The sequence below is a fragment of the Leptospira inadai serovar Lyme str. 10 genome (genome assembly GCF_000243675.2).
Lineage (GTDB): Bacteria > Spirochaetota > Leptospiria > Leptospirales > Leptospiraceae > Leptospira_B > Leptospira_B inadai.
On record NZ_AHMM02000015.1, the window covers coordinates 57672 to 288357 of the forward strand.

Below are 230686 nucleotides of genomic sequence, written 5' to 3' on the forward strand. Positions count from 1 at the left end.
CCGTTTTAAAAACTCTTCGGAACATGTCCTTCCTCCGAAAGAATATTCCTCCTGCCTTACACTTTTCTATCATAGCCTTCCTTTTTTCGTGCGGGCCTTCGTTTGCGGAGTTGATCGAACGAAGGACCTCCAACTCGTATGCATCCACTCAAGCGATGGAAATTTTTTTCGCGACGGTGCGATCCACGAATCCCGCGGCTCAGGTCGCTTGCTCGAACGCGTATTTTATGGTTTTCGGGAATCAGATACAGAAAACCGGAAGCTGTGTGGTCAGCGTTCCCGCCGACAGGGAAGTCGGCGAAATTCCGTTCGGACTCGGTGCGAAAGATAAGTTCTTCCAATTTTTAGAGCACAGAATTAACGCCGGAAACCTTTCCATCGAAGAATCCGAAAAGCTATGGTGGAATAAAATCGAAGCCGATCCCTTCGAGGAAATTATCGTGTTCATCCACGGATTCAATGTCGGATTCGAAGAGGCTGTTTTGCGTGCCGCCCAATTGAAATACGATTTAAAATTTCCGGGTCGCGTCGTGACGTTTACCTGGCCTGCGGGGGGTGACGCGTCGCTTTTAGGCTCTCTGCTTCTGAAAAATACGTATGAAAAAAACCTGGTTTCGGCCAGAGCCAGCAGGGAACCGTTTAAAATTTTCTTAAAGAGAATGATCAAAACCGGAAAAAAAATCCATTTGCTGGTTCATTCGATGGGGCATCAAGTCGCGCTCAAGCCAATCGCAGAAATAGCAAAAGAATCTTCGAATTCGTTTATTCATGAACTAGTGCTAAACGCACCCGACTACGAAACCGGAGAATTTATTCTTTTGCTCGATCCGTTGATAAGATCGTCTTCCAGAATTACATTATATTGTTCGCCGGGCGATTCGGCTTTGCTTGCATCTTCGCAGATTCACCAAACCGGTCGCCTCGGTAATTGCTCGAAATTTCCCGGAATCGACGTCGTTAATGTGAATCCCATCGATTCTTCGATGATTTCTCTTGGCCACGGATATTATTCATCCAGACCTATCCTTACCGATCTATATCAACTTTTCCTGGGAGTAAAGGCCGATAAGCGTCTCTTCATCCGAAAATCCTACGGAAACGAAAACTACGTCCTTCGTAACTGAAAAATAAGCAAGAAGGATTAGTTTTCAGGAAATTGGGTATAAGATTCGAAAGAAATTTTTGGAACACCTGTTCGAATTAGCGAAAATTCTTATATTCTTGAAATTTTCTATATTGGAAACACTTACGCAATAAAAAATTCAATCGCGATCGATTAATGATTGCACCTGACACTTCTTCGTTTTTGCAAACCTTTTTGTTCATAATTTCATTAAGGAATTTATATTAATGTGATTGAAACTATAACTTTTATTCGTAAATTAGATGCATGCTCACGAAACCGAAAATTCTCGTCGTTGAGGATGAAATCATCGTCGCCGTTAATCTAGGCCAAAAGCTAAAAAAGCTAGGCTACGATCTCGTGGGCATAACCTCTTCGGGAGAGGAAGCCATCCAGAAAGCCGAAGAGAATCAACCGGATCTAGTATTAATGGACATTAATATTGAAGGAAATTTGGACGGAATACAAACTGCCGAAGTATTACGAAATCGATTTCAAACTCCCGTTATTTATCTTACGGCGTACGCCGACGAGAATACTCTCAATAGGGCAAAAAGAACGCAGCCATTAGGCTATATCGTAAAACCCTTCGAATCCGATCAACTTAGATCTTCCATCGAAGTTGCACTGTATAAAAACGAAGTGGAATTCAAGAATCGGAAAAGCGAAGAATCGCTAAAATCGACTTTGAACAAAATCGAATCCGGTATCATTACGACCGATGAGAACGGCCTTGTGGTATTTTGCAACCCTGCCGCAGAGCAGATCACGGGACTTAACTTTTCGGAATGCATCGGACAACCGCTTTCTAAAATCCTGAAAATAAAGGACAATTTAGGAAATCAACGGCAGATTCCGATCTCCGAACTTCTGAGCCAGAACAATAACGTGAGTTGGGACGGATTGGTAGTCGTCAGCGCACTGGGAAAAAAAATTCCCGTTTCGATCAATACTTCTCCGATTTTCAATACGGAAGAGAAAGTAACCGGTTTTATCACCGTACTTCGAACCGAAGATTCGGACGACCCCGGCCAATCCTATCTAAAGGAAATTCATCATCGAATTAAGAACAATCTGACTATCATTTCCTCGATATTAAGCATGAATGCGAATCATCTTAAGGATCAGGAAAGCGTCGATATCTTTAAGGAGAGTCAGCATAGAATTCATGCGGTCGCTCTTTTACACGAAGTTCTTTATGAAAACCATGATCTTTCGTCCATTAGTTTCGATTTGTACGTTCGAAAATTGACGGATCTTTTATTCGAAGTCTATAAAGTGGATAGAAGTAAATTTAAACTGACCTTGGATATTCAAGAGTGTCGCATTCCGAGCGAAACCGGAATGAATTGTGCGTTGATTATTAACGAGCTTTTAACGAATTCGTTTAAACACGGATTCATGGGTCGTGAGACCGGAGAAATCCTGGTTCGATTCTTTAAGAACGACGGGAACTTTATCTTAGAAGTGAAAGACGATGGAGTCGGATTGCCGACCCAAGCCGTCCGAAACCGCAATCCCCATTCGTTAGGACTTTCCTTAGTGGACTCCTTCGTAAAATTATTGCACGGGGTATTGGAATTGGAAAATTCCTCGGGTTGTCTCGCCCGCCTCTCCTTTCCCGTTAAGAAATAATATCTAACTACCGCGAAAACCCTTTCTCAATCCGATCGATATGGATCGAATAAAATGAGAAAAAATGGTAGCCTGGTAAGTTCCCGCCTAGCTATTCTGAACGACATGAAAACTTCTTTCGAATTCTTCGAAATTGTCCCGAGAAATGACGGAACTGCGATCGTTTATTTGAATCGCCCCGATAAAAGAAACGCCATGGACTGGAGTTTCTGGAGAGACCTTCCGGAGGTGATCGAAGAGATCGATTCCGCATCGGATATCAGAGCGTTTGTCATAGCTGCTCGCGGTAAGTCTTTTTCAACAGGTTTGGACTTGGATTCTTTTTTTCAACAATTCGGGAGCATAGTGCAGGGAAGCTACGGAGATGATCGTAAGAAATTCTACAATCTTATCCTCCAGATGCAAAAAGGAATTAATGCGGTTTATGATTCCGCCAAGCCGTCGATCGCTGCAGTACACAAACATTGTATCGGAGGAGGATTGGATTTGATTTCGGCCTGCGATATTCGCTATGCTACTTTGGATGCAAGCATATCCCTTCGCGAAGCCAAGGTAGCCATCGTCGCCGATATGGGATCGATCAATCGACTCCCTAGTATTATCGGGCAAGGTCATACGCGCGAACTTGCCTTTACGGGAAAGGATATCGACGGAACGGAAGCATATAGAATCGGTCTCGTTTCGAAACTATTCGATTCGCAGGAGAAACTCATGGAGGGGGCTCTCGCGACCGCGACTGAAATCGCCGCCAATCCGAAAATCGTCGTTCAAGGTGCAAAGGAAGTCATGAATTTTGCGGAAGGAAAGGCGCTGGACGCAGGATTGAATTACGTCGCTCTCTGGAATTCGAGCTTCTTGGACTCCAGAGACTTCAGAGAGGCCTCTCTTTCCTTTAAGGAGAGAAAGCGTCCCGAATACAATAAACTCTAACGGACGAATCTAGAGGCTTATGCGTAGGCGTCTAGTAAACGGGTTTTTCCTTCGAGAGCCTGGGACTGTAATTTTGCCTCGATGCCGACTTTCAAAAGTTTTGAATTAAGATCCGCCTGTGCTTGAAAGATCTCTTTGGGTAGATTCGCAATTCTTTCGAGCATTAAGGATTGGCTGGCTTGGTTGCTGATTTCCATATTCGTTCCTCTCCGGCAAATTCCGCCGAAATTTTCGGGTTTTTCTCTTTCTGTTTCCCCATTTCAATCATCGGTTAATCGAAGGAAAACTTGATTATTTTAGCTTTTTTTTTAACCTGTCCCCGTCGTGGGATTTCGGGAATTGATACGCAGCGCCATTCAAAGGGAGAGGCAACGGGAATTTACAAAAGCCTTTAATTTGTACAAAGAATCTTTGAATTTCACCGAAAATCCGAAAACCGTCCTGAAAGTGAAGAATCGTCAAGCCTGGTGCCAGTACTACATAGGAAATACCCGGGAAACCTTGAATTTGTTCCAGGAACTCTTGGACAAATTCTCCCTCCATCCCGAAAGTCATCTTCATTACTCGAATTATCTAATCAAAGTTCACAATTATAAACTCGCAAAAAAGATTTTAGGGAAAGCCGTGGAATCTTTTCCGGACCAACTAGAATTGTACTTAACTCTGGCGAGTCTCTTGAAAGATACGGACCGGTCCAATGAAGCGATTGCGGTTTTAAAACAGGCATTATCGCAGGAAAAACTCTCCCGTGGGCGAGGAATTAAAAGAAAGGATATATGGGCCGAATTAGGTTACCTTTATTTCCAGAGAGGCGATTATAATTCCGCGCTCGCATCCTTAAAAACCGCCATGAGGATGGATGAAGAGGAAACCTTCCTACATTACGATATGATCGCGCAATGCTACTTGAAAGTCAGCGATCATAAGAATGCTTTAAAATTCATCGATCTTTATATTAAATACTTCGGAGAATCCGACGCGGACATCCTGGTCGTTAAGGCTCGAGCGCACGCGCAACTCGGGGAAAGTCACTTGGCCTGCGCGTCTCTTCTGCAAGCCTACTCGATGGAAAACGGATTAAAACTTTCCGCCGAAGATATGGTGGACTTCGGCCCTTTGTTGCAAACGGGTTTTTTTGATACCCTGGAAAACGTGGAAATCGACGAAGCTTAAACGATCTTTCGACGAATTCGCTTTCCTCTTCCGATCGAAAAAATCTAGAATCTAAAGATTCTTTAATAAAGGTTTTAGCTCTTCCAAAATCTGCTCTTCAGGAACCGTAATATCCAGTTTTTCTATTCTTTTCGGAACTCGACCGGAGGCTACGTCGTCCGCAAGAGCCTTTATCTTAGCCAGAATGACTTCGTCAGTACAATTAGAAATAGATAATATATTCGGAATATCCCGTCCCCAAGAAAAACGCAATCCCGGAGAATCTACGAAGAACGATTCGGTAATTCCGTCTCCTTCCTTATCGATCATAGTGTATACGGTGGAATCCCCGGTGATGACTACTACTTTCTTACCTTTAAGATACTTATCCACTTTGATACGGGTATTCGTCATATCTCGATTCCAAAGATAATAGTACAATTTATCGATTTGCGCCTCTATAAGGCGATCTCTCCCCTTTTTATATAATTCCCCGTATTTCTTTCCGACTTCCTCTTCGCCTCTCATTAAACCGTCCACTTCTCTCGGACTCGTCGAATGTAGATAATAATCCGGAGCGCCGTTCATATGATTCGTAAAGATACTTTGCTCTTTACGTTCCCCAGGATACGGATTCGCTTCCTGTCCCGGATTTCTCAAAAAATCCAATAAGAACTTTTTTCTAAAATTGGTCTTATCTTTAAGTTCCGAATACCGATTACGCAACGCACCGGTTTTCGGAGAATCCTTGCCATAAATACGCTCCGATCTGGTATATTCGGCATAGGCGGCTTTTTCGGCTCCGTACGATTTGAGCAACTCCTCATCAAACTTTAGTAATAGATCCAACTCTTTCGATCTTTGTTCCGGCTCTCCTAGATTCGCGGAGACGACTGCTGCGTTGTCCGAAGCCGAATTCTTTACCTCGGAATTCTGCGACGTATTTTTCACCTGACTCGATGCAGGTCGACTCCGTTCGGCCTCTGGTAATTTGCGATATTCCTGCTCAAGCTCCCGTAATCGAGTGTATCGATAAATTTTTTCGAGATATTCCCGCTCCTTCTCGCGAACTTGTGCCGGATCGTCGAACCCATCCTTTAATAATGTAAGCTGTCCCCGTTCGATGATCACTAGGGTGGACTCGGAGTTATCTTTCGCTGCATTCCGATCCGGGAGCGCCTTTCCATCCTTATCCACTAGCTGTATATAATGAAAGGCCAAGCGATCCGTGCGAAAGTCGGTAATATTGCCGACCTCGGGTGCAATTTGCAGATCCGGCGAGGAGGAAGCGGCAGTAAAGGCCCATACTATAAGAATCGGAGGGTATTTTTTTATGATCGCACCGAATGAAATAGGAATACGTAGCATGACTATTTTTAATATCGGTCAATCGAGGGAAAGAGAAAAGGTTCCGGGACAAATACCTAGTTTTTTTAGCGGGATTCCAGTGCAGAGGCCAGAGGACTGAGGACAGAGGACAGAGGACAGAACGTCGATGAGCCGAGTTTCCACGTACTAGAGAAAGATTCTTGTGTTATAGCGGATTTTTCCCCCGTTCTCTGTAGCATTCCTAACATCGAGCAGCTTCTGTCTTCAGTCCTCTGACCTCTGTCTTCTGAATGCGTCTGTCCTCAGTCCTCTGTCTTCTGCCTAGGATGAGACTCAGCAAGTGAATAGTTCAATCCGGGAATTCCTTCCTGCTCCCCGCCCAATCTGTACTCGATACGATTTAATTCTGGATAATTCTCGAATAGCGTGCGTTCTACGGCTAAGAATGAAGACGATAAGAGCGCTAATTTTCTGCGGGTAATTTCGTGGGATTTTTCTTCTTCGGTCATCTGACTCGCATACGTATAATCGATTCTGAACTTCATTTCCGAAAGAAGCTCCTCAAGAGTCGATTTCCGCATATCCAAAATCAATAAATCTCCCCTTTTCCAGATTGAAATCACCGAGTCCTGAAGATTCGGCAATTTTTTTAAGTTTCTAAAGTGGACCGCGTCGTTCGGTACCGACGGATCGAAGAAGCTCGCTTCCCCGACCTCGCCCACTAGAGTAATGACGTCATGCCGGAAATCTTTCCCGTCTAAGAGTACTTTCCTACGAATCGGAAAGATTTCGCCTTCGCCATCCGAACCGTAAACGACCAAGGATTTGCGAGGATCAAAATTGGGTAAATCGTATAGCGTGAATGGGACTAGCAATTTCAGGGGATTTTTCCCGGCGAGAATGAAACCGGTAAGGAAAAGCAGGAATAAAATCCAGGAATAAGTTAGAAATAATAACCGTCTCGTCTCGGGCGAATTTGCCGGCAAAGTGGATAGACTGAAAATCCAAGCATAGAACTTCTCCCATCTTGCGTGGATTTGTTCGAAAACATTTTTAATCTTTTGCCAGTTCATAGGCTCGTATTCCTTCCAGGACGCTTTTTGCAATCGCCACTTGCCCGGCCTGACTCGCCAGAAGTTCGGATTCTTTCCCGTTCGTCAAATAACCCATCTCTACGAGAATCGCAGGCATTAAGCTCCCGCGTAAAACCGAGAAATCGGCCTTTTTGACTCCTCGGGACAATATCTTAGGACCGAGCTTTTTTTTCATCTCCGATTCGACAGTATGCGCTAGAGAACGGCTTCGGCGTTGGACCAGGGAGGACACCATCCCTGCCTGTATTCTTTTGATTCCTAAGCTTCCCTTTTTTCCTACAATACGGTTTTCCAGAATCGAAGTCTCTCGGGCCGATTCGGTAGAAGGTGTTTGCGAAAGATAATATACTTCGAAACCGTTCACATCCTCGGATATCGATGCGTTACAATGTAAACTGACGAATACGACCGATCCGCCTTTTTGGATTTCTTTATTGGCAATTTCCGATCTTCGTTCTAGTTCGACGAAAGTATCGTCTCCTCTCGTTAAAACGACCCGCACTTCGGGATATACTTTATTTAGGAATTTCTTTAGTATTTTAGCGACTTGAAGCGAGACGGACTTTTCCTGGAAGCCTTTAGTAGAAGAAGTGCCAGGGTCCTTTCCGCCGTGACCGGCATCTATGATAATCGACGATAAACGGAGGAGCTCCGCTTTGGGGAGAATCTCGAAGACCAATTCGGTCTCATGAAATTCATACTTAACATCGTCGGGTAAGAGACGTACGAAAACGGCTTCCACCACTTCGGGAGGAAGTAGAAAATCCCGATCCTGATACAGTACTGGAAGGCTTGTTTTTTCCAAACTTCCGTTGATTGCGTAAAAGGACGAACCGATCCGAAAGCGAATTTCTCCGGAAGGATGAAAAATCGAACCGACGAGAATCGCCGGCTCGAATTTCGTTTGGAGGCTGGGAATCCGCTTACGAATTTCCTCCAAGTGCACATAGCGATTTTTTCCGATCGTGGCTATGCGAACTTGGGCGGAAAGCGGAGCAATTCCGAAGAAAAGGAGTAGAATCAGTCCCCGAAGAAGGATTTGATTTTTTTCCAAATGGATTCCTTCTGCTTGGATTGATTTCTTGAAGATTCGTTGATATCGAATAGATTCCGCTTCTTCTTATCGTAAATATCGTTTATAGGAGTTTGTGCCGGTGCGGAATTTTGCACGAACCCGTTTTCCTTTGGACGATTTTTATTTTTCTTTTTACGCTTAGGATTCTTGTCCCTAGATTCTACGACCGCACCCATAACGGTATCGGCCTTTTGCAGAAATTGTTCCGCTTCTTTGATAACGGCTTCCGGCCTTTTCTTATCGAAAGGCTTCGGTCCGCGGGAATCCCGATTGCGGTCCCGATTTTCTCTAGGACCGCGATCCTTATCCGCAGAATATCGATTGCCGTTCGAGGAGACCGGGCGTTCTTCTTTTTTGCGGAAACCGCCGTCGCGTCCTTGAGGGCGCTTACCATTTCCGTTTCTCTCGTGTCGTTGGTCTCTCCCTTTGGGCGCCTGATCGTATGCGTCTCCGGCAAGAAACGGTTCGAAAACGCCTTTAGGGAAATCCAATAATTCTTCGTCCACAGGCGTGACTTCTATCTTTTGCTTCAAATAACGTTCTATTTTCTCAAGCTCGTTATAATCGGTCTCCGAACAAAAGCTGATGGACTTGCCGAGTCTGCCCGCCCTAGCGGTACGCCCAATCCGATGAACATAGTTTTCGGTATCCTGCGGGAGATCGTAGTTAAACACGACTCCGATATTCTCGACGTCGATCCCGCGGCTCGCAACGTCGGTCGCCACCATGAATTTAAATCGACCAGACTTGAAATCCCTCATTAAGCGAAGTCTTTTTTTCTGATCCAAGTCGGAAGAGATTCCGGTTACCGGAATTCCGTATCTGCGGAGAGTCTGGACGATTCGAGGAATATTCGCTTTAAAATTAGTGAATATAATTCCTTGACCGTCGACTTCCGCGTCCAAAATCGCGTTCACCATATACGGAAGTTTTTCTTCCCTTCCTAGATGTACGAGTTTTTGATCGATTCTTTCGGTGATCAGCTTATCGGGATTAATCTGGATCTCCACCGGATCGTTCATAAAGCGATACGCTAATCTCATCACTTCGACCGATAAGGTGGCGGAAAACAAGAGGGTCTGTTTACGATTCCTGCACTTATGAAGCAACCAACGAATATCGTTGATGAAACCCATATCGAGCATTCGATCGGCTTCGTCTAGGACGAAAAACTCCACTTTGTCCAAGTCCGCGGTACCGCCTCTAGCTAAATCGATCAGACGCCCCGGTGTGGCGACGATGATTCCGTTTAGAGCCTGCAAATCGCGATTTTGCGATTTGTAATCGGTACCCCCGATGATCGGAACGACACGGTAGTCCGTGTACTTTAGGAGCTTCTCCGCTTCCTCGGATATCTGGATCACAAGCTCTCTTGTAGGAGCGAGTATAAGCGTGCTGACGCCTTTGATTCCCTTGGTCAGGATGTTGTGAATGATCGGAACAAGAAAAGCCACTGTCTTTCCTGTGCCGGTCTGAGCTAATCCGGTGATGTCCTTCCCCTCTATTCCATGGGGGATGGCCTTCTCCTGGATCGGTGTAAGCTCGACGAAGCCTGCTTTTTCGATGGATTTTTGCAGACTTGGTTCGAGGTTTAATTCTTCGAATTTCATATATTTTTAATCGCGATTAAGTGAAATGTGTCAGCATAGCATGCGAGATTCGCATAGCGGACAAACAGAGGATGAGTTAGATATTTTCCCTTCCAGCCCCGATCTCTATTAGGGTGGTAGGACATAGGTTTCTTATATACCGTGTGCCAACCGTACAATTTCAACATTTTTTTCAGGGAATTGGGGGAATAATCCCAAAAATGGTCGCTCGGGTGATTCCGAAACCAATCAGCCGGATTCGTCCGATAAGACGGTCCGAATAGGGAAGGAAGTCCTAAAAACAGGACTCCACCGGGTTTTACCAAATTTCCAATCCGGCCAAAAACCGTCTCAGCATCCCGAAAATGCTCGATCACGAAAAAGGCGCAGACTACGTCGAATTTCTCGTTCGGTAGGAACTCATCTTCCAAAAAGGAGCCCGATTTTACATCCAATCCCAACTGATTCTTTGCATAATCCGCTTCCGTGCGGGAAAGCTCTATACCTTTGACTCGGTATCCTACCTTTCGCGCCTCGTCTAAAAAAAAACCGGCCGCGCAACCGATCTCAAAAAGTGATTTTTGATTCGGATCTTGAAACGTCCGTAGAGCGGACAATCTTCGCCTTGCCAGATTCCGCACTTGGGGCTCATCTTCGTGATACGTTCTATTATACTGATTTTTGTACTCTTCCTGAAAGTATGAATCTTCATACTCTCGTTCCTTAGCGAGTTTATAAAAATGCAATCCCGTCCGACGACAAACCAAGTATGCGTCGGGATATTTCGGGTGGGGTTCCAGGTCTAAGATAGAATCCATTCCTCTCTATTTGTCCTTAGGATCTCTCGACAAGTTCTACGGTAAAGGAAAATCCTCTTGTTTTCAGTCCGAGCTCTCCGAATCTTATCCTTCTAAACCGCTTGAAAAAGCCGAAAGATCCTATGATACTAGGGTCCCTGGGGGAAATGTTTCAATGAGTGTTCTCGAAAGGATCCGATCCTTAGGTCATGAATTACCGCCTGAGCCGAAAGCGATAGCCGCTTATATTCCTGCGACCCTTGCCGGGCAATTCGTATTCACTTCCGGACAACTGCCGATGCGGGACGGAAGCCTGGTCTCCACCGGTACGCTCGGCTTTGATCTGTTAGTCAGCGACGTAAAACAAGCCACTGAACAGGCTACATTAAACGGCTTGGCGGCCATATCTGCGGTAATCGGTAGTTTGGACAAAATCAAGTCGATTGTGAAAGTCGGAGTTTTTGTCGCCTCCGCTTCTGATTTCACCGAGCAGCATCTTGTGGCAAATTATGCCTCGAATCTTCTTTTGGAAATCTTCGGGGAGGCGGGTCGCCATGCTCGCTTTGCGGTCGGTTGCATTTCCTTACCGTTAGGTGCTCCTGTAGAAGTGGAATTGACCGTCCTTGTGGATTAAAGACCGGATGTTCATATCCTTATTCAAAGATCTCAAGCTAGCCATACCCGTTCTTCCGATCGTTCTCCAAGGATGGCAGCGCTTCCTCCTAGGTCTATACGGACAATTTAAGGAATTCTTCTCGGAAAAAACCGGAAAAGAAAAAACGATTTTTCTACTGGCATTCGCTCAGTTCGTCCTGAGCCTTTCCAGCTGGGTCAGTTATACGATTAATTTAGGCGCCGAAGAATGGGAGAATATCCGAGTAGCGACGAATATCTTTTTCATTCTCCCTTCGTTTTTCGTCTTTTTCTTCGGCGGATTTTGGAGAAGTGATTGGCTATATAAATTCCTATTTATACTTCAAATCTTCGTCGGGGTGCTGTTGGGCTTGGGAATTTTAATGCCTGACGTTTTTTTCGTAAGCTTTATCAACGATGCGGATTACGATTATAACTGGAAGTTCTACTCGTTTTCCGGCATTTGGATTCTAACAACGCTTATCGTAACCACCTCCGTGAGTTCGAAAGAATGATTTTCCCCGGACAAAACCCGAGAAAGGTTTTAAGAAAAGATCAATAATCGAATATACCTAAATCCATTTTAGCTTCTTCGGAGGCCATGGTTCTCGGATCCCATTTCGGGGTCCATACGACTTCCACCTCGGCCTCGCTAACCCCTTCGACGCGAAGTGCGTTATCCTGTATTTCCCTTTTCATTTGCGGTCCCGCAGGACAGGCCATAGAAGTGTAAGTCATCTCGATTTTCGCCTTACCTTCCTCCACTTGGATTCGATAAATCAAACCGAGTTCCGCAACGGAGATGCCGATCTCCGGATCTTCCACCCTGCTGATTTCTTCGTATATCTTCTTTTCGATATCTGTTTTAGGTTCTTCTAATAAAGGCATTTTAATTCCCTGTTCGTCTTGCTGGATTATACGGCTTTCGGGGCCTTTTCCAACGCTTTTTCGAGAGTATTCCAAGCAAGGACGGCGCATTTGATTCTGGCGGGTAATTTTTTGACGGCTTCCAGAGACTCAAGGTCTTCGAACTCTTCGGGAAAATTCGGTTCCTTATCTTCCAACAGCATCCCCTTAAAGTCGTCCAATAACTTCCTAGCTTGGGATAAAGTCTTTCCGTATAGACAATCCGTCAGCATCGAGGAAGAAGCCTGCGATATCGAGCAACCCTTCCCTTGAAACCGGATATCCGCAATTCTATCGCCGTCTAATTTTAAAAAAAGCTCCACTTCGTCCCCGCAAAGAGGATTTACACCTTCTTGATGGAGGTCCGCATTCGGGAGCACCCCGTAGTGACGGGGATTCTGATAATGATCTAAGAGAACTTCCTTGTAAAGTTCATCGCTTAAGGACACGGCCGAAAATCTCCTTCACCTTCTTTAGACCGTCGAGAAGACTATCTACGTCTTCTTTTGTGTTGTAAAGATAGAGAGAGGCGCGACAAGTTCCGGAAATTCTCATAAAGTCCATAAACGGTTGAGCGCAATGATGTCCCACACGGATGGCGATTCCCTCTTCATCCAAAATGGAACCCACGTCATGCGGATGCACTCCCGGAAAATTGAAGGAAATCACCCCGCCTCGCTTCGTTAAGTCCCGAGGACCGTACAATTCCAAACCGCCAAAATCCTCCATTCTTTCCAGGGCGTATGCTAGAAGCTCCAGCTCATGGTTTCGAATCTCGTTCATTCCTACGGATTCCAAATACTCGATCGCAGCTCCGAACCCGATAACTCCGGCGATATTCGGCGTACCGGCTTCCAAGCGAGCCGGAAGATCCGCATAGGTGGATTTGTCCTTCCAAACCTTGGCAATCATATCGCCGCCTCCCATCCAGGGGGGCATCGCTTCCAAAATTTCTTCCTTGGCGTAAAGGACGCCCACTCCGGTCGGCCCCAACATTTTATGGGCGGAGAATGCGTAAAAATCGAAATCCTGTTTTTGAACCCGCTCGGGAAGGTGACAGACTCCTTGCGCTCCGTCCACCAAAACCTTTGCTCCTACTTCTCTGGCTCTCTTTACGATAGTGTCCAAATCGTGAAGAGTCCCGGTGACGTTGGACATTTGAGCCACTGCAACGAGCTTAGTCCGCTCCGTAATGATTTGATCAAGATTACTTAAATCTAATGTAGCATCGTAATTGAGGGGAATGAATTTTAGTACGGCTTGCTTTTCCTGTGCCAGCATCTGCCAGGGAACGAGATTGGAATGATGTTCGAGTTCGGTTAATACGATTTCGTCTCCCTCGTGGATGTTTGTTCGTCCCCAAGACTGGGCGACCAGATTGATGGACTCCGTGGTATTTCTAGTAAATATGATTACCTTGGCACAAGGTGCGCCGATAAATCGGGCGACTTTTATCCTAGCGAACTCGTATTTCTCGGTCGCCTTTTGGGAAAGAGCATACACCCCGCGGTGAATATTCGCGTTTTCCGTTTCATAGTATTTCCGCTCGGCGTTGATAACCGAATACGGTTTCTGGGAACTCGCCGCACTATCTAAAAATACCAACGGTTTTCCGTTCATCTCCGTCGAAAGAATCGGAAAATCAGCGCGAATTTTTTGAACATCGAAACTCAAATTGCCAGTTCTCCTCTTATTTCGGATTCCATAGGTCAATCCTCCAATTCCACTTCCACTTCGTCATCTACGATTCTCGTTCGAAATATCGGAAGATTCTCCACTGCCGGCATGCAAAGCGCCCGACCGTCCCGCACATTAAACTTTGCGAAATGCCTGGGGCAGGTGATTACGTCGCCTTTAAGCTCGCCGTGGGAAATGGCTTCCCCGTCGTGAGTACAGACGTCCTCGAACGCGCAGATCTCGCCGCCTATAATTGTTAGACCGATCCTGCTATATTTCGTCGCAACGACTCTGATCTCCCCTTCCTTCAATTCGGAAACTTTAACCAGCTTTCGATACGTCCCCATTAGGAATCCCCCAACATGCGCGAATGAATTACCTCCGTCAATTCCTCTCGGATCGACTCGGACGGAAACTCCCGGATCACTTCGGCAAGAAATCCTTCCACGATCATTTTACGCGCTTCCTCTTTAGAAATTCCCCGGGACGCCAGATAAAACAATTGTTCGTCGTCTATCTCTCCGACCGTTGCGCCGTGCTCGCATTTTACGCTATCGGCAAATACTTCCAGCTTTGGAATGGATTCCGCCCTGGCAGACCGATCCAAGAGAAGATTATTATTGATCTGAACGGCGCCTACATCCTTGCAATTTGCGGGAATTCTCAGGTTTCCCGTAAAAACATTATGAGCCTTATCTTTGATTGCCGTTCTATAAAGAATGGAACTATGTGCATGACTCTCTTCGTGCAAAATTCGAATCTCGGTATCCTGGAATTCCCGGTACCGCAACGGAGCCAAGCCGACGTATCTGGTCCATGCGCCCTTGCCGGCGACCTCGCCATCATAGAATGCCTTTCCCCTATATCCGCCCCAGGTCGCAATCGACGCATGAAATTTAGAGTCCTTTCCTTGGTAGGAATGAGTCGTTCGAAAGCGAAACGTAGAATCGCCTAAATTTTCTAGGCTGGAATACCTAAAGTCCGCTCCCGCTCCGGTCGTAAGCACGCTAATGCCGTTCATGAATAGAAAGCTTTGACTCGATTCGGATTCCCAACGTTCGAGAAATCCCGATGTTACTCCGGGCGGTACGTCGATTATCAGTAACGGTAAAATGAAATTCCCGTTTCGACACCCGACGGAAACTTCCGGAATCCGGCCCTCTAACGGAAGGTTCTTTAATTTTATATAATATGCATGAGTGAATCGGGAAGCCGCAAATAAGGAAACCCACTCGTTTTTGTAAAAGGATAAAAAGGATTCCAACGATCGAAGGACGATTTTTAGATTTTCGGGTTCCAGCTCGGATAGTTGCGTAGCTTCCGCGTACCCGTTCAGCGTAAATTCCAGAGAGGTCTGCGGACAGGGATCGGTAAAATCATCCAACTTGAAAGTGGAGAGATTCAATTTTCTCCAGGACTCCAGATGCGGACCCGGAAACGGAGCTTTTTCTAAAAACGAATTCGCCTTTGATCGGAATTCTTTTAGAGCGTCCGGCTCCCGTAGCGAGGAGAAATATTCCGAAAAGGATTCTTTTAGACGCATTCTTTCAATTCGTTCCTGAGAGAATCCAATCATATCCTTTCTCTTCCAGCTCGAGAGCAAGTTCTTTCCCTCCGGTTTTTAAGATTCTTCCCTGAGCAAACACATGCACGAAGTCCGGAGTGACGTAATTAAGCATTCTTTGGTAATGAGTTATTAGAAGGATGGATCGATCGGCGGATTTACTCCGATTGATCCCTTCGCTGATAATCCGCAGGGCGTCTATATCCAATCCCGAATCGGTCTCGTCCAAGACGGCAAGCTTCGGCTTTAAGAGGGCCATCTGGAGAATTTCATTCCTCTTTTTTTCGCCGCCGGAAAACCCGTCGTTAACGTAGCGAGCTACCCAAGAATCTGGAACATCGAGGGAGGCCATCGCGTCCTTCAATTCTTTACGGAATTCTTTTACCGGTAGATCTTTTCCTCTGACCGATTTCAGTATCGTCCTAAGAAAATTTCCGATCGTAACTCCCGGAATACTGGTCGGATATTGAAAGCAAAGAAAAATACCGGCACGAGCTCTTTCGTCCGTGGAACTTTCCAGAATCGAAGCGCCCTTAAAAAGGATATCCCCGGATAAAATCTTATATTTCGGGTGACCCATAATAACGTTGGATAAGGTGCTTTTACCGGAGCCGTTCGGACCCATAATGGCATGGACTTCGCCGTCGTTGATTACTAGGTCGACTCCTTTTAGGATTTCCTGGGTTTCTCCGGATTCGGTCTCGATTCCCGCCCGCAGACCGACAATACGTAGGTTTTCCGCCACTTAAGACTCCTGCTTGGGACTATGTTTTTATTCTATAGGCGGAGATCAATAGGAAAGAAGGACCGAGAACGGCCTGCGACCTAGAAACGGCGGGTTTTAGAATAGCTCCCAATTCAATCGTAAAACCAAAACGTAGTTCGATCCTAGAGTAAGGGTAAATAAGACATATTGTCGTTTGGTATCTATATCGTGAATGGGCTCCGTAAATCCCCATAATCGATTGGAATGAAACGATTCCGCCTTATGATGAATGAAGAAAGGCTTCCACGCGTAATTATTTCCTATCTCGGTCAAAAGCTTGATCCAAGGCACCTCGAACGAATCCCGTTGAAACGTAGGCGTAACTTGATAACCTTGCAAGTCGCAAACAAGCACGGAACTAACTTCCTTGGGAAGGGCGGATAAATGTTCTTCCAGTCCTTTCGTTAGGCCGTCTAGACTTCCGTTTTCCACGTCCTTAAAGATTTCTAAAAATTCGTCGGAAAATAATTTTTGCTTCTTCAGGTTCTCGACAATCTCCAAGAATCGTAGCCCCGAAAACTTCTCCAGGGAGTTCTTTAGAGTTTTATTAAATCTCTTCTTATCTTGGAAATCCAGCGCGGGTTTGGAAAAATAGAACCCCTGCAATAAATTCGCCCCCATGGAAAGAGCCAAATACAACTCTTCCTCCGTCTCCACTCCCTCGAATAAAAGCTGGGATCCTAGTCGCTGGGACATCTCGGAAATGGCAGCCAACACATTCTTGAAAGATCGCCGATTCAGACTCTCTCTCATGATCTTAATATCCACTTTCATGATATCCGGATGGATATAACCGATGCGTTCCAGATTGGAAAAACCGACACCTAGGTCGTCGACGGCGATCTTAATGCCTCTTTCCCGGAAAACGCTTACGATGTACAAAAGCTTTTCGATATTTCCTTCAAATTTGTCCTCCGTAATTTCAAGAACCATATCCGTCGGATTAATATCATATTTGTCGATCAAATGTAAAATATGAAGTCGTTTGATATCCAACACTTCTCCGCTATATACCATAGAAAGAAAGTTGGGCATCATGTTTAAGAACATCTTCGTTTTAAGACCCGTGTCTTTTAGATGTTTTATCGCCTTTTCTCTAATGATCCGATCGATATGAACCAATCTAACGGCATCCGTATCAGGATTGTGAAAATGATATCCGAGCGAATGATATTCCTTAGTCTCGGGGGAAAGCACTCTACCCAGAACTTCGTAGCCTACGATATTGCGGTTCCCGACATCCAGGATGGGCTGGTAGTGAGGCGAATAATAACCTTCCCCTAATGAGAGAATTTGATGGGACTCGTATTCTGCAAGCATGGGGAATTCCAGCGCTAGTAGAAACCGATAGAAGCGAGTCTACAAGCATATTTCCTTTCCGGAGGAGTCGAGAAAAGGGCGAAAGGAAGGAAAATTTCCCCGGTTTTTTCGTTGTATGGATTTGCGAGAGTAGAATCGTTTCTTTTCAGTGCGTCTAAAAATCCGGTGATGAACTAATCCATTCGGCGTAGAATGTCGCGTTTGTTTATCAAAAGCTAGACTAACAAGGAAAAGTCGATAAAACTTTTATGAAAGAACCTGTCGGATCTCTTCTTCATCCTTCCACCCTCGAGCCGCTATTCGGGACGTTTTCAGGTTCCATAATGATCGATAACTCTAGGGAATATAAAGCGGGACTCTTTTCCAGCCTGAGATCCGTCGATTCGGTTTTGGTCGATATTTTGAGCGAAACCGTCTTCTTGGAGCTTCGCATTTATAAAACCGTTTTTCGTTCGGGCGCCAGCCTATTCCTCTGGAATCGAAAGAACGGCTCCGTGCGAGAAATCCAAATTCAAGGTACGGGGAGCAACTCGTTCTTAAAGCAAGGAACGTTTAGAGACGGCTACTGGAGTTTTACCAAAGATAATTACCGATTTAACTTTCGGTTAGACGATACGATCCACCAAGGTTATACGCATTCCGCAGTCTGGGAAAGGGATTTGAATTTTCAGTTAGATGCCCTGGTTCAAACGGGAAGCAAATCCAAATCCTTACCGTTTTCAAGCATAGAGCCTTCCGGTAAGGATTGGTTTTTTACGACTCATTCCTCCGACCTCCCAGTTCAAGGTCAATTAGCCTGGAACGACTTATCGGTATCCATGGACGACCAAACTCTCGCTTACTCGGTATCGAAAGGGTATTCGGGATTCGCATTCCCTTTGGAAAGTCGGATCTACGCCGGAACCGGCGGAAAAAAAAGAATTCACTTTCATATTTCTCAGGACGGCAATGCCTTTCTCTGGCGGGACGGAATCCTGGAGTCCCTCGGACAAATTCATTCGGCAGCCATGGGTAAGAAGAAAATTCTCACCGATTCCGATTCGTCGTTTAAGATCGAACTAGAGCCTGCAGTAGAAGCAAGTTTCGAGCGACCGACGACCTGGGGAAACGGTAAATTTCGTAAAACGGTATTCACTGCCGACGGTTGGATAAAAACGAAGAACAAAAAAGAAAGCTTAAAAGACGGCATCGGAATTTGGGAAGAAATCGTATCGAAATCCTCCGATTGATCGAATCATTCCTCCGGTCCGACCCCGCAAACCTGAGCGACGATCTATGAATTCAAAATTAAATCCAGAACGACTTTACCGTCCATTTCTCCGGTTACCTCGTTCATGGCCCGTTCCGGGTGAGGCATCATGCCTGCGATCTTAAAGTCGGGCGAGCAAATTCCCGCGATATCGTCTAAACTGCCGTTCGGATTTTCACCCGCGTATAGAAAAAGAATCCGGCCTTCTTCCTTCAATTGTTTGCGTACTTCTTCCGAGGCAAAATAACAACCGTCCCCGTGGGCGATCGGAACTCTCAGTACCTGAGTTTCCGGAAGTTTACCGGTGATCTTATTCGCTTCGGAAGCCTTTTTGAGTCCGACGGTCTTGCAAACGTATTTTAGATTTCGATTGCGGATCAAAGCGCCAGGCAAATAATCCGCTTCCGCTAGAATTTGAAACCCATTACAAATTCCGAATAGTTTTCCTCCACGCGAGACATGCGCCTTCACGGATTGCATAACCGGAGAAAAAGGAGCCATCGCACCGGAGCGAAGATAATCGCCGTAGGAAAATCCGCCGGGGAGAATTACGATTTCGTATTTCTCCGAAAACTGATCCTTGTGCCAGATTTTATCCACCTGAGCCGAATAAAAAGTTTGAAGTACCGTAACGATATCGTTATCGCAATTCGAACCGGGGAACGTTATGACCGCAGCCTTCATGCAGGAATAATCTCGGAGCGATAGGTTTCGATGACGTGATTGACTAGTAATTTCTCGCAAAGTCTCTCGACCGTTTTCTTGGCCGATTCGATGTCGGGAGAATCGAGTTTAACCTCGATGTATTTTCCGACGCGAACGTCCTGCACCGAATTTTCTCCCAGTTCCGTAAGAGTCGTTTTTACCGTACTACCTTGCGGGTCCAGAACGGATTCTTTTAAAGTTACGTTAATTCTTGCGATAAACATTGCAGTAACCGGTCCTGTAATTCCTTATAAGCTGAGGCAAGTTCCAAAATCAAACTTCCCGGTAAATCCGGCGGAGGCGGCTGTTTGTTCCAACCGGACTTTTCCAAATAATTTCGGAGGATCTGCTTGTCCATACTGGGAGGCGTAGTCCCTTTCTTATAGGTTTCGACCGACCAATACCTTGACGAATCCGGAGTCAGAATCTCGTCGATTAGGATGACTTTCCCGTCCAGAATCCCGAATTCAAATTTAGTGTCGCAGAGCAGAATCCCAGCCTTACCTACCAGTTCGGCCGCACGGCTGTAGATGGAAATCGATTTTTCCTTAAGAATGTCGAAGAGCTCCGTTCCGATCTCGTCCTCCATTCTTTTTTCGGAAATATTTTCGTCATGCCCGCTATCGTTTTTAATCGCAGGCGTGAAAGCCGGCTCGGAAAGTTTATCCGACTCCGATAAACCGGAAGGTAGTTTCTTGAAGGCAAGAGTTCCCTCCTGCTTATATTCCTTCCAGCCCGAGCCGGAAAGATACCCCCGAACGACGCATTCGAAATCGATTCGCTTGCATTTCTTCACGAGCACCGAGCGACCGTCCAATTCCTCCGGGAAATCCCGAAACGGAGCCGGGAATCTAGAAACGTCCGTCGTTATGATATGATTCGGAACATCCTTAAAAAAACGGAACCATTCCGCAGAAATTCTATTTAAAACTTTTCCTTTGTCCGGGACCGTCTGCCGAAATACCATATCGAAGGCGGAGACTCTATCGGTGGAAAGTAAGATGAGTTCGTTTCCCAGATCGAATACGTCCCTCACCTTGCCCGTATAGTTGGGCTTTGGAAGTCTCGTCATCCTTGCAACACCACCAGCGCAATGTCGTCATCATGAGTGAAATTATTGGAATGAGCAAGAATCTTATCCAGACAAAAAGTTAGAATATCTTGACCGGAATCCACCGCTTCTTGAAAAATCTTTCTCAGATTCTCCTCCCCTAGAATATTATAATCTTTGTCCGTAATTTCGGTGGCGCCATCCGTATATAATAACAGCGAAAAACCGGGTTCGAAGGTGATCTTTCTAAATTCGTCGTGAGTGCCAAGATCGATCGGAATGATCAGCGGCCCCATACCGGGCAATTCTTCCACTTGACCATTCTTATAAAGTAATGGAGGAGGATGTCCTCCATTCGCGTATTCGAATACCCGATCCTCATTTAGAATTCCGTAAAAGAATGTGACGGAAAAATCTTCGGGTAGAATCTTTTCCAACTGCGCCCTTAAATTCGCGACCTTATCCTCGAGGCCGGATATTTTTCCCAAATTGGAGACCTGCATCTTTACCATCGCGGATAATAATGCCGCGGAAGGTCCGTGTCCGGAACAATCGGCGATGAACAAGTGAAGTTTTTCGTCTTCGACCCATGCATCTATAAAATCTCCGCCGATTTGCATCAAAGGATGAAAGATGGAATTAACTCGAATACCGTTCCATACCAAGGACTTTTCAGGAACGAGTTCCTGTTGAACCCGCCGAGCCATTACGAGTTCTTTTTCGTATTTCTTCTTTTGCTGCATCAGCTCGTCTTGAAGATTCTTGATTCGAATGAATGCCCGAATTTTCGCCACGAGTTCCTTGGGCTGAAACGGTTTGTGGAGAAAATCGTCTCCACCATGAGCGATCGCCTCGTCAAAACCCAACTCGCGATTATAAGCGGTGATAAACAGGATCGGCAAAAGTTTAAACCGATCGATTTCCCGTAGTTCTTTGCAAAAGGAGAATCCGTCCTGCCCGGGCATGCTTACGTCGAGAAGCAAAATGTCCACATGGTTCGTGGCTAAAATCGCCCGAGCCTCCTCGGTATTAATTGCGGTGAAGACCTGAAATCCGAGAGGCCTCAGTGTATGAACGAGTAGTTTCAAATTAATGTCCGAGTCATCGACCGCAAGAACGGCGTACTCGGAATATTTCAGCATGCTTTCTGTATTTGTTGCCGTTGACATAGTTTGGAAATTGCTCGCTCTCCGAATTGGAAATTAACCGGTCGTTTGGATTCGATTTCGACTCTACAGGATAGCAGCATGGATGCTATCTTTATTCCTCGTCGAGAGGGAGCTCCTCTCTGATTGCAAAAGTTTTATCCAGTCTATAAACAAGTCGATACAATACGAGAAAAAGAAGGTGATATCCGAGTACTCCCGCCCAAAATGCCGCCTTCATATCGGGATCCATTCCTCCTTTCCCGAGCACGGATTCCGGATGATTGCCGGGATTTTCCACCCAACGAATGGCGCCCCAGGTCATAATCGCGTTCGCAGTGCAGATTAAACTCAAGAAAGAGGAAAAAACGTATTTTTTAGAGGAATCCAGGACGAGTCCTCTCAGTAGAAAATACGCGACTAGGCTCAAAACTAGAACAAAGAAGGATTGTAACCGGGCATCCGTAAAATCCCAGGGAGTTCCCCAAGCACTGTACGCCCAGATCGGTCCCGAAAAAAGAACTCCTACAGCGAACAGCAACGAGATCTTATTCGCGGAAAGCGAAAGAGTGTCCCAGATTTGTTCTTTTTTCCATAAATAAACGACCGCGCAACAGGAGGAAATGACCGGACCATAGAGCGCGACCCAAGCGACCGGGACGTGAAAATAAAAAATCCGATGGGAAACTCCCTGATCCAAAATCGTAGCGGGATAATATAGACCCAAAAGTACCGAAAACGGAAAGAATACGAAAAATACGAGGCCGAGAATCCAATCCCAGATCGCATTCGAGAGACGAACAGTCATACTCCTATGAAGCTTGTTTCGGTCGTTTTGTAGGATCAAGTAGAATTACTCGTCGTCCGAAGTCATTTCCACAAGCAAGGCACCCATGGAAGCGTAAAAAGCGGAAAAGGCCAAAAGCAACCCGAGCGATCCCATCAGCGTGGAAAGGGGCTGACTCGCGAGTTTTCGTTCCGCTTCCATTCCGTACAAAAAAACCGGAATCGAAAACGGCACTAGCAATAAAGGCAATAGAATTTCTTTTAATCGGGAAGAAAGACTGATATGAGAGAGCCCGACACCTAAGAACGAGAGAGAGAGAATTCCCGGCAAAAAAAATACCAATTGGTTTCCGAATTCGGCAATATCCAAAGGGAATGCCGAAAAGAAAAGTGCAAACAATCCTAGGAGATAAATTCCCGTACTAGAAAGCGCGATAAAAACCAAAAACGATTTGGAAAGAAAAAGGATCCAGGGAGACAGAAACAGTCTGCTGGCAGTTCCTCCACCTCCTTCTCTTTCCTCCCAAGTAAACTGTCCTACGAGTACGAAGGACGCGACGAATAGCACGGCCCACTTTAAACCGATGAGAGTGACCCGATCCATCTTCCCGTTTCTCTCCAATGCGAAATGAAATAGGAAAACGATCGCGGAAACCAGCACGACCAAAGAAAGAATCCCATTGCTCGCTCTCCCCATTAGCCGGAGTTCCTTCTTTGCCAAAGAAAAGAAGACTTTCATTTGTTAGGCTCCCCCAATTCCAGAATTCCGGTCGGAACTCGTAAAACAAACGAGGGGTCATGAGTCACAAGCAACATCGCAGATTCTCTGCAGACGGATTCTAAAAGCGTTTTTGCGGCGATTGCACCCTCTCCATCCAAAGCGGTAAGGGGTTCGTCTAACAAGTATAAGTCGGAAACCGGAGCCAGTGTTCTGATAACGGCCGCCTTCTGTTTCATCCCGCGCGAATAGGAAGAAACGGGATCGTTTCTCCGATTCCATAACCGAAATTCTTTCAACCAAGTTTCTATCTCGGACGAATCCCGAAACGTTCCCGAGATTCCCCTAAAATATTCCAAATTTTCCTCCAAACTAAGCGTGGTATATAAACCCAACTCATGCCCGAGATAGGAAATCTTCGGATGAGCCTGGGACTGAAACCGGAAATTCGAACCGAATTTTCCGTGATGAAGAACCGAGCGTAATAGAGTCGTTTTTCCGGCCCCGTTTCTTCCTCTTACGAGCAGAGCTTCCCCCGGAAAAACCGAGAAGGATACGTTCTTCAAAATGGACTTTCGTCCGATACTATAGGAGAATCCCGAACATTCCAGGACGGGAGAGATTGTTTGTGTGCCAGCCAATGGGGACAATTTGGGTCAGAAAAGCGATTTTACAAGGCATAAATTTCTCCTTACTTGGAGCCAGCTTCCTGTCATTTCTCCTCCCTCAATCGGAACTTCGGGGGCAATTTAAAATCGGTGGGAAAGAATATGCGGGAGTTCTCTGGGGAGAAAACGACTTATTAGATCCGGAGTTCTACCAAGACGGCAGCTTGCTCCGTACGGATCAGGACTTTATTCTAGCCGCAGGACGAAACTGGAAGGGAGATCCTCCTCCCTCCAAGGGAACTTTCGAATTCGAAGGAAAGCAGATTCAAAATAGCGGCCTCTTCAATAATGAAGCGGTTCAACTGATACAAACCGCCGATTCCCAAAAGCGAAGTATCGCAATCAGAATGTTGGAAGCGGGAGTGCGTTTCGATCCCGCCTTTTTTGCCTTTCGGTATAATCTAGGTAGAGCATACCATATCAATAAGAACTACCAAAAAGCGGTTCTGCAATTCGAATACGCAACCGCGGAAGTCCCTCAATATTATAGAACTTACATTCATATGGGAGTGCTTTCCGAACTCCTGAACGAGCCTTTCCAAGCCGTCCTATTTTACAAGAAAGCGGTGGAACGAAATGCGTTTCAAACCGAAGCCTTGATACTATTAGCGGAGCATTATATTAAGACCGATTTGAAAAATAGGGCAAAGATCTATATCCAGAAAGCCCTGACCATCGATCAAAATAGTCCCGATGCAAAATTAGGATTGGCCCGCTTGGAACTCATGGGTGGCCGGGATTATTATGCATATAAAATCTTTCGAAACACGGATCTCCACGACGACCAAGGGAATCAGCGATCCTACAATAAGAAGTTTCATTTTTACTTCGCGGAAACTGCGAGTCGTATCGGCGATTATGTCACGGCTGCAAAGCAATACGAGGAATTACTGAAATATCCTAACGATCCTTTCTTTACCGAATTCTCCTCAAAAATCATAGAGCGGCGCAGGGACCTGGCTAAACGATTTGCGGAAATAAAAGCTTTGGACGAGGAAGCGGAAAAGGAACAATAAGTCGGTTCCGAAAAAGACTTGGCATTCGGGCGGAAATAGCGCATGCTTGGGTCGGAGGAACCGATGAAAAACCAAACCAGGCTTTTCGCATTGGCGACTCTCTTATTTGTACTTCCGCTTGCGGCCCAAGAAAAACAGAAGGTCAGCCAGTCGGACGTATTTCAGGACGAAACCAGCGAATACACCAAATCTCTTCGCAAAATCATCGGCGGGTTAGAAGCCACGATCAGCGAACGATTAAAAGATTTGGAACGCAAGCACGAGATACTCGTGGTTCTGAAGCCGGAATATGAGAAGCGCCAAACCATCGTCACGGAGGACATCCCCTTTCAGGTGCAGGACGGATACGAGAGCAATTTGCTCAAGTACATCATGTTTCAATTTGAAAGCGGAAAGGTGAAAGACATCACCCTTGCCTCCAAAAGTAAACGGATCTATTACGAGGTCATGTTCGAGAATAAGAAGATCGTCTTCAACCCTGCTAGCTTAAAGCAGAGTGAAGTGACTCATGAAGTTTTCGAAAAAACCGAGAAAACTCTTCTCAACGAAATGTCCCTCGAAAATCAAATCCGTGCGTTACGACTACTCGAAACTAGTTTACGCTCTTCGATCTATCGCATAGACGTGCTATTGGCTCTCTATAAAGACAATAAAGATAGAAAGAATTTGCGCGATATAGAATTCTAAACTATTTTCTACCTTCTCCGGGGGAAGCCGCGAATAAAAGCCGCGTTTCCTTCTCCCGGGGATTGAGGAAAATTTCCCTACTTGGTCCTTCTTCCACTAATTTCCCTGCATCCATCACTCCTATTCGAGTACAGAATTTAGACGCGGATTTTACGTTATGCGTCACCCAGAGTATCGTCGTCCCCTCCTCCTTTCGCAATCTGGACAAAGCGGAGAGCACTTCGGAATTTAAAATCGGATCCAATGCGGAAGTCGCCTCGTCCAAAAGAAGAATTTTCGGACGACAGACAAGCGCCCTAAGAAGAGCGAATCTTTGCAATTCACCTCCCGAAAAGGAAGAAGGCAATCGATTCCGATCTTTCTCTTCCAGCCCGAGTACAGGTAACCACTTTTGCAATAAAGAAGAATACTCGTTCTCTTCTCGAAACAGACGCAAAGGCTCCGAAAGGCTGGCCTCCATCGTCCAAACGGGATTAAAGCTCGAAGCGGAATCTTGAAAAACGGGTTGGATGGTCCGAGCAGGATGAAAGGACTTCTTTTTGCCGAAGAATCGAACCGTTCCGTCTAATAACCAAGAAGAAGGAAATGGAAGGCCCAAAAGAACGCGCAGCAGAGTGGATTTACCGGAACCGGACCGGCCCAGTATAGCGAGAAATTCTCCCGCATCCACTCTCAAGAAGATGTCGCTTAGAAACGTTTTGTCTGGCGAACGAAGGGAAACCCCTTTGACTTCCAATGCGTACTTAGGAAACGAATCGGCTGCTTCCATTCCATACCGGTTTAATGCTTGCCCAAAATTCTTACAACCAATCCTCTAAAGTCATGCCGATCAAAATCACGGAAGTCGGCCCGAGAGACGGGCTCCAAAACGAATCCCTACCCGTATCCACCTCCGATAAACTGATATTCATACATAAATTGGAAGAGGCCGGTCTTAGAAATATCGAAGCCACTTCTTTCGTTAAGAAGGAAGCGATTCCGCAGCTCTTTGACGCAAAAGAACTTTCGGCTTCCTTAAACTTGAACGGAAAAACGAATTTTAGCGCTCTCACACCGAATTTAAAAGGTTACCAAGCCGCAAACGAAGCCGGCTATAAGGAAGTCGCGGTCTTTACTGCGGCTTCCGAAAGTTTTACGAAACGGAATATCAATCGAACGATCGCAGAATCGATCCAAGGGTTTACGGAGATTTTTAGGGAAGCGAATAAAGACGGGATTCGAGTCAGAGGATATGTTTCCACGGTGATCGATTGTCCTTACGAAGGAAAAATCGATCCTAAAAAAGTCCTAGAGGTCGCCAAGATCTTATTGGACCTAGGAGCTTACGAAATTTCCCTAGGGGAGACGATCGGTACTGCGGTCCCTATGGAAGTGCAGGCCTTACTGGAGACAGTCTTGCAGGAAATTCCTGCGGAAAAATTGGCCGGGCATTTTCACGATACGTACGGGATGGCAATTGCGAACGTTCAAAAGTCGTACGATATGGGGATTCGTTCCTTCGATTCCTCTTCGGGCGGATTGGGAGGATGTCCCTACGCAAAAGGCGCCTCCGGTAATTTAGCTACGGAAGATCTATTATATTTCCTGCATAAATCCGAAATTCAAACCGAAATCGAATTGGATAAGGTAATCGAAGCCTCGTCCTTTATGGAAGGAGTATTGAATCGTAAACTCGCTTCCAGATCCTATATTGCATCGAAAGCAAAGGCTAGTTCCTAAGGAAATGGCCTACGAGAGTCGCATACGACGAAATTTTCAGAAACTATACGAGGCTTACACCCGCCCCGAGTTTTTGGACAGCGACCCCCTATTCCTTTGCTATTTGTATAAATCCCCGGAAGATAAGGAATTCGTAGGAATTCTTTCGGCCTTATTCGCTTACGGAAACGTCTCCTCTATCCGCGGATTTCTTTCCCGACTTCTTACGCCCATGGGAGACAAGCCTAAGTCATATCTACTTTCCGAAGGAACTCGAGTTTGGAAAGGAAAATTAGGACCGTACCGATTTCAAAAAGAGGCGGATATTCTTTTGTTCCTGGAAGGATTACGGATCGCTTATGAAGAAACGAAACGGATCGGATCTCCCTACCTAGAGCCTTGGTTTTCGCCTCTGGAAGGAACCGACTCGAGGTTGGAGAAGAGAATCGCCGGATTTCAATCTAGATTCGGCGATGTCCTTTCCCGGATTAGTGCAAAATGGAATACGTACGGCCTTAATTTTCTGATCGGAACCGGAAAGGAAGCCTCGGCATATAAGAGATATTGCATGTATCTGCGCTGGATGGTGAGAAAAGAAGCGCCGGATTTGGGACTGTACGATACCATTCATCCCCGTGAGCTCGTATTTCCGCTAGATACGCATATCAATCGCCTGGCGGAAATTCTCGGAGCCAGCGCAAGGAAAACCTCCGATTTCAAGAAATCCCGCGAAATCACGAATTTCTTTTTAAAACTTTATCCCGATGATCCGTTGCGAATGGACTTTTCCTTATCTAGATTGGGAATACTGAGAAAATGTAAAACGAAATATATTCCGGATCTATGCGAAACCTGCGAAGTCAAAAATATATGCGGAATTTACGCCGCAAAATGAATGATGCAAAGCTTGCAATCGTTCCTTTTCATCCCAGACTCGAGGATCGTCTGCAGCGAATCCCCCGACTTAAATCCCGAGACTGAAGACGAAATTCCGTGCGAAAAAAGAAAGGCCGTTTTGAACCCGAGTTTTCGCAAGAATATTATAAAAATTGAATTTGATTGGGATGCAGGTCGTAGAAAAACGAGTGGTACCGCCACGGGGAATTGAACCCCGGTTACCAGGATGAAAACCTGGTGTCCTAACCACTAGACGATGGCGGCTTTTCGGACTTGTCTTTGGTCCTGAGTCGTCTGGGATTCGAACCCAGGACCACCTCATTAAAAGTGAGGTGCTCTACCAGCTGAGCTAACGACTCGGACCGTTACGGAACACGATATTTTTTGGACCTCGAGAGTCAAATGATTTTCAAAGAGTTTTTTCCTCATCTTTCTCGAGGGCCGAGACTTCGCGTTGCAATGTTTGAACGAAAAAGAAATTTCGATCCTCTTACGGAATAAATTTCCTTGGGCGCCTCCCGTTTGCGAACGGGACCGGGCTGCTACGGGTTCGGACAGTCGTCCTCATCCAACGCGATTCTTACGTAACGGGTACCATCGTAAAAGTTCCCCGCGTTGGACAAGCCCTGCGCATCCCTGGCGCTAGTACTAAAGAATTTATTTTTTAAAAACCGGAAGCGATCGTGTCCTTGCGATCCGGTCCAGTAGAGATCAGATCGATGCGGACTCCGATCAGTTTTTCCAAAGTTCGGATATAGTCCTTACAGGTTGACGGTAATTTATCGAAATCGCCGATCCCGGTTATATCCGTTTTCCAACCAGGAAATTCCTCGTAAATGACTTTGACGTCCTCAAGTCCTTGAGAAGGAAAACATTCCAATCTTTTGCCGTTCCTTTCGTACGCGACTGCGACCGGAATCTTATCGTAAGCGGACAAGACGTCGATCTTCGTCAAAGCGATCGAAGTAAGACCGTTGATCCGCACCGCATGACGCAGGACTTCCGTATCGAACCAACCGCATCTGCGAGGTCGACCGGTTGTGGCTCCGTATTCCGCACCCAAAGTCCGAAGTTTTTCTCCTTCGTCACCGAGAAGTTCCGTCGGGAAAGGACCTTCTCCCACACGAGTCGTATACGCTTTTGTGATTCCGATTACGCTCTTTAAATGATGGAAAGCGATTCCGGATCCGATAAAGGCTCCGCCTGTCGTCGGGTTGGAACTGGTTACGTACGGATAGGTTCCGAAGTCCACATCCAAACCCGTTCCCTGCGCGCCTTCCAGCAGGATTTTCTTTCCTGCCTTGAGTTGATTTTCCAGATAGTACGGCGTATTAATAATGTTCTTACGAACCTTGGAAAGAAAGAGTTTCAAAGAATCCAGGATTTCCTTCGTGGAAATTTCTTCGATTCCGTACAACTTGCCGATTTCATAATTCTTTTCGTCCACAAGATGTTTTAAACGTGATTCGAAATCGTTCTCCAAAAGATCCCCGACGCGGAGACCGATCCGCATCATCTTGTCGGCATAACAGATTCCGATTCCTTTCTTAGTCGTTCCGATTTTACGCTCCGGAGTGCAATTGTTCTCCCTTGCGGAATCGATCAAACCGTGAAACGGAAAAAGTAAATGGCAGGAATCGCTGAGCAGAAGTTTTTCATAAACGGGGAATCCTTCCGCCTGCAATTTATCGCATTCTTCCACAAAGAACGCGGGATCCAATACGACCCCGTTTCCGATCACGCAGACCGTTTGATCGTAAATGACTCCCGAAGGAACCAAATGAAAAACGTATTTTTTCCCGTGGACCACGACGGTATGTCCGGCGTTCGCCCCGCCCTGATAGCGTACGATGATATCCGTATCTTTTGATAAATAATCGATTACTTTTGCTTTGCCTTCGTCACCCCATTGGGTTCCGACTACTAATGTTGCGGGCATAGGATTCTTTCCTTATTGTGCGTTCGCACTGAAGAGGTACTATTCGTTTTCAATCGGTTTTTCACACGTTTTCTAGGCTATCCACATTGATTGCATAGCCGCAGGCATCCTTTTGTATTCCTGAAAAAAGCTCATAGAGATGATCGTACGCGCCACCCGTAACGACCGGTTCCGAATAACCTTCTAAATATCCCTGAAACACAAAGCCCGTATAGTATTCTAAATCCGGAATAAGCGTAAAGTCCAGGCAATACCGAAAATTCGATCCGGTTTTTATCGAGGAAAGAATCTCGCGGGTTTCCGCCAATATTTCGATGGATTCCGCCGGAAGATTAGAATTCGAGAATAAAGAAACCGGATCCTTGCTTTCCCGAGAGAAACCGAGGCAGAGAGACTCCAGAACCGGTAGAATCCTGGCTCCGTTTTTTTTACCTAAGAAGGATCGAATCTCCGGAAGATTTTTTCTGTATAGCAAGAACGACAATTGTCTTTGCTCCAAGGGAGAAAGGCCGAGGGATTCCACGATGGAGCGAAATAAATTTACGTTTCCGAGAACGATCGTCAAGGGGGAAGAGAGAGAAAGAGCGGAAAAAAGGTCACTGATCTCCTCCAAAAGCCTGAGAATCGCGGAACTTCCGGACCCACCTAGATTTTCGGCACCTATCTGCAGAATTTCTTTTCTAGATCCGCTCGTTCGACCATAGTCCCGAAAAATCTTTCCTTGGTAGAAGATACGTTGGTTTTCTTTGCGGTGCGCAAAACCGGCCATCCCTTTTACGGCTTGTACGGTCAAATCCACGCTGGGGGAGATCTCATTTCCGTCCGAATCTCTAAAGCGATAGAGTGCGCTCGAATCTTCGGCGGAAACGGTAAGAAGAAAGGAAGAAGAGTAATCGAACGAAGGTAAAAAAACTTCGGAGTAGCCGAAACCACGTAGTCCGTCACCGAGCCGATCGAGGAGCCTCCGCCTTTCCAGACTTTCGTCCGGCCCCAGAAAATGGAAGCCGTCCGGAATCCATTTCTTTTCGCTGAACTCGGGAGGATTATGTGTCATCTTATTTTTGCGGAGCCCCAAAATACAGTTCGGGATGACAAGGATAGAATTCAAATCGTTTTTCCCAAAAAATAGAATGACAATTCGAGTTCTGGAAGTAGAAAGTATTCTCCGGAAAACTCGGGCTTCCCCTGGAAACCAATAAAAGGCCAGGATCTATTCCGGAAAAATCCGATCCAAACCTCGATCAACCGCAAATTCAATTATAGAGGCATCCTTAGTATGGCCGAAAAAGAACAATCCCTAGGCAGATGGCAGAAAGAATTCTTCGAAAATATTCATCTGTTTAAACGATCCGGAATGAGCGAAGAGGAAGCCAAGAAAATCCTCCAGAAATTTTTATATCTTTCCTCCGTCACTCCCATGCCGCCCGCAATGGAAGTATTTAAGGACCCGAATTCATTAGAACAAGTAGGCGTTTATACGGCTCCGGAAAAAAAAGCCCGGGAATTCATGATCGAGTTTCTTTCTCCGATTATGAAATTCTTTACGGTGGAAGGAATCGAAAATCTGGCCGCCTTAAAGCCGTTAATCGGTAAATATCCGTTAACTCTCATCTCGAATCATTTAAGCCATCTGGATGCTCCGGCTATCTTTCATTTGTTATATCATGCGTCCCCTGAAGGGCGGGCGGTGGCGGAACAACTGGTATTTATTGCGGGCCGCTTAGCATACGAACCGGATTTTACCCGTCTCGGTTTGTATATGTTCGGCACTCTTCTCGTATGCTCCAAGCGAGATATGGCGGATAATCCTAGCCTTTCCGATCTGATGACTAAGATCAATATGAGAGCCTTCCGCAATTCTCAAAAACTGCAGAACGAAGGAAAAATCGTAGCGATCTTTCCCGAAGGAACGCGCTCGAGAGACGGTCGTCTCATGCCGTTTGTGGATACCGTTTACCACTATGTAGCCAACAAAGTGGTACTTCCAATTTCATTGGAGAAGACCGACAAAATACTGCCGACCACAAGCCTTTTATTCAATCAGGTCGCGGGTAAATTGGTAATCGGAAAACCGGTACTCGTGGGTGATTTATCTACGAAACAAATGCAAACGTTTCCGAAGAGTATAGAACATCTTCCCTTTCCGGAGCATGGCGACAGAAAACAGTTTTTAATAGATAATTTGGCGCTACTGGTCGGCCAGAATCTGAATAAACACCAGCATGGAATTTATCGCAATCTGTACAGTGCGGATTCCCGGGACCAAAACAAACTGATCAAAATTCCGAAAGATCCTAAGGAAAAGATCGTCGTTATCGGAAATAGTAGCATGGGTATCGCAGTAGCGACCGTTCTTGCTAATAAAGAAGTCCTGGTGCAAGTGTATCATCCGGATAGCGCTTACACGTCTCAATCCAACGAAGAACGAAGGGATCTAAAAAACTATTCCCTCTATAAGCTTCCTCCGAATCTTACGTTTACTTCCGATCCCGAAGCTTTACGGGACGCGACTTTGTTCATCCAAGGGACAAATCCTTGGGAAATCCACACGGTCTATCCCGAACTCCAGCCGTATTTAACCAAAAATAAAGCCCCCTTCTTTAACGTAGTTAAGGGATTTACGAGTTCGGGTCTGATTCTAGACGATCTTCAACAGGCTCTAGGAATCGAAGATGATCGAATCGGAGTTATTTCGGGCGCTTCCTATCCCGATCAGATTATGGAAAGAAAGATCTCCGGTTTTGAAATCGCGGCGGCCAATGAAACTCTCATCCCGCGTGTTCAGAAACTTTTAACCACCGGTTATATTTTTCCTAGACCGGCCATTGTTCCCACCGATTATAAGGGGCTTCAATTGGGCGGAGCTCTGAAAACGATTTATGCTCTTGTAATGGGAATCGTTGAAGGCTATTTCAATCAGACTCTAGGCGGTAACGTGGATAATTCCCTATTCCATCTTTCGAATCGCTTTTTCAACGAAATGGTGAAAGTCGGAGTTCAGATGGGAGGACAGCCGGAAACATTCCAAGGATTGGCGGGCCTGACCGATTTCATGCTCTCTTGTTTCGGAACCGATGCCAAGGATAGAAAGACGGGATATGATATCGCAAACGGACATCCTTCCGAAAAGATGTCCAACGGGTTTTACGGATTAAAAGTGATGCCGAATCTGATGAAAATCGATCCGGAACAAGTACCGATCATGTTTGCCGCGTACGAAGTCGTGATCAATAAAAAGGACGTGCGAAAAGTGGCGGAAATGATGGAAGAACGACTTTCCCGAGTATAACGAAATCGGTTATTCCGAATCCGACTGAGCCTTTCCGTTCACGAATAAGTTAATAAGCTCGTTTGCGAGAATTTCGATTTCGGCGGCCTTGTCCGTTAAAATTTCGAAAGTCTTGATGACGGCAGTATCGATCGTTTCCTTGGGAACGCCGAACGTGGAAAGCCCCAACCGTAATGCGGTATTTACCATTCTGTTTCGATCCACGGCTCCTACATATAAGGCTTCTTCCAATAATGCTTGGAACATTCCTCTAAATGCATGCGTTCTAATCAGATACTCTTCATGATCGAAATCGGGATTGTACTTTCCGAATAAGAATGCGTTCCGAGCCGCACCTCTTTGACCGATCATCTCTAGCACACCGTGCGTCCGATAAGCGGCCAAGTATGTTTCTGCAATCGACTTCTTCTTATGGATTATATAAAGCTGAAGGCCGATCTCTAAAGCAAACACAACCGGCGGATCGAATTCTCCTGCAAGACGCTCCGCAGTTTCGGACGCTTCGGAAAAGACCTCGCTTGCAATCGCAAAAAGTATCTCTTCCTTATTTTTAAAAAAGTGGTATAAACTTCCGGTAGTAATGCCGGCTTCGTCAATGATTCTTCGGATGGTCGCCTTTTCGTACCCTTCCGAAACGAAAAGTTTGCGGGAGACCTCAAGAATTTTCGCCCTGACCTTATTCGATTGTTCTACTCTTTTCATGCAACTGGAAGCGATTCCTTCCTACGATTTACTTTCGACCGCTTGAGAGTTCAAATCTTTTTAATAAGAATTCAATGAATGATGTATTTTGCTTCTATCCATTGAGGAATAGAAAAGCATGTTATAGTTTAACACGGATTTATCGCAGAATGTTCACAATCAAGGAAAGGAAAGAATGGCAATACTTCGACTTCTATATGGAAGATTATAAGTTAAACCATAATCGAGGTTAGTCGGCGCGCACCGCACCGACTCCTCATAAATCCACGTAAGGCGAAAGACCTAGTTCGTTTCGGAAAAGAACAGGGTCAAACGCCTAATTCGTTTAGCCAAGTAAGAATACGGTTTGCCACCTTCTCCCAACCGGAGTCGAGCATCATATCATGCGTCATATTCGGAAAAATCTCAGCTTGAGTTCGGTACGATTTGCCTGTAGCTAAGACTTGCGAAGGGGAAAAGATCGTGTCCTTCTCGGCACCTAACACCAGTATGGGGGTCATAACACGTTCCGGTTTCGGTAATTCAAAAATCATCATATCCAAAAAACCGAGGAACGATTCTTCCTGCATATTTTGGAAATATTTCTGGAGTGCGTTCTTCTTTATCTCGGAGGAAAAAAAAGCTTCCTGGCATAGATCCGGCGTGGAAACAACGTTATACAGACTCCAAGTAAAGGTTGTCTTTAAAAAGACAAGCGGGTGCTTACGCGCGAGCCGCAAAGTGGTCGCCAACACACCCGTAGGTGGAACGGACGCCAGCAAAACGGCCCCCGGAGTCGTATGCTTTTCTAGATATTTTTGAACCACAAGACCTCCCATCGAATGTCCGATCAGAATCGGCGGACTAGACAGTTTGGATATGACTTGCTCAAGGTCCTCAACATAATTGGAAATACGGTGAAAGCGAATCCCCTTTTTACCGTCGCTTTCTCCGTGACCTCGTAAATCAAACGCGTTCGCTTCGAAACCTTTGGCGGCGAAATAGGGCAAAAAGAATTCGTCCCAGCACCAGGCGCCATGCCAAGCCCCATGCACAAAGACTAAGGGAATCCGATGTTTCGATTTTTTTGTTGGACGACGAACGATTGTGTTAAGATTCATATTTCCCCGGTTTTGAAAGAATTTTCCGTGAAGATTCTCAGAAAGCAAAAAAGTCGTCAATCGAAGCGCGGATAAAGTGCGGTTTTGAGCCAGCTCCCACGCGGAAGACTGAGGACAGAGGACAGATGCGTTCGCTTTCAGAGGACTGAAGACAGAGGTCAGACGCGCTCGCTTCGCTCGCGCTAGACAGAAGCTGCTAGACGTTGGAAATGCTACAGAGGACGGGGGACAATCCACTGATTCCTCACTCCAACATAAATCGTCATTTACACAAAATTGCTGACACCCCCCGGGTTTCCATGCTCTAGAGAAAGATTCTTATGCTAACAGTGGATCTTTCTTCGGCCCTCCGTTCTCTGATACCTCGCTCCAACATAATTCGTTTTCAGAGGACAGAGGTCAGAAGACAGACGCGTTCGCTTCGCTCGCGCTAGACAGAAGCTGCTCAATGTTGGAAAGGCAGCAGCGGCAGAGGAAAAGATCTACTGCACAGGAGTTCCAACATAATTCGTTTTTAAAAAAATTGTTGTCAGGGTAATAGAAATAATTATCTGTCCTCTGTTCCTCTGCAGGAGATCATCCGTTCAAATGCGCAAAATGCCGTTGATTCGATTTATATAACTCTCGAAAGACTTCAAAATTCTTTTGGTAAACGGCTTTGTTGGCCGGATTCGGCAGCCATCGGTCCTGCACCGGAATTAAATTGCGAATATCTTTAAAGGAGGCAATTTTGCCCAATCCGAGTGCCGTAATTGCGGCAGCCCCGGTTGCCCCTGCATTTTGAGGATATTCGGTCGTTTCAATAATTCTACCCGTGATATCGGCCAGAATTTGGCAGACGATCGATGAACGGGCCACGCCTCCTACAAATCGAATGGTCTTAGAAGAAGGAATATTCTTTTCGGACAACTCCAAAATCCATCGTTTATGGAATGCGATTCCTTCGATGACCGCCCGAATGAGTTTTCTTTTTCCGGTGTTTAACCCGATATTAAAGAACATTCCTTTCGTTAGCGAATCTTCGAAAGGACACCGATTCCCGTGGAGCCAGGGCGTAAAAATCACTCCATCACTTCCGGCAGGTGTATCTCTGATCGATTCTAATAGAAATCCGAATAGACTTTCATGAACTGCATCCTCGCCTTCCGTTACATTTCTTTTTTCCAGATACACGTCGATTTCATCCAAAGCGAGATGATCTTTTACCCATTGCAGACATTTGCCGGAAGTTTCCTGTTCCCCGAAATAATTATAATGCTCGGGTCGAGCTCCCACAATCGAGGCGATTCTTGCATTGATATCCACTTTTCTCTTCCGGGTCACGGTAGAAACCCAGCCGGAGGTCCCCGAATAAATATGAGTGTCTCCTTCCTCCACCGCGCCTGCACCGATACCGATCAACGATGCGTCTCCTCCGCCTCCGAACACCGGAATTCCTTTCCTTAACCCCAATTCGGATGCCGCTAGGGGAATCAACTCACCCACTTTATCCGTAGAAGATACGATTTCGGGTAAATGTTCCAACCGAACCCCGAACATATTACAAAGACCCTTGTGCCAGCCTCCTCTGCCTGGACGCGAATCAAAGAGAAACGTAGCAAAGGCGGAATCAGCCGTCATAACGGCTTTGCCCGTACATCGTGCGATCACGTATTCTTTGACATCCAACCATTTATGGACGTTCCGAAAAATTTCCGGCTCCCTTGCCTGGACCCATTTGTATTTCCAAAGAGGATCCTTTACGCTACCCGCAACGGCGCCTGTGATTTGCAAGGAACGTAAAAGCTTGAATGCGTTTAGTCCTTCTATCTTAATTCCGGTTTCGATCCCATGATGCATTTCATCCTTAGCACGCTGATCCATATAACTCATGGCCGGACGAAGCGGTTTTAGCTGAGAATCGACTAAAACCAATCCCTGCATCTGAGAGCAGAATGAGATCCCCGAAATTTTTTCGGAATCAAACCCGGTTTCTACAAACAAGCGGCGAGTGGTATCACACATCGCTTGCCACCAATCGTTCGCATCCTGCTCGACTCCCCCGTTTTCCAGAATGGACAATTCATATTCTGCCGTGGTCGAATGCAGGAGTTTGAGCTTATCCGAAATTTCAAAGAGGCAAGTTTTCGTACCTGTCGTACCGATATCGTAAGTCAAGATATGAACTACGGAATCTTCCCTCATCGTTTTCTGTTCCCCTTTAAAAATAGTCGATCGGAATAAGTGAGCACTCACTCACATTAGAATGAAGCGGGAAGGAATGGCAATCATTTTTCCTGGAAAACATTCGGAGAGTTCGCCCGAGGAAGTCCAATTCGTATCCTGTTTCCGGAGAGTCGAATGAAACTCGTATTACTCAAACCTCTATCCAGTATCGCGCTCCTGTTGCTTCACGTCCAGGCCGTCGTCGCTAAAGATAGCAATAAGGAAGCGTTTCATAAACGAATCGTTTTGGAATTTTACGAGGCGGCGATTAATCGTAAAGATTATGATCGAGCTTCGACATTTTTAGGAACTCGATATATCCAGCATAACCAAACGGCCGCCGATGGAAAAGACGGGTTGAGGAAATTTCTCGCTTTCTTAAAGGAAAAATTTCCGAATTCCCGCAGTGAAATTAAGAAGGTTTTCACCGATGGGGATTACGTAATCTTGCACGTACATGCCGTTCGGGAACCGGGAACGAAAGGAATCGCCATTATGGATATATTTCGCATGCAAGACGGAAAGATCGTCGAGCATTGGGATGTTCACGAGGAAATTTCTTCGACTCCGGCCAACGATAACGGGATGTTTTGAGAAGCGAGTATTCTCTCGCTCGGATTTCGATAGGAAATCGTTGTGTCGCAAGGTAGATTATACTTCACTTATATATCTCTTACATTTTACTGAGACGCTTCGATAAACAGTATATCATAATAAGCGGAGATCCATACCGAATGACGTTTGATTCATTCTCAAAAACGTAAATTGCTTGGAAGAGAAAAGAAGATAACTAAATACTGTCAAGAATCGACAAACAGTCGCCCGGAATTACATTCATTCGATTGATCTCCGGTTCAAAACAGATAAAATGCATGAATGCTTTCGACACGGGGAAAGAGAATGGATGATCAGCAAGTAAAGGTTTACGGATACAGATGGATTGTTCTCGTGCTGTATTCTTTGATTACCGCCATCATCCAAATTCAGTGGCTTACCTTCGCTTCCATTGCAAGGGATGCAAAACAATTCTACGGCGTCAGCTCCTTCGAAATCGATTTACTATCGATGATCTTCTTGGCGGTATTCGTGGTAATGGCGATACCTGCCTCCTATATCATCGATACGTACGGAATCAGAATCGGCATCGGAATCGGCGCCGTGATTGCGGGATCCCTCGGTTTATTTAAAGGATTGTTTGCGGAAGATTTCCGAGTAGTTATTGCATGCCAAATCGGTTTAGCGGTCGCCCAACCTTTCATCATTAATGCCGTCACGAAAGTAAGCGTGCTCTGGTTCCCCATAAATGAACGAGCCACCGCAGTTGCACTAGGTACATTAGCTCAATTCGTAGGGATTATAATCGTGATGATCGGTACTCCTTTACTAATTGGAGGAGATAGGCCCGACCCCTCGAGAATTCCGGAAGCAGTTTTAATCTATGGAATCGCTTCTTTTATAGGGGCGGCCCTATTTCTCGCTTTCATCAAGGAAAGACCTCCGACATCACCGAGTACTCACGGAGAAGACACTAGAATCAAAGTCTTTGCCGGACTCAAGCATATCCTTCGGCAAAAAGATATGCGAAAAGCTTTATTATTGTTCCTGATCGGTTTAGGAATTTTTAATGCATTGAGCACCTGTATAGATCAAATCTGCGAAAGCAAGGGCTTAAACGTGGAGCAAACGGGGCTCGTCGGCGGTATTATGCTTATCTCGGGGATTATCGGAGGAGTCGTATTCCCGCCCATCTCCGACGCGATCGGGAAGCGCCAACCGTTTCTTGTCGTATCGATGATCGGATTTTTACCCGGAATTCTACTCCTCACATTCGGAACGGAATATTCCGTTTTATTAATAGGATCTTTCTTGATCGGGTTTTTCCTGCTAGGCGCCGGGGCGCCGATCGGTTTTCAATATTGCGCCGAAATCACCTCACCGGCCCCCGAATCCTCTTCGCAAGGCTTATTATTATTGATCGGTCAAATTTCGGGGATCGGTTTTATCGTAGGTTTAAACGTTATAGGTAGCTTAGAATTTATGAAGGCGTTCGTTGCTTTATCGATATTTAATATAGCTCTCACCTTCTTTTTGAAAGAATCTCCGATGATGGACTGGGCGACAAAGGAAAAAAGTTCCGTATTGCACAAATGACATCGGTTCGGAAGCGCTTAGCGATTTAATCCAAGTATGAAGATTTCGGTTAGTTTCATTCTTCTAACAGAGCCGGTTAACCGATCGCCAAGGCTCTGCGAATGAATTTCATCAGACCTTCTATGACTTTCTCATCTTGATCGAAAATATTCGATCCGAGATAAATCTTCATCCTTTCCCTATAATATTCCGACGCATACGAAAATTGCAGCGTCATAAAAAGATTATCCAGGCAGAACGCGAAAATATCCTCCTCAATATCCCTGCCGATGATTCCTTCTTTCTTTGCTTCGGACAGTAATGAAGTGTAAATTCCTGCGGAAACGCTTTCCAATTCGGATGAAAGTCGACGAATCAAATCCGAATTCCCTTCGGACGTCATCTCATTATAAAGCCTGATGATATCCCGGTTTTCCCTGGAATGCCGTTGAATAATACGAAGAATACTTTCGATCTTTCCGAAAAGATCCTTCTTTTCCTCTATGACTTTTTCCAAAGTTCGCTCGAGTTGGTTGATTCCGTGACCTACCGCGGTTAAAAAGAAATCTTCCTTCGTTTCAAAATACTTAAATAAAGAGCCGACGCTAATTCCGGCTTTTCGAGCGATCGTATTGGTGTTTGCACTTGTAAAACCGCGATTCGCAAATTCGGCAATGGCCACCGAAAGAATCCGGTTGCGTTTCTCTTCCGGAATCCGTTCAAACGTTTCGCTATAATATTTCGTTGGCATCGATGAAGTCAATTTAGCCTAGCCTCCCGGTGGCTGGAAAAGCGGAACTTTCCAAACTCTCTATAGCTTTTTCAGCTTTTGGATTGTCTGAGCATTTTCTAGTTGACGGTGAGTGAGTAGTTACTCACCGTCAACTAGAATTCAAAGAATAATGGAGAGGGACATGGCTACCGGCTTTTCGATATTCAAATACCCTGATACTCAGGAAATTTATCGCCAACTCAAGGCACTCATTTCACAGCCGATTCGTTCGGTCAAGAAGAACGAGCTGCAAGCCTATTTAAACGACTATTACGAGAAGAAATGTGCTCGTTCAAAGGCAATGATCCAAGAGGCTTCCCAATACATTCCGGGTGGAGTTCAGCACAATTTAGCGTTTAATTACCCCTTTCCTCTCGTATTCACCAAGGCGGAGGGAGCCTATCTCCACGATCTTGACGGAAACAAATACATCGACTTTCTACAAGGTGGAGGTCCTACGGTTTTAGGCAGCAACCCGAAATCGGTACGGGAAAAAGTCGTCCGATTATTGAATAATACCGGCCCCGTAACCGGTCTTTTTCACGAATATGAACTTAGACTGGCCGAAAAGATCGTAGAGCATATGCCTTCCGTACAAATGTTCCGGATGCTCGGTTCAGGGACGGAAGCTTGCATGGCTTCGATTCGAGTCGCACGACTCGCCACCGGAAAGAAAAATATAGTTAAGATGGGCGGCGCTTACCACGGCTGGAGCGATCAACTCGCGTACGGTATTCGTATTCCGGGCACGCGGCATTTCGAAGCGCATGGAATTCCCAAGCATATCTTTAAATACACGCAGGAGTTTTACCCCAACGATCTAAATTCACTGGAAAAAGTTCTGAAAAGGAATCGCTGGAGAGGCGGTACGGCTGCCGTTTTAATCGAGCCCGTCGGTCCGGAGAGCGGAACGCGGCCTCTAGATTTCGATTTTAATAAAGGAGTTCGGGAGCTTTGCGATAAGTACGGCGCTTTATTAATTTTTGATGAAGTTGTAACTGCCTTTCGAATCGGAATGAGCGGCGCCCAAGGATATTTCGGAGTCAGTCCGGATCTTACCGTTTTCGGAAAAGTAGTAGCGGGAGGCTATCCTTCCGCAGGAGGCCTCGGAGGAAAAAGGGAATTCATGAAATATCTGTCGGCCGGACTCCAAAGCGGAACAAAGAAAGCATTAATCGGCGGTACGATGGCGGCCAATCCTTTAAGCTCGGCGGCCGGCTATTTCACTCTTTGCGAAATTGAAAAACAAAAAGCCTGCGAAAAATCGGGAAGAGCCGGAGATCGTATCACTGTCGGTTTACAAAAACTGATAAAAAAATACGATCTACCTTTCGTGGCGTTTAACCAAGGATCTATCTGCCATCTGGAAACGGTCGGAACCATGCTGCTCGAAATCGATATAAAGAAGTTCTGGAAGATCAAGAAAACGATTCATGAAGCCCACGAAAGAAAGAAGGCGATGGAAGAAATGGGCGCAGCGTACATGGCGGAAGGACTCGTAACACTAGCGGGAAGCCGTCTATATACGAGCGCTTCGGATACCGACGCCGTAATCGACGAGGCTCTAAAACGTTTTGAAAAAGTGTTTCAGAAAGTAGAGGGAGTTTCTGCGAAGAAATAAGCTTGGATTAACTTCGTTTAACGCGATTCGGAGAGTGCTATAAACGTCGATAAGGCTAAAAAACTCGCAAATCGATCTTAAACTCAAGGGAGCTCGTCGCATACATTCCAATTATAAATTCATTCGATGTAACTTAATTTAAATATAATATTTTTATAGCTTTATAAAAAGAGATCCCATTTTTATAAAGCTATCCGCTTCGATTTTAAATTTGTACTTGGCGACCCGATTCCGAACCGGTAGGCTTCGCCTCCATGAAGTCCCGATTGATACTCACACTTTTCCTTTCCGTCGTCACCTGCTTTAGCGGCGATTGTTCCCGTGCTACCAATTCATCGCTCCCGCTCCTATCCGCTCTTTCGGGTATACAGCCAGACGATTTGATATCAAATTATTTAAATCGATCATTGAGTCTTAGTTCCGGTCTTCATAACCTAGATTACGTGGATACGAGCGATGAAATAAACATTAAGGTCGGAGAAAAATCGTACGGCGGTCACAGCGACAAAATATTCGTAGATGGTCTGGGCAGAGAAGTTTACTTCCGCGGCTTTAATATTTCCGGAAACGCTAAGCTTGCCCAACACGGCTTTAAACCCTTCCAAAACGAAACCGACGCGGATATAGCGCTTGGAAGGCTGGGCCAGACCACCGGGGCTAACATGATTCGATTTAATATCGCTTGGGAAGGAACTCATCCCGCGGTGGATACTATAGATTATGCCTATCTGGATTCGATTATCGCCCAAATCCGGAAGGCCACCCGAAAGAAACTTTATATTCTCCTGGATTTTCACCAGGATTTATTTTCAAGGAATCTATTTAATAAAAACTCCTGGTATACCGGAAACGGAGCCCCCGCTTGGATTATCTCGGGAGGATCCTATCCGTCCGAATATTGCGGAATTATTTGTGCGAGCTGGAGTCAGAACAATCTCACTAACGAAGCCATTCGTCGGGCATTCAGGAATTTCTGGAACGATTCGACTTTAAACACGACACTCGGGACTCGAACAATGCAGGAAGAATTTCTTTGGCAACTCGGAAAAACCGCCGCATATTTAAAAGCCCAGCTGACCCCCGAGGAATTCGCTTATATTCTGGGAATAGATCCTTTCAACGAACCTGTGGACGGGGGAATGCAAGGATTAACACCGGCGCAATGGGACAATCAAAAACTATGGCCTTTTTATAATAAAGTTCGGCAAAATTTGAATCAGAATGGATGGGATTCCAAATTGGTCTACGCGGAACCATTAGTTTTTTGGAATACGAATATAGGAGCCATCGCACCCGCAACGGGAGGCGGACATTTGACGACTCTTCCCGGACCCGGGTTCGTTTTCAATTCTCACTTTTACGACGCTGCGCGCATGGGTACCGATCTGACCGGAATCGATAATGCCACATATTTTAAATACCTGGATGATATTCGAAAAGAGTCTAGATTCGAGCAAACGCCGGTTTTTCTCAGCGAATTCGGAATGTGGCTAAAAGGAGTCGGAGCGAAGGACACGCCGAGAATGATCAGTGCGGTTTACCAGGCCATGGAAATTTCAGACGGTCAACAAACCGCAAAAACTCGATATGCGGACTTTTATAACCCCGTTGTTTCGGGAACGGAATGGCATTGGGATTATTATTACGATAATCACCATGAATATATGAACGGCAATACTTCCAAATTAATCACTTCCAAGGACGCCTGGAACAATGAGGACTTTTCAGTCGTGGGAAATTACGGGACGACTTTCAATGTGGACAGCTACACGATTCAACGGGCTTATCCGAGAAGATCGCAGGGGCAAATTTTAAGTTTTTATTATAATACCGTCGGATTCGATTCCTGGAAGAACGTATTCGAGTGGGGAGGGATCCGAGCCGAATCGTCCGGGCCGACTTATTTTTCGGACAGGAGATTTATTATAGTAATCTGGAAAGGAAGAAAATCCGAAGCGCCGACCGAAATTTTTCTACCTCCTCATTTTTCCGCGCAAGATGTTATTCTTATAACGGATAAACGAATCTACAATAAAGGGCTGCCGAATAGTATTCAAAACCAAGACGCCGAAGCCATCCTGGTTCAGGATCGGAATAGGCAGAACGGTTCGGGAAATCTTTTAATTCTCTGGGATGATCCGGTAAATGGGGAAGATTCGGACACTTCGATTCACTTTGCGATCGCGATCGATGCGGCCAATGTTTCTTTCAATGACACCGTGCTGATCAATCTTCAAAATAGTTTAAAAACGAAAATTCAGACGAATAACCAAAGTCCCGTCTATATGACCGGCAAAATGACATATGGTGGATATCCGTCCGAGTAATCCAGCAATCGCCGCGTGGTTCGGAATAGGATCTTGTCTGCAGGAAGAAGAGCAATAGAAGTTGATTTATAATCCCCTCACATTTCACTTATATTTTTGCGATTTTAGATCCGTTCCGGTCGATTCCGATTCTCTTCCTAAATCGATACGGAAGAGAATTTGTAGACATTTGTATCCAAAATCGCGTTAATTAATCTCGAACCACCATTTCCTCAACCGGAGCTTTGACAATCATGGAAGATAAAAAGGAGCTATTGACGGATCGAATAGCTTCTTCGGGGCCTGTTACGATCAATCGAATCCGTTTCGGTCTTGTTGTTTTGTTTTTAGGTTCCCTCGCGGCGTCTTGGGCTCAAAGCTCCTTACTCCAGAACGCCGCTTATTTACTCGGAACCTGCACTCTAGCGGGCTTTGCCATAGCTAATCTTTTTTATCTACGCAGGAACGGAACGATTCCTCTCCGACTCGGCATGGCTTCTATCCTGGCCGACATCATCACCCTTGGCATAACGATGTTTGTCGCGTCTTGGACGGATCGAGACATGTCGTCGGGAGTGATTCGGCAATTAGTTTTATATGCCATCAATATGATCTTTATCGTATATTCAGGACTTTTACTTTCCCCGAATTTCGTTCTTTGGGCCGGATTCCTTTGCGCATTTTGTCAGGGAATCGTAATTTTAAACAGCGGCTTAATGGGAGTGGAATTCACCGAAGACGAAATAAAAGTTTTATCCCCGGGATATGCGTCCATTTCCGAGCAAGCGTTAAAATTGGTTTTTTTGGTCGTAGTCGCTTACATAACCAGAAGCGTAATCGTAATTTTTAGATTAATCGGAGCGGTAGAAGAAGAATATGCAAACACACTGGAAGAGAAAGTAAAGGAACGCACTAGAGAGGTAACGGGCAAAATGGACGAGATCCATGCCCTAAAAGTACAGCAAGACGGCGATTATTACTTAACATCGTTGTTAAGTAAACCTCTTACCACAAACTGGAATACTTCGATAGAAGTCAGCACTACATTCTATATCGAGCAGAAAAAGAAATTCATATTCAAGAATCGGGAATCGGAACTTGGGGGCGATATCTGTATCAGCGGAAATCTTCTCTTCGGTTCGAATAAGGAGAAATGGATCGTATTTCTAAACGGGGATGCGATGGGTAAATCCTTGCAAGGTGCCGGCGGTGCCATCGTACTCGGAACCGCAGTTAACAATATCATGGCAAGATCCGCAAGTCACGGCAGAGTCTTAGAAATGAAGCCGGAAGATTGGATACGTCAGACATATAGGGAATTGGACGATATCTTCCGAACATTCGACGGAATGATGATGGCATCCGTCATTCTCGGACTGATCAACGAAAAGACCGGAAAAATCCTTTTCTTCAACGCGGAACATCCTTGGCCGGTACTTTATAGAGATGGTACGGCCTCGTTTTTGGTAAGAGAAACATCGACCTGGAAATTAGGCTCTCCGATCGAAGGTAAATTTAAAATCCAAGAGTCGAAACTGATGGATGGAGACGTTATATATATAGGCTCGGATGGCCGCGATGATATCAGTTTGTCGGAGGACGGAATCCATTGGCGAATGAACGAGGACGAAACCGTTTTCCTGAGAATCGTCGAAGAAGCTAAGGGAGAAATCGACGGTATAGCGGATAGACTACATTCCTTCGGAGTCATATCGGACGATCTATCCTTAATGCGTATCGGTTTCAGGGAACAAGTTTCCACCAATCATCCGAAATATTCACAAGCGATAAGTAAATACTCGGAGGCGCGAAGAAGTTTACAACAACGTGAAACCGTAAAAGCGGTGTCTTTATTGAAAGAAGCTTGGACAATCGCACCTACGTTCAAAGAACCCGCTCGCCTGCTAGGCCAAGTATACTATGATCGGAAGGATTATGTAAATGCGATCAAATGGTTCGAAAAATATTTATCGTTAAATTCGAATTCTCAAAATATCTGGTTCGTCGTTTCCTTATGTTATAAACACATAAAAGACTTCAAGAAGGCGGCCGAGGCCGCCGAAGCGGTCAGGATCTCGCAACCTCATAGATTCGCAAACTTAATCAACCTAGCGGATAATTACCGACTACTGGGCGACTTTGAAAAATCGAGGGATATCCTGCAAAGAGCAAAGGAGATCAACGAGGATAACGCTCTGGTCGAAAAACTAGAGGAACTCTTGGACGGAAAAGGTCGTTGAATTTGCGCGTTATTTCGCCCGATTTTTTAAAGGAACGAGCTTAGAAGAAGCTTCTTACGAACGAAATAAAAAACCCCGAGCCGTTCTTCAACGTCCGGGGTCGATCTCCCATCTCTAGAATATGTGGGTTATTTCTTTTTCTTAGGTTTTGCTGCGGCTTTTTTCTTAGGAGCGACAGTCGTTTTCTTTTTCTCTGCTGCTACTTTCTTAGGAGCTTTTTCCTTTTTGGGAGGAGCTTCTTTAGCGGCCTTGGCTTTCTTGTCGTCGGAAAACACTTCGCGTTTTTCCCGAATTTCTTTGAGAAGGGTCGGACGATCCTTACGGTTCGTTAACTCTAATATCCCAACCTCGGAATTATCGGATGGGCGATTTACGAGCTTAAGAATCCGCGTATATCCCCCGTTCGTATTCGCAAAACGGACCGCAATATCCTCGAAAAGTTTAGTTACGATATTACGATCTTTCACTCTTTTTAAAACTTCCCGCTTGTTATGAAGTTTTATCTCGGGAGCGACATCGCCTAAATTTTTCTTCGCACGAGTAATGATCTTTTCCGCGTGAGAACGAACCACTTTCAATTTTGCCTGGGTGGATTCGATCCTTTCGTATTTAAAAAGACTCGTGATCATATTATTGATCAAAGCATCCCGATGACCCTTTTCGCGGTTAAGATGCTTTACTTTATTTCTTTTATTCATTTCAGAAATCCCTCATTCCGAACGACAAGCCCAAACCCGCAAGTTTGGACTTGAGCTCACCGAGAGCCTGCTCGCTGTAGTGTTTGGACTTGGACATCTCTTCTTCGGATCTCTTGACCAGATCTCCTACAAAGTCGATCTCCAAGCTTCGAAGAACATTGAGAGAACGAACGGATAGTTCCAGCTCTTCGACGTGCTTGGAAAGAGACGCTTTCAGCTTCTCGTCGGCCTCGTCTAGCTCGTCCTCTTCTTCTTCCAGTTCTTCTTCGAAATTAATGAAAACCGTTAGGTGTTCTTTTAAGATTTTCGCAGCCTGCGCTACTGCGTCTTCCGGCGAGATCGAGCCGTCCGTCCAGACTTCAAGAGTCAATTTCTCGTAATCGGATCTTTGAGCGACGCGGGTTTCGGAAATTTCGAAAATGACTTTTTGAACCGGAGAAAAGATGGAATCGATCGGGATCGTTCCCAATACTTCTATATCTTTCTTCTTATCTTCGGCGGGAACGTATCCTCTACCTCTTTGAATCTCTAAGTCGAGAATCAAATTGGCGTCCTCGTTCAAAGTCGCAAGATGAAGATCCGGATTCATGATTTCTATGGAAGAATCCACAGCCAAATCACCCGCTCTAAAATATCCTGCGCCTTTCAATTCGAGGTGAATGACCTTGCTCTGGTCTTTATCTTCAGGCTCGTATTTGATGCGAACCTGCTTTAGGTTCAGGATGATACGGGTAACGTCCTCAGCCACTCCTTCGATGTATGAGAACTCGTGGTTTACGCCTTCGATGCGGATTGCGGAGATAGCCGCTCCCTCGATCGAGGACATAAGAGTCCTGCGAAGAGAGTTTCCGATCGTAGTTGCAAACCCGCGCTCGAACGGTTCCGCGACGAACTTTCCGTAATTAGGCGTATTCGTTTCCGTAGTGAATTCGATCTTTTTCGGACGTTTAAATCCTTTGAGTAAGCTTTTAAGAGACAATGTGAAAACCTTCGTACCTTTATTACTTGGAGTACAACTCCACGATCACTTGTTCTTTCACAGGAATATCCACATGATGGCGTTCCGGTAAAGAAAGAACATCCCCTGAAAACTTGATAAAGTCGGCAGACAACCAAGATGGAATTGAGTTCAAGGATTGAGCCAATTGAATGTTTTGAGTGATAAAAGCGGAAGTATGGAACTTGCCTCTAATCTCGATTTTATCACCGACATTCAATCTGTAAGATGGAATATCCACCCTCTCTCCGTTCACGAGAACGTGTTGGTGAGAGATGAAATTCCTAGCCTGGCGCCTAGTTACCGCGAATCCAAGTCGATAGACGGCATTATCCAATCTTCTTTCTAGAAGTTGAAGCAAAATCTCACCGGTTACACCGTGAGCATGCGACGCTTCTTCATAATAACGACGGAATTGTTTTTCTAACAGACCGTAAGCGCGTTTCAGTTTCTGCTTTTCTCTCAGCTGAGCGCCGTATTCGGAAACTTTCGGTTTCCGTTTTGGCGGCATACCGGGAGGTCCCTTTTTATGGAACTTATCCCGATTGAAAGTATAGCTAGATTTGAGGAAGAGGTTCACACCCTCTCTCCTCATCAGTTTTACGACTGGACCTCTATATCTTGCCATATTCTTCCTACCTTAGACCCTTCTTCTTTTACGGGGACGGCAACCGTTATGGGGTAGAGGAGTTACGTCCTTAATCATCTTAATAGAAAGACCTCTTGCAACTAACGAACGAATGGCTGATTCACGACCGATTCCGGGACCGGAAACCAGAACATCCACTTCGTTTAGTCCGGCCGCGTCGATCGCTTTCTCTGCGGCGCTTCCTGCCGCGATTTGTGCGGCGTACGGAGTGGACTTTTTCGAGCCACGAAAGCCCATTGCACCGGCAGTCGACCAAGATAGAGTGTTTCCTGCCAGGTCGGTTATGGTAATAATAGTATTGTTAAAAGAAGCAGTAATATAGACCTTACCGCGTGGTACGACCTTTTTTTCCTTCTTCTTAACTTTCTTATCTTTCTTTGTTTTCTTATCTTCAGCCATGATTACTTAGTTGCCTTTTTCTTATTGGCGACGGTCTTTTTAACGCCTTTACGAGTACGGGCATTGGTACGAGTTCTTTGACCGCGAACCGGCAAGCCTTTTCTATGTCTTAACCCGCGGTAACATCCGATGTCCATCAGACGTTTGATATTAAGCTGGTTTTCGGAACGAAGATCCCCTTCCACTTTTACGGTTTCTTCGATCACCTTTCTAATGGCGGCCTCTTGCACGTCGGAAAGATCCTTAACCCGAACTGCTTGATCAACCCCGGCTTTTGCCAGGACTTTGCGGGAAGTAGAGGGTCCGATACCGAAAATATAGGTTAAGCCAACAACGATTCTTTTTTCCCTTGGAAGATCGATTCCTGCGATACGTGCCATGGTTATGCTTGCCTTTGCTTGTGTTTAGGATTGGTGCAGATCACACGGATCACGCCCTTTCTTCTAATAATCTTACAACTGGTGCAGATTTTTTTAACGGAGGTTCTTACTTTCATAACATCTGTCCTACTTCTTGCGGTAGGTAATTCTACCTTTGGTCAAATCATATGGGGAAAGTTCCACGGTGACCTTATCCCCGGGAAGGATCCTTATATAGTGCATTCTCATCTTACCCGAAATATGGGCCAAAACCTTATGCCCATTTTCTAGTTCGACGCGAAACATGGCATTGGGTAACGGCTCCAAGACCGTCCCGTCCACAGTGATCGCTTCTTCTTTAGCCAAGTTACGTCAGCTCCTTTTTGATGAGTTCGGTTACTTGTTCTAAAGATCCCACGCCGTTGATCCGGGAAAGGTTTCCCTTGGCGGAGTAGTAATCCAGAAGAGGAAGCGTCTTTTTATTGTATGTTTCCAGACGACTCTTGATGGTCGTTTCGTTATCGTCGGAGCGCCCTTCGATTTCCGCGCGCTTCAAAAGTCTTTGAAGCAATTCCCCGTCGGGAACTTCCAAATTGATCGCGCGCTTGATATCTTTGCCTTCCGCCTTCAGAAGCTTATCGAGAGCCTCCGCTTGCTCGACAGTTCTCGGAAATCCATCCAGAAGAAATCCCGTCTTGCAATCCGGTTCGACGATACGATCCTTGATTATGCCGATGACCACGGAATCCGGAACCAAATCGCCAGCATCCATGTATTTCTTGGCTTCCAGTCCCATTTGAGTTCCATTCTTCACGGCAGAGCGCAAAATATCGCCGGTGGATATTTGCGGAATTCCAAGAGTATCGCAAAGAATCTTAGCTTGAGTTCCCTTTCCCGCGCCTGGAGGGCCCATGAAGATGATCGAATTCATTTTCTAGGACCTTCCCTTGATTTTGGATTTTTTCAAGAATCCGTCGTAGTTTCTCATTAATAACTGGGATTCTAATTGTTTCAGAGTCTCTAACGCGACCCCTACCATGATTAAGAGGGAGGTTCCCCCGAAGGTATAAACCAGGGACCCGCCTCCGGAATTGGTTCCTAAATCTAAAAAGCGAATAATAATATACGGAGCCAGGGCCAGACCCGCGAGAAAGATCGCGCCCGGAAGAGTGATACGATTTAAAACTTTTTCGATATATTCTTTCGTATGAGAACCGGGACGAATTCCGGGAATAAAACCGTTATATTTTCGGAGGTTCTCGGCGAGTTCTGCCGGGTTGAATTGAATCGCAGTATAAAAATATGCGAAGAAAACGATCAAACCTATGTAAATGAAAAAGTAAACCGCTGCGTGGTACCAGATTTGAGAAAACGGATTCAAATAATCTAATAGAACGGCCCAGCCGGCCCACTCAGGGATATCGACGATCTGCTGAATAATGGTTTGCGGAAATAGAAGTAACGAAGATGCGAAGATGATCGGCATTACGCTTGCTCCGTTTACCTTAAACGGAATGCTTTGGCTCTTTGCTTGGACCATTCTACGTCCGACCATTTGTTTACCGTACTGCAAAGGCACCTTACGGACACCCTGAGTCAAAAGGACCGTAAGAGAGATGAGTAGAATGAATAGTAATAATAAGATGATAATATTCAAACCGTCTACGAAGTTCTCTTGGAAGAGTTGGTAAACGGAACTAGGTAGACGGCCTACGATACCGGCAAAGATTAAAAGGGAGATCCCGTTCCCGATTCCTCTCTCGGTGATTTGCTCTCCGAGCCAAATCAACAATACGGTTCCGGTGGTGATGGATAAAAGTGCGATAAAGAAAAACCAGGATTCTACGGAAGAATGAATAAGTCCCGGGTGCAGAGCGGCCTTTTGATCGGCACCATATGACCATTGCTGGGCCAAACGAATGACCGCAAGGGATTGAACGGCACAAAGGATGATAGTTCCATACTTCGTGTACTGTCCGATTTTCTTACGGCCTTCTTCTCCCTCTTTTTGGAGCTTCTGCAAAGATGGAACCAAAACCATGACTAATTGCATGATAATGGAAGAAGAAATGTAAGGCATGATTCCGAGAGCAAAAATGGAGAAGTTCAGGAGAGCTCCTCCGGCAAACATATCGAACATGCCTACCAATCCTTCGGATGCAGTCGCGTCGGCTGCGATTGCCGAAACGACTTTAGGATCGATTCCTGGAATAGTAATATGTGTTCCAAGGCGGAATAGAAGGAGCATGCCAAGGGTAAAGAAAACCTTATTCCTTAGTTCCGGAATCTTAAAGATATTTGCGATCGAAGTCAGCATGTAGTTCTAAACTAAATTCCTTTTCCTATTTCCAGGACCTTTCGATCCCCTCTTGGGCAAAAGGGACTCGCTATCCGAGTCCCTCCTGTAAAAGCTTCCAACAAGCAGAAGCATGAATACAAAGCCCGAATCAGGCTTCTTTAGCCAATTCGGAGCGTAATTTTACCGACCCGCCGGCTTTTTCTATTTTTTCCTTGGCGGATTTGGAAACGCTATCGGCCACGATATGGACCGCTTTTTTGATTTCCCCGGTGCCAAGAATCTTGAAAAGAGTCGTCTCTTTATCGAGAATCTTCGATTCAACCATATTTTTGGCATCTATGTTCCCGGTCAAACCGCTTTTCTCTATGTCTCTGAGGTTGATCGGGAAGTACGTTGTGTGAAAAATCGAAGTAAATCCTCTTTTCGGAATCCTACGGTGGATCGGCATCTGCCCACCTTCGAAACCGCGACGAACCGTATTCCGGGCGTACTGTCCTTTGGATCCGCGCCCACCGGTCTTACCGGTTTTGGACCCGATTCCTCTTCCTAAACGTTTTTTGTTCCGAGTGGAACCCGCCGGAACCGGAATCGTATTCTGAGCCGGAACGTTTTCCTTTTCAGAGCGCTCCTTTCCGAACGCGAGTGCAGTTTTGATTCTTTCCTTGCTCATAATAAATTATCCGAACCTTTTAGGCCTTATCCACTTTTACCAAATGCCTGACATCATTGATCATGCCTTGGATTTGCGGAGTCAAAGTATGCTTGCGCTGCTGCCCCGTCTTCCGGAGCCCCAGAGCCGCGAGAGTCAGCTTTTGGCCTTTTTTAACGCCGATGCTGCTTTTAACTTGGGTTACGATTACGGTTTCCATTTTTCTTATCCTACGTCGTTACCGAATAAACGAGCCAAGGTGATTCCTCTTTTACGAGCTGCTAAAACGGGAGTTTCCAGCTGTTGCAAAGCATCAAGAGTCGCCTTAACGATGTTTACCGGGTTGGATGAACCCCAGGATTTGCTTAGAATATCCTGAATTCCCGCTTTTTCAACCACGGAACGAACGGATCCTCCCGCGATGATTCCGGTTCCCGGGGAACTCGGTTTTAGAATTACTTTTGCCGACTTGAATTTTCCAGTCACCTCGTGAGGGATCGTATGACCGCGGAATTCTACCTTTACTAGGTTTTTCTTAGCGGATTCGATAGATTTACGAATCGCGTCGGGAACCTCGTTGGCTTTACCGAATCCGATCCCGACTTTCCCTTTCAGGTCGCCGACAACCGTCAGAGCGTTAAAAGAGAAACGGCGTCCACCTTTAACGACTTTCGCGACGCGATCGATTTTAACGACCTTTTCGGAAAATTCCTTAGCTTCTTGTTCTTGTTCGTATGCCATATATTAGAACTCCAAACCAGCTTCTCTGGCTGCGTCAGCGAAGGCTGCAATCCTTCCGTGATATATCATTCCGGAACGATCCAGCATGACCAACTTTACTCCCTTAGCAGCCGCGCGTTCACCGATCAGTTTACCGAGCGTTTTGGCTGCCTCTACGTCTTTACGACTCTTCCCGGAAGAAGCGAATTCCTTATCGAGGGTTGTTGCGGAAACTAGCGTAGTTCCTTTGACATCGTCTACGATTTGGCAGGAAAGATAACGATTGGACTTATTGAAGACCAATCGGGGGCGATCCCCAAATTGCCGTAGCTTGAAGCGGGAGCGCTCTGCTCTTCTTTGTTTGGCTGCGACTTTCTTCAGTTTGTTAATCATGGCCTTACTTCTTACCGGTTTTTCCGGCCTTTCTCTTAATCACTTCGTTATTGTACTTGATCCCCTTACCTTTGTAAGGCTCCGGGGGTCTCTTAGCGCGGATATCGGCGGCGACTTGGCCGACTAATTGTTTGTCGATACCGAAAATCTTGATCCGAACTTGCTCGTTTACGTCGATTTTGATTCCTTTCGGAGTCTTATAAACGACTTCATGCGAGTATCCTAAGTTCATAACCAGATCTTCTCCGCGCTTCGCAGCACGGTATCCTACTCCGGTTATATCTAGGTTTTTTTCCCATCCCTGGGTAACGCCTTTCACGCAATTCAAAAGAAGAGCGCGAGTCAAACCGTGCAAAGCGACAACGTTTTGCTCTTCGCTGGATCTCTCCAGCTTCAAGGTGCCGGATTCGTTTTTCAGGGCAATTCCTTCGAAGATAGGAGTTTGCAATTCTCCCAGCGGACCCTTTACGCGAATGGCATTGTTCTCTAATTTTACTTCCACTTTCTCGGGAAGTTTAATCTCTGCTTTTCCAATCCTGGACATAGGTTTTACGGATATCTAAAACTCTTAAGAGAGTTTGCAGATCACCTCTCCTCCTACGCGTAATTTCCGGGCTTTCTTACCCGTCATAATTCCTTTGGAAGTGGATAAAATCATGGTTCCCATATTATTCTTGTAGGGACGAATGTCTTCGCTCTTAAGATAAACCCTTCTTCCGGGGGTGGAAACTCGTACGAGTTCCCGAATGACCGGCTTTTTAGTTCCGTCATATTTTAAGGTGACTTTAAAATCCTCAAAACTTCCGTTTTGAACCGGCTCATAGCCATTGATAAAGCCTTCTTCTTTCATAAGTTCCAAGATGGAGCGTTTGATTTTGCTTCCTGGAACAAGGCAACTTTCGTGCTTCGCTCGGCCGGCATTCCGGATGCGAGTAAGCATATCGCCGATAGGATCGGATAAACTCATAAACTTTCTCCCCCAGCCCTTACCAAGATGCCTTTACTACGCCCGGAATTTGAGCCTGGCTAGCCAGTTTCCGGAAACAAATTCTACACATATCGAACCTTCTAAGGTAACCGCGAGGTCTGCCGCAAAGAGGGCAGCGGTTGTGTATCCGCACCTTAAATTTTTTAACTTTCTTATGCCTTTCGATCAGAGAGGTTTTAGCCATAACTGCGGTGCTCCTTATTTCAGGTTCCGGAACGGCATACCGAAGGCGACGAGTAGGCTATGTGCTTCTGCATCGCTTTTAGTATTCGTTACGAAGGTCATGTTCATTCCATAGATCGTGTTAATCTTATCCACTTTGATCTCTGGGAAAATGATCTGTTCTTTGATGCTAAAGTTGTAGTTTCCGCGGCCATCAAAACCTTTTTCGGAAACCCCTTTGAAGTCGCGAACCCGTGGAAGAGCGACATTCACCAGACGGTCTAGGAACTCATACATATAGTTCCCGCGAAGAGTAACGGTTGCACCTAGGCTCATTCCTTCGCGCAATTTAAATCCCGCGATGGATTTCTTTGCCTTGGTTTTCACCGGGCGTTGTCCGGTGATTAAAGCCATTTCCTCGACTGCAGCTTCCAGCGCTTTTGGATTCGTATGCGCTTCTCCCATACCTACGTTAAGAACAATCTTCTCGAGGCGTGGCACTTGCATTACAGATTCGAAACTGTACTGCTTTTGGAGTGCGGGAACGATTTCTTTCCCGTATTTTTCCTTAAGTCTCGCTGCCATGGCTTAGATCTCTTTCCCGTCCGGTCTTGCTACGCGGACTTTTTTGCCTTTACTTTCCTGGAATCCTACACGAACTCCCTTTTTCTTTTTGGAGTCGTAGAACATAACGTTGGAAATATGCATCGGCGCTTCGACTTCTACGATTCCACCCTGAGGATTCTCTTGAGTAGGTCTCAGGAATCGCTTACGTTTATTCAATCCTTCGACGACCACGCGATCCCGCTTCTTGTCGATCACGAGGATTTTTCCGCGTTTGCCTTTTTCTTTTCCAGCAATCACGACTACTTCGTCGTCTTTGTGGAGTTTAACGGACTTAAACTTAGTATATTCGGAACCCCGATATGCCAGCTTAGACATTATAGAACCTCCGGAGCTAGGGAGATGATCTTAGCGTATTTCTTATCCCGGAGCTCACGAGCGACCGGTCCGAAAATACGAGTACCTTTCGGGTTCCCTTTATCGTCGATAATCGCGACAGCGTTATCGTCGAATCTGATATAGGAACCGTCGGGACGACGAATTTCCTTTTTAGTGCGAACAACTACGGCGCGTTGTACGGCCTTGTTGTGGACCTTTTTCCCCGTGGAATCCTTTAGCCCGTAAGCCGGTTGTGCGTCCTTAACGGCGACGATGATTTCGTCTCCGACGGATGCATACCGTTTCTTTGAGCCCCCGAGGACCTTGATACACATAACTCTCTTGATCCCGGAGTTGTCGGCTACTTGGAGGATGGTTTCCTGTTGGATCATCTTACTTTGCCTTTTCTACGATCTTAAATAGACGGTGGCGCTTTTCGCGGGAGAGAGGGCGGGTTTCAATCGCCAGAATTCGATCTCCTACTTGGCACTCATTCTTCTCATCGTGAACCTTCATTTTTACGGTCCGGCGCACGATCTTCTTGAATCTAGGGTGGGTCTTGCGCATCTCTACGACCATCACCAAGGTTTTTTCCATGGCGGTGCTTACGACCTTACCTTCGCTCAGAAGGGATTTTTTAACGGACTTCTTTGCAGTTTCCATAATCAGTTCTTAGCCTTTGCAGCCAATTTAGCCGCTCCGTTCGCTTTCGCACGATTCTGCTCTTTACGAGTCGAACGGGAGAAACGACGCACTTTATTTGCACCTGGAGTTCCAGCAAGCGCACGCTCCCTTTTAATCGTTAAAAGGCGCGCGATCTTTTTCTTAGCGTTAGCGATAACTTTCGGATTTTCGAGAGAACGCGCGACTCCGTATTGAAAGCGCGCGGTACGAATTACCTTACGAGCATCCTCTATCTGAGCCAAAATTTCGACGTCTTTCAGTTCGTGCAGTTTGACCTTTTTCATAATACCGACCTCTTCACGAATTCGGTTTGAACCGGAAGTTTATAGGCAGCCAAATCCAACGCTTTTTTTGCGGAAGCTTCATCGATGCCGCTCATTTCGAATAAAATACGACCCGGACGAATCTCTGCGATCCAGAACTCCGGATTTCCTTTTCCCTTACCCATCCGAGTCTCGGCCGGTTTCTTAGTAATGGGAAGATGCGGGAAAATCCTGATCCAAAGTTTTCCGCCTCGTTTTACTTGGCGGTTGATTGTAATACGCGCCGCCTCGATTTGCCGGGCGGTCAGGCGGCCGGACGTAACGGCCTTAAGGCCGTATTCGCCGAAGGAAACTTTGGAACCGCGTTCGTCGGTTCCCTTGAGGCGTCCCCTCTGTCTCTTCCTGAACTTAACTCTTTTCGGTGATAACATCTTTCGTTCCCTGTAAACCGATCCTTAAAAGATCAGTTGGTCCTTCTCTTAACCGCGTATTTGTCTTCTTCGGACTCGTCTTTGTTAGAGATAAAATCTCCGGTATAGGTCCAAACCTTTACACCGATTTGTCCGAAAGTCGTACTAGCTTCACGGAAACCTAAATCGATTTTTGCCCTTAGCGTATGCAAAGGAATTCTTCCTTCACGATAATGCTCGCGACGCGCCATATCCGCTCCGTTCAAACGTCCGGAAATCATGATTTTAATTCCTTCCACCCCGCCTCTCATAGCGCGACGAAGTTCTTGCTTCATTACGCGACGGAAGGGTTGACGCTCTTCGATTTGAATTGCGATGGATTCGGCAATGCATTGAGCGATGGTTTCCGGCTTTTTAACTTCGATAATATTCAGGTTAAGAGGCTTTTCGCTCATAGTCTTGATGACTTTCTTAACGGCTTCGATATTCGCACCGTTCTTACCGATCACGACGCCCGGCTTTGCAGTGTGCAAGTTTACGTTGATTTTCTCGGGAAAACGTTCAACAACCACTTTCACGACTCCGGCTTCCCGGAAACGGTTTTGAATAAAACGACGGATACGAATGTCCTCATGAAGATTTTTTCTGTAATCCTGCTGAGAGAACCAGATGGAATCCCATCCGCGGGTAATTCCGATACGAAGTCCGATTGGGTTAACTTTCTGTCCCATGATTTCCCCTATTAGTCCGAAATTACCACTGTTACGTGGCTGGTTCTCTTGCGGATTCTTGCCGCACGTCCGCGAGCGCGAGGACGAAAGCGTTTTAGGATCGGGCCTTCATCCACGAGAATCTTCTTAATGAACATCTTGCCTGGCTGCGCGCTTTCATTCTTTACGACCGCGTTTGCAGACGCCGATTTGATCAGCTTGAAGATGGGCTCGATGGCTCTCTTATTGGTATATTTTAGGATATCCAAAGCTTCCGCCACTTCGTATCCCCGAATCTCGTCGGCGACGAGACGCAGTTTACGAGGAGACATCCGGATAAATCTTGCTACGGCTACGGCTTCCATTATTTCTTACCGGCCTTTTTATCCGTATTTCCGTGACCGCGGTAGGTACGAGTTGGAGCGAATTCTCCCAATTTATGCCCGACCATATTGTCATTGATATATACCGGAATAAATTTGTTTCCGTTATGAACCATAATCGTGTGTCCGATCATGTCCGGAAAAATCGTGCTTCTACGCGACCAGGTTTTGAAGGGCTTCTTTTGGTTCTCGGAGTTCAGCTTGATCACCTTGCTCATAAGGTGGCTGTCGATGAACGGACCTTTTTTCGAGGATCTCATGATGATTACCTGCTCCTATTTCCCTTTCTCTTCTGTACGATAAACTTGTCGGAAGGCTTCGCTTTACGACGAGTCTTATACCCCTTGGTAGGAATACCCCAAGGAGTAACCGGATGGCGACCACCGGAAGTACGTCCCTCTCCACCACCGTGAGGGTGATCGACGGGGTTCATGACGACTCCCCGGACCTTAGGACGTTTTCCCAACCATCTGTTCCGACCGGCCTTTCCGATCGATACTAGGTTATGATCTTTATTACTGCAGATTCCGATTGTCGCATAACAGTTATGATGAACCTTGCGAACTTCGGAACTCGGAAGCTTCAGAAGCATATAATCCCCGTCGCGACCGGCGATCGTAGCGAACGATCCGGCAGTACGAGCGATTTGTCCGCCTCTTCCGATTTTTAATTCTATATTATGAACGTTTGTGCCGGGCGGAATCTTTCCTAACGGAAGTGCATTCCCTAATTTGATTTCCGCGTTATCACCGGAGGAAATCTTATCACCGACTTTCATGCCTTCTGCATTCAAGATGTACGCGTATTCGCCGTCGGTATAGCAAATCAAAGAGATGAATGCCGAACGATAGGGATCGTATTCTACGGTTTTGACGGTGGCAGGGATGCCTACTTTACGACGTTTAAAATCGATAATACGATATTTACGCTTAACTCTTCCACCCTTACGGCGAACGGCGATTTTTCCGCCCTCTCCTCTACCTGCTTTATAGCTGAGCGAGATCGTGAGAGGCCTGTATGGCTCGGTTTCAGTCAGTTCTTTAAAATCAAGAACGGATTTGAAACGGCTCGCGGAAGTAACGGGTTTGAATTTCTTAATTCCCATTTCTTACACTTCCTTTCCGAAATCAATGCTTGCTCCGTCACGGAAGGTGACGATGGCCTTCTTCCAATGAGCTTTAGGAGCGGGTAAATGACGGAAACGTTTTACTTTTCCGCGATAAACCTGAATATTCACCGAGGAAGGAACCACGTTGTATATCTTGCGAAACGCCTCCTTCACCAGAGTTTTGTTCGCTCTAGGATGGATTTCGACGGTATACTTAACGGTTCTCTTGCCGGCTTTCTCTCCGATCGTCTCAAGGTCCTGAGACTTTTCGGTAACGACAGGTGAAAGAATAACTTCGTGCAGGTTCATTATTTACCTTCCCCATAGTGTTTGAGGATCTCGCCTAACGCAGCCTCTGTAATCACCAGGTTTCTATTATAAAGAATGTCCCGAATCGAAATACGCTTCGAGTTGATGTATTTCACCGTAGGAATATTGCGAACCGACTTCTTTACGAATTCGTTTTCTCCGCCTACTACGAAACCGATCACTCCGGTATTCTTTAGTCCGATATTATTGAACAAAGTAGCGAAGGCCTTCGTACTGAATTCCTTAGGATCCAAATCCTCTACGACTTTGATCGCGGCGCCTTGGGCTTTTTTATTCAAGATCGAAAGCAGAGCGCGGCGCTTTACCTTCGGAGAAATTTTATAGGAATAATCCCTTGTTCTCGGTCCGTGAACGGTTCCACCGCCGACCCATTGAGGAGCGCGAATGGAACCTTGACGAGCGCGACCGGTTCCTTTTTGAGCCCAGGGTTTTTTACCGCCGCCCGAAACTTCCGCGCGGGTTTTAGTATGGTGGTTCCCGGAACGTAGGTTAGCGTTCTCCGCCTTAATGGCATCGTAGATCGCTCCGCTGCTATACTTGGATTCGAAAACTGCCGCAGGCAATTCGATTTCCGAGAGCAGCTTTCCTTCTTTTGAGTACTTCTGTGCTTTCATCACTCTACCGGATCTTTATATCTTCTCGATGGTTACGATCGTGTTCGCCGGGCCCGGAACGGAACCGCTGACAAATACCAGATTTTCCGCTTCGTGAATACGAACCACTTTCAGATTCAGGACGGTTTTGGTATCGGAACCGGTACGGCCCGGCAGCTTACGCCCCTTGAATACCCGTCCTGGCGTTGTATTGGAACCCATAGAACCTGGATGCCTATGAAAACGAGAACCGTGGGCGCCTGGTCCTCCATGGTGTCCGTAACGTTTAATCACACCCTGAAAACCTTTTCCCTTGCTGGTCCCGGTTACCTTAACGGTATCCGAAACGGCAAACACGTCTTGCGCTTTCAATTCTGCACCAGCGGCAGGTTGATCGCCGAAATCCCGGAATTCCTTCAACACTCTCTTCGCAGACAATCCGGCCTTGGCCAAATGTCCCGTTTGGGCTTTGGACAGGTGTTTTTCTTTATCGTCCTGAAATGCCAATTGAATCGCTTCGTATCCGTCTTTCTCGACGGATTTCACTTGGGAAACTGCGCAGGGACCTACCTCTAAGACGGTTACAGGAATAATGTTTCCCTGTTCGTCGAAGATTTGGGACATCCCTATCTTTCTACCGATTAATCCCTTTGCCATTGCTTCTTCCCTTAGGATTTAATATCCACTGACACGCCAGCCGGGAGCTGTAATTTCATAAGAGCTTCCACCGTGTCTTCATTCGTGTCGAGGATGTCGATGAGCCGCTTGTGAGTTTTCATCTCAAACTGCTCTCTTGATTTTTTATTTACGTGCGGAGAACGGAGGACTGTGTATATTTCCTTCTTCGTGGGAAGAGGAATCGGACCGGAGACGGTAGCTCCGGTCCTTTTGGCAGTCGCAACAATCTCATAAGTTGATTGGTCGATCAACTTATGATCGAAAGCTTTTAGCTTTACTCTGATCTTTTGGCCAGCCATTCCCTTACTCTTACTCGGTGATCTCGGCCACTACGCCGGAACCAATGGTCTTTCCACCTTCGCGAATCGCGAATTTGAGACCTTTGTCCATGGCGATCGGGTGAATCAACTCGATGCTCATAGTTACGTTGTCACCAGGCATAACCATTTCCATTCCGGAAGGTAGGTTACAGACACCGGTGATGTCGGTAGTTCTAAAATAGAACTGTGGACGATAGTTATTGAAGAACGGAGTGTGACGTCCGCCTTCGTCTTTCGTTAGAACGTAAACTTCCGCGTTGAACTTCTTGTGAGGAGTGATCGATCCCGGTTTAGCGAGAACCTGTCCTCTTTCGATGTCTTCCTTCTTGGTTCCACGGAGAAGAGCGCCGATATTGTCGCCTGCTTCTGCAGAATCAAGGAGTTTGCGGAACATCTCGATACCGGTAACGACAGTTTTGGTGGTAGGACGAATTCCTACGATCTCGACTTCGTCGTTGATTTTGAGGGTTCCTTGCTCGACACGACCCGTAGCAACAGTTCCACGACCGGTGATAGAGAACACATCCTCTACAGGCATTAGGAACGGTTTGTCTACGATACGTTTCGGATTCGGAACGTAAGTATCCAGAGCTTCCATCAGTTTGATGATCGATTTCGTTCCGAGTTCGGAATCATCGCCTTCGAGAGCTTTGAGAGCCGAACCGTAAACGATCGGGGTATCATCGCCCGGGAAGTTGTATTTGTTCAGAAGGTCGCGAACGTCCATCTCAACCATTTGGATCATTTCTTCACGCTCATCATCCGCGAGCATGTCCGCTTTGTTGATGTATACGATTATATAAGGAACGCCTACCTGACGAGCGAGCAAGATATGCTCTTTTGTTTGAGGCATTGGTCCGTCCGTTGCAGAAACAACCAGGATAGCTGCATCCATTTGCGCAGCACCGGTGATCATATTCTTAACATAGTCAGCGTGACCTGGGCAGTCAACGTGAGCATAGTGACGGTTTGCAGTCTCATACTCCTGGTGAGAAGTAGCGATCGTTATTCCGCGGGCTTTTTCCTCAGGTGCGTTGTCGATTTGGTCGTAGGCGACAGCTTTATTTTTACCGCCCAGCACTTTCGCGAGGGTTGTGGTAATTGCTGCAGTTAGGGTGGTTTTCCCGTGGTCTACGTGCCCGATCGTTCCGACGTTTAAGTGAGGTTTGGACCTGTCGAATTTCTCCTTAGCCATAGTGCTTTTAAACTCCTTACTTGTTAACGAACCCTCACGGGACTCATTTAATGCAATACAGAATGGTGATCAAAGTCAAAAAGGGTGTCCAATGATAGGACGCCCCTTCCCTGTGCCATATTTCTAAGAACACCGCTAAAGCCAAGCAAGTTTTGCGCAGCAGCACTTGCTTGGATCAAGGAGCGGCCTTCCGCAACTGAAATCACTTTCCGGATCCTTGCCTCTCGCTTAGCTAAACTTGCTAAGACATCTCCTAGATAAGAATCCGGTACTAGAATCTCCATCTCGGAAAGAGGACCAATATGATCCGTGTTAGACGGAATTATGTCCTTTAAGCCCTTGATAACAGCCACCTTCACAAGGGAAGATAGATCGACTTCCGAATCCGCTTTAGGAGGAACGAAAGCTTCGACGATCAAATTCAAACCGAGGAGTTCTTCCCCGGCCTGCCCGGTGGCAGCCACTTCTGCAAACGCAGACTCGATTGCCTTTTCTACTTCTTCCGGTAGCTGTATTTTAAACCGCACTCCCTTGGAGAAACTGTGAGAGCTTTCCAAGGACGCGAGCACCTGACCGCTCGAGACTTTTTGATCGAACGCGGTATGCTGAAATGCGACCTTTTTAACCAAATTTTTCCAAAGTGCAAATCTTGCAATATGTATTCCGCTGGTCTGAAAACTTTTTGGGAAGGACTCCTTGAGTCGAGAAAGCGAAATCTCGAGATGCAATTCTCCCATTCCCGATAACCGGAATTGTCCGGTTTCGGGAAGAATGCCTATCTCCAAGCTAGTGTCCACCCAGGCCAACTCTTCCAAAGCTCGCCAAAGCTCTTCTCGATCTTCTCCCCTTTCGGGTTCGAGAAGAAGATGAAATTGTTTTCGGATCGGAGGCAATAAGCTCCTTTTTTCCGACTTATGCCCCCAAAGGACATCCCCCGGCCTTAGAAAAAGTAAGGAATCAGTGGCAAGAAGTTCGCCTACCACAGCGCGATCCGTTTCTTCGTGCTCTCTCGCGGAAACTCGATAGAGAGTATCCATGCTGCCGACTTCATGCGCGGAGTGAAATCTGTCTCCCGCTTGAATGGGAGCCCAGGCTTGAAAATAAAGAATCTTGCCCAGATCCGGATGGATCTCCCTCTTGAATACTACGCCCGAGGCCCCCGGTATCGAAGGTTTCAGCGGAGGTTTTCCCTTTGCCAGGAGCTCTAAAAAACGTAAAAGCTCGGCTATCCCTTGTCCATGGAGAGCCGAACCGCCAAGTACCGGATAAACCTTTCCATTCCAAAACCCTTTTACAAGTCCGCTCTTTGCTAGAGACGATAGATCGGCAGGATTCTTAAGATAGTCTTCCGAAAGCTGAGGATCCCATTCTAAAAGCGGCAGAAGCTCGTCCTCTCTCCCCTGGCCTTCTAATACCGGAAGGCTAAAATCGTCGCGGAACAGTAGGACAGGCTCCTGGCCCAGGGCTAGTTCCAGATCCACTAAGGCCGAAAGAATGTCCGCCCCTTGACGATCGAGTTTATTCAAGAAAAATAAAATAGGTTTTTGGGCCTTGCGAAGAGATTCGACATTCTGAAACGTTTGCGACTTTAAACCTTCGAAGGAATCTATTAAGACCAGTCCGAAATCCACTGCCAAGAGAGAGGCATTCGCCTGGGGCTGGAAATCCAAATGACCCGGATTATCCACAAATTGCAGCAGAAGACGCGTCTCCTCCGCGTTCGGCCAAGGAATTCTGGCTACCGTGGATTGAATGGAGATACCGCGCTCTATTTCCTCGGTTAAGTAATCCGATTCGGTGGTCCCTTCCTCTATGCTGCCAGGGCTACGAATCCGCCCGGTTTCGAATAAAATTCGTTCGAGCAAAGTAGTTTTGCCGGCGTCAATATGCGCGAAAATACCGGGATTGAGAAGAGGGAGATCCATATCGATTTGGTGGAGATCCCAGCCTGGATTGGGCCGGTCCAAGGACAACAACAATCGCTTTCAGAGGACAGAAGACTGAGGACAGACGCGTTCGCTTTCAGAAGACAGGGGTCAGAGGACGGAAGACAGAACATTGGCGAGCCGGGTTTCCATGCTATAGAGAAAAATTCTTATGCTAACAGTGGATCTTTCCTCGGCCCTTCTTTCTCGGTGTAGGAGTTCCAACATAATTCGTTTTTAAAAAAAATTGTTGTCAGGGTAATAGGAATAATTGTCTGTCCTCTGTCCTCTGTCCTCTGTCCTCTGTCCTCTGTCCTCTGTCCTCTGTCCTCTGTCCTCTGTCCTCTGTCCTCTGTCCTCTGTCCTCTGTCCTCTGTCCTCTGTCCTCTGAATGTGTTCGATCGATGTTTTTAAGGTTTGCTTTTCTAGCGATCCTTCTTCCAATTATGCGGATAGTCTAAACCGCATTAGCCGAATAACGTTATGCGAAGCGATTTTGAATCAGGAAAATAGTGGGAGATTTTATTCGATGGAAATGAACGGGAAGCAAACCGAGAACGCCTGGAGAATTCTGATTCTCCTATTCTTTGCGAATCTTTTAAATTTCTTTGATCGAACGATACCGGCAATCATCGTAGAGCCGATTCGTCACGAATGGAATTTGACCGATCTTGAGCTTGGATTCATAGGCTCCGCGTTTACGATCATATATGCAATGGCAGGCCTTCCCTTGGGACGGATAGCCGATACCGGAATTCGGAAGAAAATCATGGGTTGGGGGCTAGTAGCCTGGAGTGCGTTTACCGCAATTAACGGCCTCGCGTGGAACTATACTTCTTATGTATTCGTTAGGATGGCGGTGGGAATCGGCGAAGCTAGTTACGCTCCTGCGGCGAATTCATTGATCGGCGATTTGTTCCCGGCTCATAAGCGCGCACGTGCTATGGGCGTTTTTATGTTGGGGTTACCTCTCGGCTTAGTCCTCGCTTTTTTTACGGTTGGCGCTATGGTAAAAGCTTTCGGGACTTGGCGGGCGCCGTTTTTTATCGCCGCGATTCCGGGAATTCTATTAGCCGTCTTTTTATTCTTTATTAAGGAACCGCCGAGAGGCGCGGCCGAAGCGGTATCGATATCCGACAAAAAAATCGACCGCCCTATCTATACGGTTATGAAAAACCGGACCATGTGGTGGATTATACTTTCCGGTCTGACGTTCAACTTCGCGGCATACTCCGTAAATACCTTTTTAGTCTCCTTGCTCCAACGATACTTTCATATTTCATTAACTAATGCTGCGGTTACCACCGGCTTCATCGTAGGTATTACGGGCCTCGTCGGCTTAACCGTAGGCGGATGGATCGCCGATAAAATTCATCAAAAATCGGAGCGCGGTCGCTTGTTATTCGGCGCCCTAAATCTTTTGGTATCCGGAATCGCAATTTGGTATGCCCTGGGACAATCCGATGCATTCATAGTCTCTTTTGCGATACTGTTCGCTTTCGGTTGGCTTGCATCATATACTTATTATACTTGCGTGTATCCCGCAATTCAGGACGTCATCGAACCCAGACTCCGAGCTACTGCAATGGCGCTTTACTTTGCGGCAATGTATTTGCTCGGGGGAGCTGCGGGTCCGGCTGTCGTAGGCTGGCTTTCCGATTATCTAGCCCGAGCCGCGATGGTTCGAGCGGGAGCGATCCAGATTTCGGAAGAATTCAAAGCTATCGGCTTGCACGATGCCTTGTATTTAATCCCTATTATGGTATTCGCGACTGCAGTCTTTGTGTTTTTTGCTTCCAGAAGTTTCCCGAAAGACGCTGCGAATATGAAACGAGAGATGTCTAGCTGAACAAGACGGCACGGTTAGAGGGAGAATATTCGCTAACCGTGCACGCTTGCTTTCCTTATTTTTTGCCCAATCGAATCAGGCTAATCGCGATGCAAACCGCGGATAAAGTCGAAGTCCACGCGGGTAACGGAAAGAAATAAACGAATTCGATTACGGCAAGGCCGGATAGATTGAAAAAAATCGGGTAAAGTAGATTTTTGGTAGTCTGCGGATTCGATACCGCGACTCCACCCAAAATCCATAATAAAATCGTAATAGAAAAAAGGGCGAGGGACAAGGCGATCCCCATTCCATAGTAAAAATCGTCATAAGAACGATTCGTCAATTCTCCCATCATCGGGACCTTGACCTCGGACATTTCCTGAACCAAAGCCTTGGCGGGAGGGTCCTGAACGTTTTTTCTTGCCTGCATGCCGAACGTATGACCGACGGCGTGGAAAAGAATTAAGAATGCCGCTATCCGTAGTAATATCTTAGGATTCATAGTTTCTACCTTTTTAATTGAGTCAAAATTCGAGAGTTACATAATTACGGATTTTGCAAACCGATCCGATTTCCTTCAGTGTCGATAAAGAATCCGATATACCCGGCTTCCGAGGAAAGAAACGTTTTCTTCATTACGATTTGCCCGTCCTCAGTTTCGACTTTTTGCAAAATCTTATCCAGATCTTCCCCTCCATCCAAATAGACGACGATCCCGTTATCGGATGGAGAGTATGACTCCCCTTGAACCAATGCGCCGCAATTAAAAGAATCGTCGCTCGGGAAAATCGCATATTTGATCGGACCTATTTCCATCCGATGAAATTCCACTTCTAAAATTTTAGAATAAAATTCGACGGCTCTATCCAAGTTTATGACCGGAATCTCAATCCAGTTCGCTAGACGTTTCATATTTCCTCTATCGTAGATTCGAATAGAAAGACAATACTAGATCCAGGCAGGATTGTATTGTAAAAATGGGACATTCTAATCCGGAAATAGTTTTCCATAGTCGGTCGCATCCTCTACGTAACGTCCCGGTGAACTTCCGGTAAACCTACGAAAATCTTTGATAAAATGAGCCTGATCATAATAGCGATCGTAAAAAATTCGGTCCTGCAATTTAGATGATCTCCGGTTTTTAACGATTTTGTAAATGGATTGAAATCGAAAAACGTTTGCCAATAGCTTAGGACCTACTCCGATCGTTTCCATAAATCTTCGGTTCAGATGACGCCTCGAAAAACCCAATTCGAGGGATAGATCTTGGACGGTTTTTCGGCCGCCGTTCATTCGTAGATCCTTGACTGCGTATTCGACTAACGAGTCGCGATTTTTCTTTCGCCTTAATCTTTGAATTAAACAATCTTGAATATATTCCACCTTCTGTACCACTGAAGGAAGATCCATGAGCGTATCTTCCCATTCCCGAACTTTGTCGCCGAATAAGTCCGATACGCTTAGCGTTCTGTTCGCGATTTCAAACATGGATAAGTCGAAAAAACGATAGGCGGCCTCGGGTTGGAGAATAATGCCGATAGTACCAAGCCCATGCTCGAAATTCAGATAACCGGGTTCGGTTCTCATTCCTGAAATGATTAAATTAGAGGTCCGATGAAGCCGCCCTTTCTCGGCGATAGTACAGCGAATATTCCCGTAAAAGGGAAAAATAATCTTAATTTCCCCGTCGGGAACGATCAACCAACTAGGTAAAACGATTTCCTTTCCTCGATTTTGATGAACCCATATCTTCGCGACCGAATCCTGTAATTCTCTCTTCGGTTTGAAAAAAGTAATATCCATAAGATCTAGTCCGTATAGATCTCGCGTTCGCGGTTTCACCTCGTATAACAAAAACGAGAACCGACGGAGAATCCATGACGTAAAACGATCCGGTTTAAACGAAAAGAAGTCAATTAAGTTTGAACCCGGGGAACTGAATGATAAAGACAGATCAACAAAATCTCTCGGAACAAATCCTATTGGGGCGATTTCCGTCGAAATCTAGGCGCGATCGCATAATTCAACTGTATCAAAAATATTGCGATAATGCTGAGATAATTATTTACAAAGCAAAGTAATGCTGCGACCGCATAAAGAATCTGAGCATAGATCACCCTATTCCGAATCGTTCTATCGATCTCGCGAATCATCGTGTGTTTCAGATCGACGAGGCCGTTTTGATAAGCGTAAGCCCAATGAAAATAAATGGTAGCACCGAGTAGAACGATATTAAGCCAATATAAACCTATCGCAGTTTTAAATTCGATGAATTCGCTCAGAAAGGCCGTCGTAAACGGCAGTAGCGTTACGAAAGCGAGATATAGGATGGATATCCAGCTTAGATGACGGTCGCTTCGAATAATAAACGTGTATTGCATGGAGTGCCCAACCCAAAATATTCCAAGAGTAATGAAACTCAAACAGTAGCTCAAGAGCTTGTGTGCGATCGAAATCAGATGAACGCATAAATCCGTTTCCGAATGAATCGTCTCCGCAATCGGAACTTTTATATCCAGCACCAAAAGGGTGAACGCAACGGCAAAAACTCCATCGGCTAAAGCCTCAGTCCGATGGATTCTTTGTCCGGCTATTTCATTGTAATTGTGAGTTCCGGACATTCGAGATTACCGTTAAAATATTATCATGTTTGAAAAGTGAAGCAGCCCCGATCCTTTTTCAAAACGAACAAACGGGACGGATGATTCGCCGTTGCCGCCTAACGGGGCACTTTTCTTAAAGCCGCCAGTAAGCTAAAATCATTCCTATCGTTTGAAGTGAAACGAAATAGTATGCGGCATTAATCGAAAAAAGTTTCCAAGAACGACCTTCCCAGGAAACGGAACCGAATAAAAGAGGAACATAGTATCCGATCCAGGTAAAAAAGCCCGCAAAGAATCCGTACGTCCAGGCCGGCTGATCTTCTCCGACTTTCCAGGAGGAGGGTCTCCAAACATCCACACTATGCGCCAATACGTAAGCGGTCAAAAAGGTTCCGATTACCATCAGTGCCAAAGACTTTATCATTTGTTTGTTATCCGGTTTCATATCCTTAGGAAAACCCATTTCCGCCGCCCACACTTTACCGAATAACGGGCCGTACCATAGAAAACCGATTATTACGTTCGCCAAAACTCCCGCGAGAATGGCGAGATAATTTAAATGAATTTCGGGTTGCATAAACCCCTCCTGGTTCGGAAAAGCTTTCTATCATTCTCAAAAAGCGAGTCAAGTATTTATTATTTCGTATCGAACAAGGTACTCCATCGCTTAACGCTTACGTTTCGATTTCTTCCATTTGAGAAGTATGAGTAACCGGATACAAACGCTTTAAGTAAAGTTGAGTAGCCTTATCTTCGGGAAAAACCTGAATCACTTTTTCGAAGTAATTCTTCGCGTCTTCGAAATCCTTTGCATGAAAGCTTATGACCGCGCGCTCATAATCTCCTTTCGTGCGCAGTTTCAAATCTTGGTCTTCCGGCTCGTCACCGTCGATGATTTCATAAACGGAAACGGGTTTTTGTTTTCCTTTAACCTTTACGCGGTCCAAAAATCGATAGTGAAATTTTCCGTTTGCCTTCACTTCCTCTACCGTGCTTTCACTTACTGCGATCCTAGATCCGTAGATTTTCGTAAGACTCTCGATTCTGGATGCCAAATTAACGGTGTCGGATATTACGGTACCTTCCAACCTTTCCTCGGCCCCAATCGTTCCAAGCATTAAAGAACCGGAATGTATTCCGACTCCGATCTGGATAGGAACATACCCTTGACTGTGCCTATGTGAATTGTATTCTTTCAAATACCTCTGCATTTCAACGCCTGCGGATACGGCATCTATTACATTTCTTTGAAATAATGCCATGATCGCGTCCCCGATAAACTTATCGATAAAGCCGTTATACCGCTGAATGATTGGACTCATCCTACTTAAATATGAATTAATAAAATTGAAATTCTCCGCTGGCGTCATTTGTTCCGAAAGCGTCGTAAAAGAACGAATATCGCTAAAAAGGACGGCCATATTCTTCTGAATTTGATCGCCTAACTTAACGTCCAATATCGAGTCTTTGCCGAGATTTGCCAGGAAATCCCGAGGTACAAATCGCGCGTACGATTCCGTCAAAATTTTTTGCATCTCGAGCGTCTTTGCTTGAGCCTCCTCCTTTTCCCTTTTGATCGCATTAATCCGAGAGGCTAGCGCGAAAGATAATAAGACGACTTCCAGTCCGGCGCCGATTTGTAATCCGTAGTTGGTTAAGAATACGTCCGGAAGTACGGCAAACGATTTTAATCCGTATAGTATACCGCCTGATAGAAGCGTTAACCAAGCTATCAAATAGTAAATGGCAGGCCTATATCCCTTATTTAAAACGTAAAAAGCGCAGCCTAATACCAGCGGGACGTTGAGCATCGCGTAAACGGCAAGAATCCAGAGTATGGAAGAGATCTTTACGAAAATCGATACGATCGTGAGGACAAATCCGATTATACTGGATACGATCAAAGCCTTATCTGCGCGAGGAATATGCTCGTAAGTTATCAGGAAGAATCTCGAAAAAAGTATTACAAAAACGGGAAGTAACGGAATTAAGAATGTCGGAGCGTAGCTGGCTAACCAGGTCGAATTAGGCCACACAAACTGAAAGGCTAAACCGTTTAAACTCATTTGCAAGAGGCCGAAGGTAATGATATATAAAACGTAAAAGAAATAGCTTAGATCCCTAACCGTAAAGAATAAAAACAAATTATACAACGCCATGACGAATATAAGTCCGTAGTATAATCCGAATATGAATTGTTCGTTCGCATTCCGATTCGCGAAAGCTTTTTCGCTCAGAATTTGAATGGGAAGAGAGATCGTACTCTCCGATTCGATTCTTAAGTAAAAAACGGATTCGACTTCCAACTCTTCGTCATTGTGCAGAGGCAATTCAAATATAAAATTTCTATGGTTGATCTCTCTTTCGCGAAATGGAAGCTTATCCCCCGCCTTCTTTACCTTGTAACCTCTTTCCGAAGGAATGTAGAAATCCACATGATCGAGCACGGGATGACTGACTTCCAGATACCAACTACGCACACTTCTGGATTCATTTTGCAGAGGAATTCGAACCCAGTACGCGAAATCAGTTATTCCAAAATTCGTTTTTTGGGGAATGGTAAACCTTATATCCTTTTTCCCGTCCACAATATCCTGAATGGTTAGGTTCTTAGTCTTATCTACGTAAAATGAGACGGTCTTTCCGATATCATATTGGTCCTTGTCGTCCGTGAGAATGATATCTTCAACATATCTCTGCTGACCATGAATCGGATAATTCAATAAATAAAATACAGAAAGGAATACGATGGAATAAATTATATTCATATCAATTATGAATTCCTAATGTTTTTGAAATTAATTTATCGAAAACCCGAGTCGGAAGATACTCCGATAAAACCGTGTCCGTAAGGAAACTACTTTTTAAAAAATACCTAACTTTCGGATTTGAACTTTGTATCGCATCAATAATTGCCGCTATAACTTTTTCCATTGGAACGCCGGCTTTGGCTTTTTTTTCATTTATTTGGACGAACTTCAAAAGCGAGTCCTTATACTCCGAATCGTCGGATATTTTCAAAATCCCTTCATTAATTTTGTCCGTCAACGGAGTCAATATGGCACCGGGCAAGATTGAAACGACATCGATACCGTATAAACTTAGCTCTCTTCTTAAGCCGTCCGTCAATGCCTCCAGTCCATATTTGGAGACGGAATAGGCGGCCAAAAACGGGAATGTTCGTATTCCGCTCATCGAACTTATATTAATAATGCGTCCGGGCGGAATCTTCGAATCTTTCTTCCCGCCCAAAAGCGCTATAAATTTTTGGACCACAAGAAACGGGCCGATCAAATTGATTTCGATTTGCCTTCGAAAAGAATCGATAGGTAATTCGACTAACGGGCCGGGAATCACGACGCCGGCATTATTAATAACCGCTCGCAACCCTTTGCCTCCTAAAATTTCTTCCGCCTCTTGAACTGCAGCGGATATAGCGGTCTCATCGGTTACATCAAAATATAACGGATGAAACCGATCGCCCAGCCGGTCCCTAAGAGCGGCGCCTTGCTGCCTCGAGCGAACGCTCCCAAAAACGAAAAAATTTTTACTAATTAGCGTTTCCGTTAATGCAAGCCCGACTCCCGAATTAACTCCGGTAACAAGTATATATTCCATAGACACACTCTATACAATTCTAAAGGTCGTGCAAATTATTTATTGCTTTTTTATAATTTTTCAATATTCTTCGGCCCTATGACTGGCATCGGCCATTTATCTTCCGCATTCCTCCTAAAATCTAAATTCAAAGAAACTCCTCTCTGGATTTTCCTCGTTGCTGCGGAAATCGTCGAGATAGTCTGGGTATTCCTGAATCTCAATCTTATCGGATTCATGCCCGCTTTAGAATATATGAAAATAGAAATACCTTTTCTTTATATTGGAAACATGAAGCTTTTAAGCCAGCAATATTCTCATTCACTCGTAGGAGGAATCCTAATCGGCATTCTTTATTTCTTAACTCTTAAAGCATTCAAAATGCCCTTCGCTTTGCGCTACATTACAGTCGCGATCCCTGTCAGCGGTCATTGGCTTTTGGACTATTTGGTTCACGATCATGATCTCCAGATTTTCCCGATTTCAAATACGATCAAAGTCGGCCCTTTATATTCTTTCGATTTGGCCGCACCTGAACTTGGCATTAGTGCGACGCTTCCCTTAGCGGGCTTCGGTATTCAGGCGTTCTTTTCCGCCGTGTGTGCATATTATTTTCTAAAGAATTTTCAATTCTCCGAAGCGACCCATAAACGAAATTTTATCATCGGATTCATAATACTTAATCTGCTCTCATTGCCCATCTTTATAAAAGGTTTAATGACTTTCCTAATTAAATCGGAAATTTGGATGACAATTGCCGTGCTCTTCGATATGATCTTTGCCGGTATCGTACTATTATATTTGTCTAAAGCGGCAAAACCGATCTCTCGGACAAATTCATAACTTACCGCCGATGCAAAGTTTATCATCGAGCAGAAATTTACGCATCGAGCTTGTCGCATTTTTATCTTCGAGAACACTTTTTTAAGAATTCGATGATTTTTGGAAATACATCCCTCTCGCTGTTTTTACCCATGAGCGTATCCTGATGACCGTACCCTTTTGCTATAAAAAGTTCGTTTCTATTATCGGGCCTTAATCTTTTTAGGGTTTCATACGCGACTATATTCGAATTCTTAAAAACCTTATTTTTATCTCCCGTGATAAACAAAATCGGTGTCTTTATATCGGATGCATATTCTAAATAATTATTAGGGAGAGAATCATAACGAGTTTCTCTGACCTTGTATTTTACGACGACTTTACGAAAGACGGCTTTTCTAATATGCCTATGATAATTCATGGAAGTTGCCCCGAATAAATCACCGACGCGTCGATGAGTCACTGACGGAAGGTTGGCATGTTCATAGCATGCCGGCCATCCGGTTCCCCACATCAAACTCAGCATATGGCAGGCGGGATTATCGCATTCATTATGAAACAAACTGATGAATTTCGAAAAGAACTTCCCTCTAGCGGGACCGGGCAAATAAGACCAACGAGGGTTTACGTTCGGAAAACGAAAAACGTTCTCGATGAGGAAAGGCGCCAAAATGAGTTTAACCTTAGACCATAGGGCGACATTAGGCGTAATTGAAACACTGTTGGAAGTCACGCTAGTAATTCCATCGATTTTCTTAGCAAAGAAACTCATAAAAAAGGAAATAGAGCCGACGCAGTGAACGATAAAATGGATTCGCTTATCATTGCCGACGTTTTCTCGAACCTTATGCAACGCAGCCGGAACATCGTATAAAGCGATATCATCCAAGTTATAACGATGAGGTGACAGGTTATAATTCGACCGAAGACTTCCGCGCCAGTCGAAACTCCACACGTCGTTAAAGCCGTGCTCGTGAAGATAAGTAACTATGTTTTTATGTTCCGGCATTATGAACATGTCGGAAGAGGTCGTAAGTCCGTGCATCAAAATGACGACATCTTTGCTTTCCTTTTTTTTAAACCTAAGAAGACTTAATGAGAGTTTGTCTTCCGTGCTAACATAATGTGTCGTAATTTCCGCATTCTTTACGCCGTCCAAAGTGAATAAAGGAATCTCGCGTTCTCTCCATAATTCCGGCTCGGCTTTTCCCCAATGAACGGCATATACCTCCCATAAGTTGCCGGCAAAAAGCTCACCGAATTGTAGAAACGCATTTTTTCTGTCTTCGAATGTTTTCCCGTTCGATCGAAAGGTCGTCATTTGTTTAATAAAATCCAATTCGTGAATGTGTAAAATTCCCTCGGCGATTTTCTCGGTCTTTAACTCCGATTTTTCGATCACAAATCCGTCAAAAATTCTCGTATATAGTGTGGATGTATCATTCCAAATATTTAAAATTCCGTCGTCCTTGACGACTTTATGTCCGCTTAGCGTGTATTCCGCTCCTTTCCGGTTTTTAAGGAAAAGCCTATATTGCATATTCTTAACATTTTCGGAAGGGGCACCCTTATCTACGAAACAATTAAAATCCCCTTTTACGACTTCCAATCGTCCACCTAAGGATGCGCAATCCACCCAGCCGATGGCCGTACCTTTTTCCGTAGGATCATACACAAAAAATGCGACGTCAGCTATCCTGATCGTTAAGTGAAACATAATATAATTTTTTTCTTTCTTTCCGGCGGAATAGGAATCCTGATAAGAGGACTTTGGAGACAGAGTAATATAACCCTTCATTTCTTCGGTAAATTCCAAGCTGACCGGCGCAGTACTCGCATTAGACGACTTCCTTTTTTCCCTCTTATTTGCCATAAATATTTGAATCCTTTCGAAATTAAAGCCTGGACGTCGATTTAGATCCGGTAATCCCTTCGGCAACTCGCTCCGACAACGCGGCAATTGTCATCGACGGGTTCGCTCCCACTGCCGTCGGAATCAAGCTGCCGTCGGAAACGTAAAGACCTTGATAACGAAAAACTTGTCCGAAATTTTTAGGATCGGAAGAACAAACCCCTTCCGATTCGCTGGTTGCTATAACGCATCCACCTAAGGGATGAACCGTTACGTTATTTCTAATCGGCCAGGACCAAGTCGGCAAAGGCAAATGCGATTCAGCCTTGGTAAATTCCGCAAAATCCTTCGTCACTTTCTGAATGGATTCGTAAAGCGGCATACTATTCTTTTGGGGCCACTTCACTTGCAAGGATTTTCTCTTTTTGTCCAAGTACATCTCACCGTCGGCACGATCGATCCCCATACATAGTAACACTGCGGAGGAGTATGAGAGATTGTTGTTGAACATTTCGCTTAGAAGAAACCCGATCCGACCGAAAATTTTTCCGGTAAAAAAACGCGCGAAAACTTCTCCGATCACTCTGAGAAAAAAACCGATTCTTAAAAACCATGGAATGGCTCCCTCCATGAAGTAGGAGGCGAATACAGGATAGCTAGCGTCTTCTAATACGAATGCATGTTTTGAATCGTAATCCTTGAACAAATTATAATCGGTATATTGCGTAATGACCGGGCCGTAATTCGGATCGGTCGGTTCTTTTCCTTTTATAACAAACGAAAGAAAATCTCCATTGCCGGAGAATCTCTTTCCCAACCGACCAGAGATTGCCGGTAGAGTTTTAAATTCTTCCTTACACTTCAATAGCAGTTCGGTCGTTCCTAAAGTTCCGGCCGAAAGAATCACACGATTCGTATCCGAATAAAGAGACTTACCGGTCTTCAAATCTATATAATGTACTCTGTAACCGTTCTCTCCCGTCGATTTAGAATCTTCCGTCTTATTCTTTCCTAGAGGAACGATTTTAACGACTAAATGCTCCGTCCGAATCTCCGCTTTATATTTGTTCTCCGCAACAAACAGATAATTCAAATCTAACGTGTTTTTAGAATGCGTATTGCAACCGATATCGCATTCGGCGCAATATGTACAGGAGGTCTGCACAGCTCCGTATTTATTTTTTTCCTGGAGACCGACCTCTAAAGGTTTCTTAAAATCGTTTCCAAAAAAGACATTAATATTTGCTAATTTAGAATCACGACCCCCCTCTCTCGCGAATCTTTGATAGAGCTCCGTTCGAACGATTTTACGCGCCGGGTCACCGTTTTGTGGAATCGGTCTAGACCCTAACACTTCCTTGACAACCTTATAATAAGGAACCAAATCCTTCTTTTTACTTTCGATAGGCCAACGTTCGTCGAAAATATCTTCCGGAGGTTCTAAAAATACGTTCGCGTAAATTAGGGACCCGCCCCCTAGTCCAGCCGAAAGCACGACATCCATATTCGGATAATTACGGATATCGAACAGCCCTGTTTCATTTAGATTTCGAAATTGCCGAGCGCGGAAAGGATTCGGGTCTTCGGGAACATTCCAAAAATTTCTCGACATGGCATGCGGAGATCGCGGGAAGGATCCCTTCGGATACCGTTTTCCCCTCTCTAGTATTAAAACTTTCTTGCCCCATTTTTTTGAAAGCCTGCATCCGATAACGGCTCCTCCAAACCCAGAACCGATGATTAGCGCTTCGTACAATTTGACTCAACCTCCGTTCGATGAAAAATTAACTTATTTACATTATTTTCCATATAAAATCAATAAATAATTGATTTAATTATAATATTTTGAATAACCTTTTTATAAAAGACTATGAGCAAAATTCGTTATATAGTAATTTCTGATGTTCATTTTGGCGCTTATAATAGCCTGCTCACACATATTGATGAAATAGACGGAGTTCCCCCGGACAAACGATTCCCGGTTAACGCGTTAAAAACCTCCCCCGTTCTCAAAGACTTGATGGAATGTTTAAAAACGATCGTCACTTCCGTTAACAAAGGAGGTAAACTACCGCAGTTTATCCTGTTGGGGGACATTCTGGAATTAGCATTAGGAAGCATGAATGACTCGGCCATGACCTTCGAACGGTTTTTAGAATGCGCTTATGGGACTAAAAAGCCGATTTATTCCGACCAACTATTGTACATCCCCGGAAATCACGACCATCATCTCTGGGAAACCGCGAGAGAAAAACAATATGTAGATTACATCGCATCCCTGAAACCCCGCGACCATATAGCGGATTCATGGCATACTACTAAGATGGTCGACCCGGATTTTATTCTTTCCGACCTGCTTACCGGAATACTACGAAGGAGCCCTCGCTTGAGGCAGGCGAAGGCGTTGATTGCTTATCCGAATTACGAAATCCGAGCGAAGGATAAGGGTAAATCGATCATACTGAGCCATGGAAATTTCTTGGAAAACATTTATTCATTGATGAGTTCAATCCAAAGAGTTCTCCTCCCGGAGATGGATACCGGCAAGGAGTTAAAGACTTCGACTTCCTTTTGGGGAAAGCTTAAAAGGAGCTTGCCGTTCCAAAGTAAACTCGAGCCGAATAAACCGGAATCCATCTATGATCTAGAACGCGAAAACTTTGCTTGGATCGATTTCTTTTGGTCCACATTGGGTAGGTCGGGGAAAGTCGGGAAAGGTGTCGGATTAATTTACGATATGCTACAAGACCCGAAAGCGGTCGGTAGATTGTCTTCAAACGTGTCGGAATATTTACTTCGAAATTTGGATATCCGTCCGTTGCTGAAATCGGTCATTCAATACGCGTTATCTTTCTTTCTTCAAAAGATCGTTCTTAAAGTCGGACAAAGCGAACGCGGAATGTCCGATTCAGTGCTTAGCGAGGAGGTCATACGGAATTTGGACGTCTACTTCGATACGATTCTTCCGAACCAATGGAAGGCGGAGACGGAGAGGAAATTCCCAGTAAAGTATTCTTTTATTTTCGGACACACGCACAAACCCTTCGAATCCCATTCTCAAGAACTGGGCTTGGCTTCTCCCCATATTCCAGTTTATAATACCGGAGGCTGGGTGGTTGATACGATCAAAGAAATGCGTTCACACGGCGGCGCAATTCTCTTAATCGACGAAGAAGCCGATATCGTTTCATTTCACGCCTATAAAGAAAGCGATTTGAAACCTTCCTTTCATCGTTTAAAGGACGAAACAAATCCCTTATACGATACGCTTATCCGAAAGGTCGATCTTTCTTCGGGCAATTTTAAAAAACTTTCATCTTCCTTTCATAAAGAAATCGAACTGCGTAGAAAGATGTTAAGGACCCGAGTGGAAGAATAAAGTCTACGGTTAGGTAATTCCTCTTACCGTCGAAATTTTCAGAGGAGATTCCGATTCGTCGGCATCATTCCTTTTTCGAATCACGGACTCGTAATAGGATTCATAGTCGGGAAAATTCGTTCCCATGATTCTATCCCAAAAATTAAAATACAAGCTATAATTGCCGTGAAATTTTTGGTGATGCATGTTATGATGCGAGGATGTATTGATCCATTTTAGAATCGGATGACTTGCCCAGCCTTTCGGAAAAAGTTCGTAGCCCAGATGCCACCAAATGTTCATGATCATCGCATAAAACGTATGGAATAAAACCACGTAAAAGTACACGGGCAAAAAGCATATGATCGGAACGATATAAACTCCTTCTAAGAACGCTTCCGCCCAATGAAAATTATACGCGGCCAAAGGGGAAGGGTTTACGGATTTATGATGAACTGAGTGTACATACGGATAAATTGATCTTAGATGAACCAATCTATGCATCCAATAAAACCAAGTCTCGTGCCATATCGTAATGACTATGTACGTGAAAATCGCGTAAAACCATCCTCCATACAACGAGAAATCGTAATATACTTTTTTCTGAAGATAACCGAGTCGAGAAAGAGTAAAGACCGTCACTGAAATCGCACAAAATATGAAAAGAGTCACCGCCGATTGCTTTATCTCGAAGACAAGGCGTTCTTTTTTAGGGAAAGCGGGCTGAATACGAAAACGTTGAAAATAACCTTTCTTCCAAACCCAGAATACTAGGAAAGCTATACCTGCAATCGGATAATAGCGAACAAAATTCATCATCAGCTGATAAAGCGCAAATCCCCCTACGCAATCCCAGCTCAACTCACAAGTAAACCTCATAGTCCCCTGCACTTTTACTCGTTTATCTTAGGATAAAATTGCCGTTTCGTCGTCCGAAAATCTTTCCATAAATGAAGAAAGAAGGCCTGATCATTTGGCACACAAACGAATCCCGGAACTTCCTTCAGCATTCTTGTCCGAACCGAGTTTCTCGATCAGTGCATTAAAGTTTTGTAACCGCCTAATCAAGCCCACCTTTTGCTCCTCGGCCAATCGTGCTAAACTATTTTTAATGAACAGAACAAATGTAGATTGGCAGCAAGAGTTTGAGGAATTTTCAAAAAGCGGATTTTCGCAACCGCAATACTGCAAAAAGAAAGGACTAAAATACTCGGCCTTTCGTTACCACTGGAAGAGGCGGGCTAAGATTCAGCAAAAAGAAGAGAGCTTTGTAGAAGTACCTCAATCGGTTTCAAACAGCATTTCGTCGGTAGGGTCTGAATTTTTGACCCTAAAAATAGATTCGTCCGGCAAGGCTTCGCTACAAGTAAACCTTCAGTTTAGTTTGGGACAATGGAGCTAAATCCCGGCAGGAGAAAAGTGTATTTACGACCTGGAGTCACCGACTTAAGGAAATCGATTAATACGCTTGCCATCATCGTAGAAGGCAGAATGAAGAAGGACTTGTATTCGGAGAGTGTATTTCTATTCTGCAATCGCAAGAAAGACAAACTGAAAATGCTCTACTGGGACAAGAGCGGGTTTTGTCTTTGGCAGAAAAGATTAGAGGAGAGTAAATTTCCTTGGCCGAACTCGGAGGAAGAAGTTCGAAAGATCCCGGTAGAAAGATTTCATTGGCTTTTAAACGGGATCGATTTCTTTAAAGAGCATAGGAAACTAAAATATAAGAAAGTGAGCTGAAAAGATTGACTAATTTAATCGCAAAATCTACATTTAGATGCCGTGTCCTTAGATATAAACGAACTGCCGAATGATGTAGAAGAACTAAAGAAAATTATTATATTCCAAAATAATAAGTACTCTGAAGAATTGCGACTCCAAAGGCAGAGAGAAGCCGAGCATCTCGACCAAATTGAGCGCTTAAAGATCCAACTATTCGGAAGAAGGACGGAGAAATGGAGCCAAATCGAGATAGACCAAGGACTTCTTTTTAACGAAATAGAAAATTCTCTAAAAGAAGATTCGCCTGATCCGGAGGAAGACAGTCTTTTTACTCCAGTCAAGGGCCATACGAGAAAGAAGACTGGAAGAAAACCATTTCCTGACTACTTTCCCCGAATTGAAATCTTGCACGATATTCCCGAAATCGACAAAACCTGTTCTTGCGGGCATGAGCTGACTCGAATCGGAGAGGAGAAGTCCGAGAAGCTGGATCTAATCCCGGCAAAAATCCAAGTCGAAGTCCACATTCGCCCTAAGTATGCGTGCAAGCATTGTGAAGGGACTTCCGATGAAAATCAACCTGTCGTTAAAATAGCACCAGTTCCCAATCAAATCGCCGAAAAGAGTATGCTTTCATCGAACTTTTTAGCTTACACACTTACTCAAAAGTTCGCAGATGCTCTTCCCTTTTACAGACAAGCTGGAATTCTTCAAAGATCGGGAGTCGATATTTCAAGAACAACTTTATCGAATACTGCGATCCAAGTATATGAAAAGCTTTCTCCAATGATTGAGGATATAAGAAAAGAGCTTTTCAAATCGAAGTATTTACAGATAGATGAGACGGTTCTCCAAGTGTTAAACGAACCGGAAAGGTCGAATACAACCAAATCCTATATGTGGGTGATTCGGGGATTTATCCGAGAAAAACCGGTAGTATTATATCATTATGAACCGAGTCGGAGTGCTAAATTTTTAGAGGAATGGATTTCCAACTTCGAAGGGATTATCCAAACAGACGGTTTTGAATCTTACGATTCTTTATTGAAAGTAAAATCAAAGATTCTTCATGCAGGATGCTGGAATCATGCTCGAAGGAGATTCTTTGAAATTTTAAAAATAGATCCTAAGAACGCTCAAGCAGAATGGATCGTAAAGGAAATCGGTAAGCTCTATGCAATCGAGTCGAAGGCCAGAGAAGCAAGTTTAAGTTCCGAAGAACATTTAAAACGGAGACAATCTGAATCCAAGCCGGTCGTTGATGAGATCCGTTCCTGGATGAATAAACGAATTATAGAAGTCGCTCCGAAATCTTCGATGGGTAAAGCCCTTGGTTATCTCGCTGGCCAATGGGAAAAATTGCTCATCTTTTTGGACCATCCGGAATTGCAATTGGATACAAATCTGGTCGAGAATGATATTCGTCCTTTTGTGATCGGAAGAAAAAATTGGCTCTTCTCTGGCTGCCCGGAAGGAGCGACTGCAAGTGCAGGATTTTATTCTTTAGTTCAAATTGCAAAGCTCGCGGGAGTCGATCCTTATGCGTATTTGCGGGATCTATTTAAGTCATGGGAAAGCGAGCCGAGGAGTCTTTCTTGTCAGGATCTGCCGCAACTCGCTATACCTGTGCTTGATTAGGCGGTTACGTAATAAGGGTTTTAATCCGGATATAAAAAAAGGAGGCTTTTGCCTCCTTTCATTGATTGGGATTTCTCGAACGAGTCGAGAGACATGCGCTTTACACCCGGAAAAAAATCCGGGTCGTCATTACTAAGAAATTTCTTACCAGCGGTAGTGGCTGAACGCCTTGTTTGCGTCCGCCATTTTGCGGATATCTTCCTTCTTCTTGATGGCAGAACCTGTGCCTTTTTGAGCCTCGATGAATTCCGCAGCTAGTTTATTCGCCATTCCTTTTTCGTTCCGGTCTCTGGAATAACGAATGAGCCAGCGAATTCCCAAGGCTAAACGACGCTCCGGGCGAACTTCGATAGGAACTTGATACGTAACACCACCCACGCGGCGTGATTTTACTTCCACTTGCGGTTTTACGTTTTCGAGAGCTTCTTTGAAGGTTACATACGGATCATTTCCGGTCTTCTTCTGGATCAACTCGAGTGCATCGTAAAATAGCCTCTCTGCTACGGATTTCTTTCCGTCTACCATAAGACAGTTGATGAATTTTGCGATATGAGCGTCGCCATAAACCGAATCCGGCTGAATTTTGCGGGGCTCGACTTTTCCTCTTCTTCTGGACATTCCCTATCTCCCGTTTACGCCTTAGGTTTTTTCGTTCCGTACTTGGAACGGCTTTTACGACGCTTATCAATACCGAGCGTGTCCAAGGTACCGCGGATAATATGATAACGAACCCCTGGTAAGTCTTTGACCCTTCCACCGCGGATCAGAACAACGTTGTGTTCCTGCAAGTTATGTCCCTCGCCAGGAATGTAAGCGGTTACTTCGATTCCGGTGGTAAGACGCACCCTTGCTACTTTTCGCATAGCGGAGTTCGGTTTTTTAGGAGTGAACGTGGTCACCCTTGTGCAAACTCCCCTACGTTGGGGGCTACTCTTAAGAGCAGGAGATTTAGATTTGTTCTTCTGTTTCTTCCTGCCGTGGCGTATAAGTTGGCTAATTGTAGGCATGAATCCCTTCTATTTTTAGGCGGGTGACGACCCGATTTTACCAGATCGTCAGTACCCGCTCTGTTGTAAATCTCTTTAGTTCTCCGTATCTTCCGGTATTACTGGGGGAATCTCTTCCTCTTCCACTTCTATCGGTTGATCCAGGTCTCCATACGTTTCTTTGAATACCGCAACATCGCGATATTTTCTCATTCCGGTTCCTGCAGGAATCATATGACCTATGATCACATTTTCCTTAAGTCCCGCCAGGTTGTCCGTCTTTCCTTTGATCGCAGCGTCCGTCAAAACTTTGGTAGTCTCTTGGAAAGACGCCGCAGAGAAGAACGATTCGGTATTCAAGGATGCCTTCGTTAAACCCAGAAGAATCGGAACCGATTGCGCGGGAGAGCCGCCTTCCGCAATGACTCGTCTGTTTTCTTCCACAAACATAAAGCGATCCACTTGTTGTTGATTCACGAAAGAGGTGTCCCCGGAATCCGTAATCAAGACCTTGCGCATCATCTGACGAACTACGACTTCGATGTGCTTATCGTTGATATGCACACCTTGGAGGCGGTAGACTTCCTGAACTTCCTGCACCAGATACACTTGAAGAGCGGTAACTCCCTTAACTCGAAGAATATCATGGGGATCCAGGTTCCCGTCATCCATCTGATCTCCGCGTTTTACGAAGTCACCGTGACGAACACGAAGTTGTTTACCGATCGGAATCGTTACTTTAACTTTATCTAAATCTTCACTGTCAGGCACGATATAGAGAACCCGTTTCTCTTTTACGATTTCTCCGTTATCTTCGATCTTACCGTCCATTTCCGCGAGAGTGGTCGCGTCTTTCGGACGACGTGCTTCGAAGAGTTCGTCCACGCGAGGAAGACCACCGGTGATATCCCGGGTTTTTTCGGCAACGGTAGGAATCTTGAATAGAATATCTCCTGCCTTGACCTTGTCTCCGTTTTGCACGGAAAGAATCGCGTCCACAGGGACAAGATATTCTTCGCGGGTTCCTCCGGATGAAACGACTACACGAGGAACCAGCTTGTCCCTACGCTGTTCGATCACTTTATAATTTACGTTAGAAGTTTTAACGTCTTCGTCCCGGCGAACGTTCTTACCTACTTCCAGATCCACCCATTGAGCGGTTCCTTCGATTTCGGTTACTCCGATCTCGTTGTACGGGTCGAACTCGGCCAGAGCCTGATTCGCTTCCGTGATATCGGTCGACTTAACGTTCAGAGTTGTTCCGGTCTTCACTGGAACGACGGCTTCTTCACCGAGAATTCTGAATAAACCGTTCTCGATTTTGATCGTACCGGGTGCGTCCGAAGTGACGTTTTCTCCGGAGGCGAGAGTTGCGACCAACTCACCCTTATCCACTTTTTGTCCGTCTTCCACTCTGAGGTTGGTCAGATCGGAAGCTTTGAACTGCTGGATCAGCCTTTGAACCACGATGGATCCGCGGCGAGTGAAGATAATTCCCCGATCCGTCGTGGATAGAGTCCGTCCGTTGATCGCGTTTACGATCGCACGATATCCGACCTTATGTTCCTTCTCCTGAACCTTAGCGGAAGCGGCTCCACCGATGTGGAAGGTCCGCATCGTAAGCTGAGTTCCCGGTTGGCCGATGGATTGAGCGGCGATGGTTCCGACCGCCTCTCCGATTTCCGCCGGAGTCAAACGAGCCATGTCCATGCCGTAACATTTAATGCAGATTCCCCATCGAGCTTCGCAAGTCAGAGGAGAACGAACCTTGATTTTTTCATAACCTAGGTTTTCCAATTTCTGACCGACTTCTCTCGTAATCAGGGTACTTTTCGGATAAACGATGTCCTCGGAAACAGGATCTACGATATCCTCGGCGGTATAGCGGCCGAAGACGCGATCACTGAGGGAAACGATTACGTTCTCCCCTTCCTTTACCGTTCCTAACGTAATGCATTCTTCGGTTTGACAATCGTCTTCCGCGACGATCACGTCTTGGGAAATATCCACCAGACGACGAGTCAGGTAACCGGCGTCGGCGGTTTTCAAAGCCGTATCCGCGAGTCCCTTACGGGCACCGTGAGTGGAAATGAAGAATTCGAGAACGCTCAAACCTTCCCGGAAGTTGGAACGAATCGCGAGTTCGATGATTTCTCCGGAAGGTTTCGCCATCAAACCGCGCATTCCAGCCAACTGACGGATCTGTTGTTTGGATCCGCGGGCGCCAGACGCAGCCATGATGAATACGGGATTGTATCCGCCTTTATCCTTCTCCAGTTCTTTGAACATGGAATCGGTGATGAGATCGTTGGTTTTGGTCCAGATCTCGATCACTTTTTTCTTACGTTCTTCGTTGGTGATGATACCTTTGCGGTATTCACCGTCGGCACGTTCGACTTCCTTATTGGCGTCGCCGACTAGAGTAACCTTGCCGGGAGATACGCGGATATCCTCGATGGAAATAGTCGGACTGAAGATCGTAGCGTAACGATATCCTAATTTCTTAATATCATCCAACATGAGAACGGTTTGTGCCGGACCGTATTTCTCGTACACTTCGGCGATAATCCTGTTCGTCTCCTTATCGGAGAGAGCACGGTTCACGTAAGGATATCCTTCCGGAAGAACCGTATTGAAGATCAATCTTCCCGGAGTGGTCTCCAGAATTTTTCCTTGGTGAAGGACCGAGATTTTCGTTCTATATTCGATCACACCCCGATCAATCGCGTAAGTCACCTCTTCCAAGTTCGCAAAGGACTTGAGAGGAACTCCCGCTTCGGAAGGAAGTTCGGAAGTTAGATAATAAATTCCTAATACGATATCCTGAGTCGGTCCGCAAATCGGGTGCCCGTTAGCGGGGTTCAGAATATTATGGGGGGAAAGCATGAGCATCCACACTTCCAACTGGGCCTTCGGAGTCAGAGGGACGTGGATCGCCATTTGGTCCCCGTCGAAGTCGGCGTTGAACGCATGACACACGAGAGGGTGCAATTTGATCGCTTTTCCTTCCACTAAGATCGGTAAGAAAGCTTGGATCCCGAGACGGTGAAGAGTCGGAGCACGGTTCAACATGACCGGGTGCTCTTTTACGACGGTCTCGAGAACGTCGAAAACTTCCTTCTCTTCGGCTTCGACTTTTTTCTTAGCCGACTTGATGTTCGGAGCCAAGTCGAGATCCACGAGTCGCTTCATAATAAAAGGCTTGAAGAGTTCGAGAGCCATTTTCTTAGGAAGGCCCATCTCGTGGTATTTCAGTTCCGGGCCGACTACGATTACGGAACGTCCCGAATAGTCCACGCGTTTACCGAGAAGGTTTTGGCGGAAACGCCCTTGCTTTCCTTTCAACATATCCGAAATGGATTTGAGAGGACGATTTCCTTTTCCTTTTACCGTGCGTTTGCGACGGCTATTATCAAAGAGAGCGTCCACAGCTTCCTGCAACATACGCTTCTCGTTACGAACGATGATTTCCGGAGCCTTCAAAGCGAGAAGACGCTTAAGTCGGTTATTCCTATTGATTACACGACGATAAAGGTCGTTTAAGTCGGAAGTCGCGAAGCGCCCGCCTTCCAATTGCACCATCGGGCGAAGTTCCGGAGGAATGACCGGAACAACATCCAATACCATCCACTCGGGACGGTTACCGGAATCCCGGAACGCTTCCAAGACTTCCAGGCGTTTTAGAATTCTCTTATCTGTGATTTTTTCCTTCTCTTGGATCTTTTGACGAATGATACGCGCTTCCGCATCCACGTCGATACGAGACAGGAGCTCCTTAATCGCGTCCGCGCCGATTCCGGCCACGAATTTGTCGCCGTACTCGTCCAAATACGCGTGGTATTCTTCCTCGTCGATGAGCTCCCCGCGATTTCTACCCGTGTCGGCCGGATCGATGATCACATACTTTTCGAAGTAGAGAACACTCTTGAGCTGGTTGATCGTCATATCCAGTAAGAGTCCCATACGAGACGGCACCGAACGATAGTACCAGATATGAGAAACAGGCGCCGCAAGTTCTATATGACCCATGCGCTCGCGACGAACTTTGGAGTGGGTTACCTCGACTCCGCATTTGTCGCAAACCACGCCTTTATAGCGAATGGATTTGAACTTACCGCAATAGCATTCCCAATCCTTGGTGGTTCCGAAAATCTTTTCGCAAAAGAGTCCGTCTCTTTCCGGTTTCAGAGTACGATAGTTGATGGTTTCCGGTTTTTTAACTTCGCCGTAGGACCATTCTTTGATCCGTTCGGGAGAAGCCAGTCTGATTGTAATTGATTCGAAGTCGTTATTGGATCTCATGCTAACCTTCCCTTAGGCGTTCTCGATGGTCTCGAATTTAATCTTCTTTTTGCTCTTGGAATATTCGTCTTCATAGTCCGAGATATCCACGGTGTTTCCCTCGGAGTCGGTGATGACGATGTCCAGAGCAAGTCCCCTGAGTTCCTGTACCAATACGTTGAATGATTCCGGAATTCCCGGCTTGATGGAATGGATTCCTTTTACGATCGCCTCGTAAATTCTCGCCCTTCCCAACATATCGTCGGATTTAATGGTGAGGAGCTCCTGCAATGTATGGGATGCGCCATATGCTTCCAGCGCCCACACTTCCATTTCTCCCAAACGCTGTCCCCCGAACTGAGCCTTACCACCCAAAGGTTGCTGAGTAACCAAAGAGTAGGGTCCGGTGGAACGAGCGTGGATTTTGTCATCAACGAGGTGGGCCAGCTTCAACATATAAATGTATCCGCAAAACACTTCGTTCATGAACGGCAAACCCGTCCGTCCGTCGTACAATCTAAATTTAGAACTGAGAGGAAGATTCGCTTCCTTACAATATTTTTCCACGTCCGCTTCGGTGGCTCCGTCGAATACCGGGGTCTCGAAATTAATTCCGAGACGGCTTGCGGCCAATCCGAGTTGTGTCTCGAAAATCTGGCCCAAGTTCATCCTGGAAGGAACTCCTAACGGATTCAATACGATGTCCATCGGAGTACCATCTTCCATGTACGGCATGTCCTCTTCGGCCATGATCCGAGCCACGACACCTTTATTTCCGTGGCGTCCGGCCATCTTGTCTCCGACCAGAAGCTTACGCTTGCGAGCTACGAAAACCTTGACCATCTCTTCCACACCCGCGGGCAATTCGTCGCCTTTCTCACGGGAGAAGCGCTTGATGTCGATTACTGTTCCTTCGAAACCGTTAGGCATGCGAAGAGAAGAATCCCTGACCTCCTTCGCTTTTTCGCCGAAAATGGAATGTAGAAGTTTGTATTCCGGAGTCAGATCGGTTTCTCCTTTTGGAGTCACCATCCCGACCAGAATATCTCCCGGTTTCACTTCCGCACCGATGCGAATCACGCCGGTTTCATCCAGATCGCGGAAAGCTTTGTCCGAAAGATTCGGGATGTCCCGAGTAATCTGCTCTTGTCCCAATTTGGTTTCCCGAGCTTGGATCTCGAACTCTTCGATGTGGATAGAAGAGAAAATATCGTCTTTTACGACTTTCTCGGAAATGAGGATCGCGTCCTCGAAGTTATACCCTTCCCAAGGCATAAACGCTACCAGAACGTTTCGTCCTAATGCAAGAGTTCCGTTATCGACGGCAGGTCCGTCCGCGAGAACGGTTCCTTTTTGCAGAATGTTTCCGAGCTCGTCCATTCTCTCGCCAAAGACGACTTGTCCTGCAAGAGTAGTTCCTCTCCGAACTTCTTCTCCGTTGGAAACGATCGGATGATACTGTTTAGAACCGGAAGTAAGATTGTATTCTCTTATGCTTCCGTTATCCGCAGTGACTTCAATTTTCTCCCTGGTTACCTTGTTGACTTTTCCGTCTATCTCGGAGTGGATCACTCCGACTACGGGAGTTTGGTTAAAGCAAGTGCCTTGGTTGGTCTTCTTAAATTTCGTCAAGTCGTACGTATCGGATTCTTTGCCGCCCTTTTGCTCGACGACGACTTTTTCCGCATCGACGTATTTCACGTATCCGTCTTGTTTCGCGATTACGCAAATTCGGGAATCATACGCAGCACGACTTTCCATTCCGGTTCCCACATAGGGAGCTTCCTGGCGGAGTAAAGGCACCGCTTGGCGCTGCATGTTGGAACCCATCAGGGCCCGGTTTGCGTCGTCATGCTCCAAGAAAGGAATCAATGCCGTCGAAACGGAAACCACCTGCATCGGAGCCAAATCCATGTACTGGATTTCGTTCGGATTTCTAAACGGGAAGTCGGAACGGTGGCGAGTCGAGATGAGTTTGCTTTTAAACTCTCCTTTCTCGTCCACAGCCGAAGAAGATTGGGCTATATAATGATATTCTTCCTTATCCGCGGTCAGGTATTCGATTTGATTCGCGACCTTTCCGTTCTTAACCACGCGGTACGGCGTTTCTAGGAAGCCGTAATCGTTTACCCGCGCATAAGAAGACATGGAAAGAATGAGCCCGATGTTCGGACCTTCAGGAGTTTCGATCGGACACATACGACCGTAGTGGCTGTAATGAACGTCCCGCACTTCGAATCCCGCTCTGTCTCGAGAAAGACCGCCCGGACCGAGCGCGTTAAGACGTCTTTTATGAGTTAATTCCGCCAAAGGGTTGGTTTGATCCATGAACTGAGACAATTGGCTGGAACCGAAGAACTCGTTGATAACCGCAGTGATCGGTTTGATCGAAATCAGAAGTTGCGGAGTTTGGGTCCCGACTTCTTGAACCGTCATTCTCTCTTTGATCACGCGCTCAACCCGAGTAAAACCGACTTTCAATTGATTGGAGATCAATTCTCCCACCGATCTGATACGACGGTTTCCTAGGTGGTCGATATCGTCCGGATAGTAGTTCTCGGTTTCGGAAATCAGATTCAATAAATAGCGAACGGTTTCGATGATATCGGCCGGGCGAAGGACTCTTTCTTTCGCGCTCGTAAACTCTTTCGGGTTATTGAATTCGAATTTGCTATTAATCTTATAACGGCCGACGTCTCCCAAATCGAAGGTTTTAGGAGAGAAGAAGAGGCGATTGAGTTCGGTCTCGGCGTTTTCGATCGTAGAAGGTTCGCCTTGTCGCATAATACCGTGGAATTTAAGAACTGCGTCTTCGTAGTCGTTGACGCCGTCTTTTTCCAGACAGTTCACGAGAACGGGGTTATCCTTATCACGGGGAAACTCGACTAATTCGACTTCTTTTACCTTCATCTCTTTCAAGATGGAGATATTGTCTTCGTTGATCTTGGAGCCGGCTTCGAGCATGACCTCCCCGGTCTCCATGTTGATCACGTCCGCGATTACGCGTCGACCGATCAATCTCTTGAGTTCGCGGGAGCTCCCACCGGCAAGCTTCGCCTTGGAAGCTTTGTAGAAAAGACGAAGAATTTCCTCGTTCGTGCCGTGTCCTAAGGATTTAATCAAAAGAGTGGCGGGAAATTTTTTCTTTCTATCGATTTTGGCGACCAGAATTCCCTTATTGTCCATCTCGAATTCCAGCCAGGATCCGCGGTATGGAATCACACGAGCGGAATATGTATCTCTTTCCGCATCGTAGGAAAAGAAAATTCCTGGAGAACGGTGGAGCTGACTCACGACAACGCGCTCGGCCCCGTTGATGATAAAGGTTCCTTGCTCGGTCATCACGGGAAGATCGCCCATATAAACGACCTGCTCGCGAATCTCGCCCGTTTCCTTGATGATAAGACGAATAACCGCCTTTAGGGGAAGTGCGAACGTCGCATCGGTATCTTTGCATTCTTGCGGTGATTTCTTTGGATCGCCCAAAACATAGTGACTGTATTCCATCACCATATCGTTATTCGGACTTTCGATCGGAAAAGTTTCGCGGAAGACCGCTTCTAACCCTTGGTTCTTTCTTTTGGTAGGGTCCTTAACTTCGGATTGAAGAAACCAGTCGAAGGACTTCTTCTGAATCTGAATCAAGTTGGAAAGGTAATCCAGATTGGTTATCTTACCGAAATTTACCCGTTTTCTCTCTACTTGACCGTACATCGGATACCCCCTAATGGATAATGAAAAATCATAATATGTGTGAATAAAAGCAATAAAGCAAGGAGGTCCATAGGGCCTCCTTGCCTAAGTGAAAGGATTGTAATCTGGTATCTAGGAGACTAGCCCCGAACAGATTAGACTGCCTTAAGTTCGATTTGAGCGCCAACCGCTTCTAGTTTCTTTTTCAGATCGTCGGCTTCCGCTTTCGCGACGCCTTCTTTCACTGCTTTTCCGCCAGCTTCCACTAGATCTTTAGCTTCTTTTAAGCCAAGACCGGTGATCTCGCGAACTACCTTAATAACTTCGATTTTCTTATCTCCGAAGCCTTTCAGGACGACATTGAAAGATGCCGGCTCTTCGGCTGCTGCAGCTGGTGCTGCTCCGCCGCCTGCTGCGGCAACTGCTACGGGAGCAGCTGCGGAAATTCCGAACTTCTCCTCCATCTTTTTGACGAGGTCGGCTGCCTCGACCAGGGTCAGCTTGCCGATTTGCTCTAATAACGCTTCAGTGGTAGACATTGGGTGCTCCTTTGATTCCGTATGGTCCTTTGTACTAAATGGGTTCTACTGGTTGTTTTTCTCTGCGGTTGCTTGAATGGCTCGCGCAAGACTTGCGATGATCTGGTTGATTCCGGAAGCGATACTCCGGGCCGGACCGTTGATTCCGCCTGCGATCTGAGCAAGAAGTTGTTCTCTGCTCGGAAGACCTGCGATTGCTTCTACGCCTTCCGCATCCAAAACCGATCCGTCCAAGTAACCTGCTTTTAAAATTAGGTTCTTATTGGTTTTAGCAAATTCCTTCAGGACTTTTGCTACGGAGGGTAGATTCGCGTCGGCGAAAATTGCCGCCAAGGGACCTTGGTATTCGGGTCCAAAGGCAATGTTTTTATCCTTATGCTTTTCTGATTCCTTGAGTGCGAGAAGGAAAAGGTTGTTCTTGACCACCTTTAATTCCGAACCCTCTTTGCGGAGTTTCGCCCGGAGACCGGTGATTTCCTCCACGGTAAGGCCGCTGTAGCTAGCTAGGATAAAGTCGCTACTTGCCTCAAGTTTGCCCTTTAATAGGGCGACTGCTTCGTGTTTTTCCTGGCTGGGCATCTGATTCTTCTCCCTGTCTTCGACCTTAAACGGCCGAGTTGACCAGTTCCTTAACGTCGACTTTGATCCCTGCGCCCATCGTAGGAGAGACCGCAAAGGTTTTCAGGTAATCGCCCTTGGCATCCGAGGGTTTATCCCGGAGAAGGGTTTGAACTACGGTACGAATATTTTCCACAAGCTTGGTTTGATCAAAACTAACCTTGCCGACTCCTAGATGAACGACGCCACCTTTATCGGGACGATATTCGATCCTTCCGGACTTGAGTTCGCCGACCGCTTTTGCAACATCGTTGGTGACCGTTCCCGCTTTCGGCTTAGGCATTAAACCTTTACGTCCCAAGATCGGTCCCAGCTTTCCGACATCCTTCATCATATCCGGAGTCGCAACGCAGGCATCAAAATCCGTCCATCCGCCCGCGACCTTTTCGATTAGGTCCGCGTCGCCAACGAATTCCGCACCTGCAGCCTTAGCTTCGTTTTGCTTGTCTCCCTTACAGAAAACTAATACACGAACTAGCTTTCCGGTTCCGTGAGGAAGGGAAATCGTTCCACGAATATTCTGAAGAGACTTATAATTGACTTTAGTGGCGATTTCTATGGTTCCATCGAATTTGGTGTAGGAAGAAGCTTTCGCTAATTCTACCGCTTTCTCGATGGGATACACCTTAGTGCTGTCGATATTCTCTTTTACAGCACGATATTTTTTTCCGCGCTTCATCGTTTTATCCTTCTACCGTGACGCCCATAGAACGGCAGGTTCCCGCAATAATCTGAACCGCAGCGTCCAAATCATTGGCGTTGAGGTCTTCCATCTTGGTCTTTGCAATCTCTTCGAGCTGCTTACGAGTAATCTTCCCGACCTTAACGGTATGGGGAGTAGCGGAACCAGTTTCCAGGCCGATCGCCTTCTTAACGAGAAGAGCTGCCGGAGGAGACTTGGTAATGAACGTGAAACTCCGATCGGAGAATACGGTGATTACAACGGGAAGTTTCAGGCCGATTTGAGCCTTGCTCCTTTCGTTGAATTGTTTGCAGAACTCCATAATGTTCAAACCGGCTTGACCGAGAGCGGGACCTACTGGAGGTGCCGGGTTGGCCTTGCCTGCTTCCACTTGAAGCTTAATCTGCTTTACGACTTTTTTTGCTGCCATTGGCGAAACACCTTACTTGTTTCTCCCGGTTCACCCACCGGTCAGGGTTCGGTTTTGACCTGTAGATAATCTAATTCCACAGGGGTGGATCTTCCGAAAATCTCCACCTTCACTCTGAGCCTTCCCTTATCCGGGAAGATCTCATCCACGACTCCGGTAAAGTTGGCAAACGGTCCGTCGATAATCTTGAGACTATCGCCAACTTTGAACAACAACCGCGGTGCGGCCGGTTCCTCCGATTTCAGCTCTCCGGATTCCGCAAAGAGATTCTTTACTTCGTCCACGGAGAGAGGCTCCGGACCCCCATCCTTGGATCCAACAAACGTGGAAACGGACGGAAGGCTTTGGATCATGAAACGTAGATCATCGTCCATGTCCATTTCAATAAGAACGTAACCCGGCATTAGCTTCTTTTTAGAAACCTTCTTCTTGCCGTTCTTCATTTCGGCGACGTCCATGGTAGGAATGCGAATCTGCGGAATCTTTTCCTCCAGCTTGCGCTGTTGAACAAGTTTCTCCAAATTCTTCTGCACCTTATTCTCGTGACCGGAGTAAGTCTGCAGCGCATACCATTTCAATTCACCCATGATGATTCCCTCTGCCGCCTCTCGATTCCTATGACTTACAGGTTCCAAAATCCGGTAAGAAGCCGGACAAAGGCCATGTCCGAAAGGAAAAGAAATGTAGAAAAGAAAAGAACCGTGGCCAACACGACAAACGTAGACTGCACTACTTCTTGGCGGTTGGGCCATTGAACTTTTTTCAGTTCTTCGCGGCATTCTTGTATAAAAACGTTTAACTTCACTCGTTTCCTTCCTGTGCTATGACTGCCCTCGAAGAGCCGGTTCCATGCAGGCCCGGAGAGAATCGAACTCCCACCAAGGACTTTGGAGATCCTAGTTCTACCATTAAACTACAGGCCTATAAAATCGTAAAACTAGCCCTCTACCAGGCTTGAACTGGTGACCCCTTCCTTACCATGGAAGTGCTCTACCGCTGAGCTAAGAGGGCATGTTTTGCTATCCGCTCCCAGGTAGGGAAGCTAGAAATACACAGTATTTTTGCCCAGGGTCCCCGGTCAAGGTTTTAGCGTATGTATTCCGAAGAGTTTGGCACTATTTATGCTTGGAGCCGGGATACGAACCGATATCACAGGACGAGATTCTACATTATGTCCCTTTCAGAGGACAGAGGCCAGAGGACAGACGCGTTCGCTTTCAGAGGACGGAGGACGGAGGACAGATGCATTCGCTTCGCTCACGCTAGACAGAAGCTGCTAGATGTTGGAAAAGTAATAAAGGCAGAGGAAAGATCTACTATAACACAGGAATCTTTCTCCAGAACTGGAAACCCTGCTCATCAATGTTCTGTCCTCTGCAGAAGACAGAGGCCAGAAGACTGAAGACAGTAGCTGCTAGATGTTGAAAATGCTACAGAGGATGGGGGAAAATCCACTCTTAGCATAAAAATCTTTCTATAGTGCGTGGAAACGCCGTCTATCAATGTTCTGTCATCTGCCCCGATGCGAGCCGTCAAAATTAGACGCCGCCCGGCCAGATCTGTTCTATAAAACATGGAAATACTATTTCAGATCCTAAATGTTCAAAAAAGGTTGACTAAATACTCTTGTTCTGAGATACTATCGAGTAGTGATATTATCTTTTGCGGATAAAGAGACCAAAATCGTTTGGGATGGTAATTTTTCAAAAAAGATTAAGCTTTCGCCTGCTTTATTTGAGACGGCAAGACGAAAACTTCGCATTATTGCGGCGGCTCCTTCCCTTGATGCTCTAAAGATTCCTCCAAGCAATCATTTAGAGCAATTAAAAGGTGATCGGAAAGGTCAGTGGAGTATAAGAATAAATTCGCGGTATAGAGTTTGCTTCAATTGGTCAGATGGAAATGCATCTGAAGTTGAGATAGTAGATTATCATTAGGAGGTTTAAGATAAATGGCTGGTAAAATAAAAAATATTCATCCTGGAGATATACTGGGCGAGGAGTTTCTTAAACCGATGCAAATATCAGTATATAGATTATCAAAAGAAACGGGTCTTTCGCAGACTAGAATTGGGCAGATTATTCGTGGAGAAAGATCAGTTACAGCAGAAACGGCGTTGAAACTGGGTAAGTTTTTTCAAATCGAACCAGAGTTTTGGTTAAATCTTCAGAATTATTATGATTTGGAAGAAGCCGGTAAGCAGTTTAAAAAGGAATTGGATTCAATTCATAATATTACTGAGTTAGGTTTAATTTCCGCTTAATTATCATTCTTATTATCAACCCCGCCAGCGTTTAAATACGTAGCCTCCGTTTCGCTCGGGATTGCTTCGTAACCCTCGCTTCAGGCTTCGCCAAATTCGATTTTAATAGAAAAAGGTTTTACATTGTAACCCAATGGGTTACAATGTAATTCTTGATACTTTCTTTTAAACATAAAGGATTGGAACAGTTTTTTGAGACTGGAAGTAAAAAGGGAATTCAGCCTGATCATGCAGACAAATTAGCACGTATTTTGGATAGGTTAGATTCATCCATATCTCCTAAAGATATGAATTTGCCAGCTTATAGATTACATCCGCTTAAAGGGAAAGAAAAGGTTAGATGGTCAGTTTGGATAAATGGCAACTGGCGGATTACTTTTGAATTTGCAAGTGAGAATGCTATATTAGTGGATTATGAAGATTATCATTAAGGCAAGAATTTATGAATAAAAGAAAACCTACTCATCCTGGTGAAATCTTATTGGAAGATATAATAAAACCTTTGGGCTTAACGATAACGGAAGCTGCAAAAGATTTAGGAATATCACGTAAGACACTTTCTGAAATAGTAAATGGAAAGAGTTCGATAACACCCGAGACAGCAGTTCGGATTGCTTTAGCGACAAATACTTCTGCAGAGAGTTGGTTAAATATGCAGATTAAATTGGATTTATGGACAGCCCTGCAGGACAAGCCCCGGAATGTTATTAAATTTCCCGCATCAGCTTAAACTTATTTAATCTAATTTTTCTTTAAAGGCCAAATCGTCGCCTAACCATGGCCAGAAGACTGAAGACAGTAGCTGTTAGATGTTGAAAATGCTACAGAGGACGGGGGAAAATCCACTCTTAGCATAAAAATCTTTCTATAGTACGTGGAAATTTCGTTTATCGATGTTCTGTCCTCAGTCATCTGTCTTCTGTCCTCTGGAATGAGAACCTGTGCCGACAACTTCCCCTTCCACAACGCCGCAACTCCTCATGATTGGAACGGTTGGAAACGGAAGAAATAGCATGAACACGGTCCAAGGTGGAAAAAAATCGATTCCATCGATATATACGACTGCGTTCTTCAGTTTGACCGATTTGTGCTCATCAAAATCGGGATCGGCAATTAGATCGTTCCAAGTGGAAGGAAAAGGGCGATTGTACCAAAACAAAACGATGAATGAATACATACATTTCCGAAATTTGACCTTATTCGGCTGAACGACTTGCACCTCTTCCATTTTAGGGGAACCGTTCGGATCAATCTGGATCCTCCGAATGTATCCTTTCTCGTATAAGCAGGCCTGAAGCGTGAGGATAATCAGAACGAAGATTATAAATCGACTCATTTCTTTTTTCTTTCCGGAGTGTATTCGATTTTCCAACAACCGCCGGAATGTTCGAAGTGAACGTCGAGGAAGGCTATAATTTTAGGATCCCTTTCCATCTCCTTCTTGAGAGCCTCCCTAAGAACATCCGTCTTTGCCCCATGAATGCCCACTTGAAACGCATTCAAAAAGGTTTTATCGCATAATTCGGTTTTAATTCGTTCGTTCGACGCTAGGGTATGGGTCGCGGAATATTCCGATCCGATCGTAAGCTCGTCGAACTGTCCGAGAACTTTCCTCCCGTAACAATCCAGTAAAGATAGGGAGGCAACAAAGCACGCAATAATGCGCACGCAAATAGGATTCAAACTCATCTTTAAGGTAGAAACTTCCTTTCTTTACCGAGGAAGTCAAGAGCCATTCTCTAATTCGCGTATAAGTCCGATGTACAAATAGAAGATAAGAATTTCGTAAAAGCCGATCGAACGAACGGAAGTATATCGCAATGAAAATGATACGAATATTTAAAAAAGAAGTTCGAAAGAATTTCCTAAAAAAATTCACTTAATAACTCATTTAATAAGCGAAATATAAGCGGGAGGCTCCGAGGTGTTAGAATTGATTTTAAAAAGCGGAACCAGCTCGAACTTAAAAAGATACCTTCATAATCGTGGATCTAAAACGAGGACGCACTAACCGGAATGCCGGAGCTTGTTCCGATATTCTTAGCGGCGATATTCTTTCGAAGATAAGTGCGCCGAAATCGGAGCCTTTTTTCTCTTAAAATTTAATACGGAAGTTTATCTAGCTTACTCGAAATATCATCCAAGTAACTCGCTTGGATTTCCTGGATTTCCAGCAATTTCCTGTTTTGATGCGCGATCAGATAATCGATCTTTTCGTGCAAAAGCTTGATTTCCAATTCCGCCTTTAGATTAATTTTGTAATCGTGTTCGCTGCGAATTCTGTCCTTTTGCTCCTGACGATTTTGACTCATCATGATGATCGGCGCCTGAATCGCGGCAACACAGGAAAGCAATAAATTCAAAAGTATGAACGGGTAAACGTCGAAGGGACGAAAGAAAACATTTCCTACGTTGATCGATATCCAAATCAAGATGAATGTGAAAAACGAAAAAATGAAAGTCCAGCTTCCGCCAAACTCCGCCAGCTGATCGGAGATTTTCTCTCCGAAAGTAAGCCGATGCTCCATCGTCGGTTCGATATTTTCGGAGAGAATCTCATTCTTTTCTATCGATTCGAGAACCTCTTTCTCCAATCGATCCAATTCGGTAGATTCTTCGTTTATCAAATGGCTCAGGTATTTTTTTTGGAATTCCTTGACTTTCGGAATCGAAATGAACGAATCGGGAGTCAGTTCAGGATACTCTAACTTCATTTTTTGGAAAATGAGCCTCGGAATCGTACTCGCCTTATAACAGTTTTCCGAATCCGCTTCCTCTTTCGTAATCGAACAAACCACCTTATCCATCTTAGACCTCTTATCAAAGATTGATAAGAGTCACCGGGAAAAGCAATTGCTAAAATGAACCGGAAATAATCGCCCGATTCTTTCCTTCCGGAATCAAGGAAGGGTGGATCGCCCAGGATAAAGCCGGCGGCAATACCTTAAAGCCATCGGACGATAGAGTTCCCTCCGTTACATACTTTGCGTACAGTCTATTGATCGTTTCCCCATCCGATATAAATCGGTCCGGCTGCCCGTCTCCGTTCGTATCCAACTCCATACGAGACATCGGATAAATCCAAAGGTCCACTCCCGGCTTGTGATCGGTATCGGACTCGATCCTAGCGATAATCCCGGAAATCGATTGGGGGGACGCAAGCCAGTTAAAATAGACGGTCGTTTCAAATCTTCCGTCTCCGTTCAAATCCTGAAGTTCCACTATTTTGAAATTATTAGGTCCATAATAGGTCTTCACATCGATCGGCCTTCCGGGTTTCGTTGCCAGTTCTCTATAGAGAACATTCGTATTTTTTGGATTCGTAGGGTCACCGGATACCCATTGCCAAGTATCCGCCATACCGGATCGGCGCTCATCAATCTCGATAAATACGATCTTCCCTGTCTTCTTAAATAGATAGGAGTGGACATTAGGGTCCACTCCTCTTACCGCAGAATAATCGGTCGTCTCGAACGATCCGGAACAAGATAGAACCAAGAAATAACCGCAGAAAGGGAGAAATATTAAGAATATTTGCCGCAAAAAAGACATACCAATGCCAACCGTCATTTTAACACCCAGTAGATTTTTATTTTTGGCAGAAATGATAGAAACGAGTTCAAAAATAAATCGTAAAGATAAGTCGATCTCTGGACTCTCAGGACAAAAAAGGAAGAATTCTTACTTTCCTAACAAAATATCCTTGGCAAGTTTCATTTTCAATAAATCAAGTATCATTATGATGTTTTATTTATGAATTATTTTTCATTTTAACCAAATCTGACCAAAAATCCTTCTTTCCCATTTTTGTCAAATTGAATATTAATTACAATATTTTATATCAAAAAGATAATTTTTATCGACGCGTAGAAAATCATTCCGAAGAATGCCCCTTAAACCTAAGTACGGAGATCTTCTTCACCATGAAAAAAATAATATTGACCGGGATTGCAATTATTTGCCTTTCCAGTTTCACCAATTGTACACAAAAGAAAAAGAGTAACGATGACGCCGCGATCATTGCCCTTTTGGCCCTAACCTCCGGAAACTGTGCCCAGACTCAAAAATTAGGGCCCAACAGTTACCTTTCTTCTCTATCGCCCATTCCTTCCAGCTCTTGCAACCAAGCAACTCTCTACGGAACGGACCCAAATGCAACCTTTACGATCGCCAAAGGGCAATTCACGGCTGCTCTTAATATCGCTCAAGGCCTTAGCGGATGTACAAATACGAGTGCGGCAATTCAAAATCAGATGAACGGTGGCCCCCTAAGCCAAAGTGCTTGGACATCAGTGACCGCAAGTTTACAATGGACCCCGATCACAAGTATGATTGCGGAAGGAAGTGCCTCTATTACTAAATCTTGGCCTTCCTTGACTACGGCACAAACCAGTGCAATTATCTCCGCTAGCGTAGCCCAATTCCAAAATTTTCAATATGAAAATTTAGTAATGACTTTTGCATCAATAGCAAGTGAACCTTCCTGCTCATCTGCCGTCCTCGCTAAAATAAATACGGACTTTCCTACAAGCCAATTTCTTTGGAGCAATGTTACACCGACTGCGGCCGCGCCTACGTTAATAGCAATCGGATGTTCTTATGGAACGTCTCGTAACACCGCTATCGGCCAGTGCGCGACTTTAAATAATACCTATTAATCAAAGCGAATCACTGATCTTGTTAGGACCTTTCTGGAAGAAAGGTCCTTTTCAGAGGACAGATGACTGAGGACAGACGCGCTCGATGTTATGAAGGCAGCTGGGCTAGAGGACCGATCTACTATAACGCAAGAATCTTCCTCTAGAACATGGAAACTATGCTTATCAATGTTCAGTCCTCCGTCCTCTGTCTTCTCCTTAAAATTTCCGTAATGGAAGTAAATTAATTTCGTGCACGGATCGCAGAGGCTTGGAACGAAAATCGAATCGCAAAGGTTAAATGTTCCTCCGTCAGAGTTTGATACATCCCGTTTGGGATATCATTCCTCTCGATCTTAGAAATTCGTTTATTATAATAATTTGTAACCCTTTCTTCCTGAGATATCCTTCCGTACTCTAGATTCGTTTCGAGGAAGAGTTCAGGAATTATAATTCCGAAACTTCTATTTTCTCAAACGAGGAAACTATCGAATCGTCATGAATATTCCTCTATTCGATATTTTACTTGATTTAAATTATGCTATTTTAGAATATTTTATATAAAGGTATTTGTATGTTTCTAAAGGAGATTCGTCATTTTTATGAGTGGAAGGATTTACTCTACTCTCCGGAACATTTCGTCCAAGGGTTTCCCGCGTTTGAATTGGCGAGAGAATGGCAGGAAGCCGAGGGAATTCCGGAAGGAGTTTCCAATCGATTTTCGCGATTAAAGGAATTGTCCGATTTGAAATTTATGTTCGGGATTCCCCAGTATAAAATCTCGATGCCCCCGCTTTCACAGCAGTCGCAAGCGGATCTATTAGCATTTTGTAAAAATCGAGCGGGACTCTGGATCTTAGCGGTCGACGGTAAGGAATCCCTAGGCCCTATCATCTCCGATTGGTTGGAAGAATCTCCCGCGAGATTGCAAAAACTCTCCTCTCTACTTTCCACACTGGGAATCCGACTGGAGCGAACTCTTTCCTTACGTTACCAACTGCTCCGAAGACTTTATTCCCTGGTTTCCGTAATGGATGATTTTTCGACGCCGAGAGGTATTTTTCTCGTCCAAAGCTTCGGCAAAAATCCGGGCATCCAAACCGATTTTAATCAACTATTGGAGGCTTTCGAAATCGTACCGAATCATGATTTCCTTCCGGAGCCCTCGATCATAGGAGGACGAAGCATCTATTTCGCGTTGCATCGCTCTTTGGAAATATGATTTGGATACGACTTCGTCCAAACCGCAGGTATAGCCGGCATCGATCGGAAGGCTTGCCGAATCCGTTAAACGGAAAGTAGAAATCTAAATGCTGCTACCGCGTCCGTTTCTTCTTCTTTACGGAGGCAGCTTTTAAGGTCTTTCTGCTTTGACTTTTCAATTTTCCGGAGGCGGAAGCGTAAAAGAAAAATTCCACAGGCTTGCCTAAAAACCTACTTAATTCTAACAACTCCAAGACATCTACTCGTCTTTGACAGGATTCGATCTTGGAAACCAAGGATTGCTTTATGCCTAGCGCTTGAGCTACATCCTCTTGAGTCAGTTCCGCCGAAATACGTGCTTGTCGCACTTTATCTATGATCCGGCGATATTCGTCGCTATATATAGTCTTACTCAAAGTTCTCCCATTTTACTTCTATTTTCTTTATATACCAAATCGGAATAGGGAAAAATTCGTTGATAAACGAAAAGGACAAAATCAGATCCGATTGACAAATATCTTGTTTTGAAAATGTAAAAGAAATTTACTTCGGCCGGAAATTTTACGAGGGCGCGGAATTTCCGAAAACAGGATGAGATTCCGTGGTCCGGAAAGTAGGATATCAAATTGAGTTTTTAGGCGGAAATTGTCCGTAAACGAACTAGGTTCGAGACCAAGCTACTTCTTTTTCGGAACTGCGGCTTTTAAGGTTCTTTTTTTGGGACGATCCGTCTCGTCAAACCGGAAAAAGAAATCCACAGGTTTTCGGTATAATTTGGCGAACGTCCAAAATTCGATCACGTCTATTCTCCGATCGCCCGATTCGATTTTAGATATATAGGATTGCGGCTCGCCGAGAGCATTGGCAACTTCGACTTGCGTGTATCCGGCTTCCTTCCTGGCCCGCTTTAAAAGCCTTTGGAAAGAACGATATTCCTCAGTATAGATTGTTTTCGCCAAAACATAAATATTCTACTTTCCAAACCGGTATATACCAAATCAGGATATGAAGATTCCGGAATCCTGCTTGCTCCCGAAATAGATCCGTTTTTTCTACGGTCATGCCTCAAACTTTTTCCATCGGTATGCTCCTTTTCCCGGATTTGACTCATCTGGATCTTACGGGACCCCACGAAGTATTTTCTAGAATACCCAATACGAAACTTTCTCTCGTTGCAGAAGCGGTGGTTCCGATTTTGGCCGAGCGGGGACTCGCGATCTTGCCGGACCTTCCCCTTCAAGATTCGCCGAAATTCGACCTAGTTTTCGTTCCGGGTGGAACCGGGATAAATGCCGTCATGGAGAATGAAAAAATCCTTTCTTGGCTTACGAACCAAGCGAAGTCCGCGAAGTACATAACCTCGGTTTGTACGGGTTCTCTGGCGCTGGCGGCTGCCGGACTTCTGGACGGATTTTCCGCTACCACTCATTGGTTGTCGCTGGATATCCTACGGCTCTTTCCCGGTATCAACGTTAAGGAAGACAGAATCGTGCGGGATGGAAATCGTATTACGGGCGGCGGAGTGACTGCCGGAATCGACTTTGCCCTTAGTGTCGCCGCCGATCTGAACGGGGCCAACATCGCACAAGAAATTCAACTCATGCTCGAGTATGACCCCAGTCCTCCTTTTAACACGGGCCATCCAAGATCCGCGCCTAGAGAAATTCTAAATTCTGTCGCATCGAGTCGGAGAGAGGCTCAAATCAAACGAAAGGAAATCGCGGTCCGCGCGATTGAGCGACTCAAATCCTAAAAATGGAGCCGCTAACTTTCCGGGTTTTTATTTCCGTCTAAACCCTTTAATAAATCCACGAGTTCTCCTAAATGCCTAAGATCGCCTTTCTCGTTCTTATGAAAGGAAGTCCAACCCAATTCCCTTGTTGGAGTAATGTCCAACTCGACTTTGTCCCCGCAATAGAATAATTTCTCCGGGGGTAGACCGACCGTCTCGGAAGCCGCCTGAAAAATTCGGTGGGACGGTTTCTCGAATCCGAATTCGGCGGATACAAAAATGGGATTAAAATAGGAAAGAACCCCTACACTATTCAACAAGTCCCGCAAACGGTGATCCCAATTCGAAATAATTCCGAGTCCATATCCGGATTTCTTTATGAACGAAAGTAAATGCGGAAATCCGGGATCGATTTCCCAAACGGACGGATCATCGAATTTTTGGAATATGGAAAGGAAGATCGGATCCGGATCCAAATTCGAGCCGATCTCTTTCAAAAAAATCCCGAGCAAATCCCTCCACCAACCTTCGCTTCCTCCGGAATGAGCGTGAAATTTATCGCGATGTTCGGGAAGAGGCTCCTTCGTTAATTCGGAGTAAGCCTTGCGAAACGCCCGCTCCAAAGAACCCGAGGGCCGATTTGCGTCGGTAAGCCCGAAATTTTTCAGCACGTCGAAGTATATTTCTCCCGCCGGTTTTTTCATCGTGAGGAGAGTGTCCCCGACATCCAGGAAAAGAAATCGATCGGAATTTAAAGATATTTGCATTCTATTAACATTCAAGAATAGGAGAATTCAGATCCCGAAATCCACGATACCTTTTTTCCGTATCAAGCTCCATTTCGTAAAAACAATCTTTCAGTCATTAGACTATTCGATAAACGTTAACTTCCCGATTACGGGTGAGACGGTTGATGCCCCGGTTGAATGGCCAATTTGGTTTCATCGGCTCCGTCCTTCAGTTTCGGATCCAAAGACGATTTACGTGCCAGCTTCAGTTCTCTCAGAACCGCTTCCTCCTTTTCCCGAGCCACTAGTTTATCCCGGGATTGTACGGAAGCTTTGACCGATTCCAATACGGATGCAAGAAGGACCTCGGAGGGTTTATCCCAAATCGCGGAAGTGATTACTACGACGATTTTTCGATGAGGAATCACGTAGATGAATTGTCCGCCCTTTCCGGTGGCCATGAACGTCGACTTCCCCTCGAATTCATGAAGCCACCAATGCAATCCGTACCGGTGCTCTACACCCGGCTCCAGAGTCCAAGCGATCCATTCAGGACGTAAAATCTGTTTTCCGTGCCACTTGCCGCCTTCTAAATAGAGTTGCCCCAGTTTGGCCATGTCGATCGCTCTCAGTCTAAGGCCGAATCCTCCGGTTTGCCGTCCCGAGGAGGCCGTATACCATTCCTCTCCCCGAATTCCTAACCAGGAAAAAGCGGTATTCTTTGCGTATTCGTATAGGCTCTTACCCGATTTTGCTTCCAAATAACCCGCGGCCAGCTGCGAATCTCCGTTGGAATATTCGAATTTCGTGCCGGGTGGCGATGATAAGGACGGTTCCCAAGCGACTGCTAACGGATCGGCATCCGTTCGAATCTCTTCTTTCTTCGGAAAGGAATCCCAGCCCATTCCCGAACTCATCCGAAGCGCGTCCTTTAATCGGATGGATTCCTTTCCCGCCAGCTCGGATGGAAGAATTCCAGGAAGGTTTTCTTCCGCCCTTGCCAAACTTTCATCCAGATTCACCCCGCAAGAGTTGCTGTAGCAAATACCAAGTAAAAGAGAGAGCATGGACTTGGTGACCGAATACATATTATGATTATGATTTCGAGATATTCCACCTGCGTATCTTTCCCAAATAAGATTTCCGTCTTTGAGAATTAGCAAGGAGCGAACCTCTGTTTTTTCCTTTCTCAACTTTTGGGAATATTCGACTAAAGGTTTGGAATCCATTCCGGCTTCCTCGGGAAAATGAACCGGGAATCCCTCTGCCGGAGTTCTATCCAATGTTCCGGGATGTTCCCAAGTAACTCCATCGGGAAGCTTGACCCATCCCCAAGCAAGGGCGCTACAATTCGAAAAAGCGATAAGAGAAACTATCGTTATAAAAATCTTAAAACGCAAAATCGAATTCCATCCTTACTTTTTCCAAAATGTATCTTTCGGAGATCCTAACGAAAGACCTTTCAAGTTGCAATCCAATTGGACGGATCGTCGGGAAATATTTTTCCAAAATTTTTCCGGGAAAAACCGAGAAAGTCGAAGCCTCCGATTGTTTAACTAAATGTCCCATTGCGGTCTCTAACGAGGGGAAGGCGAAAAGTTGCGAGCGATTAGAATTCGTCCCGCTAAAATATTCCCTCAATCCTTTAGACCGTCGATCCGTTCCGTTGATAATTTTCTTTTCGGAAGAGTAAGTCCGATCTTTTAGTCGTATTAAACGAATCTTTTCTTGCAGGAAGCGAAATAGTTTAGAGTCTGGAGTCATGTCTTCCTCATTCTCGCTCAAGGGTAAGAGAGTGTTTCTCCTCGCGGCTTTTCTTTTCTCGCTTTCTCACTGTTTTTTCGCCGTTGATTGGAGCCGAGGTGCGGGGCCGAAAGGAAAAGAAAGAGCCGTCCTACAAGACGTTCCCGATACGGACGAGGCCAATCTTTCGCACGAAGAACTGAAGAGAGCCGGTAAGAAGCCGATCTTTAAGAGCGAAGAGGAAAGGCGATTATTCGAAGTTATGTCCGCTGAAGGCGGCGATTCTAAAACCGCAAAAAATTGCACGGTCCTCTATAATAGCTGCAAAGATAAATGCTGGAAGGAATTTCCGATCCCCAGCGTCGAAACCGTTTTTACCGCGATCAGCGTGGATAGAAAAAGATGGAACTGCGTAGGAACATGCCAGAACGTTTGCAACCACTTTGATCCTGCCTCCTCGGGCGGCTCCATGCCGAACTCGGGAAAGGGAAATTACGCCAATCCGAATGCGCCTAGATATTGATCGGCCCACCTTACTTTAATCGTTTTTAAACCTTCACTCGATCCCCTTGAGAAAGAGTGGACAAACTTGGGCGAGAGCGTAATTTCCTTCCTTTCGGAGGAAAGAATGTCATCCCAAGAAATTCTCGTTTTTACTACGCTCGCTGACCGTGATTTGGCCGAAGAGTATATCGCAGAAATGCTCCAACAAGGAATTATCGTCAGCGGCACGATTTTTCCGGAAGTCGCACTTCTTTATCAATGGGAAGGGAAACTAACGATCGATTCGGAAAATAAACTTCTTTTAAAAGCTAAGGCGGAACATTATCCCGCGATCGAAGAATTCATTATGAAAAAACATCCTTATTTGGCTCCCGAAATCATACGCTTGGACGTTAGCTTCGGTTCCGATAAGTTTAAATCTTTTATAAAAGAAAAAATCGCCAAAGGCGGTTGAGCCTCCGATAAATCCAAGGAGCAGAGCACTTCGCGAATCCTCTAGGATTATTCGAATTTGATCAAAAAGGAATCTTCGGTTCCGCCGGAATCCGATTGGCCGAATAAGGAAGCGCCGGTATAACCGGTTCCAAACAAGTTTCCGGGGAAATCGACGGAAATACCGGTGGCATTCGTATTCGCTCCGGCGCCTAAAAGTTTTATCCGCTTTATGAACGATACCGAATCATTGGAATATCGCAAGTATATAGCGAAAAAAATTAAATAGCGAATCCGGCTTAACGAAAATTGCAAAAGCAATTCCGGCCAACGCTCCGTAAAGATGCGCATCGTGATTCACTCCGTCCTGCGCCTTTTTCGAAGCATAATACGTATAACCCAGATAGGCTAATGCAAAAATCGGTGCCGGTATCGGGATTGGAATCAAAAACATATATATGCTGGACTGAGGATAAAATAGAACAGAGGCGAATACGATTCCGGAAGTTCCACCGGATGCGCCCAAAGTTCCGTAAGCCGGATTATCCTTATTTTTGAGAAGAGACACTCCGCTCGCGGCTAAAATCGCGGCGAGATAAATCCCTACAAAACCTAAGCCTCCGATCGTATATTCCACGGCGGGACCGAAGAAATACAGAGTGATCATATTAAACATCAAGTGGAAAATATCCGAATGCAGGAAGGCGCTCGTTATCAGCGTATAATATCGTCCCTGCCTTGAATCTCGAAACGGCCGCAATAGAAATTTCTCCAGAAGTTCCGGGTTGCCCATTAACGCGTACAAACTGAAAGCTGCGGTGATTCCGATCGTAATCTCGGTTAGCATTTTATATTCTCTCTTACTATGCTTTCAAAGATAGCATTTTATCTCGGAGCATTGCAGCGCGTTCGAAGTCCAACTCTTTTGCGGCTTTAAGCATTTCCTCTCGCAGACGCTCTTTTAATTCCTCCTTGGAAGAGAAATTCTTTTCTTTAAATTGCTTCTCGATACTCTCTAGAGCCGCTTCTTCCAACGTATATTCTTTTTGCTCCCGGTCGATAATGTCGTTGATTTCCTTCGAAATCGTTTTCGGAGAAATTCTGTATTTCCTATTATGTTCTTCCTGAATCGTACGACGGCGACGGGTTTCTCCGATGGCTTTTTCCATCGAATCGGTCGTTTTATCGGCGTATAAGACGGCCGTCCCGTTGATGTTACGAGCCGCCCGACCGATCGTCTGTATTAGAGATTTATAATTCCTTAAAAAGCCTTCCTTGTCCGCGTCCAAAATAGCGACTAGCGTCACTTCCGGGAGATCCAAGCCTTCCCGGAGCAAATTGATTCCGACGAGAACGTCGTATATGCCTTTCCGAAGATCCCGAAGGATCTCCACTCTTTCCAAGGTGTCCACTTCGGAGTGCAAATAAGAGACCTTAATTCCTAGTTCCTTATAATAGTCGGTCAGGTCTTCCGACATTTTTTTGGTAAGAGTCGTCACTAAAACCCTTTCGTCGCGATCCACTCGTTTACGAATCTCTGTCAAAAGATCTTCGACCTGATTTTTCGTCGGTCGAACTTCCACAACCGGATCTAATAAGCCCGTTGGTCGGATGATCTGCTCGACGATCGTCTTACTTTTTTGCATTTCGTAATCGGCGGGAGTCGCGGACACGTATAAGGTCCTCGGAGTTAAACTTTCGAACTCCGGAAAATTTAACGGGCGATTATCCAGTGCAGAAGGTAATCTAAATCCGAAATCCACTAGCGTTTGCTTGCGAGCTCTATCGCCCGCGTACATTCCGCCTACCTGCGGAATGGTTACATGTGATTCGTCGACGATAAGTAAAAAATCTCCGCGAAAATAATCGAGTAAGCATGCAGGCCGCTCGCCCTCTTTCCGTCCCGTTAAGTGTCGGGAATAATTCTCGATCCCGTTGCAATATCCCATCTCCTGAAGCATTTCCATATCGTAGTTCGTACGGGACACGATGCGTTGCGCTTCCAAAAATTTGCTCTCTTTATTGAACTTCGCTTCCTGCTCCTGCATTTCATTCTTAATGACCTGGATTGCGTCTTTTATCATCGGCGAAGACATGATAAAGTGTTTTGCAGGATAAATGAAGCAACGCTCGAGTTTGGCGATAACCTGCCCGGTTACCGGTTGAATCCTGGTAATTGCGTCGATTTCGTCCCCGAAGAATTCGATTCGAATCCCGTCCGTATGATATGCCGGGTACACCTCGACGGAGTCTCCCCGCACTCTGAAATTCCCTCTAGAAAAATCGATATCGTTCCGGTTATATTGAATATGAAGTAATTGACGAATCACCTGATCTCGATCGATCGTATCTCCTTTTTTTAATGTAACTACGGACTTCATATATTCCTCGGGAGATCCCAATCCGTAAATGCAGGAAACCGAACTTACTATGATGACGTCGTCCCTTTCTAAAAGCGAGGACGTCGCACGAAGTCTCAGCTTATCTATCTCCTCGTTCATCGACATATCCTTTTCGATGAACACATCCGATGAAGGTACGTATGCCTCCGGCTGATAATAATCGTAGTACGATACGAAGTATTCTACTGCATTTTCAGGAAAGAAATCCTTGAATTCCCGGAATAACTGTGCCGCCAATGTTTTGTTATGCGAAAGTATCAGAGTCGGCAGCCCTAGTCTTGCGATTACTTCCGCCATAGTAAACGTCTTACCCGAACCGGTCACTCCCACAAGCGTGACTTTCTCTTCCCCCTGCTCGAAGGAAGTCGCAATTTTTTCGATAGCTTGAATTTGATCGCCTGCGGCTTTATAAGGGGAATGAAGTTTAAAAATTGCAGGCATACCGTTTCCTCTTGGTTAGAATCCGCCGGGACAGAAATGTTTTCTATTTTGAAAAACTTTAGGAATCTAAGAAAGATTTTTCTCGGCCATAAAGAGGGCCTGCTTGCGTTCCTCTAAAATTTCTAGATCCATTTTATCAAATAGCTTTTGCATTACCATCATGCCGCGCATCAAAGTCGCAGTGGAAGAGAATTTTCCTCTTTCGATATCTTCTTCGATATTCAAGTCTCTCAGGTTATTGACCAGCCGAATTTTAAAAAGCCCGTTCCTTTCTATTCCGTAAGAGACTTCGACCGTCCCTCCGTCCCCGTATTTCACGGCATTTTCGACGGCCTCGATCGATCCGATCGTGAGGTCGACGATCAAATCTTCGTTAACCCCGTTTTCACGTAGAAAAGTCTCGAGCCTGCTTCGAACATATTGCATGGGCTGGAACTCCGTTTTTCCGAGAAAAACGTACTCTTCTTTTTTAACGGCTTTTTTGCGTAGAGTGGATTCGGGAGAAAGCGAATATTCTCGCGGATCGAATTTTCCTCTGACTGCCTCCTTGGAAGCAACCAAGGTATCAAGAATTTGGGGAATCCAATCCGGATGGATTTTAGGATCTTCTCGGAATCGTCGCACGACATCCATTCGGATCCAGGCGTGAAAATCCTGGGAATTTCCTACTAAACCGTTTGCTAGGAGATCCCTTATTCGGGCCTCGATCTCTCCTAGGGAAAAGGACATTCCCATATTTTTCCATAGGATCGTTTTTTAAAATGAATGTAAATCTGATTTTTAGAAAACGACCGCAAACTGCTTCCGAGAAACCGGTCATTGTTTTTTTCTCGAACCGTTTTCCGCAGGATTTTTGCGGGTAAAAACCCCTTGTTCCAAATTCGATCCAACTGCTTTCGGTTTTTGCCGGAAGCACCGGCTCATCAATTCGTTCTTTTATTACGGAATGTTTTCCGAGTTCAAAGTCGTCCGAATATAAGCAACATTCTTCTATTAACTTCGTCGAATATTGTTTTTACCGGCATTCAATCCGTAAAATTAAGAGTGTTCGCTCCGGTGATTTCCCGTCCCGAACTTCGACGTCCAATACCTTTTTTTTGAAGCAAGTCATACGAATGTCGATCATACGAGAAAAGAAATCGTCGCTTTGTTCCATCCTGAACAATCCAGGTCTTTTGCGTGGCCTCGAAACCTTATTTTATCTTTGAAAATTTCCTTACCATTTTCTCACCTGTCGTAAGACTTCGTACGCGACGATTGCGACCGCATTGCTCAGGTTCAGGCATCTGCAATCTTCTTCCATAGGAATTCGGATCACATGACCTACATCGGCTGATTTCATAATTTCGGGAGGAAGTCCCGAAGTTTCGTTACCGAATAAGAGAGTATCATCCGGTCCGTAATTCGGCTTCGTGTAGGAAGTCACTCCCTTTGTGGAAATTAAATAAAGGTCAGATCTCGGAGGAAAGTCCGCACGAAATTCTTCCCAAGTGGAATGCAGAGTCAATTTTACCTTGTCCCAATAATCCAATCCTGCACGTCTAGCGGCCTTTTCGGAAAGTTCGAACGCAGGTTCTCCCACGATATGCAGCTCCGCTCCCAACGCGACACAGAGTCTAGCGATATTACCGGTGTTAGGCGGAATCTCCGGCCGGTACAAAGCGATACGGAGAGCCATATCTCTTACCCTTTTTTTTGGCCTTTATTTAAAGACTTGGCTAAGATCGCGCCGAACGATCCGGTCGAGGAAGTCTCCTCGGACAAATAACCGCTATAGTTCAATCGATCCTGCACTTCTTTTGCCTTGGCCAAAGATAAGGAAATTTGTCGTTTCGATAAATTCACTTCCATCACGAAAGCATCCACCTTGTCGCCCGGTTTGAAAATTTGCGATAAAGGAACGCGATTTAAAATTCCGCTTTCCCGATTGGGAACTAGACCGGAAAAATTCTCGTTCAGTTTTACGAACAATCCGAACGGCTTAATGCTTTCCACGACGCCGGAAACGAGGTCCCCTTCCTTAAACGGAACGTTCTGAGCCCAAGGGTCCTTTAGAAAATCCTTAACCGTAAAACTATGCTTGTTTTCTTCCCAATCCAACTTTAACACTTTCGCATGGAGTACCTGCCCTGGGTGAAAATCCAAAGTCAAATCGGTATTTTTTTTGAACGTCGCCTCCGATGCGGGAACAAGGGCCGTCAACCCGTCGGCTTCCACAATCAATCCGAACGTGTGAACGGATTTAACCCTGCATGTTACGAACATACCCGGTTTCAACTCCCCTTTTAATACGGAGATCTTGGCCTCTTTCTCTTTATCGGCGATTTTTTTCTGGGAGACGACTACCTTGCCCTTAGCCCCGACTTCCACCACAAGAAAGCGAACATATTTCCCGATCACGCTTCCCTGCTTACGAAGATCCGGGTCCAATTGTGAAAATGGACAAAATCCCGCGACTTCGCCTAACTTAACTTCGACGCCGGATTCGTTTTCACCTACAATATGCGCGAGTATCGGAATTTCGGAAGCCTGAGCGACGGAGATTAAATCCTTGTCCAAGGAATCTCCAAGCAAACAAGTCGTAAAGTATTGATCCCCTGAGGACTCTCGGAGAAAATATGCCTCGAATTCTTGGCCCGGTTTAGGAGGTTCGGGGAATTCTTCCGCGAGAACGATCCCGGAAATTCCCGTCCCCTTTGCCTTTATAAAAATATAATCCGATTTTGCGCTGCTTACGATGGCGGTCACTTTCGCACCCGGTTCAAGCGCGCCTTTCTTGCGGAAGCTTTCATCCAAAAGTTTTTCGAACAATTCTTTCTGGGAGTCTTTCATATTCTTCCTCTCTATATATTAAATCTCATCGACCGCGTTTAGAAGCCGGTTTCTTTGGCGGGAGTATTTCCGTCCTTTTACGTTCCGTTACAACCGTCTGCAAGGAACGTAATTTTTCCCATCCGCTCAATGGATCCTCGCTAAAAACCAGGAATTGGGCCGATTTCCCCACGCGAATTTTGCCCTCATGCGCAGCTTCGAGGTAAGTACAGGTCGTTTCTGTGGCAGCGCGGAGAGCTTCCCTAGGACCTAATATTTCCGACAAGATGGATATCTCTTTCCAACCTCCGATTCCAGGAAAGGTCAGATAATGGCCGGTGCCCGAAGCGAGCAAAATCCGTAAGGCCAGATTCTTTCGACCCTTCAGAAAGGCAAGATAGGAATCGTATTCTTTGTCCGCCTCAACCTTTTCCTTTTCCCCCAACGGAATCAGGGTCGCAATCCAATCGGGCGAAAAGGCCCTTTCCTTAAATCTTGGACTCCATGCCAGCAGTCGATTCCATTCCGCGGAAAAATCGGGAGTTCCTACCTGCTTTTGATTGTAGTACACTCCGAACATGGGCCCCCAATAAGATTGGACTAAATTTCTAGACACCGGGGTTATCGAAGAAGTTTCCGGAATCGGATGATATAATATCGGCACGCCTGCGGACAATGCTTCCCAAGAGGCGAATTCTTCCCCAAAGGCCGAGACCGCTAATTCCAGGCCTTTTTCTTCCGCCTGAGTTTTCATCCGATACAAAAGTTGTCCGTCGATTTGAAAGGGCTCTCCGGCATCATGACGCAAAAATAAATGCGCACGACCCGTCCCTCTATTCGAAACGGCTCGCATTGCATCTTCCTGATTGTGTAAAATTTTGTAACCGCTGAGTTTTGAACCTGCATTTCGAAGTTCGGCCGAATCCGCAATGAGTATCGGGGGGGAAGTAGAAATTCGCGGGAATTCGCCGGTTTTTCTTTTAGATCGAGCCAGATCTTCCACCCAGGAGGCATCCGCAATACTTTGCAGAAAAACGAATCCGTGTAGAAGAAATGACCGAATATCTTCCTGCAGCTCGTTTTTGTCTTTTTGGCCGCCGATGGAGTTTGCCCCCAAAGTGACATGAGCATCGCAAAAACCGGGTAAAACAAAGGAAGGATTCTGGACGCTCGAGGAAGGAGCAATCTTCTCGACGAGTCCGTCTTTTACGAATAGATCCACCGGTCCTCTGTATTCTAAAGAACCGGGCTCTATTACGAATACTCCCTTCCAACTCCAACTCTGGGCCTCGAGAACCGAGAACGAGCAGAAGAAGAGCCCCCAAAAAAAAGAATTTTTACAAAGAAAATAATAGGAGAGGACCTTTTTTGGGATGGCGAGTATGAGTCTCTTGACAAACAAATCGAGTTCCGGAAAGTTCAAGGTAATGGGTCAGGAAATCCGGGATATATCCGATAATATCCGGCTTACGGTAGAGAACGGAAGAATTCTATCCCTCAAAACACATAGGATGACTCGATCCGTGGAAGAGCATATCCAGGAAGCGATCGAATTAATCCTGGACAAAGTTACGTATCCCACGCTCGTCCCTACGATTTATACTATCGTTAAAGAGTTATCGATCAACGCTTGTAAGGCAAACCAAAAAAGAATTTTCTTCGAGGAAAAAGGATACGATCTCTCGAATGCAACTCAGTATGTAAAAGGGGTTTCGGAATATCGACAATTATTTTCCGAAAGCATGGCGGAAGAGTTCGGCCAGAAAGCCAAAAAGAAAGGATATTACTGCTTGATCAGTTTCGATTACTCTATGGACGGAATTCGCATCGAGGTGATCAATAACACTCCCGTCACTCCGCAGGAAGAAAAATCCCTAAGAGAAAAACTCGAAAAGGGAATGCAGTATGCGGACATAGCGCAATTCTACATGGATAATGCGGATAATACGGAAGGCGCAGGATTAGGATTGGCTTTGATTCTGATTATGTTGAAAGGGGAAGGAATCGATCCTTCTTTCTTTCGTATAGGAATCCGAAAAGAATCGACGATTGCTCGATTGGAAATTCCCCTGACTACAAACTTCAAGTCCGCTCGCGACAAGGATATCTCGCGCATATAAATGCCCCTACCGATTTCCGCCTGCATCATAACGTTAAACGAAGAGGATAATATTTCTCGCTGCCTCGCATCTTTAAAATTCGCGGACGAGATCATCGTTCTAGATTCGGGCTCGAGCGATAGAACCACGGAACTGGCAAAATCCTTCGGCGCGAAAATAGTCCGTCGAGAATTCGACGATTACGTATCTCAAAAAAATCATGTCGTATCTTTGGCAAAGAATAGCTGGATCTTAAGCGTGGATGCCGACGAGGAAATTTCGGCCAAATTGGAAAATGAAATTCGAGAGATATTGGGAGGAAGAGAGCCGGAAGAAGACGGATTTCTCATTCCTAGGCTTACCATGTACATGGGGAAATGGATTCGTCACGGAGGTTGGTATCCTAACTATCGAGTCCGTTTATTTAAGAAATCCAAGGGAAGATTCGTGGGAGGAAAAGTTCACGAATCGGTTCGTCTGGAAGGAAAAAAAAGGAAATTAAAAAATCCGGTACTGCATTACTCGTATCAGAACTTGTTCGATCATGTGCATTTTATAAATCGGTATTCCGAACTTGCCGCAACGGAAAAATTCGCGAAAGGAAAACGCACGGGTCTTCTTTTCGCCTTTTTAAAAGCTTCTTATAAATCTTTCTGGATGTATTTCGTTCGCTGCGGGTTTCTGGACGGACGGCGAGGCTTTATCCTTGCAATCATGGGATTTTATTATAATTTTCTAAAGTATACCAAGATATTTGAAATGACTTTAGCCGAAAAGAATCGAAAGCGACAGGAGAATTAAAGGCGCTAAGAGGAAATCCTAGAATTTCAGTCTCGTCGTTCCTTGTTATGATTGATTCGGTTCATGATGTATAAGGCCAAATAGCCGCCGATCAGTACCGCTATCAAGTTTACGTTGGAAAGCTGATAGATCCCGACCTTGGGAGATATCAACCAGAACACGATGTCTCGGATGATATCCTGAAAAATGGAAAGAATGATCAGAGAACCGAGTAGCGCGACCAGAAAGGCCACCCAAAAACCGCCTAGCAAGTCTTTGCGCTTGTAAAAATAGAAATACCAAGCAAGGCCGCCGCTGATTCCGACAACAAAAAGTGCGTTAGTAAACGGAGTCCACCATCCCACGGAGAATGCGGCCAAGACTAAAAAAGGTTGAGTGCCGAAGGAAGGAAGAAAATCGTAGAACGAAGCCAGGATTCCCATCTGGTTTACAGGTTTTCCGGGTTTTGGGATAAAGTCGAGAATTTTAGCGAAAAAACGGTCCCACCATCCTTGAAAATCTTCAGAGACAGCTCCAAATATTTCGGCATCATTGGAAATCCACTTTCCCATACGCTGTCCCCCCTTCTGCATACCGGGTGGTACCAAGACTTAAGTCTAGATTTTGGCTACTTAGTCTTTCCCATTTCTTCCGTTGAAAAACAAGACCTAACCGTATTATATAAATTTGGAGTAAGAGGACTTTCCGTTACGATACCTCATAAGGAACAAGCATTTCGGTTGGCGGACACGAAGGATGAAGCTTCCGAAGCCATGAAGGCAAGCAACACTCTCGTCTTACGGGAAGGATCGATTCGCGCGTACAATACCGACGGAATCGGAGCAGTACGGGCCGTCTTGGAACAAAGTCCCTCCTCCCTGAACGGGAACGTGTTAGTCTTGGGAAGCGGAGGGAGCGCCAGAGGAATCGCCTTTTCACTTTTGGAAAAAGGAAACGTAGAAACATTGGTTATTGCCGCCAGAAACACCGATGCGGGAAATAAAATCGTGGATTTACTGAATCGAGTACGACCGGGGAGGACTTCCTTCCTTTCGCTGGAAGATGCGGAACGAAAATGTGCCGAATTCTCCTTGGTGATTCATACGACTCCGCTTGGCATGAAGGGAAAGGATCCTGGACCGGTCTTTTCCCCCTCGTCCTTTCATCGTGATCAAACCGTTTTCGATATCGTCTACAATCCGTTAGTAACTCCGCTGGTTAAAATCGCACGATCTTTCGGGGCTAGCGTTATACCCGGAACGGAGATGTTATTGTACCAAGCAGTGGAGCAGTTCCGACTGTTTACGGGAATTCAATTGGAAAGCGAACTCATCGAAAAAGGAAGACAAAGGCTCCATTCCGCATTGCATGAAAATTAAACCTATGACTTCATCACCGTTTCATGATGCATTCCGATCCTTAAATCGGACCATGTCGGATTTGAAAAATCTCCTCTCTGCGTTACGTGAAAAGTATACCCCAAATGCCTCTTACTGATTTTTTAAAATTCGGTTCTAGTTTGGTTAATTTGGAAAAAACTAGAAACTTTAACGTATTCAAGGAATATTCCCTGGAAGCGTTTCGAAATTTTTTAGATAAACATACTTGGAGAAAAAGACTCTCACCGCGCATAAGAATTTCCGTGGTGGGAACAAACGGAAAAGGATCCGTCTCTCATTTTCTTTCCCAGACATTTTCCAAATTAAACCAAAGCGTAGGCTTATATACATCCCCTCACCTTCTTAGTCCTGCGGAAAGGATCCGAAAGGGGCCGGATTTCGATCCGGTTTCATCGACGGATTTGGAAACTATCGCGAAACTGATTTTTGAGAATGCCGAGGAGGCGGAATTATCCGGTTTATCCTGGTTTGAATGGTTTACCCTAGGGGCTTTCGTTTATTTCGAATCACAGGATTTGAATATTCAAATCTACGAGGCCGGACTCGGAGGAAGACTGGACGCAACCAGCCTCGCGGAGCCGGATGTAGTCGTATTATGTTCGATCGGAGAAGACCACAAGGCGATACTAGGCGACACCAAGGAAAAGATACTTTTGGAAAAACTCAATATCGCGGGGCCAAAAACTAAACTGCTCTTGTCCATGCCTCACGAAAACGATTTGAATGAGATCGTCCGTTCTTTTTGTTCCGAAAAGGGAATCCAACTCGCGTTCTTCGAAAGAAAATCCGAGGAAGCTTATTTACTCTATAATTTAAATTTTGCCCTTTGGGCGACCCGAACTATCTGCGATCGTATTTCATCTACAGTATCTTTTCTTAAAATTCCGAATTCGGATAATAATAAGCGGTTCTTTGACGAAAGACCCTTCGTTTCTTATTCGGCCGGACTAAAAGCCGGTTTCCGATCTCCGCCCGGACGATTGGAAATTTTATCCAAGGATCCTTTCGTAATTTTCGATCCCGCGCATAATCCGGACGCGGTAAGAACCACTCTCCGGGACATTTCCGTTCTATATCCGGAAAAGAAATTATCCGTGATTGCCGGTTTTTTGCCGGATAAGGACGGAGAAAGTATGGCTAAGGATCTAGACCTCTTCGTAAAAAATCATGGAACGAGATTCGCATTTCTAAATGGTCCCGAATTCAAATTGCCGAACGGATTCGAATCGTTTGCATTAGATCCGAACGACTTTTCGAAACGATTATTCGATTTTTCCCGAGAAGGGACTCTCGTCTTAGGAAGCTTTCGTCTCTATAAATATGCGGTCGACGCGATTCAAAGGAATACAAAATAAGATTCAAAATTTATGTTTGAATCTTGCGTAGGTCTCCGTCTCGAACTGATATTCCAAGCCTCTCGCAAAGTACGGAGTTCTAACAGGAGCGACACCTACGTCCAAGGTTTCCGAGTCCAGGCCTAGGACATAAAAGGAAACGGAAAATGCCAGCATCGCCGCGATTCCATAGAGCATTAATCCGCCGTGAACTCCGGTATCTCGATCGATATATCCCGCCAAGCCTCGATAATAATTGGCCTTTGACTCGGCCTGGCTATGAATATTATACTGATAGTAATATGCGGTCGCAAACGAATTGAAATTCGAGGAATTCTGAATTAGAGTCGCTAAGCCGGTGACAGTCAAGGCATTCGTCATCGGCCTGGAACCTTCGAGAATGGAATCGGCTTTTAAATTAAAGTAATAATATCCCGCATAGAACAATAAACTTCCGTACAACGAATAGATCGCAAAGTCGTCGTACGTATGATCCAGGAAAACGTATTTCTTATTTTTATAATATGACACCGAATCGCCCTGCTTTAGGGTTCCGGCAACCTCCGATGTTTGGTCCTTCTTAATCTCGATTCCCTTTAAAATATCCACGTGACCTTCCTTTGAAAGTCGAATGCGATTCCAGCCCACCTTGACCGGGACCTTGTTCAACGGAGTAACCCCTAGCAATTCCGAACCGAAATAAACGTTCGCACCGGGCGGATCCGATGTTACGGAGAGAAACCCTTCCTTCTTTTCCTTAAACATTTGGACGCTGATTTCCCTGGAAGAAGTCCGCATATCCACTTCCCCACGCCAATCGTTAAAGCCTTCTCGGGTAACCCGAACATCGTGAATTCCGGGAAGTATATCGTTTCGCACTAGAGGGGTTTTACCGATATAATTCCCGTCTAAAAACACCAGAGACGACAAAATACCTTCCGATTTAACCGTTAAGCGAAACGTAAATTTTCCTAAAAGAAAACTTTTTAGGGACTCGATCAAAGGATTCAATTCTTGATAAGAACGTCTAACGCTGGTCTTATGGGAAAATTCCTTTTTTGCCCCGTCCTTAAAGGAACGTAAGACTATTCGGACCCGCATTTCGTCGGCGGATTTTTTTTCGAATTCGCCGGTAACGGAGTAGAAACAATTATTTTTTCTAGCTAGCGGAATGACTCCTCCGTCGTCCGGGGCAGGTTCCGATTCGAAAGGTTCGGATCTAAGAGAAAGATATCTCGGATCGTTTTTGATCGGCACTACAAGTTGACCGGAGCGAAGTTTCTCCAGACGATCGGAATCCCATTCTCCTTCCTTTACTTTTTCCTGTTTTACGGAATCTTGATTTCCAAACGGATGCTGAATCGAAGCGGGAAGGGCGTTTTCATCGTATATTTGAACCGTAGTTTTTAATCCGGAATATAGGACGGAGGCATATCCGGCGGAATAAAAATCCAGAGCGGAGTCCCCGGATAGGTTTCGAAGCGGAAAGAAACACAATTTACGCTCTCTTTCGAATTCTATCTTTTCTTTGGAAGATATCGAAGGGAAATTATACAGATCTTCGATCGCAAGTAAGGAACTCCCGCCGCAGATAGGAAGCATCGAAAATAACAATATGCCGGCACAAAATCTCTTCGGAAAATGCGACTTCAATTCCTGCGTCCTCCGACGGAATAAACCAAGCCTAGAATTCCAAGGATAGGAACGACCAGGGCCCAAGGCCCGGATTCCGCGTAATCTTTCGAAAAAGCGATCTGCTCGCCCAAGCCAGGACCGAAGGTATCCCCTCCGGCCGAAATTCCTAAAAATCCGAAAATCGCCAGGGTCATGACGACCGATGGAAGTCCCGTTGTTAAGAGAATTCCCAATAACTGAAACGCCTGCGGGAGAATATGGCTTCGAAAAATATAAGTCTTTCCTGCGCCGAAGCAGGAAGCCGCCAGGACGTAACCGCTTCCGCGGACTTCTTCGATTCGGGCCCGTAACGTTTCGTAAGCGGGCGCCCAATCGCCCAAAAGAATCGCGATAAAAAGAGAGGCCGACGTAGCGCCAAACGCCTGTATTACGAGAAGTGCAAGCAATAAGGACGGAATGGAAACGAAAACCGAAGATAACGGAGATAAAAGATTTTTCTGCAGGAAAGGACTCGAATAGGCGAGTAGTCCGAGAAGACTCGCGAATGCCAAAGTAAGAACGCGCGCCGGAAATGCGAAAAGAAACGTGGAAAGACTCCCGTAGCCGAGCATAGCCCAGACATCGCGTCCGAGTCTATCCTTTCCCAACGGAGCTTCCATACTGATAGGTCGAAACGATTCGTGCAACTCCACCTGAGTCGGAGGAGAATGCAGAAGAATGCCGCCTAACGCGACCGCAAGAAAACTTCCGACGACTACATATCGAATCGAATCCGAAAACTTCATGCGGATTGGGTCTCCCAACCGAGAAGCGAGTCTCTCACTCTTTCGGAAACTCTTGTCAGAATATAAAATACCGTTCCGCTATAAAAGAGTAAGGCGGAGAGTAGCGGAGCATCCATCGTACGAATTGCATGATACATCGATTTTCCGATACCGGGAAAGAAGAATATTTCCTCCACTACGATGGCCCCGGACAACAGGGAACTAAAGTCCAACAAAATCAATACGAGAAGAACGGGCAGGATTTTAAGAAGAATATGTCGAAAGAGAATTCTCGTCGGAGAATAGCCCCGGGCCCTTAGAACGGTCACGTAAGCGGAAGAAGATTCCGCCTCCGCCATCCCAAAGGAAAATCGAAACAATCTGGCCCATACGCGGGAGCCTAGAGCCAACCCGGGAAGAATCACATAGGAACTATTCCAAGATTCGTAACCGCCGGGAGGGAGCCAGCCTAGAATAAAGAAAAATAAAACTAAGAGAACGACGGCAAAGACAAAAATCGGTGTGGAAAGAACGACTTGACTAAGAGTATCCAAAAACACTCGTAACCAACTCGACTTCAGGAGCAGCGCAAAGAACGCGAGTCCGATTGCGAAAAGTACGCTCCAGATGATGGCGAAGGAAGCGAGATGAAACGTCGGTAAAAATCGGGAACCTATATGGGAAAGAACCGGGTCGCCGGACTCGGTAAGGCCAAGATCAAAGCTAAGAATACCCTTCCAAAAAGAAAGATACGAATCGAGGAAACTTTTTTGCTCCGAAAGCGAACTGCTATCTTGACTCGCGATTCCCGAGTCGGCGTTTAAAAATTCCCGATCCAGGGAACGCAATCGGGAGAACAAGACTGAAACTGCGGACAGCAGAAGGATAAAAACGAGAAATCGTCTAGCCTCTTCCAACAAAGTCGTGTTCCTTACGGAGTAAAGGCTTTCCGAATCTCCTCAAAGTCCTTGGAATCGATCAGTTTTTCCCTATCTTCCTTGACATTCAGAGTTTTAGCGATTTGAGCGAGGGTCTTGATATGCTCTTGAAACTTGGACTTGGGAACGATGAGTAAAATAAAAATATGCACGGGCAGGTGATCGATCGCGTCAAAATCGATCCCTTTTTTCGAAAGACCCATCACACATTTCAGTTCTTCGACCAAATTCACGGAGCAGTGAGGAATCGCCACCCCGCTACCGATTCCCGTCGACATGGACTTTTCCCTTGCGAGAAGGGACTCGAAAACGGGTTCCCGAACTTCCGGTCCGATTAGTTTGACATCGACCGCCTTTTGCAGTAGATGTGAAATCACCTCTTCCTTGGAAGAACCTTCAAGATCAAATATTACGGTCTCAGGCTTAAGTAAAGCCAGGAGCTGGTTCATGCTTCTCTATCCTATCTCCTAGGAAAATACGAATCAGGAGGGATTCAATGAAAAAAAACGACGCGACCCAAGTGAAAGAGGGAATGGTTCCTGCTGAAATGAAAAAAATTCCGATGGCAATGGGAACCAAGGATAAAAAAGAGACGGGAAGGACCGACTCCAGATTGTGTCCAGGCAAAGAGAGAGCAAGAGCGAAGGCCAAAGAAGCCGCCCAGATCGGTTCCGAAATAAAATCCCTAACCGGAATGCCGAACCGGAAAGTCCAAAATCCCAAAAAAAACCCGAAGGCGATCGGAAGAAGTATTGCCGCAGGTCTTTTCATAAAAATCGGCAACAGCAATAGGATCGAGTAGCCCCCGGAAGATTGCAAAGCGGAAAATCGTTCGCTCGGATTTGCGTCCACTTGAAAGATTCCGCGAGTGTACAAATCCGTAAAGTTCGGATCTTGAAAACCGAGCCCGGGCGTTAGGGACCAAATTTGTATTCCGGGAATGAAGTAGAGTAAAAGAAAAACCAAAAGCTGAACGAGAGCCAAAGGAAAACGAATTCTTAATTTTCGTTCTCCTATCCACCAAAGCCCGAATCCGATTAAGACTGCAAAGATCGCATGCAATGCAAATCGTTGGTCTCTCGGAATTAGAAGAGCAAAATAAAGTGCGTGATTGACCCAATAAAACACGTAAGACTTTCGATCAGTTAAGAAGAAATACGCAATGGCACCTACCAGCAGGCCGAAGCCCATGGGAAGCAGAATATAGAAAGTTCCGGCAGAGCCTAGCGCTACTAAAAATACGCAAAGAATGCCAGAAAGAATATCCGGAAAGAGTAGATCCTTCCTGCGAAAAAAACCCTTTCCGGTGGATAGGATAAAACTAAATGCCAACCGATTCCTCCTTGACCGAACGAATTCGATCCCTTAGGGAAATGAAAGAAGGACATAGGAAAGTGCAGATGCCGCATTCCATGCAAAGACCGGGTTGGAATCGGCCTAACGTTCTCATCAAGGCCATCGGATTCGATTTTGTCGGACAATTCAAGGAACACTCGCCGCATTCGACGCAAGGAAACTCGGATCTAGCGGCTTCATGACGAGCTAGCAAAATAAGAGAGGAATAAAGTCGAATATCCCAGTAAAAACCTTCTTTCGTGTCGCGAACGGGATAATATTCGAAAAAAGAATTTAAAGTAAACTGGGAATAAGAATGCTCATATTCTTCGAACAGGAATTTTAAATTTTGTCCGTTTTGAACCCGAAGAGGAGCTGCTGCTTTTCGTAAACCGCCGTTTTTTCCTAAAAAGAAGAGGCTGATCTCCCTCTCGATGAAAGGCATTTCACCGAACAAGGCCCTATAAAGATAATATAAAGTTTCCGGACCTATATAAATCACATCCTTGAATCTCGAGAAGGGGATTTTTTCGGTCTTAAACGTAAAATATTCCGGAATCCCCCAAGGGTATGCGTAACTGTTGAGAGGACTTTTCTCATCTAGAATATAGTCCCTGATTTCCGTCTCCGGAAACCAAAGTTTGAGAGATTCGATAAAGGACTTATGACAGTCCGGAGCGGCTTGCAAACGAGACGTAAAGTCTATGTCTTGGGTGCGAGTATAAGGAGATAAGATAATAAAACGGGGTTTGAATCTTTCTCGGAAAGAATCCGACAAGGGTTGACCGGGAAAGTCCAGAGAGACCAAGCCAAGTCGGTCCATGACTTCGATCGCTTCTTCCTTTTTCCAAATCTTCGGATGCAGTTCGTTTTTAACCGGAAAAATTCCGTCCTGGACGATTTGGACTCGGGTTCCGGTTTCCCCGTGGGCCAAGGAGGCGACCCCATTTACCGGAGAAAGTACGGTACCGGAAGATTGTTTAAAAAGGGGATCACCTACCTTGACCCGGGCGGGAAATTCTTTTAGTAGGAGAGCTCCGCCATCGGGAATCAGAGTGTAAGGTTCATCCAGAACCGTCTTGCGGGGTCCCGCATCTTTGACGGTTCTGGGTTTGAGGAGAAACGGTTTTGCGAACAATGCCCTTAGTTAGGGGACTTAACCATGTAGATTTCGTCTTTAATGGGGAGTTCTTTCTTCAAATTTTTAATATACGGAAGAATTTCTCCCATCGGTTCATAGAATTCACAATCCGTTTGCATACGGCGTGCTACGGTAAAATACTTATACAGTTTTTCCTCGCCGGAACGCTTGGACCATTTCTTTTTGGTGCATTTGACCCGGAGGATGTATTTGTCCGCCTCGGATTCATACTGCCTTACGGTTACGCAATGCAGGCAGTTGGCGCAATAGACTTTCTCGCTCATCGGTTATCCTGTTTCCTGGGGTATTTGAAATGGAGACAAATTGTCTCCACTACCAACGCTCAGGGGTATTTGACAGATTTAGGCCAAGGCCATGGTAGTCAACCTGTTTCTCCCGTTAGAAGCCCGGAATTAGGCTTCTTGAGGGACTTCTTCTTGAACGGGCTCTTGGATCGCTGAGGATTTGTATTTCCAAGCCGCTTCCCGGAAGGATTGGAAGGAAACGAAGAAAAATCCGATTCCATATATCAAAAGGAAACCTACGATATAGGGACGTCCAACGAGGAAGGATAAGGCCACGGAAAAGAGACAATAAATTCCCAATAAGAATTCCAATACTACGTGGAAATCTAGCGGAACGGTATATTTCAATCGCTCCTTTACCGAGTCGGAATTCTTTTCGATTCTAAGTTTTGGAGTCCGTTTAAAGGAAGATTGAATTCCAAGAACTGCTTCTAACCAGGCACGAGTATTGACCACTGCGATTCCGGTTCCCACCATCATCAAAATTGGAAGATAGATTAAACGGCGCTTCCAATCTTTATAAAGGGTTTTTTGAGAGTATGCGTAGAAGAATAGGGGTCCGATTGAACCGACGGAAAGTACAGCAGCCGTTCCCGATAGCACTTCCAACGGAAGGTCGTAGAAACTAAACCCTGACCAATATTCCATTAATAATAAAGGAGCGCTAAAAAGGATATTGATGATCATTAAAGGGTGAACCGAATAATTAATTAAATGGGTTACCGCTTCCGCCTTGGTTTTCCAAGGAAGATCCGCTTTCCAAATTCTCGGTAAAAGCTTCACAGCAGTTTGAATGGAACCTTTGCACCAACGAAACTGCTGGGATTTATAAGCCGACATCATCGCCGGGATCTCCGCAGGACATACAACATCTTTAAAATAACGGAATTTCCAACCGCGAAGTTCTGCACGGTAGGAAAGGTCGAAGTCCTCGGTTAGGGTATCGTGTTCCCAACCTCCGGCATCTAGAATGGTTTCTTTTCTCCAAGTCCCCGCGGTGCCGTTGAAGTTCATCCAAAGTTTGGCCCCATTTCTGGCTACCTGCTCGATCATGAAGTGACCGTCGATACCGAAACTCTGAGCCTTCGTAAGAATATTATAATCTGCGTTAATATGTCCCCAACGAGACTGGACCATTCCGATCTGCGGATCGTCAAAATAAGCCATGGTCTTGAGCAAGAAGTCCGGATCCGGGATAAAATCGGCGTCAAAAATCGCGATATAATCACCGGTACTCTCTTTCATTCCCGTATCGAGAGCACCCGCCTTATGCCCCGTACGATCCGTTCTATGAAGATGCTTAATATCGAAGCCTTGGGATTTATACTGAGCGACCAGACTTGCGGCTTTTTGGACGGTTTCGTCGGTGGAATCATCCAATACTTGGATTTCCAACTTATCCTTAGGATAATTTAAGGCGACTGTAGAATCAATCAGACGATCTACGACGTAGAATTCATTAAAAATAGGAAGCTGAACCGTAACTTTCGGAAGATTCGGATCGGTAACCGAAAAAGTCCTGCTCGGATCCGTATCGCAATTCGAATTATACTTTTTATAGAGATACACCATGATGTAGGTGTGAATTCCAAAAAAGAACAAACCTAAGATGTCTAAGGCGTAAATTGTGAGGAAGAGAACGGTTACCGCGGTCAGCATTTGTGCCAGGTTTTTCTGAAATAGCCGAAAAGTCAACGGGTTTTGCGGCGCAACATAGAAACGGGAAAAATCAAGAGGACGGAGGACCCGTCCCCTCGGTTAGAAAGTGAAAATTCGCAGTGGAAGTTCCTCAACCAGGGAGGTTGTGGTCCATCCGCTTAAAGTATCGGATTTCAATGAGACGACCTTAGAGGAACTCGAAGATTTTTCTTCCAAAACTGTGAAAAATACAGAGGACTGAAGACAGACGCGCTCGCTTTCAGAGGACGGAGGTCAGAAAACAGATGCATTCGCTTTGCTCACGCTAGACAGAAGCTGCTACTAGTTGGAAAGGCCACGCAGGACGGAGGAAAAATCCACTATAACGCAAGAATCTTCCTCTAGAGCATGGAAACTCGGCTCACCAATGTTCAGTCCTCTGTCCTCTGCGTGGGAGCTCCCACAAGTCGCGCTTGCAAAAAAATACTTGAAACTTTTCCGGATCGTGATATTCGCGAGATCGCTGCCCTTCGCGGGTACCACCGATCCGGCCCCCGCCCACTAGGGTGGGGAGCACTCCGGACAACAAAGCCACACCGCCATTTATCAAACTGCGCTTAAATTACTTGTCCCTTGAATAGATACCCCTATTTTAGCCTCGATGCGCTCCGCCATTTTAGGACTTCTCGCTGCCCTCGCTTCTCTATTGCTCGCTATCCTGCTCGAAGAGGCTCATTTTCTTTCGTTCTTAAAAATTTCGGCGCTGGTGTTGATCTTAGGTGGAACCGCCGGAGCAACATTCGCCAGCTATACTACGGAAGAATTCGCAAATCTGATTTTACATTTAAGGGATTCCGTTTTCCCCCGAAAAGATTATTCGCTTACGGATTTATTTTTAGATTTTGCGGAGCGTGCCAGGAAGAACGGTCTCCTCTCTTTAGAAGATCGCCTTGCTTCCATTCCTGACGCATTTCTCAGAAAAGGAATTCAACTGATCGTCGACGGAACGGACCCGAGGGCGGTCGAAGAAATTTTATTCGAAGCTGCCGAAGGACTAGAAGAAAAAGAGACACGCTCGGCGAAAATTTTGGAAACTGCCGGCGGATTTTCTCCCACGATAGGAATCATCGGAACCGTTCTCGGCCTGGTTAGCGTCCTCGAAAATTTAGGCGCGGGAACCCGAGCTTTAGGAGAGGGAATCGCAACCGCGTTTATCGCGACCTTCTACGGAATCACATTCGCTAACTTGGTATACTTTCCGTTAGCGAATCGAATTAAGACCTGGGCACGCTCTCGCAATAATCGAAGACAGGCGATGATTCGCGGAATCATCTCTCTGCAAACGGGAGACAATCGGCGGATTTTGGTGGAGAGGATGGCCCCGTTCCTAGATTAGAAATCACGATCTCTACCTGAAATTTCTACGTTACCCGGCGCTCGCTCATCCGGGAAAGAATTTCGCGAATCTGTTTTTCGGCTCCCGAGGGAGTTAAAACGAGTAAAACATCTCCATCTTCCATTTTCGTTTTTCCTGTAGGGACCAAATGGCTATCACCTCTGTAAATCAACGTGATTAGAGAGTTCTCGGGAAAATCCAATTCATAAACGAATTTACCGACGGACGCGGAACCGTAGGGAACGATGTATTCGAGTAAATGAGTCTCGCTTTGTTCCTTATTTTCGAATTCAAAAGGATAAGAGGCTCGTTGTTCTAGAGGGGCTTGCAATCCAAGAAGACGAACTACATACGGGATCGTGGAACCTTGCAACAACAAGGAAGTCAATACGGTAAAGAAGACCAAATGAAAAATCGCTTCCGATTCGGGAAGCTGCTTGGCATAAGGGAATGTCGCAAGAATAATCGGAGCCGCCCCTCGCAAACCTACCCAAGAAATTAATATCTTTTCCTTCCAATCCACGCCGAATCCGGTCAAAGAAATGAAAACGGAAATGGGGCGGGCGATAAGCATTAGAAAAATAGAAAATGCTATACCGATTCCGGCCACGGGCGGAATTCTAGACGGAAAGACCAGAAGCCCCAAAGTAAGGAACATCACGATTTGCATCAACCACCCGATTCCGTCCATAAACCTCACATTGCTTCGTTTATGAACGAAAGATCTGTTCCCTATGATGATTCCTGCAATGTAAACTGCAAGGAACGGGTTCCCGCCGATTAACTCGGTGGATGCATAGACGAACAAAACGGACGCGGATAACAGAACCGGATATAAACCCTCGTAATCCAGTTTAATCCGATTCATCCCGCGATAAATCCAATATCCTAAAAGCAACCCGAGAAGAATCCCTAAAGTGAATTGCTTAAAAATTTCCCAGACGAGTAATTCAAAACCGGGAGCTCCACTCCCGACAAAGCCCAAGATCGTAGTCGTCAAAAGAACCGCGAGAGGATCGTTACTGCCCGATTCCAACTCCAAAAGGGAGGTTAATCCTTTTCGCATTCCGGTATTGCTCGTGCGAAGTACGTTAAACACGGCGGCAGCGTCCGTAGAAGAGACGACCGCTCCTAAAAGAAAACCGACCAAAGGTGAAAATCCGAGTACATACACGGAAAATAAACCCACGATAACGCAGGTTAATAGCACACCGATGCTACCGAGAGAAATTCCCATCCAGAGAACCGGCCTGACCTTGGCCCAATCGGTCTCCAATCCGCCTGAAAATAGTATAAAAGCCAGGGCGATGGAACCGACTTTTCGGGCCAATTCCGCATCCGAAAATGGAATACCTAACAAACCGTCGGAACCGGCCAACATCCCGATCGACAAAAAGATGAGCAATGCCGGTACTCCGAATTTCGTGGAAACGCGAAGTAAACCGATACTGATAATAATCAGACTCGACAATGCAAGTATTGTAAATTCAAACTCCATTCGATTACGAACGATACTTTCTCGGACCTTTCATTTTTTACGAATCGTTTTTTCTTTTTGGAGAGTCGGAAAAATGAAAATGAGAAATGTTTGGGGCTTTGCGGGAATTCCTTTTCGATGCGTCGAAAAAAGTTCCTATCTATACTGCGTCGGAGTTAAGTTCCGAAAGAAGGTCTTCCAGCTCCCGATCATCCGTAACTTCAACGAGTCGATCTTCGCCATATTCGTCGGTTTCGATTCTGACTGCGAGATAGCCGAAACTTTCCTCGCCTCTGAGAAAGCCCACATCCAAATTTATTAATTCTCGATCTTCCTCGTTGGAAGGGATCAGCAAAAAATATTGAGCTTCGTCGATCTCCACCACTTCTCCGATCAAAAAAGAATAGGGATTTCCGTCTTCGTCCAGGAGATTTACTATCTCCTCCGCGAATTCTTCGTGCTCTCGTTCCTCGGAATTTGTATCGTACGACTCAAGCATTTTTTTCCCTCCCTACTATAATCGACCAAAATGATTATTCGCAAGAAAAGTTTCCCGACATTCTACGACCTCGGAAAAGGTAGACAAGATGTAAAAAAGAAAGATATTAGGTGCGGAACCCGTGTGCCGAGGGAACCAGCTGAAATGGACAAAAAGAAAAGTTATTTCCTTTCGATTCTAGTTGGGTTCCTATTGTGGTTTGCGAATTGTTCTCCACCGGATAATCATGGAATCCAAATGAAAGGCGGTGTCTTAGAGGCTCGCTTCTGGAACCCGGAACAAAATACCCTATCCCTCAACGGCGAATGGGAGCTTTATCCTAACGCATTTTTAGTTTCGGAAAAAACCGCGATCCAATCTCCTCCGATTCTCGTCGACGTGCCGGATACTTGGAATCGTCTCCAAGAAAACGGAAAGGCGATATTTCCGAACGGTAAGGGATACGGGACGTATCGTTTGCGATTAAACCTTCCGACCCCTCATCCTGGATTCGTAATGCGTATTCCGGATCAAGGAACCGCCTACGTCCTGTATGCCGACGGCAAACCCATCGCCTCGATGGGAAAAATAGGGAAAAATTACGAAAGCTCGGTCCCGTTTCTTTCCTCTACGATCGTTAATTTGCCCGAGAATACCCGAGAGTTAGCTTTTGAGATTTCGAATTATAGACATATTTACGGCGGGCTTTGGTACCCTCCGCGAATCGGAAAACAGGAAAAGATACTAAACGAAAAATATATCGACCTAGCGTTAGAGATAGCGACTTCTTCCTCGGTTTTAGTTTTGGTGATCTACCAAATCGTCGCTTATCTTTTAATCCGAAAAGAAAGAGCCCCGCTTCACTTCGCCATTTTTTCCGTAGCCGGTACATTACGTTTTTTCCTAACCGGCGATAGGATCTTTAATTCGATTTTCCCCGAAATTCCTTGGGAAATCACCCATCGACTAGAGTATCTTTCCACTTATGCTTTGGCCTCGGCATTCTTTTCCTATGCCGCTTCTCTCTTCCCTTTGGACTTTCCAAAATGGAGCGAAAAAGCCGCGTTTATATCCCTTTCTTTCTTTGCGATAGTTACGATTTTCTTTCCGGTGGACTACTACGGGCGATTATTAATCCCCTTCCAAAGTATCGTCGTCATCGGTTCTTGTATCATTCTTTACGGATGTTTCAAGGCGTTGGTACATAAAAGAGAAGGTGCCCGGCTATTTCTTATCGGAATCCTTACGATCCTTCTGGCATCGACAAACGACATTCTTGCTTCTCATTACCTCCTTCACACTCAGTATATTTTAGCTCCGGCACTTTTCATTTTCATTTTCCTAAATAGCCTCACTCTCGCGGTTTCATTTTCGAAGACCTTGGAAAAATCGCAAATCGTCAGCGCGGAACTAAAGTCGACGAATAAGGATTTGAATGATCTTAAAATCCTGCTCGAAAGAAAGGTGGAAACGAGAACCAAGGAACTAATGGAGGCGAAAAACAGAGCCGAAGGAGAGGCGAAATATCGGTACGATTTTTTAGCTACGATGAGTCACGAAGTTCGGACTCCGTTGAACGGTTTGATGGGGACCGCCAATCTTCTATCGGAAACTTCTCTAAACGCGGAACAGAAAGAATATCTCGACATTATACAATTATCCGGCGAAAATCTATTACAACTCGTAAATCAGCTGCTCGATCTTTCCAAGATAGAAAGTAATCGATTCGAGTTGGAAGTCATGCCATTCGATCCTTTTGCGGTTCTCCAAAAGGCGGCCAAGGTCGTCAAAGCCCGCGCCGAGGAAAAAAGGATTTTTCTCGATATCCGCTATCCGGAACATCATCCGGGCATTTATATCGGGGACGAAGGCAGAATTCAACAGGTACTTTTAAACCTATTAAGCAACGCTATTAAGTTCACCGGTTCCGGCGGAAAGGTTTTACTAGGCGTCAAAGCCGCCGGAGAGGATTCGCAATCTCGAATATTAGAATTTTGGGTGGAAGATACGGGCGTAGGGATCGCCTCCGACAAGGCCACGGACCTCTTTGAACCTTTCGTCCAGGCGGATTCTTCCGTTTTTCGGAATTACGGCGGAAGCGGACTGGGACTGACCATCTCCAAAAAGTTAGTCGAATTGATGGGAGGAAGCATTCGAGTCATAAGCCAAATCGGTAAAGGATCGAAATTCACTTTTTTGCTTCCGTTCCCTCAGGAGGATGGGGACGTTTCCGAAATCACCGAGGAAAAATCGACTTATCTTTCATTTATACCTAAAAGGATTTTATTAGTGGAGGATAGGGAACCTTCCCGAACCATCGCAAAAAAAACATTAGAAAATATGAATATGACAGTAAGTGTGGCTTGTAACGGAAAGGACGCTTTATTCAGATTGACTAACGAAATCTACGACTTGGCCTTGATCGATATAGAGATGCCCGAGTTAAGCGGGATAGAAGTGGTTCGTTCCCTGAAAGAACAGGGAGGAAAGCTCCCGATTTTGGTAGCATGGACGGCCCATGCTCTCCCAGGAGCGGAAGCGGTTTTTCAATCCACGGGATTCGACGCTTACCTACACAAACCTTCTTTGCGACGGGACTGGGAACGACTTTTGAAAACCTATTTTCCGCAGTGAGTTTCGAAAGATATGCTCCTCAATCGAAAGAAAATCGGTTTTTTAATCGTATTACTTTTAACGTTATTTTTCGGAAACGTAACGGCCTGCAATAACGGTAAACAGAATTGTCACCGAGAAGTCCAAAAGGACGTAGATGTTACCCGAAGTTTAGAAATTGCCTGCGCCCTCAATCCATCCGATAGAAATCTCTGCAATATAGCCCTAATCCAAGCTACGATTCCGTATCAATGCTTTTCCCCCCATTGAGAGGATGGAGATCGAAAGTTCGGAAGATATATTATAAAAATATAAAATTAAAAATCTTCGAACGGAAGTTTGTTTTTCTTCGCATTATTGCATTCTTTGCAAGCGGGAACCAAATTCGCCTTAACGGATTTTCCTCCCTTGGCGAGAGGAATTAGATGATCCATCGTCAGCTCTTCGGGAGGGAATTTTTTCCGGCAATAGTAGCAAATTCCGTCCGCTTTTTTCTTTTTCCACCACGGGGTTTTACGGAGATCTTTTGCAATTTGTCGTTGCTTGCGAATTTCTTCTTCGCTGACCCATAGAATCGGCTCGTCCGGAAGGAAAGATTCACCTGACATTTTATTGGAAGGATATCCAATCCGAGCCGGGACCGGACCAAGAAAGCCTAAGATTCGAGGACAAGGAACGAGCGGAGACTCCCGCGCGAATTCCGGCGGCAGTGATCAGCACGGTATCCCCTTTTTTCAACTCCAACTCCCCGTCGATCGAACATCGACCTTCCAAAACCATTAAAATGTGAAAGACCGGTTCCATCGAAAAAGAAGGAAGAATGAATTCCGAAGGACTTTCAATTTCCAAGATTTCCATTCTGAATTTATCGTTTGCCGTAAGCAAAAGACGCTTTCCATGTTTCCAAGTCAATGCTTGCGAAGACAGTTTGTCGCCGGAATCCGGCCCGGAATAATCCAATACGTCCAAAGCTTTCTTTAAATGTAATTCTCTGGGCCGGCCGTAATCGTAAACTCTGTAGGTCGAGTCGGAGGATTGCTGAACTTCCATCAATAAGATTCCGCTCCCGATGGCGTGTATTTTCCCCGGATTCAATAAGAACGAGTCCAATTCCTTTACCGGAATCACGTTTAAAATTTCTTCGGCTCGATTTTCCGAGATCAAAGTTTCGAATTCTTCACGATTCGTTAATTTAGAAAAACCGCAAACTAGTTTTGAATTCGAATCGGCTTGCAGGACAGTCCAGGCTTCCTTTTTTCCGGAACTTTGCGGATCGAATTTATCGGCATACTCGTCGTTCGGATGCACTTGAACGGATAATTTCTCCTTGGCATCGATCAATTTTATCAGGAGAGGAAATGTCCGCCCTACAAACGGTTTTCCTAGAATTTCTTCGGTGTTGGACGTATAAACGGTTCGGAACGTGCGACCCGAGTCCGGACCGGCATCTATGATGGAAAGGTCCTCCCCGTAATCGGAAATTTCCCAGGATTCTCCGATTTCCCCTTCGGGCAGATTTCTACCCAAAACGGTTTCCAGTTTACGGCCTCCCCAAACTTTCTCCTTGTATATCGGTCGGAATTTCAGAACCTTCTGCATACGCCTATTTTTTATCGCCCTTATAGAGTTCAATTTTAACTTTTAAGTGTCTCTTTTTGAAATGGGTGAAAGCGTCCGGGCGAAACCTGGATAGATCCAGCGTGTAAATCCTTCCCGGAACGAGAGTGTCCGGTCCTGAGCTCCATTTTAAATAACGAAAGCTCTTGTACGTTCCTTTTCCGTTACAGGATCCGCAATTCAAATCGGAGCCTCTGCATTCCGGACATAAAACGCGTACGACTAAAGGAATCTCGGCCAGAATCTTACCCGATAATTCCTCGTCCTTCAAACGTAGACAGATATCATGATAAATTCCGGTATATCTTCTACGATCTCGATTCCGAATTCCGACTCGGAGCAAACCTCGCTTGGCAAACTCGACTGCCTGCGCGGAAAATACGATTCTAGACGGGGGAATTAGGAAGGTTTGCAAGGAACGCCGAGTTGTCGCTTCCTCGTGACGTGCGCGCAATTCGGAGTCAAAACGACTTCGCTCGTCGGGTTTGATGAGAATCTGGTACGAGCGTACGATCTTTAAAAAAACTTCAGAAGAACCCGTGACGCCGTTATCAGGATGGAAGACTTTGGCCAATTTTCGAAACCTGGCCTTGATCACTTCCATCTCGGCGTCGCTTGCTACTCCGAGAATTCGATAATGGTCGATCCAAATTGCGTCCATCCGTTCGACCTAATTTCGATCCATTCCCGATCGAAACGCAAAAGAATACTTATTTCGATTGAAATTCCTGGAAAGATCCGCCTTGATCCAAACCTTCCAGCATGGTATCAACGTCGTTCCTGTCCGCTTGGATGGTTCCTTCCACATACTTTCCGATTGCTTGAACGACTTCCGCCAAATTATTTCTGTACGACCGTACCAATTTTACTCTTTGGTTGGGATTTCTAATATTAGACAAATTATACGACTCTTCCTGGGTTCCCGCATCCGTTTTTTTCTGCACGAGCAAAACTATACTGGCAGGGTCCGAGGCCGGAATATTCTCGTTCTTTAGTTCGCCGATTTCCTCGTTTACGGGTCGGAGTTTCGTAACCAGGGATTTCCGTGTGATAAACCGAATTCCTTCCAGCTTCAATGCCCCTTGCCCGCCGGAAACTTTTAGATAAAACTTTTTATCAAAGAGATATTTTTCTCGGCTCGGAAATTCAACCAATTCCGAGGCGGGGACAAATTGGAAATATTCGTTGTTAATGATCTTCTTTCTCTTATTCAGAAAAGAGAGAAACCCTTCGATCAGTTTATGAAAATCTTTGATATCTTTCGTAAGCCCTTCCATGTCTTTTACATGAGTGGGTTCGAATGGGAGAATTTTGATCTGACCATCCGGCGCGATGTCTTGTGCGAAGACGGAAGCGGAGAATAAAAAAAATAAAATGACGGAGGACGCTACTTTCTTCATGAGTTCAGAATCCGAATGTTCCCTCAATACTAATGTCGTCCTTTATCTCAAAAAGCCCGGTTTTTTCCTAAAAATTCGTTGAATTCAGGCCGGATTCTACGAAAAGGGAAGGGATCGATATGGAAATCAGCATCAGAAAATCTGGCGAAACGAACGTAATCGGCTTATCGGGCAGTTTGGACATTTACACGTCCATCGATCTGAAAAACTTTTTCGAACAAAATATAGACCGAATTAACAATAACGTAGTAATTAATCTCGAAAAATTGAATTACATCGATTCTTCCGGCATCGGGATGTTGATCAAACAACTCAATTATGTCCAAGAATTGAACGGTAAATTTTTTATCGCGAATATGAAACCCGCGATCGAGAAAGTATTTAAAGTCGCCGGACTGACTTCTTATTTTCAAACCTTATCCGAATCCGAGTTTATCGCCAAGTATCCGTAAATTATGTCCCGGCCGCCTAAAGATTGATTTGCGAATCATTGATTCGGTCGACACGAGAAAGCATTCGATTCTTCTTAAGGCTTATTTCGGTAGTTCGAATCCTGGATGTTTCTTACAGTCGAGAATAGGACAAAAAAACGTCCCAGATCCCCCAAAAACGACCCTTATCTCCGCTGACCGGCTCAAGTCTCAATCGTAAACGTCCGTCGATTAATTCCGAAGGATCTACCGAGATTCGGACCGGAGGAGCCGGCGAATATAAAGACCGAATGTATAAGGCATGATCCGGAAATCTCACCTGCGCCTTCTCGATTCCGTTTACGAAAATTCGGAGTTCCTTCCTAGGGAGTTCGGCGGCGCTTTCCGTGCGATCAAACAAGGTAAGGTCGAAATAGACGTAGATGGTATCTTTTCGGTCCGGGTCCGCGACCAGAAGAATATCCAGGCCTTCTTCCGGAATCATTCTGCATTGGTTATCGAATAGAACACCGGTCCCGGCTCCGGGTGCAGGATCTTTGCGATCGGGGGCCAATTTTAATCCGTTGTGAAGGGCCCATACGGATAATTCCGGGTAGGTTCGATAGTCCTCGGAGATATACGGTTCGCCTCCCATCGGCTTTGAAAAATTCTCGTAATTTTTCGTTTTCCGATTTTCCTCGCTAGCCGGACCCTGGCTCGGAGTGACAAGGAATAGAGATAAAAAAAGTGCAAGCCGGATCCGATACATCCTGTTTATACTATCGACCGTCCATCCGGAGGAAACTTGAAAATTCTTAGGAGCCTAGAGAACTTACGGGAAACTTTACAAGGTCCCACCGTCCTGACTCTTGGAAATTTCGACGGAATTCACTTGGGTCACCAGGCCCTGCTTGAAAGAACGAAAGAAATTTCGATCGAAAAAGGACTTCCATCGGTCGTGATTACTTATTATCCGAACCCCGCATTAGTCCTCGGTAAAGATAAGGACCTAAGAAGTCTGACGACTCAATCGGATAAAGAATCCTTAATCGAATCGTTCGGCATCGACTGGTTGATCATCGCGCCTTTTACGGTGGAATTAGCCGGAATGGAGGCGGAAGATTTCCTGAAAACCATTCTGATAGATGAATTAAACGCGAAGGCGATTCTGATCGGCTTCAATCATTGCTTCGGCAAAGCGAGACGCGGAAACTATGAATTGTTAAGGGAATACGCCCATCAGTACGGTTACGAACTTGAAAAACTCGACCCCGTTTATCTAGGTGATACTAAACTTTCCAGTTCTTATATTCGTTCCCTTTTGCGAGACGGCGATGTTGCGAATGCGGAAGAATGTTTGGGTCGAGAGTTCTCCGTATCCGGGCAAGTCGTAGAAGGACATAAACGCGGACGTAAGATCGGATTTCCCACGGCCAACGTCAAGCCCACTCCCGAGTTGATTTTGCCCGGAATCGGCGTCTATGCCGGGAAAACGGAGATAGACGGAAAATATTATGATTCTATGATTAATATAGGTAATAACCCGACGTTCGGCGACGAACAGCTCAGTTTGGAAAGCCATATTTTCGATTTTTCGGGCAACTTATACGGTAAAACCGTCCGGATTCTTTTTTCGCGAAGAATTCGTTCGGAAATTAAATTCTCCGGCGTAGAAGCCTTAATTGCCCAGCTAAAACAAGACGAAGTGATGTCTAGAAAGATACTTTCCGAATATTGACTTTCGTCTTTTTCTTCAATAGGTTTCGGAATTTCCCAAGCTTTTCGGGAAAAAAAAACCGCCGAATAAGGGTATTGCAGGGCGCCCGAGAAGAACCCCTTCTAAATCGTTCGGGGGAGTATAACGTAATATATTCGTAAATAATTCTATCGGAATATGTTCCTGCCAATCGGGTACTTTTTTATAAAATCGATCCCAAGTTAAGATCTCATCCTCGTTTAGTTCCAGATCGATACTCCGCTCTTCTCGATCGACTCTCCTAAACCAGGACACCATTTCGTTTAATAATTCGGACTTGGTCAAAATGGGAACTCCATCCGGTATTCGAATAGCATAATTAGGTTCGTATTCGCGTAGGCATTTGGCATTCGAGCAGATTATGGTATGAATTTCCTCGTGGTAGGCCGCCCAGTCGCGCAGCCGGCCCCTATTTTTCTGCCAGAGAATCGGCGTCCGCTCTCCGCAATCAGGACAAATACAAACGGGAATAAAAGAAACGCCCTTGAGAGACAGAATCGGGTCTTCGACATGGATTAAATCGGAATCGGAAGACATTAGATATGGTGAATGTTTCTCGGAATCGATAGGTTCAGCTTTCTTTTTTGCCGAATTCCGCCTATCCTCATTACTCATATTCAATGCCGTTAAACGACCTTAATCTAAAACAAAAGACGCCTAACGCAATTCATTTTTAGCTTTTTCCGGATCGAAATACATCCCGAGAAGTCTCCGTTTAAGCCGTCTTTTTTAGCGGAAAACAACCCCGCCGAGTCACCAGAAGGGATTGATTTCCGAATCCGATCCGGGGACGATGCCTTTGGCAAAGCCGGTTTATGAATCATTATTTATTTCTTCCGATTTCTGCCTTAATCATCAATAGTCTGCTAATTTCCTACGTCTTTGCCCGGAGATTTAGAAGCTCGGTCATCGGCGATTTCCTGCGATTTACCCTATTTCTGGATCTCTGGCTCGTTTCTTATATCCTATATTGGTCCTTGTTGCCCGCCGAGTGGATGACCTTGATTTTTAAGCTGACCTGCTTTACTTGGATACCCACGGGACTACTTTATTTAGAAGTTATATATAAATTTCTAAATTTGCCTTCGAAGCGGGTTTTATATTTTTTCAGATTCTTAGTTCTCTTATCGATCCTCATCACGACGTCTACGGACTGGGTAATTAAGGGTTCCGTTCTCTACGATTGGGGATACGAATTGGAGCCGAATTGGCTTTTTTTACCGATGAGTGCCGTGGCCATCAGTGCTCCGGCTTATTCGGGACTTTTGCTGATCCTGGTAGAGCGATTTAGGACCGATAACGAAACGATACGTAAGCAATTGGACCTTTTGATAATCGGTTCAATAATCGCATTTTCCTTAAGCGTTTATACGGAACTATTAAACCTAGACGAAAACGGCAGGTTCTTATCCCCTCCGTTGACTCCCGTCTCCGTAACAATCCAAGCCCTTTTTATTTTTTTAGCGATTACTAGATACGGATTTCTAAACATCAGTTTGGAAAGAATCGCCGTAGAACTATTTCGGGATATTCATGACGGAATCATTTTGGTGAAGAAAAACGGAGAGTTCTTTTTCGCCAATCAATCGGCATTACGCTTGCTTCCGACTCCCCCTTCTCAAAACGGTTTTTTCGATCCGAATCAATATTTCGTAAACTTCCATGAGGAGACGGATTCGCACCCCAGAGAATTTCGACTTTCGGGCTCCGGGCGGCAAGTTTTTGTGGAATTGACCAAATCCTCCATCCGTATTTCGGAGGAAGAATCGGGAACCCTATACTTATTACGCGACGTGACGGAAAGAAAAATCTCCCAAGAAAAGATTCATCAACTCTATTCTCATATCGTTAACGATCTGGAGATTGCAAGAGTGACGCAATCGTCGATAATCACTCAAAAATTTCCGGACAAAGAATCGCATCGAATTCATTCGTTCTTTCAGCCGATCGAGAAGGTCGGAGGAGATATGCTTCGCGTGATCGAGCATCCGTCAGGGAGAGTCGATATCTTATTTGCCGACGTATCCGGACACGGGATCGCTTCCGCGATGGTAGGGGGAATGCTTTCCATTACGTTTCAGATAATATCACAAAAGCTTCTGTCTCCCAAGGACAGTTTATTTGAAATCCATAATATTCTATCTAAACTGGTTCTGCATCACCATATTTCCGCAGTATTTGCGAGCCTTTATCCCGACGAGAATCGCCTGGATTTTTCATATGCCGGGCATCATCCGATTCTTATCCTTAGGAACGGGGAGGTGATATCACTGGAAGGCGAAGGTAGAATCATACTTGCCGTGAGGGAATTATTACTGAATGATTATACCTTCCGGTTATGCCCTAAGGATAGGATCGTTTTTTATTCCGACGGATTATTCGAAGTCAAGAACGTTGTAGGCGAGATTTTAGGGTACGAAATATTTTTAGATTGGCTAAAAGAAATGGCCTCACGGGATACTCTGTCGCTACTCGAAGCATCGAAAAGAAAAGCCCTCGATTTTGGCCAAGGAAAGCATAACGACGATTTAGCAATGCTCGTCATCGAAGTAGGCGAACGGTGAACCCTTATCTCCTAATTCCTCTATTTGCTCTCTTCTTAAATTTGTACTTATTTATTTATGTCATTGCCTTAAAGGGAAGACATAAAGTAGTCAACTTTTATCTTCTTTATTCGGCGGATTTAAGCTTTTGGATCGTTTCGACGATCCTGTATTGGTCGTTTCTCCCTATAACTTGGGTGACTTGGGTTATGAGAGCCACATCCATTTCTTGGTTACTTTCGGGGACTCTATTTTTAGAATTCGTATTCTCCTTTTTATCAAAAAATCCTAATATTATTTTATATTTATTCCGGGGGCTTTCCATAGCGATCTTCCCTATTGCCCTTACGACGGATTGGATTGTTGCGGGAGCGGAACGAAAATACTGGGGGGATATTATTTCGCCGGGCATTTTTTACGTCACTAGTCTAAACCTATTGATTATCGCTCCCGCCATTTATGCGGTGTTTTTACTTTTCGTCGGATCTCGGGGAAAGGCCTCTGCGCTGCGCAAGCAATGCTTTCTGCTTTCTACAGGTACTCTCTTATCTTCGTTGCTGGGTTATCTCACTACGATTCTACCCCGGATTCTTTTGGACGGGAATCTGAGTTTTCCGCCTCTAAGTGGTAGCGCTTCCGTAATCCAATCCGTTTGTATATTCATCGCAATCGCCAAATACGGATTTTTGGAAATCAGATTGGAACGAATCGCATTACAACTTTATTCCAAGCTGAGAGAGGGCGTAATACTCCTTTCTCAAAATGGGGACCTCCTCTACTGGAACCAAAGCGCTCGCGAAATGTTAGGTCTTCCTGCAAGCGGTCCACCGCCCGAAAAATTGGATTTATCCTCTTATTTGGAGGACTTCCCCTTCCAACCTTTCGCGAGAATGGACTTTCGAAGCAAGATACCGAAAGCATCCGCTCAGGTAAATGCACTCGACGTTATGCTTCCTCCATCTCGGACCAGATTTTTGGAGGTTTCTTGCTCGGAAATTCCTTTATCAGGGAGGGATAAGGGACATGTCTTTATTTTGCGGGATGTTACCGATAAGAAAGAAGCTTCGGAGAAAATCAGCCTACTTTATTCGAGAGTGATTAAAGATCTGGACATCGCGAGGGAGGTTCAGAATACGATCACAGCCCGATCGTTTCCCGAATCCGATAAGTATAAAGTTTATTCCTATTTTCGTCCTTACGATCGAGTCGGCGGAGACGTACTAAATTGTTCCGAAACGCAGGACGGCTGTATCGAAGTTTTGTTCGCGGACGTATCCGGACACGGGATTTCTTCCGCTATGGTTGCGGCCATGGCCTCGATCGCGTTCAGCGTCGTCTCCCAAAGGGGATCCCCACCGAAGGAAGGTCTTTTATTTACGAACGATTTGCTTACATCGGTGGTAACTCAGCATTTCATATCGGCCGTATATCTGAAGTACGACCCATCCTCGAGAATCCTTGAATATAGTTACGCAGGGCACCATCCCGGCTTGCTCCTTAGAAACGGGGAAACCCAGGAAATCCCCGGAAAGGGAGGCGTATTATTGGCCGTGGAAACTCCTATATTAGAAGAATATAAAATACTATTGAAACCGGGAGATCGGGTTTTATTTTATTCGGACGGATTATTCGAAGTTCGAGGATCGAAAGGCATCCCTATGGGAAACGCCACTCTAATAGAGGCCGTTCGGAAATTGTCGTTCCAGGACTCGGAAAACCTAATCCGCTCGTTGGTTTCCTATTCCGAGTCCTTCGGAGACGGGGTTATGACGGACGATTTAACGCTCTTCTGCCTGGAAATTAACGGTTAACCCTCGAGTTCACACTACGGTTAACCGCCAGCTTTAAACGGACAGCGAATCCGCCTGCTCTTTTACCTTTTCCAAAAACGGAAGCAACTCGTCGATTGCGGTAGGAATTTCATATTCTATAATATCGCCTGCGCGTATGATATCCTTTTCCTCCAGAGCTACCGCTACGCTTGCCAAAGTATCGTTCAATTCGTTGGTTTTTTCCTCGAACGATTTACCGGATATAAATAGATCCGCATAATTCAATCCCGGCAATTTTTGACGAAGCGTAATGAAAGAAGTCAATAATACGTTAATTTGCGAAACCGATTGCGTGAGCAGATGGGTGGCGACCTCGTCTCTGCCTGCCTGATAATTTTCGTTTACTTTCACGAAACTTCGCTTCAATGAGGGAACTGCTTTAATGAAGGTGTTCAATATTTCGCGAAGAGTAGGAAGATCCAAATCCAAGACGGAAGCACGTGCGATCAGGTCCATCGTAAAAAGCTTAAGGTCACGAAGGTTTTCTAAAAACTCCTCTATCGCGCCGACCCCGTCCAGTTTTCCCGCTCTTTGAATCAACGAACTCAGAATTTCCTCGACGTTGCTTCCCGTTCCCATAGGTTTAATATGGTCGTATCTGAGTTTTAACATTCTACCGGCCGAGCGAAGGAGCGAGTTAATCCAACCGACGCCGTCCACGAGTTCCTTCGATTCTTTTTCGGTCAAACTGTCACGACCCAGGAGAGTGGTTCCGACCTTATCCACGTAAGCGTCGAGCTCGTTCAACGAACTGAGCAGAATATCCAATTCCTCTCCCACATAGAATTCCATCCTGGATGCGGAATCGATCGATTTCATTTTCATCTTATCCGAATGAAATTCTTCCCCGTCCACAAGGCATGATAAAAGAAATTTACCGTTCGATTCTATCCAACGTCCGACTGCGTCAAAAATCTCTCCGAGATTTTTTTCGTTTTCCATTGCACTTTCAAGTCTTTGTTCGTTAACGAATATTTCCACGGTCACTCCTCCGTTTCTATTATGAATTCTTTATTTTCCGTCATCGCCGCCATGACCTCGAGAGAGATTATTATTCAGGTAGGATCCTACGGCCTTATTCTTTCCTACCCCCTGTTCCATGTACAGAAACTTTTCTTTTAATTTCTTTTCGTAACTGGATAAATGAGATTCGAAGTTCTTAATTTTCTTATTATTATCAGCGAATTGCTCTTCCAAAAGCTTGATTTTACTCGTAACCAAGCCTCCCGCAAATTGAGTGTACGGCTTTAGGTGTTCTACGAGGTTTACGCCTACGCCCGTATCCATTCTGGAATCCGAATTATTATCTTGGGCGAAAAGATGCCTTACTGCGTCCGGATTTTCGGATAATTTCTGGGACAATTTTTGCTCGTCGACCTGCAGGAAACCTTCCTGAATATCCGCCCACTTGCTTCCAACCGATCCGGTAGAGACTCCGATATCCGTCAGCATACGAATTTCCGAGCCTGCCAACGGCGAAAAGGAGGACGTCGTCACGGTCTTCATTCCGGCAACCAATCTAACGATCGAATTCTCGCCTGCAAGAATTCCCGTTTTCGTTTTCCCTTCCCAAAATGATCGACTAATATCCGGATCTTCCCCCTTACCGTCGGAAACCGCGCCTTCCCGATCCACCGCAGTCGCTTCCTTGGAATACTTTAAAACATTATTATATGCTTCCACGAATTCCTTGATCATCTTGATTCCCTTCTGGGAATCCACTTTGATATCGACGGCGATCGGCCCTTCGCTTTTCTTATGCAAATTCAGATTGATTCCGTCCAGAACGTCGGTTAAACCGTCGTTCTTGGGACGAGTCACCTCGATACCGTCTACCGTAAACAGAGCGTCTTTTGCATCGACGATCGTTTTGGCCGGTTTTGCTCCCTTAAACTCCGACGGAATCACAAGACTAAAATCCGAAAATTCCTTCTCTTTGCCCGTTTGATTGACCAGAATGATATCGCGAATCTTCTTACCGTCCAGCGCGGACTTTAAGACGATTTTGATCTTTCCTTCTTTATGCACCGCCGTGTCTAAAAAAATCTTCTCTTGTTCATCGACTTCGTAAATTACTCCGAGGGAGATCATTTCCCCCTCCGCAAGCGGCTCCGATAAAGTAACTTCGATTCTGGAACCTTTCTTAGCTTCCTTGGCATCGGTATGAAATTTGAACGCTTGCTTGGAACCTAGTTTGACTTTTGCGGGTTCCTTCCCGGAAGGATCGGTAATGAAGGACGGCTTAGCATCCTTATCCATGGAATATTTTTCCGGTTGGAAAACGTTAGTCTGTAAAGGATCCAAAGCGATCGGAAAAACTTTAGGAGGTTCCTGAGGCAGCATTCCTTCGACCAGCCCGGCCGCCTTCAGCACACCGTTCGGATCGTCGAATTTAAGCAAATTCTCCTTTCCGGATTGAGAAGCCGTTAAAGTAAGGACGGTCTTATCCTGGTCTACTTTTACGAGAGCCGGCTGAGCCAAACCCGCCGCACCGGTGCGAATCATGATCGAAAGGTCGCGTATTGTTCCTCCGGAGAAATCGATTTCCTTTTCGTTCTCGCCTGAAAATATCTTAAATATTCCGGCAGGAATCTTTCTTTCGGTATCGATCGGTTCGCTGGATACCTGATGGAAAGTTGCCAATTCTTTAATATCGATCTTTCTCTTTCCGCTTGCGGCAGAACGCGAAGCGTCACCGGTGATAACCCCTTCGGGCTCGGAGACGATCGACTTCGTCGCGAAGGGAGCGGTAAAAGAAGTAATTTCCCGAGTCTTATTTTGCAGCTCGGTCGTAAGTATTTTGAGGTCGTTCCATGCTTTGACCTGCGCTTTATTATAACTATTCTGCCTTTCCAAACGACGGATCGGCTTCGCTTCCAATTCCACAAGCTTCTTGACGATCTGGTTCGTGTCTTGGCCGGAACTAAGTCCAGGAATAGTAAAGGCGGGCATGGTCCCCTCCTCTTATTTCCATCGGTCGTTTTCAAAAAAGCATAAGCTTTTAGAGCAGGAAATAGGAAGAATCCGGGAGCTTTCTTTGCGCCGTTAAAGAATATTATAGAAATAAGTAAAGGGACATAAAACGATCCTTGATCCGTTCAAAATAGTTCGTGCGCTCTCACATAATGGAAATCGTATACGTTACGGTTGCGCCGCCGGGAACGACCAATTCGTAACACCGATAACTTCCCGAACTCGTCATTACGCTCCCGTTTGAATACGGGGCTTGAACGTTGAATGCATCGAAATTGGAGGATGTATTCACGCTTGCCGGAGTGATCGACGTATTCGGCTTGGCGATATCCAACAACCCGCCGGAACTGCCTGATGGAGAAGAGCTAAAGGTCACCGAATCCGTAGTTCCTCCGCCCATATACTCGAAGTAGAGTATCATTACGTTTGACATTCCATAATAACCGACAGGATTCATAACGGTGGCGGTTTTTGGCGTTCCCTTCGCTAACATGCTCTGGCTGTAACAGGGTCCGGTTCCTACGGGAGATATTCCGCCGGCCAAGGCTACGGCCAAAAGATACCCGGGATCGCTACTTTTACTACTATAGGAGGAATTATAGCAATTATTAAGGAAAAACGCTCCCGAAAGGACGCAGAGAAAAAGAGGAAACTTTACGAAGAAACTTTGCGATTTCATATATAGGTTCTCCAAGATATTACGGGCAGGAGGAATATCTCCGCCCATTTGCCAAATCCAATTCGGCAGGAATTCCTTGAAAACTAATTTGAAAAGCGTCCGTTCCGGATTTAGTATCGATCGTTCGTCTAATCGATCGCCGAAGAGCAATCGGTTAGGCGACCTTATACCAAGAACCGAATATTCAATATACTTAAAGTAGAATAGTGCGTATTCTTAAAACGGGAAGTGACTCGGAACGAATTCCCGAACATTACCGGGAAATCGTAACTTCTTGGAATAAAATCTTAAATGTTCCGCTCGGACTTATTCTTTCCAAGGAAAAGGGTATGGATCCGATCATTGCATACCCTTCCCAACTCGTTGCTCGGGTCGGCTCGGAAGCGCCGTTCTTATGATAAGTCCAATAACGTATTTTGTAATCCGAATCGTAATAAAGTCGATATAGGTCGCCCGGCGTAAATCCGCCTTGTTCCGGATATTTGATCGACAGTCTTCTCAAAGGTCCTTTTCCGTCAGGGCGAGGCTGAGGTCCGTCGTAAGTAAGCGTTACGTCTGAATCCCAAGTCAGATGGAACGGGAAAAGCAACCAATAACTATCGTTGATGAATTTCGCCTCCGTTTCTTTGGATGCGTCGTCTATTTGATTTCGGTTGTATCGAAATTCCTTTTGCCCGTCGAAAAAGGAAACATCTTGGGTTTTAGGAGCCCATGTCCAGGTCCTTCGCACCAATTCCTTTTCCGGAGTCCAAACTACGAAGGTGAACTTCAGCTCGTTCACTTTATCGAAGGAACTCCCACCATGAGCCAAGAATATCTTGTGAGCTACCGTTTCCGGCGAGACTGCGCATCCGAGCGAGAGTACGGCTAAGAACCAAACCAGATACAGAAGTCGAATATTCATGACTTTAGGCTACTTTAGCGGAAGAGACTTTTACGCGCAATTTGGCTTTCAGGCCCTCCGTAAACGCCAAACTATCCAGGCAATAATCTTCAACCTGATCAAGTCGTTCGGATCTTAATTCCTCCGGCGTACGCAATGTGGATTTATAAAAAAGTAGTCCCGACAATAACCTTGCGGTCGCCCAAACGATTTCATCCGCAATTTCCTCCCGCTCTTCGCCGGATGGAAGTTCTTTATATAAACCTAATATATCTTTGTATCCGTCCCAGACTTCCGACAAAGTTTTGACTTCGTCGGTCGCGAAATGGTTCCATTCGTTTTCGACGTATTCGCGCAGAAAACCGTGAGCCGCCATTCCGGTCACTATGCCGCCGATTGCAGCATTCACTTGAATTTGAGAAGTTCCGTCGTAGATGGTCGTTATTCTAGAATCCCTGTATATTCTGGAAACGTCATAATCCTCCGTAAATCCCGCTCCTCCGTGCAACTGTACGCCGTCTCCCGCTACCCGGACGCAGGTTTCCGAACAATAAAATTTGGAAATAGGTGTCATTAGTCCGGCAAGTCTTTCCCAATATTTTAAAACTACGTCGGATTTCAGGTCCCGTTCCGACGCCCCTTTCTCTCTCAGGTGTTCGCCTCTAAAATAATACAAATCCATACTGCGAGCGCATTCCATGACAAGGCAGCGCATCGCCATCGTCTCTCTCTCCATTTTTCTCAAGATCTTACGAACCGCGGGAATCTCCGATATCGGTCTTCCGAATTGAATGCGTTCCGAAGCGTATTTTTGTGTTTCGGATAACGCAGCTTGCGCGATACCGACGCCCTGCTGAGCTATGCCGACTCTTGCACCGTTCAACATCCCCATTGTATGCTTAATTAAACCGTGCCCTTCTTCTCCGATCAAGATCCCCGGGGTATTTTCCAAAACCACTTCGCAAGTCGGAGAACAATGTAACCCCATCTTCTTTTCGATCCCGGCGATTTGAACGTCTTTCGATTGGACTAAAAAGAAAGATAACCCTCTCGCTCCGCTACCGGGATTTCCGGTTCTCGCCAATAAGAGTAGAATCGCGGGAATTTCTCCCGTTCCGCATCCGTGAGTGATAAAACGCTTCGTTCCGCTCAAAAGATACGTATTTCCTTCCTTCCGGATCGCACGGGTTCTCAGGCCTGGAAGATCGGAACCGTGATCCGGTTCGGTTAACCCCATTGCACATGCGAATTCGCCGGCGGCAAGTCTAGGGAGCCAGGCCTCTTTTAACTCTTCGCTTCCGTTTTTCTCTATAATTTCGGCAAGATTCACGCAACCGATCGCTATACAAACCGACGCGTCCACTCTGTAAAGAATCTCCCCGAAAAAGGCCCTGACGGTCCAAGGAATTCCCAAACCGCCGTATTTTCTGGAAAACCCCGTCGGCTGGAGTCCTGCGTCACGCGCCTTTCTAACGATTTCCAGCATTTTTTCGGGAAATATGACCTGCCCGCCTTCGTATTTCAATCCGACTTTATCCAGTTCCGAAACGTACGGCGCGATTTCCTTACCGGCAAATTCGCCGACCGAATCCAACAAAGTTCTGTAATATTCCAACGCCTCGTCGTAAGAAGATGGCGCGGTTACGAATCGCTCGTCTCCGGCTTTGTATTTTTCCGCGTCCGCAAAACCGTTTTCGTAGGAATCGACGATCTCCTTCCAAGCAATGAGATGATCGAAATGCAATCGGAGGTCCGGAACGTCGTTAAAGTAATTATTTTGGAGCATATGAATGAGATCCTTGTGACTCATCAGTATGTTCCGCTTCATAGTTCGGTCAATCCGTTTTCGAAATAGTCTATTTTCCCGTATAAGCTAAAATAAACGCATGTTCGGTTAAACGAAGAAGGATTCATTTGACCGTCCAACTAAAAGTCCTTCGCTAGGCTCGAAGGACTTCCTTTAATAAAGAGAACCGATTGCGAAAACAGGCGCGATCGAAAAAGCGCCTAGCTATTTAACGTGCCGGTGATTATGCAGATGCTTTTCACAATATTCATGATCCGCACATTCCACACAGTATCGGAAGTCCATTTGCGGATCATCCTTCTCGGTAATACCGCATACGAAACATTTATGAACCGTCGGAAGAGAATCGACTTTGACCGATTTCATTTGAGTTCTAACGTTCCCTTTGAGATCGCGCCATATATCCTTTCCATAAAATAGAATTAAATTGGAGAGACCGATCAAAATGCCGAGTAACGGAAAGGCGGAACCTGTGATCATCACGTACGTGATTCGGGTATAAAGCATGATTCCGGCCACCAAGAAACCCAACCATTTGATTCGAACCGGAACGATAAAGAATATGTAAATCTGCATATTCGGGTGTCGATATGCAACCGCGAGAAACAGACATTCATAAAATAAGCTGGAGTCTACGGCAAGAGGTACGTACAAAGAGAAGATCGCTCCTGCAGTGATTTGTACCGCGCCTAACCACAGATACGTATTAAAGCGAGGAACGCCCAAGTCCTCCTCTAAGATTTTACCCATAAAAAAGAACACATAAACGTAAAAGATCAAACCGATCCACGGGTTTCCGAAAAAGCTGGAGTTTACTTTGAATACGTAAAGAAGGATGCTGGCCCAATCTTTTTCTTTTAGAGTTAAGGGAGTGATATTCCCGAAATCCGAATCAAAAAGTAAAGAATAAGCGCTCACGATCGCAGTAATTGCGGCAAAGTAACCGGTTAAGTTTTCAATGTGGAAATTTTGTGAGAAGTTTTGTAGGAAACGCTTCAATGGAAAAAAGAAATCCTTTGCTGAAAGTGCAAAATCTAAACGAGCGAATACTTTCAGTCTCTTCTTATATCGTATGAGTTTGGAAAGACGTATCGTCAACCAATTAAACCGATTTAATCGGAACCCGATATCGCAATCCCGGAGTCGGTCAAAACCACTTTATGAACCCGAATGATAGATCGGATTCCAAGGGATATCGGTGACGCCGTAATCGAAACCGGATTGAAACAAAGCGGTTGAAATTTGGCTACGATGATGAGTCTGATGATTAAAAAAATGCGTCACTAATAGCCAAACCGGTAACGTCGCTTCTTTGGCATACATAAAGCTATAGAAGGTAAGATCTTGCATTAGAAATTCCGAGGAAACCTCGCCGGCCCAATTCGAGATGGTTTTGTCCAATTCCCGTCTTTTCTCTGCCAGTTCGTCAAAGGAGCTAAAAACTCTTTCCTTAAAATTCGTAATTTGAACGGGCCTTTTTTGTAACCTATCCAACCAGGCTAAATCCATCAAGATTAGATGATTCCAAGTATTGGCGATGGACCCGAAAAATAATTTCTTATCCGCCTCCAATTCTTCCGCCTTTAAACTAGCACAAACGATTAATAATGAATCATTTTGCCACCGATTATATAACGACATCGCCTTGCAATATTCGATTGGAACCATAACGAATCGTGAAATCTAAGCCTCGTAGGTCAATCGATTTCCAAGAAGAAACAATTCGACTCGATCGTTAAGGAATCGTAAGAAATCATAAAGTTAATATAAAAAATCGGTTAAGATTTTTTTAAAAAAGGTTTTGATTTTTTGGAATATTTAGGAAAGTTTATTAGGTCTAATTTCCGATGCTGAGACGAGTTTGCATAAGTCTATTTGTCTTGAGTTTGGCCAATCCGCCTTGCTCGGCCTCTACATGGAAAGACATAGTTCCTCTCTCTAAAGCGCAGCAAATTCCCCGTACGGAAGAATCGTCCAAATTCAAAATTCACGATACGGTCAAAACCGAACTTCTCGCAATCTCGGAATCGGAATCCAATTTTCCGAAAATCGAAACGACGGGGAACGTAACTAGAGTTCCGTTTGCCTCCTTAAAAGCCTTTGAAGATTCGATAAGGAACGTACGGCCCTTCGAATCGAACGATTCTAATTTCTTCACACCTTTAAATACGATACGCATTTTAACCTAAAGTATTTGTTCCCTTTTTTAGTTCGCGAACGTTACTATTAGGAGAATTTATATGCGCAACGTATTTGCTTATTTAGCCGCAGCCTCAATCATCACCGCGACCGCAGTTCCGGCGGCGGAAGTAAACTTTGAAGAAAAGTTATTCGAGCGTATGGCTCGTATCTATGAAGAATTGCTTTCCAGCGAGGAAAGGAAAATAAACGCCAAAGGGATTGCGTTCTTGGTAAGAGAAGCCAAGAAAAGCTCGCAAGAAACGAGAGTCTTGTATGCGAAAGCCCAAACGTTTGCGGAGTTGTTGGAAAAAGCGTCCTCCCGTAGAGACCAGGAATTTCTTTACGGCGAACTTTCATTGACCTTAAGCAACCTCGCGCCTAAATATGCGCTTCACGCTTTTCATTGCCCGACGAGTAGGAAAGGTTGGATTGCTAAAGTTGAAACTGTTCGAAATCCGTATCTTTCGGAAATGCGCGAAATCGGTGAGAGACTGAATTAAAACTCGCAATGAAACTCGGTTCATTACAACCGAGTTTCGTGGATCTATCCATCTTTCTAGAGCGGTTTAATTTCCGACTTTAGTCTCATTGATGCTAAACTTGCCGTTTTCTTAGCGTCGGAAGGCGACTTGACGCCCGCAGCGGTACTTCTAAACAAAGAAGAAAGAAGGATTCCAAGCGTGGCCCAGAAAACCAAATCCGCCGAAACTCACCCTACCGAAAATGGAGTTCACAATTCGAAAGATCCCATCCATTTAGGGAATCCGGACATTTTTTTCGATCGGGAATTATCCTGGATCGATTTTAATCGACGCGTTTTAGAGGAAGCAAACGATCACGATAATCCTCTTTTAGAAAGATTAAAGTTCCTTTGCATTACCGAATCGAATTTGGACGAATTCTATATGGTTCGAGTGGCCGGAATTCGCAACATGCTTGCGGAAGGGAACGACGAAAATAGTCTCAACGGCCAAAGAGCTTCCGAAATTCTTTCCGAGTTATCCAAGAAAGTTCAAGTTTTCGTAAAGGATCAATATGAGACTTTCGATCTTACCCTTCGACAATTGAAGGAAAACGGAATTCATATCATTATCGATCCGAAAGAGCTTAGCGCTTCGGAAATCGAACAGATTCGCCAATATTATAAGGACGATGTTTCTCCGATCCTCACTCCCCTCTCGATCGATCCGTCTCATCCGTTTCCCCATATTCTGAATCGATCGCTGAATCTCGCGATTCTACTCAGTACCGACGACGAAAAAACCGGAATGAAAAAGGACCTATTCGCGGTAGTGCAAGTGCCTTCCGTGCTACCTCGATTTTTTCAACTGAAGAGTCAGGGTAAGGTCCGCAGGTTCTTTCCTTTGGAAGCCATCATTACTCTTCATGTGGACGATTTATTCTACGGGATGGAAGTAAAGGAAATATACCCGTTTAGAATTATCCGGGACGCGGATATCTCGATCGACGAGGAAGCATCGGTGAAGGACCTCCTCATCACGATGAAAAAGGAAATTCGAAATCGTATCTGGGGAGATGCGGTTCGGATGGACATCCATGAGGGGACCTCCCCGTTCGTTAAAAACACTCTCAAAGAACTTTTAGAATTACAAGACAACGAGATGTTCGACGTGCCTTCACTATTGAATTTGAACGACACGATGTATTTCTACGGTTTGGAACATACTTCGAAATTAAAATACCCTTTCTTTCAGCAGAAGCTGACTTTAAAATTCGATTCGCCGGAAAAGATTTTTGAAGCGATCCAAAGAAAGGACAGGCTTCTTCATCATCCCTACCAATCCTTTGCGGCTATCGAAGAGCTTTTGCGAATTTCCAGCGAAGATCCGAAGGTGTTGGGAATCAAAATGACCTTATATAGGACTAGCGGGGATTCGCCGATCATTCAGTATCTTGGACAGGCCGCCGAAAACGGTAAACAAGTTACGGTCCTAGTCGAACTCAAGGCTCGCTTTGACGAAGAGAGAAATATCAAATGGGCGCAAAAGTTGGAAGAACGCGGTGTTCATGTGGTGTACGGCGTCGTCGGCTTAAAGATACATTGCAAAATGCTAATGATAGTCCGAAGGGAAGACGAGCATCTTATGAGATACGTGCATCTGGGCACGGGTAATTATAACTCGACTACGAGTAGATATTATACGGACCTAAGTTTCTTTACCGTTAACAAGGAAATTACCGAAGACGTTGCTACGATATTTAATACCATCACTAGCTACGCCAAAATGCCGCATCTGAATCAGTTGGCGGCCTCTCCGCATAATTTGAAGGCTACTTTCCTGGAACTCATAGAAAAGGAAACCGAAAACGCAAAAGCGGGGAAACCGGCACGGATCGTTTTTAAAATGAATAGCCTAGTGGATCCTCACATTATACTCGCGATGTATAAGGCGAGTCAAGCCGGAGTGATCATAGAGTTAATCATTCGGGGAATCTGCTGCTTGAAACCGGGACTCCCGGGAATTTCCGAGAATATCACCGTAATATCGATCGTAGGAAGATTTCTAGAACACACGCGTATCTATTATTTCTTATCCGGCGGGGAAGAGAGTATATTTCTCGCTTCGGCGGATTGTATGCCTAGAAACTTCGAGCGAAGAATCGAAGTCTTATTTCCGATTCTGGACGTAAAGCACAAGGATCGTATTAAAAAAATATTAGACGTTCAATTGAATGACAACGTAAAGGCCCGCATTCTCCACTCGGACGGCGCATATCGCAAGCGAGAGCGATTGCAAGGGGAAAAGGCCGTGGACAGTCAGATAGAGCGTATGAATTTTGCCGAATAAAAAATGAGCACATTGACACAAGAAAAACGCGCGCAACTAAAGACCCTCGTCGGAGAGGAAAAAGTATTCTTTCGAGACGAGGATAAAATGGATCAGGCTACATTCTTATCCTTCGGAACCGATCGAACGAAGGTGTATCCGCCGAATTTCGATATTCTTGTTTTTCCCAAAAATACCGGAGAAGTAGCGCAATTAGTGAAATTCGCGTACGATAACGATCTGAAAATCGTTCCTTCGGGTGGACGCACCGGCTACGCCGGAGGTGCCGTCGCGAGAAACGGAGAAATCGTCATCTCCTTGGTAAAAATGGATCAGGTTTTGGATTTCGATCCTTTCTTCGGGTCCTTAAAAGTGCAGGCGGGCATGATTACCAAGAACCTTCATAAAGAAGCGGAGGACCGAGGTTTTTATTTTCCCGTAGACTTCTCTTCCACGGGTTCTTCTCATATCGGCGGTAATATCGCGACTAACGCCGGCGGTGTTCGAGTCGTACATTACGGACTGATCCGTCAATGGGTTTTAGGATTAACCGTCGTGACCGGAACCGGAGAAATTCTGGAGTTCAACGGGGAAATTCTCAAAAATAATACCGGCTACGATCTAAAACATCTGTTCATCGGATCGGAAGGGACGCTCGGAATCATTACGGAATGTACGCTGAAATTGACGAGCAAGCCTTCGGACAATCGAGTTCTATTTAGCGCCGTGCCCGACTTTTCCTCCATACTCGAATTATTCAAGGAAACACACGACGTAAAAGTCCCTCTTTTAGCTTTTGAATTTCTTACCCGCTATTGTCTGGAAAAAGTAATCGATCATTTGCATGTTCCCGACCCTTTTCCGGAAAAGAGTCCATATTATGTTTTAATGGAATTCGAAATAACGGATGAAAGGGACGAGGAGAAATTATTCTCCTTCCTGGAGACTGTGGTAGAGAAAGGGTTGGTCTCGGACGGAAGCTTGGCTTCCAATTCCCGCCAGGCGGAAACTTTCTGGAAGTATAGGGAAGGAATCAGCGAATCCATTTCCATCGATTACACCGTTCACAAAAACGATATCTCTCTTCCATTACGAAATATGAATTCTTTTTTAGAGGACATGCAGGCTTTATTGAATAGTAAATATCCCGGATTCGAAATCGCGCTATTCGGCCATATCGGAGACGGTAATTTACATTTGAATATCGTAAAGCCTAAGGGTCTTTCGGATGCGGAGTTTTTTTCGCAGTGTAAAAACGTGGATCCGTCCATGTTCGAATTGCTGCAAAAGCATCATGGCTCCATCAGTGCCGAACACGGAATCGGACTCTTAAAAAGGGATTTTCTGCATTTTTCCAGGACGGATGCCGAACTTGAAATCATGCGACAAATAAAGAAAGCGCTGGATCCAAAAAATCTACTAAACCCGGGGAAAGTTTTGCCTTGAGTCGAAATAAGCGCGGACCTTTTCTTTCCGATGCATTTCGTGCTTTTACCGCTCTGACTTGGATCGTATTCGCGGGTCTTCAGTATAACGACCCCGATCCTCAAGTTTGGATCCCGGCTTATCTATGCGTAACTTTACTTTATTCCGCCGAATGGTTTCCTTATTTTCGAGAACCCGGACCGCGTAATTTGATTTCAGGGATATCAAGAGCCTTGGCCGGAGGTTATTTTCTGTGGGGCATTTATACTTTTTTAGAGGACCCTCGTGCGGATTTCGATTCCGAAATCTTTAGAGAAAGTTTAGGATTAGGACTGTCCTCCCTCTGGCTCTTGATCCTTCCTCTATTTCGAGGACGTGTCGTAAAATGAAGATCAGGCTGGAGGCTTGGCTCTCCATCTTGTTTCTAAGAATCATTTATCTGACAATCCGATGGAAAGAAATTAAAATTCCGAAAACTACCGAAGACTTGTTCCGTAAAAAAGATTCGTTTCTCTTAGCCCTCTGGCATAATCAGATTCCGTACGCAATCGATCTCACCTCTTCTTACTTAGTAAAAAAGAGGGGAATGCGCATCGTACCGCTTGCATCTCGATCGGAGGACGGTGAAATGATCTCTATAGTTTTGGAACATTTCGGCATAGAATCTCGACGAGGTTCGAGTCGAAGAGGAGGCGCCGCGGGATTAAGAGCTCTTGTTAAAGAAGCTATGGACGGCGGAATTTCCTTAATCACTCCGGACGGCCCGACCGGCCCGGTATACGAACTTAAGCCGGGAATCATTCAACTCGCCTCTCTAACCGGCTATCCTGTCATTGCATTTTCCGCCGATTACGATCGGTTTTGGAAGGTAAACAGCTGGGACAGAACTAAAGTTCCGAAACCTTTCTCTACCGCTACGTTTACGTTTACGGAACCTTTCGTTGTCCCTAAACTTAAGGGCGAGAAACAGTTGGACGAATGGAGAAAGAAGCTGGAGAATTTGATGCTAGAAAATTGCGGAATCACTTCGCTCGAAGCGGAGAACATCCGAGCGGAAGTTCGAAAGCAGAAGAAGTAAGATCTTTCCTTTCAATTTACGTCGGACACTCCTCACGAAATTCCATCGGCGGCGAAGGGAATATCCGCCTTTAAATATTACGTTATTTTAATTATGCAGACGATTCAAACGGCCTCAATTGCGAGGATCGTCCGATGGATCTAAATCGAAGCGACTCAAAGAATTATAGTTTCGTTCGGTACCGTTATGTTACGGGAGGAATCTCCTCCTTCCTAAGCCGATAAAAGCTCCAATGAACGATGAATATCCGCGAAAGCAGCAGATATAAGGATTCGCCGTACGTTCTCTCCGTGGTCTCCGCCATTGCCTCGAAGGCTCCGATTAATTCTCTTAATATTTCCCGATCTCCCGCGTCGGAGACAAGATTCAGGTCGACTTCCGACAAATCCTCATCGGCAGGAAAAGCTATATCGTTCGATTCCAGCAGTATTTCCAACAACTTTTCGCCTTCTATCACGACCGATTCGGCGGTTTTTTCGGCGGGTTCGGGTCCGCTCAACAACGAGAAAACACCATCAGATAATTCTAATATAAGTCCCCCTAAGGCCATATCATTTCCCGATTCGAAAGTCGAAGTTATAGTATCGAACTTCTCTTTCAATAAACTGCGAACTTTCAGAAACGAATCGGCAGCGTAGCGCATCTCGCCTTCGTCCATCGCCTCTTCGAATCCTTGCAGCCAATCAGGACCGGTCGGATCGAAGCTTTCCCAATCCGCCCATAAGGATTCGCATGCAAGAAAGATTTGATCCGTAGTAGTGCCGACATGTCTGTATGTTGTGATAACGACCGCTAACTGTGCGATCGCTCCTGACCACTCCGTTTCCTTTACATCGTTCATGACTTCTATACTAACCTAAATAAAGTTTAGAGAAAGCACGATTCCTTTGAACGATGATGAAACCGCTCTTTTATACCCAAGGGTGTAGCAGTAATTACTTAGATCGAGGTATAAGATAAACGGATTCAATCGTGATTTTTTATGATAAAATCTATCAAAGAAAGTGAGACTAAGAATATTTACGAACTAGATCCAAACGGGAATTTACTTTTAATTTTCTAAAAATGCTTTTTATCTGAATTCTAACAGTCCCTTCTTTCGTACCCAATTTCGAAGCGATCTGTTTCGTTTTATAACCGCTGTTAATATAATCCAAAATCTCCCGTTCTCTCGGAGTTAACGCAAAAATTTCCTTTTTCGGAGTTTTTCTAAAAAATTCCATAACTCGCACTGCTAACCCTGGAGAAAGAATTCCTCCTTCCGTTAGAACGATTCTAGTTACTTGACAAATGTCTCTGAGATCCTTTTTTAAAAAATAACCGACTGCCCCGGCTTGCATGGATTTAAATAAGGCCGCATCGGATTCAATTCCGGATAGAATGATGAAGCGAGTCTCGGAGTTTTTGGGAAAGATCTCCCGTATAAAATCGATTCCGTTCATTCCGGGAAGTATAACATCAACGTATACGATATCATACCGAGTTTGCCCGTTAGAGAGAAAATCCTCACAACTAGTAAAAAGATCTGCCACCGAAATCTCGGGCATCGTAGCTAAGGCTTGCAGACAGCGAGAACCGAACTCCGAATTATCCTCGATCAAGGCGATTTTAATCGATTTTTCAATCGCACCCGAGCTTTGAATATCTTCCATATAGAAATCGTTGCCTCTTTCTATATATCTGAGAGAGGTTCGATTCAGACGGAACCTCGATTTTTTTTATCGAAAATCGATCGGGATTTTACAGCCAATCATTGATGGCGGTCGCTACTTCGAAAGGCCTTTCGATATGCAATGCATGCTTTGCGGACGGCACCCATATGATTTTACTCTTTTTCAAATAAGAGTGTAATTTCTTCACCATACGGTGATCGGTAATCGGATCTTCCTTTCCCGAAACGAGTAAGGATTTTAAGCCGATCGCGGACAATTTTTTCCCGAGAAAAATCTCTTCTTCACGGTCTAGAGTGTTCTGGGTTAAATAACGGTTTGCCGGTCCGTTCCAAGTCGAAAGCAAAGCCCTCTTCGCAAAACCGCCTAAATTAGGCGCCGACTCGAAATACAGGGAGGCAAAAAGTCTTTCAATCTGTTGCGTATTTCTCGGAAACAATAGATCCTTCATTTCGTCCCGTTTCGGGTGCGGAATACCGCCCGGGGCCAATAAAACCAATCTCTTAATTCTTTTTTCCTTCTGCGCATCCCTCAACGCCATATGCATCGCGATCAGGCTTCCCATGGAATGACCGCCTAACACCACATTTTCTAGGGAAAGCTCTCGGATGGATTCGTATAATAAATCCGCGAAGATATTGACTTGGTACAAGTACCGGACATTCGGTAATTTGCTCCATCCGAATCCGGGAATATCCGGAAGAAGAATGGTGAAATCTTTCCTTAAATACGGGGCTAATTTTCTGAATCCGGAAGCGCTATCCAAGAGGCCGTGAATCAATAGAAGAGTCTTCTTTTCCGGCCCTTCTCCCCCGCGCTTTAAATAGAAAAGTTTGTGTCCCCCTAAATCTACGAACATTCTTTGAAATCCGAGTTCGGACTCCATGAACCGGATTTTGCTTCGTGCATAATTTTGTAAGAAGAAATGATATATTAGGTTCATTTTTCCGCTATGATTTATCGGGGAACTAAGTTATCAAGGATTCCCGCGAGTAAAGAAACTGGTTTTTCCAGATTAAAATCCGGCAACATAATTTCCGATATTTAAACATCCCCTCATGCAATTAAAGGAACTTCTTCCCCTTCTGGAAAACGCATTCTTTCCCGCGCAAGAAGGTATCCTGATCCTGGAACCGAAGACCTACAGTATACTTAGCGCGAATCCGAAGGCCCAGGCCATTCTCGGCTATTCCCGCCAGGAGCTTGGAAAACTCTCTTTGAGCAAACTACTGTCTCGTCCGGAAAGAATCGGCGAACATGTGGTCGGAGCCGAGGAGTTAGGGATCTCCTTACTTTGGAACCTGAAACGAAAAGACGGTAAATTGATTTTAGCCGAGTTTACGATCAACACTCTGCTTCCCGATCCCGAGTCTCCGTTGATCTTTCATATCTACCAAAGATCCGAGGTACGCGAGACGGAGTTAAGGCTCTATTACTTGCAAAGCATTCTTAGAAGTCTTCGTTTATTAAAACTCAATCTTCGTTCCTTACGATTAAGCTCGGAAACGACCCTTTTTCAAAAAGTTTGCGATACTTTAAAGGAAAACCCGCATTATAGTTTAGTCTGGGGATTTTATCGCAAGGAAGACGGCACGGATCAGATTTTAGTGCAATCGGATCTGGAAGACGATTGGCAGGAAACTTTCGAAACCGCCTGGCTGAAAAAAAGATACCCTTCCCCTTTACTAAGTTTAGTGGAAGGAAAGGAGCCGTTTATCATTCATGAATTCGGAGGCTCCGCATATCGCGAATGGGAAATCGCATTGGGGACTTCCGAATTCAGGAGGTCCTTGAGCTTAATTATTCGGGACGACGGAAAAATCGTCGGAGGTATAGAAATCTTATCGAAGGAAAATATGGCCTTCGATTCGGGAGAGAACTATCTCTACTTCGAAATCATAGAAGATTTATTATCCTCCCTTCAATATCTACGAATAGAGCGCCAAAGACGGGATACCGCTAAGCTACTCCAATTTCAAGGCGCACTTTTAAACTCGCTGGAGGTCCCGCTTTTATCCACCGATGAGGAAGGATTCATAACTTATGCCAATACGAACATTTCGAACTTATTAAGTCTGCCTAAGGAGGAGCTCCTAGGTTTGCAGGTTCGGGACCTGTTGCGGTTAGATGCCGAATCGACCGACAGAGTGCTTTTAGGATCCAAAGCGGAAATTCAGGTAGGAACTCCTCTCGGAAACGAAGTCCCGTTTTTGCTGGCATCCTCCTCTCTCAAGGACGATTACGGAAATCGGATCGGGACTATTTTACTTTTACTTGATATTACCGAACAAAAAAAGAACGAAGAGTTGATTCGGGCCTCCGAATTGAAATTGAGGAACCTTTTCGCCTCGATGAACAACGGGATCGTAATATTAAACCCGAAGGGAATCGTGATGGAAGTGGCCCCTATCCTCAAATTCTTTCTCTTTCAATTTCTCAACGTCGCTCCGGGCGACAAATTCCCGGAACTTTTCGCGGAAGAGATAAAAACCGAGATATACGAAAAATTAGAAGAGTGCGTAAGAATCCAAAGGCCGGTGTACTTCGATTTTTCGATGGCCTTATTGGGGGAGGATGAAAATTTCTTTTCGATAAAGTTCATTCCGTTAAAGAAATACCAAGAGCTTCCCATCGCGGCAATGCTGATATTTTCGGATGTGACTCAAACCAAACTTCTCGATCGCCAGCTTTACGAAACGGCGAAGTTCGCATCAATCGGAGAAATCGCTGCCGGAATCGCTCACGAAGTGAATAATCCTCTTCAGTCTAGCCTTCTATACTTAGAGGATCTGTTGGAGCACGAGGATCCGGATCCGAACGAACGGAAAAAGGTGTATAAAAGAATCGAAGGAGCAGCACTTCGCATAAGGGATCTGATTAAGGGACTACTTGACTTAGGAAGAAGGTCTCCCCGAAAGAAAGAATTGGTTTCTCCTTATTTCATTCTACTTAGAGCCTGCGAATTGATCGAGGTAAGTTGTAAAAAAGGCGGAATCGAACTAAAGCGAGTGACGAGTCCCGAACTTCCTCAAATATACGTCGCGTGGCAGGAAATCGAACAAGTCCTTATTAACTGCCTAGTGAATGCAGTTAACGCAATCTCCGAGATGGAACATAAGCCGGAGTTCCCCAGCATACAAGTTTCCGTACGGAAAGAATTGTATTTGAACGGTGAAACGGTCAGTTTTACCATTCAAGATAACGGCCCGGGTATGAATCCCGAGGTCGCTGAAAAAGCCTTTCTCCCCTTGTACACTACGCGCAGAACCAAGCAAGGAACAGGATTAGGACTTACGATTTCGCAGAGAATCGTGGCCGATCATGGAGGTTCCATTCAATTGGAATCGAACCCGGGTCAAGGTACGAAGGTTACGATTAGGATTCCGGTAGGAAAGGTATGAAGGACCGACAAAAAGAAACGATATGGCCGAAAATTACCCGAATGTTCTCGTAATCGACGATGAATCAGAAATACGAACTGCTTTAGAGCGGGTAATTTCAAGGGAAGGTTATAACGTTTTTATTGCGGAAGATTTTGAATCCGCGATGAAGATCGTTCGAGATAAGCCGGTCGATATCGTGATTTCCGACATACTGATGGGCGGAAAAGACGGAATCGAAGTCGCAAAGGAAATCAAAAAATACAATTCGAATATCCCCGTGATTTTGATAACCGGGAATCCGCAACTGCATACCGCGGAAGAAGCGTTGCGCAATCGAGCCTTTGATTATATTTCTAAACCGGTAAGTCGACAGCAACTTCTAATCGTTCTCGGAAACGCACGACGAGAAAAAGAGGAAAAAGACAAAAAATCCAGAAGAATACTAAAAACGGTTCGAGAGAAAACCCAACTCGCACAACAATACAAAGATTTAAATTATCGTAATAGTCTTATATTAGAAACGACCGGAGATTGCGTAATAACTTTGGACGAATCGCTTATAATTCGAGCGGTAAACGAGGCGGCTCTTAACCATTTTCAATATAAGGAAAACGAACTCATCGGCTCGAATGTTAGTCTTTTAATCGCGGAAAAAAATCGGAAATCCTATCTGGACCGCGTCGAAAAATTAACGAATCGAAAATCGGATCATAAAATCGCAAGATTGCATAACGCCGAGCTGGTGAATCGGAAGGGAGAACCTAGAACCTTCGATATATCGGTTTGTCGATACGTAATGAACAGTAAAACCTACTATACCGGAATTGCCAGGGACGTGACGCAAAAGATCGTCATTTCGGAGAAATTGATCGATGCGGAACGACGGGCTTTTTTAACTACGATTGCGGCTAGCATAGGACATGAAATCAATAATGCGTTAACGGCGGTTCAAGGCTTTATCGAAGTAGCCAGATTACCCGATTCCGACGAGGCCCTGAAAGATAAAGCCATTCAAGTGACTTGGAATCAAATTACTAAACTAAAGAATTTGACCTTTAATCTGTTACAGCTCGGAAAACCTGGAGAAGTCGGAAAAGATAAAGAGGTTTTGGATTTAAACGAAGTGGTGGAATCGGTCATCGAAGTTTTTAAAAAAGCTTCACGATTAAAAAACTGCGAAATAGTATTCGAAAAAGCCAAAGAGAATGTCCAGGTTCTTTCCAATTCCGATCAGCTAAGCCTACTAGTCTCGAATATCATACTGAATTCGGCGGATGCGACCGCCAACAAGGGAAAAATCCAAATCGCCGTTTACGAAAGAAATCGACACCCGGTCATTAAAATACGAGACGACGGCGTAGGCATGAGCAACGAAGTATTAAAAAAGATATTTCAACCCTATTTCACGACGAAAAAAACGGGCCAGGGTACGGGATTAGGAATGTTCGTCGCGAAAGAAATTGCCGACTTGTTCGGAATTAGAATCGAAATCGACTCGGAACCGGATAAAGGGACCGAATTCCGCTTGGTCTTTCCGGATAAACTGTCGAACTAGGCCAAGTTACTATGAGTCAATCAATTGGAGAAGCCGAACTCCGATTCCTTGCCAAAGACGGCAAATTTCCGAATAAGGTCGAATCTTTAACCCCGGAGGCCTCGAACCGCAGATACTATAGAATCTTCTATCCGGACGAGACTTTAGTCCTTTGCAAGGACACGCAATTCCAACATGATTTTATCGACGTCGGAAATTTTCTTCGCTCCCATGGATTCCGCGTACCGGAAGTATACAAGACCGACATAATTCATCATTTAACTTTGCTTTCCGACGAAGGCGACAGGGATTTAAGTTTTATTAAAGACGACGGAGAGTATCGCGATTATCTCGTGAAATCGATCGAGCTTCTTGTGAAACTCCAGAAACTCGAAACGGAAGCCCCCGTATCGGGGCGGGAATTCGATTACGAAAAATTGAATTATGAGAACCGATTCACATTTTCGGCGTTTGGCAGATTTTCGAAATTGTTCGGAATCGAATCGGAGCTGCGTCCCGAGGTAAACATATTCATCGAGGAAGCGTCTTCTTTCTTATCCGATTATAAATTAAAAGTATTCTGTCATCGCGACTTCCATGCACGAAATCTAATGCTTAATTCCGAAAAGCAAATTACCATGATCGATTTTCAAGACGCGAGAATGGGAACTCCGTTCTACGATTTATCCAGTCTACTCTACGATGCGTATCGACCTATCCCTTTCGCGATGAGGCAAGGATTGTTTTTGCTTTTCTTAAAACTCTCGGAAACGGATTATCCTAAGCCTAAAGAATGCTTTTATTTGCAAAGCCTCCAAAGGTCCTATAAGGCCTTAGGTTCGTATTTCATGCTCGTCGCCGACAAGGGGCAGGATAAGTATCGTGAAAGCATCATCGCTTGCTTGGATAATTTATTAGAAATAGTGCAAGTAGGGTTATTCCCGGATCAACTATTCGTTTTTTTTCATTTTCTCCGGAAAGAACTCCTATCGAACCATTCCTTCATGGAAAAAATCGATCGTTAAATTCATGAACGATAAGGCTTTTTTTCCTTGCGCCGGCTTCGGAACCAGAATGCAAGAATGGACTAAGGAACTTCCGAAACCGCTTCTCCGAGTCTCCGATATTCCTCTCATTTATTATTCGTTTTATTGGGCAAAAAGATGGGGAGTCACGGAGGCCATCGTCAATTCCCACTATCAATCCCGGAGATTGGAATCAAGCCTAGACTCATTCAATGACTTTAAATTACATATTTCTAAAGAATATCCGATCATTCTAGGGACCGGCGGAGGAATCCGAACGGCGATCGACCGATTTTGGGATATTGACGATGAGTTTCTCGTAATGAACCCGGATTTCATCCTGTTTCCCGAACCGGATTTTTCTCCTTGGCCAAGCGAAGAGGAGAAAAATCGATTCGACTGTATTCTGTATTTGGCAAAAAAACCGCCGAATGCAGGTTATACGGGACTCACTTTAAGCGGTGAAAAAGTCTCCTTCGAGAACGGAAATTTTTTTTATTTGGGACTTTCTTGGATGAGAGGGACCTGTTTGTCCGATCTTCGACCGAATGTCCCCTATGATCTCGCTAATACGTTCAGAGAGTTAGCTAAAAAAAATCGTCTTGGGGGAAAAATCTTCCCGGGAGAATTCCTGGATTTAGGCGAAAAGGATCTTTATGAAATGTACCGCGAAACCGATTTCGAAATTCGCCTAGGAAACGACTGGAAGAAGTTTATTCAAAACCTAAGGAGAGAAACTTAATCGGAACGGCAGCTTTCAGAAGACAGAGGACAGAGGACAGAGGACAGAACATTGGTGCGAGAAGATTCCATGTTCTACAGAAAGATTTCTGTATTACAGTGGATTTCCCCCTACTTCTGTAACTTTTCCAACTTCGAGTAGCTACTGTCTAGCGTGAGCGAAGCTAACGCGTCTGACCTCTGTCTTCTGTCCTCTGAAAGCGAGCAGCTTCTGTCTTCCGTCATCAGTCCTCTGCGCGGGAGCTCCTACTAAATTCATTTTGGAAAAGTTCTTGTCAGGGGAATCGTTTTGTGGTAGAGGAATTTTTCCACCGCTTCGCTCCGGCCCCCACCCAAAGGGCGGGGTTTTTTAAGTAAATTCTACTTTCCGGTTCACAGAGGACTTTCAGAGGACGGAAGACAGAGGACAGAACATTGATAAACGAAGTTTCCATGTTCTAGAGGAAGATTCTTGTGTTATAGTAGATCTTTCCTCTACCTCTATTACTTTTCCAACGTCTAGCAGCTTCTGTCTTCAGTCCTCTGTCCTCTGTCTTCAGTCTTCTGCCTTAACTGCCCGCTTTAGCTTTCGGGTCCGAGTTTTCTATTTTTTCATGCTGTTTGCAAGATTGCAAATCTCTAAACTTTAGCGCCGAAAGCTCGCACTGAACCTGCTTTAATGTCTTGTTCTGAACGCAGGTTTTAACGATTGCCTCGTTTGTTTCCGGTTTCAGTACACTTCTAAGCATCAAAGCCTGAACCTGCTTGGGCATGCTTTCATCGTCCGCGATTAATTTCACGATATGAACCTGGGCGTCCATGCATTCTTCCGGATTGGGTTTCGTTCTACAGCTTACGGCGAAAAGCGCCAAGATACAAAAAAGAAAAGCGGACGTTAAACGTCCGCTTTTCTCGCTTCCGAAAAAGCATGAAATCCGATTACTTGTCAGCGCTATCATCGACGGCAGCGGCCGCTTCAACACGTTTACGAAGTTCTCTGATATCGTTCTTGTTCACGCCTTGGAGTTTCATCGCGTCTTCGTAGTATTTGATCGCCTTATCAAAATCGCCTACGGAGAAATAATAGGTTCCCAAGTTAGCTTTTGCTCCACCGGACTTTCCGCCGGCTTTCTTATCGGCTTTTTCCCAAGCTTCTTTGGCTTTCTTAAAGCTAGGAGTTTCTCCGGTGATTTCTTGGTATCCATCATCGAGGAATCCGGCAACGTCCGGATCTTCGTCCTTGGTATAAACTTTGATTCTTTCAGTCTTAACCTGTGGAGATAAACGATCTTTAATATAACCTGCCGCTTGGTCTAAGGCCTTACCGAAAGAATCGAGGACCGAAGGACAGTTCAAGTTACCGACGCCGGCGTCGATTTTTGCAGGATCGGATACGACCGCTTTTTTAACTTCTCCAGTTTCGACTTTGATCAAAGTCGCATCTAGAGGAATCAACATGTAACGAACGGCAGTCGGTTTCGTGATCGGAGCATTGCCAGTATCGACATTCTTACCTGAAGCCATGGAAGCGATTGCGCCGCCTACTTTAAGCGCCGCTGCTCCGTAATCGACCATCATTTCGCTACCGCACTCGGTATAAGGTTTTTGGTATCCGATATACAGAATTGCTTCGGCTCCCAATTGGTTTCCGAGTTTCACGCGACTTTTTGTGATTCCGGCAAGAGTCAGAGTCGCTTCGTTTATAGAATCCGCACGCTTGCTCAAGTCGATTAGTTTATAATAAGATTCTTTATCAAACGCTTCGAACACTTTCGAAGGCATTTGATCGATAAAGCTGGAACCTGCTCCGAAGACGGTTTCCCAAAGACTTTTTTGGGGTTTTTCAACGGCAAGACCGACGTTCCGAATGGTGCCAAGGAATTTTTGAAGTTGGCGCCCTTCCTTTGATTTCGGGAATACGGGATATTCCACTTCTATGCGTTCTCCGCAATTAGAAAGTGAGAATACCAACGCTCCAGCAAAAAGCAGAGAAGCGATTTTTTTCATTGGGTTAATACCAATCCTTTATGGATGATTTTAGGAGTAACATCGTATTGATTCGGAGAATTCTTTTCCTGTCAATTTATTTTGTGAACGAAACGGGTTTAAAACGAGTCCGACCGTTTTGGCGCATATTAACCACTTGCAAAACCCGGTAGGAAACAAAACCTAATCTTGAAATTTCTCCGTATCCGAAATTCGATCGGAAACGGTCAAAAATAATAAGGGAGTCGGGACTCTTGGGGGCAAAATGAAAACGGTAGATGAAATCCGCAAAACACTAGAATCTACGTATATGAGCCACGAGATCGAGGAAAAACTTCCCTTGATCCTGGAAATCAATCGACTCAAGCAAGAAAAAAACGCGGTTCTCTTAGGCCATAATTATATGACCCCCGACGTTTTTCACGGGGTTTCCGATATAGTCGGGGATTCGCTCTACCTGAGCAAGGCGGCGGCCGAAACAAATGCGGATATTATTGTTTTCAACGGCGTTCACTTCATGGCGGAAACCGCAAAACTTATGTCACCCGATAAAAAAGTACTGATCGCCGACTGGAAAGCCGGATGTTCCCTAGCGGAAAGTATCACTCGCGACGACGTACGGCGATTGAAGGCCGCACATCCCGGAGTTCCGGTCGTTACGTACGTAAACTGCACTGCGGATGTTAAGGCGGAAACCGATATTTGCTGCACCTCCGCAAACGCCGCGCAAATCGTAAATTCCCTGGATTCCGATACCGTCATTTTTTTACCCGACGAATACCTTGCAGGAAACGTAAGAAACCAAACCAAAAAAAATATCATTTCCTTTCCGGGACGTTGTATGGTCCACGAGATGTATACTGCGGAGGACATTCTTTCCGTCAGAAGACAATGGCCCGGAGTCACGGTGATTTCTCATCCGGAATGTAAGACCGATGTCGTTGCCGTTTCGGATTTTGCTGGCTCTACGACTCAAATGTCGAAATTTATCAAGGATTCCGGTGCAAAGGACGTCTTCTTAGCCACCGAATGTTCTATGGGTGATAATTTGCGCGCCGAATTTCCCGATCGTCAGTTCGTGTCTTCCTGTCGAACCTGTCCCCATATGAAGCGCATCACGTTGGAAAAAATACGGGATTCCTTATTGCACGAACAGTACGAAATCAAGCTGGATCCGGACGTCATGGAAAAAGGAAGAATGGCAGTGCAACGAATGCTGGAGCTTAGTTATAAATAATGTTCCGAATAGGACAAGGATTAGATTTTCATAAATTAGAACTGAACTCCTCCCGTCCCTTACTGTTAGGCGGAGCGACTATCAATTCGGAATACGCATTAATCGGCCATTCGGACGCGGATATCATATTGCATGCGTTATCGGATGCAATTCTGGGCGCGTTGGGGCTGGGTGATATCGGGCAATATTTTCCGGACACGGATCCTTCTCTCAAAAACATGGACTCCAAGATCATTTTGAAAAAAACCTTGGATCTAATGAAGGAAAGAAACTTCTCTCTCATAAACATAGACTGTACGGTTATCGGAGAGCGCCCTAAGATAGCTCCTCACAGGGAGATAATCCGACGTACATTATCCGATCTACTAGGAATTCCACAGGATTGCGTTTCGGTAAAAGCGACCACCACGGAAAAAATGGGCGCCTTAGGAAGGGCGGAAGGAATCGGCGCGACATGCATCGTACTTTTGCAGTCCGACTAGAAATCCGAACGCCTACTCCACTCCATAATGATCGCATCGTCTCCGAAGGCGTAATAATTTTTTCTTCTTCCGATTTCTCGAAAGCCGAGAGAAGAGTAAAGTTCCATAGCGGAGATATTAAAATTGGAAACTTCCAAAAATACCCGTTGGAATGCGAAGCAAAGCGTTTGCAATATTCGCTTCGCCTCTCCTTTCCGGCGTTGAGAAGATAGAATTCCAATCCGTAATAACTCGCCCTCCTCCCCTAAATCCAAAAAAAACATATAACCGAATTCCTCTCGAAGCCAAGCCGAATAAGATTTTATATGACTTTCTATCCCGTCTTTCGACCAATGAGAATCGGGAAAGCAGAGCTTTTCTAGCATACTTAAATATTCGACGTCCGTTATATTAGCTTCTCTCCAACCGGGAGAAAGGATCTTTTTTTTTCCGAATGGCAAACCGTTTTCTCCTTGCAGGCGTCAAAAATAGCAATATGAATTGACGGTCGCTTTCGGGAAGAATTTTCCACTTGCTATCAAGCAAGGCGACGGTTGATTTTTTTGCGAATGTACACTTTCTTAGGAGAATCTTGTTTATGAAAACCGCAGGTAAATACTTATATGCAGTTCCCTTTTTGATCTTCGGAATCTTTCACCTTATCTATGCACCGGGGATGGCGGGATTAGTACCTTCTTATATACCGTTTCAAGTCGTTTGGGTTTATCTAACCGGTGTAGCTATGATAGCTGCTGCGGTAAGCATCTTCATCAATAAAAAAACCAAACTTGCAATGACACTATTGGCAGTTCTACTTGGTTTGTATATCGTCCTAATTCACTTAGGCCCTGCAGCCGGGGGAAATCAGCAGGAAGTCGCCGCATTATTGAAAGACTTAGGACTGTTAGGTGGAGCCTTGGTGATTGCAGGCATCTCCAAAGATAACGATTAAGCAGAAGACAGAGGACTGAAGACAGACGCGCTCGCTTCGCTCACGCTAAACAGTAGCTGCTCGAAGTTGGGACGACTGCAGAAGTAGAGGGAAGACCCCCTATAACACAAGAATCTTTCTCCAGAACGTGGAATCTCCGCTCATCAATGTTCTGTCCTCTGTCCTCTGTCCTCCGTCCTCTGCACAGGAACCCTCAGTTCAAACTCGAGATTTCCATTTTCTGTCAGGAGCACATAGCGCCCGTTCAATTTATCCGTCCTAGATCGAATATCTGAGATTACCGATTCAAACTTATCTTCGTTGGAAATCCCGAACCCGCCCTGGGAAATTCTTAAAAGCACCGAAATACCTTCTCTCCCCCAAAAAAGATTAATTTTCTCCTTCGTTCCTTTTTTCAGAATCTTTTCCGATACCTCCAGGAATATTTTATGCACTTGGAGACACTGATCGATTCGCAAGGACTCGGATACGTTCTGAATTTCGACATGCAGATCTCCCGAACTCGGATTCTCCGTCAGAAATTTCTTAAGCTCTTCTTCCACCAATTCGCTTTTCGTTCCCTGGTAATTCATTAGAAAAACCATGTCGCGGACATTGGCCATCGTATCGCTTAGTTCGATTTTCAATTTTTGGAAGGACCGATCGTTCTTTTCCTTCGATTCCAGTTCGTACATCAGAGATTTCAATTCGGAATCCATATTGCGATTAATTTCGAGTGCGGCCTTCGCTTTCTCTTCCGCGTTGTGCTTCAATTGTTCATTGTATCGAACCTGTAAATCCGCGAAGTCTTTGGACTTTTCCAAATCCTCGGTAAATCGAACCGAAATCAAATATGAATTAAATATGATAAATCCGACTAACCCTACGGGAAAGCTATACGGGAAAAGAATATAGACTTCGAACAACCCGTAAGTCACGTCGTTTATCATCGCAACGACCAGAATCAAACCGGATAAGCAAATTTTCTTGGCGTTATTTTCACCCGCTTTCCATGCGGATCCGATTCCGTATAGCAGAACTGCGGTATATATCGGAGGAAAATACATAAAAAACGAATATAACGTGACCACATCCGTTTCACTCAAAATCGTAATGGCCGCCGTAAATAAAACGCTCGAACTCATCGCCACGAGCATCCACTTTTCTTTGTATTGACGGGGATACATTTCCCGCATCATCAAGTAAACGATCTGAAAGAAAGCGACTTCGCAGAGAAATTCCAATCGAATTCTAAAGTCCAGCGGCAATTCCGGAATCAGCGAATATTGTATATTAGAAGTTATGAAAGTGTAAAATGAAACTAAAAGACAAAAAATAGCGAATATGGCCGGAACGTAATCCTTCCGATAAGAGGCGAAAAAGACGATGTGATATAGACCTACCGAAAAGATCACACAAATCAGGAGGGTTTCCCGAAACGCGTTCGTCAATCCGCTGGTAAAAAGGATATCGGCACCGCCGAGAAAAAATCCGTTTCGGATTCCTCCCTTTAAAAAATTTCCGCGGTAATTCGAAACGTTCACGATCAGATCGAATTCGGACTCCTTAATCGGAATGTTTCGAATGACGGGATGGGCGATAAAAAAAGTTCCCGCAGAATTTTCTCCGGTAATCCCATTCGCAAAGACCTGCCTATTTCCCAAATACACCGAATAAATGCCGGGAAGCCTGGGAATTCGTAGGACAAGATTCTCCTCTTTTCCGCTCAATCGTAAATGAAGTTTATACGATGCATGCCCCATCAGGGGAAAGTGACGATCGTAATCTCTCCAAATTCCGGGAACGGGTTCGTATTCAGGCGATTGTCGAAATTCCTTCCCAGGGTAAAAAAGTTCTCCCCACCTAAATTCCCATTGCCCGGCCAACGGAACAATATTACCCCAAAGATTCGTATCCCGTAAATCTATGACCCCTTTGATTGCCCGAACGGTAGGAGTTCCATTTCCGAAATCGGCGCATGATAAAGTGCATGCTAGCGAAAGCATGGCAGCCGGAACTAGTAGAAGTTTTATTTGATCGTATTTCCGGAAAAAAAGACGCACTATCCAAATCCACGCTTAGAAGTAGGGAAGGCAAATTAAAATTTCTTCGCGAAGAACTCTTCCGAAACGGAAACTCGATACTTTCGAAGGACCGATATAATCCATGTAATTCGATGAAGAATAGTATAAAACGGCAACCGATTCTGTAAGAAAGCCATGTTACCCAGGGGATAAAATTAGAGTTTCTTTCTAGACCTCTCGACTTTAAAGGCGATTCCTTGCGCATTTATCTTTGCATCGAAGGAAACGAACTTTTGTTCTTTAGCACCGTAAAAGATTCCGCGTTTTTCTAATTGGTCTTCGATATAAGAAAGTACTCGAGCTTCGCAAAATCCGAGTAACGATTCTCCTTCCAAATCGGTTTTACCTGCCGAAATTAGAATATGCTTCATTATTTCCAGACCTTCTCTCATTTGCTCCGCACCCGATTTCATGTCGGTCCATACTCCGAAATGAGTTAAATACGCTTTCTCGGCTCCGGTCCCAATGATTTTATCGATGGATAAAAGCGCTTCTTCCGGATCAAAGTCGGTAGGAGTTGTAGAAGGATATAAAACAGGTTCGCTTCCATTACGAAAAATCCCGTAACCGAGACCGAAAGTATCCCCCGTGAAAATCCCGTTCGTTAAAGAATCATAAATGCAAAAATGATGATTCGCATGTCCGCGGGTATGGATGAACTTGAGAGTCCGATTTCCCCAAACCAATTCTTCCCCATCGTTCATGATGCGAACCGACGATTCCGGGACCGGTTGAATTTTTCCGTACAATTTGTAGAAAGCTTCCTCTCCATACACTTGAATGGAACTCTTAATCAATCTTTGCGGATCGATTAGATGCGGTGCCGCCTTGGGATGAGCAAGAACCGTCGCATTCGGACAATGTTTGATCAGCTCTCCCGTTCCTCCGGCGTGATCCAAATGAACATGCGTTATAATAATATAATCTACGGATTCTTTTTTCAAGCCCCGGTCTTCTAGGATTTTCAGAAGTTTGGGAACCGCGTAGTTGGTATTATTTTCGACGAAGGCTGCCCGATCGCCCTCTATAACTAGATAGGCACAGGCTAGCCCTTCTTCTATATATCCGCAATCTATGGTTAAAACGGTTTCGGCCATCAGTCTTTCGTCGATGTTTTATGAATCATAATCTAAATTACGTCCACTGCAAAGTACGTTACGTCGTCAGGCAGCCTGAATCCGGCAAATTCCCGCAGTGACGATAGGATGGATTCGTTTAGATTTCTAGGACTTCTATTGAACGAATCCCGTAATAAATCCAATAGCCTTTCTTCTCCGAACATTTCTCGCCCGGCGTTTAAAGCTTCGGTTATTCCGTCCGTATAAAAGAAAAACCGATCTCCTTTTTTTAAATCGCGCCTCCAAGTCCGCAACACGATTTCCTTTCTCCATCCTAATATCGGCCCCCTGCCTTCCAGGAATACGGGCAAGGAGGAAGAATCCGTTAATACGATCGGAGACGGGTGGCCCGCCAATGAATACTTGATTTCACCCGTTTTAGTATCGAATAAGGCCGCCACCGCCGTGATGAAATTCTTTTCTACGACGGGAACCATTCTCGCGTTCAAGGATGTCAGAAGAGCCGCCGGCTCCGGATGACGCGGAGCTAGTTCCAAGAAACTTATCTTCAGCATCGAAGCGATCAGAGCGGCCGAAATTCCGTGACCCGCTACGTCGCATAACAGAAATTGCACTTGTCCGTCCCCGTAGTCATGAAAGTCGAAATAATCGCCTCCGATCTTTTCGACCGGAACGTATACCGAATTAACGCTTAGTCCTGCGATTTGCCCGTCTAGTCCGGGTATCAATCTGGATTGCAATCCGCCGGCGACTAATATCTCTTCGTTTAATATTCTATACTGTTTTTCCAACTCGTGGGTTCTACTTTGAACGAGCGTCTCTAAAGAATCATTCAATTTCTTTAAATCTTCTCTAGCTCTCGCGTTTTGGATGGAAATTCCCATTATTCCCGAGAATAAAAAGACTAGAAGTCCGTATTGAGAAAAGAATTCGTTTTTGCCGGTCAACAAATCGACGACTACGTCCGTTACTCCTAGAACAGCGGCGAATAGCGCTCCCAACAAAATCAAAGTCGCTTCCGCATTCTTTCTGAATTGGGATGCAAGAACTCCGATCAATGTGGGAATTTTTAAAACCAGTAGGACTTCCCAAGCGTATACGAGCATGATTCTGGAATCGGGATCGAAATCGTACAACTGGAGGAATCCGAGGGCAAGGTCTCCTAAAAGAATGCACTTGGCAAAGATTCCAAGCCGCCTTTCGAACATCGCATAGACGAAGAGAAGTAGAACGGCAGGAAATAAGGTTTGGCAAAAATAAAAGACTCTGATAATCAATTCGAAAGATAGCCCGATATAATGAGTCTTGTTGAGCAGAGTCCCTCGCCAGCCGACAAAAATGATCGCGGATAAGGCTAGATAAAGACTAGCGTTAGAGTATCGATTCAAGAGATACGCGATCGCTTGTTGTACAAAAATGCCTAAAAACAAAACCGCAATCACGACCTGGAATAAATCCTGATAGATCAAATCCTCCTTTAACGAATCGTAATCGCCCACCTTCGGAGTTCCTCGAAAAAGACCGCAAAGGAGTAAGGCCTCTCTGCATTCGATCTCCACTTCTAAAAGATTTTTTCCCGGACGAATCAAGTCCGTCGGAATTGCGTAAAGTCTTGGGCGAAACCAATCCGGACTGTACGGCTCGAAACTCCCGGTTTCTCCGACCAAAGAACCGTTCCAGTACACTTTATCCGCGGATTGAATCCTGTCTAGATGAACGCCCTGAGTAAATCCTTGCCGTAATTTGGGATAGTCGATCTCTATGCGATACACTCCATGGACCGGAGCGGGAAATCCTTGGGATCTTAGGCTTTCTCCTGCATGGATGGGAAGCCCTTGCTCGGCCCCCTTCACTTGAAATGTCCATCCATCTACGACCGTGCGAACCGGAATGATCGACTCACCCAGGACGGAACAGACGAATAGCAGATAAATTCCGATTATTTTCAGCATGGCAATAGGGAGCGTAAATTAAAGAGTATTGGACCTAAATCAAGGCTTTTTCGTGCCCAAATCCGGTTCTAAAATTTTCTTTAAACGGGTTGGAGTTCCAGGTCGAGTTTCTGATCTAAAAACTCGGAAGGGATCGAAGCGAGTGCCTCTCGCAGAAGTGTAGCCGGAGGGTTCTGATGCATTCCTTCGGTAAGAATACGACGGTACATTCTAGAGCCCCTCACTTCATGGAAGGCTCCTAAGAGATGCCTTAATATTCTACTCGGCTTTTCGCCTTCCTCGGTCCTCTTTCGAACGTATTCCTGCATTTGATCGAAAATTTCACGACGAGTAGATCGTATTTTCTGTTCCCCAAAAAATCTCCGATCGACGGTGGAAAGGAGAAACGGATTTTCATAAGCCGCTCTCCCGATCATAACTCCGTCTACCTTCGTTAGATGCTCGCTTGCGATATCCAAAGTCCGAACGCCTCCATTAAGCTCTAATTTCAGATCGGGGAAATTACGTTTTACTTCGTATACATCTTCGTATCTTAAAGGCGGAACGGTTCTATTTTGGGCGGGACTCAGACCTTCCAAAATTGCGATTCTTGCATGAACGGTGATCCTCGTCGCTCCCGCCTCGGAAACGGTCCTTACGAATTCCAGTAGATCTTCGATACGATCTTTTCCCGGAATCCCTATTCTGCATTTAACGGAAACCGGTATGCGAACTGCTGAATTCATTGCGGCGATGCAATCACTAACCCGCTTCGGGTCCCCCATTAAACAGGCACCGAAATTTCCTTCCTGAACTTTGTCGCTGGGGCAGCCTACATTTAGGTTAATTTCGGAATAACCGTATTCCTCTCCGATCCTCGAGCATTCGGCCAATTTAAGGGGATCGTCCCCGCCCAATTGTAAAACGACCGGGTTTTCTCGAGGATGAAACGAAAGATGTCTATGAGTATCCCCTCTCAAAATCGCTCCCGTCGTAACCATCTCGGTATATAAGAGAGTCCTTTTTGAAATCAGACGTAAAAAAAATCGAAAGTGTCGGTCCGTCCAATCCATCATCGGTGCGACGGAAATCGGATATGATTGCGGCTCTTTCGGAATTGGGCTCATCTCGGTTCCTGAATACGATTTTACGAATTCGATCGTAAACGTCAAGTCGCTAGAAATCCGCTTGGATTAACAAGATTGATCCGGATTTTAGTCAGTATGACTCCAAGGAGACGAAATACGGAGGCTCGAAAATGATCGAATGGAAGGAAAACGGCACACCCGTTTCCATCGAATTCGACGATATCTATTTCTCGCCCGAAGACGGTTTGGCCGAAGCCAAACACGTTTTTTTAGACGGAAATCGACTGGAATCCCGTTGGTGTCGGGATTCGTTTCCGGAAAAAAACCATTTTGCAATCCTAGAATTGGGATTCGGAACGGGGCTTAATTTCTTTGCGACCTGGAATCTTTGGAAAAAATTAAGAATTCATAATAAACTTTCGATTCTTCGGTTCGTTTCCTACGAGTTATTCCCGCTCAGCGAACATGAAATAAGGAGAGCGGTCTCGCATTTTCCGGAATTAACCGAAATTCTTTCCATTTTTCTAAAGAGGTATTCTCTCTTAACCCAAGGTTGCAATTCCTTTCTTTTCGAAGAGGAAGGGGTAGCCCTGGACCTTTGGATCGGAGACGCTAGAGAGTTATTACCCGAAACTTCCGGTCGATTCGACGCCTTTTTCCTGGACGGATTCGCTCCGTCCAAAAATCCGGAGTTGTGGGGAATGCAGATCTCGAATCAATTTTCCCGCTTGGCGGATAAACAAGCCACGTTAGCTACGTTTACCGTCGCGAGGGTCGTAAAAGATTCTCTTACAAATGCCGGGTTCGTTTTGGAAAAAATTCCAGGATTCGGGAAGAAAAGGGAAATGTTGATCGGAACATTTAAAAACGATCCGGACCTTTCGGCCGAGCGGATCTTTGTTCGAAGGTTTCCGAAATCGCCTCTCCCAAAAAAAGTCGTGGTAATCGGAGCCGGATTAGCCGGGGCGAGCGTAGCTCGTTCTTTTGCGATGCGAGGTATCCAAGTGGCCGTTTTGGATGATTCTTCCCCGAATCGAGCCTCGGATATTCCGAAGGCGATTTCCCATCCGCATATTACGAAATTTAAAAGTCCTACGAGTCTTTGGACAATGAGGGCCTTCGGTCATTCGCTTAGACGCTATCAGGAACTTTTACCGAAAGATTCATATGAAACGTCCGGTACGTTCCAGCTTGCCGGAAAAGATCTGAGTTGGGAAAGAATCTCGGAAGGAATTCGATCACATCGGCTTTCGGCGGAATTCGCCAAGCTTCAAGAAAATGCGAAGGTTTCCTATCCGTCATTGCCGCAGGGCTCCCAAGGAGTATTATTCCCTTCCGGGTTTTGGACCGAAACTCCCGAGTTGGTTTCAAATTTATTAAAACATTCTAATATATCTCCGAGAACGATTCATGTTTCCGAGATACGATTCGATCGGGACGAATGGAGAATTTTATCGGAAGAGAACGAAATTGAGGCTTCTCCTTGTCTGGTTTTGGCGAATTCCAACGGAATCGAATCGCTATTATCGAAATTTTTCGGCGAACCTCTTTTCTTTTTATCGAAAGTTAGAGGTCAATTACTGGAGCTCTCTACGGAAAGCGGGAATGAGAACGATCCGATTTTCGTAGGAGAACATTATATAACTCCGAGCAAGAATAAGATCCGAGTATTAGGATCCAGTTTTGACGAGTTCGACTTGGATCCGAACCCGCGAAGTCGAGACCGGGAAAATTTATTGGAATATGCGAAAGAACTCCTGCCCGGAGAGAGACAGGACCTGGAAAAAAATAGAATTAGTCGCGAATTCGTCGGATTCCGCTCCCAGACAAAAGATAGATTTCCGGTACTCGGAGAAGTGCATAATCCTGCCACCTTTCGAAAAATTTATACCGGCGCGGGTCTTCCAAGGAACCGGAATAAAAAGATTTCCGTCCCCCAGGCAATTCCCGGACTCTACGTATTCGGCGGGCTAGGTTCGAGAGGCGTTCTCTCCTCCTTGATCGGCGGCGAAACCCTTGCTTCTCTCGTTTTGGGAGAACCCTTGCCGATCGAAAATAGCTTGTACTCCGCATTGCATCCCGCAAGATTTTTATACCGAGCGATCAGGAAGAAGGAGGAGAAATAAAAACAATGCGAACTTCTACAAAACGATTGCCTGTCCAAAAGAAAGACGATTGGAAAAAAATCCTGAAAGCCTCCTTCGGGTTCGGCGAATTTCGCCCGGGTCAATGGGAGTCGATCGAATCCCTACAGGAAGGACGAGACGTTTTATCGATACTTCCTACAGGGGGAGGGAAATCCCTTATCTATCAACTGCCCGCCTTCGCTCAAAAAGAACTTCTAATATTAGTCGTTTCCCCGCTCATCGCCTTGATGAAGGACCAAGTGGATAGCTTGAAAGGCAAGGGATTAGAAGCCGCATATTGTAATTCTACCCAGGATGAACTTGAGCAAATTCGAATATTATCCGGCGCCGCAACCGGAAAAGTAAGAATTCTTTACGTTTCTCCCGAAAGAGCGACGTCACATTCCTTCCTAAATCTCGTTTCAAAATTTCCGTTAGGCCTGGTTGCAGTCGACGAAGCGCATTGTGTGTCTCAATGGGGACATGATTTTCGCCCCGAATATCGCAAGCTCCATACCCTAAGATCCGCTTTTCCGGAAAATATCCCTTGGGTTGCGTTAACCGCCACTGCCACAGATCGAGTCAAGAAGGATATTTGCGATAGCCTAGGGTTGAAGGACCCCGCCTCCGTGCAGGGAACGTATGCAAGACCTAATTTAAAATTCAGAATTCAGTTTCCGGAGTCCGAAAGAGACAAGGAGAAGGAACTCCTTTCCATTTTAGAAAACGGCAATTTTCGCAAATCGAATTCGGGCAAGGCGATCATTTATTGTGCAACCAGATCGAAGGTCGACGATGTTTACGAAATGCTAAAGAAGTCGGGATATAAGGTCGGAAAATATCATGCCGGACGAACCGATTCCAGTCGGGAAAAAACCCAAGACGGTTATACATCCGGCAAAACGAACGTATTAGTGGCGACTAACGCGTTTGGAATGGGTTTAGACAGCCCGAACGTTCGATTGGTCCTGCATTATCAGGTTCCTTCTTCCCTTGAAAGCTATTACCAGGAAGCCGGCCGTGCAGGACGGGATGGAAAGAATTCGGATTGTGTTTTATTCTTTCATACCGGCGATTTGAGCATTCAGAATTTTCTACTTTCGAAGGAAGCGAATTACAAAGGCGGAGAAACGTTACTCTCTCATGTAAAATCGTACGCATCTTCTTCGGTTTGCAGGCAACAACTTCTCTGCGGCTATTTCGGAGAAACGATCGATCCTTGCGGGGTTTGCGACTCCTGTCTTGAAAGCGATCCGAGCGATCGTGAGAATTTTTTAGAGCGGGAACGAATCAAAGCGACGAGAAAGAAGTCGAGAGAATCTCATACTTTCGAAACTAGCGAGGTTCAATCCGCGGAAGGCCTATTGGAGGAATATCCGGCTAAATTCGGCAAGAAAATCATTGCGAGCACATTACGAGGTTCTAAATCGAAGGACATTCTTCGGCGTCGATTGGATAGATCGAAATTTTACGGGAATCTTTCGCATGTACCGGAAGAATCGATTCTAAAGCTATTAGAGGATTGGTTAGCCAGCAAAAAACTTTTAATTAAAGGCGATAAATATCCTAAGCTTTATCTCGCCTCCGGTGGAAAGCCCACCTCGAGAGTAAACGGCGTCGGAGGACGGGACGGGAACGTTAAAAAAATCTCCCTCACCGGGGAAAAGCTTTTGATCAAGGAATTGAAGAATTTTCGGGATCGGATTGCCCGGAGACGAAAATGGAAGAAATTTATGGTTCTCCAAAATCCCGTACTAGTTCGGATTGCGGCTCAAAAGCCGTCCACCTTGGAAGATCTAACTCTAATAAAGGGTATGGGAGATTCTAAGGTGAATCAATACGGAAAGGAAATTCTAGAAATTATAGAAAAGTTCGGTTGATTCGACAGCCAACCCTGGGTGCGTGAAAGTAATTTATATTTCCGGAATATTCCTGCGACTAAAGATCGTCAGGCCACAAAAAGTCTATAAATTTAAAAACGGCTCTTGATCTCGGAAAAGCGAGCCGACAAAGCCGTCCTCGTTTATTTCGTGAATTTCCGCTTCCGGATGAGAGAGACTCAAACCTAAGAGGCGAATCGGTGAAATCGAGCATCCTTGATCGAGCAGGAACTCCCCTAAGAGTTCCTTTCCGAATGAAAAAAATTCCGTCGCCGACGTCGGTGGTGTCGGCAGTGTTCTACTTCTAGTTTTAAGAGTAAAATCCGAAAACTTAATCTTCAAAGTGATCGTCCTAGCTGAAAATGATTTCGATGAAAGCCTCTTCTCAAGCTCGATCGAAAGATCCTTTAATTCCGTCAAAAGGTCATCCGTCTTTTCCAAATCCGCCGCAAAAGTGGATTCCGCTCCTAAGGACTTACGGATTCGATCGGATAAAACCGGCCTTTGATCGATACCCCTTGAAATGGAATAGTACCAACGTCCTGTTTTTCCGAAATTCTTAATAAGAAATTCCAACGATTGGCGTTTTAGATCGCTGCCTTTGAAGATCCCATGAGCATGCATCTTTTTTAATGTAACTTTTCCGACTCCGGGAAAAGCTTCGACATTCAGGGATTCGATGAACGTTTCCGTTTCCTCCGGTCGGATTACGGTTAATCCGTCGGGCTTCTTAAAATCCGTGGCAACCTTTGCGGCAAATTTATTAATGGCCACTCCGGCGGAAGCGGTTAGGTTCGTTTCGGCCTTGATCCTGGCTCGAATTTCCTTCGCAATTTCGGTCGCAAACGGAATCCCTTTTTTATTCCGAGTCACATCCAGGAAAGCCTCGTCTAAGGATAGCATTTCGACCAAATCGGTATATTCTAAAAATATGATTCGAATTGCAGTCGATACCTCCTTGTAAACTTGGAATCTAGGAGGAACAAAAATAGCGTTCGGACAGAGGCGATATGCCTGCGAGCAAGGCATCGCGGAACGAACCCCGAATTTCCGCGCTTCGTAACTAGCTGCGCATACCACTCCTCGGGAGTTCGGAGGACCTCCTACGACCAGCGGCTTTCCTCGGTATTCGGGAAAATCCCTTTGCTCCACCGAAGCGAAGAACGCATCCATATCGATATGTAAAATCTTGCGAAACACTTACTTAGAAAGTCATACTATACATATAAATAGCTATGTCAATTCTATTCCATAGTGCGTAGGTAGGTCAGTACGTAGATTTCCTCCGAACCGTTCTCTCTCAGAATGCGACTCGCTTCATTAACGCTCGCTCCCGTCGTAAAGACGTCGTCCAATATCAAAACCTTCTTAGGACATTTTCCGATCCATTCCTCTCGGATTGCCCAAGAATTTCTTGCATGGAAAAAACGGTCCGCGTAAGCTTTTCCAGCCTGTCTTGTCTTGCTCATTTTTTTGAGAGGATGTATGCAAGACAGATTCAAAATCTCTTCCGTACGAAGCAGAAGTTCCCGCATCGGGGAGAACGGGCGAGCGGGAACCGTTCCCCACCAAGGCGGAAACGAGCTAGGCAATAATAGATACGCTTGCAATCCGAGATCTTTACAATTTCTTAATACTCTCTTTGCACCTACGCTGAGAAATAAAGAAAGCGGATAGGTGGATTGTCTCTTGATTTTATTCAAAGCCTCCGCGAGGAGATCGGTTCGTTCGTGTAAAAAAATCGCGCGCGTAAAAAATACGTTTCTGGAAAGACAATAATTACATTGCCCTGCCTCGATCTTCCAAGAACACACGGGACACTTTGGATACCTCCTAGTCTCCTTCGCTGAATTAGCGCATTCCTTACATAGACCCGAGCGTCGGGAAAAGAAATCTTCCCGACCGCAAATCCCGCATAGAATCGGATAAAAGTAATTTAAGGTTTCGTAGGCAAGCTTCCTGATCATGCCTATACGGGTAAAGAACCGAAATGATAGCGAATTTTTTCCGAGTCACATAACAACTAAGATTTCGGATTCCTCTTCTTGACCCATAATCCGTAAAGAACCCCTACGGTGAATCCTGCTACAAGAATGATTATTACTTTCCAGTCCAAAATAGGTTCACCTAAAAAATCTTCGAACACCTGCGGATCTCCGCTGAGCTAAGTATCGGGCCCGCGATGGAATCAGCCAATCACTTTCATGAAAGTCGGTCTTACATATGGAGTCTCATTTTGCAAATCATGATTATTCCAATATATAATCCGGCTCCAGGATTCTCGGACAATAAGTAAAGATCGTTCCTAAATAATGCCTTGCTAATGAATGAAACAACCATTCTCCCGCAGATCGTTTGACATCCAAAAAATTCGAATTCGCAAAACCGTTTCGCTCGAAGAACGAATCCAGGCTCCAATCTTCCTCTCCCGGCAGTACTTGAACTTTTAACATCGCGTAAAAGGCGCCCGACCCCGGATCGAAACGAAAGACGATCGATCTACCGCCTGCCGGATTGCGTATCGTAAATGTCGCCCATCCTCCCTTCGGCCCGGATTCTTCCGACTTCAGTTCGTATAATTCATACTGAAATTCTTTTTCATCGCCGAAGAATTCTTTGTAGGTGGTTCGAAACGCCTCGGAAAACTCCAACTTTGTTTGCAGGAGAGGATCCTCTTCTGGGTTCATACGGCAAGAATTTTGTAGGGAAACGGATTCTTCAAGGGAAAATCAGCGAAGGGTTGCCTCTAAAATCGTTAAGCGAAATTTTCGACCTATAATGTACTCTTTAACCTACCCAAAATAACGGGTAACGTTTTTGAGGAACTTCGAATTCCTTCAGGGCCCCGTCGAAGACGCAAGTTCGTTTATTTTCTTTTCCGAAATTACAATCGATGGAATAGTCCACCGCTTTCCTTTTTTCCGTCAACGGAATCACATACGGAATTTTATGAAAAATCTCATTTTTGGAATACTGAATCTTTTCGCGAAAGATCAAAAGGTTAGCCCGCTTTTTACCTATATAGATGGAAGTCAGACCTTCTCTTTCATTCCTTTCAAAGAAATACGCGACCCCTTCGGCGGTTATCAGAATCGTGCGAAATAAACTCGTATTATCGTCCGCATACCCTAAAATCTCCGGCTCAAAAACGTAGACCTGCCCATTTGCGGCAGCTCCGTGCTTCGTGCCGAAATCCTTGATATCAGAATTTGAAATAAATAATCCCGAAGTTTCATCATCGCCGAGGTCCAGGATTTTTTGAAACTTATCCTTGGAAGAATGCTTAAGAAGGATAGGAAAACCCTCCGCTCCTTCTCCTAAAACTTGCTGTCGCCCGTCGACCGCGCGGTAAACGATTTTATTACCCTTTTTTAAAGTCGCAAAATGAATTTCATCCTCGCTTTCCGAGGCCGAAAGTAAGATCGGTAAAAATATCAAGCTCGCAAAGAATCGTTTCATGGTCCATCTATCGGATTTTTATCCGAGAAGATCAACATCCGAACCCTATTTTTCCTATCGATTTACCGCCGGTTTGCTCGAGTCAATTTTACGGAAAATTAGATGAAATAGTCCGGAAATCGTCGATTAGGACGATATTTTTATAAGGAAGAGGTTTTAAAATCTTGAAATTATTAAAAGAAAAAAAGGGGCTTTCGATCGTTCTATTCCTTTATATTTTCCCTTTTTTTTCCCTTCCTAGTGAATCCGAAAACGCGCAAATATATAAAGAAATTATTGTGCAGGATTTTGAACAAGAAAGCTTCGGTTCCGAAAACATAAAAGCGAAGTTGGGACCCGATTTTCTCCCTGAGGTCAGAATTTCTTCCGTATTGCGTACCCCGGAGAGAGATTCTACAAAGTCTTTGTACGTAGAAGTCACTGCGGAAAAAAATCAATCCTTTGAAATTCTTTTTAATACTCCTTGGGTATCCGGCGACTTTGTGAAAGAATTCCGCTTTCATCTTTATGCGAACGAGGGCGGAGGCTCCCTATACATGTTAGTGCGGGATTCCACTCTTGATATTAGAAAAATATTAATTACTCATCTTCAATTCTCCGGCTGGAAAGCGATCGATCTGGATGTCAGTCGAAAAGTACGGCAGGATGACATGGTCTCCCACAAGCATTCCGAACTTTCTTTTTTGGGCTTCTTGTACGAGGCGCCGTTTGAACGGAAAAGAGGAACAAGAGAAATCTTTGTGATCGACGATATTCTCGCCAAAGTTCGGCCCAAATACTTACTGTTCCCTTCCGAAAAGACTTTGGTGAAATGAACAGAAGACAGAGGACAGACGCGCTCGCTTCGCTCACGCTAGACAGTAGCTGCTCGAGGTTGGAAAGGCAGCTGTGTGGAGGTAGAATCTACTGTAACACAGGAATCTTTCTGTAGAACATGGAAACACTGCTCACCAATGTTCAGTCCACTGACCAATATCCAGACGGATTGGATAATCGTTCCTTCTGCGCTCGAAATATTCCCAATCTCCTCGGGACCACGCCTCCCTCAAAAGATCATTTTCCTTTTTCAGAAAAGATTCGGTCTTCCAATCGCTTTCAGTAACGAGAAAGTTTTCGATCGGAGGAAGCGGACCGTCTTTGTACAAAATGCAAAGCTTTTCCGCTAATCGATACGTACCGAGTAATCGGCCGAGCTGACTATAGCCCGCAATATGCGGAGTGAAAATGGAATTCGGACATTGTGAGAGCTTTCGAATGAGATCTCCTTGCGGAGGTTCCGGATCAAAGACGTCGATCACTTTCGAAAGATCTTCGCGGGAAATAATTTCTTCAAAGGCTTCCCGACTCCAAATTTCTCCGCGACTCGTATTCAAAACTAAAGTTCCGCTTCGCAATCGGACCGCTTCCGTCTTAGTAAACATTCCTGACGTCGGATAAGGAGTTTCGAGAGTCAAAGGAACATGGAAACTTATTATTTCACAATCATACACTTCGCTTAACGAAACAGATGTTTCTTTGATATATGGATCGCTATAGACGAACCCGATTCCGTAAGAAGATAGAATCTTTGCGAATGCTTTACCCGTATTTCCGAATCCGACGAGGCCTATCTTTTTTTTTCTCAACTCATCCGCTGCAAAAAAGGATCGAACCCCGACCCAACAATATTCTCCCACTGATCCCGCGTTACATCCGGGTGAGTTCAGGAATATTCGGCCCGCCTTCTTCAAATCGGAAAGATTCACATGATCAATGCCGGAACTCACCGTCGCAAAAATCTTAACGCTCGGAAATCCGATAAAAGTTTCCGAATTGATCGGGAGGCGAGTGTTTGCGACTAAAATCTCGGGCTCTTCCTTAGCTATCGACTCAAGCTCGTTCTTCGCGTAAGAACGTGTTTCCAATTTCCGGAAATTCGAAAAAATGGATCCGGCTCCGGTGGTCCCCTCGGGATAATATAACAAAGGAAGTTGCACCGGGATAGTTTCCCGTGAAGAGTCTTTCATTCCAATATTTTTTCTTTCAAAAACGTCTTGCCAAGACTGCCCTTGCGATTACTTTCATCGCTTCGAACCGGAAACTAAATATGTTAGAACGAATCAAACAACTCCCCCGCATCGTTTGGCTATCCGCCATCGGTGTTTTTTTATTACTTCTCGTCATTTTTATCTTATGGGAACCGACCTCCAAAAGCGGCAACTTCGGAAATAGCCAAGACACCTTGGACGGTTTTACGGTCTCCCGAAACGACGCCGGAGAATGGACTCTTAATCCCGAAATCGTGGATACTTCGCGTAGCATTTATAAAGACGGAGAGTGGTTATCCTACGACGATATTTTAAAATTCGCCGCTTCGGGCGAACTGGATCTGGTTTCGGAGCTATGGGCATTGCGCAGACGCTGTCCGGAAGGTTATACGATCGACCAGTGTAACGAGGTAGTAAAAGCCTTTCTATTAGACCATTATCCCGGCGCCGCGGGAGAAAAACTGATGGCATTATTCAAAAAGTACCTCACGTACGAGCAGGTGATGCGATCCTACGAGATGCCGAAAGATTTAAAGCAGGAAGAGACGTACGAACTTATCAAAAAGAAACGAAGGCAAGTATTTTCCGAGCAGGATGCCAAACTTATTTTCGGCTTAGAGGAATCCGAACGACAATACCAGTTCGGACTTTCTCACTTTTTGAATGAAACGAAAAGCGTTTCGGGCGATGAAAGGATCAAGCGATACGAAAATTATAGAAAAGACGTCTACGGAAACTATTACGACGCGATCCTAAAAAGAGAGCCGAAGTTTAACAAGTACGAAACGGAATTATTCCTAAGAGAGACCGACATGAATAAGATGGCTGCCGCTCAAAAAGATCCTCAGCTTCGATCCATACGGGAAAAATATTTCGGAAAAGACGGCGCGGATCGGATCGAGAAAGTTTATAAGGATATCGAAATACAAAAGACAAAAGAATCGGAAACCGAGAAGGAGGAGCAGACTTGGCTAAAAGCAAATCCGAACGCAAAACCGGCCGAACGGGAAAAGGCGATATCCGCAATTCGAACCCGTATCCTAGGATCACAAGACGCCGAGGAATACGGACGTAGAAAAGCGCTTGAAGAAGATCAAAAACGACTAAATCTCAAATGATCGTTTTCCCGAAAAATCCCTTACGACTATTTCTATCCGCGTTAGGGATTTCACTCGGATTACTCTTAGCAATGGAGCCTTTCGGTTTTTTTCTAGCCGGGGGAGCGTCCGCAATTAGCGCCTACTTATTTTTTCTAGAGTTAAAAGAATGGCCGCAGAAATTTCAAATTCTTTGGCTATTGCTTCTCTCTCAGATTCTAAATTTCACAGTATTCTTCTGGATTCCTTCCTCAATCTCCGCCATTTCGGGAGCGGGGGAATTCATTTCCTGGACTCTCTTTTTAATCTACGGTTTTTTTTCCCATATAAAACTGTTTTTGTCCTTTTACGGATGGAAATTTTCCGTCGATCTCTATAAGAAATATCGCAACAACGAATCGGAACTTCTCCGCCTGGAGTGGTTTCTCTTTCCGGTTTGGGGAATTCTGGGAGATATCGTAACGCCGCAACTATTTCCCTGGTTCTGGGGAAATTTGGCCGAAGGGAATCTGTCCTTCTCCCAGATCGCGGCGACGACCGGAATATATGGAGTGGGTTTCTTCCTACTTTTGGGCGGAGCCAGCATTGCTTCATTACGAAATTTAAATTTACGAAAACTAGGTATTCTCGGGATCGTTTTCTTCGGACTTACATGGACTTTAGGGGGGTATCGATTATTAACCGCGCCCGATTATAGAGTGCCGAATACCACCCCTAACGTGGAAAACGATTTGCTTAAACTGTCGGCGATCATGATTCAACCGAATACTTCCCCCGCTAAACGTGAATTTGCGGAGAATCCCGAGTATCTCGGGCAAGCGATGAGCAGAAATCTAGAAATGGCTTTATCCTCCTCTTTGGAGAACGTTCCGCCTCCGGATCTTATCTTTTTTCCCGAATCGGCGATCCCATTTCACGGGACTGACTTGAATCCGAATAACGTTTCTTCAGGAGTATATTCTCCCACGTTTCACGGACTCGTATTATATTTAACTTATAAAACCGGCGCGGATTTATTATACAATGAATTGAATCAATCCGATGAAGGATTGCGAAATCAAGTCACTTTGATTTCTTCCGAAACGAGAGAAATACAACGTTATGATAAACGTCGCTTATTGGCGTTCGGCGAATATTTACCGTTCGAATCCACCTTCCCTTTTCTAAGAAGTTTATTTAAAGAGACCTCTCGTTACGTCCGCGGTGGAAGTCCTAAACCGCTTTTAGGCACGCGTTCATTTTACCGGGTTCGACAACCTTCCCCGCCTACACCGGAGGAAATTTCGGCGATCCAAACTCCGGGAAACTTTCCTTCGATAGCGCATTCTTCCTCTCCCGAAGATAGCGTTCCCTATCAGATCCTACCGCTGATTTGCTACGAAGCCATGTTCCCTTCCCTAGTGCAGGATTCCATTCGCGAAGCCCGCAAAAACGAATATACGATTTTGGCGAATCCTACGAACGATTCTTGGTTTTCATCAAGAGCGGAAGCCTGGCAGCACGCCGGTACTTCCCGTTTTCGGGCGATAGAATTCGGTTTAAGCTTTGTCCGACCGACGGTTAGCGGGATCTCCTTCGTAGTCGATCCGTTCGGCAGAGCTTTGAGCACGCCGATAGAATCCGGGGAAATCGGAACGAAAGCGTTTCTCTTGCCGGTAACTAAACTCGTTCCGGAAGGAAATACTTTTTATTCGCGATGGGGCAATCTACCGTTTTACCTCTATTCAGTCATCGGTACGATTCTATTCCCTTTTTTGAATATTTTTCTTTTCCGAAAGAGCGCAAAAAAATAGACAAATGTTTCGAAGGAAAAACTAAAATAAATTAAGCGAAGATCGGAATTTCTTTCTCGCTAAAAACGAGTCGTCCAACGAGTTTACGAAAGAATAAACGCCTCCCGATCCGCTGTGAATGGAACAAAAAATAGAAGGGGGCCGAACAGAGAACCGTATTTCGAATCAAAGAGAGGTGGATTTGTTACTTCATACGTTTTGTCACCTCCCCGGCATCAACACCGTGGAGGAAGGAAACCTTTGGCGACGGGGAATCTTAAACTGGGATTCCCTTCGAGAGGAATTACTTTTAAAAGCCAAGTCTCCCGAAGATACTTATTCCAGACTGGTACTGGATTCGATCGAATTCTCGAAAAAAGAACTGGAAAGAAATAACTGGGACTACTTTTTCTTCGCTCTTCCCAATGATCAAAAATGGAGACTCTTTCCTCATATTCGATCTCGGCTTCTTTACCTGGATATCGAAACGAGCGGACTTTCGCGCGAGGACTTTATCACGGTAGTCGGAACCTACGACGGAGTCACGTTTAAGGAATTTTTGCGAGGGCGGGATATGGATGATTTCCCGGAAAAAGTTCATCCCACACATATTCTTGTCAGCTATAATGGCGTAGCTTTCGACGTCCCCTTTATCGAAAAAGAATTCGGACGAAAATTTAAAAATCGACATTTCGACTTGATGTATCTTTTACGCAGTCTAGGTTATCGCGGAGGTTTAAAAGGTTGCGAGAAAGCGTTAGGAATCGTTAGAAATCTTCCCTTCGAAGTTAACGGTGCGGACGCCGTAAGACTCTGGTGGCAGTACGTTCAGTACGACGATTTGGAAGCCCTGGATTTATTATTGCGGTACAATCGGGAGGATGTCATGCATCTCGAACTTTTATTCATTAAAGCCTATAATTTAAAATTAAAACAAACCCCTTTTTACGGAGAAGTGATTCAGGAAGATGTTCCTTCTTGATGCGAAAGAACATCTTCGATATTTCTATGCCGAAGCGTCCCCGATCCATCGATAAGTCTCGTACGGTGGTTCCGTTTCGACGACTTCGACCCAACCCTTTTCGACGAATTTTCGCACCATCGAATGCAGGATTGCCATTGCGGTATTATAGTAACCGGAATGAGCTACCTTTTCCCCCATCGCCTCGAGAGTCAGGCTAGAAAGATCATATTCTTTTTCCTTTAACCTGCGGATAATACCTCTCTCCAATATCTGCAAAGTCTTATATAATAATTTGATCGCCTTTTTCGGATCTTCGGGCTCCGGTCCATGCGCGGGAAGCAATCGGCGGATCGACATTTTGGAGATTCTATCGAGTGATCTATAATAATCCTCGAGATTGCCGTCGATCTCGGCATAAATGGAAGAAATATTCTGCAAAACCAGATCCCCCATAAAGAAAATATTTTCTTCCAATAGATAGGGAGTTAGATGCCAAAGATTATGACCCGGAGTGTGCAGGAATCCTATGTCCCTACCCCCCGCGTGGATCACATCCCCTTCCACTAATTCCACATCGAATTTTAGAATCGGTTGTATCCGATCCCCGCGACTCAGGGTCATCCGTAAATTTTCATTACCCGCTTCCAGACGAACGATTTCCCGTTTACGATCCTCGGGAGAACGATGCCCTTTATAAACGAGCCTTTTGGAGGCTCTATTGAATACTTCCACGTATTCCAAATAGTTGCCGATACCCGCTGCCATTCCTTTCATCGCATACAGCTTAGCATCGGTATAATATCGAATCGTAAGAATCGCGCTCAGATGATCCAAATGATTATGGGTATAGAAGATATGTTTTATTTTGCTTAGATTCAAATCCACTTTTCGAAGGGCTTTTTGAAGCATTCCGAGATTGGCGAGATATCCCGAATCGATCAGCGCAGGTTCTCCGTCCGGGAGAATATAAATATTATTGGGAGCATAAAACGGTTGGGGGATTTCGGTTTTGAGAATACCGTCTCCGATTTCGACTATGTCTGGGATTGAATCATACTTATAAACTTTCAATTAGAACCCCGTCTTAATTTTTCTCTAGGAAAATAGGTTACTCTTTTCACGACAAGCCTCTAAATTACCGGAGCGAATATAACGAGAAAGTTCGGCTATCAATGCCAAACGCGGTTCGGCTTCCTTACCGAGAATTCGCTTAATATGTTTCGTTTCAAAAGAGGATAGTTTTCCGTCAAAGGAGCAAGCAAGGCATAATAATCTCAGACAGGCTTCCTTTTCCGATTCCTCCAAATTTTGAATCAGAGTCCTAAACGTTTCCAAATCGTCGAAGGTTGTCGCGTCGGACGCGATATCGAAGGCCTTATAAAGTTTGACTAGTAGATACTCCAGATTCGGATGAAATCTTTGCGTAAAAACGACCGAATTCCCGACGGCCGATAAAAATGCCAGCTTCGCATTCTTACTTAGGAAATCTTTTCTTTCCAAAATTTGCTCGGTTATCTCTCTCGCTAAAACTCTCGAAATCAATCGAATTCTTAGTTCGGAAAGAATGGAATATATGACTACGCCGTCCCATATTGCGGTAATGGGAGCCGCAATGAAATCCGTATAGACTCGCAACGAATTTCTGGCGAAAATTTTGCGCAGAACTATTTTCGCCAACAAATTAGAGAGAAGGACTTTGGCTTTGTACAAAAAAGTCGCGACGAGAAAACTTCTCTTATCCGTTAGTCGCAACGGATCGATACCCAAAAGTTTTAAATCCGGATCGGGAATTTCCAAAGCCATTCGAGCGAGAAGGTTTACGTTCCCCGTCAGTAATTCGGGATCGTCTTCCAATTCCATTCCCGCTAGACTCGTCAATCGATATGCCCCCCATAACCCGAGCTGATACAGAATATAGAATTCTAATATCGTTCCGAATAACAGTGCCAGCCCGGAGTATGTCCATTTTTCCATAAAAACGGGAGAAAGGAATTCGGGAGATTCCGGAAAAAGCGTTTCGATAAGAATGATGCCGCAGGTAGTCCAAAAACCCGCGTGCATCGCCCAAAACGTAACCCAGCGAATGATTCGATTGCTTTCCGGAAAAAAATTCGTAGGGATTTGTCCGGTGTTTCGCCCGCTTTTTCTTTCTTCTTGCCGGACATAATCTTGGAGAATATTGATCCCCCATCGTTCTAAAAGACCCGGTTTGTATTCGGGGAAAAAGTCTTTGCCGGCTTCCATTCGGTGATGATCCAATCCCGAAAGTAAGGAATCGTCAATCCGAATGGGAACCTTAGCCGGATTCTTTAGGTCAAATCGTTTGATTCCACGCGTTATAAAACCCGGGGATTTCATTCTTGACCCAGCCTTACCGATGATTGATACTAGAACTATGGGATCCCTTACGATGTTTGACCGACTCGCGAATCTGAAAAAAAAACAATTATATCTAGTCGGTAGCCTATTACTTTTTACTCTTTCCTGCGAGCACCACAATTCGACCAAGTCCGACTTAACGGTGACTTCTACGGACGGTTCGGTTAACTTTAGCATTCACGGAAGCTTGGATAAGACCAAGACCCCCAACTGCGGAACGGCATCTCCGTATTCGGCAAGCACTACGACCGGCGGAACTTCGACTACTACTACTACGAGTACATCGACTTCGTCCGGTTCATCGAACACCCAATTCACCGTAATCAGCAGGCTTTATTATACGACCGGGGATTACGTTTATTTAAAGTTCCTCTATGATAGTACGCAAAACCAGGGACAAATCGATTCCCAGCAAGGATTCTCTTATTCGGGAAGTTTAACCGCAAAACCTCTTGTCGCGAATTACGGAAAAATCGCCTGGGGGGGAAGCGGTGTGCCCGTGGATACATCCGTATCCGGTTCTCAAGCACTTTCCTATTTAACGGTAACTCTTGATCTGGTCGGAAACGTCGTCTCCAGCGGGAGCGCGGGTTTGTCCCTCACGCAATGTTATACCGTCGACTTTATCAATTGTACTTCGGCAACTTCGTCTAGTATGTGTTATACGCAGAATGGACAACAGTGTTTCAATTCTCAGTCCGTATCGGGTGTAAGCGTTTCCATCAAAGGAGACGTAAACTGCACGAGCCAATCGATTCCTGCAGGAACGTCCACCACAACCCAATAAAAAAAGGGCTGCCCATCCCTGAGGCAGCCCGACTCTCTCTGCTAACTTTGAAACGATAGGATTGCTGTTTTACATATCCTGTTCGTTCCGCCATATCCGATTCTTCTTAAATTCCGGATCTAAGCTCGATAGATCCTTATGCGGAACGAATTTCCTCGTAGTATGCGACACATAATACGCATTATACGCCAAAATTTCATTTTACGAATACGCATGTATTAGACCCTTTTTCTCCTTATTCCGGGCTAAATTATTCCGAATCGGCTCGGTACTTCGATATAAATTCCGAGATGTAAAAGCTCTAATATTTTCGGATGATGATTGCTTATGTTTTAAAAACTTATTAAACTAAAAATATGGAAAAGACACTAAACACAGATCAGAAGTTTAGGGAAAAAGTGAAAGTAGTACACGTCGAACACAGACAATCGAGCGGACATACTCCGCAAAAGTCTGCGATTCGAAGAAAAGCGCAGGAAGAAGAGCAGATACCGAATTTCTGGCTCTTTTATTTGCTGATGACGATAGGTTCTTTATTACCCGTCATCGGCGTATTATTGGCGTTCATCGTGTTTTCTTTCGCAAAGACAAAATTCTTTAAGTTTTTGCCGTTGGTTATAAGCCTTACTGCAAACGCTTATTTTTTCTATCTTCGCCAGCATTCGGGATCAGTATTCCACTTATTGAAAAACGCGGTTTATTGATTTCGATTTAGATCAAGTTTCCCGATTCTTCTAAACGGAAGGAATGGGATTCTCTGCGATCCGAAGTCAGGGTCCGGACTCTTAAAGCTCTACACTGGAGTCAGCTTCCGGAACTGTTCCTTAACCAGAGCCCCTTCCGGAGTCTCAGGGTAGCCCTTTAAAAATCTCAAGAGTTCCTCGACATCGGCTTGGAACTCCTCGTTTAAGGTTTTACGAATATTATACCGATTCAGCAAGGAAAGGATCACCATTTCATCCTGACTAGTACGGTCTTCCTTTGCAAAAAGCGAATGAGTCAATTTTTTATCGTTCTTATCCGAGTATTCAAGAAGCTTTAAGACGGGATAAGTGTACAAACCGTTTTTAAAATCCTTTAACGGGATCTTTCCGGTTTGTTCTCCCGCCTGAAAGTAATCGATCGCGTCGTCTTGTTTCTGAAAGAGAGAGCCTAGACGGATGCCGAATTCGTGCAATTTTTTTAGATTTTTCTTAGGTGTCTCCGCGAGGATTCCCGCCGCCTGGCAGACCGCCCCGAATAACGACGCGGTTTTACCGTAGACGACACGATCATAAATGCCTAAATCCAATTTCGGGTTCCGTTCCCATTCCATCTGAATCAGTTCGCTGATGGAAAGATCCTTGATAACCTGAGTAAATAGATCCATTAAGGATGGCGATCCGAGACTATTTAAATGATCGATCCCGCAGGCTAATAAATAGTCGCCCGCAAGAATGGCCGTCTTATTTCCGAATTTAGAGCCTACGCTAGGAACTCCTCTCCTAGTCTGGGCTTCATCCACTACGTCGTCGTGCAGTAGGCTCGCCGCATGAATCAATTCCGCGATTGCTCCTACATCCGTATATTTTTCCCCTTTATATCCTAATATCCTGCACATGCAATAGTGCAGAACGGGGCGAATCCGCTTCCCTCCGGAACGAATCGTATAATCCTTAATTTCGGCGAGCAAACGCAGGTCCTCGTCGATGATTTCATAGAGTTTTTTGTCGAACTTTCGGACGAGGAGGTCCTTCAATCCCTTGGCTTTCACGGAGTTTCCTTGTTTCGACACTATTTCCGAACGAATTTCCCGCTCAAGCAGGAAAGCTCGGAAATGCGGAAATGAAAGAAACTTTAATCAAGGTTTCCACTTATTATCCAGCGCGAGAAGATGTCTGGAAAGGATCTTTTCCATCTCACGATTTTCCTTCTTTCGATAGATATGTATTAAATTCCGGAACATCCTCTTTAAAATCGTGAGGCTGCTTGCATGAGTAAAGTATCGATCGTGCGCTTGAAAGCCGTTGGCTTTTAAGAAACGAATGCAGGTGGAACGATCCAGCATCACGCCGCCGTGATAGGGGTCGATATGCGTCTCATAATCGCTGGATTCGAAATGCAAAAGAAAATGCAGTGGCATATTTACTCCGTACAATGGAAGACGAAGTCTGTGCGCTACCAAAAGATAAATTACGGATAAGGAGATCGGGATTCCTCGTTTCTTAATAAAGACCCGATGCAAAAAGGAATTATCCGGATCTTCGTATTCGTCATGGTTCCCCACGAACCCCTCCTCTTGGGAAAGTACTCGAGTAAGGAAATGCACTTTAACGTCATCCGAGGCCAGATCCTCGTTTAGATCCACTAACTCTTCCACTCTGAGTGCGATTCGATCCAAATATGTCCTAAATTCAGGATAGGATAATTCCGGTTCTATCACGGAGGAGAGCAGGAATACCCCTTCCTCCAAATCGTCATAGTGGTTGGGATGCCCTTTTTCAGCCAATGCCACATAACGCAAGGTTATCCGTTCGGCATGAACCGCAGGGGCAGCCCCTCTCGCGAATACGCGTAATGTCGGATCTTTTAGCTCGTCGGCGACCTCGCAAATGCGAACCTGCCAGGGAATCATCGACGCAATCTCGCCGATAATTCTAGATCTTTCCGCCGAAGTCGAAAACTCAAGCTGATAAAACTTATCCTCGATCTTATCAGGCGGGAAGGGAACTGTTCCGTAAGGTGAGTCGGAGGATTGCATAGCAATAACGTGAATCTTGGAAAAGCAGCGTCAATTAGGAAGTTTTTCTAATGATCAAAAAAGGATGCGATGTATAAACTAACTATGTCGTTCGTTTATGTTCGCTTTCCGTAGGAGAAAAAGTATAGGATGAAGTCAAGGAAGTTGAAAGAGAAAACGGAAAAGAGACGATTTTTTTTCCAAGTTTAAAGGTTAGTAAGAAAGAACGATTTATTCAAAAAAAGACGAAGAAAAAATCTTTTGATTTGTTCTACGGAATAAAACGGCCGGTTAAGGCAAACCTCTCCTAACCGTTTTGGATTATTCGTCGTCTGTTATCAAAGAATATTAAACGCTAAGAGCGTCTAGTTCTTCCAACGCCTTCTTTTCCTGCTCCGCGTTCGGAGGAGTTCCATGCCAAGCCGGATTGTTTTCCATAAAAGAGACCCCTTTCCCGAGTACGGTGGTAAAGAGGATAATCGAGGGAGATCCTTTATGAGTTTTCGCTTTTTCGAAAGCCGATAGAATTGCGGCAATGTCGTGTCCATCCGCTTGGATAACATTCCAACCGAAAGCGGCAAATTTCTTGTCCAAGGGTTCCAAGTTCATGACGTCTTTCGTAAAGCCGTCGATTTGAATCCCGTTCTTATCCATGAATGCGATCAAATTATCGGTTTTATAATGTGCGGCGGATTGAGCGGCTTCCCAGGTCATTCCCTCTCCGCATTCTCCGTCCGAGATACAGGCATAAACTGTGTAATTCTTTTTAGCTAAACGTGCTCCGAGCGCGATCCCCACCGAAACGGAAAGACCTTGGCCCAAAGATCCGGACGAGCTTTCGATTCCTTTGAGATAACGAGTGGAAGGGTGACCTTGTAGTCTCGAGTTGATATTTCGAAACGTCAATAATTCGGACTCGGGGAAGAACCCCGATTGAGCCATTGCCGCATAACGGACGGCACAAACGTGACCGTTGGAAAGAATCAAACGATCCCTATCTTCCCATTCCGGATCGGTGGGTTTGTGATTCAAAACCTTCTTATAGAGAACGGCATATATATCGGCAAGACCAAGGGGACCGCCCGGGTGGCCCGACTTGGCCGCAGTGACCATCTTAATCACATTCTTGCGTATGTTATTGGCGAATTCTTTTAGTTCCTTGATATCGTTCATTCCGACCTACTGCCTTTCTCAACCTTAACTTCCGGATCGGAAGAGGAATAATCCCGAGAGATATACGATTGTATATAATGGTAGAAAAACAAAGTGCAGTTTCCTATGGAATCTTTTTTTTCCGGTTATCCCGGACCAACCCATAAGAAGCATTAAAACCAAAGCTAGAGCCGCAACACCCCGATGAATATCGATGATCAACCGATCCACGACGGGAATAAATCCGGCGGCATCCATCCCGCCGAATAAATATTTTAAGGATAGTAAGTAAATTGCAGCCGCGAGATTAAAACTCATTCCTGCTAGATTGAAAATTCGATGCAGACGATTGTTTCTGAAGCGAAACCAATATCCGAGATAAAATAGTATGATGGAGATCGTCATCCCCAGGTTGATAAGGAGAAATGGCATTTTAGTCCACTTAGCGATTCTATCCGAATGGAGAAAATCCTTTTTAATCGGTTGACCCGGGAATTCCGATTTGAATACTGGTTAACGAGTCCGAATGCTGCCTTAGCTCAATTGGTAGAGCAGCTGACTTGTAATCAGCAGGTTGGGGGTTCGATTCCTCTAGGCAGCTGATCTGGCGCAGGAAAAGGACATCTTTCTTTTCCGGACTCTTCCAACTACTTCGGGTAGGTACTCAAGCGGTCAACGAGGGCAGACTGTAAATCTGCTGGCCAAGCCTTCGAAGGTTCGAATCCTTCCCTGCCCAATAATTTCCTTCTCCATAAATAAATCGGATTCGAATAGAGTAATGCGTTTGCGACCCGTAGGGAGCAATACGAGACAGGATGTCGAGTAAGCATTACGACGAGCCTACGCGAGTGAGGCAGGATGCCGAACGAAGGGGAGGCGAATCCTTCCCTGCCCAATAATTTCCTTCTCCACAAATAAAATCGGATTCGAATAGAGTAATGCGTTTGCGACCCGTAGGGAGCAATGCGAGACAGGATGTCGAGCAAGCATTACGACGAGCCTACGCGAGTGAGGCAGGATGCCGAACGAAGGGGAGGCGAATCCTTCCCTGCCCAATAATTTCTCCACAAACAAAATCAGGATTCGAATTGAGTAATGCGTTTGCGACCCATAGGGAGCAATACGAGACAGGATGTCGGGCAAGCATTACGACGAGCCTACGCGAGTGAGGCTTTTCAGTTATCTCCTAGATACGGAAGTACCGGCTCCATCGGAGAAAAATTTCCTAGAAATTTTGCGAATTCCAGGAGATTCCCTTTTTTATATTCGAATCCTCGCAATGTAAGTACGGGATTTCTTATCCTGAGCAACATCTCTTTCCAGTCTTGAGAATTCAAATAGACTAATATATTCGGATCGGAAGCTAATTTTGGGGTGATCTCGGCGATTCCCTTTCTCAGATGAATCGTAAACTCTTCCCCAGTATCCTTGAATTTAAAGGAAACCTTACCGTCTATCTTGGCGCTTGCGACCGGATCCAAGTTTATCGCAAGATTGTCGAAAAAGATCGAGAGAGGATATCGGCGAAGCAGAGGAGGATTGGGCTTAACCTGAAATTTTGCGACAAAGCCGTCTCGAATTTCTGAAGCTTCCGTTAAATAATAATGCCGAGCATTCGCATTGTTTTCTTTCAGCCCGAATTCTCGTAACGATCGAATCCGTATTTCCTTCGCTTTCTTATTGCCGGGATTTATTCGTAAAACGTACCCTGTTAACTGAAGAGCTGATTGATATTTTTTTTGCTCCAGCTTGCTTTCGGCAAACGCCAATAATTTCTCTTCGCCTCCTGCCAAATCGGAAACTAGTTTGGCCTGCTCATTCCTAGATAACGGCTGTAAGTCGGCAGAGTCCCCGGTAAACCAGCCAAGGTTTCCGTTAAACATCGAACGAACGGACCAGGAAACTTTTCCGTATACTTCCTGGAGATAAGGTGAAGAAGCTAAATGTTTCGGCAACTTTACGTATTCCACTAAGTCGTCCGGGTTGAATCCGCGATTGATTCCGCGCAGGGATTGATCGTGAACGAATTGAATCGCGTCCCGGTAATCGGTTAAAATACCGGAAATACCGGAGGACCCGTTAAGAGGACGCCCATGACTAGGAACTAGATATTCGGGTCGAAGGGCCCGGGCAATATCCAACGATCGATACCACTTTTTAAGACTTCGAAACCAAGTTCCTCGAATCGTATATAAATTCGGAAATGATTTGTAGAAATTATCTCCCACTAATAGGGCTTTGCGGTCCGGAATCCAGACGTAAATTTGATCGTCCGTTTCTCCGGGTGCATGAATCAATTCTAGTGGAACTCCCGCAATGGTAACCGATAATTTCTCCTGAAACGTTTTTGTAGGAGGCAGGTAATCGATTTTAGTCGAGCTATTATATCCCTGGTAAGGCCCTATTCCTACGTTAACTACCTCTTCTTTCGTTAAGTAATTTCCGTACATCCGTGCGCTTCTGGAACCGATGATAGGAACCGTTTCACTAGCCAGTCTTTCTATATTCGTCTTCAAAGTTTCATGGGCAAAAACCTCCGGATTGCCGCTTATCGCAAATGCCGGAGAACCGAAAATATGGTCCGGATGACTGTGAGTATAAACGATCGCCTTAATCGGCAAATCGGAGATCTTACGAAACTCGGCTAAAACCTCCTCGCCCGATTTAAGATCTTCCAAAGTATCGACGATAATCAGCCCGTCCTTTCCGACGATCAATATCGAGTTTGCAATCCCGAAACCGACGGCCGAGTATATTCCCTCGGCGACTTTATAGATTTTCCGCTCGAATTCGGAATTGAATTCCTCCAACTTCGTATTCCGGCGCAGGGACGATCCCGGATCGGATCCGCTGCATGAAATGAAAACCAGAATATGTATTATAAAATTTTGTTTCTTCATGATTTTTCCTATGCGAGAAGTTTCCGAATCCAAAAGAACGAGAAATGATTAAAATTATTCCCGGGTAAAAAATCGGCAGAAATCGTGTTTACCGTATTTTCGCCCATACCGAAACGAATCCGAAACCCGGCCAAATTCCCCTTTTCCGGGCAGTTTCCGTGACAATATGCGTATCTTGGCCGGGCCGGATTTTCCGCATTATTTTTTAACACTATCCCTGGACGCAAAATAGAACGGCGCATATTAAAAATATTTCAAGTTTGGGTCCTTACGCAATCACTGCTTTTCCCATAGAATTGAACTAGGCTTCACCGAAATAATATAGTATTCGTTCCCTTTTCGGATTTCAGCGTACGTTCTTTTCAAAACTTTGCGGTACACTATGTAATCTAAGTTCCAAGGTCCTAGTATGGACAGCGGACCGGTTACCGGAGTGGAACTTGTAACGTCGAGGGGATTCGGTCCATCGGGGATCGGAGAATCCTTCCAAATCCACTTTGCGTTGATGGGCAGATACGCGAGATCCGCAAAAGCGTAACTCGCATCCTCTTCGTCCTCATTGACGGAGGCCAAGATCGTATCCAAGTTTCCCGGAAGTGCTTCCTTACAAAATTGAGGCTGAATGCTGACCGGCCCGAAGAACGGTCGTCGAATCACTTTACAAATATATTTCGTTCGATCGGATAAAACCAAGTTCGCTTCCCGGTCTCGAACGTCCCAGAACGGAAGGTGGTTCTTTTCCTCGTCGGGCAGAAGCTTCGACAGAATTTCATTAGATTCGGCGTCATCTTCGCCGTCGTCATCCTTATCCGAAATTCCTTGATTCATTAGAGAAAGAAAATATTCCGCTCCTTCCCGTCCGCCACCGTATATTGCGTAAGCAAGGACAGGATCCGGATTTTCCTTTATTAGTATTTTCAGCGCCGGCAAATATGAACTAATCCAATCAGTATTAGAAATCTGACATATTTTGCGAAAGAGCAACTCGGCCTCTTCCCCTCCGGTGTACGTTTCCGAGGAAAAGGAACAGGCTTCCTTTTTGCGATCCATGAGCAATAAGTTCTTAGCGGATTCTAATCTGCCTCGTCTTGCATTGCCATAAGAAGAACTCATCAGAAAATAGCGGGCACTCGCTTCTAGCCGCCCTCTATTTCGCAGAAACTTCGCATATAGATATAGTATATCCGACTTAGAATCCGCGCTAAGGCTCTTGGATCGACCGGACAAAAAAATTCGGCGGTACGGTGATCCTTTTCCGGATTGCAACGCGGAACCCACCCAAAGAGGCAAAGCAGCGTCTTTAGTTAAGAGATCCTTCTCGACCAAGTAGGTAAATACGTGATCCCAACCTTCGTAATCTCTCGTTTTCATTTTAAGCGAGTAACAAAGTCGGACTAGCGGGAGATTCTCCTTTTTCGAAAGGGAACGATACGGCTCCGGTATCGATTGTAGCGGAGTCACCGCGGCATCGGAAACGGTCGTTTGTTCGGCGCGAGTAAACTGCGGAGTCGCTTTAGTGCAGGAATGGGTGATTCCGATTAAGGCGTAAGGGCTTACTCCCAAACTTTGGGCAAGCCCCTGAACGAAACCGGACCAGTCTCCTTTTTTATTTTTAATCGTACCGGCCCGAATCTGATATTGCAAAGCCGGGACGTATTTATTAAATTTTTCGTAAAGAAAGTAAAGCCGTGTCGAAGCGGTCTTCCGCACATCGGAATTAGAGGAGGTTTTAGCGACTTCTTCGTAAAGAGGAATCGCAAAAACCGGCGATTCTTTTTCCAGCGAATACGCGTCTTCGTACGTAATCGAAAAAACCGGTCGAACATAAAAGAAAATAAGGACGGATGCGCATAAGATACATTCGGAAAACCTAAAATACATTCTTTAGGATCTCCTTTTTAGCGTCGGCTTTGTGAGTCAGGGGACAAATTTCCGTCGGGACATGGGACGGGTGAAACAATTCGCTCGTTTTTTTATTGCAATCCGGGCCGGGCAATTTTCCCGACTCCGGGCAGATCATAACCGATACCGCTCTTTGAGAAAAAGAGTATTTTCGTCTTTCGTTGCGATCCCCCGATTCGGTGGCATCGAATAATTTTGCGATCGTGCCCCATAACGGAGCGGCGACAGTTCCGCCTAACGCCGACGAACCCATTCCGTAACTTGGCGAATCGTAGCCGATCCAAACCGCCATCGAAATTCCGGGGCGAACTCCTATAAACCATGCGTCTCGGTACTCGTTAGTAGTTCCGGTTTTTCCCGCGACCTCTCCTCTATAACCAGTATTCCGGACGCCGGCATGATTCGCACTGCCATGCAACAAATCGATCATGATCTCCGCAGTGGGAGGCGATATCGCACGCCTCTCGTTGGGCCAATGTAGATTGAATTCATCCTGTTCCTTTCGTTGATAAACGACATTACCCGAACGATCGGTGACTTTCTCGATTAAATGCGGACGAAGAACATTCCCGTCGTTCGCAAAGGAGGAGTAAGCGGATGCCATTTCCAACGGGGATAATTCCAGAGAGCCCAGAGCGAGAGAAAGATCCCTTCGAAAACGGTTCTTTAAAATTTTCTCTTCGGGAAAAAAGAATCTTCCGAACGTTTCGGAGATTTCCGATAGTCCCAATTTTTCGGCAATCTGAACCGCTGCGGTATTTTTGGATTTTGCCAATGCGATTCTTACCGAAATATCCCCGTCATATTGATTTCCTATATTTTCGGGCATCCAATTAGAAGTGGAATTTCGATAAATCAACGGAGCATCCAGAATACGAGTCGCAGGAGTTACGATCCCTTCGTCGATCGCTTCGGCGTAGAGGATCGGTTTGATCGTGGAGCCCGTTTGACGATACATTCCCGCCGCTCTAGGAAACTGGTTATCGGATTTAAATTCGGTTCCTCCATGCAACAAAAGTACATCCCCGGTCTGAGGATCTACCGCTACCACCGCCGCCTGCAAACCGTTATCTCCTCCCGCCCTGAATTTATCGGTATCGATAAAGAGTTCCAGCGCGGGAGACAAGTCCGCGACAAGATTTCGAAACGGATTTGCGTCGGAATTCCTGCCGATCTCGGTCAACCTTTGCTTCCTGACCTGCCCCGATCGTATTATGGAATCGACATGCGATTTAACCACTCTCTGCAGTTCCGCCTGAACCGGTTGAGAGATCGTCGTATACACCGAGAACCCGCCCGTTTCGTAGATATTAGTGTCCGGATAAAGAGTCTGCAAAAATTTCCGGACATGTTCCGTCACGTACGGAGAATCGTCCTTTCGATTTCCGTAAACCGTCTCACCGGGAGATCTAGTATTAAACGAAGTATATAAATCCCGCATCGACGGACGCAGATCTTCCTTTAAGGCGCCGTCATTCTCCAAAGATCTAAGAATCGCTTCCACTCTTCCCAGAGAAAGATCAGGATTCTTTAATGGAGAATACCGATTGGGCGCGGATGCCAAGGATGCCAAAACGATCATCTCGGCTAAGTTCAAATCTTTAGGTTTTTTCCCGAAATAAAACTCGGATGCGCTATCGAAGCCGAATGCTCCGTGTCCGAGGTACACGTTGTTCATATAATGCAAAAGAATCTTTTGTTTATCCAAATGGGATTCCAAAGCATAAGCGAGTTGCGCTTCCTTTAATTTTCTTTCCAGACTTTTTTCCCGATCGTTTAATAGAATTCGGGAAAGTTGTTGGGTTATCGTGGAAGCTCCCTGCTTAAACCGCAAATTCATCACGTTCACGAAGAAGGCCCGCAAAAGCGACGAATAGTGAATGCCTCCGTGAGAATAAAAATTTCGGTCCTCTACCAGTAAAACCATTCGTTTCAAATTTTCAGGGTACGCATCCCATTCTAAATTGCTGGTTTTCTTTCCGAAAATCTCAGAAACTTTCTTACCGTCACGATCGTAAATTACGGTCGGCTGATGAATGTAAAAGACATTCAACAACGCTTCCACTTCCGATTCGCGTTGAATGACTCCGATCCAGAAAAAAATCAGGAAAACTAATACGAAAGGGAGCGGGAGTAAATATAACCAAAAATTTAAACGAATCTTCGGAATTCGGAAGCGCCTTCCTTTATCAAGAAGTCGTTCGGCTAACGTCTTGATCGGAGGACGAAACGAATTCGTATCCTCCTCGTGTTCTCGCGCCCGAATCTTTTGAAACCAAGGACGCGATTCGGAAGTCCCTTCGAATCTTTCCCGTAAGGATGCGATTTTACCGTTGAGAGATTCCGCGAACCGAGAGCCTAAACTAGCCTTCGGCGATTCCGGTTTGGAATCCTCTCGATTCGAAAAATTGGAGGCCGGCTCGCGAGTTTGAAGTTTCGGTTCGGGATTAGGGGTGAGGACATGAATCGGCTCGGGGTCTTGAACATTAACTTTATGTGCTAAGCGAACTAAAGCCTTATGACCGCAGCGATAACAGGTTAGCCGAAAAACCGTCTCGGTAGGAACGCTTTCCGGTATTCGGGATAAAGTTCCGCAAGCCGGGCATTCGAACTTAGTTTCGAAAAGAGTACGTACTCCTGTCTCCTGCATCAGTAGTACTGTCGGAGAAAAAGCGTGCTCCTACAAGCACGAAATTATGAAGGAAGTCCTACGGAAGAGACTTTCTGGCCGTTACGACCAAAAAGTCCGCAAGCTCGAATTCCTCCGTACCCAATTTTCGCCCCTCTTCCAAAGGAAAAACGCTAAATACAAGGACTTTTAGACCCATCTGTCTTAAACGATACGTAACACCCATTCCTTGGTCGCTATGAAAACGACCGTTGATATGGACGACCCTTCTGCCGGTCGTATAAAACTCCTCCGCAATGGCATCTGCCATACTAGCATCCCAAAGGTATTGAGCGTCTAGGAAGTTTTGTACGTTCGATGCCGAGCCTTCCGAGTGATGTCCCCCCATCGCTTTCTTTAATTTAGCTTCATATTCGACTTGTCGATGCAAACGAACTAGATAGCGGGGGGGTAGAAAAGGAGAGCGGATTTTCATTAGAGACCGAATCCCTTTTTGAGAGACCAGATTCACATAGCGTCGAGGAGCATTCGAAGCCAAAACCCGAATATCGCGAATTTTTGCGACTTCGACGAGCGGGTGATAATCTTTCAAATAATTAGGCCAAAATTTCGTATGATTCAAGTACCCTTTTTCGGTTAAACCCTCCTTTAGATATTCATCTACGATGATCTGCTGGTCTCTTTCCAACATTTCTAGCGACAACGTGATCGCGAAACTCTCGGATAATTTTTTGAAGGCACTAAGCTGCCATTCATGACCGGCTCCGTCATCATGCTCTTCTCCGATGATGATCACGTCGGCTTCACGAACCTTATTTTCGACATTAGCCCAGGAGACAAGGGCCTGAGATTTAGAATCGAATATATTCTCCGAGACCGGGTTGTCGGGTTGGGAAGCTAGTCCGAGCGGTATAATGAAAATGAGAAGAATTTTTCGAGATAACATAATCAGAGAATGAACTTAGATGTAAAAAAGAAAAGGATTTCTTTATCAGAAGACAGAGGGCTGAGGACAGACGCGTTCGCTTTGCTCACGCTAGACAGAAGCTGCTTGACATTGCTAAGGCAGCTGGGGTAGAGGACCGACCTACAATAACACAAGAATCTTTCTCTAGAACGTGGAAACCCGGCTTATCAATGTTCTGTCCTCAGTCCTCTGTCTTCTGTCCTCTGCAAGACAGATGCGCTCGCTTCGCTCACGCTAGACAGAAGCTGCACGATGTTGGAAAAGTAATAGAGGTAGAGGAAAGATCCAATATAACACAAGAATCTTCCCCTATAACGTGGAAACTCGGCTCATCAATGTTCTGTCCTCAGTCCTCTGTCTTCTGTCCTCTGCAAGACAGACGCGCTCGCTTCGCTCACGCTAGACAGAAGCTGCACGATGTTGGAAAAGTAATAGAGGTAGAGGAAAGATCCAATATAACACAAGAATCTTCCCCTATAACGTGGAAACTCGGCTCACCAATGTTCTGTCCTCAGTCTTCTGTCTTCCGTCATCTGATTCAAATGCAGTTTGTTTGATTGAAAATTTGACTTCACTTCGTTCAGTCACCCTTCGGGAATCTCGCTCCCTAAGGGTCGCTCGATTTATCTAGGATTCTGCGGATTGCTCCATTGCTGGGAGTAGTAACTCTCCGCCTGCAAAGGGACGGGACTGCGGGTAAAATCCATCCGTTTCACTGCGGATCCGTCGGGGTAGGTTCCCATGGAGAAGTTCCCGCTTCCCGAACCTAATGCGGTATTGGCTCCGGCAGCCGTTCCATTAAATGCATAATCCGTCAACGCATCGAGCTGCCTCCAGACTCCGTAAAAATCGTAACCGTTTAAGGCGCCGATTCCAAGAATCGTATCTTTGATCGGAACGTAATGATCCGATTTCAACGTATAACCGCCGTACGAATCCGTATGGATAATCTGATAGGATCGTTCGGTGGATGCGATGGAAGTCACATTAGTAAAGATATCGATTCCCATCCGATGATCGTTCGTCTGATCCTCTTCATAAACCTGAACGATCATCTTAGTTGCATTGGTAAAATCGGCCAGATTCGCGTTCGTCGTACTGAAGGAATACCATGGGGCGGCGAGATACATGAAAGAACCGAGAGAACCCCAGGACTTTTCGAACAAACCTTTATGAGCCATATAGGGAGTGGCGCCTCCGCCGTAGGAATGCCCCATGAACCCGACTTTCCTAGTGTCGATCTTACTCGGAAACGTATCGACCGCAAATTTAAGCCCCGCCCACATTATATCATAATTTTGTGTTGGAGGTCTTGTATCCGAAAAGTAAATGGGAAACACCACGACGTACCCCTTCGAAACGTAAAAATCAATCAACGGGTAATAGGGTTCCGCGGAAGGAGAGCTAAAGCCGTGAAACAGAAATAGCACGGGAGCCGGACTAGATTGATCTGCCGGATAATAAACGCACACGCGGCGATCGGCGATGGGATTTTGAAGAGGAGCGACCGCAACTTGATGAGTTCCGCGAGCTCCATACCCGCCGGTAATTTGCGCGACCGGACCTTGAGGAGAAATTCCCGTAATCGCGCAATTGTTCAAGAGATAAGGGTACGACAAGACTAAAAGAACGTCCTGGATCATTTCCGTATCGCTCATCTTCTTTCCATGTTGAACGCAGGTCGCGAAGAGAGGTAACAAAATAAGAACGAAGAAGAAACGAAACTTCATATGACTTACCTTTAGAAAAGGTACGACAAAATCTACTTCAAAATTTTCTCGATCGCTTCGGTAATTGCCTTACTGTCAGGTTCTACAGCGGAAGACAGAGGACAGAACATTGATGAGCGGAGATTCCATGTTCTAAAGAAAGATTCTTGTGTTAAAGTAGATTCTTCCCCTACTTTTGTAACCTTTCCAACCTCGAGCAGCTTCTGTCTAGCGTGAGCAGAGCGAACGCGTCTGTCCTCAGTCATCTGTCCTCTGGGAGACAGAACATTGATGAGCGGAGATTCCATGTTTTATAGGAAGATTCCTCCGTTATCAGTGGATTTTTTGGCTAACCCCGCTGCCTTCCCAACATCATGCAGCTTCTGTCTAGCGCGAGCAAGGCGAATGGTCTTCGAGTTTCGAAGGCGAATGAATCCTGTTCTTTTGGATCAGTTTCGAGATCATGACTATTCGATTCGATACGAAGATCCCGTCTTTTGAGCGGGGAAACGGGTAGTTTCCCGCGGCACGACAATAAAAAAACCCCGAGGGGAAACCCTCCCCCGGGGCCGATATAAACAAAAGTTTAAAAACTTCTTAACCTTCGTATCTTTCGATCAGCATAGAACCTGCGATTCCACCGTGAGCGCAGGCAGTTATGACAACGCGCTTGGCTTTTGCATCTTCTTTCAGATCCATGATCGCATTCGCTACGAGACGGATTCCGGTCGCTCCGAACGGGTGTCCGATCGCAATCGATCCTCCGTTAGGATTGATCTTCTTATCGTCGAAACTTTTTTCCCAATCCCAACCGGTATCGAGTTTGAGTTGTTCCAAAGCGGCCACTGCAGTCGCGGCAAACGCCTCGTGAATTTCCACGTAATCTATATCTTGGATTTTTAAACCTACGTCCTGGAGCAAGCCTTCGGTCGAATATGCCTGACCGACACCCATGAGATTCGGGTTGACTCCCTTCATTCTCCAGCCGGAAAGAACCGCTTCGATCTTAAGTCCGAGTTCCTTCGCTTTTTCAACGGTGGTCAATATCACTCCGGCGGCGCCGTCGGAACGAGGGCTCGCGTTGAAAATGGAAACGGTCGGTCCATGAGACGCGGTTAGATCCTTGGCGTATTTCGTCTTAAACTCATCGAACTTCATCTGAGGATTGTCGAAGAGAAGCATTGCACGACCCATGCGGCTAGGATTTTCCACGAGACCTTCGCGAAGACCGACTGCCTCGTCGATGGCGAGTTCGGTGCCGTCTTCGTCTTTAACCGGAATTATATAAGGAGCGTATCTTCCGGCTTTAGAAGCTTCTAATGCACGTTTAAATGATTCGAATGCGAGTTTATCCGTGAGTTCTCTGGATAGATTGTAATTTTGTGCAAGGATCTCGGCAGTGACCTGCATACCGTAAGAAGTCTCGCCGTCGCCCAATCCGTCTTCAAGAGTGTCTCTTAGCTCCACTCCTTCCGGAAGATTGTCGGGCAAAAGTTTCTTCAGTTTGTCCAACGATCCCGCTTTTTTATTCAAACGGGCATTCTTTACGACAAACGGCATGGACGTTTGAGATTCCTCTCCGATCACCAAATAAACCTGACCTTCGCCTAGAATAATTCGGCGAGCGGCTTCGGAAAGGGCTTCGATCCCGGAAACGCAATTGTTCGAAACGGTGATCGAAGGAACTTCGTCGCGTAAACCGATTAGGTTCGCGATGACGCGAGCGGAGTTCGGCGCGTTGGAGAATCCTTCTCCAACGACGATTCCGTCAAACTGCTCTTTCTTTAGCCCGCTTTTTGCGATGATATCTTCGGCCACGATGCGACCTAGATGATGTCCGGGATACGGTCCCAGGGCTTTCGCAATTTGAGCGAAGGGAGTTCTACGTGGCGTGCATATCGCCAATTTTTTCTCGAGTTTCATAGTCTTTCTCCAGACATTAGTCTTACTTCTATTACTGATTCAATTAAATACTTCATTTATCAACGTCCGTTACTCCGCCTTCCGGGAATTCGGTCACCCGAGAGAATCCGGTCACCAATTGTTCGGGAGGCTTCTTGGGTCTGGATTTACTTACGGAAACGACAAGCAAATCATCCAAAGACTCGGCTAAGATTTCTCCGGTTACGGAATCGGTGATTTCCTGGCGCATTCTACTCCAGATTTTTTCAAAGTTCCGAATCCAAGTGCGAACTCTAGCTTTTCTTCCCGGAACTAAAGGTCGGTTATAGCGGATTTTTCCGCCCATATAAAATAACGTCGTGTCCATCGCCACCAGGTCTTCCAAGGAAAGACCGGAATCCGCAGTAAAATGCCATCTTCCCTCTTCCAAAAGACGCCAATATTGAGAGGGGTTGTACTCACCGAAGGGATTTCGTTCGCAATAAAACAAATCCCGATCGGTTGCGGCTCGTTCGCAACGGCCTGAAAAAGGAAGAATGGATTCAAACGAAGCGATTAAGGCCTCGGCGCTTTCTTCAGCGGCCAGAATTTGCAGAGGCTGCCCGTTTTTTTCAATTCGGACCAAGGTTCGAATTTCTGCGGCTGGCTTTCCGTTGGGTCCGAGCACTTCCTGAGTAAACAGTACTACCCCGGTTTCCCCGAGCCGAACCTCCGTCCGAATTCCCAAGTCCGTATTTTCCATTTGCTGGGCAAGAAATCGTATATCCGAAGCGATCGTATTCATTCGAACCGAGTCTTCGAGCATGCGTTTCCAATCGTATCCAGCCTCTTCCAGAATCCGATATCGGTCCCCGAGACAGGCGTCTTCGTAGGTCCGACTAGTCGTATGCCTTTGAGTATCCAGGTCCGAAAACCTGGTCCTGAGCGTATGTAATTCGGATGCAGACATTGGAGAACTTCCTGACACTAGGTTAGACGGGGCCGAAATCGGAGCAACAAAAAATACAGAACGTTCGTTCTGGTTTTTTATTCACTAATCCCAAATTCTATTGACGGCAAGGGGATTTTAGGAAGATAATGAAAATATCTAAGAATTAGCCAAATGACAGCGCAGAGAAAGAAGCGAGACTCCGGGGCGAGCGTCCGGGAACGGATCCTGGACACTGCCACCGAACTTTTTTATAAACAGGGATTCTCCAATACCGGGATGAGACAAATTATCCAGGAATCGGGATCTGTTGCGGCTAGTTTGTACGACCATTTCCCCTCTAAAAAAGAGCTCGGAATCGCTTATCTTGCCCGACAAGAAGAAAAGACTTTGGCCGACCTGGGCTCCTTAATGGACCGATACCCGGAAGTGCAGGAGTTCCTCAGGGCCTGGGTCATTCTTAAAGAGAGACAGATCCGGCACGCGGAATTTCACGGGGACCCGTTTGCAGGGTTTGCGAATCAGGTCATGGATTCCGATCCGGAGTATACGGAGTTCCTAAAGGGAATCGCCGATAAATGGATCCGAATGATCCGGGAATATTTGAGCCGAGCCGTTGCTTCCGGTCAACTTGCCAGAAGCATGGATATTCATTACATCGCAAGACGAGTATTAATGGCGTATCACGGTTCCATAACTCTATGGAGAATGACGAAAGACCTGAGATATATTCGTGAAATGGAAGATTCGCTGCGGGAAATCTTCGAAGAATACACGATTCGATAAGAGCTTTACTTTTATTGAATGCTACCGATTTGACCCTTATCTCTTCTTTTTCGGCTTCGCCGATTTTTTTCCCGCAGTTTTCTTTTTGGCGGCGCCCGCCTTTTTCGATGAGGAATTCTTCTTAGCGGCTTGAGAAGTCTTTTTGGATTTAGCTTTTTTAGGACTCGCAAGGACTACGCTTTCCGAAGCCTGCTTAACGGATTTATGTTTGATCGGAAGCGGATCTTTCTTCTCTTCCGCCGTGATCAAAGAACTCAGGCATTCGATTCCCAAAGGCCCCAGATATAAATTCAAGTGGCCGTACTCGGGAATCTCCACGTCGTCGAAATGACCGAGCCGAGCGCTTTGCCAAGGACGAACGATAGAATCGCCTCGAGTAAAAATCGCTTGGACATTATGAAAAGTGGAGTATGTCTCCACCACTTCGCGCACCAACTTCGATCCGGGTACCATTTGCCAGGTGCAAGGAAAGATCGGCGCCGTATACGCCATATATGTTCCATGCAAAGGAGAACCCATCGTAAAAATTTTACGGACCCTATCCCTTCCTTTATAACTCAATCCGGCTGCGATCAGGCCGCCCATCGAATGTCCGACTATATAGCAATCCTTGATTCCCTTCTCTAAAATGAAATTTTCCAATAATTTACTTTTCTTCCGAATATCTCCGGTTTGAAAACCGAGCGGAACCGCATAAACGGGATGTCCCAGAGATACCAAGCGATCTCGCATGGCCTTCCAGGTAATGTTCCTTCCTAAAAAACCGGTAACCAGCACGACGGGACGTTTATCCCCTTCCGTATGATCCGGCAAGGTCACAAAGATTCCTATGATATTGCTGACTAAATAATAAAAATTATAATAGGATTCGGCGAGATGTTGGATAATGACGGGACGAACGGAACGGTTTTCGGGAAAATAAGTTAAATGGTCTTTCTTCATGTGGCTGAATCCGAACTTTGCGGACGCTCCGATGTGAAGGTTCCTCAAGTTCCTTTCCCGCGCAAACAGAATTTTGTCGCAAATCCTATTCGTTCGAACTCGGAGAGACCTAGTACATAAGTAAAGTGGATTCCTTTTCCAAATCTTCCTAGGAGGAAGGCCGCGAACCTCCTAGGATAACGAGGACTCCGATCTAATCTTTTTTAAACTTTAAAGACGCGGAATTGATACAATACCGTAACCCTGTGGGAGCCGGCCCGTCCGGAAAGACATGACCTAAATGTCCTCCGCAACGCGCGCAATGGACTTCGACCCGAGTCATTCCATGGCTAGTGTCGGTTTCCGATGCCACCCCTTTTTCCGTAGCAGGTTTGTAAAAAGAAGGCCATCCGCTACCGGATTCGTATTTCGTATCCGAATTGAAAAGTTCCGCTCCGCAGGCTGCGCAGAGATACTTTCCTTTTTCCTTATTATAATAATATTCTCCGGTAAACGCCCTTTCGGTTCCTTTTTCCCGTAATATCCGGAACTGGTCGGAAGTGAGGACTTTTTTCCATTCTTCTTCGGATTTCTGCACTTCGTAGCTCATCTTATTTCCCTTCGTCTTGTCCTTTGGTACTCCGTAACTCGGAGAGCAGGTTCCACTCAGCATACCCGCCCATAGGGGAATTATGCAAAGAAGAAATACAGGTTTACTCATGGCTTTTTCTCCCGCTTTATATTTCGACGGGATTTAAAAAGGTTACGTTCGAATTAGTTGAAAATCCCTTAAAAGTTCGATGATCAAAGGATTTGAGATTCTTTATTTTGAATCAAAGCCATAATATCCGAGCAACATAGAGAACACTCGTTCGGAAAACTCGGATCCATTCCGAAAGCGGGTACAGCTTGACAATCCCGTCCTAAGAGAGTAAACCTTACCTTCAAAGTTCTGCGGAGGAAACGCGATGATTCAAGGAAACTATTTCCAAGATAATGAAGATCTATTATTGCATTTTGATACTCTTATTGATTGGGAAGAGGCGGTGCACGCCTATGAAGGGAATTTCGGTGATGCGGCCAAGTTCAAGGAGACCGGCGACGAACGTTACGCGTATGCGCCGTCCAGCGTAGAGGAAGCTAAGGAATATTATCGTTCCATCCTCGAATCGTTAGGTGAAATGATGGGAGATTTCGTAGCTCCTCGTAGCAAGGAAATGGACCAGACCGGATTAAAATACGAAAACGGCAAAGTGACGTTCCCCAAGGCCCAAGAAGAATGTTACAAAACGCTAAAGGATTCCGGATTGATGCCGATTTCGATCAGCCGCAAATATGGCGGGCTCGGTTTGCCGGTAACCGTTCAATCCATGATGTGCGAAATCGCTGCGAGAGCCGATGCGGCATTTTGCTTGGCATATGGGAACATAAACATCGTAGAAATTATGGAGCGATTCGCTTCGGAAGAGATGTGCAAGGAATGGCTTCCCAAAATCGCAGCGGGAGAGTTCAGTGCGGCGATGGCGTTGACCGAACCCAACTACGGATCCGATCTTCCGAACGTTCAGACAAAAGCCGTCCAGGCTTCCGATGGGACCTGGAAAATCACCGGAGCAAAACGATTCATCACTCACGCCTGCGGCTATATAGACTCGCCTTCCGTGATCTTGACGTTAGCGAGAACAGGATCTCCGGAAAGCGGAGCGCGAGGATTGTCCTTCTTTTTAGTTCAGGGCAAGGACGTTCATATCGCTGGAGTCGAACACAAGATGGGACTACATTGTTCTCCCACCTGCGAAGTGGTATTCGACAATTCTCCAGGCCTGCTGATCGGAAAAACCGGTTACGGTCTCGTGAAATATTCCATGGGAATGATGAATGCCGCTCGCTTAACGATCGCAACTCAATCCCTTGGAATCGCAACTGCCGCGTATTTCGAAGCGAATAAATACGCGTCGGAACGAATCCAATTCGGAAAACCTATACGCCAAATTCCGGCGGTGAAAAAAATGTTGGATCGGATGGAACGGGAAATCTTAGCCACTCGTTGCTTAATATCCGAAACGGGTAGAGCCATCGAACTTTATCATTGGCGGAAGGAACGCATGATTAAGGAAGAAGGAAAAAGCGAGCGCGACGTGAGTCAGGACGAGACCATTCGTCGCTGGGAAAAACTCGCCGACTTATTCACTCCTATGAGCAAATATTATGCTTCCGAAGGTTGCGTTTCCATAGCTTCGGACGCATTACAAATTCATGGTGGAAGCGGATACACCGAAGATTACGACGTGGCAAGGATCTATCGAGATAGTCGCATTACGACCATCTACGAGGGGACTACCCAGTTGCAGGTCGTAGCCGCAATCGGAGGGGTCGTTTCGGGAATGTCTCCTACAGGGAATTTCCGTCAGTATATCGAATCCGAGCTGGCCAGTTTTAAACCGTCCGAGGATTTGAAAAAACTCTGGGAATACGTGGAAACCACGGTTCAGAAATTCAAGGCGATCACGGACAGCCAGGTAAAGGATACGTTAGCCTTCGAAACCGTGGAGACCGCCGCTCGACTTGTATGCGGACTCCTTTTGGAAAAATCTCTCCTAAAATCAAGCGGAGATTCCAGGAAAAAAAGGGAAGAAGCATCCATAGCTTATAATATAGATTCCTTAGCAATCGCCGAAGGAAATCTATTCAAGTTAGAGAGAGCTTCTCGCCAAGCAGTAGCCGTTTAAGTCCGTTCCGGAAATCGCCGGTAGCGTTATACGAACCTATCGGCGATCTCCTTTACGAATTTCATGTCGGCATTATTCCGAAAGAAACGGCAGCTCATTACTAATTTGGAATAAAGCCGATGCCTCCGACGCGCCGACAAACGAATGAATGCCGAGAAAAAATCTGGGCAAGCCAGTGCAGGAACTCCGACACGGTAGAGAAAATTCGTTTTAAAATTTTCTAATCTTCCTTACTCTCTTTTTCCGCCGGAAGACGGGGAACCTCGCCGATCGTAACTCCGACGACGATTCGGTTCAAATTATGTTGGTGCAACATCCTACGGTAAGTCATTTCGGACGTCAGGGCCGAAAGTCTGGCGGTAATCGATTCGATCCGACTCGTCCTTCCGGTTCTATAACTCGCGACCTGCGATTGTGCCGTTTCCTGAGCTAGGGTATGCGCTTTTTCGTAGATCGTAAGAAGTCTCTGTGAATTCTTATATGCTTCAAACGCGTTTCTGATCTCTTGAGACGCGGTTCTCCTTGTCTGAGACATGGTAAGCTTTGCTTGCTTCCGCTGAGAATCCGCCGCGCGATAGTTTTCGAGTTGGGCAAACGGAGTGAGCGGTACGGTGACCTGGAATTGAGTGACGATGTCCTTATTATAAGTCGTTCCCGGCGTAGGAAAAGAATAATAATTGTTAAATGCAATGGAAGGCATATAGACGTTCGTCATCGCCACCGATTTATTCCATTCGCTCGCCTTGAGGCTTTTATCGGAAGCGAGAACGTCGTATCTTTTCGAGAGAAATTCTCCCGGCTCCCGATCCACGGGAGGATCCGGCAGGTTATTGGCCTGGTACCCGGCGACCTTAAGAGTCGGTTCGCTACCCGCCATCGTAAACAAGGTAATCCTTATCTGTTCCAACTGAAATTTAGTGTCTCCGAGCGAAGCTTCCGCATTGGATAACCTTGTTTCGGCGGAAAGTAGCTCGGATCTCATAATTCGACCCAAGGAATAAAGTCTGCGCCTTTCCTGCACGTCCTCCAAAGTCAGATCGAGAGTTTGTTGCGCAAAGCGTAAGTTCTCCTCTAACATTAGAAAATTAAAATATGCCTGGGCCAATTCCAGATACATTCTACCTGCCTCGTGTTTCGCCTCCAGTCTTCTCTGCTCCGTGGTAAATTTTGCCGATTTGAAACTCAAAAACGACGTTATCATAGTATTGATCGGAACACTCAGCAGAATACGAGAACCGGCAGTAGCGGTCGGAGAGATCGTAGTCGAAGTTCCTCCCGAAGAGGAAGGGATAAGCAGAGCACCCGGACCGTATTTGTCCAAATTGGCTTGGAGCTGATTATCGGCCGATATTTGTTGAGCTAAGGAAGCGGTCGGAGTCGGATGAACGGGCGGCGTCGTATAAAATTTGTTATACACGTACGATAAAGTCGGAAAGAACCCTGCGAATTGCCCCCATTTTTGAGCTTCCGCCTGCTCGGTCGTCTCGTTTTTCAGAGCGATCCGTTCCGTTCTCTCTACGGCGAGAATGTACAAATCGTCCAAAGAAACGGCGTAACGCGACGATGCTCTTTCCACATCCTGAGTCGTAACTCCGGTCACTTGTTTTAAATTATCCTCTATAACTCCGTCCTTTAGTTTGACTTCTGTAGAAGTTAACGAAGTCGTGGACGCGCAAGAAACAAAGAAATGAAGACCGAACCAGATACAGATAGGGAGAAAAAAAAGAACTTTCTTATCTAGTATGCGATAGCTTATCATTCGATTCCTTTTCCATGAGAAAATACGCGGCAGGCACCACGATAAAAGTAATTAGGGTCGAGAGAATCAATCCGCCCAAGATGGTGATCGCCATCGGGACCCGGGTCTCGGCGCCGGGTCCTAGAGCTAATGCCGGCGGAATAGCCGCTGCAATGGACGCGAAGGAGGTCATCAAAACCGGTCGCAATCGGACAGGACAACCTTCTCGGATCGCCTCCGCAATGCTTTTTCCTTGCGAACGGACATGGTTTACGAATTCGACTAATAAAATAGAATTCTTCTTAACGAGCCCGAGCAGCATGATCAAGCCGATAAAGCTATACATATTGAACGATTGCTTCATAAAATAAAGGGCGATTAGCGCTCCGGAAAAACTGAAAGGCATCGCCAGTAAAATGTAAAGCGGTTGTTTTAGGCTATTGAACTGACTCGCTAAGATCATATACGACATCACAATTCCCATAACAAGGGCGAATAAAAGACTATTAGCGGATTCTCCCGCGGTCTTTGCAGAACCCGTCACGTCGACCGAATAGCCTTCCGGAAGCACTTCCTTTGCGATCCGTATGGATTCTTCCGTAGCTTTGTTCTGTCCGACGGCTACCGGAGGATTTCCGAATATTTTAATCGTTCGATCCCGGTTAACGCGCGTAATATTCTTTAGGGTATTCGTAGCCTGAAGCACCAAAACGTCTTTTAAGCGCACGAATTCGCCGTACGTATTACGAACGCTTATGTTCGGTATGATGTCCGCTTTTTCTCCCTGTTCCTTATTGATCTTAACACGAACATCGTAACTTCTTCCGTTTTCGGTAAATCGACTCACCTTTTTTCCACCCATCAGAGGCCCGATCGTATTTCCGATATTCGCCATACTAACGCCTCTCAAGGCGGCGGCCTCTCGGTTGGGTAAAATCCGGACTTCCGGTTGTCCCGAAACGTAATCCGTATCGATATCCAATAGGACTCCGCTTTGGTCCAAGCGATTTCGAATCTCGTCGGCCACCTTGGCTAAATTGGCCCAATCCGGTCCCGACAATACGAGTTCGACGGGATATCCTCTTCCCGCACTAAATCCCCGTTGCGACAAGTCTTGGACGGAAAATTTACATTCGGGAACGAGAGCTTTTAAATCCTTTCGTAAATCCGCAAAGATTTCGTTTTGAGTTATCTCTCTCCCTGTCTTTTTACTTTTTGGTCGTTGCCCCATATCTTTGACCGAAACAAAAAACATCGCTCCGTTGGATTCCGTTCCGCCCATTCCGCCGACATTGGACATGTACTTGGAAATTTCGGGTTTCTTAAGAAGATACTCTTCCACCTTCTTCATGGCTTCGTCCGTCCGATAAATGGATGAGCCGATCGGCATTTTTGCCCGAATAATAAAACGACCCATATCCTGAGGGGGAATGAACTCCTTCTTTAACAGCAGCAAAAATCCGAGAGAGAGCGCGAACAAGAGCGTAGACACTAAAAGAATGATTTTTGGAAATGCGATTACGTAATCCAACACCTTACCATAAATGCGTTCCGAAAATTGCAGGAATCTTTCGATGATCGGATCCATCTTTTTAAAGAAGGAAATCGGCGCGATCGCGGCTTTGAACTTGGAAATCGTTCGCTCGAATCGATTGGGATCGGATGCGGGTTTGGGTTCGGGAAATTGTATCGCTTTCTTACCGCCTCGTTTTTTGTGCTCTTCGATTTTATGCTCCCTATAACGCGAGGCTCTCATCGGAGTAAAGCTCAGAGCTTCGAATAAGGAAAGAGCCACAGCAACCGCGACCGTTACTCCGAATTCGAGGAAGTATCTACCGATGATTCCGGACATGAAAGCGACCGGGAGGAAAATCGCGATTATCGCCAGAGTGGCGGCTAACGCAGCGAATCTTATTTCTGAAGCCCCGTCCAACGCGGCTTGGAACCAAGTCTTTCCCATCTCCCGGTGTCGGCTGATATTCTCCAGAACCATAATGGCATCGTCCACGACGATTCCGACCGCAAGAGAAAGTCCGAGAAGAGTAAAGGTATTCAGGGTAAATCCCGCGAAATACAATAGTAAGAAAGTTCCCATCACCGAAGTAGGAATTGCAAGCAGGACGTTCCAAGTGCTGCTCCAACTTCCCAAAAAGAGCCTGCAAACAAAACCGGTCAGAAGCGCGGAAAGTACGAGTGTAAAGATCAGCTCCTGGACGGAATCACGGATAAACGTAGTATTATCATTCGCGATAGAAAGATCGTATCCTTTCGGAAGCGTCGGTTTTAACTCCCGCATCTTCTTCTTGATCAAATCTCCGACTTGAACCGCGTTGGCGCCTTTGATTTTTTTAATTCCTAATCCGACTGCGGAAATTCCGTTGAAACGGGAAATCCTTCTAATCTCATCCAAACCGTCCTCGACATGCGCGACCTCGCGAAGACGGACCGGGCGGAACATCGCCGCTCCGCTTCTTGAGTTTATAAAGATATTCGAAAATTGTTCGACCGTCGGAACGTCTCCGACGGCTCTCAACGAAACTTCCGAACTTTTGTTTTCCACTCTCCCCGAGGGTACTTCTATATTCTGTTCGGTTAACGTATTTGTAATATCATTGACGGTCAATTCCGCCCGGGTCAAACGTATCGGATCCAGGAATACGTTGATCGTCCTGTCCACGTATCCGCCTAAAATGATTTCGCCTACGCCCGATATCTCCTGAAATTTATCTTTTAGCTGCGATTTCACGAAGATCATCTTCTCCTGATCCGTTCGACCCACGGCCGTCAACGAAACCCAGATGATGGGCGTGTCGTCCGGGTTGGACTTCATCAAGATAGGAGGATCCAGGGCGTCGGGTAATTTGTTTTGAACCTGCGCGATTTTAGTCTGAATTTCCTGAATCGCAACGTCCACATCGCGTTTCAGTTCGAGTTCGACGGTGATTGTGGCGGAGTTATCGGTGGATACCGATCTAACTTCCACTACGCCTTGAACCGTGAGTAAAACTTCTTCGATCGGATCCACCACATCGGTTTCCATAACCGAGGCGTTGGCGCCCTCTAGATTTAACGTAACGTTTACTATCGGGAAGTCCACGTCCGGCATCTGAGAAAGTCCCATCCGGGAGAACCCGATGGTACCGAGTAGGATGATACCGATCATCATCATCCACGCGAAGATCGGGTTACGAATGGAAATTTCTGATAATTGCAAAGGAGCCTCTAATGAATACGGGACCGGTCCCAAGAAACGAGATCTAAGTTCTTTTTTTCAGACCTTCCTTTTTATCGCCGGTGCCAGATTTTTTCTTGTCCGAAAGGAACATTCCAATATGAAATTCCCATGTCTTTTCGACTTCTCGAACCCGATAAAGGGATACTCCTTTCCGAGGCAATCTCGACAAATACGATTCTAAAGGGGAAAGAATTTCCGCCAGGAACCTGGATCCTAGCTGACTTTCAGTCTCAAGGAAGAGGACGCAAAAATCGAACCTGGGCCGTATTAGGGGACGAGCCTTTCCTATTCTCGGGAAAGTTTCGTTCGACCGGTGAAATACATTCTCCGAATCTTTTTTCCTTATTCATCGGAGTTTCGGTAGCGAAAGCCCTGCTAACAACCTATCCGTCCTTGCACGAATCGGGCGATCTTAAAATCAAGTGGCCGAACGATATATTCGTAAAAGGTAAGAAAGTTTGCGGAATTTTAATAGAAACCGAAAAAGAAGGAGAGGACTGGGATTGGATTGTCGGCATCGGGGTTAATCTTTTCGGAAAAAGCCTTTCGGAAGAATTACCGGAAGCCGGATTTGTGACGTCCTCGGAGACCGAGTCGGGAAGAAGAAACCGTTTTCTAGAAACGCTCCTACCATTGTTAAACGACGCGGCCTTATCCCTGAGCGACGGAAAAACGTATCTTTCGTTTATCAACGACCGACTTCTCTGGAAAGAAAGTACGATCGCCTATACGGAAAACGGGGTTCCGCAGACCGCGATCGTATTGGGAGTGGACGATTCCGGACGATTACTCGTTCGATCTCCTTCCGGGGAAATCACCGAATTCATTGACAGTCCGGAAGATTTTAGATCCCTGGGTTAGGAATGATTCTAGTTATAGATGTCGGTAATACAAATACCGTTTTCGGAATTTACCGGGACGGTTCGAAAGAGCCTATCTTTCATAGGCGAACCGTAACGAGAAAAGATCGAACCTCCGATGAAATGGGTCTTTTCTTACGAGGGTTTTTGCGGGAATTTGAAATCGATAGTTCGCATATTCGCGGAGGAATTTATTCTTCGGTAGTTCCGCAATTGAATCCGATCTTAGAAAGAATGATTCAGGATTGGTTTAAGATCGAACCGATTAGAGTTCATTATCAAATGAAACTCCCGTTCGGAATTAAATATCCTCGGCCCTTCGAGATCGGAGCGGACCGTTTGGTAAACGCCGCAGCAGCGGTCGTCGATCATCCCGGAAAAAACATCATCATCGACTTAGGAACTGCGACCACATTTTGCGTGATCGACGAATCTCCGAACTACTTGGGTGGAGTTATCGCTCCGGGATTAAAGGGATCCATGGATGCTCTCACTCGAAACGCCGCCCAATTGCCGCCGATCGTATTCCAGGCCCCGACGAAGATACTAGGCGATTCCACGATCGAATCCATCCAAGCGGGATTTTTTTACGGATGGATCGGATTATTGGAAGGAATCATACGAGAAATTAAGAATAGCTACGGGAAGGAATATACCGTGATCGGTACCGGCGGACTCGTTACCACCATTCACGCGGCGCATCCCGGAATTTTCGATAAAATAGAACCGTTATTAACCTTACGCGGGTTGCAATTTCTATACGAACTGAATCATTAATGCGATTCGATACGAGAGTAGGATTAAAATGAACGACATCCAAGAATACACGTCCGACCTGCAAATAGACAATTTCAGCGTGGTCGAGACTTCGACTTTACATCCGACTCAACTCTGCCTAGGATTCCGGGAGGTTCAATATAGGATCGGACAATTTAAGGAAATGTCTTCGGAAGATCTGGATGCATACTTAAAAGAGAATTACCTTCCCGTCGTGATAGGCCCGGACAAGCGACCTTACGTCGTGGACCATCATCATCGCGCTCGTGCGATAGAACTCACCGATATGAGAGATACGGTTTATATTAAAGTTTTAAAAAACTGTTCCGAATGGCAAGAGAGGGACTTTTGGTTATTGATGCGGGAAAATGCATGGGTATACTTATTCGACAAAGACGGAAATCCCGCCGGTATCGAGGAAATTCCGTCCCGCTTGGAAGGCCTGCAAGACGATAAATTTAGAAGTCTAGCCTGGGCCGTACGCAAAGCCGGCGCTTATGAAAAATCGGATAAGCCATTCCAAGAGTTTTTATGGGGGAACTTTTTTAGGCAGCAAATGGATTTTGAAGATACCGAAGAAGGATTTCAAGCTGCCGTAAATCAAGCCATCGAACTTTGTAAAACTCACGAGGCAAAACATCTCCCGGGGTTTATTAAAAAATAGGCATTCTTCCTCGAATCGAATAGGTCCGGATTCCATTCCGGTATAAACTAAAAATCGGTCGGAATTAAATTCACGATTCTATGTCGCTTACTAAAAAGAATATCCGTTAAAGTCGCGACGTCCTCGCTTTCGAGCCGGGACACCTAACGTACGTTTCGTTATCATCCTCTTCCGATTATACCCGCATTACGAATTCATTTTGATTTCTTAAATTACCTTTTCAATTGATATTTTGCATATAAATTCAGAAGAATATCAGCGCGATTTCGGACTTTTTCGATTGCGATCTTTACCAAAATCTCTACACTTCCTCTTGTAAAACCTGCCGAGAGACGGAGGCATTCTGATGCGGAGCGCAATTCGAAATAAAGTAGAAAACCTTTTTTCCGGAGCCGGTATTTCATTCGGAGGAAATTCCCCCTGGGATATAAAGATCCGAGACGAAGCTTTTTACGAAAGACTGATCGCAAAAGGCTCGTTAGGTTTTGGAGAAGCCTATATGGACGGCTGGTTCGAGAGCGAACGGTTGGATCAAACCGTCTATAGAATCGTCAAAGCAGGACTCGAACATGCCGGCGGAAAATCCTGGAGAGATATTCTACTCCTCGTACTTTCCCGGTTGATCAATCAACAAAATAAGAGTAGAGCGTTCGAAGTCGGGGAAAGACATTATGATCTCGGAAACGACCTCTTTCAGGAAATGCTCGATCCGGAGCTCGTATATTCCTGCGCATATTGGAAGAACGCGGCTAACTTAGCGGAAGCGCAAAAAAACAAACTGGATTTAATCTGTCGTAAAATAGGATTAAAATCGGGTATGAAAGTATTGGATATAGGCTGCGGTTGGGGAGGTTTTGCCCGACATGCCGCACGGAACTACGGAGCGGAAGTCGTGGGGATTAGCGTTTCCAAAGAACAATTAGCTCTGGCCAAGGATCTTTCCAAAGGTTTGAAAATCGAGTTTAGGCTGCAGGACTATAGGGACGTGAACGAGCCTTTTGATCGGATCGTTTCCGTCGGACAAATGGAACATGTCGGATTTAAGAATTATAGAACCTACATGAAACTAGTTTATAAATGTCTTAAAGACGGAGGACTCTTTCTACTGCATACGATAGGATCCAACGAAACCGCGAAAGTCGGAGATGCGTGGATAGAAAAATACATATTTCCGAATTCCCTTCTCCCTTCGTTGGCCCAATTGACGAGCGCGAGCGAGAATTTATTCGTGTTGGAAGATCTACAGAACTTCGGAAGCGATTATGATAGAACTCTAATGGCCTGGTATCATAATTTCGAAAGATCCTGGAAGAAGATAGGATCCAAATACGGAGAAAGGTTCTATAAAATGTGGAAATTTTATCTTCTTGCCTGCGCGGGCGCGTTCCGAGCCCGTAAATTACAGCTCTGGCAGTTCGTCTTCACGAAAGGAGTGGAAGGCGTATACGAAGCGGCAAGGTGATCCGATCCTAAAGCCGAACGATTCGGATTCGTCGACGGAAAACGAAGCGGAACCGTTTACAAACCGACGGATCCGGTCATCGCTAAGCCTACGTATGCGGACGCTAAAGCGTCCCAAGAATCGTCGTGTCCGGTCAAATCGCGTAGGCCGAGTAATAAGCGTAAGGCGGACTTTATATCCTTCTTATCCGCGGTTCCGTTTCCGGTAGTTCCTTTTTTAATTTGAGAAGCCGTCGGCTCAACGACCGGAACATTATGTTCTCCTAATGTAAGTAGGATGACCCCCCGGGATTCGTATACTCTAGCCGCGGTGGATCTATTCTTTGCGAAAAAAAGCTCCTCCACGCAGGCCAGATCCGGTCGGAATTCGTCCAAAATGGCGTCTAACTGACGACGAATCGCGATTAAATTCACAGGACTTTTCGTGCCCGGCGGGACTTCGATCGTTCCGTACGTGCGGACGAGAATAACCGACTTTACTTTCTCTAAAACGGCATATCCCATGCGATGGGAGCCTGGATCTATGCCTAAGACTTTCATTTTCTAAAGAAGTTTATCGTTCGATCCGTTTTCGAAGGATTAAAAATCCTTTATGAAGGAGTCGGCTATTCATATTCTTTCTCCAGTTCCGGAGCCAATTCGAAGTTGGAATTCACGCTCTGAACGTCGTCATGAGTTTCCAGGTTATCGATCAACTTCATTACTTTATCCGCAATATCCTTGTCGGCAACTTCGGTAGTGACCAAAGGAACGAATCTAATTTCGGATTCGTCGGTTTTGATCCCTTTATGATTCAAGGCGTTTTGCACGGCTTCGTAGTCTTCGGGTCCCGTGACGATCCTGTATACCTCGCCTTCGTTTTGGACGTCTTCGGCACCGGCACCTGCCGCTAAATCGAAGAGTTCTTCTTCTCCGATTTGATCGGACGGAACGATAATAATCCCTTTTCTTTCGAAAAGACGACTAACGCTTCCGGTTGTAGCGAGAGAACCTCCCAATTTGGTTAGAATACTTTTAATTTCGGGAGTAGTTCTGGATTTTTTATCCGTCACGGCCTCGACCATGATCGCAATACCGCCGGGACCGAAACATTCATAAAGGCATTCCTCGTAAACGATCCCCTCTAATTCCCCCGTTCCTTTTTTAATCGCCCGCTCGATATTGTCCTTAGGCATATTCGCGGATTTGGCTTTCAATACCGCGAGACGCAAACGAGGATTCCCTTCCTGGTCGGATCCTCCCATCCTGGCCGCTACGGTGATCTCTTTTACCACTTTTGTGAAGATCGCCCCTCGTTTCGAATCGATCGCGTCCTTCTTACGCTTAATAGTGGCCCACTTACTATGACCCGACATCGGATGTTCCCCTTTTTATCGAATTGAGAATTGATTGTTTGGAATTTTAAGCTCGAGCACGAGTTTCAAACACGCTTTTTTCAACAAATCCCTATTTTTCAACCTTGTCCATCTTTTTTGAGGGATCGACTTCGCCCTTAGACTTCGCGGAAAGGCTTGGCAAAGCACTCGAATTCGATATGATTGTTATGTGAATCAAAATAAATCCTCCCTCTTCCGCCGGATAATCCTTCAAGGGACTGCGATAGTAATTTTAGTCCAGTTTTTTGCCGTTTGCGATCGTAATCAGGATTTGGAAAAAAAGGAAATTATCAAGACCCTCTTCGAAGAACTTCAGGCCGATTTGTTAAAAGAACTCCAGGAATCCATAAAGAAAAACGGAATCGCCTCTTCGATCGCAGTTTGCAAAACGATTTCTCCCGCCAAGGAACAGGAACTTTCCGCAAAATATCCGGGCTTAAGACTGCGAAGAATTTCCGAAAAAAATAGAAACCCCGAGCATGCGCCGAACGAATGGGAAGCCAAGGTCATACAGGACTGGAAACAATTCTCAAAAACGGGAAATCCTCCGTACATGTTTTTCGAAAGCTCTCCGCAGGAACTCCATGCACTCAAGCCGATCCTATTGGCCAACGAGACCTGCCTAAAATGCCACGGTTCCTCCGAAGCGATAGATGCGAAGACGAAGGCTGCGTTATTGCGACTCTATCCGAATGATAAAGCGACAGGATACAAACTAGGAGACCTGAGAGGCGCCTTTTCCGCTAGTTGGAAACGTTTATAATCTAGTCACTCGCGCATATTAGGCCTCGATTTCCTGGGGCAAAGGAAAAAGTCGAGACCAAACCAAGGCCATCGTGATACCCGTTAAGTACATCCAAATGCTGAACACTGCCGAAGGTAGCGCGACCTTCGGACCGAAAAATTGAACGGCAAGAGTCATTCCTAACGTGGTATTTTGAATAGCGACTTCGATCGAAATCGTACGACATTGTCTTTCTCCGATTCCGAGAAATTTAGGAAGGAAATATCCGGCGGCAAAACCGAATGCATTATGTAAGACGACTGCAGCCCCGACAAGGCTAATCATATTCCAAAATTCGCTTCTATTCTTAAAGACTACGAATCCTATCACGAATACTAAAAATAGAATCGAAAATATTTTGTAAGGCTTTTCGATCGCACGGGCGATTTTAGGAAATCGATAATTAACGCTCATTCCTATCGTAATCGGGATCACGATAATAATAATCACGGTCTTTAACATTTCTATAAAAGAGATTTCTAAAATTTTCCCGGAGGGCGCGTCCAAAAAAGATCCGAAAAATGAAACGATAAACGGCGTTAAAAGCGGACAAAGTAGAGTCGACACCGAAGTGATCACAACCGCCAAAGCCACGTCTCCCTTGGCTAAATAGTTGATGAGATTCGAAGTCGTTCCACTAGGACAGGAGCCGACCAAAATGACGCCAAGCGCCAATTCATACTCAAGACCTAAAATCAAAACGACCGCATAAGCGGCCAGGGGCATAATCACGAAATGCCCGATCGTTCCGACTAACGATTGCAAGGGAGTGGTCAAGATTCGTCGAAAATCGCTTAAGGCAAGCCCGAATCCCATTCCTAGCATAACGATTGCGAGTAAACTAGGAAGCAAAGCTCTTTCGATAACGCCTAATTGCATCGGCAGTCTCCTTAAAATAACAAATGTTCAATCAATCGGGGGCCGAGCTCGACCTCCCTTTTATCTGGAGTGATTTAAGAAGGATCATCGGAAAAGAAAGTCTTTTTTATTTGGTTTTGGAATGGACTCCGAACAAATCGGAATTTCCGAACGAGCGCGGCCTAACTACAATACGTTAGTCTCCTTTTCCGAAGAGAGGGAAAAAATCAGCTCTTGAAAGAAACCGCTTCCCTACCATCGACCGAAAGGTTTAAGAGTCCGATCACTTTTTTATTTTCGGGATCGAGTCGTAAAGCCTTTTCAAGAAGTTCGCGCCCTCTAGTGCTTACGCCTATGGATAAGTATATGTCCGCCAAAATAATAAGCGCCTTGATATGATTCGGTTTCCTTAACAGCAAACGTTCAGCGACATCGATTGCCTTACCCGTTTCGCCGGCCATCTTATGTGCGTGAGCCGCGTAGAAGAAATGATCCAAGGAAGCCGGCGATTCCGCGATAAAATTCTCCAAATACCGGGCCGCCCTGGGAAAATTTTTCTCTTTAAAATGTTGCTCTCCCAAAAGACGCAGTAAATTTTTATCACGAGGATTGGCTTCCTGGGCTTTCTCCAAAAAATAAAGACCGTCCCGCTTTTCTCCCGTCTTAAGAAGGCTTTTGCCCTTATCGTAAAACTCGAAATATTCTCGGCCGGACTCGGATCGATCCTCTTCGGATTCCCCTAAATACTCGGCGCGCAATAAGGTAAAGTCGTCGTACAATTCGCCCTTCGTTTGAAGAATTTCAAAGATACGAGTCGGATCTCCCTGCCCTTCTTCGACGACGCCTAAAATTTGTTCCGTATCCTCGTTGATGACGGATTCGCCGGACGCGTTGACCATCTTCAAATCATCCTTCCCGTCCGATCCGATAAATAGTACGTCTTCCGGCGCGAGCTGAAACGTCTGAACGATTAAATTTTGTTCGTTATCGGGAATCCCGAATTTGCGACAAGTTAAAGCCTCTTCTATAAAAGACGCTTTGCCATCCCGATATAAAATCGTCCAAGGATGCTCCGCATTTATGTAATAAAGAAATCCCGACTTTTCGTCCAAAATTCCGATTACCGCCGATATGTACATGGACCCGTTAAAGGATTCATAAACTTGTTGCAACTCCATAAAGACTTGCTTCAACCATTGTTCCGGAGAAATTTCTCTTTCCTTGGTCATTTTGGATCGAGTGAGAATCGCGCGGAACACCACACCCAATACCAAGGCACCCCCGGCCCCTTGTATCGATTTTCCCATCGCGTCACCGTTTAAAAATACTGTATAATTCCGTCCTTTTAGCTCCAGATTCCCGGCAACGCAAATATCCCCGCCGATTTCGTAACTCCTAGTCTTGAATTCGAAATTCTTTTTCTGTTTGATGTAAAAATCGACCGACACGTTGGGACTTTTATTTTCATTTACGGTAAGCGGGTTGATGAGCAATGTCGTAAGGAAATAGTCCCCGTCTTGTTGGACTTTTAAGCGCTGCACCTGCTCTAGAGTATTATTTAATTCTAATGTTCTTTCCTCGATCTTTTTTTCCAGAGAACCGTTCAATTCCTCGACTTCCTCGTTTAGCCGTACGAATTTATTCGCGAGTATGATTGCCAGGCTCAAAATAAAGAACACGAACGAGTAGCCTACTAATCTCGGAAAAATAAAAACCCCCCGATCGGTCAAAATGTCCACTACCGTAGCGACTAACACCAATCCCATTCCCGCAGCGATCAATAACGCATCCCTGCTTTTCTTTCTGATTTCTCTTATCAACCAGTAGAATGCGACCGCTACGTACCCTAACCAAATCGGCTGGACTATATTCTGATTCACGAACATATAATTCAGAACCTCGCCCGTCGCCAAGATATAGAACGCGACACCTAAACAAAGAACGTCCAAGGCCAGAAAAAAACGAGATCGCGGAATTCTAAAATACGCCCGAAGAAAATGGCTAAAAAACGGAACGGTAAAAATCAGGACTAAGTATTCCATCTTTTTCATCGTAAAGAAGGAAATGCCGAGATCGTATTTAATTTGATTTCTAAAGAATTGATAAGCGACTAGGAGAAGAGTAAACGCGGAAAAGTATAAATTCTCGGACTCTTTTCGCCGACGAATGAATAGGAACGCAAAATAAATTCCGACCGTCAAATAAACCGTCAAGAATAGAAGTTTCAAATATTCTTCCCGATAAAATCTCGAAATTACTTCCTGGCTCGATCCGATTTCCGTCCTATCGTTCGTGATTCCGATATCGTTAGGAAAGTATTTCTCCACTCTTATAAGAAGAAGATTCGAATTCCCTTTATTCAATAAATCGTCCGGAATCTTATAAATTCGGACCTTGTCATACGCTTGCGGCTTTTCCGCTCCGAATATTCCGGTCTTTCCGATCAACGAACCGTTCCAATAGACTTCGTCCCTATCGGAAATAACGCCGAGTCTAATCGAGGCTTGTTCGCGAAAATTACGATCGTTAACGCGGATGACTCTTGCGATCCAGATCGTCTTAACCGAGGAATTCGATTCGATTTTTTTGATAAAATAATTGCCAGGAACTCCATAGTCTTCCCATTCGGAAAAGGTTTCGGTCCCATCCAAAAAAGATTCGTAAACGACTTTCGGATCGATCTGACGGTGAATCGACTTCCAACCTTGTCCGTCCAAGGAAGGAACCTTGGACAAGTCGGAAATTTCAGCAACGCTGATCTCGCCGGCGAGTAACGAAAAGATAGGAATGCAGAGGCAAACGCAAGCGAACCTGATAAGGGATTTCATCCCGAAACATCCAAGGTTAATTTAGTTACGACGAAGTAAGGCCGTTTTCGCTTTAATTCTAGTGAATAGATTTATCTTACAGGATGTTTCGAGTCGACTATAAAACGAATAGAATCAGATAACAATTACGTTTCGAAGAAATCGAATACTCACTTCGATTTACTTTTCTTTGCGCTTACGGGAGAACCTTGGGATTAGAATGCGATCAAGATACTTCCAATTCATTTGTTCTCTAGCGATAGGGATAGTTCTCTGAGTATCTGATGAATTGTGGCTGTGTGGCCGAAAAAGAAGCGCGAAAGAAATCGAAAAATCGGATTATAAATTTTTCCCTGCTCCCGAATGCGAACTCGGGTTAAATAAGGACCTAACTTTAAAAAATGATACTCCCAGGTTCCTTGGTATGGTAATCCTTCGCTCAAAATTCTCACAAGCAAGGAGGAGGGACGATTTTCCGATTCGAAACTATAACGAATATGATGTCCGTGGGAATCTTTTTCCAACCAAACGGTATCGCTTTCCTTTAGAACGGAACGAACACCGGATCTCCACCGAGGGTATTCTTCCGGATTTCTGATTACGGCAAACACTTCTTCGATCGGAGCCGCGATTTCCCGTTCTCCTTCCGCTTCGTGCTCCTGGGGCAGCGCTAGTCCGATCGCAACGATTAGGATAACGATCGTCAAAAAAATAGCCGTTGAAATCGCTAACCAAAACATGAATCGATCCAAATCGTCCGTTTTCGCTTACCGGATACAATCGATTTTTAGATCAACCGGTTAATTTATTTTGCGCTGTTTCGGTATCTTGGACTCGAATCGTTTGAAGTTTCGCTTTGTGCGCCCAAAGCCTGTAGGCACCGATTCCGGAAACGAATGATAGACCTAGATAGATTGCGGCCTGAACAAGTTCTTTTTTGAGAAGAGTCCCTGTACCGAATAAGGATGCGTACAGAGAAACACTGGCCAATATCCAGATCCAACAACGGGAATAAAATTCTTTCCGAACTTCGCGACCGCCCCATTTTCCCCAAAAACCGAAGGGTTGCGTTCTGGTTACGAATGCGTTTAAGGTATCTTCTCCGATCGGAGCCGTTAGAAATGTGACTGTGATAGAAACGGCCACACTTCCGATCGCGGTCCAGAACAATAAGTATTCGGATCGTACTTCGGGAAAAACGGGATATAGGAGTAAGGAAAGGGCGAGAGCCGTCAGCATGCCCGATAATTCGGTCCAAGCGTTCGCTCTCCACCAAATCCATCTTAAAATCTGCGGAAGCCCGAGTCCGGAAGCCATCGCTAGAAAAAATTTCCAAGCGGATTCGATGGATCCCATCTGAGTCGCCACCAAAATGGAAATGCCTGCCATCAGCACCACCGCAATTCTACTCGCTCTCACGGTTTGCTTATTATTCGCGGACGGTTTTAGGAATCGAAGATACAAATCGTTCACTAGATAGCTGGCCCCCCAATTGATATGAGTGTCGGCAGTCGACATAAACGCGGCCATTAAACTCACGAAAACCAAGCCTAAAATTCCCGAAGGAAGAATCATCTTCATCAAGGCCGGATAACCCATCTCGCGATCGTGCTGAACCATACTTCCTTCCGGAAAAAAAAGATCCGCCTTAGCCAACGGGAAGACTACAAGGCAAACCAATCCGGTTAAGACCCACGGCCAAGTTCTCAGGATGAAATTCGCGATATTAAACCAAAGAGATCCCAGTTCGGCGTCTCTAGGCGTTTTTGCGGTATGTAAACGTTGAGCCAGGTATCCGGATCCGTCGGAATAATATTGGATCCACCATTGTACCCCGATGAATATTAGAAATATTGTAAGTGGTAAATGATTTTCGCCTTCTCCGAAGGATGGCCAGAAAGAAAGTATCCCTTCGGATTTTCCGGGATAGGTTAGCTCGAGCTTGGAATAAAGGCCGTCCAACCCGCCGACGTAATTCACCGCATAAAAGGCGAATACGACCGCACCACAAATCCCTAATGCGAATTGAAATAGATCGGTGAGAATAACACCTTGAATTCCGCCCATGCTACTGTAAAAGACCACTACGGAGAAGAGAAGTAGAACGGTTAGTGTATTATTCAAATCGTCGAAAACTAGAAAGCCAGGCCAAATAGAAGATACGATCCCGTATGCATTCTCTCCCAACAAAACTTTCCAATCCAAAAAGGGTCGAGTGATTTTGGACATCGCTTTAAACACCCAACCCAAAATAATCGAATTAATTAAGATGCTTAAAAAGAAAGCCTTGCTAGCGCGTAAAATCGCCGCGCCGATTCCCGAATATCGGATCTCCACGATTTCGATATCCGTAAGAACCTCCACTCTTCTCCATAATGAAGCGAAGAAGACGGTCATGGCCATATAACCCAGGGCCCAGCTCCACCAGAGCCAGTTTCCGCTCACACCGTTTTTGGCGACGACGCCCGTGATCACTAACGGAGTGTCCGCAGCAAACGTTGTCGCTACCATCGAAGTTCCCAGCCACCACCAAGGAAGCTTTCGATCCGCGACGAAATAGGAGCTCAGACTTTCTCCGGCTTTGGAAGAGAGCAAAATTCCGGCTCCGAAAGCGAAGGCGATGTATACACCGATTAAGATCCAGTCGATAGTCGAAAAAATGGCGGCCATCCTTCCTTCCCGATCGGGAAGTCTTTTTCCTTAAGATCGGCCGGAAAGCTCGGAAAACAAGGATTCTTTCAATCTTAGAAATCGATTTCTCTTGATCCCGTCCGAAGTCGCGGAAACATGGCTACGAGACTATGGCAACTATCATCGTCCAAAAATACGGAGGCACATCCGTAGGAACTCCGGAAAGAATTCTAAACGTTGCAAAACGAATCAAACGTTATCATGATCGAGGCGATCACGTAGTCGTAGTCGTTTCCGCGATGGGACATACGACGGACGAGCTCGTAGACTTAGCGGAACAAATTAGTAAAACTCCTCCTCGACGAGAAATGGATATGTTGCTCTCCACCGGAGAACAGATCTCGATTTCCCTCTTGGCAATCGCTCTCTGGGAAATCGGAGTCCCGGCAAAATCGTTTACCGGATCGCAGGTAAAGATGGTCACGGACGGGAATTTCTCGAATGCCAAAATTGAAACGATAGATAGAACCAGAATCGATTCGGCCCTGACGGAAGGCAAAGTGGTCATCGTCGCGGGATTCCAAGGAATCGATAAGAACGAGAATATCACGACTTTGGGAAGAGGCGGTTCGGATACTTCTGCAGTCGCACTAGCCGCCGTGTTAGGCGCAAAAGAATGCGAGATTTATACCGATGTAGACGGGGTTTATACCGCCGATCCGCGAGTGGTCAAGCAGGCAACGAAGCACGCTCAAATCACGTACGAAGAAATGCTCGAACTTGCAAGTCTCGGAGCGGGAGTTCTGCATTCCCGCAGCGTGGAGCTTGGAATGAATTACGATGTAGTCATTCATGTTCGTTCCAGTTTTAATGATAATCCGGGCACTTTGGTGGTGAGCGAGGATAAGATTATGGAAAAATTAAAAGTCAGCGGAGTGACCGCAAAAAACGATCAGGCCCGAATCACGATCGCAAACGTTCCCGATAAACCCGGTCTTGCGGCCGACCTATTCGGTAAATTGAGTGGCCGGGACATCCTCGTGGACGTAATCGTACAATCTTCCCCGTATAACGGCAGAAATACCATTTCCTTTACCGTTCCTAAAAAGGATCTGCAGGAAGCCCTCCCGATTTTGGAATCCTTTGCAAATTCCCATGGCGCCCAAAAGGCCGAAATTAACGAAAATATCTCCATAGTTTCCGCGGTCGGAATCGGAATGAAATCCCATGTCGGCGTCGCAGCACAGATGTTTCAGGCACTGGCCGATGCAGGCGTAAATATCGAAATGATCTCCACATCCGAGATTAAGATATCCTGTGTGATTCCCAAAGACCGGGCAGAAATCGCGGTAAACAAGATCCATAGCACCTTCGGACTTTCGAAAAACGGTTGAACGTTCGGGACTAGGCGGGAATTTCTTCTTGTGCCCCCTATATTTGGTCCTGTTTTTACGCCGTTTCGGAATCGTCGTCGCTTTCTAGCCTCGACTCTGATCGCCGTTTCCTTTTTTTGGACCGTGAATTCTGCGGAACCGGCGGAATCAATCAATCGAATTATCGCGACGATCGGTAGCCAGTCGATTTCGGAATTGGACTATGACGACGCTTTGGACAAGTACTTAAAACTCTCCCGGTTCCTTAAAAATGAGGATATGCGTAAGTCCCAAAGGACCCGCGTAATCGATTTTCTTATCGATAGAGCGATCGTCGACGCAATCGCCGACGAAGAATCCATTCAAGTGAACCAAAAAAGGCTGGAAGGAGAGATCGACAAACGGATGGAATTGATGGGTCTTACGTCTCGAAAACAATTCGAGAAAGCCATCGAAGCGAGTTCCGGAATGTCCTACGATCTATGGATCACCGAACTTCCCTACCAGATCAAACGTGGTCAGCTACTCCAATACAAGGTTCCGATGCCTCCTCCCGCCGAAAAGGATGTAAGAAATTGGTACGCTCAAAACAAGGAGAAGGTCGGATTCGAAATTCAGTATAGATTGATCGCGATC

General features: G+C 45.4%; 229 protein-coding genes, 6 tRNA genes and 2 pseudogenes (1 of these 237 running past the window's edge). 76 read left to right on the forward strand and 161 right to left on the reverse strand.

What is annotated here, in order from left to right:
* Nucleotides 1-23: 23 nt before the first annotated feature.
* The 4 genes and pseudogenes from LEP1GSC047_RS03955 to LEP1GSC047_RS03965 all read left to right on the forward strand — a co-directional run bounded on the left by LEP1GSC047_RS03955 (nt 24) and on the right by LEP1GSC047_RS03965 (nt 3688).
* Nucleotides 24-1124 (forward strand): alpha/beta hydrolase, encoded by a 1101-nt coding sequence (locus tag LEP1GSC047_RS03955; protein WP_020988293.1) that lies wholly within the window; start codon nt 24-26, stop codon nt 1122-1124.
* 266 nt (nt 1125-1390) lie between these two features.
* Nucleotides 1391-2071, forward strand: a pseudogene (locus tag LEP1GSC047_RS22480) (response regulator); the annotation flags it as partial.
* 111 nt (nt 2072-2182) lie between these two features.
* A pseudogene (locus LEP1GSC047_RS22485) lies at nt 2183-2758 on the forward strand (sensor histidine kinase); the annotation flags it as partial.
* Between the two features lie 105 nt (nt 2759-2863).
* On the forward strand, nt 2864-3688 hold the full coding sequence (locus tag LEP1GSC047_RS03965; RefSeq protein WP_020988425.1) for a crotonase/enoyl-CoA hydratase family protein: 825 nt from the start codon (nt 2864-2866) through the stop codon (nt 3686-3688).
* A 17-nt stretch (nt 3689-3705) separates the two neighbouring features.
* Here the strand turns inward: LEP1GSC047_RS03965 and LEP1GSC047_RS03970 are convergent, their stop codons facing one another.
* Entirely contained in the window at nt 3706-3885 is a 180-nt protein-coding gene (locus LEP1GSC047_RS03970; protein ID WP_010414402.1) for a hypothetical protein, read from the reverse strand.
* 127 nt (nt 3886-4012) lie between these two features.
* Between LEP1GSC047_RS03970 and LEP1GSC047_RS03975 the strand changes: the two genes are divergently transcribed.
* The gene (locus tag LEP1GSC047_RS03975) at nt 4013-4861 is read left to right on the forward strand and encodes a tetratricopeptide repeat protein (RefSeq protein ID WP_020988360.1); all 849 of its coding nucleotides are present in this window, start codon (nt 4013-4015) and stop codon (nt 4859-4861) included.
* Between the two features lie 51 nt (nt 4862-4912).
* Here LEP1GSC047_RS03975 and LEP1GSC047_RS03980 read toward each other — a convergent pair whose 3' ends face one another.
* From LEP1GSC047_RS03980 to LEP1GSC047_RS04000, 5 genes are all read right to left on the reverse strand, one after another.
* On the reverse strand, nt 4913-6208 hold the full coding sequence (locus tag LEP1GSC047_RS03980) for a hypothetical protein (protein WP_010414405.1): 1296 nt from the start codon (nt 6206-6208) through the stop codon (nt 4913-4915).
* Nucleotides 6209-6471: 263 nt separating this feature from the next.
* Nucleotides 6472-7242, reverse strand: a complete 771-nt coding sequence (locus tag LEP1GSC047_RS03985; RefSeq protein WP_010414407.1) for an LIC_10740 family protein — start codon at nt 7240-7242, stop codon at nt 6472-6474.
* The gene (locus LEP1GSC047_RS03990; protein ID WP_010414409.1) at nt 7223-8317 is read right to left on the reverse strand and encodes an N-acetylmuramoyl-L-alanine amidase family protein; all 1095 of its coding nucleotides are present in this window, start codon (nt 8315-8317) and stop codon (nt 7223-7225) included. The genes LEP1GSC047_RS03985 and LEP1GSC047_RS03990 overlap by 20 nt, the downstream gene beginning before the upstream one ends.
* Entirely contained in the window at nt 8284-9948 is a 1665-nt protein-coding gene (locus LEP1GSC047_RS03995) for a DEAD/DEAH box helicase (RefSeq protein ID WP_010414412.1), read from the reverse strand. Before LEP1GSC047_RS03995 ends, LEP1GSC047_RS03990 begins: the two co-directional genes overlap by 34 nt.
* Complete coding sequence (locus tag LEP1GSC047_RS04000; RefSeq protein WP_020988495.1) at nt 9945-10745, reverse strand: class I SAM-dependent methyltransferase; 801 nt, start codon at nt 10743-10745, stop codon at nt 9945-9947. Before LEP1GSC047_RS04000 ends, LEP1GSC047_RS03995 begins: the two co-directional genes overlap by 4 nt.
* A 154-nt stretch (nt 10746-10899) precedes the next feature.
* Between LEP1GSC047_RS04000 and LEP1GSC047_RS04005 the strand changes: the two genes are divergently transcribed.
* Nucleotides 10900-11358, forward strand: a complete 459-nt coding sequence (locus LEP1GSC047_RS04005) for a RidA family protein (protein WP_039934273.1) — start codon at nt 10900-10902, stop codon at nt 11356-11358.
* Between the two features lie 7 nt (nt 11359-11365).
* Nucleotides 11366-11872 carry a hypothetical protein gene (locus LEP1GSC047_RS04010; RefSeq protein WP_020988416.1) on the forward strand — a complete coding sequence of 169 codons (507 nt, stop codon included), beginning with the start codon at nt 11366-11368 and terminating at the stop codon, nt 11870-11872.
* Nucleotides 11873-11912: 40 nt separating this feature from the next.
* Here LEP1GSC047_RS04010 and LEP1GSC047_RS04015 read toward each other — a convergent pair whose 3' ends face one another.
* The 7 genes from LEP1GSC047_RS04015 to LEP1GSC047_RS04045 form a co-directional block, all read right to left on the reverse strand.
* Nucleotides 11913-12245 carry a metal-sulfur cluster assembly factor gene (locus tag LEP1GSC047_RS04015; protein WP_010414420.1) on the reverse strand — a complete coding sequence of 111 codons (333 nt, stop codon included), beginning with the start codon at nt 12243-12245 and terminating at the stop codon, nt 11913-11915.
* Nucleotides 12246-12271: 26 nt separating this feature from the next.
* On the reverse strand, nt 12272-12712 hold the full coding sequence (sufU, locus tag LEP1GSC047_RS04020; RefSeq protein WP_010414424.1) for a Fe-S cluster assembly sulfur transfer protein SufU: 441 nt from the start codon (nt 12710-12712) through the stop codon (nt 12272-12274).
* Entirely contained in the window at nt 12696-13883 is a 1188-nt protein-coding gene (locus LEP1GSC047_RS04025; RefSeq protein WP_373364538.1) for a cysteine desulfurase, read from the reverse strand. Before LEP1GSC047_RS04025 ends, sufU begins: the two co-directional genes overlap by 17 nt.
* Before the next feature lie 89 nt (nt 13884-13972).
* Complete coding sequence (locus tag LEP1GSC047_RS04030) at nt 13973-14287, reverse strand: Rieske 2Fe-2S domain-containing protein (RefSeq protein ID WP_010414429.1); 315 nt, start codon at nt 14285-14287, stop codon at nt 13973-13975.
* Nucleotides 14287-15483, reverse strand: a complete 1197-nt coding sequence (sufD, locus tag LEP1GSC047_RS04035; RefSeq protein WP_020988535.1) for a Fe-S cluster assembly protein SufD — start codon at nt 15481-15483, stop codon at nt 14287-14289. The genes LEP1GSC047_RS04030 and sufD overlap by 1 nt, the downstream gene beginning before the upstream one ends.
* A 4-nt stretch (nt 15484-15487) precedes the next feature.
* Nucleotides 15488-16249, reverse strand: coding sequence for a Fe-S cluster assembly ATPase SufC (gene sufC, locus LEP1GSC047_RS04040; RefSeq protein WP_010414436.1), 762 nt, complete (start codon nt 16247-16249; stop codon nt 15488-15490).
* Nucleotides 16250-16345: 96 nt separating this feature from the next.
* The gene (locus LEP1GSC047_RS04045) at nt 16346-17590 is read right to left on the reverse strand and encodes an EAL domain-containing protein (RefSeq protein ID WP_010414439.1); all 1245 of its coding nucleotides are present in this window, start codon (nt 17588-17590) and stop codon (nt 16346-16348) included.
* A 248-nt stretch (nt 17591-17838) separates the two neighbouring features.
* Here LEP1GSC047_RS04045 and LEP1GSC047_RS04050 point away from each other — a divergent pair, with 248 nt between their 5' ends.
* Complete coding sequence (locus LEP1GSC047_RS04050) at nt 17839-18819, forward strand: DUF2804 family protein (RefSeq protein WP_010414442.1); 981 nt, start codon at nt 17839-17841, stop codon at nt 18817-18819.
* A gap of 44 nt (nt 18820-18863) precedes the next feature.
* On the opposite strand, the gene purQ is transcribed toward LEP1GSC047_RS04050, so the two are convergent.
* From purQ to LEP1GSC047_RS04085, 7 genes are all read right to left on the reverse strand, one after another.
* A complete protein-coding gene (gene purQ, locus LEP1GSC047_RS04055) occupies nt 18864-19523 on the reverse strand; it encodes a phosphoribosylformylglycinamidine synthase subunit PurQ (protein ID WP_010414445.1) in 660 nt (219 codons plus the stop codon).
* Nucleotides 19520-19768, reverse strand: coding sequence for a phosphoribosylformylglycinamidine synthase subunit PurS (gene purS, locus LEP1GSC047_RS04060; protein ID WP_010414448.1), 249 nt, complete (start codon nt 19766-19768; stop codon nt 19520-19522). Before purS ends, purQ begins: the two co-directional genes overlap by 4 nt.
* Entirely contained in the window at nt 19744-20616 is an 873-nt protein-coding gene (locus tag LEP1GSC047_RS04065; protein ID WP_010414451.1) for a phosphoribosylaminoimidazolesuccinocarboxamide synthase, read from the reverse strand. Before LEP1GSC047_RS04065 ends, purS begins: the two co-directional genes overlap by 25 nt.
* The gene (locus tag LEP1GSC047_RS04070; RefSeq protein WP_010414454.1) at nt 20613-21737 is read right to left on the reverse strand and encodes a PP2C family protein-serine/threonine phosphatase; all 1125 of its coding nucleotides are present in this window, start codon (nt 21735-21737) and stop codon (nt 20613-20615) included. Before LEP1GSC047_RS04070 ends, LEP1GSC047_RS04065 begins: the two co-directional genes overlap by 4 nt.
* 118 nt (nt 21738-21855) lie before the next feature.
* Nucleotides 21856-22584: a cytochrome c biogenesis protein CcsA gene (ccsA, locus tag LEP1GSC047_RS04075; protein ID WP_337587467.1), complete on the reverse strand. Its 729-nt coding sequence runs from the start codon at nt 22582-22584 to the stop codon at nt 21856-21858.
* Nucleotides 22585-22593: 9 nt separating this feature from the next.
* On the reverse strand, nt 22594-23265 hold the full coding sequence (locus tag LEP1GSC047_RS04080; RefSeq protein WP_010414458.1) for a heme exporter protein CcmB: 672 nt from the start codon (nt 23263-23265) through the stop codon (nt 22594-22596).
* Nucleotides 23262-23810, reverse strand: coding sequence for an ABC transporter ATP-binding protein (locus LEP1GSC047_RS04085; RefSeq protein ID WP_010414461.1), 549 nt, complete (start codon nt 23808-23810; stop codon nt 23262-23264). Before LEP1GSC047_RS04085 ends, LEP1GSC047_RS04080 begins: the two co-directional genes overlap by 4 nt.
* 74 nt (nt 23811-23884) lie before the next feature.
* On the opposite strand from LEP1GSC047_RS04085, the gene LEP1GSC047_RS04090 reads away from it, so the two are divergent.
* On the forward strand, nt 23885-24928 hold the full coding sequence (locus LEP1GSC047_RS04090) for a tetratricopeptide repeat protein (RefSeq protein ID WP_010414463.1): 1044 nt from the start codon (nt 23885-23887) through the stop codon (nt 24926-24928).
* 42 nt (nt 24929-24970) lie between these two features.
* Nucleotides 24971-25615, forward strand: a complete 645-nt coding sequence (locus LEP1GSC047_RS04095) for a hypothetical protein (protein WP_010414465.1) — start codon at nt 24971-24973, stop codon at nt 25613-25615.
* Nucleotide 25616: 1 nt separating this feature from the next.
* Here LEP1GSC047_RS04095 and LEP1GSC047_RS04100 read toward each other — a convergent pair whose 3' ends face one another.
* Complete coding sequence (locus LEP1GSC047_RS04100) at nt 25617-26384, reverse strand: ABC transporter ATP-binding protein (protein ID WP_010414467.1); 768 nt, start codon at nt 26382-26384, stop codon at nt 25617-25619.
* A gap of 53 nt (nt 26385-26437) precedes the next feature.
* Here LEP1GSC047_RS04100 and LEP1GSC047_RS04105 point away from each other — a divergent pair, with 53 nt between their 5' ends.
* Nucleotides 26438-27334 carry a hydroxymethylglutaryl-CoA lyase gene (locus tag LEP1GSC047_RS04105; RefSeq protein WP_039934278.1) on the forward strand — a complete coding sequence of 299 codons (897 nt, stop codon included), beginning with the start codon at nt 26438-26440 and terminating at the stop codon, nt 27332-27334.
* A 4-nt stretch (nt 27335-27338) separates the two neighbouring features.
* Entirely contained in the window at nt 27339-28208 is an 870-nt protein-coding gene (locus LEP1GSC047_RS04110; RefSeq protein ID WP_010414471.1) for a TIGR02757 family protein, read from the forward strand.
* 191 nt (nt 28209-28399) lie between these two features.
* Here the strand turns inward: LEP1GSC047_RS04110 and LEP1GSC047_RS04120 are convergent.
* The 4 genes from LEP1GSC047_RS04120 to LEP1GSC047_RS04135 all read right to left on the reverse strand — a co-directional run bounded on the left by LEP1GSC047_RS04120 (nt 28400) and on the right by LEP1GSC047_RS04135 (nt 31203).
* Nucleotides 28400-28474, reverse strand: a tRNA-Glu gene (locus LEP1GSC047_RS04120).
* A gap of 22 nt (nt 28475-28496) precedes the next feature.
* Nucleotides 28497-28569 (reverse strand) — tRNA-Lys (locus LEP1GSC047_RS04125).
* Between the two features lie 305 nt (nt 28570-28874).
* The gene (locus LEP1GSC047_RS04130) at nt 28875-30149 is read right to left on the reverse strand and encodes an adenylosuccinate synthase (RefSeq protein ID WP_010414475.1); all 1275 of its coding nucleotides are present in this window, start codon (nt 30147-30149) and stop codon (nt 28875-28877) included.
* 61 nt (nt 30150-30210) lie between these two features.
* Nucleotides 30211-31203 (reverse strand): ATP phosphoribosyltransferase regulatory subunit, encoded by a 993-nt coding sequence (locus LEP1GSC047_RS04135; protein ID WP_039934100.1) that lies wholly within the window; start codon nt 31201-31203, stop codon nt 30211-30213.
* Between the two features lie 222 nt (nt 31204-31425).
* Between LEP1GSC047_RS04135 and LEP1GSC047_RS04140 the strand changes: the two genes are divergently transcribed.
* On the forward strand, nt 31426-33438 hold the full coding sequence (locus LEP1GSC047_RS04140) for a 1-acyl-sn-glycerol-3-phosphate acyltransferase (protein ID WP_010414477.1): 2013 nt from the start codon (nt 31426-31428) through the stop codon (nt 33436-33438).
* 9 nt (nt 33439-33447) lie between these two features.
* Here LEP1GSC047_RS04140 and LEP1GSC047_RS04145 read toward each other — a convergent pair whose 3' ends face one another.
* From LEP1GSC047_RS04145 to LEP1GSC047_RS04155, 3 genes are all read right to left on the reverse strand, one after another.
* Complete coding sequence (locus LEP1GSC047_RS04145; protein WP_010414480.1) at nt 33448-34140, reverse strand: TetR/AcrR family transcriptional regulator; 693 nt, start codon at nt 34138-34140, stop codon at nt 33448-33450.
* Nucleotides 34141-34448: 308 nt separating this feature from the next.
* Entirely contained in the window at nt 34449-35240 is a 792-nt protein-coding gene (locus LEP1GSC047_RS04150) for an alpha/beta hydrolase (RefSeq protein ID WP_039934279.1), read from the reverse strand.
* A gap of 576 nt (nt 35241-35816) precedes the next feature.
* Nucleotides 35817-37424: a xylulokinase gene (locus LEP1GSC047_RS04155; RefSeq protein ID WP_010414482.1), complete on the reverse strand. Its 1608-nt coding sequence runs from the start codon at nt 37422-37424 to the stop codon at nt 35817-35819.
* 156 nt (nt 37425-37580) lie between these two features.
* Between LEP1GSC047_RS04155 and LEP1GSC047_RS04160 the strand changes: the two genes are divergently transcribed.
* Together LEP1GSC047_RS04160 and LEP1GSC047_RS04165 are read left to right on the forward strand one after the other, a co-directional pair.
* The gene (locus tag LEP1GSC047_RS04160; RefSeq protein WP_010414484.1) at nt 37581-38039 is read left to right on the forward strand and encodes a nuclear transport factor 2 family protein; all 459 of its coding nucleotides are present in this window, start codon (nt 37581-37583) and stop codon (nt 38037-38039) included.
* A gap of 306 nt (nt 38040-38345) precedes the next feature.
* Nucleotides 38346-39596, forward strand: a complete 1251-nt coding sequence (locus tag LEP1GSC047_RS04165) for an MFS transporter (RefSeq protein ID WP_010414486.1) — start codon at nt 38346-38348, stop codon at nt 39594-39596.
* Nucleotides 39597-39672: 76 nt separating this feature from the next.
* On the opposite strand, the gene LEP1GSC047_RS04170 is transcribed toward LEP1GSC047_RS04165, so the two are convergent.
* Nucleotides 39673-40326: a TetR/AcrR family transcriptional regulator gene (locus LEP1GSC047_RS04170; protein WP_020988319.1), complete on the reverse strand. Its 654-nt coding sequence runs from the start codon at nt 40324-40326 to the stop codon at nt 39673-39675.
* A gap of 163 nt (nt 40327-40489) precedes the next feature.
* On the opposite strand from LEP1GSC047_RS04170, the gene LEP1GSC047_RS04175 reads away from it, so the two are divergent.
* The 3 genes from LEP1GSC047_RS04175 to LEP1GSC047_RS04185 all read left to right on the forward strand — a co-directional run bounded on the left by LEP1GSC047_RS04175 (nt 40490) and on the right by LEP1GSC047_RS04185 (nt 46514).
* Nucleotides 40490-41968, forward strand: coding sequence for an aspartate aminotransferase family protein (locus LEP1GSC047_RS04175; RefSeq protein WP_010414491.1), 1479 nt, complete (start codon nt 40490-40492; stop codon nt 41966-41968).
* Between the two features lie 254 nt (nt 41969-42222).
* Nucleotides 42223-44295 carry a cellulase family glycosylhydrolase gene (locus tag LEP1GSC047_RS04180; RefSeq protein ID WP_010414495.1) on the forward strand — a complete coding sequence of 691 codons (2073 nt, stop codon included), beginning with the start codon at nt 42223-42225 and terminating at the stop codon, nt 44293-44295.
* A gap of 233 nt (nt 44296-44528) precedes the next feature.
* Nucleotides 44529-46514: a SpoIIE family protein phosphatase gene (locus LEP1GSC047_RS04185; RefSeq protein ID WP_010414497.1), complete on the forward strand. Its 1986-nt coding sequence runs from the start codon at nt 44529-44531 to the stop codon at nt 46512-46514.
* A gap of 128 nt (nt 46515-46642) precedes the next feature.
* On the opposite strand, the gene rplQ is transcribed toward LEP1GSC047_RS04185, so the two are convergent.
* The 32 genes from rplQ to LEP1GSC047_RS04335 form a co-directional block, all read right to left on the reverse strand.
* Nucleotides 46643-47212, reverse strand: a complete 570-nt coding sequence (rplQ, locus tag LEP1GSC047_RS04190; protein WP_010414500.1) for a 50S ribosomal protein L17 — start codon at nt 47210-47212, stop codon at nt 46643-46645.
* A gap of 1 nt (nt 47213) precedes the next feature.
* Nucleotides 47214-48191: a DNA-directed RNA polymerase subunit alpha gene (locus LEP1GSC047_RS04195; protein WP_010414503.1), complete on the reverse strand. Its 978-nt coding sequence runs from the start codon at nt 48189-48191 to the stop codon at nt 47214-47216.
* A gap of 22 nt (nt 48192-48213) precedes the next feature.
* Nucleotides 48214-48837 (reverse strand): 30S ribosomal protein S4, encoded by a 624-nt coding sequence (rpsD, locus tag LEP1GSC047_RS04200; RefSeq protein WP_010414506.1) that lies wholly within the window; start codon nt 48835-48837, stop codon nt 48214-48216.
* A gap of 12 nt (nt 48838-48849) precedes the next feature.
* Nucleotides 48850-49257, reverse strand: a complete 408-nt coding sequence (rpsK, locus tag LEP1GSC047_RS04205) for a 30S ribosomal protein S11 (RefSeq protein ID WP_010414508.1) — start codon at nt 49255-49257, stop codon at nt 48850-48852.
* A 2-nt stretch (nt 49258-49259) separates the two neighbouring features.
* Nucleotides 49260-49637 (reverse strand): 30S ribosomal protein S13, encoded by a 378-nt coding sequence (gene rpsM, locus LEP1GSC047_RS04210; protein ID WP_010414510.1) that lies wholly within the window; start codon nt 49635-49637, stop codon nt 49260-49262.
* Nucleotides 49638-49639: 2 nt separating this feature from the next.
* Nucleotides 49640-49753, reverse strand: a complete 114-nt coding sequence (rpmJ, locus tag LEP1GSC047_RS21080) for a 50S ribosomal protein L36 (protein WP_010414512.1) — start codon at nt 49751-49753, stop codon at nt 49640-49642.
* Between the two features lie 10 nt (nt 49754-49763).
* Nucleotides 49764-49982 carry a translation initiation factor IF-1 gene (infA, locus tag LEP1GSC047_RS04215; RefSeq protein WP_010414515.1) on the reverse strand — a complete coding sequence of 73 codons (219 nt, stop codon included), beginning with the start codon at nt 49980-49982 and terminating at the stop codon, nt 49764-49766.
* Nucleotide 49983: 1 nt separating this feature from the next.
* Nucleotides 49984-50547, reverse strand: a complete 564-nt coding sequence (locus tag LEP1GSC047_RS04220; protein WP_010414518.1) for an adenylate kinase — start codon at nt 50545-50547, stop codon at nt 49984-49986.
* A gap of 3 nt (nt 50548-50550) precedes the next feature.
* Nucleotides 50551-51933 carry a preprotein translocase subunit SecY gene (gene secY / locus LEP1GSC047_RS04225; protein ID WP_010414521.1) on the reverse strand — a complete coding sequence of 461 codons (1383 nt, stop codon included), beginning with the start codon at nt 51931-51933 and terminating at the stop codon, nt 50551-50553.
* Nucleotides 51934-52063: 130 nt separating this feature from the next.
* A complete protein-coding gene (rplO, locus tag LEP1GSC047_RS04230; protein ID WP_010414523.1) occupies nt 52064-52585 on the reverse strand; it encodes a 50S ribosomal protein L15 in 522 nt (173 codons plus the stop codon).
* A 19-nt stretch (nt 52586-52604) separates the two neighbouring features.
* Nucleotides 52605-52784 (reverse strand): 50S ribosomal protein L30, encoded by a 180-nt coding sequence (gene rpmD, locus LEP1GSC047_RS04235; protein ID WP_010414525.1) that lies wholly within the window; start codon nt 52782-52784, stop codon nt 52605-52607.
* Between the two features lie 5 nt (nt 52785-52789).
* Entirely contained in the window at nt 52790-53305 is a 516-nt protein-coding gene (gene rpsE / locus LEP1GSC047_RS04240; RefSeq protein ID WP_010414527.1) for a 30S ribosomal protein S5, read from the reverse strand.
* 3 nt (nt 53306-53308) lie between these two features.
* Nucleotides 53309-53677: a 50S ribosomal protein L18 gene (gene rplR / locus LEP1GSC047_RS04245; RefSeq protein WP_010414529.1), complete on the reverse strand. Its 369-nt coding sequence runs from the start codon at nt 53675-53677 to the stop codon at nt 53309-53311.
* Nucleotides 53678-53681: 4 nt separating this feature from the next.
* Nucleotides 53682-54221: a 50S ribosomal protein L6 gene (gene rplF / locus LEP1GSC047_RS04250; protein ID WP_010414530.1), complete on the reverse strand. Its 540-nt coding sequence runs from the start codon at nt 54219-54221 to the stop codon at nt 53682-53684.
* Between the two features lie 24 nt (nt 54222-54245).
* A complete protein-coding gene (gene rpsH / locus LEP1GSC047_RS04255) occupies nt 54246-54644 on the reverse strand; it encodes a 30S ribosomal protein S8 (RefSeq protein ID WP_010414533.1) in 399 nt (132 codons plus the stop codon).
* A 19-nt stretch (nt 54645-54663) separates the two neighbouring features.
* Nucleotides 54664-54849: a type Z 30S ribosomal protein S14 gene (locus LEP1GSC047_RS21085; RefSeq protein WP_010414536.1), complete on the reverse strand. Its 186-nt coding sequence runs from the start codon at nt 54847-54849 to the stop codon at nt 54664-54666.
* 14 nt (nt 54850-54863) lie between these two features.
* The gene (rplE, locus tag LEP1GSC047_RS04260; protein WP_010414539.1) at nt 54864-55412 is read right to left on the reverse strand and encodes a 50S ribosomal protein L5; all 549 of its coding nucleotides are present in this window, start codon (nt 55410-55412) and stop codon (nt 54864-54866) included.
* A gap of 3 nt (nt 55413-55415) precedes the next feature.
* The gene (rplX, locus tag LEP1GSC047_RS04265; protein WP_010414542.1) at nt 55416-55769 is read right to left on the reverse strand and encodes a 50S ribosomal protein L24; all 354 of its coding nucleotides are present in this window, start codon (nt 55767-55769) and stop codon (nt 55416-55418) included.
* Complete coding sequence (gene rplN / locus LEP1GSC047_RS04270; RefSeq protein ID WP_008596038.1) at nt 55769-56161, reverse strand: 50S ribosomal protein L14; 393 nt, start codon at nt 56159-56161, stop codon at nt 55769-55771. The genes rplX and rplN overlap by 1 nt, the downstream gene beginning before the upstream one ends.
* Before the next feature lies 1 nt (nt 56162).
* Nucleotides 56163-56432, reverse strand: coding sequence for a 30S ribosomal protein S17 (gene rpsQ / locus LEP1GSC047_RS04275; RefSeq protein ID WP_010414552.1), 270 nt, complete (start codon nt 56430-56432; stop codon nt 56163-56165).
* Nucleotides 56433-56434: 2 nt separating this feature from the next.
* Complete coding sequence (rpmC, locus tag LEP1GSC047_RS04280; RefSeq protein ID WP_010414554.1) at nt 56435-56737, reverse strand: 50S ribosomal protein L29; 303 nt, start codon at nt 56735-56737, stop codon at nt 56435-56437.
* The gene (gene rplP, locus LEP1GSC047_RS04285; RefSeq protein ID WP_010414556.1) at nt 56734-57147 is read right to left on the reverse strand and encodes a 50S ribosomal protein L16; all 414 of its coding nucleotides are present in this window, start codon (nt 57145-57147) and stop codon (nt 56734-56736) included. The genes rpmC and rplP overlap by 4 nt, the downstream gene beginning before the upstream one ends.
* Nucleotides 57148-57179: 32 nt before the next feature.
* A complete protein-coding gene (gene rpsC / locus LEP1GSC047_RS04290) occupies nt 57180-57857 on the reverse strand; it encodes a 30S ribosomal protein S3 (protein WP_010414559.1) in 678 nt (225 codons plus the stop codon).
* 11 nt (nt 57858-57868) lie between these two features.
* Entirely contained in the window at nt 57869-58201 is a 333-nt protein-coding gene (gene rplV / locus LEP1GSC047_RS04295; RefSeq protein ID WP_010414560.1) for a 50S ribosomal protein L22, read from the reverse strand.
* Nucleotides 58201-58482, reverse strand: coding sequence for a 30S ribosomal protein S19 (rpsS, locus tag LEP1GSC047_RS04300; protein WP_039934107.1), 282 nt, complete (start codon nt 58480-58482; stop codon nt 58201-58203). Before rpsS ends, rplV begins: the two co-directional genes overlap by 1 nt.
* 2 nt (nt 58483-58484) lie before the next feature.
* Nucleotides 58485-59324: a 50S ribosomal protein L2 gene (rplB, locus tag LEP1GSC047_RS04305; protein ID WP_010414565.1), complete on the reverse strand. Its 840-nt coding sequence runs from the start codon at nt 59322-59324 to the stop codon at nt 58485-58487.
* A 3-nt stretch (nt 59325-59327) separates the two neighbouring features.
* On the reverse strand, nt 59328-59636 hold the full coding sequence (locus tag LEP1GSC047_RS04310) for a 50S ribosomal protein L23 (protein WP_010414568.1): 309 nt from the start codon (nt 59634-59636) through the stop codon (nt 59328-59330).
* The gene (gene rplD / locus LEP1GSC047_RS04315; RefSeq protein WP_010414570.1) at nt 59636-60271 is read right to left on the reverse strand and encodes a 50S ribosomal protein L4; all 636 of its coding nucleotides are present in this window, start codon (nt 60269-60271) and stop codon (nt 59636-59638) included. The genes LEP1GSC047_RS04310 and rplD overlap by 1 nt, the downstream gene beginning before the upstream one ends.
* 15 nt (nt 60272-60286) lie before the next feature.
* Entirely contained in the window at nt 60287-60907 is a 621-nt protein-coding gene (gene rplC, locus LEP1GSC047_RS04320) for a 50S ribosomal protein L3 (protein WP_010414573.1), read from the reverse strand.
* 11 nt (nt 60908-60918) lie between these two features.
* Nucleotides 60919-61227: a 30S ribosomal protein S10 gene (rpsJ, locus tag LEP1GSC047_RS04325; protein WP_008593919.1), complete on the reverse strand. Its 309-nt coding sequence runs from the start codon at nt 61225-61227 to the stop codon at nt 60919-60921.
* A 10-nt stretch (nt 61228-61237) separates the two neighbouring features.
* On the reverse strand, nt 61238-62443 hold the full coding sequence (gene tuf / locus LEP1GSC047_RS04330) for an elongation factor Tu (RefSeq protein WP_010414595.1): 1206 nt from the start codon (nt 62441-62443) through the stop codon (nt 61238-61240).
* A 47-nt stretch (nt 62444-62490) separates the two neighbouring features.
* Nucleotides 62491-64368, reverse strand: a complete 1878-nt coding sequence (locus LEP1GSC047_RS04335) for an elongation factor G-like protein (protein WP_010414597.1) — start codon at nt 64366-64368, stop codon at nt 62491-62493.
* 529 nt (nt 64369-64897) lie between these two features.
* Here LEP1GSC047_RS04335 and LEP1GSC047_RS04345 point away from each other — a divergent pair.
* Complete coding sequence (locus LEP1GSC047_RS04345) at nt 64898-66217, forward strand: spinster family MFS transporter (RefSeq protein ID WP_010414603.1); 1320 nt, start codon at nt 64898-64900, stop codon at nt 66215-66217.
* Between the two features lie 55 nt (nt 66218-66272).
* On the opposite strand, the gene LEP1GSC047_RS04350 is transcribed toward LEP1GSC047_RS04345, so the two are convergent.
* From LEP1GSC047_RS04350 to LEP1GSC047_RS04385, 7 genes are all read right to left on the reverse strand, one after another.
* Complete coding sequence (locus tag LEP1GSC047_RS04350) at nt 66273-66701, reverse strand: LIC_13387 family protein (RefSeq protein ID WP_010414606.1); 429 nt, start codon at nt 66699-66701, stop codon at nt 66273-66275.
* Nucleotides 66702-66745: 44 nt separating this feature from the next.
* Complete coding sequence (locus tag LEP1GSC047_RS04355) at nt 66746-67111, reverse strand: VOC family protein (RefSeq protein WP_010414609.1); 366 nt, start codon at nt 67109-67111, stop codon at nt 66746-66748.
* Between the two features lie 75 nt (nt 67112-67186).
* Nucleotides 67187-68002: a helix-turn-helix domain-containing protein gene (locus LEP1GSC047_RS04360; protein WP_010414612.1), complete on the reverse strand. Its 816-nt coding sequence runs from the start codon at nt 68000-68002 to the stop codon at nt 67187-67189.
* Nucleotides 68003-68178: 176 nt separating this feature from the next.
* Entirely contained in the window at nt 68179-68820 is a 642-nt protein-coding gene (locus LEP1GSC047_RS04370; protein ID WP_010414614.1) for a TMEM175 family protein, read from the reverse strand.
* A gap of 115 nt (nt 68821-68935) precedes the next feature.
* Nucleotides 68936-69379 (reverse strand): DUF1761 domain-containing protein, encoded by a 444-nt coding sequence (locus LEP1GSC047_RS04375; protein ID WP_010414617.1) that lies wholly within the window; start codon nt 69377-69379, stop codon nt 68936-68938.
* A gap of 97 nt (nt 69380-69476) precedes the next feature.
* Complete coding sequence (locus LEP1GSC047_RS04380) at nt 69477-71570, reverse strand: 7TM diverse intracellular signaling domain-containing protein (RefSeq protein WP_010414619.1); 2094 nt, start codon at nt 71568-71570, stop codon at nt 69477-69479.
* 1 nt (nt 71571) lies between these two features.
* Nucleotides 71572-72420 (reverse strand): SDR family NAD(P)-dependent oxidoreductase, encoded by an 849-nt coding sequence (locus tag LEP1GSC047_RS04385; RefSeq protein ID WP_010414621.1) that lies wholly within the window; start codon nt 72418-72420, stop codon nt 71572-71574.
* 78 nt (nt 72421-72498) lie between these two features.
* On the opposite strand from LEP1GSC047_RS04385, the gene LEP1GSC047_RS04390 reads away from it, so the two are divergent.
* Nucleotides 72499-73242 carry a hypothetical protein gene (locus LEP1GSC047_RS04390; protein ID WP_039934113.1) on the forward strand — a complete coding sequence of 248 codons (744 nt, stop codon included), beginning with the start codon at nt 72499-72501 and terminating at the stop codon, nt 73240-73242.
* Nucleotides 73243-73303: 61 nt separating this feature from the next.
* Here the strand turns inward: LEP1GSC047_RS04390 and LEP1GSC047_RS04395 are convergent, their stop codons facing one another.
* Together LEP1GSC047_RS04395 and LEP1GSC047_RS04400 are read right to left on the reverse strand one after the other, a co-directional pair.
* Nucleotides 73304-75094, reverse strand: coding sequence for an alpha/beta fold hydrolase (locus LEP1GSC047_RS04395; RefSeq protein WP_020988275.1), 1791 nt, complete (start codon nt 75092-75094; stop codon nt 73304-73306).
* A gap of 22 nt (nt 75095-75116) precedes the next feature.
* Nucleotides 75117-76829, reverse strand: a complete 1713-nt coding sequence (locus LEP1GSC047_RS04400) for a GMC oxidoreductase (RefSeq protein ID WP_010414626.1) — start codon at nt 76827-76829, stop codon at nt 75117-75119.
* A 114-nt stretch (nt 76830-76943) separates the two neighbouring features.
* Between LEP1GSC047_RS04400 and LEP1GSC047_RS04405 the strand changes: the two genes are divergently transcribed.
* Complete coding sequence (locus LEP1GSC047_RS04405; protein WP_010414628.1) at nt 76944-78452, forward strand: hypothetical protein; 1509 nt, start codon at nt 76944-76946, stop codon at nt 78450-78452.
* A 9-nt stretch (nt 78453-78461) separates the two neighbouring features.
* Here LEP1GSC047_RS04405 and LEP1GSC047_RS04410 read toward each other — a convergent pair whose 3' ends face one another.
* Nucleotides 78462-79310: a sterol desaturase family protein gene (locus LEP1GSC047_RS04410; RefSeq protein WP_039934115.1), complete on the reverse strand. Its 849-nt coding sequence runs from the start codon at nt 79308-79310 to the stop codon at nt 78462-78464.
* 232 nt (nt 79311-79542) lie between these two features.
* Between LEP1GSC047_RS04410 and tnpA the strand changes: the two genes are divergently transcribed.
* Genes tnpA through tnpC form a run of 3 tightly spaced genes read left to right on the forward strand, consistent with a single transcriptional unit; the run spans nt 79543 to nt 81791 of the window.
* Nucleotides 79543-79833, forward strand: a complete 291-nt coding sequence (gene tnpA / locus LEP1GSC047_RS22045) for an IS66 family insertion sequence element accessory protein TnpA (protein WP_010415162.1) — start codon at nt 79543-79545, stop codon at nt 79831-79833.
* Between the two features lie 17 nt (nt 79834-79850).
* Nucleotides 79851-80171, forward strand: coding sequence for an IS66 family insertion sequence element accessory protein TnpB (gene tnpB, locus LEP1GSC047_RS04420; RefSeq protein WP_020988302.1), 321 nt, complete (start codon nt 79851-79853; stop codon nt 80169-80171).
* 42 nt (nt 80172-80213) lie between these two features.
* A complete protein-coding gene (tnpC, locus tag LEP1GSC047_RS04425; protein ID WP_020988503.1) occupies nt 80214-81791 on the forward strand; it encodes an IS66 family transposase in 1578 nt (525 codons plus the stop codon).
* Nucleotides 81792-81935: 144 nt separating this feature from the next.
* Here tnpC and rpsG read toward each other — a convergent pair whose 3' ends face one another.
* From rpsG to LEP1GSC047_RS04485, 12 genes are all read right to left on the reverse strand, one after another.
* A complete protein-coding gene (gene rpsG, locus LEP1GSC047_RS04430) occupies nt 81936-82409 on the reverse strand; it encodes a 30S ribosomal protein S7 (RefSeq protein WP_010414635.1) in 474 nt (157 codons plus the stop codon).
* 14 nt (nt 82410-82423) lie between these two features.
* Nucleotides 82424-82798 (reverse strand): 30S ribosomal protein S12, encoded by a 375-nt coding sequence (rpsL, locus tag LEP1GSC047_RS04435; protein WP_010414637.1) that lies wholly within the window; start codon nt 82796-82798, stop codon nt 82424-82426.
* A 75-nt stretch (nt 82799-82873) separates the two neighbouring features.
* Complete coding sequence (rpoC, locus tag LEP1GSC047_RS04440) at nt 82874-87079, reverse strand: DNA-directed RNA polymerase subunit beta' (RefSeq protein ID WP_010414640.1); 4206 nt, start codon at nt 87077-87079, stop codon at nt 82874-82876.
* A 12-nt stretch (nt 87080-87091) separates the two neighbouring features.
* A complete protein-coding gene (rpoB, locus tag LEP1GSC047_RS04445) occupies nt 87092-90772 on the reverse strand; it encodes a DNA-directed RNA polymerase subunit beta (protein WP_010414642.1) in 3681 nt (1226 codons plus the stop codon).
* Nucleotides 90773-90906: 134 nt separating this feature from the next.
* Nucleotides 90907-91290, reverse strand: a complete 384-nt coding sequence (rplL, locus tag LEP1GSC047_RS04450; protein ID WP_010414644.1) for a 50S ribosomal protein L7/L12 — start codon at nt 91288-91290, stop codon at nt 90907-90909.
* 45 nt (nt 91291-91335) lie between these two features.
* Nucleotides 91336-91869, reverse strand: coding sequence for a 50S ribosomal protein L10 (gene rplJ / locus LEP1GSC047_RS04455; protein WP_010414646.1), 534 nt, complete (start codon nt 91867-91869; stop codon nt 91336-91338).
* Nucleotides 91870-91894: 25 nt separating this feature from the next.
* Nucleotides 91895-92587, reverse strand: a complete 693-nt coding sequence (gene rplA / locus LEP1GSC047_RS04460) for a 50S ribosomal protein L1 (RefSeq protein WP_010414648.1) — start codon at nt 92585-92587, stop codon at nt 91895-91897.
* Nucleotides 92588-92591: 4 nt separating this feature from the next.
* The gene (rplK, locus tag LEP1GSC047_RS04465) at nt 92592-93020 is read right to left on the reverse strand and encodes a 50S ribosomal protein L11 (RefSeq protein ID WP_010414651.1); all 429 of its coding nucleotides are present in this window, start codon (nt 93018-93020) and stop codon (nt 92592-92594) included.
* A 41-nt stretch (nt 93021-93061) separates the two neighbouring features.
* On the reverse strand, nt 93062-93607 hold the full coding sequence (gene nusG / locus LEP1GSC047_RS04470) for a transcription termination/antitermination protein NusG (RefSeq protein WP_010414653.1): 546 nt from the start codon (nt 93605-93607) through the stop codon (nt 93062-93064).
* A 35-nt stretch (nt 93608-93642) separates the two neighbouring features.
* Entirely contained in the window at nt 93643-93825 is a 183-nt protein-coding gene (gene secE / locus LEP1GSC047_RS04475; protein ID WP_010414655.1) for a preprotein translocase subunit SecE, read from the reverse strand.
* Between the two features lie 47 nt (nt 93826-93872).
* Nucleotides 93873-93943 (reverse strand) — tRNA-Trp (locus LEP1GSC047_RS04480).
* 16 nt (nt 93944-93959) lie between these two features.
* Nucleotides 93960-94031, reverse strand: a tRNA-Thr gene (locus LEP1GSC047_RS04485).
* A 638-nt stretch (nt 94032-94669) separates the two neighbouring features.
* Here LEP1GSC047_RS04485 and LEP1GSC047_RS21095 point away from each other — a divergent pair.
* The 4 genes from LEP1GSC047_RS21095 to LEP1GSC047_RS04500 all read left to right on the forward strand — a co-directional run bounded on the left by LEP1GSC047_RS21095 (nt 94670) and on the right by LEP1GSC047_RS04500 (nt 96013).
* On the forward strand, nt 94670-94957 hold the full coding sequence (locus LEP1GSC047_RS21095; protein WP_010414657.1) for a type II toxin-antitoxin system RelE/ParE family toxin: 288 nt from the start codon (nt 94670-94672) through the stop codon (nt 94955-94957).
* Nucleotides 94958-94971: 14 nt separating this feature from the next.
* Nucleotides 94972-95283 carry a HigA family addiction module antitoxin gene (locus LEP1GSC047_RS04490; RefSeq protein WP_020988391.1) on the forward strand — a complete coding sequence of 104 codons (312 nt, stop codon included), beginning with the start codon at nt 94972-94974 and terminating at the stop codon, nt 95281-95283.
* Nucleotides 95284-95435: 152 nt separating this feature from the next.
* A complete protein-coding gene (locus LEP1GSC047_RS04495) occupies nt 95436-95714 on the forward strand; it encodes a type II toxin-antitoxin system RelE/ParE family toxin (RefSeq protein WP_010414660.1) in 279 nt (92 codons plus the stop codon).
* 11 nt (nt 95715-95725) lie between these two features.
* Nucleotides 95726-96013, forward strand: a complete 288-nt coding sequence (locus tag LEP1GSC047_RS04500) for a HigA family addiction module antitoxin (RefSeq protein ID WP_010414663.1) — start codon at nt 95726-95728, stop codon at nt 96011-96013.
* Nucleotides 96014-96187: 174 nt separating this feature from the next.
* Here the strand turns inward: LEP1GSC047_RS04500 and LEP1GSC047_RS04505 are convergent, their stop codons facing one another.
* From LEP1GSC047_RS04505 to lsa25.6, 4 genes are all read right to left on the reverse strand, one after another.
* Nucleotides 96188-96619 carry a hypothetical protein gene (locus LEP1GSC047_RS04505; RefSeq protein ID WP_010414664.1) on the reverse strand — a complete coding sequence of 144 codons (432 nt, stop codon included), beginning with the start codon at nt 96617-96619 and terminating at the stop codon, nt 96188-96190.
* The gene (locus LEP1GSC047_RS04510; protein ID WP_010414666.1) at nt 96616-96972 is read right to left on the reverse strand and encodes a hypothetical protein; all 357 of its coding nucleotides are present in this window, start codon (nt 96970-96972) and stop codon (nt 96616-96618) included. The genes LEP1GSC047_RS04505 and LEP1GSC047_RS04510 overlap by 4 nt, the downstream gene beginning before the upstream one ends.
* A gap of 413 nt (nt 96973-97385) precedes the next feature.
* Nucleotides 97386-98090, reverse strand: coding sequence for a DUF1003 domain-containing protein (locus LEP1GSC047_RS04515; protein ID WP_010414668.1), 705 nt, complete (start codon nt 98088-98090; stop codon nt 97386-97388).
* 49 nt (nt 98091-98139) lie between these two features.
* Nucleotides 98140-98853, reverse strand: coding sequence for an Lsa25.6 family adhesin (lsa25.6, locus tag LEP1GSC047_RS04520; protein ID WP_103186204.1), 714 nt, complete (start codon nt 98851-98853; stop codon nt 98140-98142).
* A gap of 353 nt (nt 98854-99206) precedes the next feature.
* On the opposite strand from lsa25.6, the gene LEP1GSC047_RS04525 reads away from it, so the two are divergent.
* Together LEP1GSC047_RS04525 and LEP1GSC047_RS04530 are read left to right on the forward strand one after the other, a co-directional pair.
* A complete protein-coding gene (locus LEP1GSC047_RS04525; protein ID WP_010414671.1) occupies nt 99207-99941 on the forward strand; it encodes a hypothetical protein in 735 nt (244 codons plus the stop codon).
* A 553-nt stretch (nt 99942-100494) separates the two neighbouring features.
* Entirely contained in the window at nt 100495-101142 is a 648-nt protein-coding gene (locus tag LEP1GSC047_RS04530) for a DUF6946 family protein (protein ID WP_010414673.1), read from the forward strand.
* Nucleotides 101143-101236: 94 nt separating this feature from the next.
* Here the strand turns inward: LEP1GSC047_RS04530 and LEP1GSC047_RS04535 are convergent, their stop codons facing one another.
* Complete coding sequence (locus LEP1GSC047_RS04535; protein ID WP_010414675.1) at nt 101237-101539, reverse strand: helix-turn-helix domain-containing protein; 303 nt, start codon at nt 101537-101539, stop codon at nt 101237-101239.
* 261 nt (nt 101540-101800) lie between these two features.
* The gene (locus LEP1GSC047_RS04545; RefSeq protein WP_010414682.1) at nt 101801-102082 is read right to left on the reverse strand and encodes a helix-turn-helix domain-containing protein; all 282 of its coding nucleotides are present in this window, start codon (nt 102080-102082) and stop codon (nt 101801-101803) included.
* 101 nt (nt 102083-102183) lie between these two features.
* Here LEP1GSC047_RS04545 and LEP1GSC047_RS04550 point away from each other — a divergent pair, with 101 nt between their 5' ends.
* On the forward strand, nt 102184-102876 hold the full coding sequence (locus LEP1GSC047_RS04550) for a DJ-1/PfpI family protein (RefSeq protein ID WP_010414685.1): 693 nt from the start codon (nt 102184-102186) through the stop codon (nt 102874-102876).
* A gap of 11 nt (nt 102877-102887) precedes the next feature.
* Here LEP1GSC047_RS04550 and LEP1GSC047_RS04555 read toward each other — a convergent pair whose 3' ends face one another.
* Entirely contained in the window at nt 102888-103622 is a 735-nt protein-coding gene (locus LEP1GSC047_RS04555) for an HAD-IA family hydrolase (RefSeq protein WP_020988501.1), read from the reverse strand.
* A 128-nt stretch (nt 103623-103750) separates the two neighbouring features.
* Nucleotides 103751-104983, reverse strand: coding sequence for a serine hydrolase domain-containing protein (locus LEP1GSC047_RS04560; RefSeq protein ID WP_010414691.1), 1233 nt, complete (start codon nt 104981-104983; stop codon nt 103751-103753).
* A gap of 362 nt (nt 104984-105345) precedes the next feature.
* Between LEP1GSC047_RS04560 and LEP1GSC047_RS04570 the strand changes: the two genes are divergently transcribed.
* Together LEP1GSC047_RS04570 and cutA are read left to right on the forward strand one after the other, a co-directional pair.
* Nucleotides 105346-105849, forward strand: coding sequence for an LIC_10730 family protein (locus LEP1GSC047_RS04570; protein ID WP_010414697.1), 504 nt, complete (start codon nt 105346-105348; stop codon nt 105847-105849).
* A 105-nt stretch (nt 105850-105954) separates the two neighbouring features.
* Nucleotides 105955-106284: a divalent-cation tolerance protein CutA gene (cutA, locus tag LEP1GSC047_RS04575; protein WP_039934286.1), complete on the forward strand. Its 330-nt coding sequence runs from the start codon at nt 105955-105957 to the stop codon at nt 106282-106284.
* Between the two features lie 47 nt (nt 106285-106331).
* Here the strand turns inward: cutA and LEP1GSC047_RS04580 are convergent, their stop codons facing one another.
* From LEP1GSC047_RS04580 to LEP1GSC047_RS04615, 7 genes are all read right to left on the reverse strand, one after another.
* Nucleotides 106332-106526 carry an SBBP repeat-containing protein gene (locus tag LEP1GSC047_RS04580; protein ID WP_010414706.1) on the reverse strand — a complete coding sequence of 65 codons (195 nt, stop codon included), beginning with the start codon at nt 106524-106526 and terminating at the stop codon, nt 106332-106334.
* Complete coding sequence (locus tag LEP1GSC047_RS04585; RefSeq protein WP_010414709.1) at nt 106510-107109, reverse strand: rhomboid family intramembrane serine protease; 600 nt, start codon at nt 107107-107109, stop codon at nt 106510-106512. The genes LEP1GSC047_RS04580 and LEP1GSC047_RS04585 overlap by 17 nt, the downstream gene beginning before the upstream one ends.
* A gap of 16 nt (nt 107110-107125) precedes the next feature.
* A complete protein-coding gene (uvrB, locus tag LEP1GSC047_RS04590; RefSeq protein WP_010414712.1) occupies nt 107126-109105 on the reverse strand; it encodes an excinuclease ABC subunit UvrB in 1980 nt (659 codons plus the stop codon).
* Nucleotides 109106-109171: 66 nt separating this feature from the next.
* Nucleotides 109172-109834 (reverse strand): ATP-binding protein, encoded by a 663-nt coding sequence (locus LEP1GSC047_RS04595; RefSeq protein ID WP_010414716.1) that lies wholly within the window; start codon nt 109832-109834, stop codon nt 109172-109174.
* Between the two features lie 487 nt (nt 109835-110321).
* On the reverse strand, nt 110322-110783 hold the full coding sequence (locus tag LEP1GSC047_RS04605) for a tRNA (cytidine(34)-2'-O)-methyltransferase (protein ID WP_010414723.1): 462 nt from the start codon (nt 110781-110783) through the stop codon (nt 110322-110324).
* A 5-nt stretch (nt 110784-110788) separates the two neighbouring features.
* The gene (locus LEP1GSC047_RS04610) at nt 110789-111937 is read right to left on the reverse strand and encodes a S1 RNA-binding domain-containing protein (protein WP_010414727.1); all 1149 of its coding nucleotides are present in this window, start codon (nt 111935-111937) and stop codon (nt 110789-110791) included.
* A 25-nt stretch (nt 111938-111962) separates the two neighbouring features.
* The gene (locus LEP1GSC047_RS04615) at nt 111963-113318 is read right to left on the reverse strand and encodes a hypothetical protein (RefSeq protein ID WP_020988286.1); all 1356 of its coding nucleotides are present in this window, start codon (nt 113316-113318) and stop codon (nt 111963-111965) included.
* 25 nt (nt 113319-113343) lie between these two features.
* On the opposite strand from LEP1GSC047_RS04615, the gene LEP1GSC047_RS04620 reads away from it, so the two are divergent.
* Both LEP1GSC047_RS04620 and LEP1GSC047_RS04625 read left to right on the forward strand, forming a co-directional pair.
* On the forward strand, nt 113344-114036 hold the full coding sequence (locus tag LEP1GSC047_RS04620) for a histidine kinase (RefSeq protein WP_010414736.1): 693 nt from the start codon (nt 113344-113346) through the stop codon (nt 114034-114036).
* Complete coding sequence (locus LEP1GSC047_RS04625) at nt 114037-114816, forward strand: glycosyltransferase family 2 protein (RefSeq protein ID WP_020988400.1); 780 nt, start codon at nt 114037-114039, stop codon at nt 114814-114816.
* 26 nt (nt 114817-114842) lie between these two features.
* On the opposite strand, the gene LEP1GSC047_RS04630 is transcribed toward LEP1GSC047_RS04625, so the two are convergent.
* Nucleotides 114843-115238: a hypothetical protein gene (locus tag LEP1GSC047_RS04630; protein ID WP_010414739.1), complete on the reverse strand. Its 396-nt coding sequence runs from the start codon at nt 115236-115238 to the stop codon at nt 114843-114845.
* A 69-nt stretch (nt 115239-115307) separates the two neighbouring features.
* Here LEP1GSC047_RS04630 and aroE point away from each other — a divergent pair, with 69 nt between their 5' ends.
* Together aroE and LEP1GSC047_RS04640 are read left to right on the forward strand one after the other, a co-directional pair.
* Complete coding sequence (gene aroE, locus LEP1GSC047_RS04635; protein ID WP_010414742.1) at nt 115308-116174, forward strand: shikimate dehydrogenase; 867 nt, start codon at nt 115308-115310, stop codon at nt 116172-116174.
* A 104-nt stretch (nt 116175-116278) separates the two neighbouring features.
* Complete coding sequence (locus LEP1GSC047_RS04640; protein ID WP_010414744.1) at nt 116279-117550, forward strand: glutamate ligase domain-containing protein; 1272 nt, start codon at nt 116279-116281, stop codon at nt 117548-117550.
* A gap of 3 nt (nt 117551-117553) precedes the next feature.
* On the opposite strand, the gene LEP1GSC047_RS04645 is transcribed toward LEP1GSC047_RS04640, so the two are convergent.
* The 8 genes from LEP1GSC047_RS04645 to LEP1GSC047_RS04680 form a co-directional block, all read right to left on the reverse strand.
* Nucleotides 117554-119131, reverse strand: a complete 1578-nt coding sequence (locus LEP1GSC047_RS04645; RefSeq protein WP_068872719.1) for a PEGA domain-containing protein — start codon at nt 119129-119131, stop codon at nt 117554-117556.
* 47 nt (nt 119132-119178) lie between these two features.
* A complete protein-coding gene (locus tag LEP1GSC047_RS04650; protein ID WP_010414749.1) occupies nt 119179-119949 on the reverse strand; it encodes an ABC transporter permease in 771 nt (256 codons plus the stop codon).
* The gene (locus tag LEP1GSC047_RS04655; RefSeq protein ID WP_010414751.1) at nt 119946-120848 is read right to left on the reverse strand and encodes an ABC transporter permease; all 903 of its coding nucleotides are present in this window, start codon (nt 120846-120848) and stop codon (nt 119946-119948) included. The genes LEP1GSC047_RS04650 and LEP1GSC047_RS04655 overlap by 4 nt, the downstream gene beginning before the upstream one ends.
* 11 nt (nt 120849-120859) lie before the next feature.
* A complete protein-coding gene (locus LEP1GSC047_RS04660) occupies nt 120860-121315 on the reverse strand; it encodes a PTS sugar transporter subunit IIA (RefSeq protein WP_010414753.1) in 456 nt (151 codons plus the stop codon).
* Nucleotides 121290-122198, reverse strand: a complete 909-nt coding sequence (locus LEP1GSC047_RS04665) for a hypothetical protein (protein WP_020988452.1) — start codon at nt 122196-122198, stop codon at nt 121290-121292. Before LEP1GSC047_RS04665 ends, LEP1GSC047_RS04660 begins: the two co-directional genes overlap by 26 nt.
* Nucleotides 122188-123339: an oxidoreductase gene (locus LEP1GSC047_RS04670; protein WP_010414760.1), complete on the reverse strand. Its 1152-nt coding sequence runs from the start codon at nt 123337-123339 to the stop codon at nt 122188-122190. Before LEP1GSC047_RS04670 ends, LEP1GSC047_RS04665 begins: the two co-directional genes overlap by 11 nt.
* Nucleotides 123340-123344: 5 nt before the next feature.
* Complete coding sequence (locus LEP1GSC047_RS04675; RefSeq protein ID WP_010414765.1) at nt 123345-123626, reverse strand: hypothetical protein; 282 nt, start codon at nt 123624-123626, stop codon at nt 123345-123347.
* 129 nt (nt 123627-123755) lie between these two features.
* Complete coding sequence (locus LEP1GSC047_RS04680; protein WP_010414767.1) at nt 123756-125306, reverse strand: cellulose synthase family protein; 1551 nt, start codon at nt 125304-125306, stop codon at nt 123756-123758.
* A 640-nt stretch (nt 125307-125946) separates the two neighbouring features.
* Between LEP1GSC047_RS04680 and LEP1GSC047_RS04685 the strand changes: the two genes are divergently transcribed.
* Entirely contained in the window at nt 125947-126681 is a 735-nt protein-coding gene (locus LEP1GSC047_RS04685; RefSeq protein ID WP_010414772.1) for a motility protein A, read from the forward strand.
* A 25-nt stretch (nt 126682-126706) separates the two neighbouring features.
* Here the strand turns inward: LEP1GSC047_RS04685 and LEP1GSC047_RS04690 are convergent, their stop codons facing one another.
* Together LEP1GSC047_RS04690 and LEP1GSC047_RS04695 are read right to left on the reverse strand one after the other, a co-directional pair.
* On the reverse strand, nt 126707-128179 hold the full coding sequence (locus LEP1GSC047_RS04690; protein ID WP_010414774.1) for a potassium/proton antiporter: 1473 nt from the start codon (nt 128177-128179) through the stop codon (nt 126707-126709).
* A gap of 139 nt (nt 128180-128318) precedes the next feature.
* Complete coding sequence (locus LEP1GSC047_RS04695) at nt 128319-128657, reverse strand: DUF1292 domain-containing protein (protein ID WP_010414778.1); 339 nt, start codon at nt 128655-128657, stop codon at nt 128319-128321.
* A 144-nt stretch (nt 128658-128801) separates the two neighbouring features.
* Between LEP1GSC047_RS04695 and LEP1GSC047_RS04700 the strand changes: the two genes are divergently transcribed.
* Together LEP1GSC047_RS04700 and LEP1GSC047_RS04705 are read left to right on the forward strand one after the other, a co-directional pair.
* Nucleotides 128802-131270, forward strand: coding sequence for an ATP-binding protein (locus LEP1GSC047_RS04700; RefSeq protein ID WP_020988459.1), 2469 nt, complete (start codon nt 128802-128804; stop codon nt 131268-131270).
* 12 nt (nt 131271-131282) lie between these two features.
* Nucleotides 131283-131519: a hypothetical protein gene (locus tag LEP1GSC047_RS04705; protein WP_010414787.1), complete on the forward strand. Its 237-nt coding sequence runs from the start codon at nt 131283-131285 to the stop codon at nt 131517-131519.
* A gap of 47 nt (nt 131520-131566) precedes the next feature.
* Here the strand turns inward: LEP1GSC047_RS04705 and LEP1GSC047_RS04710 are convergent, their stop codons facing one another.
* From LEP1GSC047_RS04710 to LEP1GSC047_RS04725, 4 genes are read right to left on the reverse strand one after another with little or no spacing between them, the layout of a single operon-like run.
* Nucleotides 131567-131857 (reverse strand): HNH endonuclease, encoded by a 291-nt coding sequence (locus LEP1GSC047_RS04710; protein ID WP_010414790.1) that lies wholly within the window; start codon nt 131855-131857, stop codon nt 131567-131569.
* A 1-nt stretch (nt 131858) separates the two neighbouring features.
* Nucleotides 131859-132848 (reverse strand): type I phosphomannose isomerase catalytic subunit, encoded by a 990-nt coding sequence (locus LEP1GSC047_RS04715; protein WP_010414792.1) that lies wholly within the window; start codon nt 132846-132848, stop codon nt 131859-131861.
* A 4-nt stretch (nt 132849-132852) separates the two neighbouring features.
* Entirely contained in the window at nt 132853-133527 is a 675-nt protein-coding gene (locus LEP1GSC047_RS04720) for a J domain-containing protein (RefSeq protein ID WP_010414794.1), read from the reverse strand.
* A 49-nt stretch (nt 133528-133576) separates the two neighbouring features.
* Nucleotides 133577-134266 (reverse strand): LIC_12936 family protein, encoded by a 690-nt coding sequence (locus LEP1GSC047_RS04725; protein WP_020988268.1) that lies wholly within the window; start codon nt 134264-134266, stop codon nt 133577-133579.
* Between the two features lie 119 nt (nt 134267-134385).
* Here LEP1GSC047_RS04725 and LEP1GSC047_RS04730 point away from each other — a divergent pair, with 119 nt between their 5' ends.
* Entirely contained in the window at nt 134386-134718 is a 333-nt protein-coding gene (locus tag LEP1GSC047_RS04730) for an STAS domain-containing protein (protein ID WP_010414800.1), read from the forward strand.
* A gap of 112 nt (nt 134719-134830) precedes the next feature.
* On the opposite strand, the gene LEP1GSC047_RS04735 is transcribed toward LEP1GSC047_RS04730, so the two are convergent.
* Nucleotides 134831-135445: an LIC10729 family protein gene (locus LEP1GSC047_RS04735; RefSeq protein WP_010414803.1), complete on the reverse strand. Its 615-nt coding sequence runs from the start codon at nt 135443-135445 to the stop codon at nt 134831-134833.
* Between the two features lie 36 nt (nt 135446-135481).
* Here LEP1GSC047_RS04735 and LEP1GSC047_RS04740 point away from each other — a divergent pair, with 36 nt between their 5' ends.
* Complete coding sequence (locus tag LEP1GSC047_RS04740; protein ID WP_010414804.1) at nt 135482-136414, forward strand: bifunctional riboflavin kinase/FAD synthetase; 933 nt, start codon at nt 135482-135484, stop codon at nt 136412-136414.
* A 15-nt stretch (nt 136415-136429) separates the two neighbouring features.
* On the opposite strand, the gene LEP1GSC047_RS04745 is transcribed toward LEP1GSC047_RS04740, so the two are convergent.
* The gene (locus LEP1GSC047_RS04745; protein ID WP_010414808.1) at nt 136430-136969 is read right to left on the reverse strand and encodes a hypothetical protein; all 540 of its coding nucleotides are present in this window, start codon (nt 136967-136969) and stop codon (nt 136430-136432) included.
* 278 nt (nt 136970-137247) lie between these two features.
* Between LEP1GSC047_RS04745 and LEP1GSC047_RS04750 the strand changes: the two genes are divergently transcribed.
* Together LEP1GSC047_RS04750 and LEP1GSC047_RS04755 are read left to right on the forward strand one after the other, a co-directional pair.
* Complete coding sequence (locus LEP1GSC047_RS04750; protein ID WP_010414811.1) at nt 137248-138996, forward strand: SpoIIE family protein phosphatase; 1749 nt, start codon at nt 137248-137250, stop codon at nt 138994-138996.
* On the forward strand, nt 138993-140786 hold the full coding sequence (locus LEP1GSC047_RS04755) for a SpoIIE family protein phosphatase (protein WP_010414813.1): 1794 nt from the start codon (nt 138993-138995) through the stop codon (nt 140784-140786). The genes LEP1GSC047_RS04750 and LEP1GSC047_RS04755 overlap by 4 nt, the downstream gene beginning before the upstream one ends.
* A 33-nt stretch (nt 140787-140819) precedes the next feature.
* Here the strand turns inward: LEP1GSC047_RS04755 and LEP1GSC047_RS04760 are convergent, their stop codons facing one another.
* The 7 genes from LEP1GSC047_RS04760 to LEP1GSC047_RS04790 all read right to left on the reverse strand — a co-directional run bounded on the left by LEP1GSC047_RS04760 (nt 140820) and on the right by LEP1GSC047_RS04790 (nt 148817).
* Nucleotides 140820-141788, reverse strand: coding sequence for a hypothetical protein (locus tag LEP1GSC047_RS04760; RefSeq protein ID WP_020988348.1), 969 nt, complete (start codon nt 141786-141788; stop codon nt 140820-140822).
* A 30-nt stretch (nt 141789-141818) separates the two neighbouring features.
* Nucleotides 141819-143759, reverse strand: a complete 1941-nt coding sequence (gene fliD, locus LEP1GSC047_RS04765; protein ID WP_010414819.1) for a flagellar filament capping protein FliD — start codon at nt 143757-143759, stop codon at nt 141819-141821.
* A 166-nt stretch (nt 143760-143925) separates the two neighbouring features.
* Nucleotides 143926-144459, reverse strand: coding sequence for a hypothetical protein (locus LEP1GSC047_RS04770; protein WP_238325517.1), 534 nt, complete (start codon nt 144457-144459; stop codon nt 143926-143928).
* A gap of 253 nt (nt 144460-144712) precedes the next feature.
* Nucleotides 144713-145363 (reverse strand): hypothetical protein, encoded by a 651-nt coding sequence (locus LEP1GSC047_RS04775; RefSeq protein ID WP_010414824.1) that lies wholly within the window; start codon nt 145361-145363, stop codon nt 144713-144715.
* A 4-nt stretch (nt 145364-145367) separates the two neighbouring features.
* A complete protein-coding gene (locus tag LEP1GSC047_RS04780; RefSeq protein WP_020988276.1) occupies nt 145368-147128 on the reverse strand; it encodes an acyl-CoA dehydrogenase family protein in 1761 nt (586 codons plus the stop codon).
* Nucleotides 147129-147353: 225 nt separating this feature from the next.
* On the reverse strand, nt 147354-148148 hold the full coding sequence (locus LEP1GSC047_RS04785) for a rhomboid family protein (protein ID WP_068872720.1): 795 nt from the start codon (nt 148146-148148) through the stop codon (nt 147354-147356).
* Nucleotides 148149-148307: 159 nt separating this feature from the next.
* A complete protein-coding gene (locus LEP1GSC047_RS04790; protein ID WP_020988417.1) occupies nt 148308-148817 on the reverse strand; it encodes a DinB family protein in 510 nt (169 codons plus the stop codon).
* Nucleotides 148818-148996: 179 nt separating this feature from the next.
* Here LEP1GSC047_RS04790 and LEP1GSC047_RS21100 point away from each other — a divergent pair, with 179 nt between their 5' ends.
* The 6 genes from LEP1GSC047_RS21100 to LEP1GSC047_RS04820 all read left to right on the forward strand — a co-directional run bounded on the left by LEP1GSC047_RS21100 (nt 148997) and on the right by LEP1GSC047_RS04820 (nt 154622).
* Nucleotides 148997-149338: a hypothetical protein gene (locus LEP1GSC047_RS21100; RefSeq protein WP_010414836.1), complete on the forward strand. Its 342-nt coding sequence runs from the start codon at nt 148997-148999 to the stop codon at nt 149336-149338.
* 51 nt (nt 149339-149389) lie between these two features.
* Entirely contained in the window at nt 149390-149830 is a 441-nt protein-coding gene (locus LEP1GSC047_RS04800; RefSeq protein WP_010414839.1) for an LIC13259/LIC11441 family protein, read from the forward strand.
* 180 nt (nt 149831-150010) lie between these two features.
* Entirely contained in the window at nt 150011-152140 is a 2130-nt protein-coding gene (ppk1, locus tag LEP1GSC047_RS04805) for a polyphosphate kinase 1 (protein WP_052580647.1), read from the forward strand.
* Nucleotides 152141-152143: 3 nt separating this feature from the next.
* Nucleotides 152144-153565: an FAD-binding oxidoreductase gene (locus LEP1GSC047_RS04810; RefSeq protein WP_010414843.1), complete on the forward strand. Its 1422-nt coding sequence runs from the start codon at nt 152144-152146 to the stop codon at nt 153563-153565.
* A complete protein-coding gene (locus tag LEP1GSC047_RS04815) occupies nt 153562-153933 on the forward strand; it encodes a transmembrane 220 family protein (RefSeq protein ID WP_010414845.1) in 372 nt (123 codons plus the stop codon). Before LEP1GSC047_RS04810 ends, LEP1GSC047_RS04815 begins: the two co-directional genes overlap by 4 nt.
* On the forward strand, nt 153930-154622 hold the full coding sequence (locus LEP1GSC047_RS04820) for a lysophospholipid acyltransferase family protein (RefSeq protein WP_010414847.1): 693 nt from the start codon (nt 153930-153932) through the stop codon (nt 154620-154622). The genes LEP1GSC047_RS04815 and LEP1GSC047_RS04820 overlap by 4 nt, the downstream gene beginning before the upstream one ends.
* A 184-nt stretch (nt 154623-154806) precedes the next feature.
* Here the strand turns inward: LEP1GSC047_RS04820 and LEP1GSC047_RS04825 are convergent, their stop codons facing one another.
* The 3 genes from LEP1GSC047_RS04825 to LEP1GSC047_RS04835 all read right to left on the reverse strand — a co-directional run bounded on the left by LEP1GSC047_RS04825 (nt 154807) and on the right by LEP1GSC047_RS04835 (nt 157178).
* Complete coding sequence (locus tag LEP1GSC047_RS04825; protein WP_010414849.1) at nt 154807-155463, reverse strand: hypothetical protein; 657 nt, start codon at nt 155461-155463, stop codon at nt 154807-154809.
* A 169-nt stretch (nt 155464-155632) separates the two neighbouring features.
* A complete protein-coding gene (locus LEP1GSC047_RS04830) occupies nt 155633-156274 on the reverse strand; it encodes a LuxR C-terminal-related transcriptional regulator (RefSeq protein ID WP_010414851.1) in 642 nt (213 codons plus the stop codon).
* Nucleotides 156275-156362: 88 nt separating this feature from the next.
* On the reverse strand, nt 156363-157178 hold the full coding sequence (locus LEP1GSC047_RS04835; protein ID WP_020988367.1) for an alpha/beta fold hydrolase: 816 nt from the start codon (nt 157176-157178) through the stop codon (nt 156363-156365).
* A gap of 172 nt (nt 157179-157350) precedes the next feature.
* Here LEP1GSC047_RS04835 and LEP1GSC047_RS04840 point away from each other — a divergent pair, with 172 nt between their 5' ends.
* Genes LEP1GSC047_RS04840 through LEP1GSC047_RS04855 form a run of 4 tightly spaced genes read left to right on the forward strand, consistent with a single transcriptional unit; the run spans nt 157351 to nt 162976 of the window.
* The gene (locus tag LEP1GSC047_RS04840; protein ID WP_010414855.1) at nt 157351-159693 is read left to right on the forward strand and encodes an ATP-binding protein; all 2343 of its coding nucleotides are present in this window, start codon (nt 157351-157353) and stop codon (nt 159691-159693) included.
* 22 nt (nt 159694-159715) lie between these two features.
* Nucleotides 159716-161230 carry a hybrid sensor histidine kinase/response regulator gene (locus tag LEP1GSC047_RS04845; protein ID WP_010414858.1) on the forward strand — a complete coding sequence of 505 codons (1515 nt, stop codon included), beginning with the start codon at nt 159716-159718 and terminating at the stop codon, nt 161228-161230.
* Between the two features lie 11 nt (nt 161231-161241).
* Complete coding sequence (locus tag LEP1GSC047_RS04850) at nt 161242-162234, forward strand: aminoglycoside phosphotransferase family protein (RefSeq protein WP_010414861.1); 993 nt, start codon at nt 161242-161244, stop codon at nt 162232-162234.
* A gap of 4 nt (nt 162235-162238) precedes the next feature.
* The gene (locus tag LEP1GSC047_RS04855; protein WP_010414863.1) at nt 162239-162976 is read left to right on the forward strand and encodes a sugar phosphate nucleotidyltransferase; all 738 of its coding nucleotides are present in this window, start codon (nt 162239-162241) and stop codon (nt 162974-162976) included.
* Nucleotides 162977-163523: 547 nt separating this feature from the next.
* Here LEP1GSC047_RS04855 and lep read toward each other — a convergent pair.
* Both lep and LEP1GSC047_RS04865 read right to left on the reverse strand, forming a co-directional pair.
* Nucleotides 163524-163913 (reverse strand): LipL41-expression chaperone Lep, encoded by a 390-nt coding sequence (gene lep, locus LEP1GSC047_RS04860; RefSeq protein ID WP_010414864.1) that lies wholly within the window; start codon nt 163911-163913, stop codon nt 163524-163526.
* Nucleotides 163894-164961, reverse strand: a complete 1068-nt coding sequence (locus LEP1GSC047_RS04865) for a lipoprotein LipL41 (RefSeq protein WP_010414866.1) — start codon at nt 164959-164961, stop codon at nt 163894-163896. The genes lep and LEP1GSC047_RS04865 overlap by 20 nt, the downstream gene beginning before the upstream one ends.
* Nucleotides 164962-165205: 244 nt before the next feature.
* Between LEP1GSC047_RS04865 and nadA the strand changes: the two genes are divergently transcribed.
* On the forward strand, nt 165206-166177 hold the full coding sequence (gene nadA, locus LEP1GSC047_RS04870; RefSeq protein WP_010414868.1) for a quinolinate synthase NadA: 972 nt from the start codon (nt 165206-165208) through the stop codon (nt 166175-166177).
* Nucleotides 166177-166659 carry a 2-C-methyl-D-erythritol 2,4-cyclodiphosphate synthase gene (gene ispF / locus LEP1GSC047_RS04875; protein ID WP_010414870.1) on the forward strand — a complete coding sequence of 161 codons (483 nt, stop codon included), beginning with the start codon at nt 166177-166179 and terminating at the stop codon, nt 166657-166659. The genes nadA and ispF overlap by 1 nt, the downstream gene beginning before the upstream one ends.
* Here ispF and LEP1GSC047_RS04880 read toward each other — a convergent pair.
* A complete protein-coding gene (locus LEP1GSC047_RS04880; protein ID WP_010414874.1) occupies nt 166656-167099 on the reverse strand; it encodes a GNAT family N-acetyltransferase in 444 nt (147 codons plus the stop codon). The genes ispF and LEP1GSC047_RS04880 overlap by 4 nt on opposite strands.
* 137 nt (nt 167100-167236) lie before the next feature.
* Between LEP1GSC047_RS04880 and LEP1GSC047_RS04885 the strand changes: the two genes are divergently transcribed.
* A complete protein-coding gene (locus LEP1GSC047_RS04885) occupies nt 167237-167590 on the forward strand; it encodes a DoxX family protein (protein ID WP_010414877.1) in 354 nt (117 codons plus the stop codon).
* Between the two features lie 143 nt (nt 167591-167733).
* Here the strand turns inward: LEP1GSC047_RS04885 and LEP1GSC047_RS04890 are convergent, their stop codons facing one another.
* From LEP1GSC047_RS04890 to dusA, 4 genes are all read right to left on the reverse strand, one after another.
* On the reverse strand, nt 167734-169575 hold the full coding sequence (locus LEP1GSC047_RS04890; protein ID WP_020988451.1) for a 7TM-DISM domain-containing protein: 1842 nt from the start codon (nt 169573-169575) through the stop codon (nt 167734-167736).
* A gap of 233 nt (nt 169576-169808) precedes the next feature.
* Nucleotides 169809-170750, reverse strand: coding sequence for an MBL fold metallo-hydrolase (locus tag LEP1GSC047_RS04895; RefSeq protein ID WP_010414886.1), 942 nt, complete (start codon nt 170748-170750; stop codon nt 169809-169811).
* Nucleotides 170751-170782: 32 nt separating this feature from the next.
* Entirely contained in the window at nt 170783-172684 is a 1902-nt protein-coding gene (locus LEP1GSC047_RS04900; protein ID WP_010414888.1) for a PP2C family protein-serine/threonine phosphatase, read from the reverse strand.
* A gap of 80 nt (nt 172685-172764) precedes the next feature.
* The gene (gene dusA, locus LEP1GSC047_RS04905; RefSeq protein ID WP_039934294.1) at nt 172765-173790 is read right to left on the reverse strand and encodes a tRNA dihydrouridine(20/20a) synthase DusA; all 1026 of its coding nucleotides are present in this window, start codon (nt 173788-173790) and stop codon (nt 172765-172767) included.
* Between the two features lie 131 nt (nt 173791-173921).
* Here dusA and mnmC1 point away from each other — a divergent pair, with 131 nt between their 5' ends.
* Together mnmC1 and LEP1GSC047_RS04915 are read left to right on the forward strand one after the other, a co-directional pair.
* On the forward strand, nt 173922-175877 hold the full coding sequence (gene mnmC1 / locus LEP1GSC047_RS04910; protein ID WP_010414896.1) for an FAD-dependent 5-carboxymethylaminomethyl-2-thiouridine(34) oxidoreductase MnmC1: 1956 nt from the start codon (nt 173922-173924) through the stop codon (nt 175875-175877).
* A 5-nt stretch (nt 175878-175882) separates the two neighbouring features.
* Entirely contained in the window at nt 175883-177757 is a 1875-nt protein-coding gene (locus LEP1GSC047_RS04915) for a RecQ family ATP-dependent DNA helicase (protein WP_010414898.1), read from the forward strand.
* Nucleotides 177758-177841: 84 nt separating this feature from the next.
* On the opposite strand, the gene dinB is transcribed toward LEP1GSC047_RS04915, so the two are convergent.
* The 4 genes from dinB to LEP1GSC047_RS04935 form a co-directional block, all read right to left on the reverse strand.
* Nucleotides 177842-178957 carry a DNA polymerase IV gene (gene dinB / locus LEP1GSC047_RS04920; protein WP_010414901.1) on the reverse strand — a complete coding sequence of 372 codons (1116 nt, stop codon included), beginning with the start codon at nt 178955-178957 and terminating at the stop codon, nt 177842-177844.
* A gap of 44 nt (nt 178958-179001) precedes the next feature.
* The gene (locus tag LEP1GSC047_RS22050; RefSeq protein ID WP_238325519.1) at nt 179002-179460 is read right to left on the reverse strand and encodes a ComF family protein; all 459 of its coding nucleotides are present in this window, start codon (nt 179458-179460) and stop codon (nt 179002-179004) included.
* Nucleotides 179461-180006: 546 nt separating this feature from the next.
* The gene (locus tag LEP1GSC047_RS04930) at nt 180007-180444 is read right to left on the reverse strand and encodes a hypothetical protein (protein ID WP_020988234.1); all 438 of its coding nucleotides are present in this window, start codon (nt 180442-180444) and stop codon (nt 180007-180009) included.
* A gap of 100 nt (nt 180445-180544) precedes the next feature.
* Nucleotides 180545-181216: a hypothetical protein gene (locus LEP1GSC047_RS04935; RefSeq protein WP_010414909.1), complete on the reverse strand. Its 672-nt coding sequence runs from the start codon at nt 181214-181216 to the stop codon at nt 180545-180547.
* Between the two features lie 164 nt (nt 181217-181380).
* Between LEP1GSC047_RS04935 and LEP1GSC047_RS04940 the strand changes: the two genes are divergently transcribed.
* The gene (locus tag LEP1GSC047_RS04940) at nt 181381-182031 is read left to right on the forward strand and encodes a hypothetical protein (protein ID WP_020988287.1); all 651 of its coding nucleotides are present in this window, start codon (nt 181381-181383) and stop codon (nt 182029-182031) included.
* A gap of 132 nt (nt 182032-182163) precedes the next feature.
* On the opposite strand, the gene LEP1GSC047_RS04945 is transcribed toward LEP1GSC047_RS04940, so the two are convergent.
* A complete protein-coding gene (locus LEP1GSC047_RS04945; RefSeq protein WP_010414915.1) occupies nt 182164-183222 on the reverse strand; it encodes an NAD(P)-dependent oxidoreductase in 1059 nt (352 codons plus the stop codon).
* 80 nt (nt 183223-183302) lie between these two features.
* Between LEP1GSC047_RS04945 and LEP1GSC047_RS04950 the strand changes: the two genes are divergently transcribed.
* The 3 genes from LEP1GSC047_RS04950 (at nt 183303) to LEP1GSC047_RS04960 (ending at nt 187094) form a co-directional block, all read left to right on the forward strand.
* Nucleotides 183303-184361 carry a lipase secretion chaperone gene (locus LEP1GSC047_RS04950; protein WP_039934296.1) on the forward strand — a complete coding sequence of 353 codons (1059 nt, stop codon included), beginning with the start codon at nt 183303-183305 and terminating at the stop codon, nt 184359-184361.
* Nucleotides 184358-186133, forward strand: coding sequence for an apolipoprotein N-acyltransferase (gene lnt, locus LEP1GSC047_RS04955; RefSeq protein ID WP_010414920.1), 1776 nt, complete (start codon nt 184358-184360; stop codon nt 186131-186133). Before LEP1GSC047_RS04950 ends, lnt begins: the two co-directional genes overlap by 4 nt.
* Before the next feature lie 118 nt (nt 186134-186251).
* The gene (locus LEP1GSC047_RS04960) at nt 186252-187094 is read left to right on the forward strand and encodes a ribonuclease H-like domain-containing protein (RefSeq protein WP_010414925.1); all 843 of its coding nucleotides are present in this window, start codon (nt 186252-186254) and stop codon (nt 187092-187094) included.
* 24 nt (nt 187095-187118) lie between these two features.
* On the opposite strand, the gene LEP1GSC047_RS04965 is transcribed toward LEP1GSC047_RS04960, so the two are convergent.
* Both LEP1GSC047_RS04965 and LEP1GSC047_RS04970 read right to left on the reverse strand, forming a co-directional pair.
* Nucleotides 187119-188147 carry an MBL fold metallo-hydrolase gene (locus LEP1GSC047_RS04965; RefSeq protein ID WP_010414927.1) on the reverse strand — a complete coding sequence of 343 codons (1029 nt, stop codon included), beginning with the start codon at nt 188145-188147 and terminating at the stop codon, nt 187119-187121.
* Nucleotides 188148-188171: 24 nt separating this feature from the next.
* Nucleotides 188172-189320 (reverse strand): LBF_2804 family protein, encoded by a 1149-nt coding sequence (locus LEP1GSC047_RS04970; RefSeq protein WP_039934300.1) that lies wholly within the window; start codon nt 189318-189320, stop codon nt 188172-188174.
* 166 nt (nt 189321-189486) lie between these two features.
* Here LEP1GSC047_RS04970 and LEP1GSC047_RS04975 point away from each other — a divergent pair, with 166 nt between their 5' ends.
* The gene (locus LEP1GSC047_RS04975; RefSeq protein WP_020988524.1) at nt 189487-190242 is read left to right on the forward strand and encodes an LIC10920 family plasminogen-binding lipoprotein; all 756 of its coding nucleotides are present in this window, start codon (nt 189487-189489) and stop codon (nt 190240-190242) included.
* Between the two features lie 398 nt (nt 190243-190640).
* Nucleotides 190641-190946: a hypothetical protein gene (locus LEP1GSC047_RS04980; protein WP_020988398.1), complete on the forward strand. Its 306-nt coding sequence runs from the start codon at nt 190641-190643 to the stop codon at nt 190944-190946.
* A gap of 89 nt (nt 190947-191035) precedes the next feature.
* Here the strand turns inward: LEP1GSC047_RS04980 and LEP1GSC047_RS04985 are convergent, their stop codons facing one another.
* The 4 genes from LEP1GSC047_RS04985 to LEP1GSC047_RS05000 form a co-directional block, all read right to left on the reverse strand.
* A complete protein-coding gene (locus tag LEP1GSC047_RS04985; protein WP_020988346.1) occupies nt 191036-191995 on the reverse strand; it encodes a polyprenyl synthetase family protein in 960 nt (319 codons plus the stop codon).
* 87 nt (nt 191996-192082) lie between these two features.
* Nucleotides 192083-192982: a transglutaminase-like domain-containing protein gene (locus LEP1GSC047_RS04990; protein WP_010414941.1), complete on the reverse strand. Its 900-nt coding sequence runs from the start codon at nt 192980-192982 to the stop codon at nt 192083-192085.
* A 327-nt stretch (nt 192983-193309) separates the two neighbouring features.
* Entirely contained in the window at nt 193310-194134 is an 825-nt protein-coding gene (locus tag LEP1GSC047_RS04995) for a transketolase (RefSeq protein ID WP_010414945.1), read from the reverse strand.
* Between the two features lie 24 nt (nt 194135-194158).
* Entirely contained in the window at nt 194159-194545 is a 387-nt protein-coding gene (locus LEP1GSC047_RS05000; RefSeq protein ID WP_010414949.1) for a hypothetical protein, read from the reverse strand.
* Nucleotides 194546-194641: 96 nt separating this feature from the next.
* Here LEP1GSC047_RS05000 and LEP1GSC047_RS05005 point away from each other — a divergent pair.
* Nucleotides 194642-194714 (forward strand) — tRNA-Thr (locus LEP1GSC047_RS05005).
* 53 nt (nt 194715-194767) lie between these two features.
* Nucleotides 194768-194849, forward strand: a tRNA-Tyr gene (locus LEP1GSC047_RS05010).
* Nucleotides 194850-194953: 104 nt separating this feature from the next.
* Here the strand turns inward: LEP1GSC047_RS05010 and LEP1GSC047_RS21580 are convergent.
* The 8 genes from LEP1GSC047_RS21580 to LEP1GSC047_RS05060 all read right to left on the reverse strand — a co-directional run bounded on the left by LEP1GSC047_RS21580 (nt 194954) and on the right by LEP1GSC047_RS05060 (nt 207071).
* Nucleotides 194954-195169, reverse strand: coding sequence for a hypothetical protein (locus LEP1GSC047_RS21580; RefSeq protein ID WP_238325520.1), 216 nt, complete (start codon nt 195167-195169; stop codon nt 194954-194956).
* Between the two features lie 119 nt (nt 195170-195288).
* Nucleotides 195289-197013, reverse strand: coding sequence for an alkyl sulfatase dimerization domain-containing protein (locus tag LEP1GSC047_RS05015; RefSeq protein ID WP_010414953.1), 1725 nt, complete (start codon nt 197011-197013; stop codon nt 195289-195291).
* 276 nt (nt 197014-197289) lie between these two features.
* Nucleotides 197290-198894, reverse strand: coding sequence for a hypothetical protein (locus LEP1GSC047_RS05025; RefSeq protein WP_010414958.1), 1605 nt, complete (start codon nt 198892-198894; stop codon nt 197290-197292).
* Nucleotides 198884-201565, reverse strand: coding sequence for a transglycosylase domain-containing protein (locus LEP1GSC047_RS05030; protein ID WP_010414961.1), 2682 nt, complete (start codon nt 201563-201565; stop codon nt 198884-198886). Before LEP1GSC047_RS05030 ends, LEP1GSC047_RS05025 begins: the two co-directional genes overlap by 11 nt.
* A 58-nt stretch (nt 201566-201623) precedes the next feature.
* Nucleotides 201624-202490 (reverse strand): ChaN family lipoprotein, encoded by an 867-nt coding sequence (locus tag LEP1GSC047_RS05035; RefSeq protein ID WP_010414964.1) that lies wholly within the window; start codon nt 202488-202490, stop codon nt 201624-201626.
* A gap of 644 nt (nt 202491-203134) precedes the next feature.
* The gene (locus LEP1GSC047_RS05040) at nt 203135-204169 is read right to left on the reverse strand and encodes an alpha/beta hydrolase (protein WP_238325521.1); all 1035 of its coding nucleotides are present in this window, start codon (nt 204167-204169) and stop codon (nt 203135-203137) included.
* 648 nt (nt 204170-204817) lie between these two features.
* Nucleotides 204818-206143 carry a thiolase family protein gene (locus LEP1GSC047_RS05055; RefSeq protein WP_010414977.1) on the reverse strand — a complete coding sequence of 442 codons (1326 nt, stop codon included), beginning with the start codon at nt 206141-206143 and terminating at the stop codon, nt 204818-204820.
* 52 nt (nt 206144-206195) lie between these two features.
* Nucleotides 206196-207071 carry a thioesterase family protein gene (locus LEP1GSC047_RS05060; RefSeq protein WP_010414980.1) on the reverse strand — a complete coding sequence of 292 codons (876 nt, stop codon included), beginning with the start codon at nt 207069-207071 and terminating at the stop codon, nt 206196-206198.
* A gap of 153 nt (nt 207072-207224) precedes the next feature.
* Here LEP1GSC047_RS05060 and LEP1GSC047_RS05065 point away from each other — a divergent pair, with 153 nt between their 5' ends.
* Nucleotides 207225-207836, forward strand: a complete 612-nt coding sequence (locus tag LEP1GSC047_RS05065; protein ID WP_010414984.1) for a TetR/AcrR family transcriptional regulator — start codon at nt 207225-207227, stop codon at nt 207834-207836.
* A 36-nt stretch (nt 207837-207872) separates the two neighbouring features.
* Here the strand turns inward: LEP1GSC047_RS05065 and LEP1GSC047_RS05070 are convergent, their stop codons facing one another.
* Together LEP1GSC047_RS05070 and msrB are read right to left on the reverse strand one after the other, a co-directional pair.
* Entirely contained in the window at nt 207873-208778 is a 906-nt protein-coding gene (locus tag LEP1GSC047_RS05070; protein WP_020988460.1) for an esterase/lipase family protein, read from the reverse strand.
* A gap of 193 nt (nt 208779-208971) precedes the next feature.
* Nucleotides 208972-209367, reverse strand: coding sequence for a peptide-methionine (R)-S-oxide reductase MsrB (msrB, locus tag LEP1GSC047_RS05075; RefSeq protein ID WP_180993207.1), 396 nt, complete (start codon nt 209365-209367; stop codon nt 208972-208974).
* Nucleotides 209368-209725: 358 nt separating this feature from the next.
* On the opposite strand from msrB, the gene LEP1GSC047_RS05080 reads away from it, so the two are divergent.
* Nucleotides 209726-211486, forward strand: a complete 1761-nt coding sequence (locus tag LEP1GSC047_RS05080; RefSeq protein ID WP_010414991.1) for an acyl-CoA dehydrogenase family protein — start codon at nt 209726-209728, stop codon at nt 211484-211486.
* A gap of 220 nt (nt 211487-211706) precedes the next feature.
* Here the strand turns inward: LEP1GSC047_RS05080 and LEP1GSC047_RS05085 are convergent, their stop codons facing one another.
* On the reverse strand, nt 211707-213245 hold the full coding sequence (locus LEP1GSC047_RS05085) for a TolC family protein (protein ID WP_010414993.1): 1539 nt from the start codon (nt 213243-213245) through the stop codon (nt 211707-211709).
* Nucleotides 213220-216393, reverse strand: coding sequence for an efflux RND transporter permease subunit (locus LEP1GSC047_RS05090; protein ID WP_020988414.1), 3174 nt, complete (start codon nt 216391-216393; stop codon nt 213220-213222). Before LEP1GSC047_RS05090 ends, LEP1GSC047_RS05085 begins: the two co-directional genes overlap by 26 nt.
* Before the next feature lie 174 nt (nt 216394-216567).
* On the opposite strand from LEP1GSC047_RS05090, the gene LEP1GSC047_RS05095 reads away from it, so the two are divergent.
* The 4 genes from LEP1GSC047_RS05095 (at nt 216568) to cfa (ending at nt 220222) form a co-directional block, all read left to right on the forward strand.
* On the forward strand, nt 216568-217320 hold the full coding sequence (locus LEP1GSC047_RS05095) for a biotin--[acetyl-CoA-carboxylase] ligase (RefSeq protein WP_010414999.1): 753 nt from the start codon (nt 216568-216570) through the stop codon (nt 217318-217320).
* Nucleotides 217321-217322: 2 nt separating this feature from the next.
* A complete protein-coding gene (locus LEP1GSC047_RS05100; RefSeq protein WP_010415001.1) occupies nt 217323-218096 on the forward strand; it encodes a type III pantothenate kinase in 774 nt (257 codons plus the stop codon).
* A gap of 28 nt (nt 218097-218124) precedes the next feature.
* On the forward strand, nt 218125-218760 hold the full coding sequence (locus LEP1GSC047_RS05105) for a ParB-like protein (protein WP_010415004.1): 636 nt from the start codon (nt 218125-218127) through the stop codon (nt 218758-218760).
* 346 nt (nt 218761-219106) lie between these two features.
* Nucleotides 219107-220222 carry a cyclopropane fatty acyl phospholipid synthase gene (gene cfa, locus LEP1GSC047_RS05110; protein WP_010415006.1) on the forward strand — a complete coding sequence of 372 codons (1116 nt, stop codon included), beginning with the start codon at nt 219107-219109 and terminating at the stop codon, nt 220220-220222.
* A gap of 56 nt (nt 220223-220278) precedes the next feature.
* Here the strand turns inward: cfa and LEP1GSC047_RS05115 are convergent, their stop codons facing one another.
* Both LEP1GSC047_RS05115 and LEP1GSC047_RS05120 read right to left on the reverse strand, forming a co-directional pair.
* On the reverse strand, nt 220279-220761 hold the full coding sequence (locus LEP1GSC047_RS05115; protein WP_010415008.1) for a crossover junction endodeoxyribonuclease RuvC: 483 nt from the start codon (nt 220759-220761) through the stop codon (nt 220279-220281).
* Between the two features lie 65 nt (nt 220762-220826).
* Nucleotides 220827-221576: a YebC/PmpR family DNA-binding transcriptional regulator gene (locus tag LEP1GSC047_RS05120; RefSeq protein WP_010415009.1), complete on the reverse strand. Its 750-nt coding sequence runs from the start codon at nt 221574-221576 to the stop codon at nt 220827-220829.
* Nucleotides 221577-221766: 190 nt separating this feature from the next.
* Here LEP1GSC047_RS05120 and LEP1GSC047_RS05125 point away from each other — a divergent pair, with 190 nt between their 5' ends.
* Nucleotides 221767-222360: a Tll0287-like domain-containing protein gene (locus LEP1GSC047_RS05125; protein ID WP_010415010.1), complete on the forward strand. Its 594-nt coding sequence runs from the start codon at nt 221767-221769 to the stop codon at nt 222358-222360.
* An 18-nt stretch (nt 222361-222378) separates the two neighbouring features.
* Here the strand turns inward: LEP1GSC047_RS05125 and LEP1GSC047_RS05130 are convergent, their stop codons facing one another.
* The 4 genes from LEP1GSC047_RS05130 to LEP1GSC047_RS05145 all read right to left on the reverse strand — a co-directional run bounded on the left by LEP1GSC047_RS05130 (nt 222379) and on the right by LEP1GSC047_RS05145 (nt 228707).
* Nucleotides 222379-223260 carry a bile acid:sodium symporter family protein gene (locus LEP1GSC047_RS05130; protein ID WP_010415011.1) on the reverse strand — a complete coding sequence of 294 codons (882 nt, stop codon included), beginning with the start codon at nt 223258-223260 and terminating at the stop codon, nt 222379-222381.
* Between the two features lie 206 nt (nt 223261-223466).
* Nucleotides 223467-226067: a SpoIIE family protein phosphatase gene (locus LEP1GSC047_RS05135; RefSeq protein ID WP_010415012.1), complete on the reverse strand. Its 2601-nt coding sequence runs from the start codon at nt 226065-226067 to the stop codon at nt 223467-223469.
* A 221-nt stretch (nt 226068-226288) separates the two neighbouring features.
* Nucleotides 226289-226786, reverse strand: coding sequence for an LIC10604 family protein (locus tag LEP1GSC047_RS05140; RefSeq protein WP_010415014.1), 498 nt, complete (start codon nt 226784-226786; stop codon nt 226289-226291).
* A gap of 52 nt (nt 226787-226838) precedes the next feature.
* Nucleotides 226839-228707, reverse strand: coding sequence for a sodium:solute symporter family protein (locus LEP1GSC047_RS05145; protein WP_238325542.1), 1869 nt, complete (start codon nt 228705-228707; stop codon nt 226839-226841).
* A 140-nt stretch (nt 228708-228847) separates the two neighbouring features.
* Here LEP1GSC047_RS05145 and LEP1GSC047_RS05150 point away from each other — a divergent pair, with 140 nt between their 5' ends.
* Together LEP1GSC047_RS05150 and LEP1GSC047_RS05155 are read left to right on the forward strand one after the other, a co-directional pair.
* The gene (locus tag LEP1GSC047_RS05150; protein ID WP_010415016.1) at nt 228848-230071 is read left to right on the forward strand and encodes an aspartate kinase; all 1224 of its coding nucleotides are present in this window, start codon (nt 228848-228850) and stop codon (nt 230069-230071) included.
* A 30-nt stretch (nt 230072-230101) separates the two neighbouring features.
* A protein-coding gene (locus LEP1GSC047_RS05155) for a putative peptidyl-prolyl cis-trans isomerase (protein ID WP_010415017.1) crosses the window boundary here: on the forward strand, nt 230102-230686 show its 5' portion. 480 nt of this gene lie beyond the right edge of the window; 585 of the gene's 1065 nt are visible here — the first part of the coding sequence; its start codon is at nt 230102-230104; its stop codon lies beyond the right edge, outside the window.

Coding starts and splice junctions, on each gene's coding strand:
- cfa (WP_010415006.1), top strand. CDS start 219,107: ATGCGGAGCGCAATTCGAAATAAAGTAGAAAACCTTTTTTCCGGAGCC.
- LEP1GSC047_RS04770 (WP_238325517.1), bottom strand. CDS start 144,459: ATGAAATCGCAAAGTTTCTTCGTAAAGTTTCCTCTTTTTCTCTGCGTC.
- rplQ (WP_010414500.1), bottom strand. CDS start 47,212: ATGAATAAAAGAAATAAAGTAAAGCATCTTAACCGCGAAAAGGGTCAT.
- cutA (WP_039934286.1), top strand. CDS start 105,955: ATGTCATCCCAAGAAATTCTCGTTTTTACTACGCTCGCTGACCGTGAT.
- LEP1GSC047_RS04045 (WP_010414439.1), bottom strand. CDS start 17,590: ATGCTTGCAGAATACGAGTCCCATCAAATTCTCTCATTAGGGGAAGGT.
- rplN (WP_008596038.1), bottom strand. CDS start 56,161: ATGATCCAACAGGAAACCATCCTCCAAGTAGCCGACAACTCCGGGATC.
- LEP1GSC047_RS04345 (WP_010414603.1), top strand. CDS start 64,898: ATGGAAATGAACGGGAAGCAAACCGAGAACGCCTGGAGAATTCTGATT.
- LEP1GSC047_RS04705 (WP_010414787.1), top strand. CDS start 131,283: ATGCTCCTCAATCGAAAGAAAATCGGTTTTTTAATCGTATTACTTTTA.
- rpmD (WP_010414525.1), bottom strand. CDS start 52,784: ATGGAAACCGTAATCGTAACCCAAGTTAAAAGCAGCATCGGCGTTAAA.
- LEP1GSC047_RS04675 (WP_010414765.1), bottom strand. CDS start 123,626: ATGAGCGAGAAAGTCTATTGCGCCAACTGCCTGCATTGCGTAACCGTA.
- rpoC (WP_010414640.1), bottom strand. CDS start 87,079: ATGAGATCCAATAACGACTTCGAATCAATTACAATCAGACTGGCTTCT.
- LEP1GSC047_RS04620 (WP_010414736.1), top strand. CDS start 113,344: ATGGGTCAGGAAATCCGGGATATATCCGATAATATCCGGCTTACGGTA.
- LEP1GSC047_RS04000 (WP_020988495.1), bottom strand. CDS start 10,745: ATGGATTCTATCTTAGACCTGGAACCCCACCCGAAATATCCCGACGCA.
- LEP1GSC047_RS04855 (WP_010414863.1), top strand. CDS start 162,239: ATGAACGATAAGGCTTTTTTTCCTTGCGCCGGCTTCGGAACCAGAATG.
- tuf (WP_010414595.1), bottom strand. CDS start 62,443: ATGGCTAAGGAGAAATTCGACAGGTCCAAACCTCACTTAAACGTCGGA.
- LEP1GSC047_RS04395 (WP_020988275.1), bottom strand. CDS start 75,094: ATGGCAAATAAGAGGGAAAAAAGGAAGTCGTCTAATGCGAGTACTGCG.
- LEP1GSC047_RS04030 (WP_010414429.1), bottom strand. CDS start 14,287: ATGGGGACGTATCGAAAGCTGGTTAAAGTTTCCGAATTGAAGGAAGGG.
- rplC (WP_010414573.1), bottom strand. CDS start 60,907: ATGGCAAAGGGATTAATCGGTAGAAAGATAGGGATGTCCCAAATCTTC.
- rpmJ (WP_010414512.1), bottom strand. CDS start 49,753: ATGAAAGTAAGAACCTCCGTTAAAAAAATCTGCACCAGTTGTAAGATT.
- LEP1GSC047_RS04405 (WP_010414628.1), top strand. CDS start 76,944: ATGAGCAAAATTCGTTATATAGTAATTTCTGATGTTCATTTTGGCGCT.
- LEP1GSC047_RS04525 (WP_010414671.1), top strand. CDS start 99,207: ATGAAAAAAATAATATTGACCGGGATTGCAATTATTTGCCTTTCCAGT.
- rpsD (WP_010414506.1), bottom strand. CDS start 48,837: ATGGCAAGATATAGAGGTCCAGTCGTAAAACTGATGAGGAGAGAGGGT.
- LEP1GSC047_RS04690 (WP_010414774.1), bottom strand. CDS start 128,179: ATGGAGTTTGAATTTACAATACTTGCATTGTCGAGTCTGATTATTATC.
- LEP1GSC047_RS04605 (WP_010414723.1), bottom strand. CDS start 110,783: ATGGCTCTCCGTATCGCTTTGTACCGGCCGGAGATTCCGCCTAACACC.
- mnmC1 (WP_010414896.1), top strand. CDS start 173,922: ATGATCGAATGGAAGGAAAACGGCACACCCGTTTCCATCGAATTCGAC.
- LEP1GSC047_RS04595 (WP_010414716.1), bottom strand. CDS start 109,834: ATGTCCTTTTCCCTAGGAGAGATCGAGGCCCGAATAAGGGATCTCCTA.
- LEP1GSC047_RS04935 (WP_010414909.1), bottom strand. CDS start 181,216: ATGAAACGATTCTTTGCGAGCTTGATATTTTTACCGATCTTACTTTCG.
- LEP1GSC047_RS04145 (WP_010414480.1), bottom strand. CDS start 34,140: ATGAAAAGAGTAGAACAATCGAATAAGGTCAGGGCGAAAATTCTTGAG.
- purS (WP_010414448.1), bottom strand. CDS start 19,768: ATGTTTATCGCAAGAATTAACGTAACTTTAAAAGAATCCGTTCTGGAC.
- LEP1GSC047_RS04110 (WP_010414471.1), top strand. CDS start 27,339: ATGGCCTACGAGAGTCGCATACGACGAAATTTTCAGAAACTATACGAG.
- LEP1GSC047_RS04625 (WP_020988400.1), top strand. CDS start 114,037: ATGCCCCTACCGATTTCCGCCTGCATCATAACGTTAAACGAAGAGGAT.
- LEP1GSC047_RS04090 (WP_010414463.1), top strand. CDS start 23,885: ATGGGGACAATTTGGGTCAGAAAAGCGATTTTACAAGGCATAAATTTC.
- LEP1GSC047_RS05060 (WP_010414980.1), bottom strand. CDS start 207,071: ATGTCTGCATCCGAATTACATACGCTCAGGACCAGGTTTTCGGACCTG.
- LEP1GSC047_RS04150 (WP_039934279.1), bottom strand. CDS start 35,240: ATGAATCTTAACACAATCGTTCGTCGTCCAACAAAAAAATCGAAACAT.
- LEP1GSC047_RS05035 (WP_010414964.1), bottom strand. CDS start 202,490: ATGTTATCTCGAAAAATTCTTCTCATTTTCATTATACCGCTCGGACTA.
- rplD (WP_010414570.1), bottom strand. CDS start 60,271: ATGAAAGCACAGAAGTACTCAAAAGAAGGAAAGCTGCTCTCGGAAATC.
- LEP1GSC047_RS05025 (WP_010414958.1), bottom strand. CDS start 198,894: ATGTATTTTAGGTTTTCCGAATGTATCTTATGCGCATCCGTCCTTATT.
- rplF (WP_010414530.1), bottom strand. CDS start 54,221: ATGTCCAGGATTGGAAAAGCAGAGATTAAACTTCCCGAGAAAGTGGAA.
- LEP1GSC047_RS04820 (WP_010414847.1), top strand. CDS start 153,930: ATGAAGATCAGGCTGGAGGCTTGGCTCTCCATCTTGTTTCTAAGAATC.
- LEP1GSC047_RS04135 (WP_039934100.1), bottom strand. CDS start 31,203: ATGACACATAATCCTCCCGAGTTCAGCGAAAAGAAATGGATTCCGGAC.
- LEP1GSC047_RS04810 (WP_010414843.1), top strand. CDS start 152,144: ATGAGCACATTGACACAAGAAAAACGCGCGCAACTAAAGACCCTCGTC.
- LEP1GSC047_RS04840 (WP_010414855.1), top strand. CDS start 157,351: ATGCAATTAAAGGAACTTCTTCCCCTTCTGGAAAACGCATTCTTTCCC.
- LEP1GSC047_RS05070 (WP_020988460.1), bottom strand. CDS start 208,778: ATGAAGAAAGACCATTTAACTTATTTTCCCGAAAACCGTTCCGTTCGT.
- LEP1GSC047_RS04310 (WP_010414568.1), bottom strand. CDS start 59,636: ATGAACCTGCACGAAGTTATTCTTTCACCTGTCGTTACCGAAAAGTCT.
- LEP1GSC047_RS04100 (WP_010414467.1), bottom strand. CDS start 26,384: ATGGAAGCAGCCGATTCGTTTCCTAAGTACGCATTGGAAGTCAAAGGG.
- LEP1GSC047_RS05105 (WP_010415004.1), top strand. CDS start 218,125: ATGAACGACATCCAAGAATACACGTCCGACCTGCAAATAGACAATTTC.
- LEP1GSC047_RS04005 (WP_039934273.1), top strand. CDS start 10,900: ATGAGTGTTCTCGAAAGGATCCGATCCTTAGGTCATGAATTACCGCCT.
- rpsK (WP_010414508.1), bottom strand. CDS start 49,257: ATGGCTGAAGATAAGAAAACAAAGAAAGATAAGAAAGTTAAGAAGAAG.
- dusA (WP_039934294.1), bottom strand. CDS start 173,790: ATGAGCCCAATTCCGAAAGAGCCGCAATCATATCCGATTTCCGTCGCA.
- LEP1GSC047_RS04175 (WP_010414491.1), top strand. CDS start 40,490: ATGGCTACCGGCTTTTCGATATTCAAATACCCTGATACTCAGGAAATT.
- LEP1GSC047_RS04645 (WP_068872719.1), bottom strand. CDS start 119,131: ATGCTTCCTATCTGCGGCGGGAGTTCCTTACTTGCGATCGAAGATCTG.
- LEP1GSC047_RS04585 (WP_010414709.1), bottom strand. CDS start 107,109: ATGCTAACCGAGATTACGATCGGAATCACCGCAGCTTTCAGTTTGTAC.
- LEP1GSC047_RS04080 (WP_010414458.1), bottom strand. CDS start 23,265: ATGAAAGTCTTCTTTTCTTTGGCAAAGAAGGAACTCCGGCTAATGGGG.
- LEP1GSC047_RS04390 (WP_039934113.1), top strand. CDS start 72,499: ATGACTGGCATCGGCCATTTATCTTCCGCATTCCTCCTAAAATCTAAA.
- LEP1GSC047_RS05015 (WP_010414953.1), bottom strand. CDS start 197,013: ATGAAGAAACAAAATTTTATAATACATATTCTGGTTTTCATTTCATGC.
- LEP1GSC047_RS04130 (WP_010414475.1), bottom strand. CDS start 30,149: ATGCCCGCAACATTAGTAGTCGGAACCCAATGGGGTGACGAAGGCAAA.
- rplV (WP_010414560.1), bottom strand. CDS start 58,201: ATGGAAGCCGTAGCCGTAGCAAGATTTATCCGGATGTCTCCTCGTAAA.
- LEP1GSC047_RS04610 (WP_010414727.1), bottom strand. CDS start 111,937: ATGAAAGACTCCCAGAAAGAATTGTTCGAAAAACTTTTGGATGAAAGC.
- LEP1GSC047_RS05140 (WP_010415014.1), bottom strand. CDS start 226,786: ATGTTTTGGTTAGCGATTTCAACGGCTATTTTTTTGACGATCGTTATC.
- nusG (WP_010414653.1), bottom strand. CDS start 93,607: ATGGGTGAATTGAAATGGTATGCGCTGCAGACTTACTCCGGTCACGAG.
- rpmC (WP_010414554.1), bottom strand. CDS start 56,737: ATGAAAAAGGTCAAACTGCACGAACTGAAAGACGTCGAAATTTTGGCT.
- sufD (WP_020988535.1), bottom strand. CDS start 15,483: ATGCGTCTAAAAGAATCCTTTTCGGAATATTTCTCCTCGCTACGGGAG.
- LEP1GSC047_RS04680 (WP_010414767.1), bottom strand. CDS start 125,306: ATGCTGACCGCGGTAACCGTTCTCTTCCTCACAATTTACGCCTTAGAC.
- LEP1GSC047_RS04660 (WP_010414753.1), bottom strand. CDS start 121,315: ATGAACCAGCTCCTGGCTTTACTTAAGCCTGAGACCGTAATATTTGAT.
- rpsG (WP_010414635.1), bottom strand. CDS start 82,409: ATGTCCAGAAGAAGAGGAAAAGTCGAGCCCCGCAAAATTCAGCCGGAT.
- lep (WP_010414864.1), bottom strand. CDS start 163,913: ATGATAGCGCTGACAAGTAATCGGATTTCATGCTTTTTCGGAAGCGAG.
- LEP1GSC047_RS04890 (WP_020988451.1), bottom strand. CDS start 169,575: ATGCTTTCGCTAGCATGCACTTTATCATGCGCCGATTTCGGAAATGGA.
- LEP1GSC047_RS05085 (WP_010414993.1), bottom strand. CDS start 213,245: ATGATAAGCTATCGCATACTAGATAAGAAAGTTCTTTTTTTTCTCCCT.
- LEP1GSC047_RS04725 (WP_020988268.1), bottom strand. CDS start 134,266: ATGAAGAAAGTAGCGTCCTCCGTCATTTTATTTTTTTTATTCTCCGCT.
- rplK (WP_010414651.1), bottom strand. CDS start 93,020: ATGGCAGCAAAAAAAGTCGTAAAGCAGATTAAGCTTCAAGTGGAAGCA.
- LEP1GSC047_RS04915 (WP_010414898.1), top strand. CDS start 175,883: ATGCGAACTTCTACAAAACGATTGCCTGTCCAAAAGAAAGACGATTGG.
- LEP1GSC047_RS05080 (WP_010414991.1), top strand. CDS start 209,726: ATGATTCAAGGAAACTATTTCCAAGATAATGAAGATCTATTATTGCAT.
- LEP1GSC047_RS03955 (WP_020988293.1), top strand. CDS start 24: ATGTCCTTCCTCCGAAAGAATATTCCTCCTGCCTTACACTTTTCTATC.
- LEP1GSC047_RS05055 (WP_010414977.1), bottom strand. CDS start 206,143: ATGAAACTCGAGAAAAAATTGGCGATATGCACGCCACGTAGAACTCCC.
- LEP1GSC047_RS04780 (WP_020988276.1), bottom strand. CDS start 147,128: ATGCTCCAAAATAATTACTTTAACGACGTTCCGGACCTCCGATTGCAT.
- LEP1GSC047_RS04970 (WP_039934300.1), bottom strand. CDS start 189,320: ATGGAAGCCGGCAAAGACTTTTTCCCCGAATACAAACCGGGTCTTTTA.
- LEP1GSC047_RS04185 (WP_010414497.1), top strand. CDS start 44,529: ATGGAAGATAAAAAGGAGCTATTGACGGATCGAATAGCTTCTTCGGGG.
- LEP1GSC047_RS04380 (WP_010414619.1), bottom strand. CDS start 71,570: ATGAATATAATTTATTCCATCGTATTCCTTTCTGTATTTTATTTATTG.
- LEP1GSC047_RS05115 (WP_010415008.1), bottom strand. CDS start 220,761: ATGAAAGTCTTAGGCATAGATCCAGGCTCCCATCGCATGGGATATGCC.
- LEP1GSC047_RS03995 (WP_010414412.1), bottom strand. CDS start 9,948: ATGAAATTCGAAGAATTAAACCTCGAACCAAGTCTGCAAAAATCCATC.
- LEP1GSC047_RS04950 (WP_039934296.1), top strand. CDS start 183,303: ATGTTAGAACGAATCAAACAACTCCCCCGCATCGTTTGGCTATCCGCC.
- LEP1GSC047_RS04170 (WP_020988319.1), bottom strand. CDS start 40,326: ATGCCAACGAAATATTATAGCGAAACGTTTGAACGGATTCCGGAAGAG.
- LEP1GSC047_RS05120 (WP_010415009.1), bottom strand. CDS start 221,576: ATGTCGGGTCATAGTAAGTGGGCCACTATTAAGCGTAAGAAGGACGCG.
- LEP1GSC047_RS04065 (WP_010414451.1), bottom strand. CDS start 20,616: ATGACGAGACTTCCAAAGCCCAACTATACGGGCAAGGTGAGGGACGTA.
- LEP1GSC047_RS04990 (WP_010414941.1), bottom strand. CDS start 192,982: ATGCAATCCTCCGACTCACCTTACGGAACAGTTCCCTTCCCGCCTGAT.
- LEP1GSC047_RS04095 (WP_010414465.1), top strand. CDS start 24,971: ATGCTTGGGTCGGAGGAACCGATGAAAAACCAAACCAGGCTTTTCGCA.
- LEP1GSC047_RS04750 (WP_010414811.1), top strand. CDS start 137,248: ATGAATCATTATTTATTTCTTCCGATTTCTGCCTTAATCATCAATAGT.
- LEP1GSC047_RS04025 (WP_373364538.1), bottom strand. CDS start 13,883: ATGAACGGAAAACCGTTGGTATTTTTAGATAGTGCGGCGAGTTCCCAG.
- rpsJ (WP_008593919.1), bottom strand. CDS start 61,227: ATGGCTGGCCAAAAGATCAGAGTAAAGCTAAAAGCTTTCGATCATAAG.
- rplE (WP_010414539.1), bottom strand. CDS start 55,412: ATGGCAGCGAGACTTAAGGAAAAATACGGGAAAGAAATCGTTCCCGCA.
- uvrB (WP_010414712.1), bottom strand. CDS start 109,105: ATGCCTGCAATTTTTAAACTTCATTCCCCTTATAAAGCCGCAGGCGAT.
- LEP1GSC047_RS04220 (WP_010414518.1), bottom strand. CDS start 50,547: ATGAATTCGATCATCTTCATGGGCCCTCCAGGCGCGGGAAAGGGAACT.
- secY (WP_010414521.1), bottom strand. CDS start 51,933: ATGCTGACTTCGATCGCAAATATCTTTAAGATTCCGGAACTAAGGAAT.
- LEP1GSC047_RS05065 (WP_010414984.1), top strand. CDS start 207,225: ATGACAGCGCAGAGAAAGAAGCGAGACTCCGGGGCGAGCGTCCGGGAA.
- LEP1GSC047_RS04845 (WP_010414858.1), top strand. CDS start 159,716: ATGGCCGAAAATTACCCGAATGTTCTCGTAATCGACGATGAATCAGAA.
- LEP1GSC047_RS03970 (WP_010414402.1), bottom strand. CDS start 3,885: ATGGAAATCAGCAACCAAGCCAGCCAATCCTTAATGCTCGAAAGAATT.
- LEP1GSC047_RS05095 (WP_010414999.1), top strand. CDS start 216,568: ATGTCTTTTCGACTTCTCGAACCCGATAAAGGGATACTCCTTTCCGAG.
- LEP1GSC047_RS04710 (WP_010414790.1), bottom strand. CDS start 131,857: ATGTCAGGTGAATCTTTCCTTCCGGACGAGCCGATTCTATGGGTCAGC.
- LEP1GSC047_RS05130 (WP_010415011.1), bottom strand. CDS start 223,260: ATGCAATTAGGCGTTATCGAAAGAGCTTTGCTTCCTAGTTTACTCGCA.
- LEP1GSC047_RS21100 (WP_010414836.1), top strand. CDS start 148,997: ATGCTGAGACGAGTTTGCATAAGTCTATTTGTCTTGAGTTTGGCCAAT.
- rplA (WP_010414648.1), bottom strand. CDS start 92,587: ATGAAGCGCGGAAAAAAATATCGTGCTGTAAAAGAGAATATCGACAGC.
- LEP1GSC047_RS04975 (WP_020988524.1), top strand. CDS start 189,487: ATGTTTGACCGACTCGCGAATCTGAAAAAAAAACAATTATATCTAGTC.
- LEP1GSC047_RS04490 (WP_020988391.1), top strand. CDS start 94,972: ATGGCTGGTAAAATAAAAAATATTCATCCTGGAGATATACTGGGCGAG.
- LEP1GSC047_RS04930 (WP_020988234.1), bottom strand. CDS start 180,444: ATGAACCCAGAAGAGGATCCTCTCCTGCAAACAAAGTTGGAGTTTTCC.
- LEP1GSC047_RS04505 (WP_010414664.1), bottom strand. CDS start 96,619: ATGAGTCGATTTATAATCTTCGTTCTGATTATCCTCACGCTTCAGGCC.
- rplR (WP_010414529.1), bottom strand. CDS start 53,677: ATGATTAACAAACTGAAGAAAGTCGCAGCCAAACAAAGAAGAGCAGAG.
- LEP1GSC047_RS04360 (WP_010414612.1), bottom strand. CDS start 68,002: ATGGATATTACTTTTTTCAAACCGAAGAGAGAATTACAGGATTCGGTC.
- LEP1GSC047_RS03965 (WP_020988425.1), top strand. CDS start 2,864: ATGAAAACTTCTTTCGAATTCTTCGAAATTGTCCCGAGAAATGACGGA.
- LEP1GSC047_RS04825 (WP_010414849.1), bottom strand. CDS start 155,463: ATGAACGATGTAAAGGAAACGGAGTGGTCAGGAGCGATCGCACAGTTA.
- fliD (WP_010414819.1), bottom strand. CDS start 143,759: ATGCCCGCCTTTACTATTCCTGGACTTAGTTCCGGCCAAGACACGAAC.
- ispF (WP_010414870.1), top strand. CDS start 166,177: ATGTTCCGAATAGGACAAGGATTAGATTTTCATAAATTAGAACTGAAC.
- rpsL (WP_010414637.1), bottom strand. CDS start 82,798: ATGCCTACAATTAGCCAACTTATACGCCACGGCAGGAAGAAACAGAAG.
- LEP1GSC047_RS04630 (WP_010414739.1), bottom strand. CDS start 115,238: ATGGGAATCCTGGCTTCGTTCTACGATTTTCTTCCTTCCTTCGGCACT.
- LEP1GSC047_RS04530 (WP_010414673.1), top strand. CDS start 100,495: ATGTTTCTAAAGGAGATTCGTCATTTTTATGAGTGGAAGGATTTACTC.
- LEP1GSC047_RS03980 (WP_010414405.1), bottom strand. CDS start 6,208: ATGCTACGTATTCCTATTTCATTCGGTGCGATCATAAAAAAATACCCT.
- LEP1GSC047_RS04850 (WP_010414861.1), top strand. CDS start 161,242: ATGAGTCAATCAATTGGAGAAGCCGAACTCCGATTCCTTGCCAAAGAC.
- lsa25.6 (WP_103186204.1), bottom strand. CDS start 98,853: ATGACGGTTGGCATTGGTATGTCTTTTTTGCGGCAAATATTCTTAATA.
- LEP1GSC047_RS04775 (WP_010414824.1), bottom strand. CDS start 145,363: ATGAATATTCGACTTCTGTATCTGGTTTGGTTCTTAGCCGTACTCTCG.
- LEP1GSC047_RS04730 (WP_010414800.1), top strand. CDS start 134,386: ATGGAAATCAGCATCAGAAAATCTGGCGAAACGAACGTAATCGGCTTA.
- LEP1GSC047_RS04050 (WP_010414442.1), top strand. CDS start 17,839: ATGAAAGAACCTGTCGGATCTCTTCTTCATCCTTCCACCCTCGAGCCG.
- rplO (WP_010414523.1), bottom strand. CDS start 52,585: ATGAGCAAGGAAAGAATCAAAACTGCACTCGCGTTCGGAAAGGAGCGC.
- LEP1GSC047_RS04835 (WP_020988367.1), bottom strand. CDS start 157,178: ATGGAGTCCGAACTCGGATTTCAAAGAATGTTCGTAGATTTAGGGGGA.
- rpsM (WP_010414510.1), bottom strand. CDS start 49,637: ATGGCACGTATCGCAGGAATCGATCTTCCAAGGGAAAAAAGAATCGTT.
- LEP1GSC047_RS04335 (WP_010414597.1), bottom strand. CDS start 64,368: ATGGATCTCCCTCTTCTCAATCCCGGTATTTTCGCGCATATTGACGCC.
- LEP1GSC047_RS04720 (WP_010414794.1), bottom strand. CDS start 133,527: ATGGACGCAATTTGGATCGACCATTATCGAATTCTCGGAGTAGCAAGC.
- LEP1GSC047_RS04015 (WP_010414420.1), bottom strand. CDS start 12,245: ATGCCTTTATTAGAAGAACCTAAAACAGATATCGAAAAGAAGATATAC.
- LEP1GSC047_RS04070 (WP_010414454.1), bottom strand. CDS start 21,737: ATGCTGAAATATTCCGAGTACGCCGTTCTTGCGGTCGATGACTCGGAC.
- LEP1GSC047_RS04800 (WP_010414839.1), top strand. CDS start 149,390: ATGCGCAACGTATTTGCTTATTTAGCCGCAGCCTCAATCATCACCGCG.
- rplJ (WP_010414646.1), bottom strand. CDS start 91,869: ATGCCCAGCCAGGAAAAACACGAAGCAGTCGCCCTATTAAAGGGCAAA.
- LEP1GSC047_RS04510 (WP_010414666.1), bottom strand. CDS start 96,972: ATGAGTTTGAATCCTATTTGCGTGCGCATTATTGCGTGCTTTGTTGCC.
- LEP1GSC047_RS04830 (WP_010414851.1), bottom strand. CDS start 156,274: ATGGAAGATATTCAAAGCTCGGGTGCGATTGAAAAATCGATTAAAATC.
- rplB (WP_010414565.1), bottom strand. CDS start 59,324: ATGGGAATTAAGAAATTCAAACCCGTTACTTCCGCGAGCCGTTTCAAA.
- tnpA (WP_010415162.1), top strand. CDS start 79,543: ATGAACAGAACAAATGTAGATTGGCAGCAAGAGTTTGAGGAATTTTCA.
- rpsE (WP_010414527.1), bottom strand. CDS start 53,305: ATGGCATACGAACAAGAACAAGAAGCTAAGGAATTTTCCGAAAAGGTC.
- LEP1GSC047_RS04650 (WP_010414749.1), bottom strand. CDS start 119,949: ATGAAGTTTTCGGATTCGATTCGATATGTAGTCGTCGGAAGTTTTCTT.
- rplL (WP_010414644.1), bottom strand. CDS start 91,290: ATGTCTACCACTGAAGCGTTATTAGAGCAAATCGGCAAGCTGACCCTG.
- LEP1GSC047_RS04350 (WP_010414606.1), bottom strand. CDS start 66,701: ATGAATCCTAAGATATTACTACGGATAGCGGCATTCTTAATTCTTTTC.
- LEP1GSC047_RS04160 (WP_010414484.1), top strand. CDS start 37,581: ATGAAACTCGTATTACTCAAACCTCTATCCAGTATCGCGCTCCTGTTG.
- LEP1GSC047_RS04105 (WP_039934278.1), top strand. CDS start 26,438: ATGCCGATCAAAATCACGGAAGTCGGCCCGAGAGACGGGCTCCAAAAC.
- LEP1GSC047_RS04735 (WP_010414803.1), bottom strand. CDS start 135,445: ATGTATCGGATCCGGCTTGCACTTTTTTTATCTCTATTCCTTGTCACT.
- LEP1GSC047_RS04370 (WP_010414614.1), bottom strand. CDS start 68,820: ATGTCCGGAACTCACAATTACAATGAAATAGCCGGACAAAGAATCCAT.
- LEP1GSC047_RS04555 (WP_020988501.1), bottom strand. CDS start 103,622: ATGCAAATATCTTTAAATTCCGATCGATTTCTTTTCCTGGATGTCGGG.
- LEP1GSC047_RS04715 (WP_010414792.1), bottom strand. CDS start 132,848: ATGCAGAAGGTTCTGAAATTCCGACCGATATACAAGGAGAAAGTTTGG.
- LEP1GSC047_RS04895 (WP_010414886.1), bottom strand. CDS start 170,750: ATGGCCGAAACCGTTTTAACCATAGATTGCGGATATATAGAAGAAGGG.
- nadA (WP_010414868.1), top strand. CDS start 165,206: ATGAAAACGGTAGATGAAATCCGCAAAACACTAGAATCTACGTATATG.
- LEP1GSC047_RS05030 (WP_010414961.1), bottom strand. CDS start 201,565: ATGCAGGAGACAGGAGTACGTACTCTTTTCGAAACTAAGTTCGAATGC.
- LEP1GSC047_RS04010 (WP_020988416.1), top strand. CDS start 11,366: ATGTTCATATCCTTATTCAAAGATCTCAAGCTAGCCATACCCGTTCTT.
- LEP1GSC047_RS04900 (WP_010414888.1), bottom strand. CDS start 172,684: ATGCTGAAAATAATCGGAATTTATCTGCTATTCGTCTGTTCCGTCCTG.
- msrB (WP_180993207.1), bottom strand. CDS start 209,367: ATGAGCTACGAAGTGCAGAAATCCGAAGAAGAATGGAAAAAAGTCCTC.
- rpsQ (WP_010414552.1), bottom strand. CDS start 56,432: ATGGAAACTGCAAAGAAGTCCGTTAAAAAATCCCTTCTGAGCGAAGGT.
- LEP1GSC047_RS05090 (WP_020988414.1), bottom strand. CDS start 216,393: ATGATGATGATCGGTATCATCCTACTCGGTACCATCGGGTTCTCCCGG.
- LEP1GSC047_RS04165 (WP_010414486.1), top strand. CDS start 38,346: ATGGATGATCAGCAAGTAAAGGTTTACGGATACAGATGGATTGTTCTC.
- LEP1GSC047_RS04745 (WP_010414808.1), bottom strand. CDS start 136,969: ATGTCTTCCGATTCCGATTTAATCCATGTCGAAGACCCGATTCTGTCT.
- LEP1GSC047_RS04865 (WP_010414866.1), bottom strand. CDS start 164,961: ATGAAAAAAATCGCTTCTCTGCTTTTTGCTGGAGCGTTGGTATTCTCA.
- LEP1GSC047_RS04570 (WP_010414697.1), top strand. CDS start 105,346: ATGTCTTCCTCATTCTCGCTCAAGGGTAAGAGAGTGTTTCTCCTCGCG.
- LEP1GSC047_RS04500 (WP_010414663.1), top strand. CDS start 95,726: ATGAATAAAAGAAAACCTACTCATCCTGGTGAAATCTTATTGGAAGAT.
- LEP1GSC047_RS04695 (WP_010414778.1), bottom strand. CDS start 128,657: ATGCTTGAGTCGTACGATACAAATTCCGAGGAACGAGAGCACGAAGAA.
- LEP1GSC047_RS04155 (WP_010414482.1), bottom strand. CDS start 37,424: ATGAGGGAAGATTCCGTAGTTCATATCTTGACTTACGATATCGGTACG.
- LEP1GSC047_RS04945 (WP_010414915.1), bottom strand. CDS start 183,222: ATGAAAGACTCTTCACGGGAAACTATCCCGGTGCAACTTCCTTTGTTA.
- LEP1GSC047_RS04140 (WP_010414477.1), top strand. CDS start 31,426: ATGGCCGAAAAAGAACAATCCCTAGGCAGATGGCAGAAAGAATTCTTC.
- LEP1GSC047_RS04180 (WP_010414495.1), top strand. CDS start 42,223: ATGAAGTCCCGATTGATACTCACACTTTTCCTTTCCGTCGTCACCTGC.
- LEP1GSC047_RS04385 (WP_010414621.1), bottom strand. CDS start 72,420: ATGGAATATATACTTGTTACCGGAGTTAATTCGGGAGTCGGGCTTGCA.
- LEP1GSC047_RS04960 (WP_010414925.1), top strand. CDS start 186,252: ATGGAACAAAAAATAGAAGGGGGCCGAACAGAGAACCGTATTTCGAAT.
- rplX (WP_010414542.1), bottom strand. CDS start 55,769: ATGTCTAAGCTGGCATATCGGGGTTCCGAATATACTAAGTTTAAGTCC.
- LEP1GSC047_RS04685 (WP_010414772.1), top strand. CDS start 125,947: ATGCGCTCCGCCATTTTAGGACTTCTCGCTGCCCTCGCTTCTCTATTG.
- rpsC (WP_010414559.1), bottom strand. CDS start 57,857: ATGGGACAGAAAGTTAACCCAATCGGACTTCGTATCGGAATTACCCGC.
- LEP1GSC047_RS04410 (WP_039934115.1), bottom strand. CDS start 79,310: ATGAGGTTTACTTGTGAGTTGAGCTGGGATTGCGTAGGGGGATTTGCG.
- LEP1GSC047_RS04550 (WP_010414685.1), top strand. CDS start 102,184: ATGCCTCAAACTTTTTCCATCGGTATGCTCCTTTTCCCGGATTTGACT.
- LEP1GSC047_RS04355 (WP_010414609.1), bottom strand. CDS start 67,111: ATGAAACGTCTAGCGAACTGGATTGAGATTCCGGTCATAAACTTGGAT.
- LEP1GSC047_RS04700 (WP_020988459.1), top strand. CDS start 128,802: ATGGACAAAAAGAAAAGTTATTTCCTTTCGATTCTAGTTGGGTTCCTA.
- lnt (WP_010414920.1), top strand. CDS start 184,358: ATGATCGTTTTCCCGAAAAATCCCTTACGACTATTTCTATCCGCGTTA.
- LEP1GSC047_RS05135 (WP_010415012.1), bottom strand. CDS start 226,067: ATGAAATCCCTTATCAGGTTCGCTTGCGTTTGCCTCTGCATTCCTATC.
- LEP1GSC047_RS05000 (WP_010414949.1), bottom strand. CDS start 194,545: ATGCCATTTCTCCTTATCAACCTGGGGATGACGATCTCCATCATACTA.
- LEP1GSC047_RS04995 (WP_010414945.1), bottom strand. CDS start 194,134: ATGAACGATATCAAGGAACTAAAAGAATTCGCCAATAACATACGCAAG.
- LEP1GSC047_RS05100 (WP_010415001.1), top strand. CDS start 217,323: ATGATTCTAGTTATAGATGTCGGTAATACAAATACCGTTTTCGGAATT.
- purQ (WP_010414445.1), bottom strand. CDS start 19,523: ATGAAGGCTGCGGTCATAACGTTCCCCGGTTCGAATTGCGATAACGAT.
- LEP1GSC047_RS04640 (WP_010414744.1), top strand. CDS start 116,279: ATGCCTCTTACTGATTTTTTAAAATTCGGTTCTAGTTTGGTTAATTTG.
- rpsH (WP_010414533.1), bottom strand. CDS start 54,644: ATGAGTTTATCCGATCCTATCGGCGATATGCTTACTCGCATCCGGAAT.
- LEP1GSC047_RS04515 (WP_010414668.1), bottom strand. CDS start 98,090: ATGGATAAGGTGGTTTGTTCGATTACGAAAGAGGAAGCGGATTCGGAA.
- LEP1GSC047_RS03985 (WP_010414407.1), bottom strand. CDS start 7,242: ATGAACTGGCAAAAGATTAAAAATGTTTTCGAACAAATCCACGCAAGA.
- LEP1GSC047_RS04790 (WP_020988417.1), bottom strand. CDS start 148,817: ATGGTTCCAATCGAATATTGCAAGGCGATGTCGTTATATAATCGGTGG.
- LEP1GSC047_RS21085 (WP_010414536.1), bottom strand. CDS start 54,849: ATGGCTAAAACCTCTCTGATCGAAAGGCATAAGAAAGTTAAAAAATTT.
- LEP1GSC047_RS05150 (WP_010415016.1), top strand. CDS start 228,848: ATGGCAACTATCATCGTCCAAAAATACGGAGGCACATCCGTAGGAACT.
- LEP1GSC047_RS04885 (WP_010414877.1), top strand. CDS start 167,237: ATGAAAACCGCAGGTAAATACTTATATGCAGTTCCCTTTTTGATCTTC.
- rpoB (WP_010414642.1), bottom strand. CDS start 90,772: ATGTACGGTCAAGTAGAGAGAAAACGGGTAAATTTCGGTAAGATAACC.
- LEP1GSC047_RS04375 (WP_010414617.1), bottom strand. CDS start 69,379: ATGCAACCCGAAATTCATTTAAATTATCTCGCCATTCTCGCGGGAGTT.
- LEP1GSC047_RS05040 (WP_238325521.1), bottom strand. CDS start 204,169: ATGAGCGATACGGAAATGATCCAGGACGTTCTTTTAGTCTTGTCGTAC.
- rplP (WP_010414556.1), bottom strand. CDS start 57,147: ATGTTATCACCGAAAAGAGTTAAGTTCAGGAAGAGACAGAGGGGACGC.